The organism is Micromonospora sp. NBRC 110009, from assembly GCF_030518795.1.
Taxonomy (GTDB): domain Bacteria; phylum Actinomycetota; class Actinomycetes; order Mycobacteriales; family Micromonosporaceae; genus Micromonospora.
Genome location: NZ_CP130427.1, coordinates 3997903 through 4223447 on the forward strand (window position 1 = coordinate 3997903; position 225545 = coordinate 4223447).

The 225545-nt window shown below is 74.0% G+C and carries 210 protein-coding genes (2 of these 210 only partly in view); 117 read left to right on the forward strand and 93 right to left on the reverse strand.

Going from position 1 to position 225545, the window contains the following annotated elements; translation table 11 throughout:
- On the reverse strand, nucleotides 1-488 hold the 5' portion of the coding sequence (locus Q2K19_RS19215; protein ID WP_302762681.1) for a hypothetical protein. It extends 148 nt beyond the left edge of the window; the window shows 488 of its 636 coding nt (coding positions 1-488); it begins with the start codon at nucleotides 486-488; its stop codon lies off the left edge, out of view.
- 142 nt (nucleotides 489-630) lie between these two features.
- Here Q2K19_RS19215 and Q2K19_RS19220 point away from each other — a divergent pair, with 142 nt between their 5' ends.
- Nucleotides 631-1155, forward strand: a complete 525-nt coding sequence (locus tag Q2K19_RS19220) for an HAD domain-containing protein (RefSeq protein ID WP_302772630.1) — start codon at nucleotides 631-633, stop codon at nucleotides 1153-1155.
- 266 nt (nucleotides 1156-1421) lie between these two features.
- Here the strand turns inward: Q2K19_RS19220 and Q2K19_RS19225 are convergent, their stop codons facing one another.
- The 4 genes from Q2K19_RS19225 to Q2K19_RS19240 form a co-directional block, all read right to left on the reverse strand.
- Nucleotides 1422-2240 (reverse strand): hypothetical protein, encoded by an 819-nt coding sequence (locus tag Q2K19_RS19225; RefSeq protein WP_302762683.1) that lies wholly within the window; start codon nucleotides 2238-2240, stop codon nucleotides 1422-1424.
- Complete coding sequence (locus tag Q2K19_RS19230) at nucleotides 2237-2743, reverse strand: SigE family RNA polymerase sigma factor (protein WP_368046151.1); 507 nt, start codon at nucleotides 2741-2743, stop codon at nucleotides 2237-2239. The genes Q2K19_RS19225 and Q2K19_RS19230 overlap by 4 nt, the downstream gene beginning before the upstream one ends.
- Nucleotides 2744-3190: 447 nt before the next feature.
- Nucleotides 3191-3874, reverse strand: coding sequence for an SAM-dependent methyltransferase (locus tag Q2K19_RS19235; RefSeq protein ID WP_302762684.1), 684 nt, complete (start codon nucleotides 3872-3874; stop codon nucleotides 3191-3193).
- Between the two features lie 236 nt (nucleotides 3875-4110).
- Nucleotides 4111-4641 carry a GNAT family N-acetyltransferase gene (locus Q2K19_RS19240; protein WP_302762685.1) on the reverse strand — a complete coding sequence of 177 codons (531 nt, stop codon included), beginning with the start codon at nucleotides 4639-4641 and terminating at the stop codon, nucleotides 4111-4113.
- A 129-nt stretch (nucleotides 4642-4770) separates the two neighbouring features.
- On the opposite strand from Q2K19_RS19240, the gene Q2K19_RS19245 reads away from it, so the two are divergent.
- From Q2K19_RS19245 to Q2K19_RS19270, 6 genes are all read left to right on the forward strand, one after another.
- Complete coding sequence (locus Q2K19_RS19245) at nucleotides 4771-5109, forward strand: hypothetical protein (protein ID WP_302762686.1); 339 nt, start codon at nucleotides 4771-4773, stop codon at nucleotides 5107-5109.
- A gap of 292 nt (nucleotides 5110-5401) precedes the next feature.
- Complete coding sequence (locus Q2K19_RS19250; RefSeq protein WP_302762687.1) at nucleotides 5402-5989, forward strand: GrpB family protein; 588 nt, start codon at nucleotides 5402-5404, stop codon at nucleotides 5987-5989.
- Between the two features lie 334 nt (nucleotides 5990-6323).
- A complete protein-coding gene (locus tag Q2K19_RS19255) occupies nucleotides 6324-6803 on the forward strand; it encodes an NUDIX domain-containing protein (RefSeq protein ID WP_302762688.1) in 480 nt (159 codons plus the stop codon).
- A gap of 14 nt (nucleotides 6804-6817) precedes the next feature.
- Nucleotides 6818-7105: a hypothetical protein gene (locus Q2K19_RS19260; RefSeq protein WP_302762690.1), complete on the forward strand. Its 288-nt coding sequence runs from the start codon at nucleotides 6818-6820 to the stop codon at nucleotides 7103-7105.
- Nucleotides 7106-7295: 190 nt separating this feature from the next.
- Nucleotides 7296-7790, forward strand: coding sequence for a GNAT family N-acetyltransferase (locus Q2K19_RS19265; protein WP_302762692.1), 495 nt, complete (start codon nucleotides 7296-7298; stop codon nucleotides 7788-7790).
- Nucleotides 7791-7980: 190 nt separating this feature from the next.
- Nucleotides 7981-8640 (forward strand): DNA alkylation repair protein, encoded by a 660-nt coding sequence (locus Q2K19_RS19270; protein ID WP_446839800.1) that lies wholly within the window; start codon nucleotides 7981-7983, stop codon nucleotides 8638-8640.
- Between the two features lie 13 nt (nucleotides 8641-8653).
- On the opposite strand, the gene Q2K19_RS19275 is transcribed toward Q2K19_RS19270, so the two are convergent.
- Nucleotides 8654-9223, reverse strand: coding sequence for a GNAT family N-acetyltransferase (locus tag Q2K19_RS19275; protein ID WP_302762694.1), 570 nt, complete (start codon nucleotides 9221-9223; stop codon nucleotides 8654-8656).
- Nucleotides 9224-9297: 74 nt separating this feature from the next.
- Here Q2K19_RS19275 and Q2K19_RS19280 point away from each other — a divergent pair, with 74 nt between their 5' ends.
- A complete protein-coding gene (locus Q2K19_RS19280) occupies nucleotides 9298-9930 on the forward strand; it encodes a TetR/AcrR family transcriptional regulator (protein ID WP_302762696.1) in 633 nt (210 codons plus the stop codon).
- Here the strand turns inward: Q2K19_RS19280 and Q2K19_RS19285 are convergent.
- The 3 genes from Q2K19_RS19285 to Q2K19_RS19295 all read right to left on the reverse strand — a co-directional run bounded on the left by Q2K19_RS19285 (nucleotide 9869) and on the right by Q2K19_RS19295 (nucleotide 11748).
- Complete coding sequence (locus Q2K19_RS19285) at nucleotides 9869-10228, reverse strand: YybH family protein (RefSeq protein WP_302762698.1); 360 nt, start codon at nucleotides 10226-10228, stop codon at nucleotides 9869-9871. The two genes, Q2K19_RS19280 and Q2K19_RS19285, sit on opposite strands and share 62 nt — an antisense overlap.
- 67 nt (nucleotides 10229-10295) lie before the next feature.
- Nucleotides 10296-10631 carry a glyoxalase superfamily protein gene (locus Q2K19_RS19290; protein ID WP_302762699.1) on the reverse strand — a complete coding sequence of 112 codons (336 nt, stop codon included), beginning with the start codon at nucleotides 10629-10631 and terminating at the stop codon, nucleotides 10296-10298.
- 46 nt (nucleotides 10632-10677) lie between these two features.
- A complete protein-coding gene (locus tag Q2K19_RS19295; RefSeq protein ID WP_302762700.1) occupies nucleotides 10678-11748 on the reverse strand; it encodes a DNA glycosylase AlkZ-like family protein in 1071 nt (356 codons plus the stop codon).
- Nucleotides 11749-11816: 68 nt separating this feature from the next.
- On the opposite strand from Q2K19_RS19295, the gene Q2K19_RS19300 reads away from it, so the two are divergent.
- Both Q2K19_RS19300 and Q2K19_RS19305 read left to right on the forward strand, forming a co-directional pair.
- Complete coding sequence (locus Q2K19_RS19300) at nucleotides 11817-12149, forward strand: PadR family transcriptional regulator (RefSeq protein WP_302762701.1); 333 nt, start codon at nucleotides 11817-11819, stop codon at nucleotides 12147-12149.
- Nucleotides 12143-13114, forward strand: coding sequence for a hypothetical protein (locus Q2K19_RS19305; RefSeq protein ID WP_302762702.1), 972 nt, complete (start codon nucleotides 12143-12145; stop codon nucleotides 13112-13114). The genes Q2K19_RS19300 and Q2K19_RS19305 overlap by 7 nt, the downstream gene beginning before the upstream one ends.
- Here the strand turns inward: Q2K19_RS19305 and Q2K19_RS19310 are convergent.
- From Q2K19_RS19310 to Q2K19_RS19320, 3 genes are all read right to left on the reverse strand, one after another.
- A complete protein-coding gene (locus tag Q2K19_RS19310; protein WP_302762704.1) occupies nucleotides 13075-14349 on the reverse strand; it encodes a M48 family metallopeptidase in 1275 nt (424 codons plus the stop codon). The genes Q2K19_RS19305 and Q2K19_RS19310 overlap by 40 nt on opposite strands.
- Nucleotides 14350-14407: 58 nt before the next feature.
- Entirely contained in the window at nucleotides 14408-14839 is a 432-nt protein-coding gene (locus tag Q2K19_RS19315) for a hypothetical protein (RefSeq protein WP_302762706.1), read from the reverse strand.
- 262 nt (nucleotides 14840-15101) lie between these two features.
- Complete coding sequence (locus tag Q2K19_RS19320) at nucleotides 15102-16235, reverse strand: hypothetical protein (protein WP_302762707.1); 1134 nt, start codon at nucleotides 16233-16235, stop codon at nucleotides 15102-15104.
- Between the two features lie 57 nt (nucleotides 16236-16292).
- Between Q2K19_RS19320 and Q2K19_RS19325 the strand changes: the two genes are divergently transcribed.
- The 3 genes from Q2K19_RS19325 to Q2K19_RS19335 all read left to right on the forward strand — a co-directional run bounded on the left by Q2K19_RS19325 (nucleotide 16293) and on the right by Q2K19_RS19335 (nucleotide 19053).
- The gene (locus Q2K19_RS19325) at nucleotides 16293-17813 is read left to right on the forward strand and encodes an RNB domain-containing ribonuclease (RefSeq protein WP_302762709.1); all 1521 of its coding nucleotides are present in this window, start codon (nucleotides 16293-16295) and stop codon (nucleotides 17811-17813) included.
- A gap of 69 nt (nucleotides 17814-17882) precedes the next feature.
- Nucleotides 17883-18581 (forward strand): NADPH-dependent F420 reductase, encoded by a 699-nt coding sequence (npdG, locus tag Q2K19_RS19330; protein ID WP_302762710.1) that lies wholly within the window; start codon nucleotides 17883-17885, stop codon nucleotides 18579-18581.
- Nucleotides 18582-18609: 28 nt separating this feature from the next.
- Nucleotides 18610-19053, forward strand: a complete 444-nt coding sequence (locus Q2K19_RS19335; protein ID WP_302762712.1) for a VOC family protein — start codon at nucleotides 18610-18612, stop codon at nucleotides 19051-19053.
- A gap of 45 nt (nucleotides 19054-19098) precedes the next feature.
- Here the strand turns inward: Q2K19_RS19335 and panB are convergent, their stop codons facing one another.
- Together panB and Q2K19_RS19345 are read right to left on the reverse strand one after the other, a co-directional pair.
- On the reverse strand, nucleotides 19099-19944 hold the full coding sequence (panB, locus tag Q2K19_RS19340; protein ID WP_302762714.1) for a 3-methyl-2-oxobutanoate hydroxymethyltransferase: 846 nt from the start codon (nucleotides 19942-19944) through the stop codon (nucleotides 19099-19101).
- A gap of 139 nt (nucleotides 19945-20083) precedes the next feature.
- Nucleotides 20084-21847 carry an NAD+ synthase gene (locus Q2K19_RS19345; RefSeq protein WP_302762716.1) on the reverse strand — a complete coding sequence of 588 codons (1764 nt, stop codon included), beginning with the start codon at nucleotides 21845-21847 and terminating at the stop codon, nucleotides 20084-20086.
- A 231-nt stretch (nucleotides 21848-22078) separates the two neighbouring features.
- Here Q2K19_RS19345 and glnA (Q2K19_RS19350) point away from each other — a divergent pair, with 231 nt between their 5' ends.
- The 3 genes from glnA (Q2K19_RS19350) (at nucleotide 22079) to Q2K19_RS19360 (ending at nucleotide 24654) form a co-directional block, all read left to right on the forward strand.
- Complete coding sequence (gene glnA, locus Q2K19_RS19350; RefSeq protein WP_302762717.1) at nucleotides 22079-23428, forward strand: type I glutamate--ammonia ligase; 1350 nt, start codon at nucleotides 22079-22081, stop codon at nucleotides 23426-23428.
- A 35-nt stretch (nucleotides 23429-23463) separates the two neighbouring features.
- Nucleotides 23464-24156, forward strand: coding sequence for a helix-turn-helix transcriptional regulator (locus Q2K19_RS19355; protein WP_302762718.1), 693 nt, complete (start codon nucleotides 23464-23466; stop codon nucleotides 24154-24156).
- Nucleotides 24157-24282: 126 nt separating this feature from the next.
- Nucleotides 24283-24654, forward strand: coding sequence for a VOC family protein (locus tag Q2K19_RS19360; protein WP_302762719.1), 372 nt, complete (start codon nucleotides 24283-24285; stop codon nucleotides 24652-24654).
- A 225-nt stretch (nucleotides 24655-24879) separates the two neighbouring features.
- On the opposite strand, the gene Q2K19_RS19365 is transcribed toward Q2K19_RS19360, so the two are convergent.
- Together Q2K19_RS19365 and Q2K19_RS19370 are read right to left on the reverse strand one after the other, a co-directional pair.
- Nucleotides 24880-25353 carry a hypothetical protein gene (locus Q2K19_RS19365; RefSeq protein ID WP_302762720.1) on the reverse strand — a complete coding sequence of 158 codons (474 nt, stop codon included), beginning with the start codon at nucleotides 25351-25353 and terminating at the stop codon, nucleotides 24880-24882.
- A 171-nt stretch (nucleotides 25354-25524) separates the two neighbouring features.
- Complete coding sequence (locus Q2K19_RS19370; RefSeq protein ID WP_302762721.1) at nucleotides 25525-26454, reverse strand: S66 peptidase family protein; 930 nt, start codon at nucleotides 26452-26454, stop codon at nucleotides 25525-25527.
- Nucleotides 26455-26526: 72 nt separating this feature from the next.
- On the opposite strand from Q2K19_RS19370, the gene Q2K19_RS19375 reads away from it, so the two are divergent.
- From Q2K19_RS19375 to Q2K19_RS19405, 7 genes are all read left to right on the forward strand, one after another.
- Nucleotides 26527-27294 carry a type 1 glutamine amidotransferase gene (locus Q2K19_RS19375; protein WP_302762722.1) on the forward strand — a complete coding sequence of 256 codons (768 nt, stop codon included), beginning with the start codon at nucleotides 26527-26529 and terminating at the stop codon, nucleotides 27292-27294.
- A gap of 1 nt (nucleotide 27295) precedes the next feature.
- Nucleotides 27296-30310 (forward strand): bifunctional [glutamine synthetase] adenylyltransferase/[glutamine synthetase]-adenylyl-L-tyrosine phosphorylase, encoded by a 3015-nt coding sequence (locus tag Q2K19_RS19380; protein ID WP_302762723.1) that lies wholly within the window; start codon nucleotides 27296-27298, stop codon nucleotides 30308-30310.
- Between the two features lie 127 nt (nucleotides 30311-30437).
- A complete protein-coding gene (locus Q2K19_RS19385; RefSeq protein WP_446839799.1) occupies nucleotides 30438-31955 on the forward strand; it encodes a hypothetical protein in 1518 nt (505 codons plus the stop codon).
- 62 nt (nucleotides 31956-32017) lie between these two features.
- Complete coding sequence (mptB, locus tag Q2K19_RS19390; RefSeq protein WP_302762725.1) at nucleotides 32018-33433, forward strand: polyprenol phosphomannose-dependent alpha 1,6 mannosyltransferase MptB; 1416 nt, start codon at nucleotides 32018-32020, stop codon at nucleotides 33431-33433.
- Nucleotides 33434-33444: 11 nt separating this feature from the next.
- On the forward strand, nucleotides 33445-34944 hold the full coding sequence (gene mptB, locus Q2K19_RS19395; RefSeq protein ID WP_302762726.1) for a polyprenol phosphomannose-dependent alpha 1,6 mannosyltransferase MptB: 1500 nt from the start codon (nucleotides 33445-33447) through the stop codon (nucleotides 34942-34944).
- A 77-nt stretch (nucleotides 34945-35021) separates the two neighbouring features.
- Nucleotides 35022-35375 carry an ArsR/SmtB family transcription factor gene (locus Q2K19_RS19400; protein ID WP_302762727.1) on the forward strand — a complete coding sequence of 118 codons (354 nt, stop codon included), beginning with the start codon at nucleotides 35022-35024 and terminating at the stop codon, nucleotides 35373-35375.
- Nucleotides 35372-35833, forward strand: coding sequence for an SRPBCC family protein (locus Q2K19_RS19405; protein WP_302762728.1), 462 nt, complete (start codon nucleotides 35372-35374; stop codon nucleotides 35831-35833). Before Q2K19_RS19400 ends, Q2K19_RS19405 begins: the two co-directional genes overlap by 4 nt.
- Before the next feature lie 84 nt (nucleotides 35834-35917).
- Here Q2K19_RS19405 and glnA (Q2K19_RS19410) read toward each other — a convergent pair whose 3' ends face one another.
- Nucleotides 35918-37342 carry a type I glutamate--ammonia ligase gene (gene glnA / locus Q2K19_RS19410; RefSeq protein WP_302762729.1) on the reverse strand — a complete coding sequence of 475 codons (1425 nt, stop codon included), beginning with the start codon at nucleotides 37340-37342 and terminating at the stop codon, nucleotides 35918-35920.
- A gap of 351 nt (nucleotides 37343-37693) precedes the next feature.
- Here glnA (Q2K19_RS19410) and Q2K19_RS19415 point away from each other — a divergent pair, with 351 nt between their 5' ends.
- Nucleotides 37694-38044: an RDD family protein gene (locus Q2K19_RS19415; protein WP_302772633.1), complete on the forward strand. Its 351-nt coding sequence runs from the start codon at nucleotides 37694-37696 to the stop codon at nucleotides 38042-38044.
- Between the two features lie 162 nt (nucleotides 38045-38206).
- Here Q2K19_RS19415 and Q2K19_RS19420 read toward each other — a convergent pair whose 3' ends face one another.
- Nucleotides 38207-38896: a DUF4191 domain-containing protein gene (locus tag Q2K19_RS19420; RefSeq protein WP_302762731.1), complete on the reverse strand. Its 690-nt coding sequence runs from the start codon at nucleotides 38894-38896 to the stop codon at nucleotides 38207-38209.
- A gap of 211 nt (nucleotides 38897-39107) precedes the next feature.
- Here Q2K19_RS19420 and Q2K19_RS19425 point away from each other — a divergent pair, with 211 nt between their 5' ends.
- The 3 genes from Q2K19_RS19425 to Q2K19_RS19435 all read left to right on the forward strand — a co-directional run bounded on the left by Q2K19_RS19425 (nucleotide 39108) and on the right by Q2K19_RS19435 (nucleotide 43327).
- Entirely contained in the window at nucleotides 39108-39278 is a 171-nt protein-coding gene (locus tag Q2K19_RS19425; protein ID WP_302762732.1) for a hypothetical protein, read from the forward strand.
- Complete coding sequence (locus Q2K19_RS19430) at nucleotides 39275-42412, forward strand: helix-turn-helix transcriptional regulator (RefSeq protein ID WP_302762733.1); 3138 nt, start codon at nucleotides 39275-39277, stop codon at nucleotides 42410-42412. The genes Q2K19_RS19425 and Q2K19_RS19430 overlap by 4 nt, the downstream gene beginning before the upstream one ends.
- 147 nt (nucleotides 42413-42559) lie before the next feature.
- Entirely contained in the window at nucleotides 42560-43327 is a 768-nt protein-coding gene (locus tag Q2K19_RS19435; protein WP_302762734.1) for a hypothetical protein, read from the forward strand.
- A 54-nt stretch (nucleotides 43328-43381) separates the two neighbouring features.
- Here the strand turns inward: Q2K19_RS19435 and Q2K19_RS19440 are convergent, their stop codons facing one another.
- Entirely contained in the window at nucleotides 43382-45010 is a 1629-nt protein-coding gene (locus tag Q2K19_RS19440) for a DUF423 domain-containing protein (RefSeq protein WP_302762736.1), read from the reverse strand.
- Between the two features lie 61 nt (nucleotides 45011-45071).
- Entirely contained in the window at nucleotides 45072-46118 is a 1047-nt protein-coding gene (gene lipA, locus Q2K19_RS19445) for a lipoyl synthase (RefSeq protein ID WP_302762737.1), read from the reverse strand.
- A gap of 354 nt (nucleotides 46119-46472) precedes the next feature.
- Here lipA and aspS point away from each other — a divergent pair, with 354 nt between their 5' ends.
- On the forward strand, nucleotides 46473-47759 hold the full coding sequence (aspS, locus tag Q2K19_RS19450; protein WP_302762739.1) for an aspartate--tRNA(Asn) ligase: 1287 nt from the start codon (nucleotides 46473-46475) through the stop codon (nucleotides 47757-47759).
- A 74-nt stretch (nucleotides 47760-47833) separates the two neighbouring features.
- On the forward strand, nucleotides 47834-48841 hold the full coding sequence (locus Q2K19_RS19455; protein ID WP_302762740.1) for an FUSC family protein: 1008 nt from the start codon (nucleotides 47834-47836) through the stop codon (nucleotides 48839-48841).
- Here Q2K19_RS19455 and nadE read toward each other — a convergent pair.
- The 4 genes from nadE to Q2K19_RS19475 are packed head-to-tail and all read right to left on the reverse strand — an operon-like array spanning nucleotide 48838 to nucleotide 52602.
- Nucleotides 48838-49662 (reverse strand): ammonia-dependent NAD(+) synthetase, encoded by an 825-nt coding sequence (nadE, locus tag Q2K19_RS19460; RefSeq protein ID WP_302762742.1) that lies wholly within the window; start codon nucleotides 49660-49662, stop codon nucleotides 48838-48840. The two genes, Q2K19_RS19455 and nadE, sit on opposite strands and share 4 nt — an antisense overlap.
- A gap of 19 nt (nucleotides 49663-49681) precedes the next feature.
- A complete protein-coding gene (locus tag Q2K19_RS19465; RefSeq protein ID WP_302762743.1) occupies nucleotides 49682-50074 on the reverse strand; it encodes a VOC family protein in 393 nt (130 codons plus the stop codon).
- A 4-nt stretch (nucleotides 50075-50078) separates the two neighbouring features.
- Nucleotides 50079-50726 (reverse strand): lipoyl(octanoyl) transferase LipB, encoded by a 648-nt coding sequence (lipB, locus tag Q2K19_RS19470; protein WP_302762744.1) that lies wholly within the window; start codon nucleotides 50724-50726, stop codon nucleotides 50079-50081.
- Between the two features lie 58 nt (nucleotides 50727-50784).
- Nucleotides 50785-52602 carry a DUF2079 domain-containing protein gene (locus tag Q2K19_RS19475; RefSeq protein ID WP_302762746.1) on the reverse strand — a complete coding sequence of 606 codons (1818 nt, stop codon included), beginning with the start codon at nucleotides 52600-52602 and terminating at the stop codon, nucleotides 50785-50787.
- A gap of 181 nt (nucleotides 52603-52783) precedes the next feature.
- Here Q2K19_RS19475 and Q2K19_RS19480 point away from each other — a divergent pair, with 181 nt between their 5' ends.
- Entirely contained in the window at nucleotides 52784-53998 is a 1215-nt protein-coding gene (locus Q2K19_RS19480; RefSeq protein ID WP_302762747.1) for an extracellular catalytic domain type 1 short-chain-length polyhydroxyalkanoate depolymerase, read from the forward strand.
- Nucleotides 53999-54022: 24 nt separating this feature from the next.
- On the opposite strand, the gene Q2K19_RS19485 is transcribed toward Q2K19_RS19480, so the two are convergent.
- The 4 genes from Q2K19_RS19485 to Q2K19_RS19500 form a co-directional block, all read right to left on the reverse strand.
- Nucleotides 54023-54922: a TIGR01777 family oxidoreductase gene (locus tag Q2K19_RS19485; RefSeq protein WP_302762748.1), complete on the reverse strand. Its 900-nt coding sequence runs from the start codon at nucleotides 54920-54922 to the stop codon at nucleotides 54023-54025.
- A 130-nt stretch (nucleotides 54923-55052) separates the two neighbouring features.
- Nucleotides 55053-55559 (reverse strand): DinB family protein, encoded by a 507-nt coding sequence (locus tag Q2K19_RS19490; RefSeq protein WP_302762749.1) that lies wholly within the window; start codon nucleotides 55557-55559, stop codon nucleotides 55053-55055.
- Nucleotides 55549-55851, reverse strand: coding sequence for a hypothetical protein (locus Q2K19_RS19495; RefSeq protein WP_368046108.1), 303 nt, complete (start codon nucleotides 55849-55851; stop codon nucleotides 55549-55551). Before Q2K19_RS19495 ends, Q2K19_RS19490 begins: the two co-directional genes overlap by 11 nt.
- Nucleotides 55848-56081 carry a hypothetical protein gene (locus tag Q2K19_RS19500; RefSeq protein ID WP_302772637.1) on the reverse strand — a complete coding sequence of 78 codons (234 nt, stop codon included), beginning with the start codon at nucleotides 56079-56081 and terminating at the stop codon, nucleotides 55848-55850. The genes Q2K19_RS19495 and Q2K19_RS19500 overlap by 4 nt, the downstream gene beginning before the upstream one ends.
- A 417-nt stretch (nucleotides 56082-56498) precedes the next feature.
- Here Q2K19_RS19500 and Q2K19_RS19505 point away from each other — a divergent pair, with 417 nt between their 5' ends.
- From Q2K19_RS19505 to Q2K19_RS19515, 3 genes are all read left to right on the forward strand, one after another.
- Entirely contained in the window at nucleotides 56499-56741 is a 243-nt protein-coding gene (locus Q2K19_RS19505; RefSeq protein WP_302762751.1) for a winged helix-turn-helix domain-containing protein, read from the forward strand.
- A gap of 220 nt (nucleotides 56742-56961) precedes the next feature.
- Nucleotides 56962-57798: an IS5 family transposase gene (locus Q2K19_RS19510; protein ID WP_302762752.1), complete on the forward strand. Its 837-nt coding sequence runs from the start codon at nucleotides 56962-56964 to the stop codon at nucleotides 57796-57798.
- Between the two features lie 183 nt (nucleotides 57799-57981).
- Entirely contained in the window at nucleotides 57982-59244 is a 1263-nt protein-coding gene (locus tag Q2K19_RS19515) for an ISL3 family transposase (RefSeq protein WP_302762472.1), read from the forward strand.
- Between the two features lie 138 nt (nucleotides 59245-59382).
- Here Q2K19_RS19515 and Q2K19_RS19520 read toward each other — a convergent pair whose 3' ends face one another.
- The 4 genes from Q2K19_RS19520 to Q2K19_RS19535 form a co-directional block, all read right to left on the reverse strand.
- Nucleotides 59383-60306: an LLM class flavin-dependent oxidoreductase gene (locus tag Q2K19_RS19520; RefSeq protein ID WP_302762753.1), complete on the reverse strand. Its 924-nt coding sequence runs from the start codon at nucleotides 60304-60306 to the stop codon at nucleotides 59383-59385.
- A 109-nt stretch (nucleotides 60307-60415) separates the two neighbouring features.
- Complete coding sequence (locus Q2K19_RS19525) at nucleotides 60416-60913, reverse strand: hemerythrin domain-containing protein (RefSeq protein ID WP_302762755.1); 498 nt, start codon at nucleotides 60911-60913, stop codon at nucleotides 60416-60418.
- 107 nt (nucleotides 60914-61020) lie between these two features.
- Nucleotides 61021-62352, reverse strand: a complete 1332-nt coding sequence (locus Q2K19_RS19530) for a low temperature requirement protein A (RefSeq protein ID WP_302762756.1) — start codon at nucleotides 62350-62352, stop codon at nucleotides 61021-61023.
- Nucleotides 62353-62397: 45 nt separating this feature from the next.
- Nucleotides 62398-62964: a TetR/AcrR family transcriptional regulator gene (locus tag Q2K19_RS19535; RefSeq protein WP_302762758.1), complete on the reverse strand. Its 567-nt coding sequence runs from the start codon at nucleotides 62962-62964 to the stop codon at nucleotides 62398-62400.
- 150 nt (nucleotides 62965-63114) lie between these two features.
- Between Q2K19_RS19535 and Q2K19_RS19540 the strand changes: the two genes are divergently transcribed.
- Nucleotides 63115-64059 (forward strand): SDR family NAD(P)-dependent oxidoreductase, encoded by a 945-nt coding sequence (locus Q2K19_RS19540; RefSeq protein WP_302762759.1) that lies wholly within the window; start codon nucleotides 63115-63117, stop codon nucleotides 64057-64059.
- 61 nt (nucleotides 64060-64120) lie between these two features.
- Here Q2K19_RS19540 and sucB read toward each other — a convergent pair whose 3' ends face one another.
- Both sucB and lpdA read right to left on the reverse strand, forming a co-directional pair.
- Nucleotides 64121-65923 (reverse strand): 2-oxoglutarate dehydrogenase, E2 component, dihydrolipoamide succinyltransferase, encoded by a 1803-nt coding sequence (gene sucB / locus Q2K19_RS19545; RefSeq protein ID WP_302762760.1) that lies wholly within the window; start codon nucleotides 65921-65923, stop codon nucleotides 64121-64123.
- A 66-nt stretch (nucleotides 65924-65989) separates the two neighbouring features.
- A complete protein-coding gene (gene lpdA, locus Q2K19_RS19550) occupies nucleotides 65990-67381 on the reverse strand; it encodes a dihydrolipoyl dehydrogenase (RefSeq protein WP_302762761.1) in 1392 nt (463 codons plus the stop codon).
- Between the two features lie 177 nt (nucleotides 67382-67558).
- On the opposite strand from lpdA, the gene Q2K19_RS19555 reads away from it, so the two are divergent.
- Nucleotides 67559-67888 carry a hypothetical protein gene (locus tag Q2K19_RS19555; protein WP_302762762.1) on the forward strand — a complete coding sequence of 110 codons (330 nt, stop codon included), beginning with the start codon at nucleotides 67559-67561 and terminating at the stop codon, nucleotides 67886-67888.
- Between the two features lie 59 nt (nucleotides 67889-67947).
- Here the strand turns inward: Q2K19_RS19555 and Q2K19_RS19560 are convergent, their stop codons facing one another.
- The gene (locus tag Q2K19_RS19560; RefSeq protein WP_302762763.1) at nucleotides 67948-69516 is read right to left on the reverse strand and encodes a leucyl aminopeptidase; all 1569 of its coding nucleotides are present in this window, start codon (nucleotides 69514-69516) and stop codon (nucleotides 67948-67950) included.
- 163 nt (nucleotides 69517-69679) lie between these two features.
- Here Q2K19_RS19560 and gcvT point away from each other — a divergent pair, with 163 nt between their 5' ends.
- Nucleotides 69680-70810 (forward strand): glycine cleavage system aminomethyltransferase GcvT, encoded by a 1131-nt coding sequence (gene gcvT / locus Q2K19_RS19565; RefSeq protein WP_302762764.1) that lies wholly within the window; start codon nucleotides 69680-69682, stop codon nucleotides 70808-70810.
- A gap of 22 nt (nucleotides 70811-70832) precedes the next feature.
- Here the strand turns inward: gcvT and Q2K19_RS19570 are convergent, their stop codons facing one another.
- From Q2K19_RS19570 to Q2K19_RS33535, 4 genes are all read right to left on the reverse strand, one after another.
- The gene (locus Q2K19_RS19570) at nucleotides 70833-72125 is read right to left on the reverse strand and encodes a DUF2314 domain-containing protein (RefSeq protein WP_302772639.1); all 1293 of its coding nucleotides are present in this window, start codon (nucleotides 72123-72125) and stop codon (nucleotides 70833-70835) included.
- A gap of 64 nt (nucleotides 72126-72189) precedes the next feature.
- Nucleotides 72190-72963, reverse strand: a complete 774-nt coding sequence (cobS, locus tag Q2K19_RS19575) for an adenosylcobinamide-GDP ribazoletransferase (protein ID WP_302762765.1) — start codon at nucleotides 72961-72963, stop codon at nucleotides 72190-72192.
- On the reverse strand, nucleotides 72953-74917 hold the full coding sequence (locus Q2K19_RS19580) for a bifunctional adenosylcobinamide kinase/adenosylcobinamide-phosphate guanylyltransferase (RefSeq protein WP_302762766.1): 1965 nt from the start codon (nucleotides 74915-74917) through the stop codon (nucleotides 72953-72955). The genes cobS and Q2K19_RS19580 overlap by 11 nt, the downstream gene beginning before the upstream one ends.
- A gap of 51 nt (nucleotides 74918-74968) precedes the next feature.
- Nucleotides 74969-77125, reverse strand: coding sequence for a protein kinase domain-containing protein (locus Q2K19_RS33535; RefSeq protein WP_446839634.1), 2157 nt, complete (start codon nucleotides 77123-77125; stop codon nucleotides 74969-74971).
- 127 nt (nucleotides 77126-77252) lie between these two features.
- Here Q2K19_RS33535 and Q2K19_RS19590 point away from each other — a divergent pair, with 127 nt between their 5' ends.
- Together Q2K19_RS19590 and Q2K19_RS19595 are read left to right on the forward strand one after the other, a co-directional pair.
- A complete protein-coding gene (locus tag Q2K19_RS19590) occupies nucleotides 77253-77453 on the forward strand; it encodes a hypothetical protein (RefSeq protein ID WP_302762767.1) in 201 nt (66 codons plus the stop codon).
- On the forward strand, nucleotides 77450-78247 hold the full coding sequence (locus Q2K19_RS19595; RefSeq protein ID WP_302762768.1) for a site-2 protease family protein: 798 nt from the start codon (nucleotides 77450-77452) through the stop codon (nucleotides 78245-78247). The genes Q2K19_RS19590 and Q2K19_RS19595 overlap by 4 nt, the downstream gene beginning before the upstream one ends.
- Before the next feature lie 48 nt (nucleotides 78248-78295).
- On the opposite strand, the gene Q2K19_RS19600 is transcribed toward Q2K19_RS19595, so the two are convergent.
- Nucleotides 78296-79294 (reverse strand): aldo/keto reductase family protein, encoded by a 999-nt coding sequence (locus Q2K19_RS19600; protein WP_302762769.1) that lies wholly within the window; start codon nucleotides 79292-79294, stop codon nucleotides 78296-78298.
- Between the two features lie 64 nt (nucleotides 79295-79358).
- Nucleotides 79359-84368 (reverse strand): WG repeat-containing protein, encoded by a 5010-nt coding sequence (locus Q2K19_RS19605; protein WP_302762770.1) that lies wholly within the window; start codon nucleotides 84366-84368, stop codon nucleotides 79359-79361.
- Between the two features lie 161 nt (nucleotides 84369-84529).
- On the opposite strand from Q2K19_RS19605, the gene Q2K19_RS19610 reads away from it, so the two are divergent.
- The 3 genes from Q2K19_RS19610 to Q2K19_RS19620 all read left to right on the forward strand — a co-directional run bounded on the left by Q2K19_RS19610 (nucleotide 84530) and on the right by Q2K19_RS19620 (nucleotide 87232).
- Nucleotides 84530-85381, forward strand: a complete 852-nt coding sequence (locus Q2K19_RS19610; protein WP_446839633.1) for an ABC transporter permease — start codon at nucleotides 84530-84532, stop codon at nucleotides 85379-85381.
- Between the two features lie 70 nt (nucleotides 85382-85451).
- On the forward strand, nucleotides 85452-86243 hold the full coding sequence (locus tag Q2K19_RS19615; RefSeq protein WP_302772641.1) for an ABC transporter permease: 792 nt from the start codon (nucleotides 85452-85454) through the stop codon (nucleotides 86241-86243).
- Nucleotides 86240-87232: an ABC transporter ATP-binding protein gene (locus Q2K19_RS19620; RefSeq protein ID WP_302762772.1), complete on the forward strand. Its 993-nt coding sequence runs from the start codon at nucleotides 86240-86242 to the stop codon at nucleotides 87230-87232. The genes Q2K19_RS19615 and Q2K19_RS19620 overlap by 4 nt, the downstream gene beginning before the upstream one ends.
- Here Q2K19_RS19620 and Q2K19_RS19625 read toward each other — a convergent pair.
- On the reverse strand, nucleotides 87216-87776 hold the full coding sequence (locus Q2K19_RS19625) for a helix-turn-helix domain-containing protein (protein ID WP_302762773.1): 561 nt from the start codon (nucleotides 87774-87776) through the stop codon (nucleotides 87216-87218). The genes Q2K19_RS19620 and Q2K19_RS19625 overlap by 17 nt on opposite strands.
- A gap of 67 nt (nucleotides 87777-87843) precedes the next feature.
- Between Q2K19_RS19625 and Q2K19_RS19630 the strand changes: the two genes are divergently transcribed.
- Together Q2K19_RS19630 and Q2K19_RS19635 are read left to right on the forward strand one after the other, a co-directional pair.
- On the forward strand, nucleotides 87844-88611 hold the full coding sequence (locus Q2K19_RS19630) for an AzlC family ABC transporter permease (protein ID WP_302762775.1): 768 nt from the start codon (nucleotides 87844-87846) through the stop codon (nucleotides 88609-88611).
- A complete protein-coding gene (locus Q2K19_RS19635; protein WP_302762776.1) occupies nucleotides 88605-88913 on the forward strand; it encodes an AzlD domain-containing protein in 309 nt (102 codons plus the stop codon). Before Q2K19_RS19630 ends, Q2K19_RS19635 begins: the two co-directional genes overlap by 7 nt.
- Before the next feature lie 94 nt (nucleotides 88914-89007).
- On the opposite strand, the gene Q2K19_RS19640 is transcribed toward Q2K19_RS19635, so the two are convergent.
- The 3 genes from Q2K19_RS19640 to nadA all read right to left on the reverse strand — a co-directional run bounded on the left by Q2K19_RS19640 (nucleotide 89008) and on the right by nadA (nucleotide 92436).
- On the reverse strand, nucleotides 89008-89616 hold the full coding sequence (locus tag Q2K19_RS19640) for a DUF3043 domain-containing protein (RefSeq protein ID WP_302762777.1): 609 nt from the start codon (nucleotides 89614-89616) through the stop codon (nucleotides 89008-89010).
- Nucleotides 89617-89690: 74 nt separating this feature from the next.
- Nucleotides 89691-91103 (reverse strand): UDP-N-acetylglucosamine 1-carboxyvinyltransferase, encoded by a 1413-nt coding sequence (murA, locus tag Q2K19_RS19645; protein WP_302762778.1) that lies wholly within the window; start codon nucleotides 91101-91103, stop codon nucleotides 89691-89693.
- Between the two features lie 157 nt (nucleotides 91104-91260).
- Nucleotides 91261-92436, reverse strand: coding sequence for a quinolinate synthase NadA (gene nadA / locus Q2K19_RS19650; RefSeq protein WP_302762779.1), 1176 nt, complete (start codon nucleotides 92434-92436; stop codon nucleotides 91261-91263).
- A gap of 68 nt (nucleotides 92437-92504) precedes the next feature.
- On the opposite strand from nadA, the gene Q2K19_RS19655 reads away from it, so the two are divergent.
- From Q2K19_RS19655 to Q2K19_RS19675, 5 genes are all read left to right on the forward strand, one after another.
- Nucleotides 92505-93650 (forward strand): glycerate kinase family protein, encoded by a 1146-nt coding sequence (locus Q2K19_RS19655; protein WP_302762780.1) that lies wholly within the window; start codon nucleotides 92505-92507, stop codon nucleotides 93648-93650.
- An 82-nt stretch (nucleotides 93651-93732) separates the two neighbouring features.
- Nucleotides 93733-94404, forward strand: a complete 672-nt coding sequence (locus Q2K19_RS19660) for a DUF4232 domain-containing protein (RefSeq protein ID WP_302762781.1) — start codon at nucleotides 93733-93735, stop codon at nucleotides 94402-94404.
- Nucleotides 94405-94575: 171 nt separating this feature from the next.
- Nucleotides 94576-94944, forward strand: coding sequence for an iron-sulfur cluster insertion protein ErpA (gene erpA / locus Q2K19_RS19665; RefSeq protein ID WP_302762782.1), 369 nt, complete (start codon nucleotides 94576-94578; stop codon nucleotides 94942-94944).
- A gap of 218 nt (nucleotides 94945-95162) precedes the next feature.
- Nucleotides 95163-96140, forward strand: a complete 978-nt coding sequence (locus Q2K19_RS19670; RefSeq protein ID WP_302762784.1) for a carbohydrate kinase family protein — start codon at nucleotides 95163-95165, stop codon at nucleotides 96138-96140.
- Nucleotides 96137-96706, forward strand: coding sequence for an AAA family ATPase (locus Q2K19_RS19675; RefSeq protein ID WP_302762785.1), 570 nt, complete (start codon nucleotides 96137-96139; stop codon nucleotides 96704-96706). Before Q2K19_RS19670 ends, Q2K19_RS19675 begins: the two co-directional genes overlap by 4 nt.
- Before the next feature lie 17 nt (nucleotides 96707-96723).
- Here Q2K19_RS19675 and Q2K19_RS19680 read toward each other — a convergent pair whose 3' ends face one another.
- Complete coding sequence (locus tag Q2K19_RS19680; protein WP_302762787.1) at nucleotides 96724-96951, reverse strand: sulfurtransferase TusA family protein; 228 nt, start codon at nucleotides 96949-96951, stop codon at nucleotides 96724-96726.
- A complete protein-coding gene (locus Q2K19_RS19685; protein WP_302772643.1) occupies nucleotides 96948-98099 on the reverse strand; it encodes a cysteine desulfurase family protein in 1152 nt (383 codons plus the stop codon). Before Q2K19_RS19685 ends, Q2K19_RS19680 begins: the two co-directional genes overlap by 4 nt.
- 204 nt (nucleotides 98100-98303) lie before the next feature.
- Here Q2K19_RS19685 and ctaC point away from each other — a divergent pair, with 204 nt between their 5' ends.
- Together ctaC and Q2K19_RS19695 are read left to right on the forward strand one after the other, a co-directional pair.
- Nucleotides 98304-99275 (forward strand): aa3-type cytochrome oxidase subunit II, encoded by a 972-nt coding sequence (ctaC, locus tag Q2K19_RS19690; protein WP_302762788.1) that lies wholly within the window; start codon nucleotides 98304-98306, stop codon nucleotides 99273-99275.
- Between the two features lie 10 nt (nucleotides 99276-99285).
- A complete protein-coding gene (locus Q2K19_RS19695) occupies nucleotides 99286-99711 on the forward strand; it encodes a cytochrome c oxidase subunit 4 (protein ID WP_302762790.1) in 426 nt (141 codons plus the stop codon).
- A 143-nt stretch (nucleotides 99712-99854) separates the two neighbouring features.
- On the opposite strand, the gene Q2K19_RS19700 is transcribed toward Q2K19_RS19695, so the two are convergent.
- From Q2K19_RS19700 to Q2K19_RS19715, 4 genes are all read right to left on the reverse strand, one after another.
- Nucleotides 99855-100061, reverse strand: a complete 207-nt coding sequence (locus tag Q2K19_RS19700) for a hypothetical protein (protein ID WP_302762792.1) — start codon at nucleotides 100059-100061, stop codon at nucleotides 99855-99857.
- A gap of 153 nt (nucleotides 100062-100214) precedes the next feature.
- A complete protein-coding gene (gene trpD, locus Q2K19_RS19705; RefSeq protein WP_302762793.1) occupies nucleotides 100215-101261 on the reverse strand; it encodes an anthranilate phosphoribosyltransferase in 1047 nt (348 codons plus the stop codon).
- Nucleotides 101262-101398: 137 nt separating this feature from the next.
- Entirely contained in the window at nucleotides 101399-101797 is a 399-nt protein-coding gene (locus Q2K19_RS19710) for a helix-turn-helix domain-containing protein (RefSeq protein ID WP_302762795.1), read from the reverse strand.
- A 104-nt stretch (nucleotides 101798-101901) separates the two neighbouring features.
- Complete coding sequence (locus Q2K19_RS19715; protein ID WP_302762796.1) at nucleotides 101902-102855, reverse strand: cytochrome c oxidase assembly protein; 954 nt, start codon at nucleotides 102853-102855, stop codon at nucleotides 101902-101904.
- Between the two features lie 108 nt (nucleotides 102856-102963).
- Between Q2K19_RS19715 and ctaE the strand changes: the two genes are divergently transcribed.
- The 5 genes from ctaE (at nucleotide 102964) to Q2K19_RS19740 (ending at nucleotide 108128) form a co-directional block, all read left to right on the forward strand.
- Nucleotides 102964-103563 (forward strand): aa3-type cytochrome oxidase subunit III, encoded by a 600-nt coding sequence (ctaE, locus tag Q2K19_RS19720; protein WP_302762797.1) that lies wholly within the window; start codon nucleotides 102964-102966, stop codon nucleotides 103561-103563.
- 72 nt (nucleotides 103564-103635) lie between these two features.
- The gene (gene qcrC, locus Q2K19_RS19725) at nucleotides 103636-104469 is read left to right on the forward strand and encodes a cytochrome bc1 complex diheme cytochrome c subunit (protein WP_302762798.1); all 834 of its coding nucleotides are present in this window, start codon (nucleotides 103636-103638) and stop codon (nucleotides 104467-104469) included.
- A 67-nt stretch (nucleotides 104470-104536) separates the two neighbouring features.
- Nucleotides 104537-105625, forward strand: a complete 1089-nt coding sequence (gene qcrA, locus Q2K19_RS19730) for a cytochrome bc1 complex Rieske iron-sulfur subunit (RefSeq protein WP_302762800.1) — start codon at nucleotides 104537-104539, stop codon at nucleotides 105623-105625.
- Nucleotides 105622-107244 carry a cytochrome bc1 complex cytochrome b subunit gene (gene qcrB, locus Q2K19_RS19735; protein ID WP_302762802.1) on the forward strand — a complete coding sequence of 541 codons (1623 nt, stop codon included), beginning with the start codon at nucleotides 105622-105624 and terminating at the stop codon, nucleotides 107242-107244. The genes qcrA and qcrB overlap by 4 nt, the downstream gene beginning before the upstream one ends.
- Before the next feature lie 209 nt (nucleotides 107245-107453).
- On the forward strand, nucleotides 107454-108128 hold the full coding sequence (locus Q2K19_RS19740; RefSeq protein WP_302762804.1) for a DUF4142 domain-containing protein: 675 nt from the start codon (nucleotides 107454-107456) through the stop codon (nucleotides 108126-108128).
- Between the two features lie 61 nt (nucleotides 108129-108189).
- Here the strand turns inward: Q2K19_RS19740 and Q2K19_RS19745 are convergent, their stop codons facing one another.
- The 5 genes from Q2K19_RS19745 to Q2K19_RS19765 all read right to left on the reverse strand — a co-directional run bounded on the left by Q2K19_RS19745 (nucleotide 108190) and on the right by Q2K19_RS19765 (nucleotide 113996).
- On the reverse strand, nucleotides 108190-108477 hold the full coding sequence (locus tag Q2K19_RS19745; RefSeq protein ID WP_302762806.1) for an Lrp/AsnC family transcriptional regulator: 288 nt from the start codon (nucleotides 108475-108477) through the stop codon (nucleotides 108190-108192).
- A 52-nt stretch (nucleotides 108478-108529) separates the two neighbouring features.
- Complete coding sequence (locus Q2K19_RS19750) at nucleotides 108530-109390, reverse strand: nucleotidyltransferase family protein (protein WP_302772645.1); 861 nt, start codon at nucleotides 109388-109390, stop codon at nucleotides 108530-108532.
- 341 nt (nucleotides 109391-109731) lie between these two features.
- Nucleotides 109732-110271 carry an NUDIX hydrolase gene (locus tag Q2K19_RS19755; RefSeq protein ID WP_302762808.1) on the reverse strand — a complete coding sequence of 180 codons (540 nt, stop codon included), beginning with the start codon at nucleotides 110269-110271 and terminating at the stop codon, nucleotides 109732-109734.
- Nucleotides 110272-110320: 49 nt separating this feature from the next.
- The gene (locus Q2K19_RS19760) at nucleotides 110321-112111 is read right to left on the reverse strand and encodes a RelA/SpoT family protein (RefSeq protein ID WP_302772647.1); all 1791 of its coding nucleotides are present in this window, start codon (nucleotides 112109-112111) and stop codon (nucleotides 110321-110323) included.
- Between the two features lie 127 nt (nucleotides 112112-112238).
- Complete coding sequence (locus Q2K19_RS19765; protein WP_302762810.1) at nucleotides 112239-113996, reverse strand: DEDD exonuclease domain-containing protein; 1758 nt, start codon at nucleotides 113994-113996, stop codon at nucleotides 112239-112241.
- Nucleotides 113997-114123: 127 nt separating this feature from the next.
- Here Q2K19_RS19765 and Q2K19_RS19770 point away from each other — a divergent pair, with 127 nt between their 5' ends.
- The 4 genes from Q2K19_RS19770 (at nucleotide 114124) to Q2K19_RS19785 (ending at nucleotide 118514) form a co-directional block, all read left to right on the forward strand.
- Nucleotides 114124-115581 (forward strand): NYN domain-containing protein, encoded by a 1458-nt coding sequence (locus Q2K19_RS19770; RefSeq protein WP_302762812.1) that lies wholly within the window; start codon nucleotides 114124-114126, stop codon nucleotides 115579-115581.
- Between the two features lie 125 nt (nucleotides 115582-115706).
- The gene (locus tag Q2K19_RS19775) at nucleotides 115707-115925 is read left to right on the forward strand and encodes a hypothetical protein (protein ID WP_302762814.1); all 219 of its coding nucleotides are present in this window, start codon (nucleotides 115707-115709) and stop codon (nucleotides 115923-115925) included.
- Between the two features lie 208 nt (nucleotides 115926-116133).
- Nucleotides 116134-117393, forward strand: coding sequence for a M48 family metallopeptidase (locus tag Q2K19_RS19780; RefSeq protein ID WP_302762816.1), 1260 nt, complete (start codon nucleotides 116134-116136; stop codon nucleotides 117391-117393).
- Nucleotides 117390-118514, forward strand: a complete 1125-nt coding sequence (locus tag Q2K19_RS19785; RefSeq protein WP_302762817.1) for a glycosyltransferase family 4 protein — start codon at nucleotides 117390-117392, stop codon at nucleotides 118512-118514. The genes Q2K19_RS19780 and Q2K19_RS19785 overlap by 4 nt, the downstream gene beginning before the upstream one ends.
- A gap of 19 nt (nucleotides 118515-118533) precedes the next feature.
- Here Q2K19_RS19785 and Q2K19_RS19790 read toward each other — a convergent pair whose 3' ends face one another.
- From Q2K19_RS19790 to Q2K19_RS19810, 5 genes are all read right to left on the reverse strand, one after another.
- Nucleotides 118534-120225: a putative bifunctional diguanylate cyclase/phosphodiesterase gene (locus Q2K19_RS19790; protein ID WP_302772648.1), complete on the reverse strand. Its 1692-nt coding sequence runs from the start codon at nucleotides 120223-120225 to the stop codon at nucleotides 118534-118536.
- 82 nt (nucleotides 120226-120307) lie between these two features.
- Nucleotides 120308-121120: an SAM-dependent methyltransferase gene (locus Q2K19_RS19795; protein ID WP_302762819.1), complete on the reverse strand. Its 813-nt coding sequence runs from the start codon at nucleotides 121118-121120 to the stop codon at nucleotides 120308-120310.
- A 207-nt stretch (nucleotides 121121-121327) separates the two neighbouring features.
- The gene (locus Q2K19_RS19800) at nucleotides 121328-121996 is read right to left on the reverse strand and encodes a response regulator transcription factor (protein ID WP_007072219.1); all 669 of its coding nucleotides are present in this window, start codon (nucleotides 121994-121996) and stop codon (nucleotides 121328-121330) included.
- 7 nt (nucleotides 121997-122003) lie between these two features.
- Nucleotides 122004-123695, reverse strand: coding sequence for a GAF domain-containing sensor histidine kinase (locus tag Q2K19_RS19805; protein ID WP_302762820.1), 1692 nt, complete (start codon nucleotides 123693-123695; stop codon nucleotides 122004-122006).
- Between the two features lie 14 nt (nucleotides 123696-123709).
- Nucleotides 123710-125515: an AMP-dependent synthetase/ligase gene (locus Q2K19_RS19810; protein WP_302762821.1), complete on the reverse strand. Its 1806-nt coding sequence runs from the start codon at nucleotides 125513-125515 to the stop codon at nucleotides 123710-123712.
- 191 nt (nucleotides 125516-125706) lie between these two features.
- Between Q2K19_RS19810 and Q2K19_RS19815 the strand changes: the two genes are divergently transcribed.
- From Q2K19_RS19815 to Q2K19_RS19840, 6 genes are all read left to right on the forward strand, one after another.
- On the forward strand, nucleotides 125707-126162 hold the full coding sequence (locus tag Q2K19_RS19815) for an SRPBCC family protein (protein WP_302762822.1): 456 nt from the start codon (nucleotides 125707-125709) through the stop codon (nucleotides 126160-126162).
- 36 nt (nucleotides 126163-126198) lie between these two features.
- Nucleotides 126199-126924, forward strand: a complete 726-nt coding sequence (locus Q2K19_RS19820) for a hypothetical protein (RefSeq protein ID WP_302762823.1) — start codon at nucleotides 126199-126201, stop codon at nucleotides 126922-126924.
- A 63-nt stretch (nucleotides 126925-126987) separates the two neighbouring features.
- Nucleotides 126988-127944 carry an ROK family glucokinase gene (locus tag Q2K19_RS19825; protein ID WP_302762825.1) on the forward strand — a complete coding sequence of 319 codons (957 nt, stop codon included), beginning with the start codon at nucleotides 126988-126990 and terminating at the stop codon, nucleotides 127942-127944.
- Between the two features lies 1 nt (nucleotide 127945).
- Nucleotides 127946-128647 carry an endonuclease/exonuclease/phosphatase family protein gene (locus Q2K19_RS19830; RefSeq protein WP_302762826.1) on the forward strand — a complete coding sequence of 234 codons (702 nt, stop codon included), beginning with the start codon at nucleotides 127946-127948 and terminating at the stop codon, nucleotides 128645-128647.
- Between the two features lie 103 nt (nucleotides 128648-128750).
- Nucleotides 128751-130154 carry a flavin-containing monooxygenase gene (locus Q2K19_RS19835; RefSeq protein ID WP_302762827.1) on the forward strand — a complete coding sequence of 468 codons (1404 nt, stop codon included), beginning with the start codon at nucleotides 128751-128753 and terminating at the stop codon, nucleotides 130152-130154.
- Nucleotides 130151-130975 (forward strand): alpha/beta hydrolase, encoded by an 825-nt coding sequence (locus Q2K19_RS19840; RefSeq protein ID WP_302762828.1) that lies wholly within the window; start codon nucleotides 130151-130153, stop codon nucleotides 130973-130975. The genes Q2K19_RS19835 and Q2K19_RS19840 overlap by 4 nt, the downstream gene beginning before the upstream one ends.
- 9 nt (nucleotides 130976-130984) lie before the next feature.
- On the opposite strand, the gene Q2K19_RS19845 is transcribed toward Q2K19_RS19840, so the two are convergent.
- Together Q2K19_RS19845 and Q2K19_RS19850 are read right to left on the reverse strand one after the other, a co-directional pair.
- A complete protein-coding gene (locus tag Q2K19_RS19845) occupies nucleotides 130985-132403 on the reverse strand; it encodes an alpha,alpha-trehalose-phosphate synthase (UDP-forming) (protein WP_302762829.1) in 1419 nt (472 codons plus the stop codon).
- A 171-nt stretch (nucleotides 132404-132574) separates the two neighbouring features.
- Nucleotides 132575-133414: a DUF308 domain-containing protein gene (locus Q2K19_RS19850; protein WP_302762830.1), complete on the reverse strand. Its 840-nt coding sequence runs from the start codon at nucleotides 133412-133414 to the stop codon at nucleotides 132575-132577.
- A gap of 249 nt (nucleotides 133415-133663) precedes the next feature.
- On the opposite strand from Q2K19_RS19850, the gene Q2K19_RS19855 reads away from it, so the two are divergent.
- Nucleotides 133664-134356, forward strand: coding sequence for a lysophospholipid acyltransferase family protein (locus Q2K19_RS19855; RefSeq protein WP_302762831.1), 693 nt, complete (start codon nucleotides 133664-133666; stop codon nucleotides 134354-134356).
- A 22-nt stretch (nucleotides 134357-134378) separates the two neighbouring features.
- On the opposite strand, the gene Q2K19_RS19860 is transcribed toward Q2K19_RS19855, so the two are convergent.
- On the reverse strand, nucleotides 134379-137945 hold the full coding sequence (locus Q2K19_RS19860) for an ATP-binding protein (protein ID WP_302772651.1): 3567 nt from the start codon (nucleotides 137943-137945) through the stop codon (nucleotides 134379-134381).
- Nucleotides 137946-138148: 203 nt separating this feature from the next.
- On the opposite strand from Q2K19_RS19860, the gene Q2K19_RS19865 reads away from it, so the two are divergent.
- Nucleotides 138149-138364, forward strand: a complete 216-nt coding sequence (locus tag Q2K19_RS19865) for a hypothetical protein (RefSeq protein WP_302762832.1) — start codon at nucleotides 138149-138151, stop codon at nucleotides 138362-138364.
- A gap of 61 nt (nucleotides 138365-138425) precedes the next feature.
- On the opposite strand, the gene Q2K19_RS19870 is transcribed toward Q2K19_RS19865, so the two are convergent.
- A complete protein-coding gene (locus Q2K19_RS19870) occupies nucleotides 138426-139118 on the reverse strand; it encodes a Crp/Fnr family transcriptional regulator (RefSeq protein WP_302762834.1) in 693 nt (230 codons plus the stop codon).
- Between the two features lie 247 nt (nucleotides 139119-139365).
- Here Q2K19_RS19870 and Q2K19_RS19875 point away from each other — a divergent pair, with 247 nt between their 5' ends.
- The 5 genes from Q2K19_RS19875 (at nucleotide 139366) to Q2K19_RS19895 (ending at nucleotide 142876) form a co-directional block, all read left to right on the forward strand.
- Entirely contained in the window at nucleotides 139366-139863 is a 498-nt protein-coding gene (locus Q2K19_RS19875) for a polyadenylate-specific 3'-exoribonuclease AS (protein ID WP_302762835.1), read from the forward strand.
- Nucleotides 139864-139935: 72 nt separating this feature from the next.
- A complete protein-coding gene (locus Q2K19_RS19880) occupies nucleotides 139936-140370 on the forward strand; it encodes a pyridoxamine 5'-phosphate oxidase family protein (protein ID WP_302762836.1) in 435 nt (144 codons plus the stop codon).
- A 180-nt stretch (nucleotides 140371-140550) separates the two neighbouring features.
- Nucleotides 140551-141579 (forward strand): 6-phosphofructokinase, encoded by a 1029-nt coding sequence (locus tag Q2K19_RS19885; RefSeq protein ID WP_302772653.1) that lies wholly within the window; start codon nucleotides 140551-140553, stop codon nucleotides 141577-141579.
- Nucleotides 141580-141651: 72 nt separating this feature from the next.
- A complete protein-coding gene (proC, locus tag Q2K19_RS19890) occupies nucleotides 141652-142470 on the forward strand; it encodes a pyrroline-5-carboxylate reductase (RefSeq protein ID WP_302762837.1) in 819 nt (272 codons plus the stop codon).
- 55 nt (nucleotides 142471-142525) lie between these two features.
- A complete protein-coding gene (locus Q2K19_RS19895) occupies nucleotides 142526-142876 on the forward strand; it encodes a DUF2203 domain-containing protein (protein WP_302762842.1) in 351 nt (116 codons plus the stop codon).
- Nucleotides 142877-142914: 38 nt separating this feature from the next.
- Here the strand turns inward: Q2K19_RS19895 and Q2K19_RS19900 are convergent, their stop codons facing one another.
- Complete coding sequence (locus Q2K19_RS19900; RefSeq protein WP_302762843.1) at nucleotides 142915-143952, reverse strand: hypothetical protein; 1038 nt, start codon at nucleotides 143950-143952, stop codon at nucleotides 142915-142917.
- A gap of 270 nt (nucleotides 143953-144222) precedes the next feature.
- Nucleotides 144223-144921 carry a DUF1775 domain-containing protein gene (locus Q2K19_RS19905; RefSeq protein ID WP_302762844.1) on the reverse strand — a complete coding sequence of 233 codons (699 nt, stop codon included), beginning with the start codon at nucleotides 144919-144921 and terminating at the stop codon, nucleotides 144223-144225.
- 245 nt (nucleotides 144922-145166) lie between these two features.
- Between Q2K19_RS19905 and Q2K19_RS19910 the strand changes: the two genes are divergently transcribed.
- Nucleotides 145167-145871, forward strand: a complete 705-nt coding sequence (locus tag Q2K19_RS19910; RefSeq protein ID WP_302762846.1) for a YcnI family copper-binding membrane protein — start codon at nucleotides 145167-145169, stop codon at nucleotides 145869-145871.
- Between the two features lie 322 nt (nucleotides 145872-146193).
- Here Q2K19_RS19910 and Q2K19_RS19915 read toward each other — a convergent pair whose 3' ends face one another.
- Nucleotides 146194-146883: an NADPH-dependent F420 reductase gene (locus tag Q2K19_RS19915; RefSeq protein ID WP_302762847.1), complete on the reverse strand. Its 690-nt coding sequence runs from the start codon at nucleotides 146881-146883 to the stop codon at nucleotides 146194-146196.
- A gap of 247 nt (nucleotides 146884-147130) precedes the next feature.
- Here Q2K19_RS19915 and Q2K19_RS19920 point away from each other — a divergent pair, with 247 nt between their 5' ends.
- Nucleotides 147131-147934 carry an SGNH/GDSL hydrolase family protein gene (locus Q2K19_RS19920; RefSeq protein ID WP_302762848.1) on the forward strand — a complete coding sequence of 268 codons (804 nt, stop codon included), beginning with the start codon at nucleotides 147131-147133 and terminating at the stop codon, nucleotides 147932-147934.
- Nucleotides 147935-147990: 56 nt separating this feature from the next.
- Here Q2K19_RS19920 and Q2K19_RS19925 read toward each other — a convergent pair whose 3' ends face one another.
- Nucleotides 147991-149280, reverse strand: coding sequence for an exo-beta-N-acetylmuramidase NamZ family protein (locus tag Q2K19_RS19925; RefSeq protein ID WP_302762849.1), 1290 nt, complete (start codon nucleotides 149278-149280; stop codon nucleotides 147991-147993).
- An 88-nt stretch (nucleotides 149281-149368) separates the two neighbouring features.
- Entirely contained in the window at nucleotides 149369-149860 is a 492-nt protein-coding gene (locus tag Q2K19_RS19930) for a glutathione peroxidase (RefSeq protein ID WP_302762850.1), read from the reverse strand.
- A 143-nt stretch (nucleotides 149861-150003) separates the two neighbouring features.
- Between Q2K19_RS19930 and Q2K19_RS19935 the strand changes: the two genes are divergently transcribed.
- The 4 genes from Q2K19_RS19935 (at nucleotide 150004) to Q2K19_RS19950 (ending at nucleotide 154845) form a co-directional block, all read left to right on the forward strand.
- Nucleotides 150004-151623, forward strand: coding sequence for a glycosyl hydrolase family 18 protein (locus Q2K19_RS19935; RefSeq protein WP_302762851.1), 1620 nt, complete (start codon nucleotides 150004-150006; stop codon nucleotides 151621-151623).
- 186 nt (nucleotides 151624-151809) lie between these two features.
- Nucleotides 151810-152304, forward strand: a complete 495-nt coding sequence (locus Q2K19_RS19940; protein ID WP_302762852.1) for a hypothetical protein — start codon at nucleotides 151810-151812, stop codon at nucleotides 152302-152304.
- A 113-nt stretch (nucleotides 152305-152417) separates the two neighbouring features.
- Nucleotides 152418-153824 (forward strand): class II 3-deoxy-7-phosphoheptulonate synthase, encoded by a 1407-nt coding sequence (locus Q2K19_RS19945; protein ID WP_302762853.1) that lies wholly within the window; start codon nucleotides 152418-152420, stop codon nucleotides 153822-153824.
- A gap of 46 nt (nucleotides 153825-153870) precedes the next feature.
- Nucleotides 153871-154845, forward strand: coding sequence for a threonine aldolase family protein (locus tag Q2K19_RS19950; RefSeq protein WP_302772654.1), 975 nt, complete (start codon nucleotides 153871-153873; stop codon nucleotides 154843-154845).
- 45 nt (nucleotides 154846-154890) lie between these two features.
- On the opposite strand, the gene Q2K19_RS19955 is transcribed toward Q2K19_RS19950, so the two are convergent.
- Both Q2K19_RS19955 and pknB read right to left on the reverse strand, forming a co-directional pair.
- Nucleotides 154891-155751, reverse strand: a complete 861-nt coding sequence (locus tag Q2K19_RS19955) for a deoxyribonuclease IV (protein WP_302762854.1) — start codon at nucleotides 155749-155751, stop codon at nucleotides 154891-154893.
- Entirely contained in the window at nucleotides 155748-157733 is a 1986-nt protein-coding gene (pknB, locus tag Q2K19_RS19960; protein ID WP_302762856.1) for a Stk1 family PASTA domain-containing Ser/Thr kinase, read from the reverse strand. Before pknB ends, Q2K19_RS19955 begins: the two co-directional genes overlap by 4 nt.
- A 156-nt stretch (nucleotides 157734-157889) precedes the next feature.
- Here pknB and Q2K19_RS19965 point away from each other — a divergent pair, with 156 nt between their 5' ends.
- Nucleotides 157890-158279 (forward strand): Rv2175c family DNA-binding protein, encoded by a 390-nt coding sequence (locus tag Q2K19_RS19965; protein WP_446839631.1) that lies wholly within the window; start codon nucleotides 157890-157892, stop codon nucleotides 158277-158279.
- A gap of 78 nt (nucleotides 158280-158357) precedes the next feature.
- Here the strand turns inward: Q2K19_RS19965 and Q2K19_RS19970 are convergent, their stop codons facing one another.
- Entirely contained in the window at nucleotides 158358-159440 is a 1083-nt protein-coding gene (locus Q2K19_RS19970; RefSeq protein WP_302762857.1) for a polyprenyl synthetase family protein, read from the reverse strand.
- A 27-nt stretch (nucleotides 159441-159467) separates the two neighbouring features.
- Nucleotides 159468-160895, reverse strand: coding sequence for a helix-turn-helix domain-containing protein (locus Q2K19_RS19975; RefSeq protein ID WP_302762858.1), 1428 nt, complete (start codon nucleotides 160893-160895; stop codon nucleotides 159468-159470).
- 231 nt (nucleotides 160896-161126) lie between these two features.
- Between Q2K19_RS19975 and metF the strand changes: the two genes are divergently transcribed.
- Entirely contained in the window at nucleotides 161127-162044 is a 918-nt protein-coding gene (gene metF, locus Q2K19_RS19980) for a methylenetetrahydrofolate reductase [NAD(P)H] (RefSeq protein ID WP_302762859.1), read from the forward strand.
- 45 nt (nucleotides 162045-162089) lie between these two features.
- Nucleotides 162090-162779, forward strand: coding sequence for a CDP-alcohol phosphatidyltransferase family protein (locus Q2K19_RS19985; protein ID WP_302762860.1), 690 nt, complete (start codon nucleotides 162090-162092; stop codon nucleotides 162777-162779).
- 81 nt (nucleotides 162780-162860) lie between these two features.
- Here the strand turns inward: Q2K19_RS19985 and Q2K19_RS19990 are convergent, their stop codons facing one another.
- The 7 genes from Q2K19_RS19990 to Q2K19_RS20020 all read right to left on the reverse strand — a co-directional run bounded on the left by Q2K19_RS19990 (nucleotide 162861) and on the right by Q2K19_RS20020 (nucleotide 169407).
- Nucleotides 162861-163955, reverse strand: coding sequence for an IS30 family transposase (locus Q2K19_RS19990; RefSeq protein ID WP_302772454.1), 1095 nt, complete (start codon nucleotides 163953-163955; stop codon nucleotides 162861-162863).
- A gap of 189 nt (nucleotides 163956-164144) precedes the next feature.
- Nucleotides 164145-165629 carry a phytoene desaturase family protein gene (locus Q2K19_RS19995; RefSeq protein WP_302762861.1) on the reverse strand — a complete coding sequence of 495 codons (1485 nt, stop codon included), beginning with the start codon at nucleotides 165627-165629 and terminating at the stop codon, nucleotides 164145-164147.
- Nucleotides 165630-165640: 11 nt separating this feature from the next.
- Nucleotides 165641-166768, reverse strand: coding sequence for a glycosyltransferase family 2 protein (locus Q2K19_RS20000; protein WP_302762862.1), 1128 nt, complete (start codon nucleotides 166766-166768; stop codon nucleotides 165641-165643).
- Complete coding sequence (locus tag Q2K19_RS20005) at nucleotides 166765-167616, reverse strand: carotenoid biosynthesis protein (RefSeq protein WP_446839798.1); 852 nt, start codon at nucleotides 167614-167616, stop codon at nucleotides 166765-166767. The genes Q2K19_RS20000 and Q2K19_RS20005 overlap by 4 nt, the downstream gene beginning before the upstream one ends.
- Nucleotides 167616-168194 (reverse strand): GNAT family N-acetyltransferase, encoded by a 579-nt coding sequence (locus Q2K19_RS20010; RefSeq protein ID WP_302762864.1) that lies wholly within the window; start codon nucleotides 168192-168194, stop codon nucleotides 167616-167618. Before Q2K19_RS20010 ends, Q2K19_RS20005 begins: the two co-directional genes overlap by 1 nt.
- On the reverse strand, nucleotides 168191-168922 hold the full coding sequence (locus Q2K19_RS20015; protein WP_302762865.1) for a monooxygenase: 732 nt from the start codon (nucleotides 168920-168922) through the stop codon (nucleotides 168191-168193). The genes Q2K19_RS20010 and Q2K19_RS20015 overlap by 4 nt, the downstream gene beginning before the upstream one ends.
- Nucleotides 168919-169407 carry a YbaK/EbsC family protein gene (locus tag Q2K19_RS20020; RefSeq protein ID WP_302762867.1) on the reverse strand — a complete coding sequence of 163 codons (489 nt, stop codon included), beginning with the start codon at nucleotides 169405-169407 and terminating at the stop codon, nucleotides 168919-168921. Before Q2K19_RS20020 ends, Q2K19_RS20015 begins: the two co-directional genes overlap by 4 nt.
- A 124-nt stretch (nucleotides 169408-169531) precedes the next feature.
- Here Q2K19_RS20020 and Q2K19_RS20025 point away from each other — a divergent pair, with 124 nt between their 5' ends.
- The gene (locus Q2K19_RS20025; protein WP_302762868.1) at nucleotides 169532-173032 is read left to right on the forward strand and encodes a PA14 domain-containing protein; all 3501 of its coding nucleotides are present in this window, start codon (nucleotides 169532-169534) and stop codon (nucleotides 173030-173032) included.
- 75 nt (nucleotides 173033-173107) lie between these two features.
- Here Q2K19_RS20025 and Q2K19_RS20030 read toward each other — a convergent pair whose 3' ends face one another.
- A complete protein-coding gene (locus Q2K19_RS20030; RefSeq protein WP_302762870.1) occupies nucleotides 173108-173848 on the reverse strand; it encodes a TetR/AcrR family transcriptional regulator C-terminal domain-containing protein in 741 nt (246 codons plus the stop codon).
- A gap of 78 nt (nucleotides 173849-173926) precedes the next feature.
- Here Q2K19_RS20030 and Q2K19_RS20035 point away from each other — a divergent pair, with 78 nt between their 5' ends.
- Nucleotides 173927-175117 (forward strand): FAD-dependent monooxygenase, encoded by a 1191-nt coding sequence (locus Q2K19_RS20035; protein ID WP_302762872.1) that lies wholly within the window; start codon nucleotides 173927-173929, stop codon nucleotides 175115-175117.
- Here Q2K19_RS20035 and Q2K19_RS20040 read toward each other — a convergent pair.
- Genes Q2K19_RS20040 through Q2K19_RS20050 form a run of 3 tightly spaced genes read right to left on the reverse strand, consistent with a single transcriptional unit; the run spans nucleotide 175099 to nucleotide 177847 of the window.
- Nucleotides 175099-175908, reverse strand: coding sequence for an FAD:protein FMN transferase (locus Q2K19_RS20040; RefSeq protein WP_302762873.1), 810 nt, complete (start codon nucleotides 175906-175908; stop codon nucleotides 175099-175101). The genes Q2K19_RS20035 and Q2K19_RS20040 overlap by 19 nt on opposite strands.
- Nucleotides 175909-175922: 14 nt before the next feature.
- Nucleotides 175923-176429 carry an FMN-binding protein gene (locus Q2K19_RS20045; protein ID WP_302762874.1) on the reverse strand — a complete coding sequence of 169 codons (507 nt, stop codon included), beginning with the start codon at nucleotides 176427-176429 and terminating at the stop codon, nucleotides 175923-175925.
- 20 nt (nucleotides 176430-176449) lie between these two features.
- Complete coding sequence (locus tag Q2K19_RS20050) at nucleotides 176450-177847, reverse strand: ferredoxin reductase family protein (protein WP_302762875.1); 1398 nt, start codon at nucleotides 177845-177847, stop codon at nucleotides 176450-176452.
- Nucleotides 177848-178390: 543 nt separating this feature from the next.
- Here Q2K19_RS20050 and Q2K19_RS20055 point away from each other — a divergent pair.
- The 4 genes from Q2K19_RS20055 (at nucleotide 178391) to Q2K19_RS20070 (ending at nucleotide 185135) form a co-directional block, all read left to right on the forward strand.
- Nucleotides 178391-178894: an SAV_6107 family HEPN domain-containing protein gene (locus Q2K19_RS20055; RefSeq protein ID WP_302762876.1), complete on the forward strand. Its 504-nt coding sequence runs from the start codon at nucleotides 178391-178393 to the stop codon at nucleotides 178892-178894.
- A gap of 137 nt (nucleotides 178895-179031) precedes the next feature.
- On the forward strand, nucleotides 179032-179808 hold the full coding sequence (locus Q2K19_RS20060; protein WP_302762878.1) for a hypothetical protein: 777 nt from the start codon (nucleotides 179032-179034) through the stop codon (nucleotides 179806-179808).
- On the forward strand, nucleotides 179805-181559 hold the full coding sequence (locus tag Q2K19_RS20065) for a DNA polymerase Y family protein (RefSeq protein ID WP_302762880.1): 1755 nt from the start codon (nucleotides 179805-179807) through the stop codon (nucleotides 181557-181559). The genes Q2K19_RS20060 and Q2K19_RS20065 overlap by 4 nt, the downstream gene beginning before the upstream one ends.
- Before the next feature lie 162 nt (nucleotides 181560-181721).
- On the forward strand, nucleotides 181722-185135 hold the full coding sequence (locus tag Q2K19_RS20070) for an error-prone DNA polymerase (RefSeq protein ID WP_302762881.1): 3414 nt from the start codon (nucleotides 181722-181724) through the stop codon (nucleotides 185133-185135).
- A 4-nt stretch (nucleotides 185136-185139) separates the two neighbouring features.
- Here the strand turns inward: Q2K19_RS20070 and Q2K19_RS20075 are convergent, their stop codons facing one another.
- Nucleotides 185140-185868: a sulfite exporter TauE/SafE family protein gene (locus Q2K19_RS20075; RefSeq protein WP_302762882.1), complete on the reverse strand. Its 729-nt coding sequence runs from the start codon at nucleotides 185866-185868 to the stop codon at nucleotides 185140-185142.
- 176 nt (nucleotides 185869-186044) lie between these two features.
- Between Q2K19_RS20075 and Q2K19_RS20080 the strand changes: the two genes are divergently transcribed.
- The 5 genes from Q2K19_RS20080 to Q2K19_RS20100 all read left to right on the forward strand — a co-directional run bounded on the left by Q2K19_RS20080 (nucleotide 186045) and on the right by Q2K19_RS20100 (nucleotide 189954).
- Nucleotides 186045-186221, forward strand: coding sequence for a hypothetical protein (locus tag Q2K19_RS20080; protein WP_302762883.1), 177 nt, complete (start codon nucleotides 186045-186047; stop codon nucleotides 186219-186221).
- 14 nt (nucleotides 186222-186235) lie between these two features.
- Complete coding sequence (locus Q2K19_RS20085) at nucleotides 186236-186985, forward strand: methyltransferase domain-containing protein (RefSeq protein ID WP_302762884.1); 750 nt, start codon at nucleotides 186236-186238, stop codon at nucleotides 186983-186985.
- Nucleotides 186982-188145 carry an alkaline phosphatase family protein gene (locus Q2K19_RS20090; protein WP_302762885.1) on the forward strand — a complete coding sequence of 388 codons (1164 nt, stop codon included), beginning with the start codon at nucleotides 186982-186984 and terminating at the stop codon, nucleotides 188143-188145. The genes Q2K19_RS20085 and Q2K19_RS20090 overlap by 4 nt, the downstream gene beginning before the upstream one ends.
- Nucleotides 188146-188183: 38 nt before the next feature.
- A complete protein-coding gene (locus Q2K19_RS20095) occupies nucleotides 188184-189443 on the forward strand; it encodes a DNA polymerase IV (RefSeq protein WP_302762886.1) in 1260 nt (419 codons plus the stop codon).
- Nucleotides 189444-189558: 115 nt separating this feature from the next.
- A complete protein-coding gene (locus Q2K19_RS20100) occupies nucleotides 189559-189954 on the forward strand; it encodes a DUF3040 domain-containing protein (RefSeq protein WP_302762887.1) in 396 nt (131 codons plus the stop codon).
- Nucleotides 189955-190195: 241 nt separating this feature from the next.
- Here the strand turns inward: Q2K19_RS20100 and Q2K19_RS20105 are convergent, their stop codons facing one another.
- The 3 genes from Q2K19_RS20105 to Q2K19_RS20115 are packed head-to-tail and all read right to left on the reverse strand — an operon-like array spanning nucleotide 190196 to nucleotide 195033.
- Complete coding sequence (locus Q2K19_RS20105; RefSeq protein WP_302762888.1) at nucleotides 190196-192664, reverse strand: transglutaminase TgpA family protein; 2469 nt, start codon at nucleotides 192662-192664, stop codon at nucleotides 190196-190198.
- 16 nt (nucleotides 192665-192680) lie between these two features.
- Entirely contained in the window at nucleotides 192681-193979 is a 1299-nt protein-coding gene (locus tag Q2K19_RS20110) for a DUF58 domain-containing protein (protein ID WP_302762889.1), read from the reverse strand.
- A 1-nt stretch (nucleotide 193980) separates the two neighbouring features.
- Entirely contained in the window at nucleotides 193981-195033 is a 1053-nt protein-coding gene (locus Q2K19_RS20115; protein ID WP_302762890.1) for an AAA family ATPase, read from the reverse strand.
- 394 nt (nucleotides 195034-195427) lie between these two features.
- Here Q2K19_RS20115 and leuS point away from each other — a divergent pair, with 394 nt between their 5' ends.
- Nucleotides 195428-198268: a leucine--tRNA ligase gene (leuS, locus tag Q2K19_RS20120; protein ID WP_302762891.1), complete on the forward strand. Its 2841-nt coding sequence runs from the start codon at nucleotides 195428-195430 to the stop codon at nucleotides 198266-198268.
- A 503-nt stretch (nucleotides 198269-198771) separates the two neighbouring features.
- On the opposite strand, the gene Q2K19_RS20125 is transcribed toward leuS, so the two are convergent.
- The 4 genes from Q2K19_RS20125 to Q2K19_RS20140 are packed head-to-tail and all read right to left on the reverse strand — an operon-like array spanning nucleotide 198772 to nucleotide 202172.
- Nucleotides 198772-199530, reverse strand: coding sequence for a phosphotransferase (locus Q2K19_RS20125; protein ID WP_302762892.1), 759 nt, complete (start codon nucleotides 199528-199530; stop codon nucleotides 198772-198774).
- On the reverse strand, nucleotides 199527-200216 hold the full coding sequence (locus Q2K19_RS20130) for a TVP38/TMEM64 family protein (RefSeq protein WP_302762894.1): 690 nt from the start codon (nucleotides 200214-200216) through the stop codon (nucleotides 199527-199529). Before Q2K19_RS20130 ends, Q2K19_RS20125 begins: the two co-directional genes overlap by 4 nt.
- On the reverse strand, nucleotides 200213-200935 hold the full coding sequence (locus Q2K19_RS20135) for a type 1 glutamine amidotransferase (protein WP_302762895.1): 723 nt from the start codon (nucleotides 200933-200935) through the stop codon (nucleotides 200213-200215). The genes Q2K19_RS20130 and Q2K19_RS20135 overlap by 4 nt, the downstream gene beginning before the upstream one ends.
- Nucleotides 200925-202172, reverse strand: a complete 1248-nt coding sequence (locus Q2K19_RS20140; RefSeq protein ID WP_302772658.1) for a MurT ligase domain-containing protein — start codon at nucleotides 202170-202172, stop codon at nucleotides 200925-200927. Before Q2K19_RS20140 ends, Q2K19_RS20135 begins: the two co-directional genes overlap by 11 nt.
- Here Q2K19_RS20140 and Q2K19_RS20145 point away from each other — a divergent pair.
- The 24 genes from Q2K19_RS20145 to Q2K19_RS20260 all read left to right on the forward strand — a co-directional run.
- Entirely contained in the window at nucleotides 202132-202311 is a 180-nt protein-coding gene (locus tag Q2K19_RS20145) for a hypothetical protein (protein WP_302772911.1), read from the forward strand. The two genes, Q2K19_RS20140 and Q2K19_RS20145, sit on opposite strands and share 41 nt — an antisense overlap.
- 215 nt (nucleotides 202312-202526) lie before the next feature.
- Complete coding sequence (mraZ, locus tag Q2K19_RS20150; protein ID WP_302762896.1) at nucleotides 202527-202958, forward strand: division/cell wall cluster transcriptional repressor MraZ; 432 nt, start codon at nucleotides 202527-202529, stop codon at nucleotides 202956-202958.
- A 203-nt stretch (nucleotides 202959-203161) separates the two neighbouring features.
- Entirely contained in the window at nucleotides 203162-204268 is a 1107-nt protein-coding gene (gene rsmH, locus Q2K19_RS20155; RefSeq protein ID WP_302772661.1) for a 16S rRNA (cytosine(1402)-N(4))-methyltransferase RsmH, read from the forward strand.
- Nucleotides 204265-204858, forward strand: a complete 594-nt coding sequence (locus Q2K19_RS20160; protein ID WP_302762897.1) for a hypothetical protein — start codon at nucleotides 204265-204267, stop codon at nucleotides 204856-204858. The genes rsmH and Q2K19_RS20160 overlap by 4 nt, the downstream gene beginning before the upstream one ends.
- A gap of 3 nt (nucleotides 204859-204861) precedes the next feature.
- A complete protein-coding gene (locus tag Q2K19_RS20165) occupies nucleotides 204862-207063 on the forward strand; it encodes a peptidoglycan D,D-transpeptidase FtsI family protein (protein WP_302762898.1) in 2202 nt (733 codons plus the stop codon).
- Between the two features lie 91 nt (nucleotides 207064-207154).
- On the forward strand, nucleotides 207155-208678 hold the full coding sequence (locus tag Q2K19_RS20170) for a UDP-N-acetylmuramoyl-L-alanyl-D-glutamate--2,6-diaminopimelate ligase (protein ID WP_446839628.1): 1524 nt from the start codon (nucleotides 207155-207157) through the stop codon (nucleotides 208676-208678).
- Nucleotides 208675-210072, forward strand: a complete 1398-nt coding sequence (locus Q2K19_RS20175) for a UDP-N-acetylmuramoyl-tripeptide--D-alanyl-D-alanine ligase (protein ID WP_302762902.1) — start codon at nucleotides 208675-208677, stop codon at nucleotides 210070-210072. The genes Q2K19_RS20170 and Q2K19_RS20175 overlap by 4 nt, the downstream gene beginning before the upstream one ends.
- A complete protein-coding gene (gene mraY, locus Q2K19_RS20180; RefSeq protein WP_302762904.1) occupies nucleotides 210069-211193 on the forward strand; it encodes a phospho-N-acetylmuramoyl-pentapeptide-transferase in 1125 nt (374 codons plus the stop codon). The genes Q2K19_RS20175 and mraY overlap by 4 nt, the downstream gene beginning before the upstream one ends.
- A gap of 198 nt (nucleotides 211194-211391) precedes the next feature.
- Nucleotides 211392-212852, forward strand: a complete 1461-nt coding sequence (locus Q2K19_RS20185) for an FtsW/RodA/SpoVE family cell cycle protein (protein WP_302772662.1) — start codon at nucleotides 211392-211394, stop codon at nucleotides 212850-212852.
- Nucleotides 212852-213958 (forward strand): undecaprenyldiphospho-muramoylpentapeptide beta-N-acetylglucosaminyltransferase, encoded by a 1107-nt coding sequence (gene murG / locus Q2K19_RS20190; protein WP_302762906.1) that lies wholly within the window; start codon nucleotides 212852-212854, stop codon nucleotides 213956-213958. The genes Q2K19_RS20185 and murG overlap by 1 nt, the downstream gene beginning before the upstream one ends.
- A 31-nt stretch (nucleotides 213959-213989) precedes the next feature.
- Nucleotides 213990-215468 (forward strand): UDP-N-acetylmuramate--L-alanine ligase, encoded by a 1479-nt coding sequence (gene murC, locus Q2K19_RS20195; RefSeq protein ID WP_302762908.1) that lies wholly within the window; start codon nucleotides 213990-213992, stop codon nucleotides 215466-215468.
- Nucleotides 215465-216283: a cell division protein FtsQ/DivIB gene (locus tag Q2K19_RS20200; RefSeq protein ID WP_302762909.1), complete on the forward strand. Its 819-nt coding sequence runs from the start codon at nucleotides 215465-215467 to the stop codon at nucleotides 216281-216283. The genes murC and Q2K19_RS20200 overlap by 4 nt, the downstream gene beginning before the upstream one ends.
- A 239-nt stretch (nucleotides 216284-216522) precedes the next feature.
- Complete coding sequence (gene ftsZ / locus Q2K19_RS20205) at nucleotides 216523-217638, forward strand: cell division protein FtsZ (RefSeq protein ID WP_302762911.1); 1116 nt, start codon at nucleotides 216523-216525, stop codon at nucleotides 217636-217638.
- 9 nt (nucleotides 217639-217647) lie between these two features.
- A complete protein-coding gene (locus Q2K19_RS20210) occupies nucleotides 217648-218394 on the forward strand; it encodes a YggS family pyridoxal phosphate-dependent enzyme (protein ID WP_302762912.1) in 747 nt (248 codons plus the stop codon).
- Nucleotides 218395-218590: 196 nt separating this feature from the next.
- Nucleotides 218591-219286: a cell division protein SepF gene (locus tag Q2K19_RS20215; protein WP_302762914.1), complete on the forward strand. Its 696-nt coding sequence runs from the start codon at nucleotides 218591-218593 to the stop codon at nucleotides 219284-219286.
- Nucleotides 219287-219314: 28 nt separating this feature from the next.
- Nucleotides 219315-219620 (forward strand): YggT family protein, encoded by a 306-nt coding sequence (locus Q2K19_RS20220; protein WP_302762916.1) that lies wholly within the window; start codon nucleotides 219315-219317, stop codon nucleotides 219618-219620.
- Between the two features lie 41 nt (nucleotides 219621-219661).
- The gene (locus Q2K19_RS20225; protein ID WP_302762917.1) at nucleotides 219662-220462 is read left to right on the forward strand and encodes a DivIVA domain-containing protein; all 801 of its coding nucleotides are present in this window, start codon (nucleotides 219662-219664) and stop codon (nucleotides 220460-220462) included.
- A 71-nt stretch (nucleotides 220463-220533) separates the two neighbouring features.
- A complete protein-coding gene (locus Q2K19_RS20230) occupies nucleotides 220534-221232 on the forward strand; it encodes a hypothetical protein (protein ID WP_302762920.1) in 699 nt (232 codons plus the stop codon).
- Nucleotides 221233-221234: 2 nt separating this feature from the next.
- Nucleotides 221235-221534, forward strand: a complete 300-nt coding sequence (locus tag Q2K19_RS20235) for a DUF167 domain-containing protein (protein WP_302762922.1) — start codon at nucleotides 221235-221237, stop codon at nucleotides 221532-221534.
- Nucleotides 221535-221556: 22 nt separating this feature from the next.
- Nucleotides 221557-223059, forward strand: coding sequence for a potassium/proton antiporter (locus Q2K19_RS20240; RefSeq protein ID WP_302762923.1), 1503 nt, complete (start codon nucleotides 221557-221559; stop codon nucleotides 223057-223059).
- A gap of 223 nt (nucleotides 223060-223282) precedes the next feature.
- Nucleotides 223283-223702, forward strand: coding sequence for a TraR/DksA family transcriptional regulator (locus Q2K19_RS20245; protein WP_046569752.1), 420 nt, complete (start codon nucleotides 223283-223285; stop codon nucleotides 223700-223702).
- A gap of 68 nt (nucleotides 223703-223770) precedes the next feature.
- Nucleotides 223771-224391 (forward strand): signal peptidase II, encoded by a 621-nt coding sequence (lspA, locus tag Q2K19_RS20250; RefSeq protein ID WP_302762925.1) that lies wholly within the window; start codon nucleotides 223771-223773, stop codon nucleotides 224389-224391.
- Entirely contained in the window at nucleotides 224388-225332 is a 945-nt protein-coding gene (locus Q2K19_RS20255) for an RluA family pseudouridine synthase (protein WP_302762926.1), read from the forward strand. Before lspA ends, Q2K19_RS20255 begins: the two co-directional genes overlap by 4 nt.
- A 35-nt stretch (nucleotides 225333-225367) precedes the next feature.
- Nucleotides 225368-225545 carry the start of a hypothetical protein gene (locus Q2K19_RS20260; RefSeq protein WP_302762927.1) on the forward strand. Its footprint extends 698 nt past the window's final position, so the window shows 178 of its 876 coding nt (coding positions 1-178); its start codon is at nucleotides 225368-225370; the stop codon falls past the right edge of the window.

Below are 225545 nucleotides of genomic sequence, written 5' to 3' on the forward strand. Positions count from 1 at the left end.
AAGTCGATACGGAGTGCCGTCGGCAGGTCCACAGCGTGCGCAGGCCCGACGATGCTGCCATCGGCCCGCCGGCTCGGCCCCAGTTCCAGCCGCTCCCAATGGAAGGCGGTACCGCAGATCAGCGACCCGAGGTGTTGAGCCCAGGGACTCGCGGGATCGGGGTCCGGGCCGACCCGCTTCGGGCCGCCTTCACCCAGGACAAGGTGGTCCTCGATAGGGTCGTGGAAGACCTCGACGCCGTAGGGGTCGAAGGTAGCGGTCCAGGTCACCGTCACGGGTCCCAGGTCGGTGGTGAGCTGAACGCCCATGACAGCGTGATGCCAGTCGCCGTAGTCCCATCGCGTCGGTTCAGGGCCGAAGTTATGGACATCCCAGTAGTCGACTGCCGTAAGCCGCCGGCCTCGAAGGTCGCTCAGCTTCGCCTCGAACCGTGTTCGCGGACCATCGACCCCGTACGCCAATTCCACGTCATCATGCTCCCCGGTCATGCACCCAGGCGTACGCTGTTTGCCGCCGATCGGACGCCACGCTCCGTGATGAGGTGCGCCGGGGTCGGACGCTCGGTCGTAGTCGAAAGAGCGCGCGTGCCTGGCCCAGCCCGGATCGGCCCCGCGATACGGTTCGCGCGTGATGCCCGGCTTTGCCAACCGCCCCTTGGTCTTCCTCGATGTAGACGGACCGCTGATCCCGTTCAAAGCCCGGCCCGTTGGCCGCATGCGTTCCTTAGGCGGTGCCGTCACGCAGCCGCTGGACGGCACTGGCAACCCTCTACTCGATCGGCTCGACCCAGATGACGGGCGCAGACTGTTGGCCCTGGGATGCCAGCTGGTCTGGGCAACGACGTGGATGGCGGAGGCGAACGAGGTCGTCTCACCACGGCTCGGGCTTCCGGACCTGCCCGTCGTCGAATGGCCGGACGGCGACGAAAATCCGGAGCACGGTCTGCACTGGAAGACCGCGTTCCTGACCCAGTGGGCAGCCGGACGCCCGTTCGTCTGGCTTGACGACGAGACAACTGATGCTGACCCGCGATGGGTCGCGGCTCATCACCCGGCGCGGGCGTTGCTGCACCGTGTCGACCCATACGCGGGCCTGACCGAAGCGGATTTCGAAGCGATCCGTCAATGGCTCCCGCAGGGTGAGGGCGCCGCTTGATCGCCTGCACGCTCATGCCGCTGAGTGTGCGCGGATCTGCCGAGATGAGCGCGCCTGGTCTTGGAGGCCAAAGGGCAGGTCCCGTCGGCATGACGACGGCAATTCCGCGCGCATACTCGATGCGGCCATACGTGGATCGGATGCTCGTTGCCCGCGTCTCGGCGCGCGGTCGGCGGCTAGGGCGAGGGCGTGGGCGTGGCGAGTGCGGCAACCGGGTGCGGATGGCCGGAACACAGGCGACCGGTGGCGAGTGCAAGCATTCCGGGCTATGGGAAGAGAACGAACGCGGGGTCGCAGGCCAGGGCAATGAGCTGCTCCACGGTCAGCGGTGGTTCCGTCATCGTGGGCCGGCTGTTGTCGGACTCGGGTGCGTTGTGCGCCCCGGCCAGGATCGTGGTGTGTCCACTGTAGACCATAACGGTGCGGCCCCAGACCCCGGCGGAGTCGGGACCGAAGTCCATGATCTGGATGCGTTCGCCGTGCGGGCCGGTGCGGCACTCGCCCTTGGCGTCAGGCCCGTTGCACCGGCTGGTCCAGGTATCGGTGCTGATGGTCTCGTGGGTGGCCTGGAACAGCAGCAGTCCGGTGCCGGCGGCCGTGGTCACCAGCGCGGTGGCCGCAAACCCCTCGCCCTCGAACATGCCCGGCCCGGCTACCAGGTAGGGCGTGCCGCGGGCGGGATTGTCGGCGAAGGTGGCGCCGGGCATAGCCGCCGGCACCGCGGTGCGCAGGTAGCACGACATCCGGTTGGCGAGTTGATTCGACCCATTCACTTGGGCCGGCGCGGGCGCGTTCTCGGTCGGGACGATCGCCGCCGCCGATGGGATGCTCGCGCAGACCGTCGGATCGTAGGTCCACGTGGGCGAACCGGGCTGGCTCGCGGTGCTGCCAAAGAGGCCTCCCGCCACATGCCCCCCGACCGCCACCACGCCGGCCAGGGCTACGACTCCGCCGGCATAGGCCAACCGGTGCATGGCCCGCGACCGCCGGCCGGCTCGCACTACTTGGTCCGACCGCAGCCGCACAGGTGGTTCGTCGATGGTCACGTGCACCCGCAGCGCGTCCTGGATCGCCTGCTCGTTCATGCTCTCGTCCTTCCATTCATCTCGATGTCCGACTCCAGGTACTTCTTCAGCGTCTCCAAACCCCGGGCGGTCTGGCTCTTGACCGTGCCCTCCGCCATGCCGAGCAGGTCAGCCACCTCCACCACCGACAAGTCGGCCAGATGCCGCAGCACCACAGCTGCCCGTTGTCGCGGCGGAAGCTGGGCCAACACGTGGCTCAGGTCCAGCCGCAGCGCAGGATCGCCAGGCCCAGGCGCGGGCTCGTCCCGAACCTGGGGCACCACCGACTCGCGTCGATGCCGGCGTCGGTGCGACAGGAACGTGTTGACCAGCACCCGCCGGGCATACGCGTCGGCCGTCTCCAGCCGGACATGCCCCCACCGTCGATAGACAGCAACGAACGCGCTCTGGGTCAGGTCCTCCGCTGTGTGCCCAGTCGCCGCACAGCGCGTAGGCCAGGCGACGCAGGGCGACCACCCGACTGCCGAAGAACCCGACGAAATCCGCTTCTCGTTGTTCGCGATTCACATCGCCTCCCTCGTGGCTACCCCATCTACCGCTAGACCCAATGCCGGGTTCAGCCGACTCCAGACGTTTCTTGCGCCCACTGATAGGCCTCGCCGCGCACCTGTGCCATACACGCCGACGATGGCCCGCGGGACATTGGGCGAACGGGACACCACCGACCGTACGGGCGCGTCGCCAGCGCACCCGGCCGGACGGCGGCACCGGCAATCGTCAGTGACGATATGAGGGGCGCCCGGCGGCCAGCATCGAGGTTGATGGCCTGATGATGTCGGTAGCCGGCGCCCCCGACGAGAGATCTTGCCACCCAAGATCGAGCTACCGGATCTGCCGCAGACCGCGCGCCCGGTCAGCGTCCGCTCGTAGCCGATGTGAGGGCGTTGCCAGACTGCGGGCTCGAACGTCGTCCTGTAAGCCGCTGAAGCCGAGGAACGGCTGTAAGCACGTCAGCGACCGAGTACGAGATACGCAAGACCGAGAACGCCGCGGTAGACGTCGACGTACTGGCTCAGCTGGGCATCGAGTTCGTCACGGACCTCGGTCGCCCGGGGGTCATCGGCATGCTCCAGCAACCACTCCTGCCGGCCCGCACGCCACGTGGCCTCAAAGTCGTCCCATTCCCTTTGGTCGGCGGTGCTGAAGTGCAAGACTCGCCAGCCCAGCGCTCGTGCCTGCTCGATGAGGTCTGCCAGAGGCATGGTCTCGTCGCCGAAGATCTCCGTGGCCTCGATGGTGGGCGGACGCTCCCAGTACCCATCACCGAACAAGAGGCGCCCGCCTGGAGGTACCAGTTCGGCGAGTGCCTTGAGGGCCGCTGCCGTCCCGCCGAAGGCGTGCGAGGCGCCGATGCACAGGACCCGCTCGGCTGGCTCGCGCCAGGCCGCCGCATCGTGTTTCACGAAGGTCACCTGCGTGTCCAGTGACCGGTCAGCGGCAAGCACGCGGCCGCGTGCCAGTGCTGCGTCGTCGGTGTCGACACCGATGCCTGTCGTCGAGAGTGCGCCGGATGTGCCGTTGGTGGCAACCGCTCGTAGGAGTAGCTCGCCCCACCCGCATCCGAGGTCCAGTACGCGAGCACCAGCGGGGATGTCGAGCCGGTGGAGGAGTAGGGCGGCGTGGTCCTCCGACAATGGTGTATTCCAGCGCATACGTATGTGACGTAGGGCGCTGAGTTCATCGGTTGGCGCCATCGACCGAGAGTGCCAAGTCTTGACCCACCGCGCATCGGGTTTTCGTTGGTATGGCGGTCCCGGCACACTCAACTGCCGCTGATCGGGCGTTCGTCCGCCAGGCGACGACGTCCGGCTCTGCCGATTGTGCCGGAGTGGTGGAGAAGGGAGGGAAGCGACCGTGGCGGTCTCGCCGGTCAGCTGGCCAGCTTCTCAAAGAGTTCGTTCGGCGTGTCGTAGTACCTCGTCGTCCGGCCGGAATGCGTCATGCCGAGCCGCCGGCAGACGGCCTGGGAGGCATGGTTGTCGGGATCCGTGACGGCGAGGACCTTCGTCAGACCCCGGCTGAATGCATCGGCGAGGACGGCGTCTGCGGCTTCGGTGGCGTAGCCGCGTCCCCAGGCGTCCGGATGCAGGTGCCAGCCGATCTCGACGTCGTTCGGCCCGCCGGAGGGCTCGCCGGCCGACAGGGGAAGCGGTTTGAGCAGAAGGTTTCCCACCAGGCGGCCATCCGTGGCGGTGCTGATGGCCCAGATTCCGTGGATCGGGTCGTCGATGGCGCGCCGGCGTGCGATCGAGGCGAGTGCGTCCTCGCGGGTGCTCATGGTCGTGGGATGCGCGCCCAAGAAGCGTACGACCTCCCAGCGCGACTCGAGATCCAGGAGAAACTCGGCGTCGTCATCGCGCCAAGGGCGCAGCAGGAGGCGGTTGCTCGTGATGGTGCGCATGCCACCGAATCTAGCCAGTGCCGAGCAATGCGCCTCAACACGATTTTCCTCGCACGCATCTGCCGCCGACCGGCGTCGCGGCGGCACGACTTTGCCGAGAAGAGTACGTCTACAGTCGGTACCCGGTCGATGATCGGAGCGCTCGTTCGCATGACAGACCGACTTGCGGCAGTCGCCGAACTCTGGGAGGCGCACACGCAGGCCCCGTTTCCTGGCCAGCTGAGAAGCGCTGATGTGGCCGGCGTCAGCATGGTGCTGCTCGATTCCAATGTGGCCGGCTGCGTCAGTACCTGGCTGCATCGAGGCGGAAACATCGATGACGGGCGGGGGGACATCCTTGCGGCATGCGAACAGGAACTCCTCCGTGTCATCCCCGAACTGGACGACGATGAGGCCCTGTACTACCAGCGACTGTTGGACATGACGGGATTGGTCCTCGAAGCGCCGGACGACTCATCGCCCAGCTGAGCGGCGTTCACTCATTTGCCGCTGACCGGGCGTCCTAAGCGGCATCAGGGATCGCTACCCTCGGCGATATGCCGGTTACGAAATGTGACAGCAGAACAGAAGGGGTCCGCTGACTGTCGCCCTTCAAGTGAAGCTGATCTGTAACGGATCAAGTGGAGCCCGACACCGCCGGCAGCCGGCCTGTCCCGTCACGGGACATGCTTGACGGTCGCGTCCCGCCAGATGCTCGACATGATCGCCGGCTCACTGCGGGGGACTGCGACGGAATCGCTCTCCTGGCAGAGTGGCTGCTATGCCGGACAGCCATAGCAGCGATTCGCACGAGGTCAACGCCCCTGTCCACATCGAGCCGCACGACGCCGATTGGGCTGAGCGGTTCGCCGAAGAGGCCAGCGTGATCAATGAAACCATCGGTGCCTGGATCACTGGCGGTGTCCACCACGTCGGCAGCACAGCAGTGCCTGGGCTCGCCGCCAAGCCGGTCATCGACATCATGGTTGGCGTCGCGGACCTGGAGTCGTCACGCCCCTGCATCGAGCTGCTAAAGCCCCTGAGCTACTGCTACTGGCCCTACCGCGCTGAGGTCATGCACTGGTTCTGCAAGCCACGCCCCAGCCACCGGACCCACCACCTGCACCTGGTGCCGACCGGCTCGCCGCGTTACCTCAATGTCCTGGCGTTTCGGGACTACCTACGAACCCATCCCGACGCCCGTGCCGACTACGAAGCACTCAAGCGAGACTTGGCAGGCCGCTACCCGAACGACCGTGAGGCGTACACCGAGGGTAAGACTGACCTGATCGGGAAGCTGACTGAAGAGGCTCGGGCGTGGGCCAGAACCAGAGACATGAAGATCAGCAAACCCGGTAGCACAACGTAGCCGCTGGCCCGGTCCACCTCGTCAATCGCTGCGTCGTCTAGACCGAGGGCAAAGATGTGGTGGGACGGATCCGTCAAGGATGTGGTGGGACTAGGCACGTGTCCTGTCACGGGACATGCTTGACGCTCACGTCCCACCTGATGCCCGACATGATCCTCAAACGGCGCCGCGGAAGCCTTCACGGTCCGCGACACTGGCGCGCATCGCGGCAGGGCCGAACCGCCGGCGACGGTCTGCCACGCCCCGTAGCGATCGGATCGCGGCTAGATCCGGACGTCTGGTCGCGCCCTTTGGCTGGAGCGAGCTTGTCCTATCCCTGTGCTCTACTCCCGTCATGCATGTCGTCGTCACAGGCGCACTCGTCGAAAACGGCGCGGTCCTGCTAGTACACCGCAGGCCGACCAAACGGGCATACCCAGATGTCTGGGACCTGCCCGGGGGGCAGGTCGAAGCGGGTGAGTCGGAACTACAAGCCCTCGCGCGTGAGATGCACGAGGAGCTCGGTGTTCACATTGTGGCGGAGTCCGCTTCACGGTTGGGCGTCTTGCATGCCGGCAGTGGTGAGGACGCCGTTCACGTGGGCGTCTGGCAAATCGGAGACTGGGTTGGCTCTCCGACCAACCGTGCACCTGACGAGCATGACGACATCGCATGGGTCGGGATCAGCGAGCTGGGCGGCCTTCCCCTCGTGCATGGTGTCTTGGCGGCAATGGTTCGTTCTCTGCCTGAGTTTGAGTGCGCCCGCAGGCACTCAGATGTCACCGACTGTAACCAGGACGACCGAGGAACCAAGGCCGACTGTCGTGCATGTTAGCCGCAATAGCGGCTATGGCCTCGGTTTTCCTCCTGCTGTCGCTGGTCGAGGGTGTCGGCAACCAAGCCGAGGAGGCTCGGCTGCAGATAGAAGCCATCAAGACCGGTCTCACGGTAGGTGCTGGAACGGGCGGCGCGTTGGCACTTCTCTTGACCGCACGAAAGCGGTGGCTGAACGAGCGCGAACGCTTGTTGCAGATACGAACGTCTCAGGTCGGGACCTGTACCCACCTGATGCCGTCGAGCGAGGAGCGGACCCGGCGGGCGATCGACGAGCTGTTCGGCGGCGAGGAGGAGGCGTGACGCCCTACAGACGCCCTGACGGGTGGTTGCGGTGCTGTTTCCGCAGTTCAGCGCCGGTGCTGCATCCAGAATCCGGCGTACGGGTCGACTCGTCCGTCGCCCCACCGGGTCGCAGCCTCGATCAGGGCTGCGACCTCGTTGTATGCAGCCCTGGAGCACCCCGCGCCGGTCGGTTGTAGTCTCGGCCCCGATGAGTTGGCTGCCTGAGGACTTCGTCCACCCCGTCTACGTGCCCGTGCCCAACACCGCGCTTCATGTGCGGCCGATCCGGGAGGCGGACGCCGCGCGCGACTACCCCGCCGTGATGGGCTCCCGAGAGCGCTTGTGGGAAATCTTCGGTCCGGCCTGGGCTTGGCCCCAGGAGACGATGACGTATGAAGCGAACCGCATCGACCTGCGGCGGCACGAGAAGGAGATTGCCGCGCACCAGTCGTTCAACTACGCGCTGCTGGACGCGGAGGAGACGGCGATCTTCGGCTGCGTCTACATCGACCCGCCGGAGCGCACCGGCTCCGACGGAGAGGTCTCCTGGTGGGTGGTGGACGACCTCGTAGGCGGCGAGGTGGAGCGCGCGCTCGACGCGCTGGTGCCGCACTGGATCGCCGCCGACTGGCCCTTCCAGCAGCCTCGCTATCTGGGCCGCGACATCACCTGGCAGGACTGGCTCGCGCTGCCGCGCGTCTAGCGAGGCTCCTTCGCTCGGGCTCCTTCGCTCGCCAGCGTCCTCGGCGCGAGGCTTGGGTGTCGTCGCCTGACTGCGGTGGGTGGCTGCCGCCGAACCGGCGGGTACGACAGCAGGCCAACCCCCTCGTAGGCTGCATCTCGCCCGTGATGGACAGGAGGCTGAGGTGGCCGAGACGACGCTGACGGAGACGATGGTGGCCGAGGTGATGGCCGAGCTGGCCGAACTGGAGGATCCGAAGACCCGCGAGGTGAACGAGAAACACGGCGACGATCACGGGGTGAACCTCGGCAAGCTGCGCGCGCTCGCGAAGCGGCTGAGGACGCAGCAGGAACTCGCGTGCCAGCTCTGGGAGACGGATGACACCGCGGCGAGACTGCTGGCGATCCTGATCTGCCGTCCGAAGGCGTTCGAGCGTGACGAGTTGGACGTCATGTTGCGCGAGGCGCGCACACCCAAGGTGCACGACTGGCTCGTGACCTACGTGGTGAAGAAGAACCCGCACTCCGAAGAGCTGCGTCTGGCCTGGTCCGCCGATCCGGATCCGGTGGTCGCGAGTGCCGGCTGGGCGCTGACCACCGAACGCGTGACGAAGGAGCCCGAGGGCCTCGACCTCGCAGGGCTGCTCGACGTCATCGAGGCGGAGATGAAAGACGCCCCGGATCGCCTGCAGTGGGCGATGAACCACTGCCTGGCTCAGATCGGGATCGAGCATGCCGAGCACCGCGCCCGTGCCATCGACATCGGTGAGCGCTTGAAGGTGCTCGAGGACTACCCGACTTCCCCGGGCTGCACGTCTCCGTTCGCGCCCATCTGGATCACCGAGATGGTGCGCCGACAGCACGACAAGTAGGAAAGCTTCGCGCTCACGCTCGTGCCGGAGGCGATGACCCGTCAGCTGCGCGTCCCGCACCGACCGCCGGTCCCGGGCCCAGGTCGAGGGTCCAGTTCTGGCCGACGAGGTCGTGGCCGAAGCTGCGATGCGGCTCCTCATCGGTCAGGGTGAACCCGAACGCCTCGTAGATCCGGCGCGCCGACACCAGTACATCGTTGGTCCACAACGTGATCCGCCGGTAGCCGGCCTCGCGAGCGAAGGTCAGGCACCTCTCGACCAGGAGGGTGCCGACGCCGAGGCCGCGGGCGGCCGGGGTGACGAGCAGGATCCGCAGCTTGGCCACCCCGGGTTGGTCGCCCGCGACACAGAAGACGCATCCCGCCCGTTCGCCCTCGACCTCGGCGATCCAGGCCGCTTCCCGGGCCGGGTCGTGGTCGACGGCGTAGTCGGCCACGATCCTGGCGACCAGCGCCTCGAAGTCGGTGTCCCAGCCGAACTGCTGGTCGTAGACCTCGCCGTGGGCCATCACCACCCAGCCCAGATCGCCGGGGCGCTCCGCCCGGCGTACGACGACTCGCGGCTGCTGCTCCTGCTGTGACATGGGTTGCCCCTTCCGGCTCCCTGCCGACGGGTGCCTACTGACACGACTGTTTCAGTGGCGGGTAGGCTACCCCCATGTCCCAGGACACGACAACGCCGTCCGCCCGGAAGACGGAGCTGTTGGAAGCCGCCTACCGGTACGTGCTCGAGCACGGCCTGGCCGACCTGTCCCTTCGGCCGCTGGCCGCGGCCATCGGCTCCAGCCCACGGGTGCTGATGTTCCTGTTCGGCAACAAGGACGGCCTGGTACGGGCGCTGCTGGCGCGGGCCCGCGCCGACGAGCTGGCGATCCTGGACCGTCTCGGACAGACCAGCCACGGAGCACCCGTCGGCCTGGTCCCGGCGGTCGAGCAGGTCTGGGCGTGGCTCGCTGCCGAGGAGCATCGGCGCCTGCTGCGGCTGTGGGCCGAGGCGTACGCCCGCTCCCTCGTCGAGCCCGACGGCGCGTGGGGCGGATTCGCCCGGGCGACCGTGGACGACTGGCTCGCCGTCCTGGCCGCGTGTCAACCACAGCCCGAGCGGGACAGCGAGGAGGGTGCCGCTCGCCGCACCCTGGCGCTCGCGGTGCTCCGGGGCGCGCTGCTCGACCTCCTCGCCACCGGGGACCAGCACCGGGTCACTGCCGCGGTCCGGCACCACCTCACCGTCACCGCTGGAACGGCCACTCCTCGAACGATTGGCAGCGCCCGTCCTCGGCGAAGCGCATGATCCAGAGGTCGCGGTACTCCTGGTCGACCGGGTCGCCGTACCTGACCTCCACGCGCGCCACTGCGGTGTCGCCCTCGACCGCGACGATCTCCCTGGTCATCTCGAACACCTCGTCGGGGCCGTCGCGCTCGCTCTCCCACATCCGAGCGATGGCCGGCAGGCCGATGAGCGGTGCCCGGTAGGGCCCCTGCAGATAGCGCGCGTCCGCGGTGAAGATGCGGGCGAGCGCGGCCGTGCCCGGCGTCCGCCACGCCTCGTCGTAGGCCGCGAGCCAACCGGTCACCTGCTTCCTGTCCACGGCTCCACCCTGCCATTCCAGAGACCGGGTTGCGGCGGAGTCGGCCAGCCGCGAGGGGACTCCCGCCTCAGCGCTGCACCGCGCCGATCCGCAGGCGGTTGCCATCCGGGTCCGTCACCTCGAACTCACGTCCCCAGTCCTGCTGCTCGACCCGGTCCACCCCGCAGGCCGCCGCCGCGGCGTCGAGGTCGTCGACGTAGAGGTACAACAACGTCCCCGGCCGGGCGTCCCCGGTGTGCTCCGAGAGGTGGATCTCCAGGGCGCCCCGGGCGATGCTCACGTACAGCGGCAGCTCCGGGGCGAACCGGTGCTCCCACTGCTTCCGGAAACCGAGCCGGGCGTACCAGGCCGCGGCGGCGTTCGCGTCCGCGGTGCGCAGGACAGGCGCGAGGCGTTCGTTCATCCGGCCAGTGTGGACCGACGAGGACGGGGCCGGCAATGCCGGCCGGTCAGGCCGACGGGAGGCGGACCTCCGGTAGGCCCAGCCAGGACGCCAGCGCCGTCAGTTCCTCGCGTAGCGCCGCCGTCAGCTCCGGCGGGAACGGGACGTCCTCGTGGATCGCGTGGACCCGCAGCACTTTGGCCTTCCGGTCGGCCGTGGCGTCCACCTTGCCGACCAGCCGCTCGTGGTGCAGCACCGGCAGCGCGAAGTAGCCCCAGCGCCGCTGCGCCTTCGGCACGTACATCTCCAGGCGGTACTCGAAGTCGAAGAGTTCGAGGGCCCGTTGGCGGTCGTGCACCAGCCGGTCGAACGGGGACAGCAGGGCGGTGCGCCCGGTGAACGGCGCGCCGTCGAGCGCCGCCGGGTCGACCCGCCACACGCCGGACGTACCCTCGATCTCGGCCGGCTCGCCGGCCGCGCCGACCACCACGGGGCGGGCGACGCCGAGCGAGCGGAGCAGTCGCTCGTCGCGCCTCCGGCGGGCCTCCTCGGCGGGGACGATCGGCGTGCCGGGCGGGTAGACCCGCTCGGCCAGGTCCCACGTCCGCTGCCGTCCGACCCGGCCGGATATGGCCACCTCGCCGCGCGCGTTGAGGAACTCCAGCAGCTGGGTGACGTTGCGGTTGTTGGTCCAGCCGGTCGACGGCCACGGCACGACACTGCGGTCCGGCACGTCCCGGCTCAGCAGCGGGCCGGAGTCGCGCAGCAGGTCGAGCACGTACCGCCGGAACGCGTCGTTGGCCGCCAGCCAGTCGCGCCGGCGGGCGTCCTCCGGCCAGGCGGCCGTCTCGGCGAGGTGCAGCCCCAGGTCGGCCATCGGCCGCACCATCGCTCGTTGCTCGAAGAGGGCGCGCTCCTCCTCGAGGGCCCGGGTCAGGTGACTCGGCTGGTACGCGGCGCCGAGTCGGGTCCAGGCGACCAGGTCGGCGTTGGGCGCGACGGCGGCGGTCGGGTCCAACTGGAGGAACGTCAACCGGTCCACCACCGCGCGCAGGTCGGTGGGGCGGTGCGCGTCGAGCAGTTGGGCCCGGACGGCGACGCGGCGGGCGGTGGCGCGGTCGAGCCGGTGCGTGGTCACGGGGCGAGGTTAGTACCGGGTGCCGACATCCTCGACACCCTATGTAGAGTTCCGATAGAGTTCGACCCATGCGGATGACCATCCCGGTGGCGAAGGTGCTCTCCGCGCTCGTCGCCGATCCCGAGGCCCCGCGCTACGGACTCGACCTGATGAAGCTCACCGGCCTGCCCAGCGGCACCCTCTACCCCGTCCTGCACCGGCTGCAGGCCGCCGGCTGGCTCAGCGCCAACTGGGAGGACGTCGACCCGGTCGCCGCCGCCCGGCCTGCCCGTCGCTACTACCGGCTCACCGCCGAGGGCGTCCGGGCCGCCCGGCAGGCGCTGGCCGAGTTGCGCGCGCTCGCCCCGGACCGTCACGGGTTCCAGGGCGGTGCCGAGCCGACGGGTGCCCCGGCGTGGTGACCCGGCGGCTGGCCGCGTACCTGCTGCGCGCGGCGGTGCGGCGCTGGCCGGCGGAGCTGCGCAGCGAGCTGTCCCGGGAGTGGGACGCCGAGCTGCACGTGCTGGCGGAGCGGGGGGAGCGGTGGCGGATGCTGCGCTTCGCCGGCAGCCTGGCCGTCAGCCGCGCCAGCGAGCCGGTCGCCGACCGGCCCCGGTTCGACGCCCGGGCCTGCCGGACGGCGGCGACCCTGCTGCTGGCCCCGCCGGCCTGCCTGATCATCATTCTGGCCTCGGGCCTGCTGATGAACATCGCGGTCAACCAGGCCTTTGCCCCGGCGCAGTGGCTGACCGACGCCCAGCCGTCGATGCTGACCGTCCTCACGGCCGGCCTCGCGATGCTGCTGGCCTGGCTCGCCTACGCCAGCGCCGTCCGCGGCGCCCGCACCGGCCCGGTCCGTACCGCGCTCGGCATCGTGCTGCCCATCGGCCTGACCGCCGTCGGTGCGGAGTACGCCTTGAACACGACCACCGACGACCTGGTCCGCGTCGCGCCGGCCCTGCTGGTGTGGCTCCCCGGACTCACCCTGGTGCTCCACCTCGTGGGGGCGCTCGCCGTCCGAGGCCGCACCCGGGCCGCCTGGTGGGTCGGCGTGCTGTGCGCGCTCGCCCTCGCCGACCTCGCCGTGGCGCTCATGGTGATCAACCACATCCCCGGCGGTCCGGAGACCGTCATCGACGGGGTGGCGCAGGCCGACACCATCGACCGGATCTCCGCGCCACTGTGGCTCGTCACCAGCTTGACCGACTCGTCCCTCGGACTACCCCGACCGACACCGTCGGAGATCTTCCTGATCAGCGACCTGGTGGAGCTGCAGCCCTTCCTCTACCTGGCCTGCACCCCGTACGCGCTGGCGTACGCCGTCGGCGCGGCGCGGGCGGACCGGTCTCAGGCGGACCAGCTGGCGATTCGGCCCGTCCGCTCGTAGTGCCGGGCCAGCTCCGCGTCGATCCGCCCGGCGCGGTCCTCGGTGAGCACCACCCTGGGGTCCTGCCACTGGCGCGCGGTGAGCATCCGGTGGCGCAGGCCCGCCGGGGGATGGGTGGTGAACAGCGAGGTGTCCTCCCGGATGGAGAGCTGGCGCACCAGCGGCAGCCGTTCGGCCGCCCCGTCCAGCGAGCGGGCCAGCCCCGCCCGCCAGGTGGCCGCTCCGTGCCCGCCCCGGGCTCCCTGGCGGACCACCAGCGCCACCGACTCCTCGCTCAGCAGCACGTCGAGCAGGCGGGTGGCCCCCGCCGTGCCGGCCACCCGGGCGGACATCTCGTCGGCCAGGTACTCGGCCCGCTGGCTGTCCCGCAGCGCGGTGGCGACCAGCACCAGGTGACCGACGAAGAGCAGCTTGGACAGCGTCCAGGACACCATCCGGCCCAGCCACTCGCCGATCAGCTCCAGGATCCCGCCGCCCTGGACGCCGCCCGCCGGACGGAACAGGTCAGCGGCGGTGCCGAGCATGGTCAACGCCGGCTGGGTCACCGGCCCGCGCCGGACGTCGCCGTTGACGAAGTGGCCGAGCTCGTGGCCGAGCAGCGCCACCCGCGTCTGCCCGTCGAGCGCGCCCCACAGCGGCAGCCCCAGGGCGAGCACCCGCCGCCGGCGCAGCCCCACCGAGGTCGCGTACGCGTTGATGTCGCTGTCGACGCCGATGACGTGCGGCACCGGCGCGCCGAGCGCGCCCGCCACCTCCTCGACCAGGGCGTGCAGCTCGGGCGCCTCGTCGCGGGTGAGCACCTCCAGGTCCGGGTCGATCCGGCCGAACCGGGGCCGCAGCGCCACCGCCAGCGCGATCAGCGCCACCCCGAAGACGACCGCGAAATTCGGGAACGGGTACGCGAAGAGCAGCCAGACCCCGGCCGCCGCCAACGCCAGCACCCCCGCCAGGAGCAGCAGCGAGACGCCGACCGTCAGCACACCGGCCAGGCCCGGCCCGGACGACTCCAGCGGGCGGGCGACGAGCGCGGCGTACTGGTGTCGGGTGAGCCGGGCCGCGAGCCGGTGGGTCCGCCGGTCGATCCAGGACCAGCCGAACTCGCGCGCCTGGCGGGCCCGGTCGTAGCCGTCGAGATTCCATTCGCAACCGGCGCACCAGGGCATCGCCTCGTGGATCGACACCGTCGCCGCGCCGCACTCCGGACAGGCCCCCGTACCGGCCATCGTGGTGATCATGACCGCCGATCCTCGCCGGGATCGCCCGCCGGGGATACCGGCCGTTCGGCGGACCCGGTCAGCTCGGACAGGGCAGCCGCTCCAGCGCGGCCGGGGCGCCGGCCCGGCGTACCACCTGGGCGAAGCACCCCTCGGCGGTGGCCCGCTGCCAGCCGAACACCGACGCGGCGGTCTTCGCCACGCGTACCCGGAAGACCAGTCGGACCCCGGCGGGGTCGGCCGCCACGGTCAGCACCTCGACCCCCGCCACGGCGCCCGCGGCGTCCCGCAGGGCGGTCTCCCGCGCGGCCGGCTCGGCCAGCAGGGCAGCCCTGGTGCGCTGGGCGGTGGCCGTCACCTCGCGCTCGGCGCGGCGCTCCAGCCGCTGCTGGGACCGGTCCCGCAGGAGGGGCGGGGCCACCGCGGCACCCACCGCGGCGAGCACCACGAGCACCGTGCCGGCGACCAGCCAGCGTCGCCGGTGTGCCGAGCGTCCTCCCCCGTACCGCACCCGGGGATTGTCCGACACCGACCGGCCACCCGGCTGCCCCGTCTTTCGCCGTTTCGCCTCCGCACCCGATCGGGCACGTCTACTGTGGAGGACATAGACGACTATTTCGGGCGTTCCGGTGGCGGCCGGGCGGAACCCGGTGCACAGTGATCGAATGAGCGACAACGGAAGTGGTGGGCACTACTACTGGTGCACGCGACACCACCGGGTCGAGACCGATGCCGACGTGTGTCCCGCGAAGCACGTTCTCGGACCGTACGCCTCAGCCGCCGACGCGGAGAACGCCCTGCAGCAGGTGCGGGAGCGCAACGAAGCGTGGGACGCGGAGGACGCCCGTTGGGCCGGGGAGGAGAGGTAGACGGCGCGGGACGGCCCGCGTCGAGGTGATCCGTGCTCCGCGAGGGCGAGAGCACGTCCCCAAGGAGGGAACCGAGATGGCCGTAGCACAGCAGGCCACCACCCGCCCAGCGGCGAAAGGTACCACCCCGAAGAAGACCACCGCGGCGAAGCGCACCGTCGGTGGAGCCACCGCCCGGACGGCGACGGTCACCAAGGCCTCCCCGAACGCCTCCGGCGCCGGCGCCGGTCGGGTGCCCGCGAAGAAGGCGGTCGGCCGGAAGGCCGCCGCGAAGAAGGTCGTGTCGGCGGCGCGGACGGCCCCCGCGAAGAAGGCTCCGGCCACGAAGACCACCGCGAAGAAGGCGCCCGCCAAGAAGGCCACCGCGCGGAAGACCACCGCGGCGGCGAGGAAGGCCCCGGCGAAGAAGACCACGGCGGCCGCGAAGAAGGCGCCCGCGAAGAAGACCACGGCGGTGGCGAAGAAGGCCCCGGCGAAGAAGACCACGGCGGCCGCGAAGAAGGCGCCCGCGAAGAAGACCACGGCGGTGGCGAAGAAGGCCCCGGCGAAGAAGACCACCGCGGCCGCGAAGAAGGCCCCGGCGAAGAAGACCACCGCGGCGGCGAAGAAGACCACGGCCGCGAAGAAGGCGCCCGCCAAGAAGACCACGGCGGCGGCGAAGAAGGCACCCGCGGCCAAGAAGGCGCCGGCGAAGAAGACGACCGCCGCGAAGAAGACCACGGCGGCGAAGAAGACCACGGTGAGGAAGACGACCGCGGCGACCCGCCCGAGCGGGGGCGCCCGCACCGCGGCGGCGAAGAAGGCGCCGGCGCGGAAGGCCACCGGCACCTCCGCCACCACCGCGCGCAAGGCGGCGGGAAGGAGGGCCGCCGGGGCCGTGGGCCCGGTCGAGGCCAGGACGAGCACCTCGACCGGCACCCACAAGCGGGTCACCGCCGCCCGCAAGCCGGCCGGCACCCGGGTGGTCGCGGGCCGGTCGACGGCCAAGCCGGCGAGCACCCGGCGGACCACCGCCTGACCACCCGGCTCGCCGCCCACCGTCGCGCCGCCGCGTCGGGGGAGCGGATCACGCGCCGCGCTGTCAGGATTGACCCCGTGGTGATCCGACGTGTACTGGCGCCCCGCATCGACTTCGGCGCGCTGCGCCGCGAGCTGGGACTGCCCGAGCGATTCCCGGCCGCGGCGCAGCGCGAGGCCGACGAGGCGGCGGCCGCGCCGCTGCCCGCGGCCGCCGATCGCACCGACGTCCCGTTCGTCACGGTCGACCCGGCGGCGTCCCGCGACCTCGACCAGGCGATGCACCTCGGCCGCCGCCCCGGTGGCGGTTTCCGGGTCCGGTACGCCATCGCCGACGTCGCCACCCACGTCCGCCCCGGTGGCGCGCTGGAGGAGGAGACCTGGCGCCGGGGGCAGACCGTCTACCTGCCCGACGGCAACGTGCCGCTGCACCCGCACACGCTCAGCGAGGGCGCCGCCAGCCTGCTGCCCGACGCCGACCGGGCAGCGGTGCTCTGGACCATCGACCTCGACGCCGACGGCGGCACGGTCGGCGTCGCGCTGGAACGTGCCCGGGTACGCAGCCGGGCCAAGCTCGACTACGTCGGCGTCCAGGCCGCCGCCGACGCCGGCCGGCTGCCCGAGCCGATCGCCCTGCTGCCCGAGATCGGCGCCCTGCTCACCGCCCGCGGGCTGCGCCGGGGCGCGGTCAACCTGCCGCTGCCCGAACAGGACGTCGAGCCCGACGGCGACGGCTGGCGGCTGGTGCTGCGCGGGCCCGGCCCGATGGAGGACCACAACGCCCAGATCTCCCTGCTGACCGGGATGGCCGCCGCCGAGATCATGCTCGCCGGCCGGATCGGGCTGCTGCGGACCATGCCGCCACCCCGCCCCGAGGCGGTGGAGCGGCTGCGGCTGGCCGCCGGCCCGCTGGGCGTGCACTGGCCGGCGGGGACGTCCGTCGGTGAGGTGCTCGCCGGGCTGGACGCCTCCCAGCCCCGGGCGGCGGCCTTCATCGACCAGGCGGCCGAGCTGATGCGCGGGGCCGCGTACACCGCCTTCGACGGCGAGCTGCCGGAGCAGCCGGAGCACGGCGGGGTGGCGGCCGCGTACGCCCACGTGACGGCCCCGCTGCGCCGGCTCGCCGACCGGTACGCGACCGAGGTCTGTCTCGCCCTGCACGAGGGCCGGGAGGTGCCGGACTGGGTACGCGCCGCGCTGCCGAAGCTGCCGGAGGTGATGGCGAGCACCGACCGGACCGCGTCGGCGGCCACCCGGGGCGCGGTCGAGCTGGCCGAGGCGGTGCTGCTGGCCCACCGGGTGGGGGAGACGTTCGAGGCGGCGGTGCTCGACGTGGACGCGCCCCGGCCGGCCGCCGAGGTGCCCCGCCAGCCGGGGCAGGCGCAACCCGGGCGGCCGGGCACGGACGGCGGGGACAGACCCGCCCGCCCGTCCGGGAACGGCGGCCGGCCGGGCCGGCCGCCGGGCGGAACGGTCGCGCTGGACGAGCCGCCGGTCCGCGCCCGCTGCCTCGGCGAGCTGCCGCTCGGCGACCGGGTCCCGGTCCGCCTGGTCACCGCCGACCCGGTCGAGCGGAAGGTCCTCTTCGAACGCGCCTGACCCCCGCAGCGGGGATTGTCACAGGGCCTGGCCGCCCGGCCGCCCGATGACTTTTGCGAGGATGGCCGCATGGCTTACGACGCGACCACGCTGCCCGACGTCTCCGGGCTGACCGTCGGCATCATCGGGGGCACCGGGGATCAGGGGCGCGGGCTCGCCTACCGGTTCGCCCGGGCCGGGCAGACCGTGCTGATCGGCTCCCGCTCCGCCGAGCGGGCGGCGGCGGCCGCCGCCGAGATCGCCGCGCTGCCCGGCGTGCCGGCCGGCGCCGCGGTGGCGGGTGCGGACAACGACGAGGTCGCCCGCCGCAGCGACGTGGTGGTCATCGCGGTCCCGTGGGACGGGCACGCCGCCATCGTCGCTGCCCTGGCCGGTCCGCTGGTCGGCAAGATCGTGGTCGACTGCGTCAACCCGCTCGGCTTCGACAAGCAGGGTCCGTACGCGCTCGCGGTCCCCGAGGGCAGCGCCGTCCAGCAGGCCGCCGCGCTGCTGCCCGAGTCCCGGGTCTGCGCCGCGTTCAATCACGTCTCCGCGCCGCTGCTGGCCGACCCGGAGATCGACCGGATCGACCTGGACGTGCTGATCTGCACCGAGGACCGGGAGCTGGTCGGGGTGGTCGCCGCGCTCGCCGCCCGGATCCCCGGCATGCGGGGCATCTACGCCGGCCGGCTGCGCAACGCCCACCAGATCGAGGCGTTCACCGCCAACCTCATCGCGATCAACAAGCGGTACAAGGCGCACGCCGGGATCCGGGTCACCGACCTGTGACGTCGCACCCGTGCGGCACCATCGCCGCATGGAGTGGCAACTGGTGATCGACTGTAGGGAGCCGTCGCGGCTCGCCGCGTTCTGGGCGGAGGCCCTGCGCTACCGTCCACAGCCGCCGCCGGCCGGGCACACCACCTGGCGGGAGTGGTATCTCTCGGTCGGCATCCCGGCCGAGGAGCTCGGCGAGGGCGACTGCCTGGACCGCCTGGAGGACCCGACCGGTGCCGGGCCGCGGATCTGGTTCCAGCCGGTCCCCGAGCCGAAGTCCGTCAAGAACCGGCTGCACATCGACCTGAAGGTCGGTGGCGGACGGGCGGTGCCGCTGCCCCGGCGACGGGCGAGCGTCGACGCGGAGGTGGCGCGGCTGACGGGGCTGGGGGCCACGGTGCTCGGCCGGATGGACGATCCGGGGAACGACCACTACGCGGTGCAGCTCGCCGACCCGGAGGGCAACGAGTTCTGTGTGGTCTGACCGGTTCGGGCGGTGCGGCCCGGAAGCCGCACCGCCCGGCGGTCCTCAGAAGGTGTGCTCGGCGGCCGGGAACTGCCCGCCCCGGACCTCCTCGGCGTAGCGGCGGGTGGCGTCGGTCAGCACGCCGGCCAGGTCGGCGTAGCGCTTGACGAAGCGCGGCGCCTTGCCGGTGCGCAGCCCGGCCATGTCCTGCCAGACCAGCACCTGGGCGTCGGTGTCCGCGCCGGCTCCGATGCCGACGGTGGGGATCCGCAGCTCGGCGGTGATCCGCTTGGCGACCTCACCGGGCACCATCTCCAGCACCACCGCGAAGGCGCCCGCCTCGGCGACCGCCCGGGCGTCGGCGATCACCTCCTCGGCGGTGTCGCCGCGGCCCTGGACCCGGTAGCCGCCCAGGGTGTGCTCGCTCTGCGGGGTGAAGCCGATGTGCGCCATCACCGGGATGCCGGCCCCGACGATGGCCTCGATCTGGGCCGCGCAGCGCCGGCCGCCCTCCAGCTTCACCGCGTGGCAGCCGCCCTCCTTCATGAACCGCACCGCGGTGCGCAGCGCCTGTGTCGGCCCCTCCTCGTACGAGCCGAACGGCAGGTCGCCGACGATGAGCGCGTGCCGGGTCGCCCGGACCACCGCCCGTACCAGGGGCAGCAGCTCCTCGGCGGTCACCGGCAGGGTGGTCTCGTAGCCGAAGACGTTGTTGGCCGCCGAGTCGCCGACCAGCAGCACCGGAATCCCCGCCTGGTCGAAGATCGAGGCGGTGTACTGGTCGTACGAGGTGAGCATCGCCCAGCGCTCGCCGCGCTCCTTGGCGGCGATCAGGTCGCGGGTGCGGACCCGCCGGGTGGCCGGCCCGCCGTACAGGGCGGTCACCTCGGTCGGGGTGGACTCCACCATGACTCTCTCCTTCCTCGAGGCCGCGTTCGCGGTCCCCGGGTTCCGCCGCGATCGTCGCATCGCGCGACCGGGCTGCGGCAGGGCGGAGTGGAGGATGTCACTCCCCGGCCGGCGGTGGCGGGCCGGGGACGAGGTCCGCTCAGCCGTGCTCGCGCCAGCGGTTGGTGATCGGTAGCCGGCGGTCCCGTCCGAACGCCTTCATGGAGATCTTGGTGCCGGGGGCGGACTGCCGCCGCTTGTACTCGGCGGTATCCACCATCCGCAGCACCTTGTCCACGACGGCCGGGTCGTGGCCGGACTCGATCAGGCCGTCCCGACCCAGGTCGCCGTCGACGTAGCCGATGAGGATCGGGTCGAGGACGTCGTAATCGGGCAGGGTGTCGCTGTCGAGCTGGCCGGGGCTCAGCTCGGCCGACGGCGGCTTGCCGATCGAGCTCTCCGGGATCGGCGGGGTCTCGCCGCGCCGCTCGGCGTCCGCGTTCCGCCACCGGGCCAGCCGCCAGATCAGCGTCTTCCACACGTCCTTGACCGGGTTGTAGCCGCCGACCGAGTCGCCGTACAGGGTGGAGTAGCCGACGGCCAGCTCGCTCTTGTTGCCGGTGGTGAGGACCAGGTGGCCCTCCTGGTTCGACAGCGCCATGAGGACCACGCCGCGGACCCGGGCCTGGAGGTTCTCCACCGCCACTCCGGACAGCGACATGTTGGCCAGGAAGGCGTCGACCATCGGCTGGATCGGCTGGATCCGGTAGTCCAGGCCGGTCCGCTTGGCCAGCTCCTCGGCGTCGGCTCGGGAGTGTTCCGACGAGTGCTGGCTGGGCAGCGAGACACCGGCCACCCGCTCCGGACCGAGCGCGTCGACCGCGATGGCTGCGGACACCGCGGAGTCGATGCCGCCGGAGAGGCCGAGCACCACGGACGGGAAGCGGTTCTTGTTGACGTAGTCGCGCAGGCCCAGCACCAACGCCTGCCACACCTCGGCCTCGTCGGCGACCGGCTCGATGATCCCGCCGATCGCCGGCTCGTCGGTGCGGGCCGGCGGGAGGATGTCGCCGAGGTTGGCCCGCACCACCCGCATCCCGTCGGCCAGCTCCTCGCCGTGGTCCACCGGTTCCTTCGCCGGGGGCAGGTCCACGTCCTGCACCAGCAGGTGCTCGACGAACTGCGGCGCGCGGGCGAGCAGCCTGCCGTCCGCGCTGACGATCATCGAGTCGCCGTCGTAGACCAGCTCGTCCTGGCCGCCGACCATGTTCACGTACGCGATGGCGGCCCCCGCCTCGGCGGCCCGGCGGCGGACCAGCGGCAGCCGGACGTCGTCCTTGTTCAACTCGTACGGCGAGCCGTTGATGTTGAGCACCAGCCCCACGCCGGCCTGCCGGGCCACCGCGAACGGGCCGCCGGCCTGCCAGAGGTCCTCGCAGATGGTCAGCGCGACGTCCACCCCGCCGATCCGGGCCACGGTGAGCGTGTCGCCGGGCACGAAGTAGCGGTCCTCGTCGAAGACGCCGTAGTTGGGCAGGTGGTGCTTGAAGTAGGTGGCCGCGACCGCGCCGCGGTGCAGCAGCGCGGCGGCGTTGCGGGCCCCCTTGCCCGGCACGGCGTCGGAGCTGACCTGCGGCGGGCCGTCCGCGTCCAGGTAGCCCACCAGCACCGGCAGGTCGCCGAGCCCGTCGGCGGCCAGGTCGGCGGCGAGCCCGGCCAGCGCGGCCCGGGACGCGGCGACGAACGACCGGCGGAAGACCAGGTCCTCGACCGGGTACCCGGTCAGCATCAGCTCGGGGAAGAGGGCGAGCTGGGCACCGGCGTCGGCCGCCTTCCGGGTCCAGGCGCGGACCAGGTCTGCGTTGCCGGCGATGTCGCCGACGGTCGGATTCACCTGGCACAGGGCGAGACGCAGGGTGGGCATGTCCTCATCTTCCCTCAGCCGGACCGGCCGAATCCGGTCGGACGCGGGAGACGGCGGACACCCCGTCCGGGCCCCGGCCGACGGGTCCGGGCGGCGTCCCCGCGGGCGGGACACGGCGGGACGTCGCGCGGGGTGTTCGCGTAACGTCGGCGTAACCAGGCCGGTGGAGACTGGGCGGTCAGGCCGGTGCCGCCGGCCCGGTGCCGGACGTACGTGTCACGAGGGGTGGAAGTGGACCGTCAGCAGGAGTTCGTCCTCCGTACGCTGGAAGAGCGGGACATCCGCTTCGTCCGGCTGTGGTTCACCGACGTGCTCGGCACGCTCAAGAGCGTGTCGGTGGCCCCCGCGGAGCTGGAGGCGGCCTTCGAGGAGGGCATCGGCTTCGACGGCTCGGCCATCGAGGGCTTCGCCCGGGTCTTCGAGTCGGACATGGTGGCCATGCCCGACCCGACCACCTTCCAGGTCTTCCCCTTCGAGGGCGGGGTCAGCGGCGAGAGCGCCCGGATGTTCTGCGACATCCTGCTCCCCGACGGCAGCCCGTCCTGGGCCGACCCGCGGCACGTGCTGCGCCGGGCACTCTCCAAGGCGGCCGAGAAGGGCTTCACCTTCTACACCCACCCGGAGATCGAGTTCTTCCTGCTGGAGGACGGCGCCAACGACGGCTCCGTGCCGATGCCGGTGGACACCGGCGGCTACTTCGAGCACACCACCCACGCGGTGGCCCGGGACTTCCGCCGGCAGGCGGTGCTGGCGCTGGAGCGGATCGGCATCTCGGTGGAGTTCAGCCACCACGAGGTGGCCCCCGGCCAGCAGGAGATCGACCTGCGCTACGCCGACGCGCTGACCACCGCCGACAACATCATGACCTTCCGGCACGTGGTGAAGGAGGTGGCGCTCTCCACCGGCGTGCAGGCCAGCTTCATGCCCAAGCCCTTCACCGACCAGCCGGGCAGCGGGATGCACACCCACCTGTCGCTGTTCGAGGGGGAGCGCAACGCGTTCCACGACGCGGGCGACCCGATGAAGCTCTCCAAGGTGGCCAAGTCGTTCATCGCCGGGCTGCTCACCCACGCCCGCGAGTACACCGCGGTCACCAACCAGTGGGTGAACTCCTACAAGCGGCTCTTTCCGCTGGCGCTACCGGACCGGATCACCGAGAGCCCCGCGTACGTGTGCTGGGGTCACCTGAACCGGTCCGCGCTGGTCCGGGTGCCGGCCTACGGCAAGCCGAACTCGGCCCGGGTGGAGGTCCGGTCGCTGGACTCGGCGACCAACCCCTACCTGGCCTTCGCGGTGATGCTCGGCGCCGGCCTCAAGGGCATCGAGGAGGGGTACGAGCTGCCCCCGGGCGCCGAGGACGACGTCTGGTCGCTGAGCAGCGCCGAGCGCCGCGCGATGGGCTACGAGGCGCTGCCGGAGAACCTGGCCGAGGCGATCGACGTGATGGCCGGCTCGGAGCTGGTCGCCGAGATCCTCGGCGAGCACGTCTTCGACTTCTTCCTGCGCAACAAGCGCGCCGAGTGGGAGCAGTACCGCCGCGAGGTCACCCCGTACGAGCGGCAGCGCTACCTGTCGCTCTGAGCCGTCCTGTCGTACGCCGGGCATAGCGTGCGGGAGTGAATCGGACCGACCGTCTCTACGCCCTGGTGGAGGAGCTGCGGGCGGTGTCGCCCCGCCCGCGCAGCGCGCGCTGGCTGGCCCAGCGCTTCGAGGTCAGCGCCCGCACCATCGAGCGGGACATCTCCGCGCTCCAGGCCGCCGGGGTGCCGATCTGGGCCGAGCCGGGCCGCACCGGCGGCTACGTGGTCGACCGGGCGCGCACCCTGCCGCCGGTCAACCTGAGCCCGGTCGAGGCGGTGGCGATGGCCGTCGCGCTGCACCGCCTCGGCGGCACGCCGTTCGCCCCGGCCGCCGGCGCCGCGCTGCGCAAGCTGGTCGCGGTGATGCCCGTCGCCGACGTGGCCGAGGCGCACCGCCTCGCCGGCCGGGTGCACCTGATCGGCGGCGGGCCGGCCACGCCCGTCCCGGCGGCCGTCGCCGACGCGGTCGCCGCGCGGCGGGTGCTCCGCCTGACGTACGCGGACCGCGCCGGCGCGGACTCGGTGCGCGACGTGGAGCCGCTGGCCTACCTGGGCAACCCGACGCACTGGTATCTGATCGCCTGGTGCCGGCTGCGCGACGGGCTGCGCTGCTTCCGCACCGACCGGATCGTCGCCGTGCGGCCGCTGGCCGAGACGGTGACCCGGGAGCTGGACCCGGGCGACCTCGACATCCCCCAGGAGCGGGTGCGCCGCCTCAGCCTGGTCTGAGCTCAACGTGGCCGAGGCCAGCCGGGATGGAAGAGCGCCGGAAACACCGACAGGACGGTGTCGCGAAGGAGGGTGAGGCTGCTTCCCGACGCCGGCCGACCGGGCCGGCGCGGAGAAGGAGGCAGCATGTCCAGCACGCCCGTGACCTGGTTCGAGATCGGCTCCGACCGCCCGGACGAGGTCGAGCGCTTCTACGCCGACCTGTTCGGCTGGACGTTCGAGGAGCAGGGTGCGCCGGGGGCGTCGTACCGGCAGACGGCGGCCGGCGGGGAGCAGGGGATCGGCGGCGCGATCCGGGCCACGAACGGGACCTCGTCGAACTACGCCATCTTCTATGCCGAGGTGGCGGACGTGGCGGAGACCTGCCGGCGGGCCGAGGCGGCCGGCGGCAAGGTGCTGGTCCCGCTGCGTACCGCGCCGAGCGGGCTCACCTTCGCGCACCTGCTCGACCCGTCGGGCAACCACCTCGGCGTCTTCACCCCACCCGCCGTGGGGTGAGCGGTCGGCCGCCTTCGGGTGCGTTTGTGGTCACCCCGGCGACGACAAACGCCCCCGAACCGCCGGCTCTGACGGACCGTACCTGCGCGGAACGGACCCGCGTCCGCCCCGGCAGCGCCGCCGGGGCGGACGCGCGTCCCGGGAGGGGGGTGGTGGCCCCGCCGGGGAGCGGGTGCCGGCCGGGAGGGAATGTCGGCCGGTGCGGAGACGGCGGGGCCACCTCGGTCACTTGTCGCCGGTGCCGGACCAGCCGCGGTGGCCGTGACCACCCCACGGGCCCGGGAAGACGCCGCTCTCGACGGCCTTCAGCACCGCGTCGGCCTGCTCCTGGGTGAGCTTGCCGTCCTTGACGGCCTGGTCCAGCCGCTCCTTCAGCGCGGCCTGCCGGTCCTCGGTCGACGGCCGCTCCGGCCGGTCGCCCTGGTGCTGCTCGCGGAGCTTCTCCAGCGCCGCGGTGACCTTGTCGGTCGAGACGCCCAGCTCCTTGGCGAGCGCCTCGGCGAACTCCTGCTGCCGGTCGGCGCGCCGCTGCTGCTGGTCGCTGCCCTGGTCGGTGCTCGTGCTCGTGCTGGCGCTCGGGGCCGGGCTCGGGCTCTTGTTGTCGGCGAGCGCCACCGTCGGGGCGGCGATCCCGACGCCGAGCACCCCGGCGGCGGCCAGGCCGACCAGCACGTGCTTCCTCGACATCCTGCGGATCATGCGGTTCTCCAATTCGGTGGTGGTGCGATGACCTCACCGAGAGTGACGGCTGAACCTGGGGAGATCCCGTCGGGACCCTATGAACCACCTGGAAATCGGGCGGCCAACCCCGGTGATCATGAAGTTGGGGATCTTCACAGCGCCGCTAACCGCATGATCAACTTTGTCGGGTCAGTGGACGGCGGGGGAGACCGTGAGGGTGCCGGTGTCGGCGTCGAGGATGGCGTCGGTGCCGACGGGGACCGTCAGCTGGCCGACGCCGTGACCGATGGGGAGGCCGCCGAGGACCGGCACGCCGAGGTCGGCCAGGCGCTCGGTGAGCACGTCGGTCACCGTGGTGTCCCAGCCGTCGGCGCACTCGGTGAACTGGCCCACCGCCACCCCGGCAATGCCGTCCAGCGCGCCGCAGCGGCGCAGGTGGGTGAGCATCCGGTCGACCTTGTACGGCGGCTCCTGCACCTCCTCGATCAGCAGCACCGCCCCGGTCAGGTCCGGCATGTCCGGGGTGCCGATCGAGGCCGTGATCAGGCAGAGGTTGCCGCCCAGCAGCCGGCCCTGCGCCCGGCCGGGCACCCGGACCGGGTACGTCTCCTCCTCCTTCACCGCCTCGACGGTGACCGGCTCGGTGGTCATCAGCGCGGCGTGCAGCGACTCCGCCGAGCGGAGCGGGGTGCGGTCGTCCAGCCAGGCCGCCCCCGGGCCGTGCACGCTGGCCAGCCGGGCGCCCCGCCAGAGCGCGAACTGCAGCGCGGTGATGTCGGAGAAGCCGGCCACCACCTTCGGGTCCCGGCGGACCGCGGCCATGTCCGCCAGGTCCACCACCCGCTGCGCGCCGTAGCCGCCCCGGGTGCAGATCACCCCGCGCACGTCGGGGTCGGCGAAGGCGGTGTTCAGGTCCGCGGCCCGCAGCTCGTCCCCGCCTGCCAGGTAGCCCTGGCGGGCGTACGCGTTCGGCGCCAGCACCGGGCGCAGCCCCCAGCCGGTCAGCAGCTCGATGCCCCGGGCCACCCGTTCCGGCCGGGTCGGGCCGGACGGTGACACCAGCATCACCCGGTCGCCGGGACGCAGGACGGGGGCGCGCAGGCAGTCGTCGGTGGGCACGTGCGGAGCCTAGTGGGCGTCCGGGCCGAGCCGGACCGGGCGTCGTCGGGCGTACCGGATAGCCTCGGTGTCGTGGCGACCGCGCTGGTGATCGAGAACGACCCGACCGACGACCTCCGCCGACTGGGGGAGTGGCTCACCGAGGGAGGGATCGAGCTGCGGGTGCTGCGCCCGCACGCCGGCGACGACCTCCCCGCCGACCTCGACGGGTACGCCGCGCTGGTGGTGCTCGGCGGCGAGCAGCAGGCCTACCCGCTGCCCGACGGCCGCCCCGGCGCGCCCTGGTTCCCCGCCCTGGAGGGGCTGCTGCGCAAGGCGGTCCGGCAGCGCATCCCCACCCTCGCGGTCTGCCTGGGCGCGCAGCTGCTGGCCAGCGCGCACGCCGGCCAGGTGGAACGCAGCCCGTCCGGGCCGGAGATCGGCCCCTCGGTGGTCGGCAAGCGCGACGCCGCCGACACCGACCCGCTCTTCCGGTACGTGCCGCTGATGCCGGACGTGTTCCAGTGGCACTCCGACGAGATCACCGAGCTGCCGCACGGGGCCACCCTGCTGGCCGCCTCCACCCGCTACCCGCACCAGGCGTTCCGCCTCGGCGACCGGGCCTGGGGGGTGCAGTTCCACATCGAGTGCGACACCGCCATGATCGCCGACTGGGCCCGCGACTCGACCCTCCTCGCCGAGCTGGGCTACGACCCGGAGCTGGTGGTGGCCGCCTGCGACCGGGTGATGGCCGACGTCGAGGAGGTCTGGCAGCCGTTCGCGATCCGGTTCGCCGCCCTCGCCCTCGGCGAGCTGGACGACGCCGCCACCCGCCGCAGCCTGCCGCTGCTCGGGCAGTGACATGACCCGGCCGACTAGGGGACGGCTGGCCCGGTACGGCTTCGCCGAGGGCGACGGCGGGCGGGCCGCCGACCTGCTCGGCCCGGCCGGGCTCGGGCTGTGGCGGACCGAGGAGCAGGAACCGGTCGACGAGGGGGCCGCCGAGCTGCTGGCCGCGCTGTCCCGGGCCGCCGACCCGGATCTGGCGCTGCGCCAGCTGCACCGGCTCGTCGAGGCGGAACGGCGCTCCGGCGAGAAGCCGGAGGTGCTGGATGCCCTGGCCGCCGACCCGGGGCTGCGCCGCCGCCTGGTCGCGGTGCTCGGCGCCTCCTCGGCGCTCGGCGACCACCTGGTGGCCAACCCGCATCAGTGGACCGTGCTGGCCACCGCGCCGGACGGGCTCGCGCCCGCCGCCGACGGCCGGCTCGACCTGGGCACCGCCGCCCGGATGACCGCCGCCACCGGCCCGGTCCCGGTGCTGCGGCAGGCGTACCGGTTGGCGTTGCTGCGGATCGCGGCGGCCGACCTGACCGGCGGGCGCGGCCTGGAGCAGACCATGGCGGCGCTCTCCGGGCTCGCCGACGCCACCCTGGCGGCCGCGTTCGACATCGCCGTGGACGAGCTGCCGGAGGGGACCCGCCGGCCGCGGCTGGCCGTGGTGGCGATGGGCAAGTGCGGCGGGGACGAGCTCAACTACGTCTCCGACGTGGACGTCATCTTCGTCGCCGCCGAGGACGACGACCTGGGTGCCGCGACCCTGGTCGCCACCCGGCTGATCCACATCTGCGGGCTGGTCGCCTGGCCGGTCGACGCGGCGCTGCGACCGGAGGGCAGCCGGGGGCCGCTGGTGCGTACCCTCGCCAGCCACCTGGCCTACTACCGGCGCTGGGCCCGGACCTGGGAGTTCCAGGCCCTGCTCAAGGCCCGTCCGGCGGCCGGCGACCTGGACCTGGCCCGGGAGTGGATCGCCGAGCTCGCCCCGCTGGTGTGGACCGCCGCCGAGCGGCCGGAGGCGGTCGAGGACGTCCGCGCCATGCGCCGGAAGATCATCGACAACGTCCCGCCGAGGGAGCTGGAACGCGAGATCAAGCGCGGTCCCGGCGGGCTGCGCGACATCGAGTTCGCAGTCCAGCTGCTCCAGCTCGTGCACGGCCGGGGCGACGAGTCGCTGCGGGTGCCCGGGACCATCCCGGCGCTGCGCGCCCTGGTCGCCGGCGGCTACGTCGGCCGCGCCGACGGCGAGGCGCTGCTGCGCGGCTACCGCTTCCTGCGCGGCGTCGAGCACCGGCTCCAGCTCCAGGGGCTGCGCCGCACCCACACCGTGCCGACCGACCCGGCCGCGCTGCGCTGGCTGGCCGCCGCGCTCGGCTACCTGGCCACCCCGGGCCGCAGCGCCGTCGAGGAGTTCCGCGCCGAGTGGGTCACCCACGCCACCGAGGTACGCCGGCTGCACGCGAAGCTGCTCTACCGGCCGCTGCTGGAGTCGGTGGCCCGGGTCCCCGCGGAGGGGCTGCGGCTCACCCCGGAGGCGGCCCGGCACCGGCTGGAGATCCTCGGCTTCGCGGACCCGGCCGGGGCGCTGCGCCACCTCCAGGCCCTCACCGGCGGGGTGAGCCGGACCGCGGCGATCCAGCGCACCCTGCTTCCGGTGCTGCTCAGCGAGTTCGCCGACGCGCCGGAGCCGGACCGGGGGTTGCTCAACTACCGGCAGGTCTCCGACAAGCTCGGCAGCACCCCCTGGTACCTGCGGCTGCTCCGGGATTCCGGGCCGGTGGCCCGGCGGCTGGCCCGGGTGCTCTCCTCCTCCCGGTACGCGGCCGACCTGCTGGCCCGCGAGCCGGAGGCGTTGCGGCTGCTCGCCGAGGACACCGAGCTGACCCCGCGGCCGCGCGAGGTGCTCTGCGAGGGCTTCGCCGCGGCGGCGGCCCGGCACGGCGACCCGGTCGAGGCCACTCGGGCGGTGCGCGCCCTGCGCCGCCGGGAGCTGGTCCGGCTGGCCTGCGCCGACGTGCTCAGCCGGGCCGGCACGCTCGCCCCGCTCACCCCGCGCCCGGCCGACGGCGGCGAACGGACGCCGACCCTCGGCGACGTCGGCGCGGTCGGCACCGCCCTCTCCGACGTCGCCGACGCCACCCTGGCCGCCGCGCTGCGTACCGCGCGGGCCGCCCAGCCGGGCCCGCCCGGCCTCCGCTTCGCCGTGATCGGCATGGGCCGGCTCGGCGGGTACGAGTCGAACTACCTCTCCGACGCCGACGTGCTCTTCGTCTACGCCCCGCCGCCCGGCGTCGACGAGGCCGCGGCCAGCGCCGCGGCGCACGCGATCGCCGAGGAGTTGCGCCGGCTGCTCTCCGCGCCGGCCCCCGACCCGCCGCTCGGCGTCGACGCCGACCTGCGTCCGGAGGGCCGGCAGGGCCCGTTGGTGCGCAGCCTCGCCGCGTACGCCCAGTACTACGCCCGCTGGTCGAAGGTGTGGGAGGCGCAGGCGCTGCTGCGCGCCCGGTTCGTCTGCGGCGACGCCGACCTGGGCGCGGAGTTCGAGGCGATGGCCGACCCGGTGCGCTACCCGGCCGCCGGGCTGACCCGGGAGCAGGTGGTGGAGATCCGCCGGATCAAGGCCCGGGTGGAGACCGAGCGGCTGCCCCGGGGCGCCGACCCGGCCACCCACACCAAGCTGGGCCGGGGCGGGCTCGCCGACGTCGAGTGGGCGGTGCAGCTGCTCCAGCTCCGGCACGCCGGCCGGCGGCCCGAGCTGCGCGGCACGCGTACCCTCGACGCCCTCGCCGCCGCCCGGGACGCCGGCCTGGTGGATCCGGAGGACGCGGCCGAGATGGCCGCCGGCTGGACTCTCGCGGCGCAGGTCCGCAACGCGCTGATGCTGGTCCGCGGCCGGGCGGGGGACCAGCTGCCCGGGCACGGGGTGGAGCTGGCCGGGGTGGTCCGCCTGCTCGGCCGGGACGACCCCGGTGAGTTCCTGGATGAATACCTGCGCACCGGCCGCCGCTCCCGGGCCGCGATGGAGCGGGTCTTCGGTGCCTGAGGCGCAAGGAAGGGCCCCTTCTTATCGCCTCCTGCATAGCAGGGGCCCCCTGCTGACCCGCCCGGCGAGCGTGGTGGCGGCCGGCGTCGCGCTGCTGCTCGGCGTGGCCTTCCTGCTCGCCCCGCCGATGGGCACCGACCTGGCCGCGCAGGTCGCCCGGGCCGGGTTCGTCGCCCGCCACGACGGAACGCCGATCGACCTCGGCTGGTACGGCGGGGTGAACCAGTACGGCTACAGCCTGTTCACCGCCCGGCTGGGCGCGTGGCTCGGCGTGCGGCCCCTGGGCGTGCTCGCCGCCGTGCTCGGCGCCGCCGCCCTGGGCTGGCTCTTCGCCCGGCACCGCGCCCGCCGGCCGGTGCTGGCCGGGTTGCTCGGCGCGGTGGTGCTGGTCGGCAACCTGGCCAGTGGCCGGATCACCTTCGCCGTCGGCCTCGCATTCGGGCTGCTCGCGCTCTGCGCGGTCGGCGCTCGGTCGCCGGCTCGGCTGGTGCGGCTGGCCCTGGCCGCCGTGCTCGCCGGGGCCGCCACCTGGGCCAGCCCGGTCGCCGGGCTCTTCACCGGCCTGGCCGGGGCGGCGCTGCTGCTGGCCGGGCTGCGCCGGGGCGACGGACCGGGCCGGCCCCTGCCGGGTGGCTGGCGGGTGGACCGCCCGCTCGCCGAGAGCCTGGTCCTCTGTCTCGCGCCGGTGCTCGCGCTCGCCCCGATGGCCGTGCTGTTCGGTAACGGCGGCGCCCAGCCGTACTCGGCCGAGTCGATGCGGATCAACGTGGCGCTGGCCGTGCTGGTCCTGGTGGTCGTGCCCCGGCGCCGCCGGGTGCTGCGGATCGGCGCGGTGCTCACCGTGCTGCTGCTGGTCGCCGCCTTCTACCTGCCCAGCCCGGTCGGCTCCAACGCGCTGCGCCTGCCGATGCTCTTCGCGCTGCCGGTCCTCGCCGGGTACGCGCCGCTGCCCGGCCCGTGGCTGGCCGGCCTGCTCGCCGCCACCGTCTGGTGGCAGAACCCGGTGATGGTCAGCGACGTGACCCGGGCCGGCTCGGCGGAGAGCGACCCGGCGTTCCACCGTCCGCTCGCCGACGAACTGGCCCGGCGGCAGCCCGTCGGCCGGGTCGAGGTGGTGCCGCTGCGCGACCACTGGGAGTCGGCGTACCTGCCGCCGGTGGTGCCGCTGGCGCGGGGATGGGAACGGCAGGTGGACACCGAGCGCAACGCCCTCTTCTACGGCGACGACCTGACCGCCGACTCCTACGCGGACTGGCTGCGCCGGGAGGCGGTCCAGTACGTCGCGGTCGCGCCCGAGGCCCCGCCGGACCGGTGGGGACGCGCCGAGGCCGACCTGATCGAGGCCGGCCAGCCGTACCTGCGTGAGGTGTGGCGCAACCCGGACTGGCGGCTGTACGCCGTGGTCGACCCGACGCCGCTGGTCGGCGCGCCGGGCCGGCTGCTCTTCGCCGACCAGGCCCGGGTGCGGTTCACTGCGGAGCGGGCCGGCGACGTGCCGGTCCGCGTCCGGTGGTCGCGTTGGCTCTCCCTCGCCGGACCGGACGGGTGCGTGCGGCCCGGGCCGGACGGCTGGACCGAAGTGCGGGTCCGCACCCCGGGTGAATTCTCGGTCTCCAGCAGCCTCACCCCGGGGAACCACTGCTGAACACCCGCCCCGGTCCGGTGCCCACCGTCGGTGCCGGCCGACGGGGCTGGCAGCATGACGGGGTGTCTCACCACCTCTCGCGCTGGACCGGCCTGGCGGGCTCGGTGCTCCTCGCCGCGGCCGCCTTCCTCGGCGGCGCGTTCCCGCACGGCAACCTGCGCCCCACCCCGGTCGGCATCTGGCAGGGCCCGCACGGGCCGGTGATCCTCGGTAGCTGGCTGGTCGGCACCGCGCTGCTGGTGTGGGCCTGGTGGTCGCTGCGCGACCGGGTGCCGTCGGTTCGCTGGGCGCTGGTCACCGCCGGGCTCTGGCTGCTGCCGATGCTCGTCGCGCCGCCGTTCGGCAGCCGGGACGTGTACGCGTACGCGTGCCAGGGCGCCAGCTACGCCGCCGGGATCAGCCCGTACGAGCAGGGGGTGTCGGCGCTGCCCTGTCCGTGGCTGGACACCGTCTCGTACATCTGGCGGGACAGCCCGGCCCCGTACGGCCCACTCTTCGTGGTGATCGCCGGCGCGGTGGTCAAGGCGACCGGCTCGCTGACCGCCAGCATCGTGCTGTTCCGCCTGCTCAGCCTGGCCGGCGTGGGGCTCACCGCGTACGCCGTGCCGGTGCTCGCCCGGCGCTGCGGCGTGCCGGCCGAGCGGGCGGTGTGGCTGGCGCTGGCCTGCCCGCTGGTGGCCATGCACCTCATCGGCGGCCCGCACAACGACGCCCTGATGGTCGGGACGCTGGTCGCGGGGCTGGCCGTGGTGGCGTCCCACCCGGGTCGGCCCGGTCCGCTGCTGGCCGGCGGAGTCCTGCTCGGTCTCGCGGTGGCGATCAAGCCGACCGCCCTGGTCGTGGTGCCGTTCGCCGCGCTGGCGGCGATGGTCGGGCCGTACTCGATCCGGACGCTGGTGCGCGACGGCGGGTGGGTGGTCGGCGCGGCCGCCGCCACCGTCGTCGGGGTGACCTTCGGCGGTGGCCTGGACTTCGGCTGGGTCGGCGGGTTGTCGCAGGGCGGCGTGGCCGTCGCGTGGACCTCCCCGCCGACCGCGGTCGGGCAGACCATCGGTCAGGTCGCCGCGTTGTTCGGGGCGCACGTCGACGCGCTCCCGGTGACCCGGGGGGTCGCCGTGGTGCTGCTGGCCGTGCTGCTGGTGTGGCTGTGGTGGCGGGCCCGGGACCGGGATCCGTTGTACCACGCGGGGCTGGCGCTGGCCCTGACCGTGGCACTGTCCCCGGTGGTGCACCCCTGGTACTGGATCTGGCCGCTGACCGTCCTCGCCGCGACCGCCGCCCTGCGGGAGAAGTGGTACCTGGTGGTCGCCGTCGTCGGGTCGTTCCTGATCCTGCCGGACGGCACCGGCCTGCCCCGGTGGACCAAGATGCCCGGTGCGCCGCTGATGACGCTGTTGGTGATCGTGGTGGTGGTCCGGTTGGTACGGTCGGCTCGGGCGGTCCCCCGGCCGGCCACCGCCGAGCGAGGAGCCGACTGAGGAGAGGTCCGGTGAGCGAATCCGGCGCGGTGCCCGACGGTCCGGTCCGGCCCGTCGCCGCCGACCTCGCCCGGTACGCGGGACTCGCCGGCGCGACGCTGCTGACCGTCGCCGGCTGGCTGGGCGGCGCGCTGCCCGACGCCCCGCTCACCACCAGCCTCGCCGACCTCTGGCACGCCCCGCACGGGCCGTGGGCGCTCGGCTGCTGGCTGGCCGGCACGCTGCTGCTGGTGGGCGCCTGGTGGTCGCTGCGCTGGGGCGCGCCGTCGACCCGGTGGGCCTACCTGACCGCCGGGCTGTGGCTGTTGCCGCTGCTGGTCGCGCCGCCGCTGGGCAGCCGGGACGGCTACTCGTACGTCTGCCAGGGCTGGTCGTGGGCGCACGGCGCGGATCCCTACCGGGTGGGGGTGGCGGCGGCCGGCTGCCCCTGGACGGACGCGGTGTCGCCGATCTGGCGGGACACCCCGGCGCCGTACGGTCCGTTCTTCGTCCTGCTGGCCGGCCTGGCGGTGCTGGCCGGGGGCGGCCTGGTCGGGGCGCTCGTGCTGCTGCGGGTGGTCGCGGTGGCCGGGGTGCTGCTGGCCGCGCTCTGCGTGCCCGGCCTGGCCCGGGCCTGCGGGGTGCCGTCCCGGCGGGCGGCCTGGCTGGTGCTGGCCTGCCCGCTGGTCGGGGTGCATCTGGTGGCCGGCGCGCACAACGACGCGGTGGGGCTCGGGCTGGTCCTGTTCGGCCTGCTGGTGCTGGTCCGGCGGCCCGGCAAGCCGCGCGCGCTGGTGGTGGCCGGGGTGCTGCTGGGCCTGGCGGTGGCGGTGAAGGCGGTCGCCGTGGTGGTGCTCCCGTTCGCCGCGCTCGCCGCGGTGCTGGGCCGGTACACGCCGCGTGCGCTGCTGCGCGACGCCGGCTGGCTGGCCGGGGGAGCGCTGGCCGCGCTGCTGGTCACCTCGCTCGGCACCGGGCTGGGGCCGGGCTGGGTGGGCGGCCTGGAGCGCAGCGGCGACTCGCAGCAGTGGACCTCGCCGCCGACCGCGGTGGGTTTCGTGGTCGACTACGCGGGCGCCCTGTTCGGCCGGGAGCCGCACGCGGTGCCGGTCGCCCGGGCGGTCGCGTTGGTGCTGCTCGCGGCGTTGCTGGTGGCGCTCTGGTGCTGGGCCTGGGCGGCGTTGCGCCGGCTCAACGACGTCCGGCAGCGGGTGGTCCGGCTGGCCGCCGCCCGGTCCCGGATCGCGCTGACCGGGGCGGGATTGGCGCTGGCCGCCACCGTGCTGCTGGCTCCGGTCTTCCACCCCTGGTACGCGATCTGGCCGCTGGCCCTGCTGGCGGTGGCGACGCGGTCGCCGGCCCGGACGGTCTGGTTCGTGGCGCCCTGCGCGGTGGCCTCGGTGCTGGTGCTGCCCGATGGCACGAACCTGGCCCGGTTCACCAAGGCCCCGGGGGCGATCCTGATGACCGTGCTGGTGGTGGCGGTCGTGGTGGCGGCGGTCCGGGCCGGCCTGGCCCGGCGCGTCCGCTGAATTTCCCGATGTGGTTGACGTGGTTCGCTCTGACCTCTATGTTTAACGCATCCGTTAATTAACGAGGTGGTTAAGCAGTGGCAGACGATCGACTCAGCGTCATCTTCGCGGCGCTGGCCGACCCGACCCGCCGGGCGATCCTCGCCCGGCTGGCCGAGGGGGACGCCACCGTCTCGGAGCTCGCCGAGCCGTTCGCGATCAGCCTCCCGGCGATCTCCCGGCACCTGAAGGTGCTCGAGCAGGCCGGCCTGATCACCCGGAGCCGGAGCGCGCAGTGGCGCTCCAGCAGCCTCAACCCGGAGCCGTTGCGCGAGGCGACGGCCTGGATGGAGCGCTACCGGCAGTTCTGGGACGCCAACTTCGACCGGCTCGACGCCCACCTCAAGCGGATGCGGGCCGAACAGGGGACACGAGAGAGGGAAACACCATGACCGAGGCCACGATGCAGGAGCTCGTCATCACCCGCGTCTTCGACGCGCCGCGCGAGCTGGTCTGGCGCGCGTTCACCGACCCGGACCAGTTCGCCCAGTGGTTCGCCCCGGTCGGCTGGTCGGTGCCGCGGGACACCGTCGACATGGACGTCCGGGTCGGCGGTCACCAGCGCTTCGTCATGGTCAACGACGAGGACCCGGCCATGACCTCGCCGGCCGACGGCACCTTCAGTGAGGTGGTCGAGCACGAGCTGCTGGTCGGCTACGAGGAGGCGCGGGGCGTGCCGGGGGTGCCCGACGGCACCCGGTTCACCCTCCGGCTGGAGTTCCACGCCGAGCCCGGCGACCGGACCCGGCTGGTGCTGCGCCAAGGCCCGTTCGCGCCGGAGATGCGGTCCGGCGCCGAGCAGGGCTGGGGCAGCTCCTTCACCAAGCTGGACGCGCTGCTCGCCCGCTGAGGGCGGCGCGCGAACCGGCCGGGCCGGCCCCGCTGTCGCGGAGCCGGCCCGGCCGGTGCTGTGGAGTGTGTCGCGTCGAGGAGCTCAGCAGTCGAAGTACATGGCGAACTCGTGCGGGGTCGGGCGCAGGCGCACCGGGTCGACCTCGTTGGCCCGCTTCCAGGACACCCACGTGGAGATCAGGTCCGGCGTGAAGACGCCGCCGTCGAGCAGGTAGTCGTGGTCGGCCTCGAGCGCGTCGAGCACCTCCGGCAGCGAGCCCGGCACCTGCTTGACGTCGCCCCACTCCTCCGGCGGCAGGTCGTACAGGTCCTTGTCGATCGGCGCCGGCGGCTCGATCTTGTTCTTGATGCCGTCCAGGCCGGCCATCATCATCGCCGAGAAGGCGAGGTACGGGTTGCTGGACGGGTCCGGCACCCGGAACTCGACCCGCTTGGCCTTCGGGTTGCTGCCGGTGACCGGGATCCGGGTGCAGGCGGAGCGGTTGCGCTGCGAGTAGACCAGGTTGACCGGCGCCTCGAAGCCCGGCACCAGGCGGCGGTAGGAGTTCACCGTCGGGTTGGTGAAGGCCAGCAGCGACGGGGTGTGGTGCAGCAGGCCGCCGATGTACCAGCGGGCGTTGTCGGACAGGCCGGCGTAGCCGGTCTCGTCGTAGAACAGCGGCTCGCCGTTGAGCCAGAGGCTCTGGTGGGTGTGCATGCCGGAGCCGTTGTCGCCGAAGAGCGGCTTCGGCATGAAGGTGGCGGTCTTGCCGTTCGCCCAGGCCTCGTTCTTCACGATGTACTTGAAGAGCTGGAGCTGGTCACCGGCGTGCAGCAGGGTGGAGAACTTGTAGTTGATCTCCGACTGGCCGGCGGTGCCGACCTCGTGGTGCGAACGCTCCACCGTGAAGCCGGTGTCGACCAGGCGGCGGACGATGCTGTCGCGCAGGTCGGCGTAGTGGTCGACCGGCGGGACTGGGAAGTAGCCGCCCTTGTACGCGGTCTTGTAGCCGCGGTTGCCGCCCTCCTCCTCGCGGCCGGAGTTCCAGGCGCCCTCGATCGAGTCGATGTAGTAGAACGACTGGTGGGCGGAGGTCTCGTGGCGGATCGAGTCGAAGATGTAGAACTCCGCCTCGGCGCCGAAGTAGGCGGTGTCGGCGATGCCGCTCGCCGCGAGGAACGCCTCGGCCTTCTTCGCCACGTTCCGCGGGTCCCGGGAGTAGGCCTCGCGGGTGAACGGGTCGTGGATGAAGAAGTTCAGCGCGAGGGTCTTCTGCGCGCGGAACGGGTCGATGAAGGCGGTCGCGACGTCCGGCAGCAGGAGCATGTCCGACTCGTGGATCGCCTGGAAGCCGCGGATCGACGAACCGTCGAACGCGAGGCCGTCGGTGAAGAGGCTGTCGTCGACGGACTCGACCGGCAGGTTGAAGTGCTGCATCACGCCGGGCAGGTCACAGAAACGTACGTCGACGAACTTCACGTCCTCGTTCTTGAGGTATCGCAGGAGTTCCTCGGGATTGGCGAACACACGTCCTCCTGGCAGGTCCACTCCGGTAGCTGGCTCCTGGCGACGCTATGACCGTGGGGTTGCCCGGCCGTGTCTCCTCTGTTTCCGCCGTGTTACGTCCCTCGCGGAGCGTCATCCGGGCCGCTCAGCCGCCTTCGGCTCTCCGTTGGGACGATACCCGCTGACCTGGTGTGCCGCTGATTGATGGCTTTGGTCCGATTTCCCGGTCCGCGCCCAACCGGCTTACCCGGTCGGTGACCGACACCCCTGGTTCCGGCCGTGCGTCGAGGTGGCGGGGGTGGCTGACTACCCTTGACCGCTGTGACCGATACCGCCGCCGTGCCGGTGCCGCCCGCCGCGGACCCCGCCTTCATGCCCCCGAGCCTCGGCCGCCGCTTCGGCGCGCTCATCATCGACTGGGTGCTCTGCCTGCTCGTCGCCAACATCTTCGCCGACCCGGTCCGGGACGGCTGGGCCCCGGTGCTGGTGCTGATCCTGGAGTACGGCTTCTTCCTCGGCCTGTTCGGCCAGACCCCCGGCATGTACCTCACGAAGATCCGCTGCGTGGCCTGGGCCGACGGCGGCCGGATCGGGCTGGTCCGGGCGCTGCTGCGCGGCGTACTGCTCGCCCTGGTCGTCCCCGCCCTGATCATGGACGAGCACCGCCGCGGCCTTCACGACCGCCTCACCGCCTCCGTCATCACCGACGCCCCCCGCCCCTGACCCGCCCCTTGCCCCCGCGATCTTGCACTTTCGGCCCCGGCGAAAGGGACGAAAGCTGCCAAGGCGGGGGCTGAAACTGCAAGATCGCGGGGGCCGGAAGAGGGCGCAGGAACGAGAGAGCCGGGCCCGTGGGTACGGGTCCGGCTCTTCGCGTACGTCGGGTCAGCGGCCCCGGGTCTGGCGGAACGCGCCGCGCGGGGGGCGCATGTTCTTGGGGATCGCGCCCTTGGGCATCTGCGGGCGGGCGGTGAGCGCCTTGAGCCGCTTGTCCAGGGAGTTGACGTCCTTGGGGGCGAGGGTGCGGGGCAGCCGCATCAGGGTCATCCGCAGCTTGCGGATCGGCAGCTCACCCTCGCCCTGCCCGATCACGAAGTCGTGCAGCGGGGCCGTGCCGATCACCTTGGCCAGCCGGCGCTTCTCCTGCCCGAGCAGGCCGCGGACGCGCTGCGGGTTCCCCTCGGCCAGCAGGATCACGCCGGGGCGGCCGATCACCAGGTGCACCATGTCCATCTGGGTGGTGGAGCTGACGGCCGGGGTGACCCGCCAGTCGCCGCGCATGCTCTCCATGATCTGCGCCGCCGCGCCGGGTTGCCCCTCGGCGGCGTTCATCATCGCCTTGTTGGACCGCAGATTGAGCACGATCAGCACCGCGAGCAGGGCGAGCAGGATGCCGATCGGCAGCCAGATCCAGCCCCAGAGGAGCACCGCGACCACGGTGAGCGCGAGCGGGATCAGCACCGCGGCCGCGGTCAGCGGCGCGAACCACCGGTCCTGCTTGGCGGTGAACTGGAACACCATCCCGATCTGCTTCAGCCGCTGGCCGAACGAGACCTTCTCCTGGGGCTTTGCCATGCCGCAGAGTCTAGTGGTCGCCCCGCGCCCGGTTGATCCGTGGCCGCCTCTCCGCCGCGCGGCTGAGTACCTTACGCCGCCACCGGCCCGCTGAGGCCCCGGAGTAAGGAGGGGGAGAGGGCGAAGATCAGGCGACGGACCCATGCTCCGGGGCCACCTTCGCGCGGAAAGTCAGTGTCGACAGCGAGACGACACGACAGGAGAAACCGAGATGTTCGGCAACGACGCAGAGCTGTTGCTCTCCCTCCACCGCAGCCACGCCTCCGAGCTCCAGGCCGACGCGGCCCGCGACCGGCTCGCCCGGTCGCTGCCCCGCCGCCACCCGCGGAGCTGGCTGAGCCGGCGGCACGACACCGCCCGTACCGTCGGGGGCCGTCGGTGACCACGCTCGCCGCGCCGCCCACCGGCGGCCGGGAGCGCACCGCATCCTCGACCCGTCCGGCCGGTCCGGTGCCGCCGCCCGGCGGCGCGCCCGGACCGGCCGGGCAGCAGCCGGCCGGCGCCGGCCCGGCCGCCACGGGGGCGGCCGGACCGGCGGGCGGCACCGGGGACCGGCCGGTCGGCCGGGACGGTACGGCCGGCCGCCATGGCATGCTCGACGGCGTGACCGTACGCGCCGCCAGCACCGTCCTCGTGGGCCGCCAGGAGGAGCTGACCAGCCTGCGCGGCGCGCTCGGCCGGGCCCGCGCCGGAGAGCCCGCGACCGTGCTGGTCGGCGGGGAGGCCGGCGTCGGCAAGACCCGGCTGATCGAGGAGTTCGGCGTGCGGGCCGGCGGTGCCGGGGCGCGGGTGCTGGTCGGCCAGTGCCTGGAGCTCGGCGAGGCCGGCCTGCCCTTCGCCCCGTTCGCCGCCGCGCTGCGCGAGGTGCTGCGCCGCGACGGGCCGGCCGCCTTCGCCGGGTACGAGGCGGAGTTCGCCCGGCTGCTGCCGGAGCTGGCCCGGGTGCCGGCCGGGGTGGCCGCGCCGACCGGCCTGCCCGTCTCGGACACCCCGCGCGGCTACCTGTTCGACCTGGTCGCCGACCTGTTCGGACGGATCGCCGAGGAGCGGACGCTGGTGCTGGTGATCGAGGACCTGCACTGGGCCGACCGGTCGACCCGGGACCTGATCGGCTTCCTGGTCCGGGCCGCCCGCGCCGCCCGCCTGCTGCTGGTCTGCACGTACCGCACCGACGAGCTGCACCGCGGCCACCCGCTGCGTCCCTTCCTCGCCGAGTTGGACCGGGCCCGCGGCGTCGACCGGGTCGAGCTGGCCCGGCTGGACCGGGACGGCACTGCCGCCATCCTCGCCGACCTGCTGGGCGCCGACCCGGCCGCCCGCGCCGTCGACGACGTGCACGGGCGGACCCAGGGAAACCCGTTCTTCATCGAGCAGCTGGCCGCCGCCGGCGACCCGGTGGGCTGCGCCGCGCTGCCGGAGACCCTGCGCGACCTGCTGCTGGCCCGGGTGGACCGGCTGCCCGAGCCGGCCCAGCGGGTGCTACGGATCGCCGCCGCCGGCGGCACCCGCTTCGCCCACCAGCTCCTCGCCGAGGTCGCCGGCCTGCCCGAGCCCGAGCTGGAGGACGCGCTGCGGTCCGCCGTGGCCGCCCAGCTCGTGGTGGCCGACCCCGACGGCGACTACGAGTTCCGGCACGCCCTGGTCCGCGAGGCCGTCCACGACGAGCTGCTCCCCGGCGAGCACGCCCGGTTGCACGCCCGGTACGCCGCCGCGATCGAGGTGCAGCCGCACCTGGTGGCCGCCGGTCGCGCCCCGGCCGAGATCGCCCACCATTGGTACGCCGCCCACGACCACCCGCGCGCCCTGGTCGCCGCCCGGCTCGCCGCCTGCGCCGCGGCCGACCGGTACGCGTACGCCGAGCAGAGCCGGCTGCTGGAGCGGGTCCTCGAACTGTGGGAGCTGGTGCCCGACGCCGCCGACCGGCTCGGCATGGACCACCTGCGGGTGCTGGAGGAGACCCTGGCCGCGGCGAACACCGCCGGCGACCTCAGCCGGGCGCTCACCCTCACCCGGGCCGCGCTGGCCGAGGTCGACACCGATACCGAGCCGCTGCGCGCCGCCCGCCTGTTGGACCAGCGAGGCCGGCTGCTGGCCCTGCTCGGCAAGAGCGACGGTGCGGCCGAGCTGGGTGAGGCGTACCGGCTGGCGGCCGGGGTGCCGGATGGGGCGGAGCGTGTGGGCCTGCTCGCCGACATCGCGGCACACCTGATGAAGGTCGATCCGAAACAGGCCGCCTCGGTGGCGGGCGAGGCGATGGCCGGCGCCGAGGCGCTCGGCGCAGACCTGGCTCTGCTGCCCACCCGGATCGCCATGCTCCGCCGCACCGACCAGACGCCCGACCTCGGGCTGGCCGAGCTGCGCCGGGTGGAGGCCCGGGCTCGGGCCACCGACAACGCGCCGGCGCTGGTCAGCGCCCTGGTCTACCTCTCCGACGTGCTGTACGAGCTGGGCAGCTACCAGGAGTCGGCCGAGGCGGCCGCTGCCGGGGTGGCCGAGGCGCGCCGGGTCGGGATCAGCCGCTCGATCGGGGCGTACCTGCTGTCCAACCGGGCCGAGGCGCTGATCGCGCTGGGCCGCTGGGACGAGGCCGACGCGGCCTGCGCCGAGGCGGCCCGGATCGACCCGCCCGGCGTCTCCGGGCTGCACTGGCTCCAGCTCCGGGCCGGGCTGCGGCTGGCCCGCGCGCACCCCGCCGCCGACGAGCTGGTCGGTCGGGCGCTGGCCTTCCTGGCCCGGCCGTACCTCTGGCCGAACCACCGGCTGCCCCTGCACGAGCTGCGCATCGAGGCCGCCCTCGCGGCCGACGACAAGGTGGAGGCGGTACGCGCGGCCCGCGCCGCCCTGGCCGACGAGCGCCTGGTCGACCTGCCCCGCGAAGGGTGGCCGGTGCTCAGCGCCGCCGCGCGGACCGCCGCGCTGGTCGGCGACGCCGACCTGGCCGGCGAGGTGTCCACGGTGGCCGCCGCCCTGCCCGCCCGCTACCCGGCCGAAGAGGCGCACGCCGCCCAGGTCACCGCGATCCTCGCCCGCGCCGACGCGGCCCTGCCGGGCTGGCGGGCGGCGGTCGCGGCGTGGCGGGCGACCGGGCAGTCGTTCCCGCTGGGCCGGGCGCTGCTCGGGCTGGCCGAGGCGGCCGCCGCGGCCGGCTCGCGGGACGACGTGGCCGCCGCGGTACGGGAGGCCGGCGACATCGCCGCCCGCCTCGGCGCCACGCCCCTCGGTGAGCAGGCCGCCGTGCTGGCCCGCCGGGTCGGGCTGCGCGGTGGTGGGCGTCCCGGGCCGGACCTGCTGACCAGCCGGGAGCAGGAGGTGCTGCGGCTGGTCGCCGAGGGGCACAGCAACAGCCGGATCGCCGAGCAGCTCTTCATCTCGCCGAAGACGGCCAGCGTGCACGTGTCCCGGATCATCGCGAAGCTGGACGTCAGCAACCGGGTGGAGGCGGCGGCGCTCGCGCATCGCCTCGGCCTGCTCGGCGCGACCGCGCCCGACCCGCGCCGGCCCAGCGCCGCCTCCTGACCGTCGCCGCGTCCGGTCCGGGCGGTGATCTCAGGACGCGCGCCCGCTGCCTCCTACGGTCCACAGGGGAGGGGCGTCCGACGGCGGCCGAGTTCGCTATCGTGCCTTCGTCCCGGCCTCCGGCCGGCCAGCACGGGGGAACGCATCATGAAGCACCGCACCACTCTGCTCATGTCGGGTCTGGCGGGCATCCTGCTCCTCACGGTCGGCTGCACCACGCCCGCGGAGCCCACCCGGGCCGAGACGGTTCAGGCCAGCACCGCCGCGCCGTCCCCGACGCCCGACACCCGTGCCGAGTTGGTGGCGGCGTTGCAGCGGTCACAGGGCGTCGCCCACCGGTACGCGGTGCGCGGTGACCTGCCGGAGGGGGAGAACGTCAACGGCTCCGGCTCCTTCGACCCGAAGGCGCGGCGGTTCCGGGCGACGATCGCGGTGAGCGGCGGGAAGTACCCGTCGGCGGGGAGCCGGATCGTGATCGGCAGCGACAGCTATGTGCGGCCGTCCGACGACAAGGACTGGGTGCACGTCGACCTGAAGCGGGTGAGGCGGGACGATCCGTTCCTGCGGTTCGACTGGGTCGACCCGACAGGCCTGAAGGCGTTCACCGCGTCGATCACCTCGGCGTACCGCTCCGGCCCGCACGCGTACACCGGCCGCTTCGATCCGGCCGGCAAAGACGTCACGTCGTTCCTGCCGGTCGGCGCACCGAGCATCGTCTCGCCCGGCATGCCCCTGTCGCCCTTCACGATCACGACCGACGAACAGGGCTGGGTCACCTCGATCAAGGTGGAGCTGACGCCCAGCAAGGGCCCGAAGCTGACGATGACCACCACGATGAGTGGTCATGGGAAACCGCTGAAGATCAAGGCCCCGGTGAGCGCCGGGGAAGCGGCCGACTTCTACTACGCCAAGTGACGCCCCCGGCCGGGTCGCTTGCCGGGCAGGGTCACGGAGGTGCTGAAGTGCCCGTCACGGGCGGGGGAGGTAGACCCGCCAGCCCGCGACGGTGACCACGTCGAGCGCGCCCGGGGCGGGGCCGACCCGCTGGTCCAGCCGGGCGGCCAGCGGCGAGCCGACCGGCGCGACCCAGGCCGCACCGGGATCGGCCGCCGCCGCGCGCCGGTACGCGGGCCAGCGGTCGAAGCCGGGGCGCAGCTCGTCGTCGACCACCGCGCAGACCACGTCCTCGTCTGTGGCGAAGGTGAGCCGGTTGCAGGTCCAGTAGCCGCCGCGCACGTGCCGTACGCCCAGCGCGCCGAGGGTGTCGACGAGCGCGCGGTGCCGGTCGGCCTCGGCATGGCTGGCCGGCGCCGTGGCGACCGCCCGGGCGGTGGCGACCCCCGCCGTGGCGAGGATCGCGGTCAGCACGGCGACCGCCGCCAGACCGACTTTCGGGCTCCGATCGACGCGCCGCGCGGCCTGCCACAGTGGCCAGAGCAGGGCGGGGGTGGCGACCGCCAGGCAGGACAGGTAGCGGGCGCTCTCCACCGGGGTCCGCCCGGCCGCGCTGCTCACCGTGTACGCGGCCAGCACCGCCGCCGCCCCGCCCAGCAGCGCCAGCCGCACCGCCGCCGACACCCGCCGCCCCTCCTTGCCGCCGAGATCGTCGCCGGAAACTGGACGGCTCCCCGCGAACGACGACGGTCGGAGAGCGCGCCCGGCGGTGACCACCGCGAGCAGCAGCGCGAGAGGGAACGCCACCGCCCACCAGAGCTGCCCGCCGGCGCAGTGGCTCGGCGAACAGAAACCCATGCCCAGCGGCGGTCCGAGCACCAGGCCCCCGTACAGCCGCTCACCCCAGCTCGCCGCCCCGTCGGCGCCGCCGGCGGCCAGGACCGCGGTGAGCGGGTTGCGCCCGTGCCGGAGGCTGTCCAGCAGCATCGGCGCCGCCCCCAGCAGCAGCGCGCCCGCCGCCACCAGGCCGGAACGGCCGGCCAGCTCCCGCCGCCGCCAGGCCACCAGCACCGCGCCGGTCCCGAGGACGTACGGCAGCACCAGCGGGTCGACCCAGAGCATCAGCCCGGAGATCAGCCCCCAGGCCGCCCAGCGGGGCAGCCGCGCCCCCGACCCGCCGGCGCACAGCCCGACGGTGAGCAGGGCGAGCGCCACCCCGGCCGGGTTCAGCTCGGGGTAGCCGCCTCCGGCGATGAGCTGGTTCTTGACCACCCGGTCCGAGCCGAGCGCCAGGAAGCCGACGACCAGCAGGGCGTACCAGGGATCTCCGCCGAGCCGGCGGGTGAGCCGCCAGGACAGGGCGAGGAAGGCCGCGTAGAGCGCGAGGGTGGGCAGCCGTAGCGCCAGCACCGACGGGCCGGTGAGCGCGACCAGCGGCGCGGCCAGGTACGCCTCCAGTGTCCCCATGTACGCCTGGCCGTAGAACCAGACCGGGAAGTCCTCGCCGCGGGCGATGTGCAGGGCGGCCAGCCCCATGGTCGCCTCGTCGCTGTTGGTCGGCGGGGCGTCGGCGAGCAGCAGCGCCAGCCGGTACCCGACCCCGGCCACCCCGACCAGCAGGGCGAGCAGCGTGGGCAGCCGGGTACGCCAGGGCGTACGCGGGCGGCGAACCTCGCGTGGCTCGTGGCGTACCCCGGCGGTCATCCCTGCGATCATGGCATCCGGGCGGTGGCCGGCGACGGGTGACGCGGCAGATGGCCCGGCCTCAGCCGGCGGCGGTGACCTCTTCGCGGGCGGCGAGGGCCTGCTGGTAGAGCCGGCCGGCCCGGTAGGACGAGCGGACCAGTGGGCCGCTCATCACGCCGGCGAAGCCGATCTCCTCGGCCTCCTCGCGCAGCTCGACGAACTCCTCCGGCTTGACCCAGCGGGTGACCGGGTGGTGCCGGGGGGAGGGGCGCAGGTACTGCGTGATGGTGATCAGCTCGCAGCCGGCCTCGTGCAGGTCGCGCAGCGCCTGGGAGACCTCGGCCCGCTCCTCGCCCATGCCGAGGATCAGGTTGCTCTTGGTGACCAGGCCGGCGGCGCGGGCCTGGCGGATCACGTCGAGGGAGCGCTCGTAGCGGAACGCCGGGCGGATCCGCTTGAAGATCCGCGGCACGGTCTCCACGTTGTGCGCCAGCACCTCGGGGCGGGCGCCGAAGACCTCGGCGAGCTGCTCCGGGACGGCGTTGAAGTCGGGGATCAGCAGCTCGACGCCGCAGCCGGACTGCAGGGCGTGGATCTGCCGGACCGTCTCGGCGTAGAGCCAGGCGCCGCCGTCGGGCAGGTCGTCGCGGGCGACGCCGGTGATGGTGGCGTAGCGCAGGCCCATCGCGGCGACGGACTCGGCGACCCGGCGGGGCTCGTCGGCGTCGAACTCGGCCGGCTTGCCGGTGTCGATCTGGCAGAAGTCGCAGCGCCGGGTGCACTGGTCGCCACCGATGAGGAAGGTGGCCTCCCGGTCCTCCCAGCACTCGTAGATGTTGGGACAGCCGGCCTCCTGGCAGACCGTGTGCAGCCCTTCGCGCGAGACCAGCCCGCGCAGTTGGGTGTACTCCGGCCCCATCTTGGCCTTGACCTTGATCCACGGCGGCTTGCGCTCGATCGGCGTCTCGGCGTTGCGCGCCTCGATCCGCAGCATCCGTCGCCCCTCGGGGGCGACGGTTGCGGTGCGCGCGGCCGGCTCGGTCCTCGGCGCGGAGTGCTCGATCGTCACAAGGCCGAGCGTACGCCGGTCGGTGGCCGTCGATGGACCTCGGGCGACCGCCGTCACGCCGCAGACGTTGTGACACCGGACACCAGAGCCGAAAAATGGGCGTCACACGGGCCGGGGTGGGGTGCTAGCGTGCCGGGCAGAGCTGCGACGGAGCCGAGTAGCGCGCCGACCCGCCAGCGCAGAGAGCCGCCGGTTGCTGGAAGGCGGTCTGGCGCCGGCGCGCGAAGACCCTCCTGAGCTGCGGGAAGAACAGCGTTTCGGCGCCCAGTAGACCCCGCCGGCTGGCCCCCGTCACGGGCGACGAACGAGGCTCCCGCTCCGGCGGGAGCGAAGGTGTGGTGGCACCGCGAGGATCCCGCTCGCCCACACCTCCCGGGGATCGCGTTGCGATTGATCGAGGAGGTAACCGCCGTGCAACGCATCCTTTCCACCCAGCTCCGTTCCCATGTCGGCGCGTCCGTCCGGATCGCCGGCTGGGTGCACCGCCGCCGGCTGCTCAAGTCGGTGGCCTTCCTGATCGTCCGGGACGCCGCCGGCCTGGCCCAGGTGGTGGTCACCGACCCCGCCACGCGCGCGGCCGTGGAGTCGCTGCCGGAGGAGACCGTGGTCGAGGTCGTCGGCACGGTGGTGGCGAACGCCACCGCGCCCGCCGGGGTCGAGCTGACCGGCCCGACGGTACGTCCGCTCGGCCCGCCCGCCGTCCCGCCGCCGTTCGACCTGTACCGGCCGGCGCTCACCGCCAGCCTGCCCACCCAGCTCGACCACGCCCCGACGGCGCTGCGCCATCCGACCCGCTCGGCGGCGCTGCGGATCTCGGCGGCGGCGGTGGCGGGCTTCCGGGCCGCCCTGGACGCCGGCGGGTTCGTGGAGATCCACACCCCGAAGGTGGTCGCCTCGTCGACCGAGAGCGGGGCGAACGTCTTCGCGCTCGACTGGTTCGGCCGGCCCGCCTACCTGGCCCAGTCGCCGCAGTTCTACAAGCAGCTCATGGTCGGTGTCTTCGAGCGGGTGTACGAGGTCGGGCCGGTGTTCCGGGCCGAGCCGCACGACACGGTCCGGCACCTGGCCCAGTACACCTCGCTCGACGCCGAGCTGGGCTTCGTCGCCGACCACCGGGACGTGATGGCCGTGCTGCGGGAGACCCTGGCCGGGATGCTGGGGCAGGTGGCCGACCGGGCGGCCGGTGCCGTGGCCACCCTGGGACTGGAGCTGCCGGAGGTGCCGGCCGAGATCCCGGCGGTGCACTTCACCGAGGCGCTGAAGATCGCCGGGGCGCCGGCCGACGAGCCGGACCTTGCCCCCGCGCACGAGCGGGCGCTGGGTGAGTGGGCCCGCCGCGAGCACGGCAGCGACTTCCTCTTCGTCACCGGGTACCCGATGGCGAAGCGGCCCTTCTACACCCACCCGGACCCGGCCCGGCCGGCCTACTCCAACGGCTTCGACCTGCTGTTCCGGGGCCTGGAACTGGTCACCGGCGGGCAGCGGCTGCACCGGTACGAGGACTACCTGGCCGCCCTCGCCGCGCGCGGCGAGCCGGTCGAGCCGTACGCCGGCTACGTGGACGCGTTCCGGCACGGGATGCCGCCGCACGGCGGCTTCGCGATCGGGCTGGAGCGTTTCGTCGCCCGGCTCACCGGCGCGGCCAACGTCCGGGAGGTGACCGCCTTCCCGCGCGACCTGCACCGCCTCACGCCGTGAGGAAAGGAGGGGCCCTTGTTAACAGACGGGCGTTAACCGGGGGCCCCTCCTTCCAAGCCGGTATAAGGAGGGGCATGGCCGAGCAGTTCCGGGCGGCGCTGAAGGGCCTGCTGCACGTCCGCCCGGTCCGGGGGGCCCACCGGGTCGCGCTGCGGGCCGGGATCAGCGTCCTCGTCCCGCTGCTCGCGGTGCTCGCCGTCGGCCACCCGGGCTGGTCCGTGTACGCCGTCTTCGGGGCGTTCACCTCGCTCTACGGCCGCAACCACGTGCACCTGTCCCGGGCGGCCATGCAGGCCAGCGCCGGGGCGGCGCTCACCGTGTCCACCGTCCTCGGCGTGCTCGTCGGCTCGCTGGCGTACCGGGCGTGGGTGGCGGTGGCGGTCACCGCGGCCGTCGCGGCGCTGGGTGCGGTGCTCGCCGCCGCGCAGGACTGGCATCCGCCGGGGCCGCTGTTCCTGGTGTTCGCGTTCGGCGCGGTCGCCTCGGCCCCCCGGGCGCTGTCGGAGGTGCCGGTCGCCGCCGTCGTGGCCGGGCTCAGCAGCCTGTTCGCGTTGCTGGTCGGCAACCTGGGCAGCGTCCTGCGGCGGCAGCGGAGCCGGCCGGCCCGGCTGGCGCATGTGTGGACCTGGGAGCCGGCCCGGTACGCCCTCGCCGTGCTGCTGTCCGGCGGCGCGGTGACCGCCGTCGGGATCGGCCACCCGTACTGGGCGATGGTGGCGGCGGTCGCCCCGCTGAGCGCCGAGGGCGTCACCGCCCAGCTGGTCCGCGCCGCGCACCGGATCCTCGGCACCCTGTTCGGGCTGCTGACCAGCGCGGCGCTGCTCGCGCCGCACCTGTCGCCGTACGCCACGGTGCTCGTCGTGGCGGTGCTGCAGATCGTCACCGAGCTGCTGGTCGGGCGCAACTACGGCCTCGCGCTGCTGTTCATCACCCCGATGGCCCTGCTCATGGGGCAGCTCGCGGTGACCCGGCCGGCCGGGCAGCTGCTCTTCGACCGGGGCGTGGAGACGGTGATCGGGGCCGGCATCGGCGGCGCGATCGTGCTCTGCGAACCGTGGCTGCGGGCGAGGATCCGCGGCTAGGGCGCGACCGGCAGGCAGCGCTTGTGGTCCGTGGCCCGGTAGCGGGCGACCAGCGCCGCCTCCACCTCCGCCGGGACCGGCCGGCCCTCCAGGTAGTCGTCGATGTGCTCGTACGCCAGGCCGAGCGCGTCCTCGTCCAGCTTGCCGGGGGCCAGGCTCTCCAGGTCGGCGGTGGGCGCCTTGCCCACCAGCTCGACGGGGGCGCCGAGCGCCGCGGCGAGCGCCCGCACCCGGCGCTTGGTCAGCCCGGTCAGCGGTACGAGGTCCGCCGCCCCGTCGCCGTGCTTGGTGAAGAAGCCGGTGACCGCCTCGGCGGCGTGGTCGGTGCCGACCACCAGCCCGTCCGTCGCCCCGGCCACCGCGTACTGGGCGATCATGCGCTGCCGGGCCTTGATGTTGCCGTGCACGAAGTCCTGCTGGGCGGCATCCCGGAAGGTGAGCCCGCCCGCCACCGCCGCCGCCAGGGCGGCGTCGCTGGCCGGCTTGACGTCGACCGTGAGGACCCGGTCGGGGCGGATGAATTCCAGCGCCGCCTGGGCGTGGTGCTCGTCGGCCTGCACCCCGTAGGGCAGCCGCATGGCGACGAAGGTCGCCGGGTGGCCGGCCTGGCGGGCCCGTTCCACGGCGAGCTGGCAGAGCCGCCCCGCAGTGGTGGAGTCGACGCCGCCGCTGATGCCGAGGACCAGCGTCGTCAGCCCCGTGTCGACCAGGCGGTCGGCGAGGAAGACGACCCGGCGCTCGATCTCCTCGGCGGCGTCGAAGCTGGCCGTGACCTGGAGGTCCTCGGCGATCTGCCGCTGGGTCGACAGCACGTCGGTCATCGGGGGGTCCCTTCGGGGGTCAGGCGGGGCCGAGCAGGTCCCAGGGGTTGCCTTCCAGGTCGCGGAAGACGGCGACGCGGCCGTACGCCTCGGTGCGCGGGGGCTTGACGAACTCCACCTTCGCCTCGACCATCCGGCGGTAGGTGGCGTCGAAGTCGTCGACCTGGAGGAAGAAGCCCACCCGGCCGTGGGTCTGGTCGCCGACCGCCGCCTGCTGCCGCTCCCCGTCGGCGCGGGCCAGCAGCAGCCCGGTCCCGCCGCCCGGCGGGCGGACCACCACCCAGCGCTTCGGCCGGCCGTCGTTGGTCAGGGACGGCTTGTCCTCCACCAGCTCGAAGCCGAGCACCTCGGTGAAGAAGTCGATCGCGGGGTCGTACTCGGCGACGACGAGGGTGACGAGATCGATTCGCACCCGGTCAGCCCTGGACCGTGACCAGGGTCGGCAGGTGCCGCTCGACCACCGGGAGCACGTCGGCGACGGTGACCGGGCGGCCCAGCTCGGCGGTGAGCGAGGTGGTGCCCGCGTCCCGGATGCCGCACGGCACGATCCGGTCGTAGTACGTCAGGTCGCAGTCGCAGTTGATCGAGAAGCCGTGCAGGGTGACACCCCGGGCCACCCGGATGCCGATCGCGGCCACCTTGCGGGCCGGACCCCGATCGTCCTCCGGCACCCACACGCCGCTGCGCCCCTCGACCCGGCCGGCGGTCAGCCCGAACTCGGCGCAGACGTCGATCAGCATCTGCTCCACCCGCCGCACGTAGGCGACCACGTCGACCGGGTCGGGCAGGCGAACGATGGGGTAGCCGACGAGCTGCCCCGGCCCGTGCCAGGTGATCTTGCCGCCGCGGTCCACGTCGATCACCGGGGTGCCGTCCATCGGGCGGTCCCACGGCTCGGTCCGCTTGCCGGCGGTGTAGACGCTGGGGTGCTCCAGCAGCAGCACGGTGTCGCCGCGCTCGCCGGCCACCACGGCCTCGTGCAGCCGGCGCTGCTCGTCCCAGGCGGCCTGGTAGTCGAGCACACCGGCACGGACGGCGGTCAGCCCGGAAGTCGTCACGCTCACCAGCCCAGCCTAGTCCCGTCGCCCCCGGATGAGCCCCGTGAGCCTCGTCGCTCCCGGGTCAGGCCGGCGGGACCCGCCAGACCCAGACGTCGTCCACCCGCTCGGGCGGCCCGAGGAGGGCGGTGGCGGTGCGGCGCAGCGCCTCCTCGTCGACGTCGAACTTGGCGCCGTGCACCCGGTCGGCCAGCACCACCGTCTCGACGCCCCAGTAGCGCAGGTCGGCCCGGGACTGGGCGATGCTCCCCTCGGTGACGATCGGCACCAGCCCGGTCCGTCCCGCCTGGTCCATCAGCGAGTCGAAGGTCCGCGGCACCGGCCCGATCCGCCCCCGCCCCTCCGGCCCGCCGGGGCCGAGGAAGAACCCGGACGGGATGCGGAACTCGCCCTGCCGGTGCGCGAGGGCGTACGCCTGCCAGCGCTGGCCGTCCGGGTAGACGTCGATGGTCAGCGGCAGCGGGGTGAGCACCCCGCCGGGGGAGACGTACCGCTGCCAGGTGCCGCTGGTGATGAACGCCGGGACCGGCTCCCGCACGCTGGTCAGCAGCGGAGTGGGCAGCAGCGGCAGCAGGGCGACGGCGAAGCCGGCCGCCCAGGCCAGCTCGATGGCGCGGCGCCGGGGCGGCCGGGCGCGCAGCTCGTCGATCGTGTACGCCAGCAGCAGGCCGATCACCGGCGCGACGACCAGGGCCAGCCGGGAGGGCAGGGCCGCGTTGATCACGGGCAGGTTGTCCAGCACGCCGAACGGCAGGAGCTGGTCGGTGCGCCGGCCGTTCCACCTGGCCTTCGGCCCCCAGGAGAGCACCGCGAAGACCACGGCGGTGACGCCGAGCGCGGTCAGGGTGGCCCGGAACGCCCGGTCGGCCCGCGACCGGAGGAAGGCGAAGCAGCCGACCGCGAGCAGCAGCAGCGGGATGCCGAAGAACGAGTTCTCCTCGGTGGGGTTGGGCGCCAGCGAGGTGCCCAGCCCGGCCCAGCCGGCCAGGGAGCGGCGCGGGAACGACCCGTACGCGGCGATGTCCTCGGAGTGGATGAGCGGGTCGAAGCCGGTGCCGTGGAACCGCTGCGGCCCGGCGAAGTGCAGCCACAGCGGGTACGCCAGCAGCACCCCGGCCACCAGCGCGGTCACCCCCAACCCGCGCAGGAAGCTCGGCAGCGCCGCGCGCGCCTCGGCCCGGCGGGCCGGGTGCACCGCCCAGAGCAGCAGGAAGAAGGCGACGGCCAGGGCGGTGAAGAAGAGCCCCTCGGCGGCGATCGAGAAGGCCACCGCGACGAGCACGCCGAGCACGATCCCGCCCCGCACCGCGGTGCCCGGGCGGCGCAGCCGGAAGACGCCCCAGATCAGCAGCGGCACCAGCCAGCCGGCGGTCCAGTTCAGGTGGGCGTTGGCGTGCGACACCATCGCGGGGCAGTAGGCGATGAAGAGCCCGCCCACCCCGGCGGCCAGCCGGCTGCCCACCAGGTAGCGGCTGAGCAGCCAGTACCAGGCCACCGCGGTGGCGGCGAGGTTGAGGGTGAGGATCACCAGGAAGGTCGCCGGCGGCCCGATCAGGTACGTCAGCGGGGCGAAGACCACCGCGTACACGGTGATCGAGGTGTTGACCGCGAGGTTCACCCCGTGCGGGACGTTGATCAGGTGGGTGAAGAACGGGTTCTCCCCGTGGGTGACCGCGTGGCCGCCGAAGGCCAGCAGCCACTCGAAGAGCGCCTGGTCGCTCGAATTGACGGTGATCGTCCGGGTGTTCGGGTCCCACCACATCCCGCTGGTCACCCAGATGGCCAGGGCCACCGCGGCGAGCACCACGACCAGGTCGGCCCAGCGGTCCCGGGTGGCGGGCGCGCGCGACGGGCCGGGGGTCAGGAACGGGGAGGACGGCACGGAGCGGACGTTACCAACCGGACCTGGACACGCCGGTCAGACACGTAACCTTTCGCCGCTCGGCAACACTTCGGTGTTCGTGAATGTGTGACCGGCGGCCATTCCGGGCCGTGGCACACGGACGTAACGTCTCGGCAACTCATGGGTGACCCAGTTCACATTCCGCCCCAGGGAGGTCGCCGTGCGCCGCTCCTCATCCCTTCTCACCCGGCTCGCCGGGGCGGCGGCCGGCGTCGTGCTGGCCGCGGCCGCGGCGCTCACCGTCGCCCTGCCCGCGCAGGCCGCCACGCTCACCCAGGTCACCGGCTTCGGCTCCAACCCCGGCAACCTCGCCATGTACGCGTACCGGCCGGACGGGCTGCCGGCCAACGCGCCCGCCGTGGTGCTGCTGCACGGCTGCACCCAGAACGCCTCCGGCTACTTCGCCAACTCCGGCTGGCAGAAGTACGCCGACCTGTGGAAGTTCGCGCTGATCGTGCCCCAGCAGTCGTCGGCCAACAACTCCTCCTCCTGCTTCAACTGGTTCCAGAGCGGGGACACCGCCCGAGGCCAGGGCGAGGCCCTGTCGATCAAGCAGATGGTCGACTACGCGAAGTCCAACTACTCGATCAACGCCGGCCGGGTCTACGTCAGCGGCCTCTCGGCGGGCGCGGCGATGACCGCGGTCATGCTCGCCACCTACCCGGACGTCTTCGCCGCCGGCTCGGTCATCGCCGGCCTGCCCTACCGCTGCGCGACCGACACCACCAGCGCGTACAGCTGCATGAACCCCGGCGTGGACAAGACCCCCGCGCAGTGGGGCGACCTGGTCCGCAACGCCTACTCCGGCTACGCCGGCCTGCGGCCCCGGGTGGTCATCTGGCACGGCACCTCGGACACCACCGTCGCGCCGATGAACGCGGTCGAGTCCCGCGACCAGTGGACGAACGTGCTGGGCGTCTCCCAGACCCCGACCAGCACCGCGTCGCTGCCCGCCGGCACCAGCCTGGAGGTGTACGGCAACGACCAGGTCCGGCTCTACCGGGTCTCCGGCATGGGCCACGGCACGCCGGTCGACCCCGGCTCGGCCACCGACCAGTGCGGCGCCACGGCGGCGTACTTCCTGGACACCATCTGCTCGACGTACCGGGACGCGCTCTTCTTCGGCCTCGACGGCGGGGCGACGCCCAGCCCGAGCCCGACGGCCACCGCGTCCCCCTCGCCGTCACCGTCCCCGACCGCCTCGCCGGTCTGCGTCACCGCCAGCAACTACGCGCACGTGAGCGCCGGCCGGGCCTACCAGTCCGGCGGCTACGCCTACGCGCTGGGCAGCAACCAGAAGATGGGCCTCTACAACACCTTCTACACGACCACCCTCAAGCAGACCGGCCCCAGCTACTGGGTCATCGGCTGCTGACCGCCCGCCGGCGCCCTCGCCGGGTCACTCGGTGAGGGCGGCGTGCAGCGCGCTCGGCAGGTCGCGGTGGGTCCAGTCGAAGCCGGCCTTGGTCAACGCGCCGGGCAGGACCCGCGCGCTGGTCAGGGCCTCGTGGGCGAAGCCGCCGAGGGCGATCTTCAGGGCCAGCGCGGGCACCGGCATGATCGCCGGCCGGTGCAGCTGGCGGCCCAGCTCCCGGGTGAACTCGGCGTTGGTGACCGGGTTCGGGCCGACCACGTTGACCGGGCCGGCCACGTCCTCGCGGGCCAGCAGGAACGCCACCGCGTCCAGCCAGTCGCGCATCGAGATCCAGGGCAGCCACTGCCGACCGCTGCCCAGCTTCCCGCCGACGCCGAGCCGGAACGGGAGCAGTTGCGGCTTGAGCATCCCGCCGTCGCGGTGCAGCGGCAGGCCGGTGCGCAGCCGCACCACGCGTACGTCGGCGTCCTCGGCCGGGCGGGTCGCGGCCTCCCAGACCCGGCAGACGTCGGCCAGGAACCCGTCGCCGGCTGGCGAGTCCTCCTCGACCACCCGGTCACCGGTGTTGCCGTACCAGCCGACCGCGGAGGCGTTGAGCAGCACTGCGGGCCGGTCGGCGGCGGCCAGGCCGGCGATGGTGATGGCCAGCGTGGTGGTGCTGTCCACCCGGCTGGACCGGATCACCTTCTTGTACTCGTCGTTCCAGCGCTTGTCGCCCACCCCGGCGCCGGCCAGGTTGACCACTGCGTCGGCGTCGGCGACCACCGCCGGGTCGAGTTGCGCGGCGGAGGGGAGCCACTGCCGCTCGTCCTCGCTCCGCGGTGTTCGGCGGACCAGGCGGGTGAGCTGGTGTCCGTCCGCGGTGAGCCGGGCGACCAGTCGGGTGCCGAGGAAGCCGGAGACGCCGGCCATGAGGATCCGCATGCTCATATCTTCGTTTACGGACCCGGGCTCCGATGCGTTGAGCGAAATCACTCACTCGTCGTCCGCGATGCTCGCTCGCCGCGGCGTCGGTGACCTTCTCGGGCCCGACATGCGGTCCGCCCGGCCTCCGTCACTCGCCGGTCTCGCCGTCGATCGCCTCGCGGATGAGGTCGGCGTGGCCGAGGTGGCGCGCGTACTCGTCGATCATGTGGGTGAGCACCCAGCGCAGCGAGTGCTCGCGGCCGGCGTCGGGGGAGCGGCCGATCGCGTCGAGCGGACGTGCGGCGGCGATCCGTCGGGACACCGCCACCTCCGCCCGCCAGATCGCGAAGGTCTCCGGCCCGGTGGCGTCGGCGACGTCGGTGAACGGGGCGTCCGGGCCGGCGCTGAGGTCGAACAGGTCGCCCGGGAAGGAGTCCGCGATCACCGCCTGGAAGTACCAGCGCTCGACCGTGGCCAGATGCCGGACCAGGCCGATCAGCGACAGGCCGGACGACGGCACCGGCCGCAGCCGCAGCTGCGCGTCGGTGAGCCCGGCGCACTTGCGGACCAGTGCGTCCCGCTGGTGGTCGAGGAAGGTGTCGAGCAGGATCCGTTCGTCCACCGTGGGCGGCAACGCGAACCGTTCATCGATCATCACCCGGATCGTAGGGGACCCCGGGCTCGCGGGCCGTCCCGTGCGGGCGGCGGGGGATGGCCCAGCCGAGGAAGCGGGCGAAGAGCTGTCCCGGCTCCGGCCCGTCGTCGGGGTGCAGCGTGTGCAGTTGCCCGGCCGCGTCGTGCAGCAGCCCGCCCAGGTAGACGAGCAGCGCCACCCGGTCGTCGGCGTACTCCCGGGTCAGCGCGAGCCGGGCCGGCGCGCACGGCCAGGGTGCGGCGCAGGCCCGGCAGAGCCAGAGTGGCCGCAACGGCAGGTGCGCTGCGCTCACCACCGGCCGCCGTTGGCCCGCCAGGTCTGCGCCGGGGTGAGCCGGCCGACCCGCCCGACCTGCGGGTTCGCCCGGGTCGCCGCGTCCCACCAGGGGCTGTTCGGCGGCGGTGCCGGCGGCTCGGTGGGGATCGGAGCGTGCCGGTCCGGGCAGGTGGCCCAGCGCAGGCCGCAGGAGCACCAGCGCCGCCCGCGCCGCCAGGTCCGCCGGTGCCTGGGTCCGAGCGGCACCGGCCTCGCGTTCCGGTGCGGCCACACCGTCAGCACCCCCGACCGGGTACGCGGACCAACAGCTCGCCGAGCACCTTCTCCATCGCGTCCACCGGTTCCGCCTCTCTCCTCTGCGCGGCACCGAGACGGGCGGGGACGGCCGTGCGCGCCTGGCCGGCCAGTGCCCGGCACCCGCCCCGGGCCTGCTCACGGGCCCGCCGACAACAGGTCGCGGGCAGGGGGTGGCACCCGGCCGACTACCGGGGGAGTGGCCGGCCGGGTGTTCCTATGGGACGACCAGCTCGCGGTTTGCAGACCAGGGAGCCGGTCAGGAGGAACTTTGTCAGACAAGACTAGTAAAGTCAACGCCGATCTAGTCCTTGCTTGTCATGTAAAGCTCAGGCGTGATCAAATGGCGGTGCAGACCAGGGAGTCAACATGCCCGCCAAAGCCAAGTGGGCGCAGATCGCGGATCAGATCCGCGATCAGATCGCGTCCGGAAAACTCGCGTCCGGTGAGAAGTTGCCGTCGACGGCTCAGCTGAAGGAGGAGCACGGCGTCTCCGCTGGCGTCGTGCGTCAGGCGATTCTGGTCCTGCAGATGCAGGGCTGGGTGGAGGGCGTCCACGGGGTGGGCGTGTTCGTCGTCGATCAGCTGCCGAACGGACCAGACAAGTCCTGACTGGGCGTTTTGATCACACTCGCTGCATATTGCTGCTTTCGTGGGCCGGGTCGGTGAGGCGTCGGCAGGGTCGAATGATCACCACTGGGGCCAGGTTCGCCTGATTGATGTCGATGCGAGATGCCCTGCTTTGATCCGCAGATCGTGTCTGGTTCACAAAGTTCGGGAATCTACGGACCCCGAGCGCGATCCACCTGGCGATCCGCAGTAGACATCTCGTATGGCCGAACGACCTGCCTACCCCTCCGACCTGTCCGACGCCCGTTGGGCGCTGATCGCACCACGACTGGACGCCTGGCGCCAGACGCGCACCGATGCTGGCGTCGGGGGACGCAAACCCACCTACGACCTGCGGGAGATCTTCAACGCGATCCTCTACGTCAACCGCACCGGCATCGCGTGGCGCTATCTGCCGCACGACTTCCCGCCCTGGCAGACCGTCTACGGCTACTTCACCGCCTGGACAGGCGATGGCATCTTCACCCAGCTCAACTACGAGCTCACCGGACTGGCCCGCGCCAAGGCCGGACGCGCCGCTCAGCCGTCGGCCGGTGTGATCGACACCCAGAGCGTGAAGACCTCCACCAACGCGCCGCTGGCCAGCCAGGGCATCGACGCCGGCAAGAAGATCGTCGGACGCAAACGCGGCATCGTCACCGACACCCTCGGTCTGCTCCTCGCCGTCATCGTCACCGCGGCCAGCGTCACCGACAACACCATCGGCGTCGACCTCCTCGATCAGGCCAAAGCCGCGCATCCCGCCCTGGCCAAGACCTGGGTCGACGCCGGCTTCAAGAACAAGGTCATCGAACACGGCGCCACCCTCGGCATCGACGTCGAGGTCGTCGCCAAAGACCCGCACATCAAAGGATTCTCGGTGGTCAAACGCCGATGGGTCGTCGAACGCACCCTGGGCTGGATCATGCTGCACCGGCGCCTGGCCCGTGACTACGAAGCCCTACCCGACCACTCCGCCAGCATGATCCGCATCGCGATGATCGACAACCTCACCAAACGGGTCACCGACGAAACCACCCCAACCTGGCGAGACATCTGAAGATCACATCACTCACAAAATACGTGAATCAGACGCCCTCTGAGAGCGATATGCCTCTGCGGCATATTTATGGGTCTTGTGGCGCATCTGTGGGTGGTGCGGTGCGTCGTTGATGGCGCACGCCGTTGTCCTGCCTAGGTTCTGGCTTGTCGAAGGTCAGAACTGGATGGGTGGGAGAACGGCGTGCGTTCTGCCAGGGTATGGGCTGGGCTGCTTGGGGTCGAGCAGGCGGTGGTGGAGGACGTCGAGTTCGACCCGGCCGAGTCGGTGTTGGTGGCTCGGGTGCGGGTGCGTAAGGCTGCTCGGCAGCGGTGTCCGCATTGCGGGCGGCGGTGTGCGCGGTATGACGCTGGTGTTCGTCGTCGGTGGCGGGCGTTGGATCTGGGCGTGGTGCGGGCGGTGATCGAGGCGGACGCGCCTCGGGTGTCGTGTCCGGTGCATGGGGTGGTGGTCGCGGCGGTCCCGTGGGCTCGTCATGGGGCGGGGCATACTCGGGCGTTCGACGCGACGGTGGCGTGGTTGGCGGTGCACACCACGAAGTCGGCGGTGTCGCGGTTGATGCGGATCAGTTGGCGCACCGTGGGGTCGATCGTGGCGCGGGTGTGGGCAGACACCGGTGGTCTGCAGGACCGGTATGACGGGTTGCGTCGTATCGGTATTGACGAGGTCAGCTACAAGAAGGGCCACCGGTATCTGAGCGTCGTGGTGGATCACGACACCGGTCGGCTGGTGTGGGCTGCGCCGGGCAAGAGCGCGGCGACGCTGAACGCGTTCTTCGACCTGCTCGGCCCGCAGCGCACGGCCGCGATCACCCACGTGTCCGCCGACGGCGCCGATTGGATCACCACGGTCATCCGTCGTCGCTGCCCGAACGCCGTCCGCTGCGCCGACCCGTTCCACGTCGTCGCTTGGGCCACCGACGCCGTCGACCGAGTTCGCCGGCAGGTGTGGAACGAGGCCACCGGCCGTGGGGCCGGCCGTCGTGGCGTCGCTATCGGTGAGGCCCGGATGTTGAAGAACACCCGCTGGGCGTTGTGGAAGAACCCGGAGAACCTGACCGAGGGTCAACGGGCCAAGCTCGACTGGATCGCCAAGACCCACCCCCGCCTGCACCGGGCATGGGCGCTCAAGGAAGGCCTGCGCTGCATTTTCAGCCTGGCCAAGACCAGCCCGACCGCCGCGGTCGAAGCCCTCGACAGGTGGATCGGCTGGGCCCGCCGCAGCCGCATCGACATCTTCATCGACCTGCAACGACGCGTCACCCGCCACCGCGACGCGATCATCGCCGCCATCGAACACGGCATGTCCAACGGCCGGATCGAGTCCGTCAACGCCAAGATCCGCCTACTCACCCGCATGGCCTTCGGCTTCCACTCCCCCGACGCCCTCATCGCCCTGGCCATGCTCAGCCTCGGCGGCCACCGGCCCCAACTCCCCGGCCGCTGACCCACACATCCGACACAAGACCCATATTTATGACTCAGAGGCATATCGCTCTCAAGAGCAGGCGACTCCCCACGCGACACGCCGGCACGCCGGCGCCTCGACACGCCGGCACGCCGGCGTCCCATGCGGACAGCCGGGTCACTCCGCGATCGTCAGCCGGGACAGCACCGGCGTCAACGGCGCGACGGCGTCCTCGCGTACCACGAAGCGGGTGATCCCCCAGCGGCGCTGGTGGTGCGCGACCGCGGTGACGATCTCGTCGGCCGTGCCGATCAGCACGAACGGCGTGGCGAGCAGTTCGGCGACGGTGAGGCCGAGGCGTTCGGCGGTCGGCGCCGCGGCGGCCTCGGCGTCGTCGGTGACGGTGACCTGCTGGACCAGGGCCTCCAGCGCGGGCGGCGCGTCCCGGCCGGCCGCGCCGGCCGTCACGTGGGCGAGCTGCGCCTCGATCTGGTCGGCCCGCCACCGGGCCTCGTGCATGTGCCCGTCGGGGAGGGTGCGCCCGAAGCCGGTCAGGCCGACCACGTCGGCGTGCGCGCCGGCCCAGCGCAGCAGCGTGGAGTTGGCCGTACCCATGGTGAGCGGGACCCGGGCCTGGACCGGCCGCAGCTCGGTGAGCCGGGCGGCGTACGCGGCCAGCTCCGGGATGTCCACGGTGACCTCCTCGCCGGCGAGGAGGGCCTGCACGGCCTCGGCGACGGCGACGCAGCGGCGTACCCGGCCGGCGACGTCGGGGCGTTCGCGGCCGACGGCCCGCCACTCGGCCGGGGTGTGGCCGGCACCGAGGCCGAGCCGGGCCCGCCCGCCGGAGACCACGTCGAGGGTCGCCACGTCGGTGGCGAGCAGGATCGGCTCCCGGACCCCGGCGTTGGAGACGTACGAGCCGAGGCCGAGCGTCGAGGTCACCGCCGCCGCGGCCGCGAGGGACACGAACGGCGACGCGCCGTGACCGGGGTGGTCGGCGGCGAGCAGCGCGTCGAAGCCGGCCGCCTCGACCCGCCGGGCCAGGTCGGTCCAGCTCGCCGCGTCAGTGGGCCGGGCCTGCACGGAGAAGATCACCATCGGCCCAGCATTGCGGTAGCGACCCTGGTCCGGCCACCTCCCGCCGCCCGATTCTGCCGACGGCCGAACCCTCGGCCGTTAGCAGGGGCCCCCTCTACAACGCCAGGCGTTAGGAAGGGGACCCTCCTTTGGGTGGTGTGACGCCGAGCAGTTCCACGGGGTCGCCGGCCAGTCGGTTCAGCGCGGCGACCAGTTTCCGCTCCTCGTAGGTGAAGTGCGACTCCAGCAGCGCCGCCAGGCCGTCCAGCTCGGCCCGGACCGACCGGCCGTCGGTGGCGTCGGCGAGCAGCTTGTCGACCCGGGTCAGGATCGACGCCACCACCGTGTGGTCGGCGCTCAGCTCGGCGAGGACGGGCCGTAGCTCCGGCACCTGCTCGGCCAGCACCCGGAACGCGCCGCCGTCCTCCCCGGTGTGGTGCCGGTCCAGCGCCGCGCAGAAGCCCGCGCAGTGCGCCCGCAGTTCCCGGGTCAGGCCGACGCCGGGGTCGCCGGGGGAGTCGAGGCTCGCGCGGAGCCGGGCCAGCTCCTCGCGGAGCCAGTGGTGGATCTCGATCAACTGGATGCCGAGGGCGGTCAGCCGGCCGTTCGGCGGGTGGGATGGGTGCACATGGTCCCCTGCTGTCCCGCGCCTCCATGCCCACGACGGCCTGCGTGCCGGGTGCACCGCGACGCTTCGACGCAGGGTACGGCATCGGACCCGTCGTCGGGGCCCGCTCAGGTCGACGGCTCCCCGGGCTCCGGCTCGTGCCAGCGGGCCCGCACGGCCGCCTCGTGTGCCTCGTAAACGGTCCGCTCCTGGTAGACGAATCCGCGCAGGGCCCGCCGGGCATTGGCGAAGACGATCACCTCGGTGGTCACCAGGGCCACGCAGATCACGGCCACCAGCGCGAGGGCGCCCAGCGCCGGCAGCCGGTTGGCCAGCGGGACGCTCGCCCCGAGCAGCAGCACCGTGCCGACCCGGGTCCAGGAGACGGTGCGCAGCATCCGGAACTGGAACAGCATGTTGCCGAAGAGATAGCAGATCACCCCACCGATGAGCAGCGGCTCGCCGGGGCCTTGGGCCGGCAGCGAGTTGGGGACGTTCGGGTTGGTGATCTGGTGCACGATCTGCTCGGCACCCAGCGCGAAGAGGATGATCCCGGCGATCATCGGCAGGAAGCAGTAACCGTAGCCGTCCCGGGCCATGGCCACGCGGGGCCCGTCCTCGGCCGCGTGCAGGGCGATCCGGGCGGCCGGTCCGATCATGTCGTAGTGCGCCCACCACAGGGCCGCGGTGAAGAAGATGCCGAGCACCGCCGCCGCCACCGCCGCCAACGTCGGTGCCTGGCCGAGCAGGTTGCTGCCGACGCCGACGGAGATCACCGACTCGCCGAGCGCGATGATCAGGATGAGTTCGTACCGCTCGGTCCAGTGCTCGGCGGAGGTGACCGCCCACCCCCAGGTGCCCGCGAGGATTCCGGTCCCGTACTGGAGGAGCACCACCGTGGCCCACAGCGAGTCGCGGACCAGCGCCGCGTTGCCGTCGTGGTCGAGGACGTGCGGGATCAGCGCGGCGCCGAGCAGCAGGAGGGTGCTGAGCACCAGTTCCGGTAGGAACCGCATCAGCTGCCGCCGCTCGTTCGGGCTGTCCCGCACGGCGTGCGAGTACAGCCCCACGTGCACCGCCCGGATGACCACGTAACTGATCGCCGCCACCACCGGACCGGAGGCGGCTTTCTCCGGTGCCTTGAACGCCTGCGGCAACGACAGGGAGAAGGTGAACAGCGCCGCCATGCCGACGGTCATCAGCACCGGCACGAAGCCCTCGCCGAGCCGGATCTTGGCGGCGACGATGCTGTGCACCACCCAGCACCACCAGAGCACGGCGAGCACCAGCAGGGCGTGCAGCAGGGCTCCGGGCGTGATGGCCAGCGCGGTGGCCCGGGTGATGATGAAGAACGAGAAGACGAAGACCAGGTCGAAGAAGATCTCGAACCGGTCGACCCGGGCTGCCGGGGCCACCGGTACGGCCGGCCCGAGACGCCCTCGCCTCCCGACGCCGCTCACCGGAGAAGTCTTTCAGCGGCCGGTTGCCGCCGGGCCGGATTCGGCTCAGCCGTGGCGTTGGCGCAGGCCGTCCATCAGCAGGTCCAGCAGGCGGCCGGCCTGGGCGCGCTGGTCCGGTTCGCCGGCCACCAGGCTGACCCCGCTGAGCCCGGCCAGCACGTCGGCGGGGGCCACGTCGGCGCGGACCCTGCCGGCGGTGGCGCCGGCCGCCAGCAGCCGGCCGAGCGCGTCGAGCAGCCGGTCCCGGCTGTGGGCGTACGGGTTGGCGCCGGAGGCGATGGCCAGCCGCAGCGCGTCGGCCATGCCCCGCTTGGTGGAGAGGTAGTCGACGAAGCGGTCCATCCAGGCGCGGACCGCCTCGTCGGGTGGGAGGGCGGCAAGCAGCCCCGGCACCGCGTCGCAGAGCTTCGCCAGCTCGTTGCGGTACGCGGCCTCGATCAGCGCCTCCCGGTTGGGGAAGTGGCGGTAGAGGGTGCCGATGCCCACCCCGGCCTCCTTGGCGATGCGTTCCAGCGTTACCTCGGCCCCCGCCTGGGAAAACGCGCTCACTGCGGCGTCCAGTAGCCGCTGCCGGTTGCGCAGTGCGTCGGCGCGCAGTGGTCGGTCGGGCACGTCTCCTCCTCGGGGCGTCCGTCGTCCGGCGCGGTCGACCGGTTGGCAACCGGAGGATCCTCCGGTTAGGCTCGGCACGTAACGGAGGATCCTCCGCTTCTCATCGTACGGCGGGACGACCGTCCGCGCCGACGCCGACAAGGATGGATCATGACCACCAGCACCGTCAGCACCCCGTTCTCGGCCCAGACCACCGCAATGGAGGTGGTCCGCGACATCGACCTGACCGGCCGGCGGGCCGTCGTCACCGGCGGCGCCTCCGGCATCGGCGTGGAAACCGCGCGGGCCCTCGCCGCCGCCGGCGCCGACGTGACCCTCGCCGTCCGCAACATGGAGGCCGGCCAGCGGGCCGCCACCGACATCACCGGCACGACCGGCAACGAGCATGTCCTCGTCGCCCCGCTCGACCTCGCCGACCTGGAGTCGGTGGCCGCGTTCCTACGGACCTGGGACGGGCCGCTGCACATCCTGATCAACAACGCCGGCATCATGGCCTCGCCCGAGATGCGCACCGAGCAGGGCTGGGAGATGCAGTTCGCCACCAACCACCTCGGGCACTTCGCCCTGGCCACCGGGCTGTACCGGTCCCTCGCGGCCGCCGAGGGCGCCCGGATCGTCTCGGTCAGCTCCTCGGCGCACCTGCGCTCGCCGGTGGTGTTCGAGGACATCCACTTCCAGCAGCGCCCGTACGACCCGTGGGCGGCGTACGGGCAGTCCAAGACGGCGAACGTGCTCTTCGCCGTCGATGCCACCCGGCGCTGGGCGAACGACGGCATCCTCACCAACGCCCTCATGCCGGGCGCGATCCGGACGAACCTGCAGCGCTACGTCAGCGACGAAGACCTGGCCCGCCTGCGTGCCGAGAGCGGCGGGGGAGCCTCGCCGAGCTGGAAGAACACCGAGCAGGGGGCGGCCACGTCCGTGCTGGTCGCCACCTCGCCACTGCTCAACGGCGTCGGCGGCCGGTACTTCGAGGACTGCCAGGAGGCCGGACCGAACCAGCCCGGCACCCGCACCGGCTACGCCCCGTACGCCCGCGACCCGCAGGCGGCCGAGCGGCTCTGGGAGGTCTCCGAGGCGCACCTGCGCGGCTGAGCCCGGGAACGACGAAGGGGGCGCGCGGCGGATGCCGCGCGCCCCCTGCCTCGTCAGGCCGTCAGAGCCCCAGCTCGGCCTCGAAGTTGCCGGCCTCCAGCCGCTCCTTCACCGCGACCAGGAAGCGGGCCGCGTCCGCGCCGTCGATCAGCCGGTGGTCGTAGGACAGGGCCAGGTAGACCATCGAGCGGACCGCGACGACCTCGCCCAGCTCCGGGTCGTTGACCACGACCGGGCGCTTCACCACGGCACCCGTGCCGAGCATCGCCGACTGCGGCGACGGCACGATCGGGGTGTCGAACAGCGCGCCCCGGCTGCCGGTGTTGGTCAGCGTGAAGGTCGCCCCGGCGATCTCGTCCGGGCTGATCTTGTTGGTCCGGGTGCGCTCGGCCAGGTCGGCGACCCGCTTGGCGATGCCGCCCAGGTTGAGGTCGCCGGCGTTGTGGATGACCGGCACCAGCAGCCCGCGCTCGGTGTCCACGGCGATGCCGAGGTGCTCCGCGTCCGGGTAGGTGATCGTCCCGGCCGCCAGGTCCATCCGCGCGTTGACGATCGGGTGGGTCTGGAGCGCCTCGACGGCGGCCAGGGCGAAGAACGGCAGGAAGGACAGCTTCACGCCGTGCCGCTGCTGGAAGGAGTCCTTCGCCTGCGCCCGCAGCTTGGCGATCCGGGTGACGTCCACCTCGATCACCGTGGTGAGCTGCGCCATCTCGTGCAGCGACTCCTGCATCCGCTTGGCGATGGCCGCGCGGATCCGGGGCAGCTTCTCGGTGGTGCCCCGCTTGGTGCTCGGCTGCGGCTTCGCGGCCGGCTTGGCCGGGGCCGGCGCCGCGGCGGCGGGGGCCGGCTGCGCGGCCGGCGCGGCCTTGGCGGCCTTCGCCTGCTCCGCCGCCTCCAGCACGTCCTGCTTGCGGATCCGCCCGCCGACGCCGGTGCCGTTGACGGAGGAGAGGCTGACCCCGTGCTCGGCGGCCAGCTTGCGCACCAGCGGGGTGACGTAGCCGGCGGCCTCCTCGCCGCCGGCCTGGGCCGGGACGGTCGGACGCGGCGGCGTGGGGGTCGGCGCGGCCGGCTGGGCGGCCTGCTCCGCCTGGACCGGCTGAGCGGCCTGCTCGGTCTCCGGCGCCGGCTCGTTGTAGGACACGCCCGGGGTCGGCTCCTCGACCTTGGGCTCGGGCTTCGGCTCCGGCTTCGCCTCGGCCTTGGGCTCCGGCTTCGGCTGCGCCGGCGGCTGGGCCGGCGCGGCGCCGGCCGCCCCGACGATCGCCAGGACGCCGCCGACCTCGGCGGTCTCGTCCTCGGGGACCTTGATCTCCAGCAGCGTGCCGGCGACCGGCGACGGGATCTCGGTGTCGACCTTGTCGGTCGAGACCTCGAGCAGGGGCTCGTCCACCTCGACGGTCTCGCCGACCTGCTTGAGCCAGCGGGTGACCGTACCCTCGGTCACGCTCTCGCCCAGGGCCGGCATCTTGACCTCGGTGCCCTCGCCCGCCGGCGCGGCGGCCGGGGCCGGGGCCGGCTGCTCGACGGCGGGCTGCTCCGCCTCGGCCTGGGGCTCGGCGGCGGCCTCCGCGGCCTGCTGCGCCGGGGCCTCCTGCTGCGGCGCGGCCGGCGCGGCCGCCTCGCCCTCACCGGCGATGATCGCCAGCTCGCTGCCGACCTCGGCGGTCTCGTCCTCGCCGACCACGATCCGGCTCAGCACGCCCGCCGCGGGCGACGGGATCTCCGTGTCCACCTTGTCGGTGGACACCTCGAGCAGCGGCTCGTCGACCTCGACGGTGTCGCCCTCCTGCTTGAGCCAGCGCGTGACGGTGCCCTCGGTGACGCTCTCGCCGAGCCGGGGCATGGTGACCGATACCGGCATGTTCTCCAGACTCCTTCATTCCCCTGGTGGGATCATCGCCCGTCGCCGGACGCCGCGGTTGTCGTGTCAGGCGTGCGAGTGCAGCGGCTTGCCGGCGAGGGCCAGGTGCGCCTCGCCCAGGGCCTCGGTCTGCGTCGGGTGGGCGTGCACGAGCTGGGCCACCTCGGCCGGGTAGGCCTCCCAGTTGTAGATGAGCTGCGCCTCGCCGATCAGCTCGCCGACCCGGGCGCCGACCATGTGCACGCCGACCACCGGACCGTCCTCGACCCGGACCAGCTTCACGTGGCCGGCGGTCTTGAGGATCTGGCTCTTGCCGTTGCCGCCCAGGTTGTAGTTGTAGGTCTTGATCTTGTCGGCGCCGTACTGCTCCTTGGCCTTCGCCTCGGTCAGGCCGACCGACGCCAGCTCCGGGTCGCAGTAGGTGACCCGCGGGATGCCGGCCTCGTCGATCACGGCCGGGTTCTGGCCGGCGATCGACTCGGCGACGAAGATGCCCTGCTGGAAGCCGCGGTGCGCGAGCTGCAGGCCGGGCACGATGTCGCCGACCGCGTAGACGTTCGGCACGCTGGTGCGCAGCCGCTCGTCGGTCAGCACGTAGCCGCGGTCCATCTTGACGCCCTGCTCCTCGTAGCCGAGGTTGGCGGTGTTCGGGCCCCGGCCGACGGCGACCAGCAGCAGCTCGGCCTCGACGGTCTCGCCGCCCTGGATGGTCAGCTTGACGCCGTTGTCGGTCTTCTCGACCTTCTCGAACGGCTTGCCGACCTTGAAGTTGATCTTCCGCTTACGGAAGGCCCGCTCCAGCGCCTTCGAGGACTCCTCGTCCTCGGCGGCGACCAGGCGGGGCAGCGCCTCGACGATGGTCACGTCCACGCCGAAGGACTTCCACACGCTGGCGAACTCGACGCCGATCACACCGCCGCCGAGCACGATCGCCGACGACGGCACCCGGTCCATGACCAGGGCGTGGTCGCTGGTGATGATCCGCTCGCCGTCGATGTCCAGGCCGGGCAGGCTCTTCGCGTACGAGCCGGAGGCCAGGATGATGTTGCGGCCGGTGTAGCGCTTGCCGTCCACCTCGACGGTGTTCGGCGCGACCAGCTTGCCGGCGCCGGCCACGAAGGTGATGTTCTTGGCGCTGCCGACCAGGCCCTGGAGGCCCTTGTAGAGCCGGGAGATCACGCCGTCCTTGTACGAGTTGACGGCGGCCATGTCGATGCCGACCAGCTCGGCCTTGACGCCGAACTGCTCCGACTCGCGGGTCTGGTCGGCGATCTCGGCGGCGTGCAGCAGGGCCTTGGTCGGGATGCAGCCGTTGTGCAGGCAGGTGCCCCCGAGCTTGCCCTTTTCGATCAGCGCGACGGAGAGGTTCAGCTGGGCGGCACGCAGCGCCGCCGCGTAGCCGCCGCTACCACCTCCGAGGATGACGATGTCGAAGGTCGAATCGTTCGGCTCGCTCACATCCAACTCCCAGGTCGCGTCACTGCATCGGGGGTTACGGCGGAGTAACAGACACACCCCACCTCGGTCATCTTGTCACCACCACGGACCGGGCGCGTAGTGAGGTGCCCAACGACACGTCGCCGGCACGTACCCTTGGCATCGTCTTCGATGACGTACGGGGGAGGAGTGGGTTCGGTGGGGCTGTTCCGACGACGCAAGCGGGCCGGCGTGGTGAGCCGCGACCGCGCGGCCGACCGCGCCGATCTGGACCACCTTGAGAACTTCGTCCGGACCCGACGCGGGGTCGAGGCGTACCTGGAACCCCGGACCACCGTCACCGAGACCACGGTCATGTTGATCGCCGACGACGGCGAGTGGACCCGGCGCCGGGTCGGCGGCCCCGAGGAGGCCCGCCGCTTCGCCCACCGCCTCGCCATCCCCGTCTACGACGTCCGCCTGATGGGCTACCCCCAGCGCATGCGCGACTACAACGAACGCCGCAAGCGCCGCCCCGAACTCTTCTGACCCGGGTACGCCGACGGGGCGCCCCCAGGCAGGGAGCGCCCCGTCGACAGGATCGAGGGTCAGCCGTTGGCGGCGACGTCGTCGATCAGGTGGAGCAGGGTGCGGACCGGGACCCCGGTGCCGCCCTTGGTCCAGTAGCCGGTCGGCTCGCCCGAGTGGTAGCCGGGGCCGGCGATGTCGATGTGCGCCCAGGCCACGTCCTCGGTGACGAACTCGCGCAGGAACACCCCGCCCTGCAGCATGTGACCGGCCCGGTCCATCACCGCGTTGACCTGCGAGATGTCCGCGACCTCCGAGTCCATGCCCTTGCGGACGTCGTCCGGCAGCGGCATCGGCCAGGCCGGCTCGCCGGTCGCCTCACCGGCGGCCTTCACCCGCTCGCACAGCTCCGGGGTGCCCATCACGCCGGCGATCCGCTTGCCCAGCGCGATCACCTGCCCGCCGGTCAGCGTGGAGGTCTCGAACAGGTAGTCCGTGCCGTCCTCGCAGGCCCGGGCGATGCCGTCGGCGAGGATCATCCGGCCCTCGGCGTCGGTGTTGAGCACCTCCACCTTCTTGCCGCTGTACATGCTGATCACGTCGCCGGGCCGGTAGCTGGTGCCCGACGGCATGTTCTCCGCCATCGGCAGGTAGCCGGTCACCGCCACGGACGGCTTCAGCGCCGCGACCGCCAGCATGGCCGCGCCGACCGCCGCCGCCCCGGCCATGTCGGACTTCATCTCCCACATGCCCTGGGCCGGCTTGATCGAGATGCCGCCGGTGTCGAAGGTGATGCCCTTGCCGACCAGCGCGACCCGCTTGCCGCTGCCGCCGCCCGCCGGCGTGTAGGTGAGCTTGACCAGGCGCGGCGGGGCCTCGGAGCCCTGCCCGACGGCGAGGATGCCGCCGTACCCGCCCGCCTTCAGCGCCGCCTCGTCCAGCACCTCGACGCCGAGCCCGGCCTCCCGGGCGGCGGCGGCCACGGCCTCGGCGAACGCCGGCGGGCGCAGCTCGTTCGGGGCGGTGTTGACCCAGTCCCGGCTGGTCAGCACCGCGCCGGCCACCGCCTGAGCCCGGGTGACCTCGGTCCGGGCGGCCGCGTCCGCGGCGTCCGGGACCGCGACCAGGACCTCGGCCACCGGCTCCCGCCGGGTCGGCTGCGGCTTGGTCTTGTAGCCGGCGAACCGGTAGCCGCCGAGCAGCGCGCCCTCGGCGACCGCGCGCAGCGCGGCCGGGGCGTCGGCGTCGTCGGGCAGCGGCAGTGCGAGCGCGACGCGCGGCGCGCCGGCCAGGGCGCGGACCACCGCGCCGGCGGCCCGGCGCAGGGTCTCCGGGGCGGGGGCGGCGCCGGTCGGCTCCGGGCCGAGACCGACGGCGGCGACCACCGGCGCGCTGACCGTGCCCAGCGTGGCCAGCTTGATCACCTCGCCGGGGCTGCCGGTGGCGCCGAGCAGGGCCAGCGTCTCGGTCAGCTTGCCGTCGAACGCCGCGGCGATGCTCTCGGCGCCGCTGGCCAGCAGCAGGTTGCCGGCCGGTGAGCCGGACTCCTGCTCGGCATTCTGGCTGTGCACGCCGATCACGATCGCGTCGACGGCGAGTTCGGCGGGGTCGGTGTCGACCAGGCTGAGGGTGGTGCGGGGCGATGTCACTGAAGCTACTCCGGGCGGGCCGGGCCGGCCGCGTGGTCGCGTGCCGGCGATGAAGGTCTCCGGCGGCAACCTACCCGCCGGACGCGTGGCTGTCCCGCCGATGCGCGCAGGCGGGGTCCCGCCGATGCTAACCAGCGGGTCACGGGCCGGTAAGTTGCCACCCATGACCGAGGTGACCTCCGACGCCGCCGCGACCCGGCTGCGCCGTTCCCCGTTGCACGAGCGGCACGCCGCGCTCGGCGCCAAGTTCGCCCCGTTCGGGGGTTGGGAGATGCCGCTGGAGTACGCCGGTGGCGGCGTGCTCAAGGAGCACACGGCGGTCCGCACCGGGGTGGGCGTCTTCGACGTCTCGCACCTGGGCAAGGCCCGGATCACCGGGCCGGGCGCCGCGGACTTCGTCAACGCCTGCCTCACCAACGACCTCGGCCGGATCGCCCCCGGCAAGGCGCAGTACACGCTCTGCTGCGACGACGCCACCGGCGGTGTGGTGGACGACATCATCGCCTACCTGCACGCCGACGACCACGTCTTCCTCATCCCCAACGCAGCCAACACGGCCGAGGTGGTCCGCCGGTTGCGCGCCGCCGCGCCGGCCGGGGTGGTGATCACCGACGAGCACGAGGCGTACGCGGTCCTCGCGGTGCAGGGGCCGCGCTCGGCGGAGCTGCTCGGCGCGCTGGGCCTGCCCACCGCACACGACTACATGAGCTTCTCGGCCGCCGCCCTGGACGGGGTGGAGCTGACCGTCTGCCGCACCGGCTACACCGGCGAACTGGGCTACGAGCTGGTGGTGCCGGCCGAGCACGCGCCGGCCGTCTGGGACGCGCTCTTCGCCGCCGGCGCGGCGTACGAGCTGCGGGCCTGCGGGCTGGCCGCCCGGGACACCCTGCGCACCGAGATGGGGTACCCGCTGCACGGGCAGGACCTCTCCCTGGAGATCACCCCGGTGCAGGCCCGCTCCGGCTGGGCGGTCGGTTGGGACAAGCCGGCCTTCTGGGGGCGGGACGTGCTGCTCGCCGAGAAGGCCGCCGGTCCCCGCCGTACGCTGCGCGGGCTGGAGGCGGTCGACCGGGCCATCCCGCGCCCCGGCATGGCCGTGTACGCCGGCGACAAGCAGGTCGGCGTCGTCACCAGCGGCACGTTCAGCCCGACCAGGAAGCAGGGCATCGCCCTCGCCCTGATCGACACCGACCCCAAGTTCCCCGACGGCGAGACCCTGGAGGTCGACATCCGCGGCCGCCGCGCCCAGATGCGCCTGCAGCGCCCTCCCTTCGTCCAGCCCTCCGTCCGCTAGCCGCTGCCCGGGGCGGGGTGGGTCAGTCGGCGGTGGGCGGTTCGCCGGCGTCGAGGACGGCCTGGGTCCAGCCGCCCTCGATCACGCCGGTGGCGTCGAGCAGGGCCCAGTCGACGACGTCGGACGCCTCCACCACCACGGGCGCCCCGATCCGCACCGTCGGGTCGGCGGCGGCGTCGCTGGCGCTGGCGCCGACGATCCGCTCCGGGTCGTCCCACGAGGTCACCCCGGCCCAGACGAACTCGGGACCGTCGTCCCCGGGCAGCCCGTACTTGATCACGAGCTGGGTCTCGGCGGGGAGCTGGCCGGCGAGGAAACGGGCCCGGATGTCGCCCAGCCCCTCGCGGGCCGTGGCGATCGCCCGGCTCATCGCGTCGCCCGGACGGGCGTACCGGACGTCCGGCTGGATGCCCGCGAACAGGGTGGCGCAGGCGGCGGCGAAGTAGCGGCCGGGCGGCCCCGGGTGGCCCGGCGGCGGGCGCAGGGTGAGGAACGAGTCGGCGTCCGGGTCGGTCGCCGGGTCCAGCTCCAGCGCCAGCAGCACCGGCGCCGTCGCGCCGTGCTGCTCCGGATTGCCGTATGCCACGGCGATGTCGTGCCCGGTCACCGTGGCCAGCACCGGGAGCTGCACGAACGCCGGCACCTCCTCGCCGGCCAGCCCCTCGGTCCACTCCCGCAGCAGCCGCCGCGCCGCGCCGGTCATCACCGCGCCCCAGGCCCGGGTCAGATGGTCCGGCACCCCCTGGGCCTGCAACTCCAGCAGGCCGAACCGGCGCAGCCCCTTGGTGGTGAACCAGAGCCCGTCGGCGTCCGACGAGTACGGCACCAGCACCCAGTCGACCAGCCGGATCCGGCCCTGCTCGTCGGGGAGCGAGCGCAGCGCGGCCGCCGGGTCGAGGAACTGCAGGCCGAAGACGTCCACCACGTCCCCGTCGACCGTTTCCGCGACCGCCGCGGCCACCGCCCGAGCCGCCCACTCGTGCGCCGGCGGCCAGCCCGGCCGGTACTCGGCCTGGATCACCACCAGGTGCGTGGCGGCGGCCAACCGGGCCAGCTGGTCCTCGGTGGCGCCGAACGCGGTCAGCAGGTCCGGCGGCAGCTCGGGGAACTCGGTGATGGGCCGGGTGTCGACGCTCATCAGCGGGCTGTCCAGCATCTGCTTCGCCAGCCCGTGCACCGGCTCGGCCAGCCGCCCGGCGAGCCCCGCGACGGCCGTCTTGGGGCTGACCTTCGGCAACCCGGTGATCGGCACGAGGTAGGTCGCGTCCAGTGACTCCGGGACCGGTACGGGCAGGAAGTCGTCCGTGATGAGCATGCCGTCCCCCTCGACACCGCCGGTGCTGTCGTCCACGAACGCTACCCGCCCGGACGGGTGACGCTCAGGCGGACAGCACCAGTCCCAGGTAGGACAGCGTGGTGACGATCTCCACGGTGGCCCCGAGCACGTCCCCGGTGATGCCGCCGAGCCGGCGTACCACGTGCCGCAGGAGGCCCGCCGCGACGGCGAGCGCGGCGAGGACGGCGACCGGACCCTGCCACGGGCGGTCCGGCACCGCCGGCACGGCCAGCAGCGCGACGCCGGCCGCGCCGATCACCAGCGCGACCGGGCCCACCGTGCCGGCCACCAGCGCGCCCAGCCCCTCCGGCCGGGCGGCCGGCACGCCGCGGCGGCAGGCCAGCCCCACGCCGAGCCGGCCGGCCGCCGTCGCGGCGACCACCGCGGCCAGCGCCGCCGGCCGGGACCGTCCGGCCAGCTCCGCGAGCACCGCCGCCTGGAGCAGGAGTACGACCACCAGCGCGACCACGCCGAAGGGGCCGACGTCCGGCATCTTCATGATCTCCAGCGCCGCCGCCCCGCGCCGGTAGGACCCCAGCGCGTCCACCGTGTCGGCCAGCCCGTCCAGGTGCAGGCCCCGGGTGAGCAGCGCGCCCACCCCGACGGTGACCCCGGCCGCGACCAGCGGGGGCGTGAGCGCCGCGGTCAGCAGCAGCACCCCGGCGAGCAGCGCGCCGAGCAGCGCCCCGACCGCCGGGGCGAGGGCCATCGCGGCGCCCGCCGCGTCCCGGTCGACCCGGCCGGCGCGGACCGGCAGCGTGGTGAAGGTGGTGACGGCCAGCCGGAGCCCGGCGGCGAGGCGCGACTCAGTCGCCACGCCGGCCGGGGGAGACCGGCTCGTCCGGTCCGGCCCCCGGGCCCGCCGGCTCCGGCTCGCCGAACTCCGGTGCCGCGGTGGCCGGCCCCGGTCCGGCCGGCTCCGGCTCGGCGAACTCCGGCTCGGTGGTGGCCGGCCCCGGGCCCGCCGGCTCCGGCTCGGCGAACTCCTCGTCGTCCTCGCCGCCACCGAGCGACGGGTGCACCGGCAGCGTGGCGGCGAGCGAGAGCACCGAGCGCAGCAGCGGCAGGGTGGCCAGCGCGGTGGCGCCCTCGCCCAGGTCGAGCCGCAGGTCCACCAGCGGGGTCAGGCCGAGCACGTCGGCGGCGAGCCGCACTGCGGGCTGCCCCCCGTGATCGGGCAGCAGGCACCAGTGCCGGGCCTGGCCGGCCAGGTCCCGGCTGACCATGCCGGCGGCGACCCCCACCGGCCCGTCCAGCAGCACCGGGATCCGCCGGGCGGTCGCGCCGAGCAGCACGCCCGTGGCCACCGCCACGTCGCCGCCGCCCAGCTCGGCCAGCACGTCCTTGGCCTCCCGCGCGGACCGCCGGGTGCGGTGCAGTGCGTCCCGGACCGCCGCGCAGCGGACCATCCAGGCCGCGTCGTCGATCTCGCCGTGCGCGGTCACCACCCGACCCAGCACCGCCGGCGGTTCCGCGCCGGCCGTGGCCGCCAGCACCGCCGCGGCGGCCGCCTCGGTGCCGGCGCCGCACGCCGCCAGCACCAGCAGCTGTACGCCCGCGTCGGCGGCCTGCTCGGCCAGCCGCCAGCCGTACCGCAGGGCCGACTCGACCTGGTCGGCGGTGAGCGCCGGCCCGTCCTCCATGGCCGCGGAGGTGGGCGCCTCGAGCACCTGGAGGCTGGCCCCGCTCTCCGCCGCCAGCCGGGCCAGCGCCCCCCGGCCGGCGCGCGCCTGCCGGGCGCGGCGGGCCGACTCGCCGGGCTCCGCGCCGGCCGACGCGCCGCCGGCGTGGTCGCCGTGCAGCAGCAGCACCCGGACCGACGCCCACGGCGCGGGGGTGGGGGTGCCCTGGGTGGCGGCGGCGAAGCCGACCACCCGCTCCAGCACGCCGAGGCCGGCGCCGGCGATGTCCAGGGTGGTGAGCCGGTCGACGGCCTGCGGGCCCGCGTAGTCGTCGGGCATCGGCAGTTCCATGCCGGGCTGGATGACCAGGCCGGTGGCGACCATCGGCAGGGCCATGGTCGGGGCGGCCCAGGCCGTGCCCTCCGCCGGCGCGGCGGGGGCCGGGGCGGGCGACACGGCCGGGGTCAGCACCTCGGGCAGGGGCTCCGGGGTCACCAGCGTCTCGTCGGCCGGCTCCCGGGCGCCGCCGTCGAGCGCGGGGGAGGCCGCCGCGAGCGCGCTGGACGGCGGCCGGCCGGCCCGGCTCGGGACCGGCGGTGCGCCGGCCGGCTTGAGCCAGGTGGGCTGGCCGGCCACGACCAGCACGACCGCGTCGCAGGCGTCGGCGACCGCGCGGTTGGTCGCGCCGAGCGCGTCGGTGAACGCCCGCCCCAGCGGGGTGGTCGGCACCAGGGAGAGCCCCACCTCGGGGCTGACCAGCACCAGGCGTGCGGCGCTGGCCCGCACCGCCGCCGCCAGCTCGGCGATGGTGGCGGTGTCGTCGGCGGGCTGGTGCGCCGGATCGAGCAGCACGGTCACCCAGCCGCCCAGGTCGTCGACGAGCACCGTCTCGTGCGGCTCCGCCCCGGCGATCACGTCGGCCAGCCGGCGCGGGTCCGCCGCGGTCTCCTCGCTGGTCCAGCTTCCCGGCCGGCGGGCGCGGTGCGCCGCCAGGCGGGTCGCCCACTCGGTGTCCTCCGGATCCCCCTCGGGGGCGGTGGCCACGTACCGGACCGTGGGTGCGTCGGCGACCAGCGATTCCGCGAACTCGGACTTGCCCGATCGGATACCGCCGAGCACCAGGAGCGTGTTCCACCCGTCAACGGACATGCCCGTACCTTAAAGCCGTCCGGCCGGTCGCCGCCCGCCGGCCCGGCCGGCTCAGCCGCAGTGCTCGAACGGGCTGGCGTAGCTGGCCCCGCCGGTCGAGCCGCCCCACTTCACGCACACGCCGGCGGCGCTGGCCCGCACCGGTCCGGCGTAGTACTTGTACGACCCGGTCTGGGTCTGCCGCGCCTTCCCCTGGACCTCCAGGTAGGTGGAGACCGTGGTGGCCCGGCCGACCTCGGTGTCCTTCATCGTGACCACGCAGTTGGCCCCGGTGGAGGTGTTGTAGAGCAGGTAGACCCGGCCCTTGCGGACCCCGTTCGCGGTCAACGTCGCCGAGTCGACCACCTCGAACCCGCTGCCGCACACCTGCTTGGCGGTGTACGGGTTGGGCTGCTGGGGCGCGGCCGAGCTGGTGGTCGGCGCCGGTCCCGGCGCCCCGGTGCCGCCGCCGGTCGGCGCCGGCGCGCCGGTCGACGGGGCGGTGCCCTCCGCCGCCGGCCGGCTCGGCGTGGCCGACGGCGAGCGGCCGCCCCGCCCGATACGGCTGGGCGTGGCGCTCGCTGCCTCCCCGGTGGCCTGCGGCTCCCCGCCGGGCGGTTCGGCCAGCGCGGACTCCCCGGTCAGCGCGGCGGTGCGCTGCTCCGGGCCCGGGTCGTCGCCGAAGCGCAGCGCGGCCACGGTCACCGCGGTCAGCACCGCCACCAGGACGACCGCCGCCGCGCCGGCCAGGGCGATGACCCGGCCGCGTCCCGAACGGCCGCCCGTCGACTCCTCCAGCGTCGGCGGCACCCCGGAACCGGCGTGCCGCTCCTGCTCCGGCCCGTACCCGCCGGGGCGCGGGCCGGCCGCGTCGGCCGGCCAGGCCGGCCCGGGGGCTGGCTGGGGGTACGGCCTCGCCGCCGGTCCGGCGAACCCGGACGGACCGGCGAAGCCGGCCCCCGGGCCCGGGGCGGCCCGGCCGGGCGCGAAGCCTTGCGGGGCAGGCCCGCCGACCACCGGGCCGGCTCCGGGGGCGAATCCGGGTGTCGGGTTGCCGCCGGTCGCGCCGACGCCAGGCGGGAAGCCCGGTGCCGGGTTGCCGCCGGGCGTGGGGTTGTCGCCGGTCGTCGGGCCGGGGGCGGGGGTGCCGGTGCCGGCCGGGCTCGCGGCGGCGGGGGCGTAACCGGGCGCGGCAGCCGAGCCGGTCGGGGCGCCGGGCGCCGGGTTGGCGGGCGGGACGGCGAGCGGGTGGCCGCCGGATGGCGTACCCCCGGCCTGGCCCGGGGCGGCCGGGCCGGCGGCGGCCGACGTTCCGGGCGTGGGCAGCGCGGCGGGTCCGGGGACGGCCGGGCCGGCCACCGCCCAGGGCGGCCGGGGCGGGGCCGGCAGCCGGGCCAGGGTGGCGTCCCGGGCGTCCTGGGCCGCCTCGGCCATGGCGAGCCCGCTCGGATAGCGGTCGCCGGCGCTCTTCGCCAGCGCCCGGCGGACGACCTCCGCCACCGCCGGGGGCGTGCCCTGCGGGAGCGGCGGCGGCTCGTCCTGGACGTGCCGCATGGCCACCTGGAGCGGGTTGTCGCCCTCGAACGGCGGCCGGCCGGCGAGGCAGAAGTACGCGACCACGCCGAGCGCGTACACGTCGGTGGCGGCCGAGACGGGCTGGCCGGCGGCCTGCTCGGGCGACATGTACGAGGCGGTGCCGAGCACCATGTGCGCCGCGGTGATCCCCGCCATGGTGCTGGCCCGGGCGATGCCGAAGTCGACCAGCACCACCGTGCCGTCCCGCTTGACCAGCAGGTTCCCCGGCTTGACGTCGCGGTGCACGATCCCGGCGAGGTGGGCGGTGTGCAGCGCGTGGGCGGCCTGCGCCACCACGGACATGGTCGACGCCGGGTCGAGCCGGCCGGCCCGTCGGATCCAGGTCACCAGCGGCTCGCCGTCGACGTACTCCATCACCAGGTAGCTGACCTGGCTGCCGTCGGCGAGCGTGGCGGAGCCGAAGTCGTGCACCTGCACGATGCCGGGGTGGCGCAGCGCGGCCAGCATCCGGGCCTCGGCGTGGAATCGGGTGGTGAACTCCGGATCGGCGACCAGTGACGGCAGCAGCACCTTCACCGCGACCTCGCGGTCCAGCAGGGTGTCGGTGCACTTCCAGACGGCGCCCATGCCGCCCGTCGCGATGCGTTCGCTCAGCCGGTACCGATCGCTGAGCACCACTCCTTGAGTCAGCACCGGGCCACCGTACCGGCCGGCCCGCACGCCCCATGATCCAGCGTGGTCCCGCCCGGCCCGTTCCCCCGTGCGGCCGACTACGCTTGCGGAGGTTTCCGGGGACGACGGCGGCGAGGGGAGACGCGGCATGGCGTGGAGCTGGCGGTACGAGGGCGGGAACGGCGAGTCGGCCGAGGGGCCGGGCGAGTCGTTCGGCAACCAGGCGGACGCCGAGTCGTGGATCGGCCAGACCTGGCGGGAGCTCGCGGCGTCCGGCGTCACCTCCGTCGCGCTCGTCGAGGACGACCGGGTGGAATACCGGATGAGCCTGCTTCCCCCGGCCGAATGATGGGCTACGACCGGCCGGGCGACCCGCTGGTGCTCGGCGTGCCCCGGGCGGCGTTCCGGCCCAGCCCGGTCTTCCTCGCCCTGGCCGCGCTCTTCGTGACCAGCGGGGTGATGACCTGGCAGCGGTTCGGCAACGTCCGCCTCGACGTCTTCCTCTTCGTGGTCACCGGCTGGCTGGTCTCGCTCTGCCTGCACGAGTACGCGCACGCGGTGGTGGCGTACCGGGCCGGGGACCGGGACATCGCCCACCGGGGCTACCTGACGCTCAACCCGTTGAAGTACACGAACCCGCTGCTGTCGATCGTGCTGCCGGTGGTCGTGGTGCTGCTCGGCGGCATCGGCCTGCCCGGTGGGGCGGTCTGGGTGGACCGGCACGCCATTCCCGGCCGGTTGCGGCACACCCTGGTCAGCCTGGCCGGCCCGGCGACCAACGTGCTGTTCACCCTGCTGCTGGTGGCGGGGCTGCGGATCGGGCTCGGCGTCAATGGGCCGATCGAGTTCTGGGCCGGCGTGGGCCTGCTGGCGTTCCTCCAGCTCACCGCCAGCGTGCTCAACCTGCTGCCGGTGCCCGGCCTGGACGGCGGCAACATGATCCAGCCGTGGCTGAACCCGCAGTGGCGCCGGATGTACGACCTGTTCGCCCCGTACGGCTTCATCGCGCTCTTCGCGCTGCTGTGGAACCCGCGGATCGGCGGCTGGTTCTTCGGCGCGATCTTCGGCCTCGCGGACCTGCTGGGCCTGCCCCGGGAGCTGTACGTGGCCGGGCTGCAGCTGATCCGCTTCTGGCAGGGCTGAGCGGGCCCGGTCCGGCCGACGCGGTGCGCCGGCCGGACCGGGGAGCGCTCACGGGCGCTGGGCGGGGGACTCGGTCTTCGCCGGGTCCCGCTCGGTGATCGGCTCGACGATCTCGTCGATCGCCTTGAGCAGGTCGGCGTCGAGCTTCACGCCCGCCGCCTTCACGTTGTCGTACACCTGCTCGGGGCGGGACGCGCCGACGATCGCCGAGGAGACGTTCGGGTTCTGCAGCACCCAGGCGATGGCGAGCTGCGGCATGGTCAGCCCGGCCTGCTCCGCGAGGGGCTTGAGCCGCTGCACCCGGGTCAGCACCTCGTCGGTCAGGAACCGGGCGATGAACCCGGCACCCGACTTCTCGTCGGTGGCCCGGGACCCGGCCGGCGCCGGCTGGCCCGGCAGGTACTTGCCGGAGAGCACGCCCTGGGCCATCGGCGACCAGACGATCTGGCCGACGCCCAGCTCCTCGCTGGTCGGGATCACCTCGGCCTCGATGACCCGCCACAGCATCGAGTACTGCGGCTGGCTGGAGACCAGCGGGATGCGCAGCTCGCGGGCGAGCTGGTGGGCCTCCCGGAGCTGCGACGCCGTCCACTCGGAGACCCCGATGTAGTGCGCCTTGCCGGAGTGCACGACGTCGGCGAACGCCTCCATCGTCTCCTCCAGCGGGGTGCTGTGGTCGTACCGATGGGCCTGGTAGAGGTCCACGTAGTCGGTCTGCAGCCGGCGCAGCGAGCCGTTGATCGACTCCATGATGTGCTTGCGGGACAGGCCCCGGTCGTTCCGGCCCGGGCCGGTCGGCCAGTAGACCTTGGTGAAGATCTCCAGCCCTTCCCGCCGCTCGCCCTTCAGCGCGCGGCCGAGCACCTCCTCGGCCTTCGTGCCGGCGTACACGTCGGCGGTGTCGAAGGTGGTGATGCCGGTCTCCAGGGCGGCCCGCACGCACGCGGTCGCCGCCTCCTCCTCGACCTGCGAACCGTGAGTGATCCAGTTGCCGTACGAGATCTCACTGACCATCAGGCCCGAGCGGCCTAGGTGTCGGAATTCCATGCCTCGACCCTAGACCCGCCCGATCATGGTCACGCCGAGGCGCCTCGCGGATGTGACCCCGGGGTCAGAGCACCGGGCTGGTGTCGGTGAGCAGTTGCTCGATCTCGGCGACCACCGCGGCGCGGCTCGGGTGCACCGGGTCGATCAGCGGCTGGCCCCGCCGGTCCCGCGCGCCCCAGCGGCCCGTCTCATCGCCGACCAGGAAGGCGACCGGGTGCACGATCAGGACCGGGTACACCGGCGCGACCAGCACCCGGCCGGTCCGGTCCACCACGCCCCGGCGGCCGGCCAGCTCCACCCCGGCCAGGCCCTCCTCCGTGAAGCCGTCCACCTGCCGGCCGTCGGCCAGGGCGGTGGTGAGGCCGTGGTACCGGGTCGGCACGACGACCTGGCCGGTGCGGTCGACCGCGCCCCAGCCGCCGTTCTGGCGCACCGCCGCCAAGCCGGCCCGGAACGGCCGTACGTCCTCGAAGCCCGGTGGGATCTTCACGATGTTGGTCGGGTCGACCGCCATCCACCGGCCCTTGCCGTCCATCGACACCCAGGCCAGCCCCTCGGAGAACGAGCCCACCGCCCGGTAGCCGTTGTTCGGCTCGATCAGCGCCACCCCGGCGGTGTCGATCAGTGCCCAGCGGGACGCCTCCGGCAGGCGTACCCAGGCCATCCCCTCCCGGAACGGCTGCACCTCGGCGTACCGGTGGTCGACCACCAGGTTGCCCTCGGCGTCCGCGTACCCCCAGAGCTCGCGCTCCTCGTCGAGGGTGGGCACCGGATGCCGCTCGCCGCCCAGGAGCGTCTCCCGGCTCCGCGGATTCGGGCCGAAGCCGGTGGTCGCGGCCCGCTCGGCGACCGCGTCCAGCGCCAGCGCGGTACGCGCGTTCAGCTCCGCGTCGTCACCGTGGCGCAGGTCCAGCGCCCGCTCGAAGTGCAGGCACGCCTCGGTCATCCGGCCCTGGTCGTAGCAACACCGGCCGGCGTGCTCGTGCAGCGCCGCGCGCAACCGGTCGGGCAGCTCCGGCGAGCTCGCCTCGGCGAAGAGCCGGTCGGCCTCCGCGTACTCGCCCCGCCAGCGCAGCACCTCGGCGAGCCGCGCGCGGGCCAGGGCGGTGCGCCGCAACTCCCCGGTGGCCTCCGCGTAGGTGAGGGCGAGCCGGGCGTCGGCGAGGGCGTCGTCCAGGTCCCCGAGGATCCGCGACGCGACCGAGCGCAGGCTCAGCAACCGGGCCCGGCTCCGGTTGTCCAGCGCGGCGCCCAGCTTGGTGGTGAGCCCGTCCCGGATCTCGCGCAGCGCCTCGGGGTCCGGGGCCTCCTCGCGCAGCGTCTCCGGGTGCAGCCGCCACCGGACCGCGGCGAGCGCCTGCTCCGGGTCCACGGGGCGTACCTCGGGTCGCTCCTCCGCGGCCTCGGGTGCCGGCGGCGCGGCGCGCTCCGCCGCGGGTTCGGCGGCCGGTGCCGGTCGCTCGCCCGGGTCGGCTTCGGGCGCGGACGGCGCGGCGGCCGGTGGCGCGGAGACCGGTGACGGCGCGCTCTTTGCCGCCAGCGCGGCGGCCTCTCCCGGTACGGACACCGGCGGTGCCGGCGGCCCGGAGACCGGAGCTGGCGGTGCCGACACGGGGCGCGGGGAGGGCGCGGTGGCTCCGGCCGGCGGGGTCGACCCGGCCTCGGCGGGTGGCGCCGCCTCGGGTGCCGCCGACGGCGCACCGGCGGGTGCGGAGGCGGGCTGGTCGGCGGCGGTGGCCGGCGCCGGCTGGGACCCGGGCGGGGCGGGTGGCGCGGCCTGGTCGGCGGCGGTGGCCGGTGCCGGGACGGGCCGTGGAACGGGACCGACCGGCGACGGGGTGGCCGAGGCGGGCGGTCCGGACCCGGGCCGCTCGGGTGCCGGGACGGGCGCCGGGGGCGCGTACGCGGGAGGCGGGGCCAGCCGGTCGGCCGCGGCGGGTGTGGGACTTTCGGGGGCGGGCGGCCCGGAGGCCGGCCGGGTGGCGGGCGCAGGACCGCCCGACCCGGGCGGCGCGGCTGGGCCGGGGGCCCACGCCGGTGGGGCCGACAGCGGTCGTGCGGCCGGCACCGGACCGGCGCCGGCGCGCTCGCTGGCGGCGTCCGCAGCCGGGACGGGCGGCGCGGACTGCGGCCGGGCGGTCACCGGACGGTCCGGGTCGGGGCGCGAGCGAGCGCCGGCGACCGGCGCGGGCGGCGCGGACACCGGCGTCCCGGAGGTGGCGGCCGGTGCCTGATCCGGCTCGGCGGACGGCGTCGCCGCCCGGGCCGGGTCGACCACGGCCGCGCCGCCCCGGTCCGCGGTGGCCCGTCCGGGCGACGTGGCGACGGCGGGTGCGGGTGGGGCCGAGGCCGCCGCGGCGAGCGGCGGTACCGCCGCTGGTTCGGCCGGCGCCCGGCGCACCGCCTCGTCGCCGCCGCCCGGTGCGGCCTGGGCGGCGTCCGCCGGCGTCGGGATCGCCCGGAACCAGGCGGCCGCGTCCTCGACGGATCGGCCGGCCGGGGCCGGCGGTTCGCGATCGGACGGGCCGACGCCGGGGGCGACGTCCGCCTCGCCGGGCGGCGTCGACACCGGTGCGGCCGGCGGTACGGAGACCGGCCGGGCGTCGGCCGTCCGGATCTCCTCCGGGCGCGCTGCCGGCTCGTTCCGGTCGACGGAGGTCGGACCGGCGGCGGACACCGCCGGCCGACTCGGCGGACCGGCGACCGGGGCTTCGACGGGACGGGCGTCCGCCGGGCCGTCGCCGGGACCGGGTAGGAACTCCATCCGCAGGCCGGCCGCCGGCGGCGCGGAGATCGGCGCCTCCGGCCTGGTCGGCCGTCCGGCCGTGTCGCCCGAGGCGGGTCGCGGCTGTGCCGGCACCCCGGAGACGGGCGCCCCGGAGACGGGCGAGGCCGAGGCGGGTGGCGCCGTGACGGGTGGCGCCGTGACGGGTGGAGGCGGAACAGGGGGCCGCGGAGCGGGTGGTGCCGGGACCGGCGGCCCGGAGACCGGCCCGCCCGAAACCGGCACGCTGGAGACCGGCGCTCCCGAGACCGGTGCACCGGAGACCGCCGTGCCCGGGGTCGGCGCCGCCGGGCGAGCGTCCGGCCGGTCCACCGGTGGGCGCCGCAGCTCGTCGGGGCGCGTCGGGGCGGGCGGCATCGGTCGCTGCCGCGGCTCGTCGGGGCGTACCGGCGTGGACGGCCGTTCGCGCAGGTCGTCGGGGTGGGCGGGGCTGGTCGGCCGGTCCCGTACGTCGTCGGGACGGGTGCGGGCGGCGGGCTCGACCGGTGGCCGCCAACCGTCGCCGGGGCGGGCCGGGCCGGGCTCGGCCGGGCGAGCGGGCCGCTCCTCCGGGCGCGGGCGGTAGCGGTCCTCCGGGCGGGGACCGACGACCTCGGGGCGGGGAGCCTCGAAGCGCGGGCCGCCGGTCTCGGGGCGGGGACCGTCGTAGCGGGGCGCCGCCTCGTCGGCGGTGCGCGGCGGCCGCCCGTCGGGGCCGGGCCGGCCGGGGGCGACCGGCGGGCGCTGCCGCTCCTCCGGCCGGTATGCGGCCGGCTCGGTCCGGGGTCGCCGCTCGACTACGGGCCACTCCTCGGGACGTGGGCGGGTCGGGTCGCCCGCCGGGCGGCGGGGGTCCCAACGCTCGTCCGGACCGTGGGCGGCGGGACGCGGGTCGGCGTACCGGCCGGGCTCGGGGCGGTGCGGGTCCCCGGGGCGGCGCGGGCCGTCCGGCGCCTCCCGGTACACCTCGGCCCGCGCGGCAGCCTCCCGGCGCGGGTCGCGCTCGCGCGGGGCACCGTCGAAGCCCGGGTCGCGCCGGTCCGCCCGGCGGTCGAGGCCGGGTTCGCGCCGGTCGCCGCGACCGTCGTAGGCCGGTTCGCGTCGCTCGGGTGGTCCGTCGAAGTCGTGGTCGCGCCGGTCCATCGGGCGGTCGAAGCCCGGTTCGCGCCGGTCGCCCCGTGCGCCGAAGGCCGGTTCGCGCCGGTCACCACGGCCGTCGTACGCCGGTTCGCGTCGCTCGGCCGGCCGGTCGAGGCCGGGGTCGCGCCGGTCCACCGGGCGGTCGCGACCGGGCTCGCGCCCGTCGAACGCCGGCCCGCGCCGGTGCTCCCACCCGTCCGGTGCGGGTTCCCGTCGGTGGCTCCACCCGTCGGGCGCGGCTTCGCGTCGATCGACCGGGCCGTCGAAGCCCGCGTCACGCCGGTCCAGCGGGCCGCGCGGCGCGCCGGCGGGCCGCCCGTCGGCCGTGCCCCGGCGCTGCTCGGGACGGGGCTGCGGGCGGTGCGGGAACTCGTCGGGCTCCGGAAGCCAGCCGGGCTCGGGCGCGGGGGAGACCGGCCGGCCCGGGCCGGCGTCCGGCATCCGCCGGGCCGGCTCGGGGCGTACCCAGCGCTGGTCGTGCCGGTCGTCCCGCCAGGCCGCGGGCTGGTCGCGCTGGTCGTCGTACCGGTCGCCGGGCTGCGGCCCCGGGCCGCGGTCGCCGCGCCGGTCCGCCCAGGCCCGCCGCCCGTCGGGGCGGGGCTCGTCGGGGCCGTGCCGATCGCCCGGATACGCGCCGCGCCGGCCCCCCGGGGCCGGGCTCACCGGGTACGCGCCGCGCCGGTCGTCGGGCCCGGCCGGGCTCACCGGGTACGCGCCGCGCCGGTCGTCGGGCCCGGCCGGGCTCACCGGGTACGCGCCGCGCCGGTCGTCGGGCCCGGCCGGGCTCACCGGGTACGCGCCGCGCCGGTCGTCGGGCCCGGCCGGGCTCACCGGGTACGCGCCGCGCCGGTCGTCGGGCCCGGCCGGGCTCACCGGGTACGCGCCGCGCCGGTCGTCGGGCCCGGCCGGGCTCACCGGGTACGCGCCGCGCCGGTCGTCGGGCCCGGCCGGGCTCACCGGGTATGCGTCCTCCCCGGGCTCGGCGCCGGCCGGGTGCACCTCGGCCCGGCCGACCACGGCGGAGCGGCCGCGCGGGGCGGGTGGGGGCAGGTGTTCCACGCCGATGTCGCCCGGGTAGCGCTGCCCCGGGAACTGCGGGCGCCACTCGTGGGTGGGTTCGGCGGCCCAGGACGGTTCGGCCGGCTCGCGCCAGCGGTCCCAACCACTCATCGGGGCACCCGGTCGCCGCCCGCGCGGCGCGGCCCCGGGGCCGGCTCGCGTCGCTCGCTCACGGCGATGTCACCTCGTTGGAAATTGTCGCGCTGGGCGCCGGACGTGCCGGTAGAGTCGCCCGGTCCGGCACGTCGTGGCTGCGGAAGGAGGGTAGCGGCGTGGGCTCTGTCACCGCCACTGTGGCACCGCCCACGGACTCAAACGTTACCCGATGGTTTCGGACATTCAGCGCCATAGTGGGATCCGGCTTCCGGCGCTACGCCACCTACCGGCAGGCGGCCGTGGCGGGCGTGGTCACCAACACCGTCTTCGGCTTCCTCCGCTACTACGTCTTCCTCGCGGCGGCCGGCACGGCGGGCCGGGTCGCCGGCTACGACCGGGCGCAGCTCGCCACCTTCGTCTGGGTCGGGCAGGGGCTGCTCGCGGTCATCGCGATCTGGGGCTGGACCGAGCTGGCCGACCGGATCCGCACCGGCGAGATCGCCGCCGACCTGCTCCGTCCGGTGCACCCGGTGACCAGCTACCTCGCCACCGACCTGGGCCGGGCCGGGTTCGCCTCGCTGTCCCGGCTGGTGCCACCGGTGCTGATCGGCCTGCTCTGCTTCGACGTGTACCTGCCCCGCCGCCCGGCCACCCTGCCGCTGTTCGCGCTCTCCGTGCTGCTCGCCGTGGTGGTCTGCTTCGGCTGCCGCTACCTGGTCAACGCCACCGCGTACTGGCTGCAGGACATCCGGGGCCCGCTGATCCTCTGGACGCTGGGCTCCGGCGTGCTCGCCGGGCTCTACTTCCCGCTGGGCTTCCTGCCCGGCTGGCTGGAGGGCACGCTGCGCTACGGCACCCCGTTCCCGAGCCTGCTCCAGATCCCGCTCGACGTGCTGGTCGAGCGGGATCCGGCGCCGATGCAGTTCGGCCTGGTCGGGGTGCAGATCGGCTGGGCCGTCGCGCTGCTCGCCCTCTGCCGGCTGGTGCAGCGCCGCGCCGAGCGCCGGCTGGTGGTGCAGGGTGGCTGACACCGGGACCCTGACCGCCCCGGCCGGCGCCCCGCGCGGCACCGAGGCGGCGGGCCGGCGGCCGGGCGCGCTGGCCGCGTACCGGGCCCTGCTCGGCGCGCAGGCCCGCGCGCAGGCCGCCTACCGCACCTCGTTCGTGGTGGACCTGGTCGGCAACGTCGGGGCGACCGTGTTCGATGTGGTCACCGTCCTGGTGCTCTTCGGGGTCACCCGGGAGCTGGGCGGCTTCACGCTCCGCGAGACGCTGGTCATCGTCGGCCTGTCGTCGTTCGCGTTCGCCACCGCGGACCTGCTGGTCGGCAACATCGAGCGGCTGCCCCGGTACGTGCGCACCGGCCTGTTCGACGCGGTGCTGGTCCGCCCGCTGGCCGCGCTGCCCCAGCTGCTGCTGATGGACCTGCCGCTGCGCAAGGTGTCCCGGGCGGTCTTCGGGCTGGCGGTGCTGGTGGTGGCACTCGCCTCGGCCGGCATCGACTGGACGCCGGGGCGGGTGGCGCTGGCGCTGGTCACCCCGCCCGCCGCGGCGGTGTTCTTCGGGGCGATCTTCGTCACCACCGCCACCGTCTCGTTCTACTGGATCGACTCGGGAGAGCTGGCCAACTCGGTCACCTACGGCGGGCGCGACTTCACGTCGTACCCGGTCACCGTCTACGGCGGCTGGTTCCGGGCGCTCTTCGCGTACGGGATGGGTTTCGCCTTCGTCAGCTACCACCCGGCGCTGGCGCTGCTCGGCCGGGCCGACCCGCTCGGCCTGCCGGCCTGGGTCGGCTGGGCCGCGCCGGGGGTCGCGGTCGTCGCGGCGGCGATCGCCGCCCTGGCCTGGCGGGTCGGGATCCGCCACTACCGGAGCACAGGATCATGAGCGTCATCGAGATGCGCGGGTTGCGCAAGGAGTTCACCGTCCGGGTGAAGGCCGGGCGGCTGCGCCGCGAGAAGCGGACGGTCACCGCGGTCGACGGGATCGACCTGCGGGTGGAGCGGGGCGAGATGCTCGGCTACATCGGCCCGAACGGCGCGGGCAAGTCGACCACGCTGAAGATGCTCACCGGCGTGCTCATGCCGTCGGCGGGGGAGGCCCTGGTCTGCGGGCTGCGCCCGGTGGCGGAACGGACCCGGCTGGCGATGCGGATCGGCGTGGTGTTCGGGCAGCGCTCGCAGCTCTGGTGGGACCTGCCGCTGCGCGACTCGTTCCAGCTGCTCCGGCACGTCTACCGGGTGCCGGCGGGGGAGCACGCCGCCCGGCTGGACCGCTGTCGCGGCCTGCTCGACCTCGACGAGTTCCTGGACACCCCGGTCCGGCAGCTCTCCCTGGGCCAGCGGATGCGCGGCGAGCTGACCGCCGCCCTGCTGCACGGCCCGGAGGTGCTCTTCCTGGACGAGCCGACCATCGGGCTGGACGTGGTGAGCAAGCAGGCCGTCCGGGGCTTCCTGGCCGAGCTGGGCCGGGCCGGTGACACCACCCTGGTGCTCACCACCCACGACCTGGCCGACATCGAGCGGCTCTGCCGGCGGCTGGTGGTGATCGACCACGGCCGGGTGGTGCACGACGGCTCCATCGCCGCCCTGCACAGCCGCTACGGGTCCCGCCGGATGGTGGTCGCCGAGCTGGACGCCGCCCTGCCCGAGCCGCCGGTGCTGCCGGGCGCCCCGCTGGCCCGGGTGGAGGCCGACGGGCACCGGCTGGTCTTCGCGCTGGAGTCGGCGAGCGTCGCCGAGGTGGTCGCCGGGCTGGCCGGGCTGGCCACCCTGCGGGACATCTCGATCGTGGAGCCGGACATCGAGGAGGTGGTGGCCCGGCTCTACCGCGCGCCGGCCGAGGTCGGCCCGGCCGTGGTCACGGGTGCTCCATGACGAGCACCGCGAAGGTGCCGGGGGCCAGCGCCTCGTAGCGGTGCGGCGTGTCGCCGGGGAAGGTCGCGTAGTCGCCGGGACCCAGCTCGACCAGGTCGGACTCCGGCCCGACGCGCATCCGCCCGGCGGCGACCACCAGGTGTTCGACGCTGCGCGGGGTGTGCGCCTCGGCCACCCGGACGGCTCCGGGCTCCAGCTCCATCAGGTAGACGTCCCGGCGGGTGTGCGGCGAGCCGGCCGCGAGCAGGGTGGCGCTGAAGTCGGCGTGCTCGGAGCGGATCCGGGGGCCCTCGCCCGCGCGGACGACCCGGACGGCGGCCGTGGGCGGCTCGACGAGGCGGCTGAACGGCACACCCAGCGCCACCCCCAACGCCCACAGCGTTTCCACGCTCGGGTTGCCGACCCCGGACTCCAGCTGGGACAGGGTCGACTTGGCGATGCCGGCGCGGCGGGCCAGCTCGGTCAGCGAGATGCCGGCCCGGTCACGCTCACGACGCAGGGCGGCCGCGATGGTGGCCAGCGGGGGAGCGGGTTCAACCGCCATTGTTCGCTCCATCGTTCTCTTTGTTCGGTTTGACGAACACGCCTCGTCCTGTTCAGGATAATGGACCATGCGTACGGCATATCGAACGGGCGACGCGACCGTGCTCCGCGACGTCGCCGCCATCGGGGCGGCGATGATCGCCGTGGGTGCCTCCTTCGGCGCCATGGCGGTGGCCGCCGGGCTGCCGGTCTGGGCGACCCTCGCCATGTCGGTGCTCGTCTACGCCGGGGGCGCGCAGTTCATGGCGGTCGGCCTGGTCGCCGCCGGCAGCCCGCTCGCGGCCGTCCTCGCCGGCCTGCTGCTCAACGCCCGGCACCTGCCGTTCGGCCTGGCCCTCGGCGCGACCCTCGGGCCCCGGCGCTGGCAGCGGCTGCTCGGCAGCCACCTGATGACCGACGAGGCGACCGCCTTCGCCCTGGCCCGACCGGCCGGGCCGGGGCGGCGCCGGGCGTTCTGGTTCGCCGGCACGCTGCTCTTCCTGGCCTGGAACGCCGGCACCGGGCTCGGCGTGCTGGCCGGCGGCGCGGCGGGCGACCCGGCCGCGCTCGGGCTCGACGCCGCGTTCCCCGCGGGGCTCGCCGCCCTGTTGCTGCCCAGCCTGCGCGACCGGGACACCCGTCGGGTGGCGCTGACCGGTGCCGGCCTGGCCGTGCTGGCCACCCCGCTGCTGCCGGCCGGGCTGCCGGTGCTGCTGGCGCTCGCCGGCCTGGTCGTGCCGGCGGTACGCGGCCGGCGCCGGTCCGGGCCGGACGGGAAACCCGATGACGCCGGCCCGAGCGCGCCGGACGGCGACGGGGCGGGGGACATGGTGCGTACCGGGGAGGCGTCGTGCTGATCGCCGTGATCCTCGCCCTGGCCGTCGGCACGTACGGCTTCCGGGTCGCCGGGGTGCTGCTGCGCGACCGGCTGGAACTGCCCGAGTGGGCTCGCCAGCTGCTGCCGGTGGCCGCCGCCGCCCTGCTGGCCGCCCTGGTGGCGACCGCCGCGCTCACCGAGGCCGGCGGCTTCGCCGGCTACGCCCGGCCGGCCGGGGTGCTGGTCGGGGTGGCGCTCGCCTGGCGGCGGGCGCCCTTCGTCCTGGTCGTGGTCGCGGCGGCCGGCACCACCGCGCTGCTGCGCCTGCTCGGGGTGGCCTGACCCGGCCCCTCCCCGCGAGGGCGGGAAGGCGCCGGCGACGGCTCCAGGTCGGGGCGCGGCGAGCTGGAGTTGTCGGAGTTCGGGCGCGGCCCGGTCAGATCTTGTCGCCGATGTCGACCCGCGGTGCCGGGGCGCGCATCTTGCGGAAGGTGATCGAGCGCATGATCGCGTAGAAGTAGAGCGAGCCGAGCTTCTCGGTGCTCTTCGGGAAGCGCTCGCGCACCAGCTTCTTGATCTTCCGCGAGATCAGGAACGAGTCGATCACCACACCCAGCGCCAGCAGGCCCCACAGCACGTTGGAGAGCAGCCGGACGAGCGGCGGCATGGCCTGGTTGGAGCCGACCAGCACGATCAGCGCGCCGCCGAAGAACCAGGTGCCGACCGTACGCCGGGAGTCGACCACGTCGCGGGCGAGCTGCCGCTCCGGGCCGCGGTCGCGGGGACCGCCCTCGCGCCGGAACTCGGCCGCCGCCTCGGCGCGGGCCGTGCGGCGCTGCTCGCGGGCCTCCTCCTTGGTCAGCGGCCGGCTCGGCGCACCGGGGCGCCGGCCGGCGGAGGGCCGCTTCGGGGTGGTCTGCCCCAGCTCCTTCTTGCTCGGGGTGTAGCCCCGGGAGCGGGCAGCGGTGGACTCCTCGTCGGTCGTCACCGAGGTGACGGACTCATCGACCAGGTCGGCGGGCTTACGGCGAAACAGCGACGGCACCCGTGAAGGGTAGCCAAACGGCCGCGCCCGGTGCACATCGCGGGTGCACCGGGCGCGGACGAAGCGGTGTGACGTTACGGACGCTCGACGTGCGCGCCCAGGTCGGCCAGCTTGGCCTCGAAGTCCTCGTAGCCGCGGTTGATCAGGTCGACGCCGTAGACCCGGGAGGTGCCCTCGGCGGCGAGCGCCGCGATCAGGTGGCTGAACCCGGCCCGCAGGTCGGGGATGACCAGGTCGGCCGCGTGCAGCTTGCTCGGGCCGGCGATCACCGCCGAGTGCTTGAAGTTGCGCCGGCCGAAGCGGCACGGGGTGCCGCCCAGGCAGTCCCGGTAGACCTGGATGTTGGCGCCCATCGAGTTCAGCGCCTCGGTGTAGCCGAGCCGCTGCTCGTAGACCGTCTCGTGGACGATCGACAGGCCCCGGGCCTGGGTCAGCGCCACCACCAGCGGCTGCTGCCAGTCGGTCATGAAGCCGGGGTGGACGTCGGTCTCCAGCGCCACCGCGTTCAGCTCGCCGCCCGGGTGCCAGAAGCGGATGCCGCCCTCCTGGCCCGGCTTGCCGGCCCGCGGCGGGCGGAGGTCGGTCACCTCGTACTCGCCGCCGACCGAGCGGAAGATGTTGAGGAAGGTCATCATGTCGGCCTGCTGGGCGCCGAGCACCTCGACGTGGCCGCGGGTGGCCAGCGCGGCCGCCGCCCAGCTCGCCGCCTCGATCCGGTCCGGGATCGGCCGGTGGGTGTAGCCGCTGAGCCGCTTCACGCCCTGGATCTCGATCACCCGGTCGGTGTGCACCTTGATGATCGCGCCCATCTTCTGCAGCACGCAGATCAGGTCGATGATCTCGGGCTCGACCGCCGCGTTGCGCAGCTCCGTCACGCCCTCGGCCATCACCGCGGTCAGCAGCACCTGCTCGGTGGCGCCCACGCTCGGGTACGGCAGGGCGAACTTGGTGCCGTGCAGCCCGTTCGGCGCCGACAGGTGCAGCCCCTCCGGGGTCTTGTCGACGGTCGCGCCGAACTCGCGCAGCGCCTGGAGGTGGAAGTCGATCGGGCGCGGCCCGATGTGGCAGCCGCCCAGATCAGGGATGAAGGCGTGGCCGAGCCGGTGCAGCAGCGGGCCGCAGAACAGGATCGGGATGCGGCTGGAGCCGGCGTGCACGTTGATCTGGTCGGTGCTGGCGCTCTCGACGTTGGACGGGTCGAAGACCAGCTCACCGTCCTCCTCGCCGTCGCTGACCTTGACGCCGTGCAGGCCGAGCAGCCCGCGGACGACCTCCACGTCCCGGATCCGGGGCACGTCGAACAGCCGGCTGGGGGTGTCGCCCAGCAGGGCGGCGACCATCGCCTTGGACACGAGGTTCTTCGCGCCGCGCACGCGGATCCGCCCTTCGAGCGGCGTGCCTCCGTGTACGACCAGGACGTCGTCGGTCAACGCAACCTCCAGCGCGTTGGTGCTGCCGTGTAGATGAGTGGGGTCCACGATCTGCATCGCTACCCGAATGGCGGCCCGGTGAAAACGGTCCGCGTGCATCGTCGCCCCGGCAGCATAGCCCTCCGTGACGAAAATGGAATCGGTCACATCACCAGCGAGGGCACGAACCGGGGATTCCGGTGCGTTTACGTACCAGTGACGTGACCGAGGGTGATCAGGCGCCCGGAAGGGCGAGCATCTGGTCCAGCGCGACCCGGGCGTGGTGCGCCGTGTCCGGGTCGACGGTGATCTGGTTGACCACCCGACCGGCGGCCAGCTCCTCCAGGGCCCACACCAGGTGCGGCAGGTCGATCCGGTTCATCGTCGAGCAGTAGCAGACCGCCCGGTCGAGGAACATGATCTGCTTGTCCGGGTGGGCCAGCGCCAGCCGGCGGACCAGGTTCAGCTCGGTGCCGACCGCCCACGCCGAGCCGGCCGGGGCCGCCTCGATGGTCTTGATGATGTATTCGGTCGACCCGACGAAGTCGGCGGCGGTGACCACCTCGTGCCGGCACTCCGGGTGGACCAGCACGTTGACCCCCGGCACCCGCTCCCGGACGTCGTTGACGCTGTCCAGCGTGAAGCGGCCGTGCACCGAGCAGTGCCCGCGCCAGAGGATCATCTTCGCGTCGCGGAGCTGCTCCGGGGTGAGCCCGCCGTTGGGCTTGTGCGGGTCGTAGAGGACGCAGTCGTCCAGCGAGTAGCCCATCTCCAGCACGGCGGTGTTGCGGCCCAGGTGCTGGTCGGGCAGGAAGAGCACCTTCTGCCCCTGCTCGAACGCCCAGTCCAGGGCCCGCTTGGCGTTGGACGAGGTGCAGACCACGCCGCCGTGCCGGCCGACGAAGCCCTTGATGTCCGCCGAGGAGTTCATGTAGGTCACCGGGACGGTGTCCGCGGCGATGCCCAGCTCGGTCAGCACGTCCCAGGCGGTCTCGACCTGCGACAGCACCGCCATGTCGGCCATCGAGCAGCCGGCGGCGAGGTCGGGCAGGATCACCTTCTGGTTGTCCGAGGTGAGGATGTCCGCGCTCTCGGCCATGAAGTGCACGCCGCAGAAGACGATGTACTCCGCGTCGGGGCGGGCCGCCGCCTCCCGGGCCAGCTTGAACGAGTCGCCGGTCACGTCGGCGAACTGGATCACCTCGTCGCGCTGGTAGTGGTGACCGAGCACGAAGACCTTCGTGCCGAGGGCGGCCTTGGCCGCCGCCGCCCGGGCCACCAGGTCCGGGTCGCTCGGCGCGGGGAGGTCACCCGGACACTCCACGCCACGCTCGGTGGCGGGGTCGCTGCCGCGGCCGAGGAGCAGCAGCGCAGTGGCGGTGTTGGAGGGCTCAACCCAGGTCGAAGTCACGCCTCCCATGGTCCCACAGCGCGGCCGCTGTACCGCCGCCGCCGGTGTGGCCTGCCACACTGCTCGGCATGCGCGTGCTGCTCTGCCCCGACAAGTTCGCCGGCACGCTGCCGGCTCAGGAGGTGGCCACCGCGGTGGCCGAGGGCTGGCGGGCGGTGGCCCCCGGCGACGAACTGCTGATCCGGCCGCTGGCCGACGGCGGGCCGGGGTTCGTCGCCGTGCTCGCCGAGGCGCTCGGCGGGCGGCGGCTCGCCGTGCCGACCGTCGACCCGCTGGGCCGCCCGGCCGCCGGTGAGATCCTGCTCACCGACGACGGCACCGCCTACCTGGAGAGCGCGCAGGCCTGCGGGCTGGACCTGCTCTCGGCCGCCGAGCGCGACCCGAAGGCGACCACCTCGTACGGGCTGGGGCTGCTGGTGGCCGCCGCGGTCGAGGCGGGCGCCCGGACCGTGGTGATCGGGCTGGGTGGCTCCGCCACCAACGACGGGGGCGCCGGCATGCTCACCCCGCTCGGACTCACCCCGCTGGACGAGGCCGGCCGGGCCCTGCCGTACGGCGGGGCGGCCCTCGCGGCGGTGGCCGCGCTCGACGGCGCGCCCCGGGTCCGCGGCGCCGTCCTGGTCGCCGCCACCGACGTGGACAACCCGCTGCTCGGGCTGCACGGGGCCAGCAACGTGTACGGCCCGCAGAAGGGGGCCGGCCGGGAGGACGTGCTGCTGCTCGACGCCGCCCTGGAGCGCTGGGCCGGGGTGCTGGAACGCGACCTGCCCGGCTGCCCGCCGGGGTTCGCCGCGCTGCCCGGCGCCGGCGCGGCCGGCGGGCTCGGCGCGGCCGTCCTCGCCCTGGGTGGCCGCTGCGAGTCCGGCATCGGGCTGGTCACCCGGGCCATCGGGCTGGACGCCGCGCTGGCCGCGGCCGACCTGGTGATCACCGGGGAGGGCTCCTTCGACCACCAGTCGCTGCGCGGCAAGGTGGTCGCCGGGGTGGCCGGCGCGGCCCGGGACCGGGGCGTCCCCTGCGTGGTGCTGGCCGGCCGGGTGAGCACCGGGCGGCGGGAGGCCGCGGCGGCCGGGGTGACCGACGCGTACAGCCTGGTGGAGCACTTCGGCGGCGAGGAGCGCGGCGGGGTGGAGGCCGCGATGGGCCGGCCCGCGGAGGGGCTGCGGGCGCTCGGCGCCCGGCTGGCCCGGCAGTGGAGCCGCCCCTCGCGCTGAGTCGCGCACCCGACCGTCCGGTCCCGCAACGCCGCCCGGCGGCGGCGCGTGTGCCGTGGAGAACCGGACAGGGAGGCGCATCATGACGGGTAACGACACCGGACGCCGGGCGGCGCGGCGCGCACACCGGACCGTCCGGCTGGCCACGCTGCTGGCGGCCGGCGCGGCGGTCGTCGCGTTCGGCGGCTGCACCACCACGGACCCGGGGCCGGCCGGGGCCGGGCCGGCGGGATCGCCCACCGGGTCGGTCCCGGCCGGCCCGACGAGCCTCCCGGCAACCCCGGCGGCGAGCCCGACGAGCGCCCCGGCGACGGCCCCGCCGACGCCGGCCGCGATCACCGGTTGCCGGACCGCCGACCTGTCGGCGGCGTCCGCCGGGTCGTCCGGGCACATGGGCAGCGAGACCGCCTACCTCGCCCTCACCAACCGCACCGGGCGGCGCTGCGCCCTCTCCGGCTTCCCGCAGGTCCGGCTGGCCGACGCCGGCGGCCGGGTCCTCCGGGTCGAGGTGCGCCACCACCTCGGCGCCCACCGGGTGGTGCTGGCCCCGGGCGGGACGGCCTGGACCGCGGTGACCTTCAGCCACGTCCCGCGCTCCGACGACGAGCCGACGCCGTGCGACCCGCCGGCCGACGCGCTCTGGCTCACCCCGCCGGGCGGCACCGGGCACCTGGTCCTCCGGGGTGCCTGGTCGGCCTGCGGCGGGGCGGTGGAGGTCGACTCGTTCACCGCCGGGCGCCCGCCGGCCGCCTGACCCGGCGCGCTCCCGCCGCCGTCCCCGGATCGGGACGAGTCCGTGGTCACGCCGATGGGTGACCTGGCGGTGAGCGGCGTACGATCGGATCTGGACCACACCGGGAATCACTGGCGGGCGCGCGACGTTGGCCAGGGTGTCCGGACCCTTACCGCGCAGGGAGACTTCCACGTGACCACGCCAGCGCAGACCGAGTCGACCGAGGCCAAGGCCCCGAGCACCGTCGTCCTCACCGACGTCGCGGCGCAGAAGGTCAAGGCCCTGATCGAGCAGGAGGGCCGCGACGACCTGCGGCTCCGGGTCGCCGTGCAGCCGGGCGGCTGCTCCGGCCTGCGGTACCAGCTCTTCTTCGACGAGCGGTCGCTCGACGGTGACATCGTCACCGACTTCGACGGGGTCGAGGTCGTCGTCGACCGGATGAGCGCCCCCTACCTGGCCGGCGCGACGATCGACTTCGCCGACCGGATCGACGCCCAGGGCTTCACCATCGACAACCCGAACGCCGGCAGCTCCTGCGCCTGCGGCGACTCCTTCAGCTGAGTCGACGCGGCCCCGCACGGGCCGACGGATGACTGACGGAAACGGCGGGACCGTCCCCTTGACCGGGGATGGTCCCGCCGTTCTGTCTTCTCCGGCGGGTGTCCGTCCGGTGACGTCCGGACGTGCGCGGGACGACCGGTTGTCGACCGACCGTCGACCGGCCGGCCGGACCGACCGGTAGGCTGACCCGCGCCGTGCTCCCGACCACGAGGGTTGACATGAAGATCGCCGTGACCGGCTCGATCGCGACCGACCACCTGATGAGCTTTCCCGGCCGCTTCGCCGAGCAGCTCATCGCCGACCAACTGGACAAGGTCTCCCTGTCCTTCCTCGTCGACGAGCTCGTGCTCCGGCGCGGCGGCACCGCCGCCAACATCGCCTTCGGGATGGCCCAGCTGGGCCTGCGCCCGGTGCTGCTCGGCGCGGTCGGCGCCGACTTCGCCGACTACCGGTCCTGGCTGGAGCGGCACGGCGTGGACTGCGACTCGGTGCACGTCAGCGAGGTGGCGCACACCGCCCGCTTCGTCTGCACCACCGACACCGACATGTGCCAGATCGCCTCGTTCTACGCCGGCGCGATGAGCGAGGCGCGCAACATCGAGCTGGCCCCGGTGGCCCAGCGGCTCGGCGGCCTCGACCTGGTGCTGGTCAGCGCCAACGACCCGGCCGCGATGATCCGCCACTCCGCGGAGTGCCGGGAGCGCGGCTACGCGTTCGTGGCCGACCCGTCGCAGCAGCTCGCCCGGATGGACGGCGCCGACGTGCTCAGCCTGGTCGACGGCGCCGACTACCTGATGACCAACGAGTACGAGAAGTCACTGCTGCAGACCAAGGCCGGGCTCAGCGACGCGCAGCTGCTGGACCGGGTGAAGGTCCGGGTCACCACGCTGGGCAAGCAGGGCGTGGAGATCGCTGGCCGGGACTTCGACCCGATCCGCGTGCCGATCGCCCGGGAGATCCAGGCGATCGACCCGACCGGGGTCGGCGACGGCTTCCGGGCCGGCTTCTTCGCCGCCCTGAACTGGGGCGTCAGCCTCGAGCGGGCCGCGCAGGTGGGCTGCCTGCTCGCCACCCTGGTGCTGGAGAACTTCGGCGGCCAGGAGTACGAGGTCCGCCGGGACCTGTTCGTCAAGCGGCTCGCCGAGTCGTACGGCGACCAGGCCGCCGACGACGTCCGGCCGCACCTGCTGCCGTGAGTTCCGCCGCACCCGTCCCGGACGGGGCGGTGGACCCCGGCGCGGTGCCCCCGGGCGGGGGCGGCCCGATCCTGGTCGCCTTCGCCGGGCTGCCCGGGGTGGGCAAGAGCACCCTCGCCGACCGGGTCGGCGTCGCGCTGCGGGCACCCGTGCTGCCGGTCGACCCGGTGGAGCGGGCCCTGGGCCGGTACGGCCTGGTCGGCGACGTGCCCGGGATGGCCGCGTACGACGCGGTGGCGGGGCTCGCCGAGGTGCAGCTCGGGCTCGGGCTGAGCGTGGTGGTGGACGCGGTCAACCCGGTGGCCGGCGCCCGCGGCCTCTGGCACGACCTGGCCGAGCGGGCCGGTGTGCCGCTGCGGGTGATCGAGGTGCACTGCGGCGACGAGGCGGAGCACCGCCGCCGGGTCGAGGCCCGGCTCCCCGACGAGCCGGACCCGCTGCTGCCCACCTGGGAGCAGACCCTGGTGCGCCGCGCCGAGTACGAGCCGATCATCGGCCCGCGCCTGGTGGTGGACACCGCCGTCGACACCGACCCGCTCCCCGGCATCCTCGCCTACCTCCGCTGACCCGCACGGCGCGCGGGTCAGCGGGCGCGGCGGACGTCGTAGGCGGGGGTTTCCGGGTGGGCGGCGAGGAACTCCTGGCCGCGCATCCGGCACCAGGCCGGGATGTCCACCGCGGCGGCGGGGTCGTCGGCGAGCACCCGGACGACCGCCCCGACCGGCAGCTCGGGCAGGCGGCGAGCCAGGTTGATCACCGGCAGCGGGCAGCGCTGCCCCCGGCAGTCGAGCACCTCGTCCGGCTGGCTCACAGCCCGGTCACCCCCGCCTCGGCCCGCAGCTCCGCGACGATCCCGGGCAGTTCGGCGAGGAAGCGCTCCACGTCCGCCCCGGTCGTCTCCCGGTGCAGCGACACCCGGACGTTGCCGTGCGACAGCACCCCCATCGCCTCCAGCACGTGCGACGGTCGCAGCGTCGAGGAGGTGCAGGAGGAACCGGAGGAGACCGCGAAGCCCCGCCGGTCCAGCGCGTGCAGCAGCGCCTCGCCGTCCACGTAGAGGCAGGAGAAGGTGACCAGGTGGGGGAGGCGGTCCACCGGGTCGCCGACCACCTCCACGTCCGGCACCTCGGCCGCCACCCGGTCCCGGATCCGGTCCACCAGGGGGGCCAGCCGGGTGGCCTCGGCCGCCGCGTCGGCCGCCGCCGCGCGCAGGCTCGCCGCCGCCGCCACCACCGCCGGCAGGTTCAGCACCCCGGGGGTACGCCCCGACTCCCGCTCGTCGGCCGGGAACGGCGACTCCCAGCGGGTGCCCTTGCGGACCACCAGCAGCCCGACGCCGGGCGGCCCGCCCCACTTGTGCGCGCTGGCGGTGAGCACCGACCAGCCCGCCGGCAGCGGCGCCCGGCCGACCAGTTGGGCCGCGTCGACGTAGAGCGGCACGCCCGCCTCGGCGCAGAGTTCGGCCGCCGCCGGCACCGGTTGCACGGTGCCCACCTCGTGGCTGGCCGCGATCAGGGCCGCGAGCGCCACCCCCGGGGCGGCCACCGCCGCCGCCCAGGCGTCCAGGTCCAGCCGGCCGAGCCGGTCCACCGGTACGGAGACCGCCACCCCGCCACCGGCCACGTGCCGCTCGGCGGCGTGCAGCACGGCGGAGTGCTCGATCGCGGAGTGCGCCAGGGTCGCCCCGACCCGGCGCCGGCCGGCCAGGCCGCCCAGCACGGCGGCGTGCGCCGCGGTCGTACCGCTGGGGGTGAAGGTGAGCTCGTCGGCGCGGACGCCGAGCGTCTGCGCGGTGGCCTCGCGGGCGGCGTCGAGCAGCTGGCGGGCGCGCCGGGCCTGCGTGTAGAGCTTGCCGGGGTCGGCCCAGCCGTCGTCGAGCGCGGCCAGCAACGCCTGCCGCGCGACCGGGTGCAGCGGGGCGGCGGTGGCCGCGTCCAGGTAGACCGGGGCCGCGCCGATGGGTCTGCTGATTCCGTCGCTGCGCTCGCTCACGAATGCCCACGCTATCCCGGCGGTACGGCCACGATCCCCCCGATGGGGGCGGACAGTGACCCCAAGACGGTCAGGCCCGTCATGGTCGAGTAATCTGCGACCGTCGGTGACGCCTTTGCCGTCGGTGCTGAGGGAAACAACCGCCGCGGCGCGCTAGGGAGGCAGGACCAGGTGGTCGCAAGGAGTTCGGAGGTACGGTCGTCGGCCGTACGGCACAGCGCTTCCCCAGGGGCCGGCGGGCGCCGGCGGCGTGGTGCTGGTCGGCTCGCCGGGCTCGGTCTCGGTGGAGCCGCGCTGCTGGTTCTGCTCACCGGCTGTGATGTCGGCAAGGCGGTCGACGGCTTCGGGTGGCCGCAGGGCGGCATCACGCCGGAGTCGCACCGGATGTACGACCTGTGGATCGCGTCCTGCATCGCGGCGCTCGCGGTCGGCGTGTTCGTCTGGGGCCTCATCTTCTGGTGCGTGATCCGCTACCGGAAGCGGGGCAACACGCTGCCGGTGCAGACCCGCTACAACCTGCCGATGGAGTTCCTCTACACCATCGCGCCGATCCTCGTGGTCTCCGTGCTCTTCTACTACACGGCGGTCGTGCAGACGAACGTGATCAAGGAGTCGAAGAACCCCGACGTCACCGTCGAGGTCGTCGCCTTCAAGTGGAACTGGCAGTTCAACTACCGCGACGGCCAGGGCCGCGACGCCAACACGGTCGCCTCGGTGCTCGGCACCAGCGAGGTCATCCCGGTGCTGGTGCTGCCGACCGGCAAGTCGATCCGGTTCGAGGAGCAGAGCCGCGACGTCATCCACTCCTTCTGGGTGCCGGAGCTGCTGTTCAAGCGCGACGTCATGCCGGGCAACATCCGCAACACCTTCGAGGTCTCCAGCATCGACCAGGAGGGCGCGTACGTCGGCCGCTGCGCCGAGCTGTGCGGCAGCTACCACGCCTTCATGAACTTCGAGCTGCGGGTCGTCTCGCCGGACAAGTACGAGCAGTTCCTGGCGGCCAAGAAGGCCGGCAAGTCGACCCAGGAGGCGCTCACGGCGATCGGCCAGAAGCCGTACGCCGAGAAGACCGAGCCGTTCGACACGCGGCGCGGCAAGAACAACTTCAACCCGACCAACGCGTCGGCCGGTACGGGCAGCTGAGGGGGCCGGCATGAAGACCGAGTGGAAGATCTTCCTCATCGTCTCGACGTTCCTCTACGGCGTCACGATCCTCTACGCCGCATGGACGTTCGGCGAAAGCGGCCGGGTCGAGTGGGTCGGCGCGGTGGCGCTGCTGCTCTCCGCCCTGCTGACCTCGATGTGCGGCGGCTTCTTCTGGTTCGTCTCCCGCCGGATCGACCTGCGCCCGGAGGACCGGCCGGACGGTGAGATCGCCGACGGCGCGGGCGAGATCGGCTTCTTCAGCCCGGGCAGCTACTGGCCGTTCGGCCTGGCGCTGGCCGCGTCGATCGCCGGCCTCGGCCTGGTGTACTGGCAGATGTGGCTGCTGGGCCTGGGCCTGGTGGCCGTGATCTTCGCCGCCTGCGGCCTGCTCTTCGAGTACTACAGCGGCACCCGCCGCACCGCCGAGCACTGACCTGACGGCAACCGGAAGGCCCGCGTCCAGCCGGACGCGGGCCTTTTCGTATCCCCGTCCCGGCGCCCGCCCGGCACGCCGTCGATCAGGGCGGGGCGGCGCGGAGGCCGGGCGGGTGCGGTGAGCGTGTCGGGCCTGGGCGGTCAGGCGGCGCGGCGGTGGACCCGGCGGGAGCTGCGGCGGTGGTCCAGGCGCGGGGCGGGGAAGCTGACGGTGGCGACGAGCAGGGCCGCGCCGCAGCCGGTGCAGATCAGCTCGGGGCAGTCGGCGCCGTGGCCGTCGACACAGGGCGGCGCCTCGAACAGCGCAACGCCCTCGCAGGTGTCGCAGTAGAGGTCGCGGTCCGACACGGGCGTCTCCTCTCGTCCCGGTGCCCGCCGCGGGGCGGTGTGCCCATCGGCGGAAAACGGAAAATTACTCCCGTGTAGTTTGCCACGCCGGTCCGACACTCTCGGGCATGGACCCCGTGCCGGCGCCCGAGGGACGGTGGCCGGAACCGGGCGTCAGAGCGAGCGGGCAACCTCGAGCCAGCGCTCCAGGGCGGCCGCGGCGGCGCCCGAGTCGATCGACTCGGCCGCCCGGGCCATGCCGGCGCGGACCGCCTCGTGCAGGTCGCCGTCGAGCGGGCCCTGGGTGGCCAGCGCGGCCCCGGCGTTCACCAGCACCGCGTCCCGGACCGGTCCGGTCTCCCCGGCCAGCAGCCGCCGGGCCACGCCGGCGTTGTACGTCGCGTCACCGCCCCGCAGGTCGGCCAGGGTGGCCCGGGGTACCCCGAGGTCCACCGCGTCCAGCACGGCCTCCCTGACGGTGCCCTGCTGGGCCACCCAGACGCGGGTCGGGGCGGCGGTGGTGAACTCGTCCAGCCCGTCCTCGCCGCGCATCACCACCGCGGAGTCACCCCGCGCCGCGAAGACCTCCGCCATGACCGGCGCCATCCGGAGGTCGAAGCAGCCGACCGCGCCGGCCCGGGGGCGGGCCGGGTTGGTCAGCGGACCGAGGAAGTTGAACGCGGTGGGCACGCCGATCTCCCGGCGCACCGGGCCGGCGTGCCGCATCCCGGGGTGGAAGCGGGCCGCGAAACAGAAACCGATGCCCGCCTCGGTCACGCACCGGGCCACCTGCTCGGGGCCCAGATCCAGCGGTACGCCCAGATGTTCCAGCAGGTCGGCGGTGCCGCAGAGGGAGGAGGCGGCGCGGTTGCCGTGCTTGACCACGCGGACGCCGGCCCCGGCCACCACCAGCGCGGTCATCGTGGAGATGTTCACCGTGTTGGCGAGGTCGCCGCCGGTGCCGACCACGTCCAGGGCGGTGGCGCGTACCGCCTCGGGGAGCGGGACCTCGACCGACCGGCCGAGCATCGCCTGCACCAGGCCGGCCAGCTCGGTCGGCGTCTCACCCTTGGCCCGCAGCGCCACCGCGAAGCCCGCCACCTGCGCCGGGCTGGCCGAGCCGGTCATGATCTCGTCCATCGCCCACGCCGTGTCGGCGGCGGAGAGCTCCTCGCCGCGCAGCAGCGCGTTGAGCAGGTGCGGCCAGGTCCGTTCGCCCATGGTGGGCCTCCCGAGCGCGTGGAGAGCGGGTGTGGTGGCCGTCATTCGGTCCGGAGCGCCGCCGGGCGGCGCGGCGGCCGAATCACGGCCTGAGCGTCGGCGCCACGGCCGCGTCGCCGTGGCGCCGAGGGGGTGACTCAGGCCGCGGCGTGCGTGCACCGCAGCAGCTCGGCGACGGTGGTGCCGGCGGTCACCGGGTCGAGCGGGTAGGTGAGCGTGGCGTCGACCTCGGCGTACGCGGCCAGCCAGCGGTCGGCGGCCCGGGCGATCACCACGCAGGTCGGCGGGGCGTCGTCCCGGTCGTCCTTGATCTGGCGGGCGATGCCGAGGCCGCCGCCCGGGCTCGCCTCGCCGTCGAGCAGGAGCAGGTCGATCTCGTAGTCGTCGACCAGCCGGATGCACTCGGCGTAGTCGGCGGCCTCGGCGAACTCGATCTGAAGCCCGGGCGCGGGCCGGGTGCCGACGGCGAGTCGCATCCGGTCACGGACCTTCGGGTCGTCGCTGTAGAGCAGGACGGTGCACTGACGATCGCTCATCGTTCGCTTGGCTCCCACCTCGTAGCTGCCCGCTGATCGTAGCGGGCATCACATCCGGCCGTTCGGGCCGCCCTGGCCCGCCGCCGGCGTACCGGGGAGGGAGCTCAGGCGGTGCTCTCCGCGGCGCGCTCGCGGGCCTCCTGGCGGTCCAGCTCGCGGTCCACCCGGCGGGCCTCCCGCTCGGACTGCTTGATCCACTGAACGACCAGCACGGCCAGCATGGTGACGCTGACGAACTCGCCGCCGGCCCACAGGATGCCGCCGGACACCACCTGGTCGTTCTGCGGATCCGACCAGCTCAGGTGGAGCGACGGGTACCAGTCCCCGCCGAGCAGGGTGGTGCTCTGCATGATCGTGAGCCCGAGCACGGTGTGGAACGGCACGGAGAGCACCATCAGCAGCGCCCGGGCCGGGTACGGCCAGCGCCCGGGCAGCGGGTCCAGGCCGAGCAGCGGCCAGAAGAACACGCAGCCGGTCAGGATGAAGTGCGCGTGGACCAGCTCGTGTGCCCACTCGTGCTGCAGGGTGAAGCGGTAGAGGTCGGTGAAGTAGAGCGCGAACGGGTTCACCACGAAGATGGCGAACGCCACCAAGGGGAAGCTGTAGACCCGCGCGATCCGGCTGTGCACGATCGCCAGCAGCCGCTTGCGGGGCCGCACCGGCAGGGTCCGCAGCGCCAGCGTCATCGGGGCGCCGAGCGCCAGGAAGATCGGCGCGATCATGGACAGCACCATGTGCTGCACCATGTGCACGGAGAGCAGCGTGGTGTCGTACGCGCCCAGCCCGGAGACCGTGACGGCGGCGATCCCGCCCAGGCCCGGGACGAGGAAGCAGACCGTCCGGAGCAGCGGCCAGCGGTCGCCGCGCAGCCGGAGCCGGTGGACGCCGTAGAGGTAGAGGGCGGCGGCGATGACCAGCCCGACGGCGAGCCAGCTGTTCAGCTGGGTCTCGGTGAAGACCCGCGCGATGGTGAACGGTGGCGGGACGGCCTCGCCCCCCGCCGCGAGGGTCGACGGAGCGACCGAGGTGGCGGCGAAGATCGGATCGACGTGCTGCACGCTTTTCAGGGTAGGTCAGGCGAAGCGGACGACCCCGATCGGGCCACTGTCGGCGCAGGTTTGCCACCCCGCTGATCGTCGGTCCCGGTCAAGGGCAATAATGACCGCGTGACTGCGGCCCCAGCCATTGACAAGAGCCGGATCCACTCCCTGACCCGACCCAACATGGTCAGCGTCGGGACGATCGTGTGGCTCTCCAGCGAACTCATGTTCTTCGCGGCGCTGTTCGCGATGTACTTCTCGATCCGCGCGGCGGCGCCGGAGCAGTGGGAGAAGCACACCGAGATCCTGAAGATCCCCTACGCGACCACCTTCACGGTGATCCTGGTGCTCTCCTCGGTGACCTGCCAGCTCGGTGTCTTCGCGGCCGAGAAGGGTGACGTCCACGCCCTCCGCCGGTGGTTCACGATCACCTTCGTGATGGGTCTGATCTTCGTGCTCGGCCAGGCGAACGAGTACCGCAACCTGGTGCACGAGGGCGTGAAGATCAACGCCGACGGGTACGGGTCGATGTTCTACCTGACCACCGGTTTCCACGGCCTGCACGTGACCGGCGGTCTGATCGCGTTCATCATCTTCATGATCCGCACCACCATGGGCCGGTTCACCCCGGCGCAGGCGACGTCGGCCATCGTCGTGTCCTACTACTGGCACTTCGTCGACGTCGTGTGGATCGGGCTCTACGCCATGATCTACTGGCTCCAGTGATCTTGGCGCGTCACGTACCGCGCCGCTGCTCCGTCCCCTGAGACAAGGTCCAACCGGTTAAGGACACAGGTCATGACTTCTGACAACGACCGCCGACGCGGTCTGCTCGCGCGGCTGCGCGGGCGGCCCGTAGCGCGCAGCAGGGGCCGCCGCCGGCTGGGTGCCGCGGTCCGGCTGGCCGCCGCGCTGATGCTGGCCGGCGGCGCCTACACCGTCTTCGCCCCCGGCGTGCAGGCGCAGGACAACCCGCCCCTGAGCGCCGCCGCCAACGAGGGCAAGGCGCTGTTCGACGTGAGCTGTGTGACCTGCCACGGTCGCAACGCCCAGGGTGTCGAGGGACGCGGTCCGAGCCTGATCGGCGTCGGGTCGGCCGCGGTCGAGTTCCAGGTCAGCAGCGGCCGCATGCCGATGGCCCGGCAGGAGGCGCAGGCCCAGCGCAAGCCGCCGCAGTTCACCGACGAGCAGGCGCGCCAGCTCGGCCAGTACATCCAGGAGCTCGGCGGCGGCCCGCAGCTGCCCGAGGGCAACCTGCGCGAGGGCGCCAACCTGGCCACCGGTGGCGAGCTGTTCCGGATCAACTGCTCGCAGTGCCACGCCTTCGGCGCCGGCGGCGGTGCGCTCTCCTCGGGCAAGTTCGCCCCGAGCCTCAAGCCGGCCAGCGACCGGCAGATCTACGCCGCGATGCTGAGCGGCCCGCAGAACATGCCGGTGTTCGGCGACAACCAGATCACTCCGGAGCAGAAGGCGGACATCATCGCCTACATCCAGGAGACCCTGAAGCACGACCAGGACCAGGGCGGTTTCAACCTGGGCCGGTACGGCCCGTCGACCGAGGGCCTGGCGGCCTTCCTGGTCGGCATCGTCGCGCTGGTCTTCACGAGCCTGTGGATTGCGGGCAAGTCGTGACCGAGCGGATCATTCGTTTCAGTGCTGTGGCGCCGACCCCCGACGCCACCCGTAGCGAGGTGACGGCATGAGCACCCACACCGAGCACCAGGCCCCGCAGGGCCGGGAGCCGCTCGACGTGAACGACCCCCGACTCTCCCGGTTCGACATCGTCGAGGAGGGTGCGCGGCGGGACGACATCGAGATCGTCCACTACGAGGAGCAGGTCGTCCCGGGCAGCAAGGCGGAGCGTCGGCTGACCCGCACGGTCGCCGCGATGTTCCTGCTGACCGGCCTGGCCGCGACCGCCTTCCTGATCATCTACATCTGGTGGCCCTGGCGGTACGAGGCCGGCCGCGGCGGCGACAAGTTCTACACCCCGCTGCTCGGCCTGACCCTCGGGCTCGCGCTCCTGGGCATCGGCTTCGGCATCCTCACCTGGGGCAAGAAGCTGCTGCCCAAGGAGGTCTCGATCCAGGACCGGCACGACCAGCCGGGCTCCCCGGAGGAGCGCCGGATCACCGGCGAGACCATGCTCTACCTGGCCGACGAGATGGGCGTCCGACGCCGGCCGCTGCTCGGCCTCTCGCTGCTCGCCGGCCTGGTGCCGGTCGGTGCGGTCGCCGCGGCGCCGCTGGTCGGTGGCCTGATCTCCGACCCGCACAAGAACAACCAGATGTTCACGACCGGGTTCAAGCCGGCCGCGGACGGCAAGAAGATCCGGCTGGTCCGCGAGGACGGCCGGCCGATCCGCCCGGCGGACGTCAGCGTCGGTGGCCAGCTCACCGTCTTCCCGGGCATCGACGGCGGGGTGAGCAACAAGCACGCCGACTCGCCGACCCTGCTGATCCACCTGCGGGAGGACGACGCGCAGAAGTCCCGCGCGGCCAACTCCCGGATCGGCCACGGCGACTACATGTGGGGCAACTTCGCGGCGTTCTCCAAGATCTGCACGCACGCCGGCTGCCCGGCCAGCCTGTACGAGCAGCAGACCAACCGCCTGCTCTGCCCCTGCCACCAGTCGCAGTTCCACATCACCGACAACGCCAAGCCGATCTTCGGCCCGGCCAACCGGCCGCTCCCGCAGCTGCCGATCGAGGTGGACGAAGAGGGCTTCTTCGTGGCGAAGTCCGACTACACCGAGACCATCGGTCCCGACTTCTGGGAGCGGCCATGAAGCGCCGAAAGTTTGACGTAGCAGCGCTGCCGGCCAAGACCGCCGGAGCGCTGGACGACCGGTTCCAGGCGGCCACCCCGCTGCGGAAGCTGCTGAACAAGGTCTTCCCGGACCACTGGTCCTTCCTGCTGGGCGAGATCGCGCTCTTCTCGTTCATCGTCCTGCTGCTGACGGGGACGTTCCTGACGTTCTTCTTCGAGCCGGCGATGACCGAGGTGGTCTACGACGGCAGCTACGCCCCGCTGCGGGGCACGCCGATGTCCGCCGCGTACGCCTCCAGCCTGGACCTGTCGTTCGACGTCCGGGGTGGCCTGATCATGCGGCAGATGCACCACTGGGCCGCGCTGCTGTTCATGGCCTCGATCGTGGTGCACATGCTGCGCGTCTTCTTCACCGGCGCGTTCCGCAAGCCGCGGGAGACCAACTGGATCATCGGCTCGCTGCTGTTCTGGGTCGGCTTCCTCGCCGGTTTCAGCGGCTACTCGCTGCCGGACGACGCGCTCTCCGGCACCGGTCTGCGGATCGCCTCCGGCATCATGCTGTCGATCCCGGTGATCGGCTCCTGGGTCACCTCGTCGATCTTCGGCGGGGAGTTCCCCGGCACGGTCATCATCAGCCGGTTCTTCATCGCCCACGTGCTGCTCATCCCGGCGGCGCTGGTGGCGCTGATCAGCGTCCACCTGGGCCTGGTCTTCAAGCAGAAGCACACCCAGTGGCCCGGCCCCGGCCGGACCAACGAGAACGTGGTCGGCGAGCGGATGTTCCCGCGCTACGCGCTCAAGCAGGGCGGCTTCTTCATGGTCGTCTTCGGCGTGATCGCGCTGATGGGTGGCCTCTTCCAGATCAACCCGATCTGGTACTTCGGCCCGTACGAGGCGTGGACCGTGTCGGCCGCCAGCCAGCCCGACTGGTACGTCATGTTCCTGGACGGCTCGACCCGACTCATGCCGGCCTGGGAGATCAGCATCCCGATCGGCGACGGGTACGTCATCCCGCCGCTGTTCTGGCCGACGGTCGTGCTCCCGGGCATCCTCGTCGGGATCTCCCTGCTCTACCCGTTCGTGGAGGCCCGCCGCCTGAAGGACTACCGCCATCACAACCTGCTCCAGCGGCCCCGGGACGTTCCGGCCCGGACCGCGGCGGGCGCGATGGCCGTGGCCTTCTTCATCGTGCTGACCCTGTCGGGTGGCAACGACGTCATCGCCGACAAGTTCCACATCAGCTTGAACGCGATGACCTGGGCCGGCCGCGTCGGCCTGCTGGTGCTCCCGCCGCTGGCCTACTACGTCGTCTACCGGGTCTGCCTGGGTCTCCAGCAGCACGACCGGGAGGTGCTGGCCCACGGCGTGGAGACCGGCATCATCAAGCGGCTGCCGGACGGCCGGTTCGTCGAGGTTCACCAGCCGCTCACCGCGGCCCACGACGGGCACGGCGAGCTGGACTACGTCGGCTGGGTCGTGCCCAAGAAGATGAACCGGCTCGGTGCCCTCGGCCCGGCGATCCGGGGCTTCTTCTACCCGATCGAGAAGCCGGCCGAGGCGCCGGTCTCGCCGGGGCACCCGCCGGTCGAGCCCCGGCCGGAGCGGGAGGAGATCGGCAGCGGCGAGAGCCGTCGCTGACCCGCCCTGCACTGCTGACCGTGGCGCCCGCCGGATCCTCCGGCGGGCGCCACGGCCGTTTCCGGCTCCTTCGTCCCGTCCGCCCCGTGACGGGACCGGCGGTCCCGCTCCGCCACGTCGCCGCCCCCCGGCACGGACGGGTGGAATCGCAGGAATAACCCCGGTCAGCCGGGTATCCGTGCGGTCCAACGTCTCAAGGGGGGGAAAGCATGTTGGGAATCAAACGCCTGGGCCTGCTGGCCGCGCTGGTGCTGGTCGGGCTGGCGCCCGCCACCGCGGCGCAGGCGGCGGCCCAGCCGTCGACGCAGGACACCCAGTACCTGCAGGCGTTGCACCAGGTCAACCTGTTCGAGATCACCACCGGTAACCTGGCGCAGCAGAAGGGCCGGAACCAGCAGGTCAAGGACCTGGGCAAGATGTTCGTGACGGACCACACCCAGCTGGACCAGACGGTCAAGAGCACCGCGCAGCAGCTGACCGTGCAGTTGCCGTCCGAACCGACCAGCGACCAGCAGAAGGTCATCAACAAGCTGAACAACCTCAGCGGCGCCGAGTTCGACAAGGCGTGGGTGACCGCCCAGCTGGCCGGCCACGTCCAGGCCATCCAGGCCACGCAGACCGAGATCTCGCAGGGTTCGGAGCAGTCGGTGGTCCAGTTGGCCCAGGACGCCCTGCCGGTGCTCCAGGCGCACCTCGACGCGTTGACGGCCCTGGCCCAGACCCTGGGCGTTCCCGTCCCGCAGACCAGCGCCAGCGGCACGGCCAGCCCGGGCGGCACCACGTCGCCGGGTCCGGGCGGCACCGAGTCCCCGGCTCCGGGCGGCACCACCACCGAGTCGCCGGCCCCGAGCACCACCGAGGCTCCGGCGCCGAGCCAGAGCTGACGCGCACGGTCGACAGTGGCCGGTCCGTCCCTCCCGGGGCGGGCCGGCCGCCGCGTACCGGTCAGTCGGCGTTGGCCAGCCCGATCGCGAACGCCTCCTCCAGGTCGTGCTGGGAGTACGCCCGGAACGCGATGTGCGACTCGGTGTTGAGCACCCCCGGCACCTTCGAGATGCTCCCGGCGATGACCTGGGCGATCTGCTCGAACTCCCGGACCCGCACGATGGCGATCAGGTCGACGTGCCCGGCGACCGAGTAGACCTCGCTGACGCCGGGCAGGTTGGCCAGGGTCTCGGCCACCTCGGGGATGGAGTCGGTGGCGCAGTCGATCAGCACGATCGCGGTGATCACGGGACATTTCTCCGTTCGTCGGCGTCGTGGCCCATGCTAGAGGCTTCCGCGGTCACGCCGTCCCCGGCCGGGCGATCCGGCCCGCCGGGACCGTCAGGTCGTCACCGGCGCGGATCGCGTCGGTGAGCCGCTCGCCCTCGCGAACCGTCGCGCCCGGCCAGACCACCGCCCGGGTGACCGCGCCGCGGACCGTCGCCCCCGCGCCGACCACCGCCCGGTGCACCCGGCCGGTCACCGTGGCGGCCGGGTGCACCAGGCTGCCGTCGCCGGCCGCGTGCAGGTTGGCGGCCAGATAGTCGGCCGGGGTGCCGGTGTCGTAGAAGACGCCCCGGTAGGGCACCACCGTCAGCGCGCCGGCCGCCTCCGCCGGCCGCCACACCGCCCGGACCAGGTCCCCGACGGTCGCCGGCAGGTCCCGGACCAGCCGCCAGGGCAGCAGCGAGAACCCGACGAACCGGTGGCCGCTGAAGGTGCCGGGGGCCGCCGGGTCGTCGGCCGGCTGGCCGAGCAGGCGTACGCTCCGCCCGTCCCAGCCGTCCAGCAGCGCGGCCACGTCCGGTCCCGGCGGGGTGTCGGGATCGGCCAGGTACGCGTCGGCGTTGCCGACCAGCACGCCCCGGCCGGCGATCCAGTCCCGGAGGTTGCCCAGCCCGCCGGCGGTGCCGAGCGGGTCACCCGGCTCGACCGACAGGTGGGCCCGGGACCCGACCCGGGCCACCACCTGGTCGCCCAGGTAGCAGGCGTTGACCGCGACCCGCTCGGGGCCGACCAGGCCGAGCCCGGCGAGGCGGTCCAGGGCCCGGTCCAGCAGCGGCACGTTGCCGACCGGGCAGAGCGCCTTGGGCACCCGCTCGGTCAGGGGTCGCAGCCGGGTGCCCTCGCCGGCGGCGAGCACCACCGCGCAGACGTCCACCTCCGCCCGCCAGCCGGGCCCGGCCCCGCCGGCGCCGCGCGCCGCCGTCGCGCCACCCACGGCGCCCGGACGGTCAGGGTGGTTCGGGCCCCCGGGTCGGCCCGGGCCGGCCGGGGCGTCGGGGCCGTCAGGGCTGCGCCGGCCCTCGGGAGCAGCCGGGCCGCCGTGGCTCGCCGGGTTGGCGGTGCCGGACGGGCCGGGCAGGCCGTCCGGCCCGTCCGGGGCGGTGGGCCGCTCCCCGGCGGCCGGGCCCGTGCCGGCGCGACCGGCCGGGCCGGCGGGGCGACTCGGGCCGGCGGGGCCGGTGGAGCCTCGCGCGCCGCCGGGGCGGCCGCGGCCGGTCACGCCGCCGGCGGCGTCGCCGGCGGCACCTCGCCGGCGCGCGGGCCGATGCCGTAGTAGGCGAGCAGGTTGGCGGTGGCCCGGCTCAGCCGGGGCAGCTCGTCGAGCGGGTGCCAGGCCGCCTCGAAGACCTCCGCGCCGTCCACCGTCAGTTCGGTCGTCGAGGCCGGCACCTCGGTCTCGAAGACCACGTCCACCCAGCCCTTGGCGTGCACCACCGCGTTCGGCACGGCCGGCCGGAGCCGGTCGGGGGAGAGCCGGATGCCGGACTCCTCGTACAGCTCGCGGGCCGCGCCGACCACCGGCGCCTCACCGCGTTGCAGCAGCCCGGCCGGGAGGGTCCAGCTGTAGCCGGGCGGCTGGCGCAGCAGCAGGATGCGCCCCGCGCCCTCGGCTTCGGTGTCCCGGACCAGCGCCACCGCGCCGACGATGTACTTCGGCACGGCCAGCCGGACCAGCCGGCGCCGCAGCGGGACGGGCAGCCGGTAGAAGAGCTGGTAGCCGAGGGCCCGTCCGGTGGCACGCGCGCGGGGGATCATGCCTGTAAGGCTAGTGGCCGGGCGGCCGGCCCGTACCAGCGGCGGTGGCCTACTGGCGGTGGTCGACGAGATCGATCAGCTGCTCGACCACGGCGTCCGGCTCGACCGCCCGGTCGAAGACCGCCACCAGCAGCGTTTCCAGGTCGGGATAGCCCAGCTCCTCGGAGAGGCGCAGCAGCGGCAGGTCGCTGGCCAGCCCCCGGTTGTGCTTGCGCAGCGTCAGGCCGATGGTCGCCCGGCCGAGGCGTACCTTGTCGGCGATCGAGATGCCCGGCTCGGTGTGCTCGGCGAACCATCGGTTGATCTGCATCTGGGCGTGTGGCGACTTGACGAAGCCGAGCCATTCCCGGCGGGGCCCGCGCGGGGCCACGTCGGCCTCGAAGCCGCTCTCCGCGTCGCTCTCGGTGAAGATCTCCACCACGTCGCCCTCGTCCAGTTCGGAGGAGAGCGGGGCCAGCCGGCCGTTGATCCGCGCGGCGAGGCAGTGGTCGCCCCGCTCGCGGCCCAGCTCGTAGGCGAGGTCGACCGGGGTCGCGCCGGCCGGCAGGACGATCTGCCGCCCGTCGGCGACCACCTGGATCTGCGCCTCCGCCAGGTCGCAGCGCAGCGACTCCATGAACTGGGTCGGGTCGACGGCCTCGTGTTCCCAGTCGAGCACCCGGCGCAGCCAGGCCAGCTCGTCCGCCCGGTCGGCGGCGCGCCCGGCGGCCCGGGGGAAGCGGTAGTGGGCGGCGACGCCGTACTCGGCGGAGCTGTGCATCTCCGCGGTGCGGATCAGCACCTCCACCGTGCGGTCCTGGGGGCCGCAGACGCTGGTGTGCAGGGAGCGGTAGAGGTTGTTCTTCGGGGAGGCGATGAAGTCCTTGAACCGGCCCGGCACCGGCCGCCAGAGCCCGTGCACCGCGCCGAGCGCCGCGTAGCAGTCGGTGGGCGGCCCGTCCACCACGATCGCGATGCGGGGCAGGTCGAACGGCGCGGTGTGCCCGCCCGCCACGGTGTCCTTCCAGATCGAGTAGAGGTGCCGGGGGCGGGGGGAGACCTCCGCGTCGACCCGGTTGCGGCGGAGCGCCACCCTGGTCTTCGCCACCACCGCGTCGAGGTACGCGTCCCAGCCCGGCCGGTCGTGCACGTGCCGGGCGATCCGGGCGTGCTCCTCGGGCTGCAGGTGCAGCAGCACCACGTCGTCCAGTTCGCGTTTGAGCGTCTGGATGCCCAGCCGGTCGCAGAGCGGGACGAGCACCTCCTGGGTCTTGCGGGCGATGCGTTCCCGGGAGGCCGCGGAGCGTACGCCGAGGGTGCGCATGTTGTGCAGCCGGTCGGCCAGCTTGATGATGAGCACCCGGACGTCCTTGCCGGCCGCGACGATCATCTTGCGGATCGTCTCCGCCTCGGCGGCCTTGCCGTAGAACGCCTTGTCGAACTTGGTCACCCCGTCGACCAGGTGGGCCACCTCGCGGCCGAAGTCCTCCTGGAGCGCCTGGAGGGTGTAGCGGGTGTCCTCCACGGTGTCGTGCAGCAGCGCGGCGACCAGGGTCATGGTGTCCATGCCGAGGTTCGCGCAGATCTGGGCGACGGCCAGCGGGTGGGTGATGTAGGGCTCGCCGCTCTTGCGGAACTGCCCGCGGTGCATGTTCTCGGCGATGGTGTAGGCCCGCCGGAGCACCGAGGCGTCGGCGTTGGTGTGGATGCCCCGGTGGGCGCGGACCAGCGCGGTCACCGGGTCGTTGTCGGTGGTGGGCCAGGTGAGCAGGGAGCGCAGCCGGCGGGTCAGCGGCAGGTCGCCGGGCTGGGTCGGAAGGGCGCCGCCCAGGGCGGCGCCGTGTCCGGCGTCGACGTCCACCTGGGACACCTCCTCACCCCGGCCCCGGGTCGCCGTGACCGGCGACCGGGAGCAGGCCCGCGAAACGGGCAGGACTGCACTTCTCTAACAGCCTAAGCGAGTTGACGTCGTCCGATCGGACACTTGGTCATGGGCGTTCGGTCGAGAGTTGGTGGGATCCCCCATTTTCCGCCTTGGTCAGTAGGGCACGGAACCGCGCCGCGCCGGTGATCGGGGAGGCCCAGCCGGAGGAGATCTCCACCAGCCGGGTCTCCGGTCGCTCCAACCAGGACAGGATGCGCTCGGTCTCCTCGGCCGAGGCGGCCGGCACCGGGCCGGGCCCGGACAGCACCGTCTCGGCGGTGGCCCGGATCACGTCGATGGTCGGTCGCGGGTGGACCCCCGGCGGCGAGACCCCGGCGCCGGCCAGCCGGCCGTACCGGACCAGGGCCAGCTCCCAGCCGCCCCGGGCGGCCGGGCGGGCGGCGGCCAGCTCGGCGATCCCGGTCAGCGCGGCCAGCCGCTGCATCCGCACCGCCGCGCGCAGCACCGCGGCCAGCCGGGTACGGACCACCGCGGCCTCCTCGTAGCGCTGGGCGTGGGAGAGCACCTCGATCCGGGCGAGCAGGGCGTCCACCACCACCTGCGGGTCACTGGTGGTGGCGGTGCGGAACGGGGTGGCGGCGCGGTGGTCGTACTCCTCCGGGGTGATCCGGTGCTCGCAGGGCGCCGGGCAGCGGCCCAGCTCGGCCAGCGCGCAGGCCGGCATGGTGGTGCGCCGGGAGAGCCGGTGCGTGCACTGGCGCAGCGGCACCGCGTCGTGGAAGCCGGCGGCGGCCAGCTCGGCGGCCTGTTTGGAGCGGAACGGGCCGAGGTAGGCGGTGTCGGCGGCGCCGAGGTCGCGCACGATCGACAGCCGGGGGTACGCCTCGTCGGTCAGCTTCAGCCAGACCTGCCGTTCCGGATATTTCGAGCGCCGGTTGTACGGCGGCGCGTGCGCGGCGATCAGCCGCAGCTCCCGGACCTCCGCCTCCAGCGAGTGGGCGCACTCCACCGCCTGGACCCGCTCGGCGGCGGCCAGCATCTCCGAGATCCGGGCCCGCTTCTCGCCGGCGGTGAAGTAGCTGCGCACCCGGGTGGCGATGTCGCCGGAGGTGCCGATGTAGAGCGGCCGGTCGTCGGCGGCCCGGAAGATGTAGACCCCGGGCACCTTCGGCAGCCCCTCGGCGAGGTGGCGCTTGCGGCGCTGGGTGGGGGTGACCGCCTTGGCGAACTCGATCGCCTCGCCGACGGTGTCCACCCGGTGCCCGCCGAGCCGCCCGATCAGCCCGTGCAGCACGTCGACGGTGGCCTTCGCGTCGTCCAGCGCCCGGTGCGTCGGCTGGGTGGCGGTGCGGAAGTAGGCGGCCAGGGTGCCCAGCTTGCGGTTGGGCACCTCGTCGCGGGTGAGCACCCGGCGGGCCAGCGCCGCGGTGTCCAGCACCCGCGGGTTGGGCCAGCGGTAGCCGTGCTTCGCGCAGGCGGCCTTGAGGAAACCCACGTCGTAGGGGGCGTTGTGGGCGACCAGCACGGCGTCGGTGAGGAACTCCAGGAAGCTCGGCAGCACCTGCTCGATCGGCGGGGCGGGGAGCAGCATGGCCTGGGTGATGCCGGTCAGCACGGTGATGAACGGCGGGATCGGCACCCCCGGGTTGACCAGGGTGGCGAGCACGCCCAGCTCCTCGCCGCCGCGCACCTTCACCGCGCCGATCTCGGTGATGCCGCCGCCGTCCGGCGCGCCGCCGGTGGTCTCCAGGTCGACCACCACGAAGGTGGTCGCGTAGAGCGGCAGCGCGGGGTCGACCCCGCTGCCCGCCGCCCGGTCCAGGCCGGCCAGCGACTCCTGGACGTACTCCGCTCGGGTCACCCGCGGCACGCTAGCGGCCGGGTCCGACACTCCCGTCCCACCGGCCCCATCCGTCACCACCCGGGTAGGATGAGAGATCGGCTCACTCACCGGGCGGTGGGCCCGTTCGGGGTGGGAGACTTGCCACATGCCCCTCACCGAGCCGCACGACGACCGCTTCTCCGCGGAGGAGCCGGTGCTCGGTGCGCACGACGCCGGTGAGGCCCCGCAGGCCCGGGAGCCGGACATCGCCCCCGACGCCGGCGCGGACGCCGAGGCCGCCGGTTCGGCCGCGCCCGAGCCGGAGCCCACCCTGCCCGAGCCGGTCCGGCAGCGGATCGTGGCGCTGACCGCCGCCGTGCTGCCCGGCCTGCCCGCCGACGAGGTGCCCGTCCCGCTGCGCCGGGTGGCCAAGTTCGCCCCCAACCGCCGCGCCCGGCTCGGCGCGCCGGCCATCGCCGCCCAGCTCACCGCCGACCCGCTGTTCCGGCAGCGGGTCACCGCCCGGGTGCTCGCCGACGCCGGTGACCTGGGTGCGGCCGTCGTCGAGGGGACCGCCCCGGCCGCCGCCGACCCGGTCGAGGTGGCCGCCCTGGCCTACCTGGCCCGGCCGCGCGGCTGGCGGGAGCTGATCGAGGCCAGCGGCGCGGCGGTGCGCGCCGAGGCGGACAGCGCCGTGGTGGCCGAGCTGGTCCGGGAGGCCGAGCAGCGGGCCACCCGCGCCGAACACGACCGCGCGGTGGCCCGGGTCGAGGCGGAGAAGCTCCGCGATGAGCTGGCCCGGGTCCGGGAGGAGCTGGGGCAGCTGCGCGAGGAGGCCCGGCAGCTCACCCGTACCTTCCGGGAGACCCAGGCCCGGGAGCGCAAGGCCACCGAGCTGCTCGCCACCGAGCGGGGCCGGGCCGCCCGGGCGGCGGCCGACGCGGACGCCGAGCTGCGCCGGGCGCGGGCCCGGCTGGCCGAGGCGGAGGCCGCGGCCGGGGTGGCCCGGGCCAGCGCCAAGGAGGCCCGGTCGGTCGACGACGCCCGGCTGTGGCTGCTGCTGGAGACCATCGGGCAGGCCGCCGTCGGGCTGCGCCGCGAACTGGCCCTCGACCCGGTCGACCGGCTGCCGGCCGACTTCGTCGCCGACGCGTTCGCCGACCAGTCGACCACCACCCGGGCCGGCGCGGCCGCCCGCGCCCGGGACACCGACGATCCGGCCCGGCTGGACCAGCTCCTCGCGTTGCCGAAGGCCCACCTCGTGGTCGACGGCTACAACGTCACCAAGCGGGGCTTCGGCGAGATGTCCCTGGAGCAGCAGCGCAAGCGGCTGATCAGCGGGCTGGGCGGGATCGCCGCGCAGACCGGGGACGAGGTCACCGTGGTCTTCGACGGCGCCGAGCGGATCCACGGGCTGCCGCCCGCGCCGCGCGGCGTACGGGTGCTCTTCTCCCGCAAGGGGGAGACCGCCGACGAGCTGATCCGCCGGCTGGTCCGGGCCGAGCCGGCGGGCCGCCCGGTCGTCGTGGTCTCCTCCGACCGCGAGGTCGCCGACGGGGTACGCCGGCACGGTGCGTACCCGCTGGGCGCGGACTCACTGCTGCGCCGGCTCGCCCGCTCCTGATGATCGGATTCGGGGTGCCTGCTGCCCCGTTGTCCGGTTCTGTCGTAGGCACCGCTTAGCGTCCTGGTGACCGACGGTGGCCGGATGTCTCCCTTCCGCCACCGGCGACGCGTCAGGAGGCGTTGATGCTCATCGACTGCGACACCTGCGGGATCCGCGGCGCCGGCTGCTCCGGCTGCCTGGTGACCGCGCTGCTCGACCCCGGGGCCCCGGCGGCCGACCTCGGCCCCGCCGAGCACCGGGCGATCGAGGTGTTCGCCCGCGCCGGCTTCGAGGTGGCGGTGCTGCCCGCCCCGCCCGGCCGCCACGCCCGCCGGCCGGGCCGCCGCCGGCACGTCGCCTGACCGCCCGCCCGGGCCGACCGGCCGCCGCGGGCGCGCCCCGTCGCGCCGAGGTCGCGGCCTCCCGCGCAGCTGGCGTCACCGGGTCGGCGGTCCGGACCGGATCCGGGGCGCCGGGCCCGCGCCGCGCGGCCACGCCGGGCCTTAGGATGGGCGCTCACGGCGGGAGGAGCGGCATGAAACGGGCACGACGCGACGGCGGGGTGGGGCGGTGAGCCCGCGTGGCTGGGCCGTGCTGGCCCTGGCCGGGCTGGTCGTCGCGCTGGCCGTCGCCGGCGCGCTGCTGATCCCATGGCACCGGCCACCGGCACCCCGCGCCGACCAGGTGGCCGCGCTGCGCTCCCTCCCGGTCGAGCAGGTGGCCCGGGGTCGCGCCTTCCACGGGGCGCTGCGCCCGGCCGCGTGGTCCGCCCTCGCCGTCGGCCTGGTGGTGGCGCTCCTGCTCGGGCTCACCCCGCTCGGCGGCCGCCTGGTGGCGGCGGCCGGCCGCCCCTTCGGCGACCACTGGATCGCCCAGGCGGTGCTCGGCGGGCTGGCCGTGATGCTCCTCGCCGACCTGCTCACCCTGCCCTTCGCCGCCTGGCGGCAGACCGTGCTCACCCGCTACGGGCTGAGCACCCAGGGCTGGGGCGGCTGGGCGGTGGACCTGCTCAAGTCGTACGCGGTCAGCGCCGTCATCGGCGCGCTCGTGCTGCTCGGCTTCTACTCGGTGGTCCGGCTCGCCCCGCGCTGGTGGTGGGCGTTCGGCGCGGCCGGGGCCGCCGCGCTGGTGGTGCTGCTGTCGTTCGTGCTGCCGGTGCTGGTGGAGCCGGTGTTCAACCGGTTCACCCCGATGGAGCCCGGCCCGCTGCGGACCGAGCTGATGAGCCTGGCCGCCCGGGACGGGGTGCCGGTCCGCGACGTGCTGGTCGCCGACGCCTCCCGGCGCACCCGGGCGGTCAACGCCTACGTCTCCGGGCTCGGGCCGACCCGGCGGGTGGTCGTCTACGACACCCTGCTGCGCGAGGCGACCCCGGCGGAGGTGACCAGCGTCGTCGCGCACGAGCTGGGGCACGCCCGGGACCGGGACGTGTGGACCGGCACCCTCGTCGGGGCGCTCGGTGCCGCCGCCGCCGTGGTGGCGCTCTACCTGATCGGCTCCTGGGCCCCGCTGCTGCGGCTGGCCGGGGTCGACACGATCGCCCAACCACGGGCGTTCCCGCTGCTCATCGCGCTGGTCACCGTCGCCGGCCTGGTGGCCACCCCGATGCAGGCCCTGGTCTCGCGCCGGGTGGAGGCCCGGGCCGACGCGCACGCCCTCGCGCTGACCGGCGACCCGGCCACCTTCGAGGCGATGCAGCGCCGCCTGGCCGGGGTGAACCTGGCCGACCCCGACCCGCCCCGCTGGGAATACCTCTGGTCGGCGTCCCACCCGTCCACCGTGGAACGGATGGCCGCCGCCCGCGCCTACGCCAGGGAGATCGGCAGATGAGCCGCACCTTGCTGATCACCAACGACTTCCCGCCCCGCCCCGGCGGCATCCAGTCCTTCGTGCACCACCTCGCCGTCCGTCAGCCCGCCGGCTCCGTGGTGGTATACGCGTCGAGCTGGCGGGGCGCCGCGAAGTTCGACGCGGACCAGCCGTTCGAGGTGATCCGGGAACGCACCAAGGTGCTGCTGCCCACCCCGCTGGTCGCCCGGCGGGCGGCGAAGCTGGCCCGGGCGTACGACTGCGACACGGTGTGGTTCGGCGCGGCGGCCCCGCTGGGGCTGCTCGCGGCCGGGCTGCGCCGGCGGGCGGGCATCCGGCGGGCGGTGGCCCTCACCCACGGGCACGAGGTCGGCTGGGCGGCGCTGCCCGGCGCCCGGTCGCTGCTGCGCCGGATCGGCCGGGGCGTGGACGTCACCACCTACCTGGGCGAGTACACCCGGGTCCGGCTGGCCCGGGTGCTCGACGGGGCGACCGAGTTGCGCCGGCTCGCCCCCGGCGTGGACGTGGACACCTACCACCCGTCGGTGGACGGCGAGGAGGTCCGGAAGCAGCTGGGGCTGACCGGCCGGCCGGTGGTGGTCTGCGTCTCCCGGCTCGTCCCGCGCAAGGGGCAGGACATGCTGATCCGCGCGATGCCCGAGATCCGTCGCCGGGTGCCCGACGCCGCGTTGCTGGTGGTGGGCGGCGGGCCCTACCGGGCCACGCTGGAGAAGCTGGCCTGGCAGACCGGTGTGGAAAGCGACGTGGTCTTCACCGGCTCGGTGCCGTCGGCCGAGCTGCCCGCCCACTACGCGGCCGGCGACGTCTACGCCATGCCGTGCCGGACCCGCAACCGCGGGCTGGACGTGGAGGGGCTGGGCATCGTCTACCTGGAGGCCAGCGCGACCGGCCTGCCGGTGGTGGCCGGCGACTCCGGCGGCGCGCCGGACGCCGTCCGGGAGGGGGAGACGGGCTACGTGGTGCGCGGCCGGGACTTGTCCCAGCTCGCCGACCGGGTGGCCACCCTGCTCGCCGACCGGGACCTGGCCCGCCAGCTCGGTGCGGCCGGCCGCGCCTGGGTGGAGCGGGAGTGGCGCTGGGAGACCCAGGCCGAGCGGATGGGCGCCCTCCTCGCCGGCTGACCCGGTCCGCGGGTGCGGGTCAGACGGTGCTGCCGGAGAGGGCGGGGGAGCCGCCCAGGTGCTGCGCCGCCGGCCCGGGCCGGCCGAAGTGCCAGCCCTGCGCCGCGTCGCAGCCGATCGCCCGCAGCCGCTCGGCCTGCTCGCCGGTCTCCACGCCCTCGGCGGTCACGGTCACGTCCAGCGCGTGGGCCAGCGACACCAACGAGGCGAGGATCCGCTCGTCGGTGCGGCTGGCCGGGTCGTCGGCCGGGGCGCGCAGCCCGGCCACGAACTCGCCGGCCACCTTCAGCTCGGTCACCGGCAGCCCGCGCAGGTACGCCAGGTTGCAGTAGCCGGTGCCGAAGTCGTCGATGGCGATCCGGACGCCCAGGTCGGCCAGGACCCGCAGGGCGCGTACCGGCTCCTCGGCGGTGCTCATCATGGTGCTCTCGGTGATCTCCAGCTGGAGCCGCCCGGGCGGGAGCCCGGTACGCCGGAGCAGCTCGCGCACCTCGTCCACCAGTTCCGGCCGGCGTACCTGCTGCACGGCCAGGTTCACGCTGACGAACGGTGCGGCGGCCCCAGCGGTGCCGGCCCAGCCCCGCGCCTCCCGGCATGCCTCGGCCAGCACCCAGCCGCCGAGCGGGACGATCAGCCCGGTCTCCTCGGCCAGCCCGATGAAGCTGTCCGGCCGGAGCACGCCCAGCTCCGGGTGACGCCAGCGGACCAGCGCCTCCATGCCGAGCACCCGGCCGTCGCGCAGCGACGTGAGCGGCTGGTAGTCGAGGTGGAACTCGCCCCGGTCGAGGGCCGCGGGGATCGCCGCGGAGAGGGCGTAGCGGGCCAGCTCCCGGCGGTTGCGGTCGGCGTCGAAGATCGACCAGCGGGCCCCGCCGGCCGCCTTCGCCCAGTGCAGGGTGCTGTCGGCGGCCCGCATCAGCTCCATCGGCGAGGTGCCGGCCACCGGCCGTTCCACGATGCCGACGCTCGCCGAGACGGTCAGCTCGTGCCCCGCCACCAGCGCCGGCTCGCGCACCACGGCGAGCGCCGTCTCGGCCACCTTGACCACGTCCTCGGTGCAGGCGGCGCGCTCGACCAGGATGACGAACTCGTCGCCGCCGAGCCGGGCCACCAGGTGCTCGCCGAGGGCCCGGCGCAGCCGGTGCGCCACGGCGACCAGCAGCAGGTCGCCCACCTGGTGACCGAGGGAGTCGTTGACCACCTTGAACCGGTCCAGGTCGAGGAAGCAGACCCCGACCCGGTCGGCGCCCCGGCCCGGCTCGGTGATCGCGGCGCTGAGCCGCTCGGTGAACAGGGTGCGGTTGGGCAGGTCGGTGAGCGGGTCGTGGGTGGCCTGGTGGCGGAAGCGGGCCTCGCTGTCCCGCAGCGCCCGCTCGGCCCGCGCTCGCGCGATCATCGCCGCCCGCCGGATGGACTCCTGCTCGTCCAGGGTGCGGTCGCGCAGCGCCCGCGCGTACCCAGTGGCCACGGTCGCCAGTAGCCGGGCCATCCGGTCCTCGACGTCCTCGGCGACCAGGCCGAGGTCCCGGACCAGGCGGAGCTGGATCACCTCGATGGTGCGGCCCAACCCCTCGGCGGAGGCGATGTGCGCCGCCACCAGCTCCGCGCCGACCTGCTGGCCGACGCGCAGGTCGAACGGCTCGGACCGGATCGCCACGGCCAGCCGCTCGGTGAGCCGCTGGAGCAGCGCCTCCAGTTGCGCCTGCGTCATCGGCAGGTAGCTGGTCCCGGAGACCGCCTTGGCCCAGGCCCGGGCGAAGGTGCCCGGGCACGAGCGGGCCGTGCCGGCCTGGTCACCCACCGAACCGCCCGACGCCGCCCATGAAGACCGACTGGGCGGCGTTCTCCGCCTGCTCCGGGGACTCCGGCCGCCACTGCGGCACCCACACCACGCCCGGGTCCACCAGCTCGAAGCCGTCGAAGAGCGCGGTCAGCTCGGCCCGGCTGCGGATCCACAGTTCGCTGTCGGTGCGGCGGTAGACCCGCTCGGCCTCCGCCCGCTCGCCGGTCTCGCTCCGGCCGTCGTCGCTGGCCTGGGACATCACCAGGTAGCTGCCGGGCGCCAGCGCCGCGCGCAGCGTCCGCAGGATCTCCTGCGGCTGGTCCGCGTCCGGGATGAAGTGCAGCACCGCGACGATCATGACGGCGACCGGCTGGGAGAAGTCCAGCAGCTTCGTCACCTCGGGGTGGTTGAGGATCGCCGTGGGCCGGCGCAGGTCCTCCTGGAGCACCGCGGCCCGGTCGTTGCCGGCCAGGATCTCCTGGCTGTGCGCCACCGCGACCGGGTCGACGTCGACGTAGACCACCCGGCTCTCCGGGGCGACCCGCTGGGCGATCTCGTGCACGTTGCCCACGGTGGGGATGCCGGAGCCGATGTCGAGGAACTGGCGTACCCCCGACTCGGCCAGGAACTGCACCGCCCGGCGCAGGAACGCCCGGTTGGCCTGGGCCATCAGCGGGGCCTCCGGCACGGCGTCCACCATGGCCCGGGCGGCGGCCCGGTCGGCCGCGAAGTTGTGTGAGCCGCCGAGATAGTAGTCGTACATGCGGGCGACGCTGGGGCGCTCGATGTCGATCGTGTCGGGTGCCCAGTCCGGCCGCTGCATGTCTCCGCCCCTTTGTCTCGACAGCGCGCGGTCCTCGCCCGCGCGGGCCATCCGGGTATTCTGCCCGTCCGCTGACGCGGCGCAAAGACCACCGTCGTTACGCTACCGACCCCTCACCGTGTGGAGTGGGGGGCCGCCCGGAATGCCGGAGAGGCCCGGATCCGGCATGCGGACCCGGGCCTCTCCCGACGAGCTGGGCGAACGCCGTCAGAACTTCGGCGCGTCCGGGGCCTCCAGCAGGCCGAGCCGCAGCGCCGTCATCAGCGCCTGCGCCCGGTTGGCGGCGCCGAGCTTCTCGTAGAGCTTCGAGATGTGCGTCTTGGCCGTCGACTCGCTGACGAAGAGCTGCTTGGCGATGCCGGCGACGCTCATGCCGTCGGCGAGCAGCCGCAGCACCTGGCCCTCGCGGGGGGAGAGCTGCGGGCCGGACGGGGCCAGCCGGCGCTTCATCGCCTCGGCCAGGTCGGCGGCGGTGAACGCGCTGGGGGAGGAGGCGGCGTGCCGGGCGGCGGCCACCACCTCGTCGGCCGGGGCGGTCTTCGGCACGAACGCGCTCGCGCCCGCCTCCAGGGCGCCGAAGAGCTGGTCGTCGCCGGCGTACATGGTGAGCACGACGATGCCCATCGAGGCGCTGGACTTGCGCAGCGCCCGGGTGGCCTCCAGACCGCTGCCGTCGGGCAGCCGAAGGTCCATGATCACCACGTCCGGCTGGAGGGCACCGGCCTGGCGTACGCCCTCGGCGGCCGTGGCGGCCTCGCCCACGACCTCGAACTGCCGATCCCGCTCGAAGGCGTGCCGCAGTCCCTTCCGGATCAGGTCATGATCGTCGACAAGGAGAACCTTGGTACGGGTGGCCGGTGTCGGGCTAGTGGTCATCCTCGGGTTACTCCCCTTCTGCTGCTGCGCTGCCGCGCACCTTATCGCGCCGGGGCGAGGAGCCGAGTACCACCGCCACCGTCGTGCCGCTGGGTTGCCGCGGCCTGATCTCCAACCGGCCCCGGATACGTTCCGCCCTCTCCGCCATGATCGCAAGACCATAGTGCCCGTCCGGGCGCTGGTCACCGATGCCGTGACCGTCATCCGACACTTCGATCTGGGCGTACGGGGGGTCCACCGCACAGGTGACCCACAGATTGGCCGCCCCGGCGTGCTTGCGCGCGTTGGTCACCGCCTCCTGCGCGATGCGCAGCAACTCGGCCTCGGTGGCGGCGGGCAGCCGGGCGGTGGACTCGTCCAGCGACAGGTGCACCCGCAGCCCGCCGGACGCGCCGACGGTGCGGGCGTACTCGGCGATCGCGGCGGCCAGGCCGCCGTGCCGGTCCACCTCGCTGCGCAGCTCGAACAGGCTCAGCCGCAGCTCGGTGATCACCCGGGTGACCTCCTGCCGCAGCGTGCGCAGCGAGTCGGCGGTCTCCTCGGCGTCGTCGTGCACGGTGGCCAGGGCGTTGTCGATGCCGTAGCCGACCATCACCAGCTCCTGGGCGACCCCGTCGTGGATCTCCCGGGCCAGCCGCTGCCGCTCCTCGTTCGTGGCCAGCGAGCGCACCTCGTCGAAGAGCAGGGCGGCCTCCAGCCGCAGCGCCGCCGGGCCGGTCAGCGCGGTCACCCGGGACATCACCGCCGGCGGGTACGCGTGCGCGGTGTCCGCCTCGATGACCACCAGGCCGACCGTGCGGACCCCGGCGACCAGCGGCACGATCAGCGCCGAGACCTCGCCGGAGTGGCCGGACCGGGCCTGCGAGCGGGACGCGGTCTGCGGCTGCTGGCTGGCCCAGGCGTCGGCGATGGCCGAATCGGCGTCGAGCGTCGTCTCCCAGTCCACCCGGTCCACGCCGACCTGGGCGAGCACCACCAGCCGGCCGCCGCCGGAGGCGGAGAGCACCGCCCCCCGGTCGGTCTTCGCCACCACCCGCAGCTCCTCCAGCAGGTGCTCGGAGATGCCGCCGGGGTCCAGGGTCGCGCCGGGCAGCTGGCGGGCCACCGTGCGGAGCTGGGTCAGCAGCCGGGTGGCCTCGGCGTACGGCTGTGGCTTGCCCTCGCCGCGGACCCGCACCACGCGCTGGAACATGCCGGCGGTGTAGAGGCCGAGACCGGCCAGGATCAGCCACTGCGCGCAGACCGCGAGGTAGCCGAGCTGGCCGAGCTGCCGCCCGCCGCCGACCTCGGTGAACGCCGCGCTGACCAGCAGGGTGGCCGCCGTGACGGCGAGCAGCGCCGCCCCCTCGCGGAACCGGCGGCGCAACGCCGTCACGGTCACCGGCACCGCCAGGTACGGCAGCACCGCCGAGGCGCCCAGCCCGCCGGTCACCCCGGTCAGCCGGGTGTCGGCGGCCACCTGGCTGGCGGCCAGCCCGAGGATCACCACCTCGGCGAAGCGGCTGAGCAGCCCGAGCAGGCGATGCTGCGGGGCCAGCACGGCGGGCAGCCCGGCGGCGCCCAGCAGGGCGATCCACCAGAGCGCGGCGACGTCGCGGGTGGCGAACAGGGTCAGGGCGGCGACCAGCGCGAGGAGGACCAGGCGGGCCGCCGCCGCGAGCGGCTGGGTCTGCGGCTGGGTGGGTGTCGAGGCGGGCACGTGACGGATGGTAGTCAGCCTTGGTAGATATCGGCGATCTCCGCCGCGTACGTCTTGTGCACGACCTGCCGCTTGACCTTCAGCGACGGGGTCAGCTCGCCGGTGGCCTCGGTGAAGTCCTGCGGCAGGATCCGGAACACCTTGATCGCCTCGGCCTTGGAGACCGCCTGGTTGGCCTGGTCGATGGCGCCCTGGATCTCGCCGCGCAGCTCGCCGTCGTCGCGCAGGTCGGCCACGCTGGTCTGCTCCGGCCGGCCGTGCGCGGCCAGCCACTTCGGCAGCGCCTCCTCGTCGAGGGTGACCAGCGCCGCGATGAACGGCTGCCGGTCGCCGACCACCATGCACTGGCTGACCAGCGGGTGGGCCCGGACCTGGTCCTCCAGGACCGCCGGGGCGACGTTCTTGCCGCCCGCGGTCACGATGATCTCTTTCTTCCGGCCGGTGATGCTGAGGTAGCCGTCCTCGTCGAGCCGGCCCAGGTCGCCGGTGCGGAACCAGCCGTCCGGGGTGAGCGCTTCGGCGGTGGCCGCCTCGTTGTGCCAGTAGCCCCGGAAGACGATCTCGCCGGAGATCAGGATCTCGCCGTCGTCGGCGATCCGGACGGTCACGCCGGGCAGCGGTCGGCCGACGGTGCCGATCTTCGTGCCGGTGGGCAGGTTCGCGGCGGCGGCCGGGGCGGTCTCGGTGAGGCCGTAGCCCTCGCAGATGGTCACCCCGACGCCGCGGAAGAAGTGGCCGAGCCGGGCGCCGAGCGGGGCGCCGCCGGAGATGGCGTCCCGGCACCGGCCGCCCATGGCCGCCCGCAGCTTGCGGTAGACCAGCTTGTCGAAGACCGCGTGCTGGGCGCGCAGCGCCAGGCCCGGCCCGTCGGCGGTCTCCAGCGCCTCGCTGTACGCGATCGCGACCTTCTCCGCCCGGTCGAAGATCTTGCCCTTCCCCTCGGCCTCGGCCTTCTGCCGCGCGCCGTTGTAGACCTTCTCGAAGACCCGGGGCACGGAGAGCACGAAGGTGGGCTTGAACTCCTGGAGCTCGCCGACCAGGTTCTTGGTGTCCGAGCAGTGCGCCATGGTGGCCCGGGCCTGCACCACGCCGATCTGGATGAGCCGGGCGAAGGCGTGCGCGAGCGGCAGGAACAGCAGGGTCGAGGCGCCCTGGCGGAACAGGTTCGGCAGCACCGGCACGGCGTTGGCGATGTCGGCGTACATGTTGCGGTGGGTCACCACGCAGCCCTTGGGGCGGCCGGTGGTGCCGCTGGTGTAGATGATGGTGGCGATGTCGTCGGCCTTGACGGCGCTGCGGCGTACCTCGATCTCGGCCGGGTCGACCGACTCGCCGGCGGCCGCCAACTCGTCCACCGCGCCCAGCTCGATCTGCCACACCTCGCGCAGCTCGGGCAGCCGGTCGCGGACCCCGGCGACCAGGGTGGCGTGCTGGGTGCTCTCCACCACGGCGGCGACCGCCCCGGAGTCGCCGAGGATCCATGCCGCCTGCTCCGCGCTGGACGTCTCGTAGATCGGCACGGTGATCGCGCCGGCGGCCCAGATGGCGTAGTCGAACAGGGTCCACTCGTAGCGGGTGCGGCTCATCAGCGCGACCCGGTCGCCGGGGGAGACGCCGGCGGCGACCAGACCGCGCGCCACCGCCACCACCTCGTCGCGGAACTGCCGGCAGGTGACGTCCGTCCAGGCGCGGCCGTCGCCGCCGGTACGCCGGACGAACTGCACGGCGTCGGGGGCCACCTCGGCGTTGTCCCAGACCGGGTCGGTCAGGTTGGCCGCGTCCCCGACGGTGACGATCGGCGGAACGGAGAACTCGCGCACCTGCACTCCCTCGTGCTCGCACTGGCCGGGCCGGCCGTGGTCGGCTCTGTCGAAACCTACCCGCCCGCCGGGCGAGGTGAGGTGGGGAGGTTGCCCGCCCGGCTGATGGGACAGCCCCGCTCCGGGAGGCGCGCCGCGACGGGCGGGGGTGGAGCGCCGCGCGGCGGGCCGCTGCCGGGTAGCCTCCCCCCATGGCGGACTCCTCCACCCAGTCGATCATCGTCGGCGCGTCACCGGACCGGGTGGCGGCGGTCATCTGCGACTTCCCCCGCTACCCGGAGTGGGCCGACGCGGTGCGGCAGGCGGAGGTGATCGAGGAGTACGAGGACGGCTACGCCAGCCAGGTCCGGTTCACCATCGACGCCGGTGTGATGGCCGACGAGTACGTGCTGGCCTACGAGTACGCCGAGGACATCTCCCGGGTCGAGTGGCAGCTGGTGGCGCCCTCGAAGATGCAGAAGTCGCAGCGCGGCTCGTACGACCTGACCGGCAACCCGGACGGGACCACCACGGTGACCTACACCCTGGAGGTGGAGCTCTCCGTGGCCATGCTCGGGATGTTTCGCCGCAAGGCCGAGAAAATGATCATGGATGCGGCGTTGAAGCAGCTCAAGCGCCGGGTAGAAGCACCCGGTGCGGCCCACTGACCCGACCCGCGGTCGTCACGGTAGAGGAGCCGACCCATGGGCACCACTGATCCGGGTTCGGCCCGGGAAGAAGCCGAACGCCTCGTCGCCATGCTGCTGGCCGGCGCCCGGCTGGCCGCCGACGCGCCCGGGTCGGGCCCGTGGGGCCCGCTCGGTGGGATCCTGTCGGGTGTCCTCGGTCACACCCGGGACGGCGCCGGCTCCGACGACCGGGGCGCGGCGTCGGCCGAGCCGGCGGGCGGGGGCGCCGGTTTCGCCACCGGATCGCCCGAATGCTGCGTCTGCCCGGTCTGTCGCGGTATCGCGGCGTTGCGCGACCCGAATCCGGAATTCGCCGAGCGGCTCGCCACCGGGGCCGGCGATCTGGCCGCCGGGGTGGCCAGCCTGCTGCGCGCGTTCGCCCCGGCCGAGCCCGCCGCGCCGGCCGGCCCGGGAAGCGCCGGGCCGACCGCCGGAACCCCGACGGGGGACCACGTGTGGCGCGAGGCGACCCGTACCGGGCATGATTCTCAGCCGGCACCCGAGCAGGACGTGTGGTCCGCCGCGACCCGGGGGGAGGGCGCGGCCGACCCGGGTGCCGTCGACGGCTCCAGGTCATGGCGTGGCGTCAGCCGCGCCGAGCAGGAGTTGTCGGAGCCGTCCGCCGATGCCGCCGGGCCGGACGCGCCGGTGACGAGCCGGCCGCCCGCCGGCCGACCCGTGGTGCCCGCCTCGCGGGCGTCCGGCGAGGTGGCCGAGGACGCACCAGGCGACGGGGCCTGACCACCGGACATCCCGACGTCACACGGCCGGTTCGGCCGACGTCGGGCAGCACAGCAGAGGGGAGTGGCAGCGGTGACGCTGACCATCGGAGTCGACGTCGGTGGCACGAAGGTGGCCGGCGGTGTCGTGGACGACACCGGGACCGTTCTCGTGCAGACCCGACGGGACACCCCCGCCGATGACGTGGCCAAGACCCGCGACGTCATCATCGAGGTGGTCACCGAACTGGCCACCGGGCGGACCGTCGAGGGGGTCGGCATCGGCGCGGCCGGCTGGATCGACGCCACCCGCTCCACCGTCCTCTTCGCCCCCAACCTGGCCTGGCGGGACGAGCCGCTGCGCGAGTACGTCGGCAACGCCACCGGCCTGCCGGTGATCGTGGAGAACGACGCGAACGTGGCCGCCTGGGCGGAGTTCCGCCACGGCGCGGCCCGCAACGCCGACGACTCGATGGTCATGTTCACCATCGGCACCGGCGTCGGCGGCGGCATCGTGCTCGGCGGCCAGCTGGTCCGCGGCGCCAACGGCATCGCGGCCGAGCTGGGCCACATGCTCACCGTGCCGGACGGCCACCAGTGCGGCTGCGGCCGGCTGGGCTGCATCGAGCAGTACGCCAGCGGCAGCGCCCTGGTCCGGTTCGCCCGCGCCGCCGCGCGGCAGAGCCCGCAGCGGGCGACCGCGCTGCTGGACCTGGCCGGCGGGGAGGCCGAGGCGATCACCGGCCCGATGGTGACCGCGGCGGCCAAGGGTGGCGACCCGGTCTCCGCCGAGGCGTTCGCCCAGGTCGGCCGCTGGCTCGGCACCAGCCTGGCGGACATGGCCCAGATCCTCGACCCGCAGGTGCTGGTGGTCGGCGGCGGCGTGATTGACGCCGGCGACCTGCTGATGGGCCCGACCCGCCGGTCGTACACCCAGGCGCTCGCCCAGCGCAGCCGGCTGCCCGTGGCCGAGATCCTCCCGGCCGAGCTGGGCAACAGCGCCGGCGTGATCGGCGCCGCCGACCTCGCCCGGCGGATCTGAGGTGCCCGGGGAGGGCATACCGCTGCGGGTGGTGTCGTACAACATCCACAGCCAGCGGGACGACACGGCCGCGCTGGCCGAGGTGGTCCGGGAGGCCGCGCCGGACGTGGTGATCGTCCAGGAGGGGCCGCGCCGGTTCCGGTGGCGGCAGAAGACCGCCTCGCTGGCCGACTCGTTCGGTCTGGTGGTGGGCGCCGGCGGCCTGCCGTCCCTGGGCAACCTGCTGCTGACCAGCCTCCGGGTGCGGGTGCTCGCCACCCGCTGCCAGCGCTACCCGCTGACCCCCGGCCGGCACCTGCGCGGCGCCGCGTACGCCGAGTGCCTGGTGGGCGGCAGCCGGTTCCTGCTGGCCGGCTCCCACCTGTCCACCGACCCGGCGGAGCGGCCGGCGCAGGCCGCGGCGTTCAAGCGGGAGCTGGCCGCCGCGACGCTGCCGGTGGTCGCCGGGGCCGACCTCAACGAAGGGCCGGACGGGCCGGCCTGGCGGACCGTCGCGGAGGGACTCACCGACGCCGCGGTCGCCGCGGACCGGGCGGACCGCTGCACCTACTCCTGCGCCGACCCGCGCCGCCGGATCGACGCCCTGTTCGTGGACCCCCGGATCACCGTCGTCGACTACGACGTGGTGGACACCCCGCGGACCCGCCGGGCCAGCGACCACTTCCCGGTCCTGGTCGACCTGCGGCTACCCGCCGCCGGCTGAACCACCGGCCCGTCGGGCCCCGGCCGGGGCTGGACAACGGCGGGCATTCTCGGCAGGATTTCGCACCGACCCGGCACGCGTGCCGCACAAAGGAGATTTCGCGGTGTCCTCCTCCACCGACCTCGGCCGCCCCGAGCCGGATTCGACGGTCGCCCTGACCCGGGACGGCCGCCCGGTCTCCGACCGGGGCGACACCGTCTGCGTCATCGGCGCCGGGGCCAGCGGCCTCACCGCCGTGAAGAACCTCCGCGAGCACGGCTTCGGCGTCGACTGCTACGAGCGGGAGACCGGCGTCGGCGGGGCCTGGAACTGGCGGCACGACCGCAGCCCGGTGTACGCCAGCACCCACCTCATCTCGTCCCGCCCGTTCACCCAGTTCCCCGACTTCCCGATGCCGGACGACTGGCCGGACTACCCGCACCACGCCCAGCTGCTGTCCTACTTCGAGCGCTACGCCGACCACTTCGACCTGCGCCAGCACGTCTGGTTCGGCACCGAGGTGGTCCGGATCGAGCCGGTCGAGGGGGACCGCTGGGACGTCACCACCCGCAGCACCGGCGGGTACGGCGCGGAGCGCACCTCCCGGTACGCGGCCGTGGTGCTGGCCAACGGGCACAACTGGTCGCCGAAGCTGCCCCGGTACGAGGGGCTGGAGCAGTTCCGGGGCGAGGTCATGCACGCCTCGTCCTACAAGGACCCGGCCCAGCTGCGCGGCAAGCGGGTGCTGGTGGTCGGCGCGGGCAACACCGGCTGCGACATCGCGGTCGAGGCGGCGCAGCAGTCGTCCCGCTGCTGGCACTCCACCCGCCGGGGCTACTGGTACGCCCCGAAGTACGTCTTCGGCCGCCCCGCGGACCAGGTCAACGACACCCTGCTCGCGCTGCGGGTGCCGCTGCGGGTGCGGCAGTGGCTCTACCACTGGACGCTGCGGCTGACCGTCGGCGACCTGACCCGGTTCGGCCTGCCCAGCCCGGACCACCGGGTCTACGAGACCCACCCGATCGCCAACAGCCAGCTCGTCTACTACGTCGGCCACGGCGAGATCACCCCGGTGCCGGACATCGCCCGGTTCCACGACCGGACGGTGGAGCTGACCGACGGCCGGGAGATCGACCCCGAGCTGGTCGTCTTCGCCACCGGCTACCTGCCCCGCTTCGAGTTCCTCGAGGGGCGGGTGCTCGGTGACGACGAGGGCACCGGGCGACCCCGGCTGTGGCTGAACGCCTTCGCCGCCGGCCACCCCACCCTGGCCGTGGTCGGCCTGGTGCAGCCCGACTCGGGCATCTTCGCCATCTCGCACTGGCAGAGCGTGCTCTTCGCCCGGCTGCTCGCCCTGCGGACCACCCGGCCGGAGCGGGCCGCCGAGTTCGGCCGCAAGGTCACCGCCGGCCTCGGCGAGCGGTACTCGGGGAAGGTCAAGGAGAGCACCCGGCACTGGTTCGAGGTCGGGCACGCCGACTACCTGCGCGCGCTCCAGCGCGCCCTGTACGAGCTGGAGGGCAAGTGAGCGCCGATCGGGTCCGGGTCGTCCGGGCGTGGGAGTGGGCGCGGCCGGAGCGGCCGGCCCGCCGTGAGGTGCTGTCCGTGGTGCCCGAGCTGGACCAGGCGAAGCCGCCGCTGCTCTTCGTGCCCGGCTTCGGGCACGGGGCGTGGGCGTTCGCCGAGCACTGGCTCGCGCACGCCGCCGCCCGCGGCTTCCCCGCGTACGCGCTGAGCCTGCGCGGGCACGGCGGCAGCGAGCCGGCTCCGGACGCGACGCTGCCGGCGTACACCCATGACGTGGTCCAGGTGGCGGCGGGCCTGCCGCGGCGGGCGGTGCTGGTGGGACACGGTGCCGGCGCCCGGGTGGTCACGCACGCGCTGGCCCGCTACCCGGCCCGGGCGGCGGTGCTGGTGGCGCCGGTGCTCGGCGGCTGGGGGACGTTCGGCACGGCGCTGCGGCGCAACCCCGTCGGCACCCTGCCGGCGGTCTTCGGCGCCGGCCTGCGGCTGAACCGCCGGCAGCTGTTCAGCCGGGAGCTGCCCGACGGCGAGGCGCGCCGGCACGTCTCCCGGCTGGGCCGGGCCAGCCGGCGGGCGCAGTGGCAGCTGCTCACCGGTCGGCAGCCGGAGCCGGCGGTGGGCCGCCCGCCGGTGCTGGTGCTGGGCAGCCCGGACGACCGGGTGGTGCCGCCGGCGGCGCTGTCCCGCGCCGCCCGCCGCTACGCCTCGGCGCCGCTGCTCTTCCCCGGGATGGGCCACGACCTGATGCTCGACGCCCGCTGGCGGGAGCCGATCGACGCGATCCTCGACTGGCTGGACAAGGAGCCGGTGCCGGCGGGCGGGTGAGCGCCGACGTCAGTCGGCGCCGGGGTGCCGGCTGAGCAGGGACCGGCTCTCGTCCAGGGCGCTCAGGTAGGAGCGCGCCCAGGCGTGGATGTCGTTGCGGTGCAGCTGCTGGCGCATCGCCCGCATCCGGGCGGAGACGTCCTCGGGCCGGGCCCGCAGCGCCGCGAGCAGCGCCTGCTTGAGCCCCTCCAGGTCGTGGGGGTTGACCAGGTACGCCTGTTCCAGCTCGGCGGCGGCCCCGGCGAACTCGCTGAGCAGCAGCGCCCCGGTGTCGTCCACCCGGGCGGCCACGTACTCCTTGGCGACCAGGTTCATCCCGTCGCGCAGCGGGGTCACCGCCATCACGTCGGCGATCCGGTAGAGGGCGACCAGCTCGGCCCGGTCGAAGGGCTGGCTGAGGTAGTGGATCGCCGGCTCGCCGACCCGGCCGAACTCGCCGTTGATCCGGCCGACCTGGTGCTCCACCCGCTCCCTGAGGACCTGGTACTGGCCGACGCGGTCCCGGCTCGGCACCGCCACCTGGATCAGCACCGTGTCCCGGACCTTGACGTCCCCGCTGGCCAGCAGCTCCCGGTACGCCTTCAGCCGCTGCTCGATGCCCTTGGTGTAGTCCATCCGGTCGACGCTGAGCACGACCCGCTCCGGTTGGCCGAGGTCCTGGCGCAGCCGGCGGGCCCGTTCCGCCACCTCGGGCCGGGCGGCCAGCGCGGCCATCTCGGCGGTGTCGATGGAGACCGGGAAGGCGCCGATCCGGACCACCCGCTCGCCGACGCCGATCCGCCGGTCGGTGGCCGGCAGCCCGAGCACCTTCGTCACGAGCTGGGCGAAGTTGTGCGCGGCCTGGGCCCGCTGGAAGCCGATCAGGTCGGCGCCGAGCATCCCCCGCAGCAGCTCCGCCCGGCGGGGGAGCTGCATGAACAGCTCCGGCGGCGGGAACGGCACGTGCAGGAAGAAGCCGATCCGCAGGTCGGGGCGGAGCTGGCGGAGCAGCCCCGGCACCAGCTGGAGGTGGTAGTCCTGCACCCAGACCAGGGCGCCCGGCTCGGCCACCTCGGCGGCCGCCTCGGCGAACCGCTGGTTGACCCGCTGGTACGCCTCCCACCAGCGGCGGTGGTACTCGGGCTGCTCGACGGAGTCGTGGTAGAGCGGCCAGAGGGTGGAGTTGGCGAACCCCTCGTAGTGGTCGCGGAAGTCGTCGCCGCTCAGCGGCACGGTGTGCATCCGTACGCCGTCCACGGCGGGCAGGTGGGGTGCGGGACCGGTGCCGCCGGCCCAGCCGACCCAGGTGGCCGGGGTGTGCCGGAGCAGGGGGTGCAGGGCGCTCACCAGGCCGCCGGGCGTGCGGCGCCACTCGCAGGCGCCGTCCGGGGCCACACTGTCGTCGATGGGGAGCCGGTTGGCCACCACCACGAGGGGACTCTGTCGCATCTCGGGCGTTCCGATCAGCAGGGGGCCGACCACCGGAGCGTGGTACAACCCGGACAGTCGGCGCGGGACGTGACGGACAGCGGTATTCCTACTGACAGTAAGTTACACCTCTGTTACGCCACTGCGCCCGGCCCGCGGCCGTCCCGCGATCCGGGCGGCCGGGACGGCGCTTCAGACGACCGCGCCGTCGTCCGGGTCGTGCTCGTCGGAGTCGCCGGGGCGCAGCCGCCAGATCAGCATCACGAACCCGGCCAGGATGCCGGTGAAGCCGAGCAGCGTCACCACCGACGGGTCGATCTCCGGCATCATCGTGGGGGAGAGGAAGAGCACGAACCCGACCACGATGCAGAGCACGCCGATCACCGCGTACTTCGAGAAGCGCGGCAGCGGCGGCGGGGGCGGGGGCGTGTAGTGGTCCTCGTCGTCCGGCAGGTCGGCCCCGAAGGTGTCCAGCCCGTCCAGCAGCGACGGCTCGTCGGGCCGGCCGCGGCTCACCGAGACGCCGGAGACGTCCGCCGCATAGGGCAGGCGCCGCACGTCGGTGGCGGTCGGGCCGGTGGTCTCCTCCGCGCGGCTCCCGCTGCCCCCGGTCGGGCCGGCGGGGTCGACCGGGTCGTCGACGTCCTCCGCGGCGGGCCACGGGTGGCTCCCGGCGGACGGGGTGGTGTGGAAGCCGGCCACGATCTTGGCCCATTCGGCCTCGATGTCCGGCTCGTCGTCCCGGGCCGGCTCGCGGCCGCCCTCGTCGGCGAGCTGGGTGAGGTAGTCGCGGGCGGTGGTCAGGTGCGAGCGGTCGACGTAGAGCCGGTCGACCGGGCGGGACGGGACGGTGGTGGTGCGGGTCACCGGGTTCAGGTCGGCGGAGGGCTGGAGGTAGGCGGCGATCCCGCCGGCGGCCAGCACGTCGAGCAGGTGTTCGCCCACCCGCGGATCGACGTCACCCGCGACCGCGTACTCGGCCGCGTCGAGCCCGTTGTCCCGCCGTCCTCGGCGAGGCCCACCCGCTGACACCGGCACCCCCTTCGCCGCACCCGTCGGTGCGCCCCGACCCGGCGCCCCTTACGCCGTGCCCTGAATCGTGACACGTCGGGACCCGGTTCCGGGAGTGCGTTGTGGCGTGCCGCTCCCGGTTCGTAGGCTTCTCCCCGACAGTCCCGCTCGCCGATGGCGCCTCGGGCGCGGTCCGGGCGCGTCCCGGCGGCCCGATCCGGGCTCCCCGGCGGCCGTGGCGGTCACCGACCCCGCCCTGGAAGGACCCCGGTGCTGTACTGGCTGCTGAAGTACATCATCCTCGGCCCGGTGCTGAGGCTGATCTTCCGCCCGCAGGTCGAGGGGCTGGAGAACGTCCCGGAGACCGGCCCGGTCATCCTGGCCAGCAACCACCTCTCCTTCTCGGACTCGATCTTCACGCCGCTCATCGTCAAGCGAAAAGTCACATTCATCGCAAAGGCGGAGTACTTCAGCGGTAAGGGAATCAAGGGCTGGCTGACCAAGATGTTCTTCGTCGGCTCCGGCACCATCCCGGTCGACCGCTCCGGCGGCCGGGCCGCCCGGGCCGCCCTGGACACCCAGCTCAGGGTGCTGCGGGCCGGCGGGGTCGCCGGCATCTACCCGGAGGGCACCCGCTCGCCGGACGGCCGGCTCTACCGGGGCAAGACCGGCGTGGCCCGGCTCGCGCTGGAGAGCGGCGCCCTGGTCGTGCCGATGGCGATGCTCAACTCCGACGCCATCCAGCCGACCGGCCAGATCGTCCCGAACCTCGGCCGGGTGCGGATCCGCTTCGGCGCCCCGCTCGACTTCTCCCGCTACGCGGGCATGGCCGGCGACCGGTTCGTCGAGCGGGCCGTCACCGACGAGATCATGTACGAGCTGATGGAGCTCTCCGGCCGCGAGTACGTCGACATGTACGCGCAGAAGGCGAAGACCGCACCGAAGCAGCCCGTCCCGGCCTGACCCCCGGCGCGGGGTCGGCGGGTCAGCAGGCGACGGCGGGGCCGGTGTCGGGCACAGGGTGCCCGGCCAGCGCCAGCAGGCCCGGGGCGTCGTTGCGCTCGGCGAACGCGCGCACCTCGGCCAGCGGCCCGGCCGATGGTTCCCCGGCCAGGTCCAGCTCGGCCGCCGCCAGGGCGAGGGCCAGCATCCGGTCGGTCACGTCCGGGATCCGGCCGTAGATCTCCGCGCCGGCCAGGTGCAGCTCACCCGCGCGCCGGTGGTCGCCGTCCGCCGCCGCGAGGGCCCCGGTCACGGTCCGCAACGCCGCCTCCGACCAGGGCGTCCGGTGGGGGAGCCGATCCAGCATGGCGCGGACCCGCACCGCGGCGTCCCGGCCGGACAGCGCGGCGGCGTACGCCGCGGCGGCGATCCACTCGCCGCTGGCCAGCGCCGGCACCGCCGACCACGAGTCCGCCAGCTCGTCGACCAGTTCCCCGGCCTCCGCCGCCCGGCCCTGCAGCGCCCGGCAGAGCGCGGCCATGCCGAGCATGGTCCAGTGCGGCCGGTGGAACCCGCTGCGCCGGGCGCTGTCCAGCGCGGCGGCCACGTCGTCCCGGTGCCGGGGCGTCCCCAGGGTGGCGTCGTCGCGCTGGTGGGGGGCCGGCCGGGGTGCCGGCGGCACCGGGTGCCCGCGCAGCACCAGCAGGCACGAGCGCAGGCCGCGGACCTGCATGTCCCAGCCACCGGTCGGGGTGTCCACGAACGCGTCGGCGGCGGTGATCAACCGGGCGAACTCCCCGTCGAAGTACGCCCGCATCGCCTCCCCGGAGTAGCTGGTGGCCAGGGTCTGGCCGCTGCCCTTGGCCGCGGGCGCGGTGGACAGCAGCGCGTCCGAGCGCAGCCAGTCGCCCTCCTCGCGGACCGCGAACGCCAGGTTCTGCAGCGCCCGGGGCAGCGCGAGCAGCTGCAGGGACCGGCTCGACTCGACCAGCGCGTGCAGCTCGTCCAGGCCGGACCGGTCGCCCGCCTGGTAGCGCGCGGTGGCCGCGGTGATCCGGGCGTTGACGTTCACCTCGGCCAGGCCCAGCCGGGCGCCGATCCCGGCCGCCGTCTCCGCCGCGACCACCGCCGCGTCCCGCTCGTAGTTGAGCATGTGCAGCCGGCCCAGCTCGGCGTGCGCGTCCGCCTTCTGCGCGCTGTCCGGCAGCGGCTCGAAGAGCGCCACCGCCCGGTCCAGGCAGGCCACCGCCGCGCCGCGGTCGGCGCGCAGCCAGGCCGCCTGGCCGAGCAGGGTCCAGGCCCGGGCGGCGCAGGCGTCGTCGCCGTGCGCGAGCAGCCGGTCGGCGATCGCGTGCAGCTGCTCCGGCCCGCCGCCGGAGAGGAACCCGTTGCCGTCCCGGTAGAACGAGATCTCCGTGCTCAGCAGCTCCAGTTGCAGCCGGCCGACCGGGTCGCTGTCGTCGGCCAGGCCCAGCGCCCGGCCGGCGTGCGCGGCCGCCGCGTCCAGCCCGTGCAGGGCGTACGCCCGGCGGGCCGCCCGGTGCAGCGCGGCCCGCGCCGGAGCGGCGTACCGCTGGGTGTCCATGCCCAGCGTCCGGGCGATCTCGTGGGCCGCCCACCGGTGGTGCGCCAGCACCTCGGCCAGGTCGGTGTCCCGGCTCTGCGACAGCGTGTCCAGCCAGTCCGCCGTCCGCTCGTGCCGGGCCACCCGCTCGGTACGCGGCAGCCGCTGGTAGCAGACGTCCCGGACCAGCACGTGCCGGAACCGGTACTCCGGCTGCCCGGCCATCGTGGAGGCCGCCTGCTCGTGCACGAAGTCGCGCTGCTCCAGCCGGCGCAGGGCCCGCTCCACCGACTCGACCGGCTGGCCCAGCGCGGCGGCCACCGCGCCCGGCCAGAACTGCACGCCCACCACCGACGCGGCCAGCAGCACGCTCCGGTCCTTGGCGTCGAGCAGGTCGACCCGGTTGGCGATCACCGCGTGCACGCTCTCCGGCATCGGCAGGTCGAGGTGCTTCTCCAGCGACCAGCCGCGCCCCGACTGGCGCAGCGCGCCCTGCTCGATGAGCATCCGGACGTACTCGTGGGCGTAGAGCGGGTTGCCGCCGGCCACCTCCACCAGCGGGGTGAGCATCTCGGCGGGGAACGCGGCCTGGCCGAACATGTGCGCGTAGAGCGAGGCGATGCCGGTGTCCCGCAGCGGGGGCAGCGTGATCGTCACCGAGCCGGTGATCGTCCCCGCCCAGGTCGGGTCGCGGTCGACCAGTTCCGGCCGGGCGGTGCAGAGCAGCAGCAGCGGCACGTCGCGGGCGGCGGCGCCGAGCAGCTCGACGAAGCGCAGCATGGCGTCGTCGGCCCAGTGCAGGTCCTCGAAGACCAGCACGGTGGGGCGCCGGGCGGCGACCGCGAGCAGGAACCGCCGCCACGCCGACTCGGCCTCCTCGGCGGGCAGCGCGGCGCCGGTCAGCCCGACCAGCGGGCGCAGCGCGTCGACGATCCGGTCCCGCTCGGCCGGGCCGACCAGTTCGGTGACCGCGGAGGTGAGCCGCTGCGCCGCGGTGGACGCCGGGTCGGTGTCGAGGATGCCGGCCTCGGTCTTCACGATGTCGGCCAGCGCGGCGAAGGTGACGTTCTCCCCGAACGGCGGGCACCGCCCGGTACGCCAGGTCAGCGGCTCGTCGACCAGCCGCTCGGCGTGCCGGTGCAGCTCCCGGACCAGCCGGCTCTTGCCCAGGCCGGCCCGGCCGAACACGGTCACCACCTGCGGCAGCCGGTCCCGCAGCGACCGGTGCAGGGCGTTGACCAGCAGGCCCAGCTCGTGCTCCCGGTCGATCAGCGGGGTGGTGTCCGGCTCCCGGTCGGTGGGCTGCCGGCGTACCGGGGCCAGGGCGAGCCAGACCTCGGTGGGGGTGGAGCGCCCGCGCAGGGTGACCGGCGGCTGCTCCTCGTAGCGGATGGCGTCCTTGGTCAGCGCGTGGGTGGCGCCGCAGACCAGCACCCCGCCGGGCGGGGACACCGACTGCATCCGGGACGCGGTGTTGACCACGTCGCCGGCCACGATCGCCTGCCCCCCGTCCCGGGCGGCGGCCACGTCGACCAGCGCCTCGCCGGTCGCCACGCCCACCCGGAAGCGCAGCTCGTCGTGGCCGCTCGGGGCGAACCGGGTGAGCACCCGTTGCAGCTCCAGGCCGGCCCGTACGCAGCGCAGCGCGTCGGTCTCGGTGGCCACCGGGGCGCCGAAGAGCGCCATCACCGCGTCGCCGATGTACTTCTCGACCACCCCGCCGTACTGCCCGACCACCCGCCTGGCGGCGGAGAAGAAGCCGGTCTGCATGCCCCGGACCTGCTCCGGGTCGGCCCGCTCCACGTACGGGGTGAAGTCGATGAGGTCGACGAAGAGCACGCTGACCCGGCGGCGGTCCTCCTGCGGCGCCGCCACCGGCTGCCTGGCCCCGGAGCGGGGCGACCCGCACGAGGTGCAGAAGGCCACGTCGGCGGCGAGCGGGCGCAGGCAGTGCGGGCAGACCGCGCCCAGCTCCGCCCCGCAGCCACCGCAGAAGCGGTCGCCGTCGGCGGCGGTACGTCCACAACGGTCACACTGCGCGGAGATGACGCCCCTCCACTGGTGGGTCTTCCGGCCGGTCCCGGCCGGGCGCCGCCCCCCGCGGCGTCCAGGGTGAGTATCGCGGCTGCCGGGAGTGTCAGGTACCGGGCTGTTGGCTTGTGGACACTCGTCCGGGCAGTCAGCGGGTGGGTCCGCGGACTACATTCATGCCGCCGGACGACGACGACCGCGATCAAGGGGGACACATCATGGTGTACGTGAAGCTGGACAGCGACTGGACCGACGCCGACGGGATCGGGCACGTGGCGGGCGAGTCCGTCGACGTGGACGCGGCGACGCTGGCCGTGCTCCAGGCCGAGGGCATCGTCAGCGAGGGGTCCGGTGGGAGCAAGGACGGCACCGACTGGGCCGGCCCGACCGGCACCACCACCAACTGGGCGGGGCCGACCAGCACCACCCCGTGACCCCACGCGGCGGAGACCGACGACGCGGCCGTGGCGGAGGCGCCACGGCCGCGTCGCGCGTTCAGCGGTCGTTCATCCCGGCGCGGCGGCGCAGCGCCGCGACGTCGGTGACCACGATCCGGCGGCCCTCGGTCCGCAGCCAGCCCCGGCTGGCGAAGGAGCCGATCGCCTGGTTGACGCTCTGCCGGGAGCCGCCGGCCATCTCGGCGAGCTGGCTCTGGTTGAGCTCGATCGTGATCATCGGGGCCTGGCTCTCGCCGGCCAGCCGGACCAGCGTCTTGGCCACCCGGCCGGGCAGGTCGAGGAAGACGTGGTCGGCGTTCTGCTCGGTCAGCCGCCGGATCAGCCCGCCGAGCGAGCGCATCACCGCGTCGAGGATGCGCGGGTTGGAGTGCACCAGCTCCATGAAGGCCGGGCGGGACAGCGCCAGTGCGGTGCAGTCCTCGATCGCCTCGGCGGACGCCGACCGGGTCGAGGCGTCCAGCAGGGAGACCTCGCCCAGCACGTCCGGCGGCCGGATCACCGACAGCACGGCCCGCTCGCCGGTCGGCGCGGTGCGGAACACGGCCACCGCGCCGCGACGCAGCACGATCAGCGACTCGCCGGGGTCGTTCTCCACAAAGAGCAGCTGACCCTTGCGGTACGTACGCGGCACGGCCGCGGCGATGACCCGCTGCCGCACCTCCGGCTCCAGCCCGGCGAACATGTCCACGCCCGTGAGCGCGTCACCCGGCTCCGGCAGGCGAACCTCCACGGCCCAACCCCTCCCCGGTCAAGGACCACAACTCGCACCCCGGGTGAACCTGTCATCCCCGGTACGAGGCATCAGAACCGGTTCGGCGTCCGGTAGCGGTACACATCAGATCATGACGCTCCGGTCGCTTGCTGTACACCCCTGGAGCTACTCAAGTGACCGGCCTGAGCAGTGCTGCGCGCGGCGGTGACCTCGACGGACGCCCCCCCCCGGCGGCGGCCGGCGGCCGTGGGCGAGGATGGCGGGGATGGTCTACCGCTATTTCTACGACTGCGAGTTCATCGAGGACGGCCGGATCGTCGACCTCGTGTCGATCGGCGTCGTCGACGAGTACGGCCGCGAGTTCTACGCGGTCTCCACCGAGTTCGACGACTCCCGGGCCGTGCCCTGGGTGCGCCGCAACGTGCTGGACAAGCTCCCCTCGCCGGCCGATCGGGCCTGGCGGTCCCGGGAGCGGATCCGGGACGACCTCTACGAGTTCCTGATGGAGCCGGTGCGGGACCGGCCGGGCGAGCAGTTGGAGCTCTGGGCCTGGTACGCGGCGTACGACCACGTGGTGCTGGCCCAGCTGTGGGGGGCGATGCCGGCCCTGCCCCGGGAGATCCCCCGGTTCACCAAGGAGCTGCGCCAGCTCTGGGACGACCGGGGCCGACCGCGGCTGCCGGACGCCGAGGCGGACCGGCATGACGCCCTGGTCGACGCCCGGCACAACCTGGCCCGTTGGCGGGCAATGACCGGTCGATGACCCCCCGGTAGGTTTTGCCGGTTCTGTCCCGGGCATCGGTCTGGCATCGGAGCCGAGCCGAGGAGTGCCCTCATGAGCCACGAGCCCATCCCCACCGCGGACGGCCGCCGCCGGGTCACCGAGCTGATCCGGGACGCCCGCGCCTGCCTGCTGACCACCACCGCCGTGGACGGGCGGCTGGTCAGCCGGCCGATGGTGCTGCCGGCGGCGGAGTTCGACGGCGACCTCTGGTTCTTCGCCTACGCGGACTCCGCGAAGATCCGGCAGATCCGGGTGAACCCGCAGGTCAACGTGGGCCTCTTCGACCAGCGCCAACACGCCTGGGTGTCGATGGCCGGGACCGCGCAGGAGGGCTGGGAACGGGGGCGCGCCGAGCGGCTGTGGCACCCGCAGCTCGAGACCTGGTTCCCGGACGGGCCGGACACCCCAGGGCTCACCCTGCTCAAGGTCCACGCCGGCCCGGCCGAGTACTGGGCGGCCGGGGAGAACCACCAGGTCAGCTACTGACCGGTAGCCCCGTCCGCCCGGCGGGGAGCGGCCGGGTCGCGGTGTCGGCGCACAGCTCCGCCGACTACAGTGCGCACTGACGGCCCGCCCCGGGCCGGCAACGGCGCCGATGGTCTGATCTGACACATATCCTGGGGCTTATCCGGGCTTCACCTGATGCTCCAGGAGGATGAGCAGATCATGCGTATCGGCGTGCTCACCGGCGGCGGCGACTGCCCTGGTCTCAATGCGGTGATTCGGGCGGTGGTCCGCAAGGGCGTCGCCACCTACGGTCACGAGTTCGTGGGCTTCCGGGACGGCTGGAAGGGCCCGCTGGAGGGCCTGTCCAAGCCGCTGGGCATCGCGGAGGTCCGCGGCATCCTGCCGCGCGGCGGCACCATCCTCGGCTCGTCCCGGACCAACCCGTTCAAGATCGAGAACGGCGTCGAGCGGATCAAGGACAACCTGGCCGCGCAGGGCGTGGACGCGCTGATCGCGATCGGCGGCGAGGACACCCTCGGCGTCGCCACCAAGCTGCACGAGCTGGGCGTCCACGTGATCGGCGTGCCGAAGACCATCGACAACGACCTCGGCGCCACCGACTACACCTTCGGCTTCGACACCGCGGTCAACATCGCCATGGAGGCGATCGACCGGCTGCACACCACCGCGGAGAGCCACCACCGCACCCTGGTCGTCGAGGTGATGGGCCGGCACGCCGGCTGGATCGCCCTGCACGCCGGCCTCGCCGGCGGCGCCAATGTGATCCTGCTGCCCGAGCGGCAGTTCGACGTCGAGCAGGTGGCCGGCTACGTCGAGAAGCGCTTCCAGCACCAGTACGCCCCGATCGTCGTGGTCGCCGAGGGCGCCACCCCGCTCGAGGGCCAGATGGTCCTGCACAACCAGGAGCTCGACGCGTTCGGCCACGTCCGCCTCGGCGGCATCGGCCAGTGGCTCGCCGAGCAGCTGGAGGCGAAGACCGGCAAGGAGGCCCGCACCGTGGTGCTCGGCCACATCCAGCGCGGCGGCACCCCGACCGCCTTCGACCGGGTGCTCGCCACCCGGCTCGGCCTGCACGCGATCGACGCGGCCAATGAGGGCGACTGGGGCAAGATGGTCGCGATGCAGAGCACGGACATCGTCCGCGTTCCGCTCGCCGAGGCCACCCGGGAGCTGAAGACCGTGCCGCTGGAGCGGTACGCCGAGGCCGAGGTCTTCTTCGGCAGCTGATCGACGGCCGGTGGCGCGGCGGACCCGGACGGTCCGCCGCGCCCCGCCGCGAGGCGAGAGGGGTACGGCGTCATGGCACCCGAGGTGCACACGGTCGCGGTGATCGGCGCGGGCAAGATCGGCGAGCTGATGCTCTCCGGGCTGCTCCGCAGCGGCTGGCCGGTGGAGCGGCTGATCGCCACCGCCCGGCGACCCGCCCGCGCCCAGGAGCTGACCGCCCGGTACGGCGTACGGGTGGTGGACAACCTGGTCGCGGTGGACGAGGCGGAGGTGCTCGCCATCTCGGTCAAGCCGCAGGACGCGGCGGCGCTGCTGGACGAGATCGGCCCCAAGGTGCCGGCCGACAAGCTGGTCATCTCCCTCTGCGCCGGCCTGCCCACCAGCTTCTTCAACCGGCGGCTGCCCGACGGCACCCCGGTGGTCCGGGTGATGACCAACACCCCGGCGCTGGTCGACGAGGCGATGAGCGCCATCTCGGCCGGTGCCCACGCCACCGGCGCGCACCTGGCCCTGGCCGAGGAGATGTTCAAGCCGCTCGGCGCCACCCTCCGGGTGCCCGAGTCCCAGCAGGACGCGGTGACCGCCCTCTCCGGCTCCGGCCCCGCCTACTTCTACCTGCTGGTCGAGGCCATGATCGACGCCGGCATCCTGCTCGGCCTGCCCCGGCAGGTGGCGCACGACCTGATCGTGCAGACCGCGATCGGTTCCGCGGTGATGCTGCGCGACTCCGGCGAGCACCCGGTCAAGCTCCGCGAGGCGGTCACCTCGCCGGCCGGCACCACCATCAACGCCATCCGCGAGCTGGAGAACCACGGCGTACGCGCGGCCATGCTGGCGGCGCTGGAGGCCGCCCGGGACCGGGCCCGCGAGCTGGCCGCCCAGGCCGACTGAGGCGCTCGGTCGGCGGGGCGGCGCGGCGTCCACCGCCGTGCCCCATACTGGCGCGGTGTTCACTCTCGCCCAGGCGCGACACCTGGTGGCCACCCTGCGCCCGCGCGTCGACGAGCTGATCCGGCTCCGCGCCGACCTGGCCGAGCTCCGGGCCGACCTGGCCGACCACGGGGTCAGCGCGCTCGGCGGCCGGGCCGAGGTGAAGGCGCTCGAGGCGCGGCTGCACGCGGTGCTGGAGGATCTGTACCAGCACGACATCCAGGTCAAGGGCATCGCCCCGGTGCTGCTGGACTTCCCCGGCGAGCGGGACGGGCGCGCGGTGCTCTGGTGCTGGCTGGAGGGGGACGACGACGTGCGCTGGTACCACCGCGCGGAGTGTGGGTTCGCCGGCCGTCGCCCGGTCTGACCGCCGTCGGTCGGCGGGTGGCGGCAGGCGGTGTCGCTTCAAGCATGGTTCACCACGGGGCCGGAGTCGCTGCTCAGGCTGCCCGGCTTGCCTGCGGGTAGGGTCAGCACGTGGCTGATCCAGGCCAGTAGCAGCCCGAGGACCAGGCCGGTGAAGGCTATCGAGAGATCGGTGTCGGCGGCGTTGATCGGTGGATTGTCGGCCAGGGAGGTCATCGCCCGGCCCACCGCCGATCCTGCGATGTAGAGAATGATCATTGCCGGAAGCAGCACCACGCCGCAGGCGATCCCGACGGGGAGCAGCCGGATCAGGGGGACGTCCCGGGCTGCGGCCACGGCGAGCGTTGCGGCGACCGGCATGCCGATCAGGCCGACCGCCAGAAGCGGCCCGTTGCCGGCGGCAAGCCAGGCGGCCAGCGCGGCCACCATGACGAAGGCGCCCACCCGGCGGATGCGGACAGCGGTGAGCTGAACCGCGATGAGCCCGATCGCGGTAGCGACGAACATCGCTACCAATCCTGCTTTGAGCATCGAGAGCGCGTTTTCGACCTGGACCTGGGCCGGGTTCGTGACCGGCTCGTCCCAGGGGGTCGTGACCACCATCGTGGCGGCCGCGAGTACCACGGCGACGGCAGCGGACAGATGCCGGGCGAGCGGAGGTCCGCCTTGACCCGCCGAAACCCGGGCAGCGACGACGGCGGTTGTCGAGAACATGGCGATACCACCGACTGCGAGCCAGGTTGCGGTAGCGCCGCCGGCCACGTCGATCCGGTCCAGCCAGATGTCCGCGCCGAGCCAGCCGATCATCGCCATCGCGCCTGCGACGACGCCGCGAACGTTGGCTCGGCAGATCAGGATCAGTCCGCCCAGGGCCAGCAAGAGCGCCAACTGGCGGATGTCCCGAGGCCAGTAGGTGTTGTTGCTGCCTACCTCCGGAAACGTCTGCCCGGTGCTGCTGTCGGTCCAGAAGCCATCGGGCTGCATGCGCGGCTGATAGATCGCCGTGGCCAGCGCCCAGATCACCACCCCGGTGGCACCCGACAGCGCACCCACGATGGTCGGCCAGCTTTTCTGCATGTCGCATCTTCTCGCTCGCTCGCCCGCCGCGCTAGGGAAGTATCAGCCGCAGGGCGTGGCCTATCGAGAGGCTTGTCGCAGATCAGGCTGGGGCCGCAGGCGGTGGAGAGGGACGACGAGCCGTCCCGGCAGTCCGACCCGGTTGCGGTCGGCGGGGTACAGCTCGCGGGAGCGGTCGGCGCGGAAGGTCGCCAGGGTCGGGACGGAGAAGCGAGCTCACCACCAGGGCTAGCAGGGCGGCCGGGATGACCGCACTTCGTCGCACCGCTGCTACCTCCTTGACCGGCGTCGCCAGCGGAGGGAGGCGAGGATCGCGGCCACCAGGACGGCGACCGCGATTAGCGCAATCCACAACCCCTTGCTGACCGTCGTATTGGCGCTTGCGGCTGGGCCGTGGGTGAGTGTCGGTGCGGCCGAGCTGGGGGCGGGAGCTGCGCTGCTCGGGGTCGGTGAAGCGCCGGTCGGTACGGCGGCGGCTGGTTGGAGTTTCAGGACCGGGGCGGGATTGGCGGGCTCAGGCTGACCGGCCTGGGGGATCTCAATCCACCGGACCACGTTGCCGTCGCTGTAGGTTTCCAGGGTCTTGAACGGCAGTTCGGTCGCGTTCGACGGCAACTGCGCGACCGTGATGGCCCACACGGCGTCCTGCCCGACCTTCAGCGCCGGCCCGGCCACGGTGAACCCGTCCGGGTTGGCGGACAGCTTCCACCCATTGGGTGCCTTCGCCAGTCGCACGTCCTGCGGGCTGATCCCGGACGGGAGGACGACCCGCTCGGACCTGATGCCGGCGCGGGGGGACTCCGCCTCGCCATTGAATGTGACCGTCACGTCACGCGCCCCGGCCTGGGGGTGGTCGGCCTCGACCTCGACATGGGCCATGGCGGGTGCGCCGAGCAAGACAGCGGCGGCGACACCAGCCACCGCGGCCAACGAGACACGAAGCAGACGAGATCGCCCAGCGATATCCACACCGACTCCTCACGGGACATAAGGCGACCTGGGGGCCGCAGCGGTGAGAGCAACAGCAGCTATCGGTGAGTCGCTCCCGGCGGGCAACTAGTTCCAGCCTCCCGCTTCCCGATTTCCCCAGTCTGCCCGGTGTTGCCCGTAATCACCCCTTCGAGGAGCCCGGGAACCATGCGCGCCCGGCGGACGACTAGCAGAAGGTGCCGGATGCGCCGGCCCCTGGATCGAGAAGATGAGGACGCCCTGAGATGAACCGGTCCCTGCTCGCGCGAGCGGCCACCATCGCCGCTGCTGTCGCCGCCATCACCGTCGGGGTTGCTGGCCCGGCGTCAGCACACGTCACGGTCAATCCGAAGGAGGCGACGCAGGGCGGCTACACCAAGGTCACCTTCCGGGTGCCGAACGAGAAGGACGACGCCAGCACCACCAAGATCGAGGTGAACCTTCCCGTCAGCTCGCCCATCGGGTCGGTGTCGCTCAAGCCGATGACCGGGTGGACCGCGAAGACCGAGACGTCGAAGCTCGCCACGCCGATCAAGGTCCACGACTCGGAGCTGACCGAGGCGGTCACGAAGATCACCTGGACCGCTGACGCCAACTCCGCGATCAAGCCGGGCCAGTTCCAGGAGTTCGACGTCTCCCTCGGCCCGCTGCCGGAAACCGACCGGCTCGTGTTCAAGGCCCTGCAGACCTACTCCGACGGTGACGTGGTGCGGTGGATCGAGGAGCCGAGCGGCGGCGCTGAGCCTGAACACCCGGCCCCCGTGCTGAAGCTGACGAAGAAGGGCGAGGCCACGGCCGCCGCCGCCCCGGTCGCCGTCACCAACACCAGCAACGACAGCGACCAGGACAGCAACAACGGCACCGCCTACGGCATCGTCGGCATCCTGCTCGGCCTCGCTGGCCTCGTCGCCGGCCTGCTGGCCTACCGCCGCGCCGCACAGGCTCGCTGACGAGCAGGGAGCCCGGCCGTCGCCAGGCTGTCAGAGGGCGAACAATGCCCACCAACGACGGCTACTGGCGGCGGCCTTTGCCTAGGCGCTGTGCAGTGACCACCCACGGCCCGGTCATGCCAATCTGGACCTGCGGAGGCTGCGACCTGCCCTGGCCCTGCCCACCCGGAAGCGCGAGCTGCGGGCGGAGTACGCGGACACGCCAGCAGGCCGGTTGACCTCGTATCAAGCCAGATCCGACCCGCTCGCCGAGAAGTGACACCGAAGGGTTTGACCGCCGGGGAGGCGGCCGGTGGGCCACCTCCCCGGCGTGCGGGAATCGTCAGCTGTCGGCGTAGCGACGGGCGGCGGCCAGGGCGGCGCGCAGCTTCGCCGCGTCGACCGGGGCCGGCCGCTCCCAGTCGTTCGCGGGGTCGGCCGAGTAGAGCGCGGCGTACGCGGCGGTGTCGCGCTGGAACCGCCACCCCTCGGCCAGCGGGCCGACGTCGACCGCGTCGTAGCCGACCGAGTCGAGGAACGCGGTGACGGTGAGCTTGGCGTCCGCGTCGTCGCCGGCGATCGGCAGGGCGGAGCGGTCCGCCGCGCCGGCCGGTCGGGCCAGGGCGAGCAGGTGCTTGAAGTAGATGTTGTTGAAGCCCTTGACCACCCGCGACTGCGACAGGTGCCGCTGGAGCAGCTCGCTGGTGGTGGTCGATTCGTCGTCCAGCTCCGGGAAGCGGCCGTCCCGCTCCGGGTAGTAGTTGCCGGTGTCGATGACCACCTTGCCGGCGAGGGCGCCGGACGGCACGTCCCGGTAGGCGCGCAGCGGAATGGTCACCACGACCAGGCCACCCGCCGCTGCCGCGTCCGCCGCGGTGCCGGCGCGGGCCTGCGGGCCGAGCTCGTCGACCAGTTCCTTGAGGGTTTCCGGACCGCGCGAGTTGCTGAGTACCACGTCGTGGCCGGCGGCCACCGCCAGCCGGGCCAGGGTGCCGCCGATGTTGCCACTGCCGATCAGTCCCACAGTCGTCATGTCCGTTGCCAACCGGCCGGCGGCCAGCGGCATTCCCGACCATGTCGGTCGGTTATTCGAACGGCCGTCGCCGATCCGCCACGGCGCCCGGGTTGCGGCGGAAACCTTCACGGCGGCGTCATCGCCTGGCAATGATTTGTATGTATAAGGGTCTATCGGCACGGGCTGCGAATAAGTGATCTTCCGTGGCCGTCCGATCTATTGATATCTATCTCCCACCACCACTTCCCACCCCCAGGAGTGCGACGTGCGGAGATCCCGTCTTGCCACCCTCGTCCTGATGCTGGCCTCGTCCCTCGGCGTCACGTTGACGCTGGCCGCCCCCGCCCAGGCCGCCGCCACCGACCGGTACGTCGCACTCGGCGACTCGTACGCCTCGGGCGTCGGCGCCGACAGCTACACCTCGGAGAGCGGGTCCTGCATGCGCAGCACCAACGCGTACCCCGCCCTCTACAACGCCAACATCCAGCCGGCCTCGTACCGCTCGGTGGCCTGCTCCGGCGCGACGACGGCCAGCGTCATCGACAGCCAGCTCGCCGCGCTGTCGTCGACCACCACCCTGGTCAGCGTCACCGTCGGCGGCAACGACGTCGGCTTCGCCAACATCATGACCACCTGCGTGCTCCAGAGTGAGAGCCAGTGCGTGGCCGCCGTGCAGGCCGCCGAGGACAAGGCCCGCACCGAGCTGCCCGCCAAGCTCGCCAACGTCTACAACGGCATCAGGAGCCGCGCCCCGTCGGCGCGGGTGGTGGTCGTCGGCTACCCGGTCTTCTACCAGCTCGGCACCATCTGCGTCGGGCTCAGCGCGACCTCCCGGGCGAAGATCAACGAGGGCATCAACCTGGTCGACGACATCACCCGCACGGCGGCCACCTCGGCCGGCTTCACGTTCGCCGACGTCCGGTCGATCTTCGTCGGCCACCAGCTCTGCAGCTACGGGGAGAAGTGGCTGCACGCGTTGAACTACCTGAACCTCACCATCTCGTACCACCCGACCGCGGCCGGGCAGTCCGGCGGCTACTACCCGGTCTTCCGGTCCGCCGCGGGCTGACCCGGGCGCGTCCCTCCGCTCCACCCCGCCAGCCGGGGCGGAGCGGAGGGATCCGGTCAGTAGAGCAGGTAGGGGCGCCGCCGCTGCTCAAAGGCCGCCAGCTCGTCGGCCCAGCTGCCGACCACCTCGTCCACGTCGGCTCCCGCGTCGATCATCGTGCGCAGCCGGGGCGAGCCGGTCAGCTTGTCCACCCAGTACGGCCGGGCGGTGTCCCACGAGTCCGCCCGCCACGCGAACGCCGGGTACCGGCGTGCCTCCACCAGCATCGCCACCGCGGTGCGGATGGGGTCGTAGGCGGCCCGGTTGACGACCTTCACCTCGACGCCGGCGCAGAGCTTGTTCAGCAGCGCCGGCTTCTGCCCCGCCGAGGTCGGGGTGAAGTACGCCTCGCGGAACTCGACGCCCGGCAGGTTCCGCGCGTTGAGTCGGTCTCCCCAGTGGTGGTCGAAGTCGCCGGCGAGGCCGCCGATCAGCTCGAACGGCCGGCAGGTGCCCCGCCCTTCGGTGATCGAGGCGACTCCCTCGAAGAGGCAGGTGCCGGGGTAGACCAGCGCGGTGTCGGTGGTGGGCATGTTGGGGCTGGGCATCACCCAGGGCAGGTCGGTGTCGGCGGCGAGCAGCCCACGCTTCCAGTTCCGGCACCGCACCACGTCCAGCTCGACCGGCCGTCCGGCGTCCGCGGGCAGGAACTCCGCGTTGAAGAGCCGGGCCAGTTCGCCGACGGTCATGCCGTGCTGCTGGACGATCTCCTTCAGCCCCACCCCCGACGTGTAGGCCGGCGTCATCATCGGCCCGTACGCCCGTCCGCCCACCGGGTTGGGCCGGTCGAGGACGACGTACCGCTTGCCGACCCGGGCCGCCGCGACCATCGAGGTGTACATCGTCCAGATGTAGGTGTAGAAGCGGGCGCCGACGTCCTGGATGTCGAAGACGACCGTGTCCACGTCGGCCTCCGTGAACAGGCTTTCCCACCGGGCCTGGCTGGCGCCGTACGCGTCGTAGACGGTGATGCCGGTCCGGGCGTCCGTCCCGGTGCCCTCGCTGCCGCCGGCCTGGGCGGACCCGCGGAATCCGTGCTCGGGGCCGAACGCCGCGACGACCTGCACGCTGCCGGTGCCGTGCATCAGGTCGACCAGGTGGCGGTAGGCCGAATCGACGCCGGTGGGGTTGGACACCACCCCCACCCGCTGGCCGGCGAGTGCGGTGAACCCGGAATCGACCAGCACGTCCAAGCCGGTCGCCACGCGCCGGATGCCGGGCACGGCGTGCCCCGTGCCCGGGGCCGCCGCGGCGACCGCGCCCGCCGCGACCGCGCCGGAGCTGGTCAGGAACCTTCTGCGCTGCATGGAGACCTCCCCTGTCCGAGCCATTGAAACTTAGCTACAGCTCGATGCGCGGTCAAGGAAGGTTCCCTACATCTCCCGCCGGTCGGGGTCAGCCGAGCGGCAGCACCTCCTCGATCGCGGCGCGCAGCTCGGGGGAGTCCGGGGTCACCTGCGGGGCGAACCGGGCCGCCACCGTGCCGTCCGGCGCGACCAGGAACTTCTCGAAGTTCCACCGGATGTCCCCGGTGTGGCCCTCGGCGTCCGGGGTGGACACCAGCGCGGCGTAGAGCGGGTGCCGGTCGGGGCCGTTGACGTCGACCTTCTCGGTCAGGGGAAAGGTCAGGCCGTAGTTGACCTGGCAGAACTCCTCGATCTCGGCGGCCGTGCCCGGCTCCTGGCCGGCGAACTGGTTGCACGGCACGCCGAGCACGGTCAGGCCCCGGTCGGCGTACTGGTCGGCGAGGGCTTGGAGGCCGGCGTACTGCGGGGTGAGCCCGCACTTCGAGGCCACGTTGACCACCAGCAGGGCGCGGCCCCGGTACCGCGCGAGATCCGCCGGGCCGCCGCCGAGGGCGTCGATCGATACGTCGAAAACGGTCATGTGCCGAGGCTACGCGCCCGCCGGGACGCGCCGGCAGGCGCTCAACAGATCGATGCATCTACATCTTGACGAAGTGATGAAGGGGTGAGTACGGTCTCGGAAATCAATAAGGAAAGTTTCCTAACTGTTTGGGGAGACGCCGTATGAAGAGATCGCTCCGCCGGGCCCTCTGGGCCACCGGCGCCGTGGTCGCGCTGGTGGCCGCGGCGATGCCTCTGGCGACCGCCTCCGCGGCCGGCAGCGTGACCGCCACCTTCACGAAGGTGCAGGACTGGGGGACCGGCCACGAGGGCAAGGTCACCGTCACCAACGGCACCAGCGCCAGTGTGGACACCTGGCGCATCGAGTTCGACCTGCCCGCCGGCACCACCATCAGCAGCTTCTGGGACGCGGACGTCACCAGCAGTGGCAACCACTACGTCGCGGTCAAGAAGAGCTGGGCCGGTCCGCTCGCCCCCGGCGCCAGCTTCAGCTGGGGCTACAACGGCACCGGGGCGTACCAGGCGCCGCTGACCTGCACCGTCAACGGTGCGTCCTGCTCCGGCGGTGGCACCCCGCCGCCCACGACCACGACCACGCCGCCGACCACGACCCCGCCCACCACCACGCCGCCGACGACCACCCCGCCCACCACGACCCCGCCCACCGGCGGCAAGAAGGTCGTCGGCTACTTCGCCGAGTGGGGCGTCTACGCCCGCAACTACCACGTCAAGAACATCCACACCAGCGGGTCCGCGGCCAAGCTCACCCACATCCTGTACGCGTTCGGCAACACCAGCGGCGGCCGGTGCAGCATCGGCGACAGCTACGCCGACTACGACAAGGCGTACACCGCGGCGGACAGCGTGGACGGCGTCGCCGACACCTGGGACCAGCCGCTGCGCGGCAGCTTCAACCAGCTCCGCAAGCTGAAGAAGATGTACCCGAACCTGAAGGTGCTCTGGTCCTTCGGCGGCTGGACCTGGTCGGCCGGCTTCACCCAGGCTGCGCAGAACCCGGCCGCGTTCGCCGACTCCTGCTACGCCCTGGTCAAGGACCCGCGCTGGGCGGACGTCTTCGACGGCATCGACATCGACTGGGAATACCCGAACGCCTGCGGTCTCCAGTGCGACAGCAGCGGCCCGAACGCCTTCAAGAACGTGATCAGCGCGCTGCGGAGCAGGTTCGGCTCCAGCTTCCTGGTCACCGCGGCGATCACCGCCGACGGCAGCAACGGCGGCAAGATCGATGCGACCGACTACGCCGGCGCGGCGTCGAACCTCAACTGGCTGATGCCGATGACGTACGACTACTTCGGCGCCTTCAACGCCCAGGGGCCGACCGCCCCGCACTCGCCGCTCTACTCGTACACCGGCATCCCGCAGCAGGGCTTCTGGTCCGACGCGGCGATCCAGAAGCTCAAGTCCAAGGGCATCCCCGCCGACAAGCTGCTGCTCGGCATCGGCTTCTACGGCCGGGGCTGGACCGGGGTCACCCAGACGGCGCCCGGCGGCACCGCCACCGGCCCGGCGCCGGGCACCTACGAGCAGGGCATCGAGGACTACAAGGTGCTCAAGAACAGCTGCCCGGCCACCGGCACCGTGGGCGGCACGGCGTACGCGAAGTGCGGCTCGAACTGGTGGGGCTACGACACCCCGGCCACCATCGGCGGCAAGATGACCTACGCGAAGAACCAGGGCCTCGGTGGCGCGTTCTTCTGGGAGCTCTCCGGTGACACCAGCAACGGCGAGCTGATCGGCGCCATCAAGGGCGGACTCGGCTGAGCCGAGCGCCGACGCACCACCCACCCGGCGGGGAGGGGCCGCACCGGCCCCTCCCCGCCCGCGTGACCGCGTGCCGCCTGGCCGGGTGGGGCGGTCGGGGTGAGGATGGGTGGGCGCGTGACCGGGTCGATGTGACAGACTCGCCGTCCGGCACGTCTCGATGCCGGACGCCGATGGGAGGGATCGATGGGCCAGCAGCACCGGGGAGCGGTGACCGGTTTCGCCCTGCTCGCCCTCCTGCCGATCGCGCTGACCGGCTGCGGCTTCGGCGCCAAGGACGACGCCGGCGGCGCCCCCGCCACCGAGGCGCAGCGGGCCCCGGCGGAGGAGGCGGCCGCCAAGAGCCGGGAGCGGGTGCAGGCCTACCTCGACGCGATGGCCGGCAAGGACGTCGACGCGGGGCGCAGCCAGCTCTGCGCGACCCTGCAGGCCGCCTTCGACGACGCCGCCACCGGCCCGAACGGCGACTTCGCCGACCACTTCACCGTCCCGCAGGCCACCATCACCGACGTCCGGTCCGGCCCGCACGGCGAGGAGGTCAGCACCTCGATCACCGTGGCCGTCGGCTCCCGCAAGGCCACCCGGCCGCTGCTGTTCACCGTCACCCGCAGTGGCGCCGACTGGTGCATCTCCGGCGAGGCGCGGGGCGGCAACACCCCGGAGCCGGCCACCACCCCGTGACCCGGCACCCGGGCTGACCTGCGCTCCACCGGTGGTGTGGCGATTGTCTCCCAGTAGCCGGAACCGTCCCCCTCGGCGGCCGGACGCCCCGGTGGTCGCCGTAGGCTTCTGTCATGCGCCATGAGTGGCATCAGTTGAGTCACCCCGCGGTGGGCAGCCCGGGCCTGCAGACCAGCCGTCCGACCGTCGACTCGGCCGAGGACGCGGCCCTCGGTCTGGACCGCTGGCGGGACCTTCCCCGTGCGCAGACCCCGCCCTGGCCGGACCCGGTCCAGGTCGCCGAGGTCGGCAGGGTGCTCGACACGGTGCCCTCGGTGGTCGCGCCGTACGAGGTCGACCAGCTCCGGCAGCGGCTCGCGCTGGTCTGCGAGGGCAAGGCGTTCCTGCTCCAGGGCGGCGACTGCGCGGAGACCTTCGCCGACAACACCGAGAGCCACCTGCTGGCCAACGCCCGCACCCTGCTCCAGATGGCGATCGTGCTGACCTACGGCGCGTCCCTGCCGGTGGTGAAGGTGGCCCGGGTCGCCGGCCAGTACACCAAGCCGCGCTCGCTGCCGACCGACGCCCGGGGCCTGCCGGCCTACCGGGGCGACATGATCAACTCGCTGGAGGCCACGCCCGAGGCGCGGGTCGCCGACCCGCAGCGCATGATCCGGGCGTACGCCAACTCGGCCGCCGCGATGAACATGCTCCGGGCGTACCTGGCCGGCGGGCTGGCCGACCTGCACGCGGTGCACGACTGGAACAAGGACTTCGTCAAGCAGTCGCCGGCCGGCGAGCGCTACGAGGCGATCGCCCGGGAGATCGACCGGGCCATCGCCTTCATCCGGGCCTGCGGGATGACCGACGACGAGGCGCTGCGCACGGTCACCCTCTACTGCTCCCACGAGGCCCTCGCCCTGGAGTACGACCGGGCGCTCACCCGGATCTCCGGCAACAAGGCCTACGGCCTCTCCGGGCACTTCCTGTGGATCGGCGAGCGGACCCGGCAGATCGACGGGGCGCACATCGACTTCATCTCCCGGATCGCCAACCCGATCGGCGTGAAGCTCGGCCCGACCACCACCCCGGACGAGGCCATCGAGCTGTGCGAGAAGCTCAACCCGGACAACGTCCCCGGCCGGCTCACCCTGATCAGCCGGATGGGCAACCACCGGGTCCGCGACGCCCTGCCGCCGATCGTCGCCAAGGTCACCGCGGCCGGCGCCAAGGTGGTCTGGCAGTGCGACCCGATGCACGGCAACACCCACGAGTCCTCCAACGGCTACAAGACCCGGCACTTCGACCGGATCGTCGACGAGGTGCTCGGCTACTTCGAGGTGCACCGCGGCCTGGAGACCCACCCGGGCGGCCTGCACGTCGAGCTGACCGGCGAGGACGTCACCGAGTGCCTGGGCGGCGCCCAGGGCATCGAGGACCTCGACCTGCCCGATCGTTACGAAACCGCCTGCGACCCGCGACTGAACACCCAGCAGTCGCTGGAGCTGGCCTTCCTGGTGGCGGAGATGCTGCGTGGCTGAATTCATTGATCTTCGTTCGGACACCGTGACCCGGCCCACCGCCGGGATGCGGGCGGCCATGGCCGACGCCGAGGTCGGCGACGACGTGTACGGCGAGGACCCCACCGTCGCCGCGCTGGAGGCGGAGGTCGCCGCGCTCTTCGGGCACGAGGCGGCGCTGTTCGCCCCGACCGGCTCGATGGCCAACCAGATCGCCCTCCAACTGCTCGTGCCGCCGGGGGACGAGCTGCTCTGCGACGCCGACGCGCACGTCGTCACGTACGAGATCGGCGCGGCGGCCGCGTACGGCGGAATCTCGTCGCGGACCTGGCCGGCGGTCGGCGCGGAGCTGGACCCGGACGTGGTGGCCGGGATGATCCGGCCCGACGGCTACTTCGCGGTGCCCACCCGGGCGATCGCCGTCGAGCAGACCCACAACCGGGGCGGCGGCGGGGTGATCCCCCTCGCCGCCCTGCGCGAGCTGCGGCGCGTCGCCGACGACCACGACCTGGCGCTGCACTGCGACGGCGCCCGGATCTGGCACGCGCACGTCGCCGACGGCGTGCCGCTGGCCGAGTACGGCGCGCTCTTCGACACCCTGTCCGTCTGCCTCTCCAAGGGCCTCGGCGCGCCGGTCGGCTCCCTCGTCGTCGGCAGCGCGGAGAAGATCGCCCGGGCCCGCTTCGTCCGCAAGCGGATGGGCGGCGGCATGCGGCAGGTCGGCATCCTCGCCGCCGCCGGCCGGTACGCCCTCGCCCACCACATCGAGCGGCTCGCCGAGGACCACGCCAAGGCGGCCCGGCTGGCCGAGGCGGTGGCCCCGTTCGGGGTGCTCGCCACGCCGGTGCGGACCAACATCGTCCCGCTGGACCTGACCAAGCACCCGCTCGACGCGAAGGCCCTCGCGGCCGCCGCCCGGGCGGAGGGCGTGCTGATCTCCGTGCTCGGCCCGCGCACCGTCCGCCTGGTCACCCACCTGGACGTCACCGACGACGCTGTCGACCGCGCCGCGGAGATCCTCACCCGCGTCCTCCGCGCCTGACCCGCCCGCCCGCCGGGCCTGGATGATCCCGGGCCCGGGGGTGGGTCAGGGGTGGAGGCGTTTGAGGGTGGCGATGTCGGCGGCGTGGCCGACGTGCTTCTCCGTGGGGGTCTCCACCAGGACCGGGACGCCTGCCGTGGCGGGGTGGCACATCAGCTCGGCGAACGCGGGCTCGCCGATGGTGCCCTTGCCGATGTTCTCGTGCCGGTCCCGGGTCGAGCCGCACAGGTCCTTCGAGTCGTTCGCGTGCACCAGCTTCAACCGGTCGGCCCCGACGGAGGCGACCAGCGTGTCCAGCGTCGCGGTCATCCCGCCCTCGGCGGCCAGGTCGTGCCCGGCGGCCCAGGCGTGGCAGGTGTCGAAGCAGACGCCCATCATCGGGTGCCGCTCGACCGCGTCCAGGTAGGGGCCCAGGTGCTCCACCCGGGAGGCCAGCGAGCGGCCGCCCCCGGCGCTCGGCTCGACCAGCAGCATCGGCCCGCCGACCGCCGCCGTCTCGTCCAGCAGCGGCAGCAGGGCCTCGCGTACCTGCCGCATCGCCGCCTCGGCGTGCCCCGCGTCCACCGCGCTGCCGGCGTGGAAGACCACCCCCTCGGCGCCGATCGCCCGGCCCCGGCGCAGCGCGTGGGCCAGGGTCTGCGCCGACCGCTCGACCGTGGCCGCGGTGGGGGAGCCGAGGTTGACCAGCAGCGAGGCGTGGATGAAGACCGGCACCCCCCGCTCGCCGCAGCCGTCCCGGAACAGGACGTCCTGCGCCGCGTCGCCCGCCGGTAGCGCCCAGCCCCGCGAGTTGGAGACGTAGACCTGCACCACCTCGGAGCCGGCCGCGTCGGCGTACGGCAGCGCCGCCTTCGCCAGGCCGCCCGAGGTGGGGGTGTGCGAGCCGACCCGCCGCCGCGCGCTCACAGGCACGTCACCGTGACCGGGGTGCCCGGCGGGACCGGCGTGTTCTCGCCCGGGTTCTGGAAGCGGGCGATCCCGTTGGGGTTGAGCTGGATGTTGACCGGGAAGCCCTGGCTCTCCAGCACCTGCTTGGCCTGCTGGCACGGCATGTCGACCACCCGGGGGACGGGCACCTGCGCCGGCCCCTTGCTGATGTCGAGCTTGACCTCGGCACCCTTCTCCACGCCGGCGCCGTCGGCCGGGCTCTGGCCGAGGACCTCGTCCCTCGGCTTGTCCGAGTCCTTGTACGTCTCCACCGGCTTCAGCCCGAGCTGGGCGAGGATGGTCCGGGCCTCGTTGATGTTCTTGCCCACCAGGTTCGGCACGGTCACCGGGGCGCGACCCTTGCTCAGGATCACCGTCACCTTCGTCCCCGGCTTGACCACCGTGCCCACCTTCGGGTCGGTGGCCAGCACGACCCCGGCCGGCAACTCGTCGTCGTACCGGGCGGAGCCCTTGGCCACCACCAGCTTGGCGTTGGCCAGCTCGGCCTGGGCCAGCTCGTAGTCCTTGCCCACCACGTCCGGCACGGGCAGCTTTTCCGGACCGAGCGACAGGGTCAGGGTGATCGTGCCGCCCTTGAGGATCCGGGCCGCGGAGGCCGGGTCCTGGCCCAGCACGCTGTCCTTCGGCGTCTTCTCGTCGTAGCGGGGCTCGGCGTAGCGCAGGGTGAACCCACCCCGGGCGGCCTGCCCCTCCGCCTCGGCCTTGCTCAGGCTGACCAGCTGCGGGGCGACCGTGTAGCGCCCCACGCCGAACCACCAGCCGCCGAGCGCGGCCACCAGGCCGAGCACCACGGCCGCCGCGGCGACCGCCAGCCGGCCGCGCGGGGAGCCCATCACCCGGGTACGCAGCCCGGCCAGCCGGGCGCCGAGGCTCTCGTCCTGCTCGGCCCGGCGCCGGTGCGGGCGCTGTCCGGCACCGCCCTCGGGCAGCCGGGCCCAGGCGGGGCGCTGGGCCGGCTGGACCGCCGCGACCACCATGGTCGGCTGGGCCGTCGGCGCGGTCTCGTCGTCCAGCCGGCGCAGCACCGCGGTGTGCGAGTTGGTGTTGCCCAGGTCGTCCCGGGCCACCTGCACCTCGGCCAGCAGCGCGCCGGCGTCGGTGGGGCGGCCGCCGGGGTCCCGGCGGGTGGCCCGGCCGACCAGGTCGTCGAGGACCTTGGGCAGGCCCGGGACCAGGGTCGACGGGGCGGGCACGTCGCGGTCGACGTGCTGCCAGGCGATGTCCACCGGGCGGTCGCCGTCGTAGGGCACCCGGCCGGTGAGCATCTCGAACAGCACGATGCCGGCCGAGTAGACGTCGGTGCGCGGGTCCGCGCGGCCCTCGGTGACCAGCTCCGGGGCCACGTACGCCACGGTGGCCATCAGCTGGTTGCCGTTCTCCTCCTCGGCGCTCGCCTCCACCGCGCGGGCCAGCCCGAAGTCGGCCACCTTGACCACGCTGTCCACCAGGTTGGCGGGGCCGCTGCCGGGCGCCTCGGCGACCAGCACGTTCTCCGGCTTGACGTCACGGTGCACCAGGCCGGCCCGGTGGGCGGCCGCGATCGCGGCGAGCATCTGCTCGGCGATGGCGAGCGCCTCGTCCGGGTTGAGCCGGCGCCGCTCGGTCAGCACGTCGCGCAGGGTCCGGCCGCGGACGTACTCCATGACCAGGTAGGGGAGGCCGGCGTGGGTGCCCTGGTCGTAGACCGCCACCACGTTGGGGTGGGTCAGCCGGGCGATGGTCTTCGCCTCGTCGGTGAACCGCGCCACGAAGCCGGCCATCCGGGCCCGGGCCTCCGGCGCCTGGGTGGGATGAATGATCTTGACCGCCACGGTGCGCTCCAGGCGCTCGTCGGTGGCGGTGTACACGGTCGCCATGCCGCCACGGGCCACGCGACCGCGAATGCGGTAGCGCCCGTCGATCAGCGAGCCCAGCAACGTGTCGGCGACCTGTGTGTCCATCGGCAGGCAGTCTATGTGTCCGTCGGGTGAAGGTTGAACAGGATGCTACAGCCGGGGTCCGACCAGGCGGGGTCGCCGCGCACGTCGGACCCCCGGTGGCACGCCGGACGGGGGTGCCGCTGCCGGGGCGTACCGGGCACGTGGCAGGGTGGTCGGGTGACCGATTCCGTACCCGCCGACGCGGCCGCCACCGGCGCCGACCTGCCCGGACCCACCGACCCGGCCGGCTGGCTGCCGCTGCCGGACGTGGCCGAGCGCCTCGACGTGTCGATCAGCAAGGTGCACCAGATGATCCGGGACCGGGAGTTGATCGCGGTCCGCCGCGACGGCGTGCGCCGGGTGCCCGCCGACCTGGTGGCCAACCGCACCGTGCTCAAGCACCTGCCCGGCGTGCTCAACCTGCTCGCCGACGCCGGGTACGACGACGAGGCGGCGCTGCGCTGGCTCTACGAGGAGGACCCCAGCCTCCCCGGCACCCCGGCCGCCGCCCTCGCCGGCGACCAGGCCCGCGAGATCAAGCGCCGCGCCCAGGCCCTCGGCTTCTGACCCGCCCCCGTCGTCTCCGGTCGATCGTGAGGTTGGCGGCGAAGTCGTCAACCTCATGATCGACTCAGCGGGGCGGGGTCAGTCGGTGCGGCGGGTGGCGGCGATGGCCAGGTCGACCAGGGCCTGGCGGGCCTCGGTGTCCAGGTCTACGGTGGCCAGCGCGGCCAGCGCGCTCTCGGTCAGCGCGGCGATCCGCCGCTCGGTGAGCTCCAGCGCCCCGCTCGCCGTGATCAGCTCGCGCAGCCGGGCCACCCCCTCGGCGTCCAGCCCGGGGTCGCCGAGCCCGCCGAGCAGCACCTCCCGCCCGGCGTCGTCGACCGCCTCCACGGCCGCCGCCACCAGATACGTCCGCTTGCCCTCGCGCAGGTCGTCGCCGGCCGGCTTGCCGGTGCGCTCCGGGTCGCCGAAGACGCCCAGCACGTCGTCGCGGAGCTGGAACGCCTCGCCCAGTGGCAGCCCGTACGCCGAGTACGCGGCGTGCACCTCGGCCGGGGCGTCGGCCAGCGCCGCGCCCAGCAGCAGCGGTCGCTCGACGGTGTACTTCGCCGACTTGTAGCGGGCCACCTTGCCGGCCCGCTCCCGCGAGGTGTCCCCGGTGACCTGGGTCAGCACGTCCAGGTACTGCCCGACGGTCACCTCGGTGCGCATCTCGTCGAAGACCGGCCGGGCCCGGGCCACCGTACGCGGGTCGAGGCCGGCCGAGTGCAGCAGCTCGTCCGACCAGACCAGGCAGAGGTCGCCGAGGAGGATCGCCGCAGCGTCGCCGAACCCGTCCGGGTCGCCGCCCCAGCCGGCCGCCCGGTGCCGGGCCGCGAACCGCCGGTGCACCGCCGGCTCCCCCCGCCGGGTGTCCGAGCGGTCCATCAGGTCGTCGTGGATCAAGGCGCTGGCCTGCACGAACTCCAGCGCGGCGAGGGCGCTCACCACCTGGTCGGAGTCCACCCCACCGGCGCCCCGGTAGCCCCAGTAGGCGAAGGCCGGGCGCAACCGCTTCCCGCCCCCGAGCACGAACGCCTCGATCGCCTCGGCGACCGGCACCAGGCCGTCGTCCACGGCCGTCAGCCAGCCGCGCTGGCCGGCGAGGAACTCGGTGAGCGCCTTGTCGATCCGCTGACGCAGGCCGGCGCGGTCGACGGGGGATACGGGAGCAGCGTGGGTCACGCCACGACGCTAGCCGGTCCCCACCGGTCAGGTCGTGCCGCCCGGTCGGCGTGGCGTGCGGGGCGTGGCCCGGGGCGGCCTCGCCCCGGCCGTCCCGGGCCCGCTCCCCGCCCGCCGCGGCAGGTACGGGCGGGCCGCGGCGAGCAGGTCGGCGTACCGCCGGGCGGCCGGCTCGTCGGGGTGCCAGGCCAGCCGCCGGCGGACCTCGGTGAGCTGGCCGACCGCCCGGGGCGAGCCCGACCGGACGGCGTCCAGCAGCGCCGCCCCGGCGACCGCGCAGGCCGCCTCGACCTCGCCGAGCTGGAGCTGGCCCCGGGCCAGCCAGCCGCCGTAGACCGCCGCGCGCCGGGGGCGACCCCGCCCGCGCGCGACCGGCCCGAGCAGGGGCCCGGCGGGCCCGGGCCGGCCCAGCGCGACCAGGGTGCGACCGGTCATCGCGGCCAGCTCGGTCCGGTCGAGCCAGTAGAGCCAGGGCGGCTCCCGGCCCGGCTCCGGCCCGCCGGTGTCGGCCGCGGCGGCCAGCGCCTGGCTGGCGGCGCGGGACCGGCCGGCGAGCGCGGCGGCGAACGCCACCCGGTGCAGCAGCAGGGCCCGCAGTCCGGGCGACGCCGCACGGCGGCTGCCCGCGTAGCCGGACCGGGCCAGCGCCAGCGCCCCCAGCGGGTCCCCGACGCCGGCCAGCAGGTGGCTGGCCGACCCGAGCACGTGCCCGGCGAGCGCCGGGTCGCCGGCGGCCACCGCCGCGCGCAGCGCCAGCCGGTAGGCGTCCAGGCCGCCGGTCACCTCCCCGGCGTCGGCGGCGAGCCACCCGGCGAGCTGAGCCGACTCGGCCAGCCCGGGCAGCAGCCGGCGGCGGGCGGCCGGACCGGCGGCCCGGTAACTCCGGGCCGCGCGGCGCAGCCGGCGGGCGCCGTGCCCGGCCAGGTCGCCGCCGCCCAGCAGGTCGTCCCAGCGGCGCAGCTCGGCCAGGTCCTCGGTCGCCGGCCCGTCGCCTCCCGGCCCGTCGCCTCCCGGCCCGTCGCCTCCCGGCCCGTCGCCTCCCGGCCCGTCGGCTGCGGGACCGGCCAGGGCGCGGCCGGTCAGCGGGCCGCCCAGCGCCGCGCCGGACGGGTCGGCCGACCAGCGGTGGGCCAGGGTGAGCAGGGCCACCCGCGCGCGGGAGCCGACCCGGTCGATCGCCGCCGGCACGGCCCCCAGCCGGCGGCTGTGCGCGGCGGCCTCGGTCAGCAGTTCGCCCGGCGCCCCGAGCACCACCGCGAGCCAGCCCAGCCAGAAGTCGCCGGGGAGCCGGCGCTGCCGCTCCCACCGCGAGACCTCGTGCCGGGTCAGGGTGGGCACGCCGGAGGCGGCGCAGAGCGCCGCCGCGACCCGCTGCTGGCTCCAGCCGCGCGCGGACCGCAGCTCGGCCAGGAGCGGCCCGAGCGGGCGCGGGTCGGGTGGTGGGAACGGGATCATCGGGCCTCCGGAGGGCGTCGGCGCTGGTGGCGACGCGGACGCCCGGCTGCCCCGCCGGACCGGCGCGCCGCCGATCGTGCTGACCCCCGCGCGGCCCCCCGGAGCGCCGGCCACCGGCCGGCCCCACCGCGCTGCCCCCTTCCTACCCCCGGGGTACGACGCTCCGCCGTTCCGTGCTCGCGGGCTGGGAAGATCCTGGGTGCGGCGGGACGTCGCGGTTAGAGTCGGGACGTGGCGCTCGGTCTTCCCTCGGGCCTCCCCAATCCCCAGCCGGCGATCGGGGAGCTGATCCGTGCCGGGCAGCCCACCTTCTCCTTCGAGTTCTTCCCGCCCAAGACGGCGCAGGGGGAGCGCCTGCTCTGGCAGGCCATCCGCGAGCTGGAGTCGCTGCGCCCCTCGTTCGTCTCGATCACCTACGGCGCCGGCGGCTCGACCCGGGACACGACGGTCTCGGTGACCGAGCGGATCGCCACCGAGACCACCCTGCTGCCGATGGCCCACCTGACCGCGGTCAACCACTCGGTCGCCGAGCTGCGGCACGTCATCGGCCGGCTGGCCTCGGTCGGCGTCCGCAACGTGCTGGCCGTGCGGGGCGACCCGCCGGGCAACCCGGGCGGCGAGTGGGTCCGGCATCCGGAGGGCGTGCTCTACGCCGAGGAACTGGTCCGGCTCATCCGCGACGCCGGCGACTTCAGCGTCGGGGTGGCGGCGTTCCCCTACAAGCACCCGCGCTCGCCCGACGTGGCCAGCGACACGGCGCACTTCGTCCGCAAGTGCCGGGCGGGGGCCGAGTTCGCCATCACCCAGATGTTCTTCGACGCCGACGACTACCTGCGGCTGCGTGACCGGGTGGTGGCGGCCGGCTGCGACACCCCGATCCTGGCCGGGGTGATGCCGGTGACCCAGCTGGGCACCATCGAGCGGTCCGTGCAGCTCTCCGGCGCGCCGTTCCCGCCCGCGCTGGCCGAGCGGTTCGCCCGGGTCGCCGACGATCCGGAGGCGGTCCGCCGCCTCGGCATCGAGCAGGCCAGCGAGATGTGCGCGAAGCTGCTGGACGAGGGGGTGCCGGGCATCCACTTCATCACCCTCAACCGGTCCACCGCCACCCGCGAGGTGTGGCAGCATCTCCGGGCCGACGCCCGGGTGTGACCGGCCGGGCCACGACACCGGCCCCGCCCTTCTACGGTTGATCCCGTGGTGGGCACACAGCTGAACTGGGACCAGTACGCGACCGCGTGGGCGCGGCTGCACGGCGGCTTCGATCCCCGGGTGGCCGCCCCGGTGGTCCGCGCCTGGCTGCGCTTCGCCTACCACGTGGGCTACGTCCTGGGCCGGCTGCGGGTCGGCCCGACCCCGGTGACCGTGGTGGGGGTGCTGTTCTGCCTGGGCGTACCGCTGCTGGTCGGGCGGCCGACCGACGGGCCGTTCCTCGGCGCGCTGTTCGTGCTGCTCGCCGCGGTGGCGGACAGCGTGGACGGCGCGGTGGCGGTGGCCACCAACCGCACCACCCGGCTCGGCTACGTCTACGACTCGGTCGCCGACCGGCTCGGCGAGGCCGCCTGGCTGACCGCGTTCTGGCTGATCGGCGCGCCGGGCGCGCTGGTCGCGGCGGCCGGCGGCCTGTCCTGGCTGCACGAGTACGTCCGGGCCCGGGCGGTCTCGGCCGGGATGCGGGAGATCGGCGCGGTGACCGTGGGGGAGCGGCCCACCCGGGTCTGCGTGGCCCTGGGCGGGCTGGTGGTGGCTGGGCTCGCCGGGCTGCTCGACGCCGACCTGATCGCCGGCACCATCACCATGGCCACCACGGTCTGGTTGCTGCTGGCCGGCTTCGGCCTCGGCCAGCTCCTCTCCGCCGTCCGCCGCGCCCTGATCGACGCCGGCTGACCCGCCCGGGCCCTCGAGGCCCGGTGTTAAGAAGGGGCCCCTGCTCTACCGGGTGGATTCCAGGGGTCGTTGCAACACGGCTTAGTCGGTGACGGCTAGGAGCTTAGCGAGACGCTCGGCTGGGGTGTCCCAGCCGAGCGTTTTGCGTGGCCGGCCGTTGAGTTCGGCGGCTACTGCGGCGAGGTGCTCGGGGTGGTGGGCGGCCAGGTCGGTGCCCTTGGGGAAGTACTGGCGCAGGAGGCCGTTGGTGTTTTCGTTCGATCCGCGTTGCCAGGGTGAGTGCGGGTCGCAGAAGTAGACGGGCATGTCAGCGGCGGTGCTGAACTGGTGGTGCAGGGCCATCTCGGCGCCTTGGTCCCAAGTCAGGGATCGTTTGAGGTGGGCGGGCAGGGTGGCGATGGTGGTCAGCAGCGCGTCGCGGACGTGCTCGGCGGTGCGTCCGCGGCCCAGATGTACCAGCAGGACGTATCGGGTGGCGCGTTCGACGAGGGTGCCGATGGCGGAGGTGTTGTCCTTGCCGATGATGAGGTCGCCTTCCCAGTGGCCGGGCACGGCCCGGTCGGCCACGTCGGCGGGCCGTTCGCTGATCATCACCATGGGGGTGGTGAAGCGGGGCTGGCGTTGTCCGGGCTGGCGGTGCGGGCGGCGCACCGCCCGGCCGGTGCGCAACGCCCGGGTCAGCTCGCGGCGTAGCTCACCGCGTCCTTGGACGTAGAGCGCCTGGTAGATCGTCTCGTGGGTCACGTGCATCCCTGGCCGGTCGGGGAAGTCTCGCCGTAACCGTCGCACGATTTGTTCCGGGCTCCACCTGCGGTCCAGGCCGTCCTGGACGGCGTGGCGCAGCTGCGGGTTCGCGGCGAGCTTGCCGGTCTTCGGCCGCGGGCGCCGCGCCTCGGCCCGCGCCTGCGCCGCATGGGGACGGTAGTCACCGGTCTCCGGGTGGGCGTTGCGGCGCAGTTCCCGGCTGATCGTGGAGGGATCCCGTCCCAACTCGGCGGCGATCGACCGCAGTGACCTGCCCTCACGCCGCAGGTCGGCAATCAGAATCCGGTCATCCACCGATAGGAACCGACCAGAGGAAGGCCCGGGCCGGGCAGGAGGCTGCGCCTCCCGCCCGGCCCGGCTTGCTCGTCCATACCGCCAGCGGTGGCCAGTACGCCGGTTAACCCCGACCATCCGGCACGCTTGTGCGATACCCACACCGTGCGCCACAAGATCAAGATAAGCCTGGCGCTCAGCATGCAACTTCTTCCGGCCCTGAGGCGACCGGTCCTTGCGGATCTCGAACACTGCAACCCCTGAACAAGTCAGGCGTTGCAACCACCACTAGAACCCAAGCCGCAGGCGTTAAGAAGGGGCCCTTCCTTACCAGGCGGGGCCGATGGCGTCGGCGACGATCTGGGCGGAGAGGGTGACCATGGGGAGGCCGCCGCCCGGGTGGGTGGAGCCGCCGACCAGCCAGAGGCCGGCCGCCGGGCCGCGGTTGGCCGGGCGGAGCAGGCCGCCCGCGGTGCCGTAGATGGCGCCGCCGGGGGCGCCGGCGGCCACGTCCAGGTCGGCCGGGGTGCGGATCTCCCGGAACACCAACCGGTCCCGGACGTCCACGCCCCGCTCGGCGAGCACGTCGAGGATCCGGTCGGCGTACGCCTCGGCCAGGCCGGGTCGCCGCCAGTCGACCGCGCCCGCCGCGGTGCCGTGGCGGGCGGCGTTGACCAGCACGAACCATGCCTCGTGCCCGTCCGGGCGGACGGCCGGGTCGTCGGCCACGGTGACGAAGACCGCCGGGTCGAGGGCCGGCCGGGCCCGGACCCCCCGCCCCGGGTCGCCGAAGACCGCGTCGAACTCGGCGTCGTAGTCGCGGGGGAAGAAGACGGTGTGGTGCGCCAGCCCGGAGTCCCCGCGCACGCCGAGCAGCAGCACGAAGCCGGCCAGGCTGCGGTCGGTGAGCCCGGCCAACCGGCGCGGGGTGGGCAGCAGGTCCCGGTAGACGGTGAGCGCGTCCACGTTGGCCACCACCACGTCGGCGGGGATCGGGGCGGCCACCCCGGCGAGGCGTACCCCGTGCACCCGGCCGCCGGCGGCGTCGATCCGGGTGACCGTGGTGCCGGTCCGCACCACCACGCCCAGGTCCAGGCAGCGGGAGAGCAGCGCGTCGGCGAGGCTGCCCAGCCCGCCGCGCAGGTACCAGCCGCCGAAGGCCAGCTCCGCGTAGGGGACGGCGACCAGCGCGGCCGGGGCGCGGCGCGGGTCGGCGCCGGTGTAGGTGGCGTACCGGTCGAGCAGCATCCGCAGCCGCGGGTCGGACAGCTGGCCGCGGCCGAGGCCGCGCAGGGTGCGGCCGGGGGCGATGGCGGCGAGGTCACCGAGCCGCCAGGCCAGCGCGGCCAGGTCCCGCGGGGAGTCGACGGCCCGGCCCAGGATGTCCCGGTGGGACGCCGTCCACACCCGGGTGGCCCGGTGCCAGAGCCGCTGCCAGTCGGCCGCCGCCCGGTCCCCGAGGGCCGTGCCGATCCGGGCGGTGAACTCGGCCGGATCGGCGCAGGAGTCCAGGGTGGGGCCGTCGGGGAAGACGTGCCGGACGATCGGGTCCAGCGGCACCAGGTCGAGGTATTCGTCGAGCTTCGCCCCGGTCGCCTCGAACAGGTCGTGGAAGACCTGCGGCAGGGTGACCAGGCTCGGCCCGGTGTCGAAGCGCCACGTCCCCTCGGCGGTGTCGTGGGTGTGCCGGCCCAGCTTGCCGCCGACCACGTCGGCGCGCTCGAAGACGGTCACCTCGTGCCCGGTGACGGCCAGCCGGGCCGCGGTGGCCAGCCCACCCACGCCGGCGCCGATGACCACGATCCGCGCCATGCCGTGCCCCCCTAGCTGACCGGGCGACCCCGCCAGGTGAGCCGGTGCCGCTTCCGCAGATGGTACGACCGCAGGGTCAGCCAACCGAGGACCACGACCGACACGGAGTGTGCGAACGCGTCCGGCCAGGCCCGCCCGCCGGTGGCCCGCGCGGTGACCACCCGCCCGGCGACCCCGAGCAGCCAGGCCAGCGCCGCCAGGCCGGCCACGGCCGGCGCGCCGGCCACCAGCGCCGCTACGGCGACCAGCGGGGGAGCGGTGTAGAGCAGGAGCAGCAGGGTGACCACCACGGCCGCCGCGACCGGGTGCCCGAAGGAGGCCCAGAGCGACTTGGTGTAGCCGTCGCGCAGCTGCGGCCAGGTCTCGTACATCCGGCAGGCGGCCAGCCGGGAGCCGTCGGCCAGGGCGATCCGGCCGCCGGCCCGCTTGACCGCCCGGGCCAGCCCGATGTCCTCCAGGACCCGGTCGGCCACCGCCGCGTGCCCGCCGGCCCGCAGGTAGCCGGCCCGGTCCACCACCAGGAACTGCCCGCCGGCCGCGGCCAGCGACGGCCGCCGCGAACGCTCCATGGCGCGCAGCGGCAGGAAGGTCAGCCAGAGCCACTGCAACAGCGGCTGCACCAGCCGGTCGGCCGCCGTCCGCACCACGATCCGGGGGTACGGCGACAGCAGCGCCGCCCCCGCAGCGCGCAGCTCGGTCACCGCCGCCGCGACGGCGTACGGGGTGAGCACCACGTCGGCGTCGACGAAGGCGAGCACGGTCGGGGCCGAGTCGGCGCGGGTGGCGAGCTGCCAGCAGGCGTGCGGCTTGCCCAGCCAGCCGGGCGGCGGGGCGACCCCGGTGAGCAGGGTGAGCCGCGGGTCGCCGCCGGCCACCGCGCGGACCACGTCGGCGGTGCCGTCGGTCGAGCCGTCGTCGAGCGCCACGATCCGCAGGTCGGGCACGCCCCGCTGGGCGAGCAGCGCGCGCAGGCACGGGGTGACCCGGGCGGCCTCGTCGCGCAGCGGCAGCAGCACCGCCACCGCCTCGGTCACCTCGACCGGGCCGGCGGCGGGGCGGCGCAGCCAGCAGGTGGCGTTCACAAGCGTGTGCGCGGTGAGTGCGGCGACCCCGACGAGCAGGACCAGGACGGCGGTCATGCCGGCGCGTCGACGCCCGGGCGGGCGGCGGGCTCCGGCGCCGGGCTGCCGGCGCGGCGGGCGCGCAGCAGCGCCGCGGCCAGCGGCACGGCGGCCACCGCCATCCCGGCCGCGCCCCAGAGCGCGGAGGCGGGCAGCCGGAGGAAGACCGCGTGCGCCAGCACGCTCGAGGCGTACGTCCACAGGTAGAGCGCGAACATCGGGGCGTCCCGCCGGTCGGCGCGGTCGGCGGCCGGCCCGGCGAGCGGGCGCAGCGCGCTCATCAGCAGCACCGCGAAGAGCAGCCAGCCGAGGTAGTTGCTGGCCGGGACGCCGGGCAGCCCGGGCAGGGCGGGGGTGCCGTCCCGCCAGACCCAGTAGCCCTCGGCCACCATCTGCGGGTCGAGGAAGAGGTCCCAGGCGGCCAGCCCGACCGCGGCGAGGGTGACCCGGCCGAGGCGGTCCACCCAACCGGGCGCCGGCCGGTCGCCGCCCGGCCCGGCACGCCCGGTGAGCCGGACCGCGGTGAGCCACGCCGGCCACGCCATCCAGGTCCAGGCGAGGGGGATGATCAGCGGCACCCCGGCCAGCTTCGGGCCCAGCTCGCCGGAGTAGTCGTAGCCGCCGAACGGGAAGCCGGTGGCCACCCCGAGCGCCTCGATCGCGAAGCCGCCGCCGGTGGCCACCGCGACCAGCGCGAACGCCGCCCGGGTGCCCCGGGTGAGCAGCGCGTGGCCGACGGAGAGCAGCCAGCCGAGCAGGACCGTGGCCACGGTCAGGCCGGCCCGGGTGGCGCCGGCGGTGAGCGGGTAGCAGATCTGGGCGAGGACCAGACCGGCCAGCACCGCCCAGGGCAGCCGGCGTCGGATCACGACGGGGCCGGACCGGGCCCGGCGCCGGGGGCGGGCGGGGGCAGCGGCAGGTCCCGGCCGAGCACGCCGAACGGCCGTTCGTCGCCGGGGAAGTGGAAGCGGCGGAGCACGTCGACGAAGCCGAAGCGGCGGTAGAGCCGCCAGGCGCGGGACTTCTGCTCGTCGGCCTCGGGGGTGGAGAGCAGGGTGGTCGTGCCCTCCGCCATGGTGAGCAGGGCGCGCAGCTGGCCGGCGCCGAGGCCGTGCCCCTGCGCGGGCGGGCGCACGTGCAGCTCCACCACCTCGAAGCAGTGGGTCAGCCAGCGCTGCCGGGCCTCGGCGTCCAGCGCCCGGTGCACCTGGTCGTGCCACCACTGGCCGGACGCGCCGAGGTAGCCGTACCCGAAGCCGGCCAGGTGCCCCTCGGTGGTGAGGCTGGCGACGGCGCGGAAGCCGGGGCGGCGGACGTGGGTGGCGATGTAGCCGCGCCGGGCCTCCAGCAGGTCGGGGCGGTAGCCCATCGCCTCGCCGTAGACGGCCACCACGTCGTCCAGCCGCCGGACCAGATCGTCCGGCGTCCACCGCACCAACCTCATGCGTGTCCTTTCGCCGTTTCCGGGTCGCCCTCGACGACCCATCCCAGCACCGTCCGATCGCCGACCACGTCGCCCACCGCGAACCGCGCGAACAGTTCCTCGGCGTACCACCCCTCAATGGGGGTACGGGTGATCGCGGCGCGGTGCTCCGGGTGACGGTACGCGAACGCGACCAGGTCCGCCGGATCCCGCCACAGACTCACCGTGCCCTGCCAGCCGAGCGGCGCCTCGCCGACGCCGAACCGGGCGAGCAGCCCGGGCGCGGCGTGCAGGGCGGCGGCGACGGGGGGAATGGCCCGCCAGAAGGTGACCGCCCGGCGGGCCCGCAGCCGGGCCCGGGTCAGCGCCAGCACCGGCCCGGTGACCGGGCCGCCGGCCGGCTCGCCGAACGGCCGCCGGCCGGACCACTCGCCCCGGCTGGTCAGCGGGCGCAGCTCCATCCGGACCGCGGCGTGGGCGAGCCGGGCCCAGGACCGGCCGACCGGCGAGGCGTCGAAGCCGGCCGCCGCGGCGGGGGAGTCCCAGACCACCAGGGCGGCCCAGCGGGTCAGGTCGGCGTCGCCGGGACCGAAGCCGGTGCCGGTCCCGGTGCCGAGCAGCTTGGCGAACCGGACGCCGGGGAGGCGGCGCAGCCGCGCCGGGTGGGTGGCCATCCGGGCCAGCGCCCGGGGCACCGCCGCCCGGGGGATCCGCCACACGTGCAGCGTGACCAGCTCGGGAACGCTCACGCCACCTCGGCCGCCGTGCCGCCGGTGATCCGCAGCAGCTCCGCGTACGTGGTGGGGAAGACCGCCTGCGGCACGCCGCCGGCCGCCCACACCTCGCCGTACGCCTCAAGGGCCGTGTCCACCAGGGTGCGCAGCGGCCGGGGGTGGCCGACCGGGGCGACGCCGCCGATCACCTGCCCGGTGTGCTGCCGGACGAACTCCGGGGTGGCCCGGCGCAACCGGGTGACCCCGATGGACGCGGCGAGCCCGGCGGTGTCCACCCGGTGCGCGCCGGAGGTGAGGACCAGCAGCGGGGTGGCGTCGGCGTCGAAGACGAGCGAGTTGGCGATGGCGCCGACGCCGACGCCGAGCGCCTCGGCCGCCGCCGCGGCGGTGTGCACCGCCTCGGGCAGCAGGCGGACCTGGCTCGGGTCGCCGGAGCCGTTCCGCGCGCCCGCGTCGTCGAGCGCCCGTTGCACCGCCTGCACGTTCTGATGTGGCTGCATGTGGGCCATTCTTCCCGGTACGCCTCGACCCCCTTCACCCGCCCGCTCGGCCTGTCGCCGCCCGTTCCGCGCGTCCGCTGCGATGATGAGCGGGCTTCACATGCCCTGACGGGAGTCGATCCACATGCGCAGCGCCGAGTCGAAGTACCTGAATGCCGGCATTCTGGTCGTGGTGTGCGCCCTGGTGGCCGCCATGCTCCCGGCCCGCCCGGGGGCGGCCGCACCTCCGACGGACTTCCAGAGCTCGCTGGTCGTGGGATCGGGCCTGGACGGGCCGTCCGGCTTCGAGATCGCCCCCGACGGCCGGATCTTCATCCTTGAGCGTGCCGGCAAGGTGAAGGTGGTCAAGGACGGCCAGCTCCTCGCCCAACCCTTCGCGGACCTGCCCTCCGAGCCCACCGGCGACCGGGGCCTCATCGGCATCGCCTTCGATCCCGAGTTCGGGGTGTCGAACCACTATGTGTACTTCTATTACACCGGCCTCGACCTGCTCAACCACCTGGTCCGCTTCGACGCCTCCGGCGACGTCGGCACCAACGGGCCCTACCAGATCTTCAGCACCCGGTCGCCGTCCCAGCAGCTGCACGTCGGGGGAAGCATCGGGTTCGGGCGGGACGGCAAGCTCTACCTCGCGGTGGGGGACAACGGTTATCCGGCGAACGCGCAGAACCTGAGCAATCCGCACGGGAAGGTGCTGCGCATCGACAAGGACGGCTCCATCCCCACCGACAACCCCTTCTACGGTCAGGCCGGCAAGGACCCGGCCATCTGGGCGTACGGCTTCCGCAACCCCTGGCGCTTCCAATTCGACAGCGCGACCGGGGAGCTGTACGGGGCGGACGTGGGCGACTACACGTGGGAGGAGCTCAACCACATCGTCAAGGGCGGCAACTACGGCTGGCCGCTCAAGGAGGGGGTCTGCACCGCGGACTGTGCGGGATTCACCGACCCGATCCACGCCTACCCCCACAACGGGCGCAGCGCGGCCGTCACCGGTGGCCCGGTCTACCGCGGCGCCATGTTCCCCCCGCAGTACCAGGGCCGGCTCTTCTTCGGCGACTACGCGCAGGGTTTCATCAGGATGGCCCAGCTCGACGCGAGCGGCGCCGTCACGGCGGTGGACGACTTCGACACCTCCGCGGGCAGCGTCGTGGACCTGAAGGTGGCCGCCGACGGCTCGCTGTACTACCTCACCTACTACCCGGGTGAGCTGTACCGGGTCACCTACAACACCACGTCCCATGTCCCCGTCGCGCAGGCCGCGGCGGACGTCACGAAGGGCGTCGGCCCACTCCAGGTGCAGTTCTCCAGCGCCGGGAGCAGCGACCCGGACGGTGATCCGCTCACCTACCGGTGGGACTTCGGCGACGGGACGACGAGCACGGCGGCGAACCCCAGCAGGACCTACTCGGACGTCGGCGTGTTCACCGTGCGCCTGACGGTGTCCGACGGGCAGCACCAGACCTCGGCGAAGCCGATCGTGATCCAGGTGGGTATCCCGCCGACGCTGACCGTGGGAGCGCCCACGGAGGGTGCGACGTACCGGGCCGGTGACACCATCACGTACACCGCCTCGGCCGTCGACGCCGCGGGGTTCGACCTCAACGACGCGGCGCTCAAGACCGAGGTCCGGCTGCACCACGGCACCCACGTCCACCCCTTCGTCGGGCCGCTGACCGGCCGGGTCGGGTCGTTCACCATCCCGACGACCGGCGAGGCCTCGGCGGACACCTGGTACGAGATCATCGTGACCGCCACCGACACCAACGGTCTCGCCACCACCAGGTCGGTCAACATCTATCCGCGCAAGTCGACGTTCACCCTGGCCACCCAACCGGCCAACCTCGGGCTGACCCTCGACGGCGTCCCGGTGACCACGCCGAGGACCGTCGAGGGCGTGGTCGGCTTCCAACGGGAACTGGCCGCACCGGCCACCGCGGTGACCGCCGACGGGACCGTCCACCACTTCACCGGCTGGTCGGACAACAGGCAGATCCGGCACGTCATCGCCACGCCCGCGACCGCCACCACCTACACCGCCACCTACGCCCCGTCGACCCCGTTCACCGGCACGTACTTCGCCAACAAGGACCTGTCCGGGACGCCGGTGCTGACCCGGCCGGACCGGCAGATCGACTTCGTCTGGCAGAACGATTCACCGGCGCCCGGGGTCCCGTCGGACAACTTCTCCGTCCGGTGGGTCAAGAGTCAGTACTTCGCCGCCGGGCGCTACCGCTTCACCACGGCGACCGATGACGGGGTCCGGCTCTACATCGACAACCGGCTGGTGATCGACCGCTGGCAGACCCAGTCGAACACCGCCTACGACCACGTCATCGACCTCGGTGCCGGCAACCACACGCTGAAGATGGAGTACTTCGACAGCGGCCTCAACGCCCTGGCGAAGTTGACCTGGGACGCGACGCCCGATCAACCGGACGAGTCGTTCCTCGCGCAGTACTGGAACACGCCGGACGCCGGCCGGGTGCCGGCGATCCCCACCACGCCGCCGACCCTCTCCCGCAACGAGGCCACGATCAACTACCGCTGGTGGGGTGGCTCGCCGGCGCCGCAGATCGCCACGGATCACTTCGTCGCCCGCTGGAGCCGGACGATGAACCTGGCGCCCGGGATCTACGAGTTCGCCGCGACCGCCGACGACGGCGTGCGGCTCAGCGTCGACGGGGTGCGGGTGATCGACAAGTGGATCGACCAGAGCGCCACCACGCACACCGCGCGGGTCGTCATCGACGGGGGCCCGCACAACGTCGTCATGGAGTACTACGAGAACACGTACGACGCGACCGCCCAGCTGACCTATCGGCAGGTGGAGGAGCTACCCCAGCCCACGGACTACACGGCCGAGTTCTGGAACACCGCCGCCGGGTCGCCCCCCTCGATCCCCACCGGCCCGCCCGTGGTGAGCCGCAGCGACGCGCGGATCAACTTCGCCTGGGGCGCCGGCGCGCCGGCCGCCGGCGTCAACGCCGACCAGTTCGTCGCGCGCTGGACCCGCACCGACACCCTGTCCGCCGGGGTGTACCGGTTCAGCGGCGTCAGCGACGACGGGATCCGGGTGTTCGTCGACAACGTGCCGATCGTCAACCAGTGGCGAGACCAGAACGCCGCCTACAGCGTCGACGCGGTCGTCCTCGGTGGGACGCACACCATCCGGGTGGAGTACTACGAGAACGCCCGGGACGCGCGGGTGACGTTCGACTACGCCCGCGTCGCGGACGTCACGCCGTCCACCGGGTACGCGGCCGAGTACTTCGCCAACCGGGACCTGTCCGGGCAACCGGCGGTGACCCGTCAGGAGGTCGCGGTCGACTTCGACTGGCGGTCCGGCTCGCCCGACCCCACGATTCCCGCCGACAACTTCTCCGCGCGCTGGACCCGGACCATGCAGCTGGCCGGTGGGACGTACCGGTTCGAGGCGACCGGGGACGACGGGATCCGGGTCCTGGTGGACGGCGTCGTGGTGCTGAACGGCTGGTCGGATCATTCGCCGACGACGTTCACCGCGGACGTGCCGCTCACCGCCGGCTCCCACAAGATCACCATCGAGTACTACGAGAAGGGCGGAAGCGCGCTGGCCCGGTTCAGCGAACCCACCCTGCGCTGAGCGGGAGGGCGGCGCGGACGCGCGGGCTCACCGCGACCGTGCCGCGCCCGACCCACCGGAGCCGTGGCGGCCGGGTCATGGCCGACGCGGGGCGGGTCCGGCGGCCCGGGCGGCGATCAGGGCCTCGATGCCGTCGAGGATGCGGGCCAGGCCGAAGTCGAGGGCCTGGTCGCCGGGGGCGTGGGGCGGGATCGCGCGCAGCGCGGCGGCCAGCGCCGGGAACCGGTCCTCCCGGCCGCGCACCAGCACGGTGAACGCGGCCTCCCGGCCGTGCTCCGGGGCGGTGCCGGCGGCCGCGTGCTGGGCCAGGTTGCGGGCGTGCCCGATCAGCAGCACCGCCACGTCGAGCTGCTCGTCGCCGGTCAGCCCGGTGCCGGTGAGGGCGGCGACCACGCGTTCCAGCCAGGCCAGCTCGTTCGGCCCGGGCACCCGCGGGATGATGGTCGCGGCGTGCGCCCACGGGTGGCGGCGGAACCGGTCGAAGATCTCCCGGGTCCAGTCGTCGAGCTGGGTACGCCAGTCGGCGCCCGCCGGGGGCGGGGGCGGCTCGCCGATCGCCGTCTCCAGCATCAGGGCGACCAGCTCGATCTTGCCGGGCACGTAGCGGTAGAGCGCCATCTTGGTGACGCCGAGCGACTCGGCGACCCGCTGCATGATCAGCCCGTCGAGCCCGTCGGCGTCGGCGATCGCGATGCCGGCCCGGGCGATGGCCTCGATGGTGAGGGTGGGGCGGGGGCCGCGCCGGGGCCCGCTGGGGGTGCTCCACAGCAGCTCGTACAACCGCCGCTTGTCGACGCCACCGGTCTCCACGCTCACCCCTCTTGTCCGTGGGCCATCACCGTGTCTACAGTAATCTGTATCCGACAGACACAGTTTATTTCCGGGGGGAAAGAGATGCGCGTTTCGCTGCGCGGATTCCGCGTACTCGTCTCCGGGGCCGGCGTGGCCGGCCCTGCAGTGGCCTGGTGGCTGGCCCGCTACGGGGCCGAGGTCACCGTCGTCGAGGCCGCCCCGGCGCTGCGGACCAGCGGCTTCGCGGTCGACTTCCGCGGGCCGACCCACCTCGGCGTGCTGGCCGCCATGGGCGTGCTCGACGAGCTGCGCGCGGTGCAGACCCACGCCGGCGCGATGAGCCGGGTGGACGAGCACGACCGGGAGATCTTCCGGCTGCCGGCCGAGTTCGCCGGCGGCGAACTGGAGGTCCGCCGCCGGGACCTGTCCCGGATCCTGTACGAGCGCGGCGCCGACCGGGTCGGGTACCGGTTCGGGGACCGGATCACCGCGCTCACCGAGACCGCCGACGGGGTGCGGGTCGACCTGGCCCGAGGTGACTCCCGCACCGTCGACCTGGTGGTCGGCGCGGACGGGATGCACTCCGGCGTACGGCGGCTGGCCCTCGGCCCCGAGTCGGCGTACGTCACCCACCTCGGCTACCACCTGGCCGGCTGGGACCTGCCCAACGACCTGGCGGCGGGACCGGTCCCCCGGCAGTACAACGTCCCCGGCCGGATGGCCAGCGTGACCGCCGACCCGCGCGAGCCCGACCGGGCCACCGCCCTGGTCGTCTTCGCCGGGCCCCGGCAGGAGCACGACCGGCTCGACCTGGACCGGCAGAAGGCGCTGATCGGCGACGCCTTCGCCGGGCTGGGCTGGCACGTGCCCCGGCTGCTGGCCGGCCTGCGGGACGCGCCGGAGGTCTACTTCGACGCGATCGCCCGGGTGCGCGTGCCCCGCTGGCACAGCGGCCGGGCCGTGCTGCTCGGCGACGCGGCCTGGGGGGTCACCCTCGGCGGGATGGGGGTCGGCACCGGCCTCGTCGGGGCGTACGTGCTCGCCGGCGAGCTGGCCCTGGCCGGCGGCGACCACCGGGTCGCGCTGCCCGCGTACGAGCGGCGGATGCGAACGTACGCCTCCCGCTGGCAGCGCGGCGCCAGCCCCGGCCACTTCCTCGCCCCGGCCAGCGGGTGGGGCCTGTGGCTGCGGGACCGGCTGCTGGCCGCCCGCCCGGTCCAGTCGATGCTGGTGCGCAGCACCGGGTCGCTGGCCACCGAGGCGGACCTGCCCGACTACGCGGCCCGGGTCTGAGCCGCTCGGGGTCCGGGCCAGTTCGGGGTGGCCCGGACCCGGCCGGCGGCGTCCACCAGCAGCGCCGCGTACCCGTCCAGGGTGGCCAGCCAGTCCAGCGCGTCCGCGCCGCGGGCGACGGCCGCGGTCGCGTACACGTCGGCCCAGAGCAGCTCGGGGCCGACCACGGTGACCGACCGGACGGCCTCGGCCGGCCGCCCGGCGCGCGGGTCCACGATGTGCGTGCCGCGCCGCGCGGTGCCCGAGGTGGCGACCGCGCCGTGCGCCCGTTCGACGACGTCGAGCATCCGCTCCGGACGGTCGGGGTCCTCGATCCCGACCCGCCAGGCCGGCCGGCCCGGCGCGGTGCGCAGCAGCACGTCCCCACCCGCGTTGAGGCAGAGGTCGTGCCCGGGCAGGTCGGCGAGGTGCCGTGCGGCCCGCTCCACCGCCCACCCCTTGACCAGGCCGGACGGGTCGAAGCCGGGGCCGCCGCCGGGCAGCGGCAGGCGCCGGGCGTCGAACCATCCGCCGGTACGGACGCGGGCCGCCTCGCACAGCTCCACCACCTCGCGCACGTCGGGCGACGCGGCGGCCGGGTCGGGCGCGGCCCCGCCGAGCCGGCCCAGCACGCTGTCCGGCCGGTACGTGCTGAACGTCGCGTCCACCTCGCGCAGCTCGGCGAAGACCCGCTCCACCCGCTGCGCCACCGCGTCGGTGCGCACCTCGGGACCGCGCAGGTGCACGCTGACCGGCAGCCCCATCACCTGCACCACCCAGGCGCGCCGGTCGGGTTCGATCCTCAGGTCCATCCTCGCCACCCCGCTCACTTGAGGTGCGCCGCGTCGATCGCGGACTGCAGGGACTCCCGGTAGCCGTCGCTGGTCACGGTGGCCCCGGAGACGGTGTCGATCCGCGCGCTCTGCGCCGCGAGGGCCTGCTGCCGCAGGATCGGCACCGCGTAGTCGTTGATCTCCTGGTCCCGGCGGTTGCCGTCCGGCACCCGTAGGGCGGTGACGTCGGTGATCTTCCCGGCGGAGACGGTGATCTTCACCTGCACCGGTCCCCACCGGGTCTGCGCCACCGACCCGGTGGCCGTGCCGTTGCCGCTCGACGTGCCGCCGTTGCCGCTCGACGTGCCGCCGCTCGACGAGCCCGCGGAGTCGGCGGTGGAGTCGTCGTCCGTGCTGCTCCAGGAGCTGCCGGCCGGGCCGCCGGCGCCCGAGGCGATCGCGCTGCTCTCCCCGCCCGTGCCCATGGTGCTGGTCTTGTAGCTGAACAGCAGCACCAGCGCGGCCACCGTCGAGAGGAGCCAGATGGTGATCCGTCGCACGGATCCTCCTTTCCTGCCTGTCACCAGGCGAAGCGTTCGTGGTGGGTGTGCGCGTCGGGCACCCCGGCCGCGCGGGTGGCGGCGCGGGCGGCGTCGACCCAGCCGTCCGGTCCGCAGAGGAAGACGTCGTGGGTGGTGATGCCGGGGGAGAGCCGGCGCAGCGCCTCCGCGTCGGACATCCCCTCGGCGTACGCCGGCAGCCAGGACGGGCGCCCGGCCCGGGGGCCGACCAGGTAGTGCACGACCAGCCCGCGCTCCGCGGCGAGCCGGTCCAGCTCCGCCCGGAAGGCCAGGTCCGCAGGTGTTCGCGCGCGGTAGAGCAGCACCGCCTGACCCGGGGCGTACGGCAGCTCCCAGAGCAGCGCCAGCAGCGGGGTGATGCCGACCCCACAGGCCAGCAGGGTGATCCCACCGCCCCGCCAGTGCTCGCCGGTCAGCCGCCCGTACGGCCCCTCGACCAGCACCTTCGTGCCGGGGCGCAGGGTGGCCACCCGGGCGCTGTCGTCGCCGAGGTCCTTGACCGTGATCCGCATCAGGTCCCCGTTCGGCGGGGCGGACAGCGAGTACGGATGCGCCCGGGACCAGCCGGGGCCGTCCAGGAACCGCCAGAGCAGGAACTGTCCGGCCCGGGCGGGCAGCCGGTGCAGGTCGCGTCCGCGCAGCCAGACCGAGGTGATTCCGGGGCCCTCGGGGACCACCGCGGCCACCTCGATCCGGTGCCGCAGCGACCGCCAGGCGGGCAGCCCGAGCCGGTAGACCAGCACGCTGGCCAGCGCCAGCAGGTAGACGGTCCACCAGTAGGCGCGGGCGGCCGGCGAGGCGAGGAAGTCGGCGCCGGTCCAGAGCTGGTGCGGCAGCGCCAGCGCGATGCCGAGGTACGCGTACAGGTGCAGCAGGTGCCAGGACTCGTAGCGCAGCCGGCGGCGGGCCGCGCGGATCGAGGTCACCACCACCAGCACCAGCAGGCCGAACGCCGCGGTGGCCAGCAGCATCCCCGGGTAGGTGACGACCAGGTCCCAGGTCTCGGCCAGCACGCCGCGCCGGGCGGTGCCGGCGTACCCGAGGACGGTCAGCAGCACGTGGGCGAGGAGCAGGTGGAAGGAGGTGAAGCCGGCGAGCCGGTGCCAGCGGGCGATCCGGTCCTGACCGAAGCGCCGCTCGATCAGCGGCACCCGAGCCATCAGCACCACCTGGATGAGCATCAGGTCGGCGCTGACCAGGCCGGCGAGCCGGCCGAGCGAGGTGAGCCCGGTGGGCCCCCCGCCCAGCAGTTCCTGCACCCCGCGGTCGGCGGTCCAGAGGGCGATGACGACCAGCAGGCTGAGCACCGCCGCGCTGCCGGCGACATCGGCCCACCAGGCGGGGACCGTCGGCAGGGCGCGGCGCACCGCGCGCCGGTCGGCGACGGCGGCGGTCACCGGAGGGTGTCTTCGGTACGGCTGATGTTCATGACGTCCACCTTGGGGCAGGGAAATCTGTGCCCCCTTTGCCGATGCTGTGCCCCGGCTGAGAATCCGGTCGGCCCGCCGGCGTGTCCCGACGACGCGTCCGGCCATCGGCGCCTCCGGCGCGTCACACGTTGCATTTTCGTCGGAGGGGGGGTGTACTGTCAGAGCAGTTAGAACGAGTGTTCGATTCGGTCGTACGCTCGTTCCAACGATCCGGGAGAGGTGTTTCGCGGCGCCGGCTCCCGGGAGGTGCGGTTCCGCGGACCGCACCGGGCACCGGACAGTCGCGAGTCCGGTCCCGTCAAGGCAGGATCGTCGCCCGCCGCCCACGACCCCCGGGCGGCGGGCGACGGACCCGCCGGTACGCCGGCCGGGTGTGGTGTGGGGAAGCTCCACACCCGGCCGGCCCCCACACGGTGCGTCTTCCTCCGCACCACCGCTCCGGGCGGTCCCGCCGGCGGATCCGATCCGTCGCGCGTCCCGCCCGCCCCGGCTCGAAGCGGAGGAGAGACCATGCCGACCAGTCCGGCCCAGGCCCCGACGGTGCCCGCGCACGTGCTGCCGCACCGCACCCCCGCCCAGTTGCTCGTGGTGGCCCGCGAGGGGCTGACCGAGGCCGCCCGCACCCGCCCCGACGGCCTCCGGTACGCCGCCGCCCACCTCGCCGCGCTGCGTGCCGCCGCCGCCCTGCTCGCCGCCCGCGCCCGCCCGGCACCCGCCCGGCGCAACCGGATCACCAGCGTCTGGGTGCTGCTCTCCACCGTCGCTCCCGAGCTCGACGAGTGGGCCGGCTACTTCGCCGCCGGGGCGAGCAAGCGGGCCGCCGCCGAGGCCGGCATCCCCCGGGTGGTCACCGCCCGGGAGGCCGACGACCTGCTCCGCGCCGCCGAACAGTTCGTGACCGTGGTGGAGACCGCGCTCGGGCTGGCGCACCAGCCGGCGCTCGACGGTCTGCACCGGCCACTCCGGCTCGGCGTGTCTGACGCCATGTCGAGACCCGGAGCAGCCGCCGCCTGAGTCGTGGCGTCCGGCCACCATGGCGGGACCCAGGGTGGCCGGACGCCGCCCGGACGCGCGTCGCGGCGGACGTCGACGATCTAGCACGTAGCACCAGGCGGGAACGATCCCGCGCGACACGACAGGGGGTTGGTCCGATGGCGGGCCGCATGGTGGTCGGTTCCGCCGCACTGGCCGAGCTGGTACGCCCGGCGAGCGCGCCCGACCCGGCGGGCGGTCACCGGGTGCTGCCCGTCCGGCCCGAGCTGACCGGGCTGCTGCCCCACCGCGGGCTGCGGCGCGGTAGCACCATCGCGGTCGGCGTCGGGCAGCCCCGGCGCAGCGGCGGCACGTCGCTGATCCTCGCCCTGCTCGCCGAGGCGTCCCGGGCCGGCTCCTGGTGCGCCGTGGTCGGGGTGCCGACCTTCGGGGCCGGCGCGGCGGCCGAGGCCGGGATCGCCCTGGACCGGCTCGCCCTGGTGCCGCATCCCGGGCCCGAGTGGCCCACCGTCGTCGCCGCGCTCATCGACGGGGTCGACGTGGTGGTCACCGCCGTGCCGACCACCGTCTCCGCCTCCGTCGCCGACCGGCTGGCCGCCCGGGCCCGGCAGCGCGGCAGCGTGCTCGTCCCGTACGGCCGGTGGGACGGCGCGGACGTCACGCTCCAGGTGGTCCGCGGGGTCTGGGAGGGGCTCGGGCCGGGCCGGGGCAGGCTACGCCGCCGCGAGGTCACCGTCTCGGCGCGCGGTCGGGGCGCCGCCGCCCGCCCCAAGGAGATCAAGGTCTGGCTGCCCGGCGACGAGCTGACCCGGGTCATCCCCCGGGCGGCCGGGGTGGGCGGCGCCGCGCGCGTCACCGCGCCCCGGCGGCTCCGGGTGGTGGCGGCCGCCGCCGACCCGGCTGCCCGGCCCCTCACCCTGGCCGGGCCGGCATGACCGTTGCGCCGGTGCGGACCCTGCTGCTCTGGTGCCCCGACTGGCCGGTCCTCGCCGCCGAGATCGTCGACGGGGTGCCCGCCACCGACCCGGTCGCGGTGCTGCACGCCAACCGGGTGGTCGCCTGCTCCGAGCGGGCCCGCGCCGAGGGCGTACGCCGGGGGCTGCGCCGGCGGGAGGCGCAGGGGCGCTGCCCGCAGCTCATCGTCGTCGACCACGACCCCGGCCGGGACGCCCGGGCGTTCGAGCCGGTGGTGGCCGCCGTCGAGGAGGTGGCCGCCGGGGTGGAGGTGATCCGCCCCGGGGCCTGCGCGCTGGCCGCCCGGGGGCCGAGCCGCTACCTCGGTGGGGAGGAGGCGGCGGCCGAGCGGATCGTCGAGCACGTCGCCCAGACCTGCGTGGTGGAGAGCCAGGTCGGCATCGCCGACGGGGTCTTCGCCGCCGGCCTGGCCGCCCGGGACGGGCGGATCGTGCCGCCCGGCGGGACTACGGAGTTCCTGGCCGGCCTGCCGGTGGAGGCGCTCGGCCGGCCGGCCCTGACCGACCTGCTGCGCCGGTTGGGGGTGCGTACCCTCGGCGACTTCGCCGCGCTGCCCGCCGGGGACGTGCTGGCCCGGTTCGGGTTCGACGGGGCGCTGGCCCACCGGCTCGCCGCGGGCCGGGACCACCGGCCGCTCGCGGTCCGGCAGCCGCCGGCCGACCTGACCGTCACCGCCGACTACGACGAGCCGCTCGACCGGGTCGACGCCGCGGCGTTCGCCGCCCGCATGCTGGCCGAACAACTGCACGAGCGGCTCGCCGGGTACGGGTTGGCCTGCACCCGGCTCGGCATCGAGGCGGTCACCGCGCACGGTCAGGAGCTGCACCGGGTCTGGCGGCACGACGGCCTGCTCACCGCCGCGGCCATCGCCGACCGGGTCCGCTGGCAGTTGGACGGCTGGCTCTCCGGCAGCAACGGCCGGGGCGGCGCCCGCCCGGCCCGCCCCACCGCCGGGATCATCCGGCTGCGGCTGGTGCCGGACGGGGTGCTCGCCCAGGCCGGCCTGCAACCCGGGCTCTGGGGGGAGACCGGCGAGGAGCGGGAGCGGGCGCACCGCGCGCTGAGCCGGGTGCAGGGCATCCTCGGCCCCGAAGCGGTGGTCACCGCCGTGCTCGGCGGTGGGCGCTCCCCGGCCGACCAGGTGCGCCTGGTCCCGTGGGGCGACGAACGCCTGCCCGCCCGCCCGGGGCCACCGTCCCTGCCGGCCGAGCCGGGCCCGCCGGCCGGTGCGGCGTCTTCGGTTGAGTCGGCACGGCCGGTTGAGTCGGCGCGGCCGGTTGAGTCGGCGCGGCCGGTTGAGTCGGCGCGGTCGGGCGGGGCGGCCTCTTCGGTCGAGTCGGCGCGGTCGGGCCGGGTGGGGCGGTCGGGTGGCGCGGCGCCGGTCCCGCCGTGGCCGGGACGGCTGCCGCCGCCCGCGCCGGCCGTGGTGCTGCCGACCCCGCTCCTCGCCACCGTGCACGACGCCGCCGGCGAGCCGGTCGTGGTCAACGCCCGGCTGGCGGTGAGCGCCGCGCCCGCCCGCCTGGTCGTCGGCACCGGCCGGCCGGCCGAGATCGTCGGCTGGGCCGGCCCCTGGCCGGTGGACGAGCGCTGGTGGGCGCCGGCCGAGGCCCGGCGGCGGGCCCGGTTCCAGGTCGGCCTGGCCGACGGCGCCGCCCTGCTGCTCGCGGTCGAGGGCGGCCAGTGGCTGGTGGAGGCGATCTATGACTGAGCGGAAAGCGTCGCGCCCCCGACCCGTCGGACGCTACGAACTTGATGACCTGAACGGATCGCCGTTCGTCTCCGGCCCGCTGACTCGTCCGCGCCATCAAGCTGGTAGGCGACCACCGGTCATCCGCCACCCGGCGCCGGCTCGCCGCCGAGGGGTGCGGCGATGAGCTTCCACAACCCGAATCTGCCCTGGTCGGAGCTGGAACGGGTGCTCTCCGGGCGACCCGGCGGCGGACCGGGCGGTGGCGGGCGGGGCGGCAAGGGGCGGCCCCGGGACGGGCACGGGCACCGGGGCGAGCGACACCTGCACGTGGTGGACCCGCTGGCGGTCGACGCCGACGGCGGCGACTCCCCGGCGTGGAGCCGCAAGCGGCAGCAGTACACGCCGCCCGAGCTGCCCCGCCCGGACGGCGCGGTGCCCTACGCGGAGCTGCACGCGCACTCCAACTTCAGCTTCCTCGACGGCGCCAGCCACCCCCAGGAGCTGGCCGAGGAGGCGGCCCGGCTGGGGCTCACCGCGCTCGCCGTCACCGACCACGACGGCTTCTACGGCGTGGTGCGCTTCGCCGAGGCGGCCCGCGCGTTGCACCTGCCGACCGTCTTCGGCGCGGAGCTCTCCCTCGGGCTGCCCGGCCCGCAGAACGGCGAGCCCGACCCGCTCGGCCGGCACCTGCTGGTGCTCGCCCACGGCCACGAGGGGTACGCCCGACTCGCCGCCACCATCTCCCGGGCCCAGCTGCGCGGCGGCGAGAAGGGCCGCCCGGTCTACGGCGAGCTGGCGGAGGTCGCGGCGGAGCTGCGCGACCACGTGCTGGTGCTCACCGGCTGCCGCAAGGGGCACGTGCCCGCCGCGCTGCTCACCGAGGGCGTCGACGCCGCCGCCCGGGAGCTGGACCGGCTCACCGCCCTCTTCGGCGCCGAGACGGTGGCGGTGGAGCTGACCGATCACGGCCACCCGGTCGACGCCGACCGCAACGACGCGCTGGCCGAGCTGGCCGCCGCGGCGGGGCTGCCCACCGTGGCCACGAACAACGTGCACTACGCCACCCCGGGCCGCCGTCGGCTGGCCACCACCCTGGCCGCGGTCCGGGCCCGGCGCAGCCTGGACGAGATCGACGGTTGGCTGCCCGCCGCCGCCACCGCCCACCTGCGCAGCGGCGCGGAGATGGCGGCGCGGTTCGCCGCGTACCCGGGTGCGGTGGCCCGGGCCGCCGAGTTCGGCGCGGAACTCGCCTTCGACCTGCAACTGGTCGCGCCGAAGCTGCCGGCGTATCCGGTGCCGACGGGGCACACCGAGATGAGCTGGCTGCGCCGGCTGACCATGGACGGCGCCCGGGAGCGCTACGGCCCGCCCGAGGCGCACCCGGAGGCGTACGCGCAGCTGGAGCACGAGCTGCGGATGATCGACGACCTCGGCTTCCCCGGCTACTTCCTGGTGGTCTACGACATCGTCGCCTTCTGCCGCGAGCAGGACATCTACTGCCAGGGCCGGGGCTCGGCGGCCAACTCGGCGGTCTGCTACGCGCTGCGGATCACCAACGTGGACGCGGTCCGGCACCGGCTGCTCTTCGAGCGTTTCCTCGCCCCGGAACGGGACGGGCCGCCCGACATCGACGTGGACATCGAGTCCGACCGCCGGGAAGAGGTGATCCAGCACGTCTACGCCCGGTACGGCCGGGAGCACACCGCCCAGGTCGCCAACGTCATCTCGTACCGGCCCCGGTCGGCGGTGCGGGACGTGGCCAAGGCGTTCGGCTTCTCGCCGGGGCAGCAGGACGCCTGGAGCAAGCAGATCGACCGCTGGGGCTCGGTCGCCGCGGTCGACGTGGAGGACATCCCCGAGCAGGTGGTGGCGTACGCCAACGAGCTGCAGACGTTCCCCCGGCACCTGGGCATCCACTCCGGCGGCATGGTGATCTGCGACCGGCCGGTGATCGAGGTCTGCCCGGTGGAGTGGGGGCGGATGCCCGGCCGCAGCGTGCTCCAGTGGGACAAGGACGACTGCGCCGCCGTCGGGCTGGTCAAGTTCGACCTGCTCGGCCTCGGCATGCTCTCCGCCCTGCACTACGGCTACGACCTGATCGGGTCCCGGCTCGACCTGGGCGACATGACCCTGGACGACCCCGAGGTCTACGACATGCTCTGCCGGGCCGACTCGGTCGGGGTGTTCCAGGTGGAGAGCCGCGCGCAGATGGCCACCCTGCCCCGGCTCAAGCCCCGGCAGTTCTACGACCTGGTGGTGGAGGTGGCGCTGATCCGGCCCGGCCCGATCCAGGGCGGCTCGGTGCACCCGTACATCCGGCGCAAGAACGGCCAGGAGCCGGTGACGTTCCCGCACCCGCTGATGCGCAACGCGCTGGAGAAGACCCTCGGCGTGCCGCTGTTCCAGGAGCAGCTCATGCAGCTCGCCATCGACCTGGCCGGCTTCGACGCGGCGGAGGCCGACCAGCTGCGCCGGGCGATGGGGGCGAAGCGCTCGGTGGAGCGGATGGCGCAGATCGCCGACCGGCTGTACGCGGGGATGGCCGAGCGGGGCATCACGGGGGAGCTGGCCGACGACGTCTACCGCAAGCTCACCGCCTTCGCCAGCTACGGCTTCCCGGAGAGCCACGCGATGAGCTTCGCCTACCTGGTGTACGCCAGCTCCTGGCTCAAGCGCTACCACCCGGGCCCGTTCCTGGCCGCCCTGCTCAACGCCCAGCCGATGGGTTTCTACTCGCCGCAGACCCTGGTCGACGACGCCCGCCGGCACGGCGTGGAGGTACGCCGGCCGGACATCAACGCCAGCGGCGCCAAGGCGGTGCTGGAGTCCACACCGGAGACCCGGTGGGGGAGCCAGCCGGGCGAGCCGCCGCACGCCTGGGGGTTGGGCGGCCCGGCGGTCCGGCTCGGGCTGGGCAGCGTACGCACTCTCGGCGACGACGTGGCCGAGCGGATCGAGGCGGAGCGGACGGCCCACGGGCCGTACCGCGACATGCCGGACCTGGCCCGCCGGGTCGGCCTGACCGCCGCGCAGCTGGAGGCGCTGGCCACCGCGGACGCCTTCGCCTGTTTCGGGCTGACCCGGCGGCAGGCACTCTGGGCCGCCGGCGCGGCGGCCCAGGACCGGCCGGGCCGGCTGCCCGGCACGGTGACCGGCGCGGCCCCGCCCACCCTGCCCGGGATGGAGGCGGTGGACCGCCTCGTCGCCGACGTCTGGGCCACCGGCCTGTCCCCGGAGAGCCACCCGGCCCGGTTCATCCGGGACCGGCTGGACGCCCTGGGCGCGGTGCCGATCGCCCGGCTCGGCCGGGTGGATCCCGGGCAGCGGGTCCGGGTCGGCGGGATCGTCACCCACCGGCAGCGGCCGGCGACCGCGGGCGGCGTCACCTTCCTCAACCTCGAGGACGAGACCGGGATGCTCAACGTCACCTGCTCACCGGGACTCTGGCAGCACTACCGGCGGGTGGCCCGGACCAGCGCCGCCCTGGTGGTGCGGGGGCGGTTGCAGCGGCACGAGGGGGTCACCAGCCTCACCGCCGACCGGCTCGATGCGATCGACCCGCCGGTCACCCCGGCCTCCCGCGACTTCCGCTGACCTGCTATCCGGCCAGGCCGGCCAGGCCGGCCAGGGCCGCGCCGGCGCTGCCGAGCAGCCCGAACAGCACGATCCGCCGGAACACCACCGGGGCGATCCGGTGGAACAGGCGGTTGCCCAGCCACCAGCCCAGCGGTACGGCGGGCAGTGCCACCAGGGCCGTCCGCACCACGTCGGCGTGCACCTGGCCGGTCGCGGCGAACCCGGCCAGTCCCATCAGGCCGGTGCCGGCGAAGGTCGCGGCGATGGTGGCCCGGAAGGTGCGCGGGTCGTAGCCGAGCGAGTGGAAGGCGGCCACCAGCGGCGGCCCGTTGGTGCCGGTGGCGGCGGTGAGCACGCCCACGAGCACGCCGACGGACCCCAGCCCGACCCGGCCGGTCCGGAACCGGGCGCCGGACCAGACCAGCGCTACGCAGCCGAGCACCACCACCGCGATCAGCGCCCGGAGCACCCGTTCCGGCGCGTACGCGAGCACCAGCAGGCCGACCGGCAGCCCGAGCACGGCGCTTCCGGTGAGGGCCAGCGCCACCCGCCAGCGGGCGTACGCGCGCTCCCGCACGGCCGCGATCAGGGTCACCCCGATGCCGGTCAGCGCGGAGACCACGACGGCGCCGCGCGGGTCCAGCGCGGCGGCGAGCAGCGGGACGGTCACCAGTGCGTAGCCGAAGCCGCTGACCGCCTGCGCGACGGCGCCGAGCAGCACGATGCCGAACGCGACGAGCAGCACGACCATCAGGTCAGCCTGATCCGGACGGCACCGGGCCGGCAACCGGACCGCCCCCCGGAGATCTTCGCCACATCCGTTCCGAACGGGCATGACATCAGCCACAGCGACGTTTTCACCATCGGCGGGCCAGAGATACGGTCCGCCGCGTGGGCAGAGCGGCCCACGCAGGAAAGGTGGACACGATGACGGGGAGCAACACCTACCGCGGCGTCGCCAACGCACGCCGGACCCGACTCGGTGCGGACTGGGTCCCGGCGCACGACACCGAGGTGCACGAATACCCGGTGACCGACGGGCCGGTGGCCAACACCCACCGCTCGCGGGCCGAGGAGGACCCGGCCGGGGGCGGCGAGTCCTGACCCTGCCGGCGCGGATGACTAGGCTCGGCGGGGTGGAGCAGACCCGAACCCTCACCCCCCGCACCGCTGTCATCTGGGCGGTGCTCGGGGCCGAGCTGGACCGGCGGGCCGGCGAGCAGCTCACCGTGCTCGACGTCGGCGGCGGGACCGGCGGCTTCGCCGTCCCGCTCGCCGAGGCCGGCCACCGGGTCACCGTGGTCGACGCCAGCCCCGACGCGCTCGCCGCGCTGACCCGCCGGGCCGCCGAGGCCGGGGTCGCCGATCGGGTACGTGCGGTGCAGGGCGACGCCGACGCGCTCACCGGGCTGGTCGAGCCGGCCAGCGTCGACCTGGTGATCTGCCACTCCGTCCTCGAGGTCGTCGACGAACCGGCGTCGGTGGTGTCCGCGCTCGTCGGCGCGCTGCGCCGCGGTGGCGCGGCCAGCGTCCTGGTCGCCGGCCGGGCCGCCGCCGTGCTCAGCCGGGCGATGAACGGCCACCTCGACGTGGCCGCGGCGCTCGCCGCCAACCCGCACGGCGTCGCCGGCCCGCGGGACACCCTGCGCCGACGGTACGACGCCGACGGGGCCGAAGCGCTGCTCGCCGACGGCGGGCTCACCGTCGAGGAGATCCACGGGGTACGCGTCCTGGCCGACCTGCTCCCCGCCGCCGTGGCGGACGGTCAGCCGGCCGCCCTGGTCGAGCTGGAACGGGCCCTGGCCGCCCGGCCGCCGTACCGGGACCTCGCCGCCCAGCTGCACCTGTTCGCCCGCCGCCCGGCATGACCGACCCGGCGGTGGATCCGCTCGACCCGGTTCCGCCCCGCTACGGCGGCGGCAGCCTCGTCGACGTCCTGCCCAGCGCGTGCGCGCTGCTCGGCGTGCCCGGCGCGGCCGACCTGCTCGGCCTGCACCCCCGGCTGGCCGGGGTACGCCGGATCGCCGTGCTGCTGGTCGACGGGCTCGGCTGGTACCAGATCCCCACCGCCGCCCCGTACGCCCCGACGCTGGCCGGTCTGGTCGCCACCGTCGGCGCCCCGCTCACCTCCGGCTTCCCGTCGACCACCCCGACCAGCCTGGTCAGCCTCGGCACCGGTCGCCCGTCCGGGGCGCACGGGGTGCTCGGTTTCAAGGTGCGGGTCCCCGACACCGACCGGGTGCTCAGCCACATCGAGTGGGCCGGCGACCCGGAGCCGCTGCGCTGGCAGCCCGTCGCGACCTGGTACGAGCGGGCCAGCGCCGCCGGGGTCGCGGTGACCGTGGTCAGCCGCCCCGAGTACGCCGGCAGCGGCCTCACCCTCGCCGCCAACCGGGGCGGCGACTACCGGGGCGCGTCGGACGCCGACGCGCTCGCCACCCGGATGCTGGCCGCCCTCGCCGCCGGCGCCGGGCCGACCCTGGTCTCCGGCTACCACCCCGACCTGGACCGGCACGGTCACCTCAGCGGCGTCGACTCGGTCCCGTGGCGGCTCGCCGCCGCCGAGGTCGACCGGCTGCTGGCCCGGCTGGTCGACGGGCTGCCGCCGGACGCCGCGCTCCTGGTCACCGCCGACCACGGCCAGCTCAACGTGCCCGACGCGCACCGGATCGACCTGGACACCGATCCCCGGCTGCGGGCCGGCGTCCGGGTGGTCGCCGGCGAGCCCCGGATTCGCTACCTGCACGTCGAGCCCGGCGCCGCCGCCGACGTGGTGGCGGCCTGGTCGGCGGTGCTGGGCGACGCGGCCTGGGTGACCACCCGGGACGAGGCGGTGGCCACCGGCTGGTTCGGGCCGGTGCCCGAGGAGCACCTGGTCCGGATCGGCGACGTGGTGGTGGTCTGCCGGGGCACGTACGCCGTGGTCGCCACCCGGTCGGAGAAGCCGATGGAGTCCCGGCTGGTGGCGTACCACGGGTCGGACACCGCGGCCGAGATGACCATCCCACTGCTGGTGGTGCGGGGCTGACCGGTCGGGTTGTCGGACCGGGCGGCTAGCCTGCGGGGATGGGCCGCAGCCAGTCGTTGCCCCGGGGTGGCGATCCGCGCTTCGGGCCGGACGCCGACGACACCGGCTGTCCGATCCTGCACGTCGACATGGACGCCTTCTTCGCCTCGGTCGAGGTGCGCCGCCGCCCGGAGCTGCGTGGCCGGCCGGTGGTGGTGGGCGGTGTCGGTCCGCGCGGGGTGGTCAGCTCGGCCAGCTACGAGGCCCGCCGGTACGGCGTGCGCAGCGCCATGCCCACCGCCCGGGCCCGGGCGCTCTGCCCGGACGCGGTCTATCTCCCACCGGACTTCACGCAATACTCGGCGGCCTCCCGCGCGGTGATGCGGATCTTCCGGGACGTCACCCCGCTGGTCGAGCCGCTCTCCCTGGACGAGGCGTTCCTCGACGTCGCCGGCGCCCGCCGGCTCTTCGGGCCGCCCGTCCGGATCGCCCGGCTGATCCGCCGCCGGGTCGCCGAGGAGCAGGGGCTGACCTGCTCGGTCGGGGTGGCCCCGAGCAAGTTCGTGGCCAAGCTGGGCTCCACCCGGGCCAAGCCGGACGGCCTGCTCGTGGTGCCCGCCGCCCGGGTGCTCGACTTCCTGCACCCGCTGCCGGTGGCGGCGCTCTGGGGCGTGGGGGAGCGCTCCGCCGAGGCGCTGCACCGCCTCGGCCTCAACACCGTCAACGACCTGGCCGAGGCGCCGCTCGGCCTGCTGCGCCGAGCGGTCGGCGAGGCGTCCGCCACCCACCTGCACGAGCTGGCCTGGGGGCGGGACTCGCGCCGGGTCTCCCCGGAGCACGTGGAGAAGTCGATCGGCGCGGAGGTCACCTTCGACGTCGACGTGACCGACCCGGGGGAGATCCGCCGCGCCCTGCTGGCCCTCGCCGAGAAGGTCGGCGCCCGGCTGCGCGCGGCCGGGCAGGTCGGGCGGACCGTGTCGCTCAAGGTCCGGCTGGCCGACTTCCGCACCGTCAACCGCTCCCGCACCCTCACCGTGCCCACCGACACCGCCCGGGAGATGTTCGACACGGCCTGGGCCCTCTGGACCGCCCTGGCCCCCGGTGAGCCGGTCCGCCTGGTCGGCGTCCGGATGGAGGGGCTGGCCGCGGCGGAGGAGACGCCGCGGCAGCTCACCCTCGGCGCGCCCGAGCGCGGCTGGCGGGAGGCGGAGGCGGCAGCGGACGCGGCGGCCGCCCGATTCGGGCGGTCCGTCATAGGTCCGGCCAGTCTTCTCAGCAGGCGTGATCCACGACGAGTCGAAAAACCGGCCCGGCCGTAGGTCGTCCCGCTTTCCGACGCGCGAGCCCCCTCGTAGACTTGCGGGTAAGCAGCCGGTTGGCTGCCACGGTCTGTCGGCCCGTGCGGGCCGACCAACGTGACCGGGGAGGAGTGCCGTGCCGCTCTCGGAGCACGAGCAGCGGCTGTTCGAGCAGATCGAGCGGTCGCTTGCCGAGGACCCCAAGTTCGCCTCGGCCGTGCGCGCCAGCGACCCGCGTTTCCACGCGCGGCGTCGCGTGCTCGTCGCTGCCGGCGTGGTCATCGCTGGTCTGGCCCTGCTGATCTACGGGGCCGTGATCAAGACGCCTCCGCTGGCCGTGGCGGGCTTCGTCGTCATGCTGGCCTCACTGATCTACGCGGTGCAGTCGCAGCGGCGGTCCCAGTCGCCCGACCTGCACGTGGTCGGCGGCACGACGAGCCGCCGGGCCCGCGGTGGCCGGGCCGGCCGGCGGGGTTCGTTCCTCGACCGGATGGAGGACCGCTGGCGGCAGCGCCCGGAGGGGCACCGCTGACCACGGGGCCCTGACTGAGGGCCGCACCGCGACGGGACGCCGGCGACCGTGGCCGCTCCTTCGCGCCCCGGAACTCCTTCGAAGATCCGCCCGGAACCCCCTCGGAAGATCATCGTGCCGCCCGGCCGTGGTGGCATCCCCGTGCCCCGGACACCCCGCTGCCGCGCGACGGCGTCACCCTGGCAACCGCCCGGTCGGTCCGTCCCGCCGGCGGGGGAGCGCCGGCGGGACGGACCGACCGTCAGCGAGCCGGACGGCCCGCTAGGAGGCGACGCGGATTCCAGCGCACCAGCCGGTCCCGCACCTGGCCGGTGGTGGTCACCAGCCGGGCCGAGCGGTCCGACACCGCGGTACGCCAGCGCAGCAGCACCGACGGCGGCAGCAGCGCCGCCCTGATCCGGGCACCCCGGCCGGCCCGGCCGGCGAGCGCGCCACGCACCGACCGCAGGGCCGGGTGCAGCGCCTCCCCGGTGAGCGGGTCGCGGGCGTAGCGGGCCCGCTCCTCGGCCCGCCCGAGCAGCCGGACCCCGGTCACCGCCCCGGCATCCTCGGTGAGGGTCTCCCGGACCAGCCGCTCGGCGGTGGCCCGGGGCGTCTCCGTCCGGTCCACGCGCACCTGGTAGTCGACCAGCGTGTCGAGCAGCTCGTCCCAGGCGGCGTGGGCGTCCGCCCGGGCCCGCTCGGTGTCCACCCCGACGGTGAGGTCGCGGACCGCCCCCCGGGGACCGGGCACGGCGGCCAGCGCGGTGGCCGCCGGCGCGACGGCCCGGACCCGCCGGCGGCGGCGCAGCGTCGAGCGGCGCAGCGCCGGCAGGGCCAGCAGCACCAGCAGGGCCAGCACCCCGGCCGCCCACCACGGCCAGACCGGGCTCTGCCGGGCGGCGCCGCCGTCGCCGACGTTGAGGCCCTGGTCGGCGTCCTTGTCCAGCCGGTCCGGGTCGTTCGGGCCGGCGGACGGGTCCACCCCGCCCGGCGCGGCGGTGCTCCCCGGCAACGGGGCGACGTCCTCGGGGGCGTCGGTGTCCGGGGCCCAGGCCGACCGGACCGAACCCTGGATGCTCGCCGCCGGGGTGGGGTCGAACGGCACCCAGCCGAACCCGTCGAAGTAGACCTCCGTCCAGGCGTGCAGGTTCCGGTTGGTCAGCACGTAGCTGCCGCCCTCGGAGTTGCTGCCGTTGGTGAAGCCGACCGCCACCCGGGCCGGGATGCCGGCCGCCCGGACCAGCCAGGCCATCGCGGCGGCGTACTGCTGGCAGTAGCCGACCTTGGTGGCGAGGAAGTCCGTGATGTCGTCCCCGCTGGTGCCACCCCTGGTGGAGAGGGAGTAGGTGAAGCCGTTCTCCACCGAGAAGTAGCCGTAGATCGCGCGGACCTTGTCGTAGTCGTTCTGCTTGCCCTTGATGAGCTGGTCGACCAGCCGGTCCACCGCCCGGACCGACGGCGTGACGGTCTGCTGGCGCCGCACCGGGTGGTCGGCCGGCAGCGCCGGCGCCCCGCGCAGCGCCGTCGGGCTGTACGTCGAACGGACGTAGTCGAACGAGTACCGCTTGCCCCGGGCGTTCTCCCGGTTGGAGAAGACGATCTGCTGGTTCGGGTCGTAGAGCCAGCTGCGACTCAGGTCCTCGGTCTTCACCGGCTCGGCGTAGATCGGCAGCAGCGGCATGTTGAGGTTCTTCGTCACCTCGACGGTGGCCCGGTAGCGCCGCTGGTCGATGCCCTCCCCGCCGCGCCGGGTCGGGTCGGGCAGGCTCCGGGTCACCGGCTGCCCGGAGGGGACGCGCGCCTGGAAGCCGTCCGGGCGCAGCTCGTCGACCACCCCCAGGCGCAGGTAGAACGGGGCCGGCTCGTTGGTGGTGACCTTGACCAGATCGAACACCTGGGACTGGTTGAGCTGGCCGCTGAGCGCGGCGAACAGATCGATCCGGCCCGGCTTGCCGCCCTGCCCGGGCCGGCCGGTGCCGTCGCCGGCGCCGTTGGTGACGGTGTTCATCAGCCCGCCGGTCATCCCGGGCACCACCAGCGGCAGGGCGACCGCCAGGGCCACCCCGACCACGGCCAGCCGGCGGCCGGCCGCGGCCAGCGGCGACGCCTCCCAGACGTCGACGTCGCGGCCCTCGCCGGTGAACCGGCGGCCGAACCGGCGTACCCGGTCGACGTTGTCGGTGACCAGCAGCCAGAGGTAGCCGCAGGCGCCGACCACGAACGGGGTGGCCGGGACGCTGTCCACATAGACCGCCACCGGCACCGAGTAGATCGCCAGCATCGGCAGCCCGGCCAGCGCCGGCCGGCGCAGCCCGACGGCCAGCACGTCCACCACCACGGCGACGCCGCCGACGCCCAGCACGGTGAGGAAGAGCAGCGAGTCGACGTCCGGGACCTCCACCCCGTACGTCCGCATGTCCTGCAGCGACGCGCCGATCAGCTCGCCGAAGTGGGCGAAGGTGCCGGGGGTGGGCACGAACGCGAGCACCTCGGTGCCGCCCGGGAAGATCCAGGTCAGCCCGAGCATGAGGCCGGCGAGCATGGCCACGATCTGCCCCCACAGCGGGAAGCGGGCCAGCCGGCTCAGCGCGGCGGCGCCGGCCACCACGGCGACCACGATGGCCGCCTGGATCAGCCACGTCCAGCGCTCGAAGATCGCCGACAGCGGCGCCGCGGCCAGCAGGGTCGCCGCCGCCGCGACGAAGCCGAGGTTGCGGGTCGCGGTCACGGGTCCACCCTTCCGGTCATCGCACGCCTCCGGCCACCGTCTCGGCGAGGGCCGCCCGCAGCGCGAAGCCCTGCGAACCGCGGGCCGCCTGTGGCCAGAGCACCGGCAGCCGGCCGCCGTGCTCCACGCCGATCACCCGCCACCCGCTCTGCAGCAGGGTGAGCGCGGCGGTGCCGTGCGCGTGCGCCGCCTCCGCCCGGGCCTTGTCCGGCAGGTTGAGCCAGGTGGTGCTGTCCAGCACGAAGCCGACGCAGGTGGCGCCGTTGCCGCGCAGGCCGGCCAGCAGCTCCGCCTCGGCCGTGCTCAGGGTGCCGAACAGCGCGATGATCAGGCCGCCGTCGGCCCGTTGCCGGACCTGCTGCACCAGCGTGATGATCTCGCCGCGCTTGTCCAGCCGCACCTCGGCGAGGTGGTCGAGGAGCAGGCCCTCGCCGCCCGCCTCGGAGGCGTCCACGTCCGCGCCGTTTCCGGTGACCAGGCGCAGCTTGTACCCGGCCTGGCGCAGGTGCACGGCGATGCTGGCGGCGGCGGAGACCGCCCACTCGAAGCTCGCCGTCGGGCCGTCCCCCCGGTGGCCGAAGGCGCGGGTGTCCAGCACCACCGTGGCCCGGCTCTCCCAGGGCTGCTCCTCCCGGCGCACCATCAGCTCCCCGGTGCGCGCGGTCGACTTCCAGTGCACCCGGCGCAGGTCGTCGCCCATCCGGTACTCCCGGGTGGCGGCGTCGTCCTCGCCGTGCACCGCGACCGAGCGGGCCCGGCTGTCGCCGCTGCCGGCGTACTCGCCGGGGAGGCGGACCGGGGGCAGCGGCGTGACCTGCGGGATCACGGTGAGGTGGTCGGTGGTGGGGAAGGCCCGGCTGAGCTCGCAGAGCCCGAACGGGTCGGTCAGCCGGATCACCAGGGGCCCCACCTCGTACCGGCCGCGCACGTCGGCCCGGACCGTGTACGCCACCGAGCTGGCCTGGTGCGCGCCGAGGCGCTCCAGCACCACCCGGGGCCGGCTGCCCAGCGCGTACGGCAGCCGGTCCTCGAGCAGCAGCGTGCCGGTGGGCAGGCGGGACAGGTTCTGCAGCCGCAGCACCACCCGGGAACTGGCCCCGACCGGCACCCGGTGCGGTTCCAGGGACCGGTTGCAGGCCAGCTTGTAGCGGCTGCGCCCGACGTAGGCCGCCGCGAGCAGCGGCAGGATGGCGAGCAGGACGGCCACCCGGAGCAGGTCCTTCTCGCCGAGGACGCCGGCGGAGATCGCGGCGGCGGCCGCGGCCGCCAGGAAGGAGCGGCCGCGGGTGGTCAGCCCGCGCAGCCCGTCGCGCACCTCACGGCCTCCGCGGTTCGTACGGCCCACGTCCCTTGCCCGGGGCGGGCCGGGTGTCGTACGGCGAGCGCTTGCGGTCGTGCGGCAGCGGCAGCCGGTGCACCAGCTCGGCGACGATCGCGTCGGTGGTGCGGCGGGCGAGCTGGGCGTCGGCGGTCGGGATGATCCGGTGCGCCAGCACCGGCACCGCGAGGGCCTGCAGGTCGTCCGGGAGGACGTAGTCCCGGCCCTCAAGGGCGGCCACCGCGCGGGCGGTGCGCAGCAGCTGGAGGGTGGCCCGCGGGGACGCGCCGAGCCGCAGGTCGGGCGCCTCGCGGGTGGCGGTGACCAGGTCGATCGCGTACTGCTTGACCGCCTCGGCGACGTGCACCTGCCGGACGTGGCCGATCAGCCGGCGCACGGTGGCCGCGTCGGAGACCGGGCGCAGCTCGGTCAGCGGGTCGGTGGCCCCGTGGCCGTCCAACATGGCCAGCTCGGCGCCCGGGTCCGGGTAGCCCATCGCGATCCGGGCGGTGAACCGGTCGCGCTGCGCCTCCGGCAGCGGGTACGTCCCCTCCATCTCGATCGGGTTCTGCGTCGCGATCACCATGAACGGCGTCTGCAGCTGGTAGGTCACCCCGTCGACGGTGACCTGCCGCTCCTCCATGCACTCCAGCAGGGCGGACTGGGTCTTCGGCGAGGCCCGGTTGATCTCGTCGCCGACCACCAGGTTGGCGAAGACCGCGCCCGGCCGGAACTCGAAGTCGTGCGTCTCCTGGTTGTAGACGCTGACCCCGGTGACGTCGCTGGGGAGCAGGTCGGGGGTGAACTGGATCCGCCGGACGGAACAGTCGATGGACCGGGCCATCGCCTTGGCGAGTTTCGTCTTGCCGACGCCGGGTACGTCCTCGATGAGCAGGTGGCCCTCCGCGAGCAGGACGGCCAGGGCGAGCCGGACGGTGGCCGTCTTGCCCTCGATCACCTGCTCGATGTTGGCCACGATGGCCTCGCTCGCGGCGCGGAACTCGTCGTGCGGCAGCAGACCGCCCACCTCGTCCCAGGTCTGTTGTGTCACGGGCCTCCTCCTCGTCGCCTGGACGGCAGCGCTGAATAGAGCACCTGGACCCGCCGTTTGGTTCGCGACGTCGAGCCTCGTCTGCCGCAGAAATCTCACTGGTCTCTCAGGCTAACCATGTTTCTCGTTGTCGCCGACCCCCGCAGGCCGTCGGTCGGTTACGCCCGGAATATTCGCCGGACCGGGGGATCAGTACCGACCAGTGGTCCGGGCGAGATGCGCACCGGGACGGCGGGGTACACTGCCGGTCATGGCCGGAGCCTTCCTGCTTCTTACCGAGCCGTGCTGATGCGCTGAACGCGCGACAGCACGGCCGCCCCTCCTGCGCGAGGGGCTTTTTTGTGCCCGCAGCAGACCTCCCCATATCCGACATGACCCGCGCCGAGGAGACGCCATGAGTGAGGCAGCCGCACCGGCGACCGACATCCCCCCGTTCCGGTACACCGCGGCCCTGGCCGAGGAGATCGAGCACCGCTGGCAGGACACCTGGGAGCGGGAGGGCACCTTCCACGCGCCGAACCCGACCGGCCCGCTGGCCGACCCGGACCACCCGCGGGCCGGCGCGGAGAAGCTGTACGTGCTGGACATGTTTCCCTACCCGTCCGGTGCCGGCCTGCACGTCGGGCACCCGCTGGGCTACATCGGCACCGACTGCTTCGCCCGCTACCAGCGGATGGCCGGGCGCAACGTGCTGCACGCGATGGGCTTCGACGCGTTCGGCCTGCCGGCCGAGCAGTACGCGGTGCAGACCGGCACCCACCCCCGGACCACCACCGAGGCGAACATCGAGCGCTACAAGGTGCAGCTGCGCCGGCTGGGGCTGGCCCACGACGAGCGGCGCTCGGTGGCGACCATCGACACCGACTTCTACCGCTGGACCCAGTGGATCTTCCTGCAGATCTTCAACTCCTGGTATGACCCGCAGGCGGGCAAGGCCCGTCCGGTCGCCGAGCTGATCGCCGAGTTCGAGGGGGGCACCCGGCCCACCCCGGACGGCCGCCCGTGGGCCGAGCTGACCGTGGCCGAGCGGCGGAAGATCGTCGACGACCACCGGCTGGCGTACGTCTCGCAGGCGCCGGTGAACTGGTGCCCGGGGCTGGGCACGGTGCTGGCCAACGAGGAGGTCACCGCCGACGGCCGCTCCGAGCGGGGCAACTTCCCGGTCTTCAAGCGCAACCTGAAGCAGTGGATGATGCGGATCACCGCGTACGGTGACCGGCTGCTGGCGGATCTGGACACCCTGGACTGGCCGGAGCCGATCAAGCTGCAGCAGCGCAACTGGATCGGCCGGTCCCAGGGCGCGCACATCGACTTCCCGACGAGCGTCGAGCCGATCCGGGTGTTCACGACCCGGCCGGACACCGTCTTCGGGGCCACCTACATGGTGCTGGCCCCCGAGCACGAGACGGTCGACGTGCTGGTGCCGGCCGGCTGGCCGGCGGGGACGAAGGACGCCTGGACCGGCGGGCACGCCAACCCGCGGGCCGCCGTCGAGGCGTACCGGAAGGCCGCCGCGGCCAAGACGGACGTGGAGCGGCAGGCGGAGACCCGGGAGAAGACCGGCGTCTTCGTCGGCGCGTACGCCACCAACCCGGTCACCGGCGGGCAGATCCCGATCTTCATCGCCGACTACGTGCTGGCCGGCTACGGCACCGGCGCGATCATGGCGGTGCCCGCCCAGGACGAGCGGGACTGGGACTTCGCCGAGGTCTTCGACCTGCCGATCGTCCGGACCGTGCAGCCGGCGGAGGGCTTCACCGGCAAGGCGTACACCGGCGAGGGCCCGGCGATCAACAGCGCCGCGCCCGACCGCGGCCTGGACCTGAACGGCCTGGGGGTGGCCGACGCCAAGGCGCGGATCATCGAGTGGCTGGAGGCGAACGGGCACGGCGCCGGGGCGGTCACCTGGCGGCTGCGGGACTGGCTGTTCTCCCGACAGCGCTACTGGGGCGAGCCGTTCCCGATCGTCTACGACGAGACGGGCGCGCCGATCGCGCTGCCCGAGTCGATGCTGCCGGTCGAGCTGCCGGAGGTGGCCGACTTCTCGCCGAAGACGTTCGACCCGGAGGACGCGGACAGCAACCCGGAGACCCCGCTGTCCCGGCGGCGCGACTGGGTGGAGGTGGAGCTGGACCTGGGTGACGGGCCGAAGCGCTACACCCGGGAGACCAACGTGATGCCGCAGTGGGCCGGTTCCTGCTGGTACGAGCTGCGCTACCTGGACCCGACCAACGACGAGCGGTTCGTCGACGCGGAGAACGAGCGGTACTGGATGGGGCCGCGCGGGGCGGCCGACTGCGGCGGCACCGACCTGTACGTCGGCGGCGCCGAGCACGCCGTGCTGCACCTGCTGTACGCCCGCTTCTGGCACAAGGTGCTGTACGACCTGGGCCACGTCTCGTCGTTTGAGCCGTTCCGCCGGCTGTTCAACCAGGGCTACATCCAGGCGTACGCCTACACCGACGCCCGGGGCGCCTACGTGCCGGCCGAGGAGGTCGTCGAGGTCGACGGCCGGTTCTTCCACGGCGAGACCGAGGTGCGGCGCGAGTACGGCAAGATGGGCAAGTCCCTGAGGAACGTCGTCACCCCGGACGAGATGTGCGCGGCGTACGGCGCGGACACCTTCCGGGTGTACGAGATGTCGATGGGTCCGCTGGAGGTGTCCCGCCCGTGGGAGACCCGGGCGGTCGTCGGCTCGTACCGGTTCCTGCAGCGGGTGTGGCGCGCGGTCGTCGACGAGCAGACCGGTGACTCCCGGGTCACCGACGTGCCGGCCGACGAGGAGACCCGACGGCTGCTGCACAAGGTGATCGACGGGGTCCGCGCCGACATGGACGCGATCCGGTTCAACACCGCCATCGCCAAGCTGATCGAGCTGACCAACGCGCTGACCCGGCTGTCGGCCACCCCGCGAGAGGTGGCCGAGCCGCTGGTGCTGATGCTGGCGCCGTTCGCCCCGCACGTCGCCGAGGAGCTGTGGCGCCGACTGGGCCACGACACCTCGCTGGCGTACGCGGACTTCCCGACCGCCGACCCGGCGCTGCTGGTCGCCGAGACGGTGACCTACCCGGTGCAGGTCAACGGCAAGGTCCGCGGCCGGATCGAGGTGGCCGCCGACGCCTCCGAGGACGAGGTCCGGGCCGCCGCGCTGGACGCGGTGGCCGGCTCGCTGGCCGGCAGGGAGCCGCGCAAGGTGATCGTGGTGAAGGGCCGGATGGTCTCGATCGTCGCCTGATCCGTCCCGTACCGCCGGAGGCGCGTCCCGTGCCCGGGGCGCGCCTCCGCCGTGTCTCGGCCGACGGCTCGCCGGCTGCTCCGTCCTGCCTGCTGCTCCGTCCCGCCTTTTGCTCCCTCCTGCCTGCGGCTCCGTCCTGCCTGCGACGGAACGGCCGGGTTGGCTCGCCCCGGGCAGATGGCCCTCGCCGCACTGTCGAGCTGATGTCGCACCCGACTCACGCGTGCGGTGGCCGGCAGGTTGCTGTCCCAATCTGGCTGCCTCTGTCCGTGTTGCGTCGGCGCTCGTCGCCGCGGTTGAGTCGTTCGCGACGTCAGCTCGACAGGGTCCGGCACCCCTGTTGCGGGTCCGCCACGGACGCCCCCGTCGGTGGCCCCGGCCCAGCCCCCGCCCCGGCTCCGGCCCGGCCCCAGCCCCGGCCCGGCCCCAGCCCCGGCCCGGCCCGGCCCCAGCCTCGGCCCCGGCCCCGGCTCGGGACCGGAGACGCGCGGTCGACGCCGGTGTCAGCGGCTGCCGAGCGCCGCCTCGACCGCCGGGCGGTGGCGGAGCAGCCACTCGTGCCAGCCACGTACCGCGTCCACGGCGCCGGCCGCCCGTAGCCGGCGCATGCCGGGCTCGTCCCGGTCGGCGCCGGCATCGATGCCCCGCCAGGTCCCGGCGAGCTGGTCGACCATGACGTCCACCAGCTCAACCCGGGGCAGCGGGGTGCCGGGACCGGCCCCGTCGTAGGCGTCGCAGAGCAACCGGCAGCGCCGGCCCAGCTCCGCTGGGTCGGTGTCCCCGCCCGGTTCGGTCCAGTGCCAGCCGGCGAAGGCCACGTCCTCGATCCGGCGGCCCGGCCCGGCCAGGTCCCAGTCGAGGAAGGCCACCGGCAGCGGGGGGAAGCCCCGGTACACCGTGTTCTTCGGCGACAGGTCCCGGTGGCAGACGGTCTCCGCCCCGCCGGCGAGGTCGGTTCCGGCGCAGGCGTCGTGCAGGACGCGGATCAGGCGGGCCAGCCGGGTCAGCGCGGCGTCGGAGAAGAAGGACGGATCCTCCCGTTCCCGCCAGGGCACCTGCCCGTCCAGGTGGCTCAGCACCTGCCGCCCCCGGTCGTCCACGCCGAGATACCGGGGTGCCAGCCCCGGAGCGGCCGCGGCCAGGTGGCGCAGCAGCGCGGCGACGCTGTCGGCGGCGGCCGGGGGAGTGCGGCGTACGGTGTCGCCGACCCGGACCACCTCGGCGATGAAGCCGCCGGGCAGTGGGTCCTCGGAGACGGTCACCGCCGGCTCGGGCCCAGCCGGCGCTGGCGCTCCGCCCGCCAGGCGCGGCGGATGATCACCACGCTGGCGATCAGACCCAGGCTGGCCGGGGCGGCGGCGTACCAGTTGATCCCGCCGGGGGAGGTGACGGCCGCGCCGATCGCCGCGTAGCCGATGGCGGTGGGGGCGGCGGCGATCACGCTGCCGGTCAGGAACGGCAGCACCCGGGCCCCGGTGGTGCCGTAGCCGTAGCTGACCAGCCCGAAGCCGGCGATCGGCAGCAGCCGTACCATGATCACCCCGAGCACGCTCTGCCGGGCGAACCAGCCGTCCAGCCGGGCCAGCCGGCCGCGCACCCGCTCGGCCACGAACTCCCGCCCGAGCAGCCGGCCGACCGCGAAGCCGATCGCCGCCGCGAGCAGCGCCGCGCCGAGGGCGTACGCGGCGCCCTGGAGGGGGCCGAAGATCGCCCCCGCGGCGAGCGTGACGAAGGTACGCGGCACCAGCGCGACCAGCAGCAACGCGCCGCCGACGATCGCCGCGACCGGGGCGAACCCGCCGAGGGACCGGGCGAGCGCGGGGATCTGCTCCGGGTCGGGCCGGGGCACCAGCAGCAGCGCCACGCCGAACGCGGCGATCAGCAGGAGTAGCAGGGCGAACCGGCGCGCCGACGGCTGCCGGAGCAGCCGCCGGGCGGCGGAGGTCACGGCCGGGCGGCGGCGGCCACCGCGGTGCGGCGCTCGGACCGGAGCCGGTCGGCCCAGGTGTCGTCGAGCGCGGGAAGCTGGTGGATGCCGGTCGCCCAGCGCAGCAGCAGGTCGGCCAGGGCCGGGTTGCGGGCCAGCGCGGGCCCGTGCGAGTAGGTGCCGAGCAGCTTGCCCCGCCAGGCGCCCTCGGTCGCCCCGTCGTTGCCCACCCCGGCGGTCACCCGGGCCAGCGGGGACACGCCCGGGCCGAGGTGGGTCCGCCCGCCGTGGTTCTCGAACCCGGTCAGGTACGGGATGCCGAGGCGCGGGTCGACCTCGCCGGCCAGCTCGCCGACCGCCCGGGTCGGACCCCGGTCGGAGGAGAGGTCCAGCAGCTCCAGCCCGGCGTACCTGGTGCCCTTGGCGAAGAAGGAGGTGCCGAGGAGCTGGTAGCCGGCGCAGACGCCGAAGACCACCGAGCCCTGGGCCACCGCCCGGTGCAGGCCACCGTCGGCGATCAGCCGCTGGGCGCCCAGCGCCTGCGGGCCGTCCTCGCCGCCGCCGATCAGGTAGATGTCGGCGGTGGCGGGCAGCCGCTGGTCGGAGCGGACCTCCAGCACCTCGACCGGCATGCCGCGCAGCTGGGCCCGGCGGGCCAGGATCAGCGCATTGCCCCGGTCGCCGTAGGTGGAGAGCAGGTCGGGGTAGATCCAGACGATGCGCAGGCTCTCAGTTGACACGGTCCAGCTCCGCTCGGATGTCCTGGAATGCGGTGTAGTTGGCGATGACCTCCAGGCGGCCCGGAGGCACCGCCCGGACCGCCTCGTCGAAGCTCCGGACGTGCTGGAACGGCACGCCGTTGACGTCGAGCCGGACGGCCAGGTCGTACGCCCGGTCGCCGGTGATCAGCACCTGCCGGCCGCGCAGCGGGGCGAAGTCGACGTCGAAGAGCCAGGAGGTGTCCAGTCCGTCGGGGTCGCGCGCGTTGATGGAGAGCAGTGTCGGCGCCTCGTCGGCCATGTCGAACGCCTCCAGCCAGCTGGCCGGGTTCTTCGCCAGCAGCAGCCGGATGTTGCGCCCGTCCCGGTCGACCTGGGCGTAGCGCCCGGCGACCGAGGTGACCGTGCCGAGCCGGGAGACCGCGTCCACCGGGCGGACCCCGAACTCGGCGGCGACCGCGAGGGCGGTGGCCGCGTTGCCGAGGTTGACCTTGCCGGGGAGCTGGAGCTGCACCTTGTGCCAGGCGCCGGTGGGGTCGACCACGCCGTCGTCCTCGACGGTCCACTGCGGCTCGGGGCGGCGCAGCGGGCAGCCGGTGCACCACCACTGCTCGCCCGAGCGCTGGATGGTGGAGCCGCACTCCGGGCAGACCCATGAGTCGTCGTGCCAGCGCTGGCCGGCGCTGAACCAGGTGACGTGCGGCGGGACGTGGCCCTGGGCCGGGTCGGCCGGCGGGGTGGCGGCCCAGACCACCATCGGGTCGTCGGCGTTGGCGATCACCCGGAGGTCGGGGTGCCGGACCAGCGCGGCCCGCCAGAGCTGCGCCATCATGGCGACCTCCTTGGCCCGGTCGAGCTGGTCGCGGGAGAGGTTGAGCAGCGCCACCACGTGCGGGTCGGTGGAATCCAGCACCTGGGCGAGGTAGTGCTCGTCGACCTCCAGCACCGCGTACGGGGTGCTGCCGGCCTTGGCCAGGGCCGAGGTGTGGCCGGTGGGCATGTTGGCGCCGAAGGAGTTGGTGGCGACCCGGCCGAGCACGCCGACGGCGGCGGTGGTGAGCCGGGTGGTGGTGGTCTTGCCGTTGGTGCCGGACACCAGGGCGATGGCGCGCCCCGCCGAGAGGTGGGCCAACAGGTCCGGGTCGATCTTGAGGCCGATCCAGCCGCCGATCACCGAGCCGTCGCCTCGGCCCGCGGCCCGCGACAGCGCCGCGGCGGTGCGCGACACGGAGCTGGCCACCTTTGCCCGCATGGGCATCTTCGCGTCCGTCACCCGAGCGAGGTTACCGGACCCCGGGGCCCGCCAGATCGCCGCCGACGGCGATCCGTTCGGCCGGGGGCGACCGGCGGACGGCCATCCGGCGCTCGGCCGGATGGAGTCGATCAATGTCGGGTAGCGGACGGGCGCGCGGGCGCGCCACCCCCTCCACTCCGCCCCACCCCCTTTGACGTGCTCTTTTGCGCGCGAACACGCCGCGCCACGCGGGCGTTTGCGGTTGCAGGTGGAGGGAAGTGGAGTAGAGTGGGGCGCGATGGTGAGGCCGGGAGGGCCGCACCGGCCCGGGGGGTCAGCGGCGCCGCGAACGCCGCTCAGGGCAAGGGGGTTGGGCCGATGTTCCTCGGCACCCACACTCCGCGCCTGGACGACAAAGGCCGGTTGATCCTTCCGGCGAAGTTCCGGGATGAGCTGGCGGGGGGTGTCGTGATCACCAAAGGGCAGGAGCGCTGCCTCTACGTCTTCCCGATGCCCGAGTTCCAGCGGATCGCCGACCAGTTGCGTGCGCAGCCGATGACGAGCAAGACGGCCCGGGCCTACAGCCGGGTCTTCTTCGCCAGCGCGCACGACGAGGTGCCGGACAAGCAGGGACGGGTCACCATCCCCGGGCACTTGCGCTCGTACGCCGCGCTCGACCGGGATCTGGTCGTGATCGGCGCGAGCACCCGGGTGGAGATCTGGGACAGGGCGGCCTGGGAGGCCTACCTCGCGGAGAGCGAAGACGACTTCGCCGACATCGAGGAGGGGGTGCTGCCCGGCGGTCTGTAGGGCGTGACGGCGCCCGACGTACTGCGAGATCTCCAGCCGCTTTCGAGTTCCTGGCACCCCTTCCCCGGTGCCAGGCGCACGATCCGTACGGAGGGCCGCGGCCTCCGGCGGGCGGGAGCGGATGGGGATCTGGCGGTATGACGAGGCGTCGTGGCGACGACGGACGCGACAGGGACGGACGGTTTCAACCAGTGGGGGTCGAGATGGGGGAGCTACGCGGCACGCACGTGCCGGTGCTGCTCGAGCGGTGTCTCGAGTTGCTGGCCCCCGCGCTGGGTCGAAGCGGCCGCACCGTCCACGTCGACGCCACGCTCGGCCTGGCCGGGCACGCCGAGGCGGTGCTGGCGGCGCACCCGAACACGGTGCTGATCGGCCTGGACCGGGACACCGAGGCGCTCGCCCACGCGCGGGTCCGGCTGGCCCGGTTCGCCGACCGGATCCACCTCGAGCACGCCGTCTACGACGAGCTGCCCGAGGTCCTCGACCGGCTGGGCTACCCGGCCGTCGACGGGGTGCTCTTCGACCTCGGCGTCTCGTCCCTGCAACTGGACGCGCCCGACCGCGGGTTCGCCTACGCGCAGGACGCGCCGCTGGACATGCGCATGGACCAGACCCGGGGGGTGACCGCCGAGGAGGTGGTCAACACCTACTCCCACCCCGAGCTGGCCCGGGTGCTGCGGGTGTACGGCGAGGAGAAGTTCGCCGGGCGGATCGCCTCGGCGATCATCCGGGAGCGGGAGCGCGCCCGGATCACCTCGTCGGCGCGGCTGGCCGAACTGGTCCGGGAGAGCATTCCGGCACCAGCCCGGCGAACCGGTGGACACCCGGCAAAGAGAACGTTTCAGGCTTTACGGATCGAGGTAAACAGGGAACTGGTAGCGCTGGAGACGGCGCTGCCGGCCGCACTCGACAAGCTCACCGTGGGCGGTCGCATGGTGGTCCTGTCCTACCACTCGCTGGAGGACCGGCTCACCAAGCAGGCGCTCGCCGACCGGGTCCGCAGCAAGGGCCCGATCGACCTCCCGGTCGAACTGCCCGGGTCGGGCCCGACGTTCCGGCTGCTCAGCCGGGGCGCGGAGCTTCCCGGGGAGGCGGAGGTCGCCGCGAACCCGCGCGCCGCATCGGTGCGGCTGCGGGCCGCCGAACGGCTCGACCCGGAGGCCCGGCAGGGGCGTACCGACCGCGAACGGTACCGCCGCCGGGTGAAGGCGATGCACCAACCGGGGACGGGGTCGCCGGGGTTCGTACCGGACCCCGAGTCGGCCCCGGGGGACGGGAACGGGACGGACGAAGAGGGGGAGGGGACATGAACGTTGACAAGCGGGACGGCCGGGACGCCGTCGGGCAGCGCGCACCGCGGTCGGGGGGCCGGACCACGGCGCAGCGCACCACACGCACCACGACGGCGGGGGCCGACCAGCTCGACCGCCGGGGGGAGGCTCGCGCCCGGGGGGCGCGCGAGTTCCCCACCCAGGGCAGCGCCGCGCTGCGGCCGGCCGAGCGGCCCCGGACCACCGGCGCGCCGTCGCCGCGGCTGCGGGTCGCCCCGCCGCCGCCGGTCCGCGTGCCGCGGGCCCCGTTCGCCGGGCTGATCGTGGTGCTGGTGGTCGGCGGGGTGCTCGGCATCCTGGCGGTCAACACCAAGATCAACGAGAACGCGTTCAGGCTGGAGAAGCTCCAGCAGCAGCAGGCCAAGCTCGACGTGGACCAGCAGCAGCTGGAGAAGGAGATCGCCGAGCAGAAGGCCCCGGGCAACCTCACCGCCAACGCCCGCAAGCTGGGCCTGGTCGAGTCGGGGGAGCCGGCGTACATCCGGCTGCCGGACGGGAAGATGATCGGCGTTCCGCACCCGGCGGAGGGCGCGCCGGCCATCACCAGCCAGCAGGGCAACGGAGGCTGAGCGGTGCCGCCGAGATCGGATGAACCGCGCCGGGACGCCACAGGCTCCCGGCGCGGCTCGTCGCGGGGTGGTCGGGGCGCCGACCCCCGCTCCGAGGAGCCGGGCGTCGGCGGGATCTCCGACGCCCGGGCGTACACGCCGCGAGGGCGCACCATCCGGGAGGGCGGCGGGGGCACCGAGCAGCGGCGTAACCCACGCAGCAACCGCGCCGGCGACCCGTTCCGGCCGGCGCTGCAGGTGCTCGACGGCGGCCGGGCCGGGGCGACCCGCGCCGGCCGCCGGGAGAGCGCCGCGGGCGGCCGGACCGGCGTGGTGCGGACCGTCTCCGCCCGGCCGGTGCGGGAGCCCTTCGACGACGACGAGGCACCGCCGCCGCCCCGGCGGCGGCCCGGACCGCGCCGCCCGGAGCGCCCGGCCGCCCGGCGGCCGTCCCGCAAGCCGCCGCGCCCGCCGAAGCTCGGCGACCCGCGTCGCCGGCTGCGGCTCGGCACGCTGCTCGCCCTGGCGCTCTTCGCCACCATCGGCATCCGGCTGGTCTTCCTCCAGACCGTCAACACCCCGGCGTACGCCGACGGCGGGCTGGACAGCCGGCTGGCGGTGGTCGAGCTGCCGGCCCCGCGCGGCACGATCTACGACCGCACCGGCGCCCCGCTGGCGCGCAGCGTCGAGGCGCGGTACGTCTTCGCCGACCCGACCCGGGTCAAGGACCGGTTCGCCACCGCCAAGCTGCTCTCCCCGCTGCTCGGGGTGCCGGTCTCCGAGCTCGCCGACCGGATGCGGCCCCGCAAGCTGCCCACCGGCGTCCCGTCCCAGTTCGAGTACCTGGCCCGGGGCGTCGACATCGACAAGGCCAAGCAGATCGTGGCGCTGGACCTGGCCGGCATCGGGGTGCACCGGGACGAGAAGCGCGACGTGCCCGGCGGCGACCTGGCCGCCAACCTGATCGGCTTCGTCAGTCAGGACATGACCGGGCTGGAGGGCCTGGAGGCGAAGTACGACGACGTCCTGGAGGGCCGCGCCGGCAAGAAGACGTACGAGGTGGGGCAGGGCGACCTGGCCGCGCCGATCCCCGGCGGCTACAGCCTGACCACCCCGGCCCAGCCCGGTGGCTCGCTGGAGCTCACCACCGACCGGGACCTGCAGTTCATGACCCAGCGGATCCTGTCCAACCAGATGGTCCAGACGAAGGGCAGCGTCGGCGCCGCGGTGATCATGGACGTGCCGACCGGGGAGGTGCTGGCCCAGGCGAGCTACCCCGGCTACAACGCGGCCGACCCGGAGAAGGTCAACTCCCCGAGCGACCGGGAGGACGCCGCCACCAGCTTCATCGTCGACCCGGGCTCGATCCACAAGGCGATCACCTACGGCGCCGCCCTCCAGGAGGGCGTGATCACCCCGGAGACCGCGTTCCCGGTGGCCAACACGATCCGCGAGGGCGACACGACCTTCCAGGACACCCACCCGGCGAACGGCCGGAAGATGAGCATCCCCGGAATGCTCGCCTTCTCGTCGAACGTGGGGACCATCGAGATCGGCCACCGGCTGGGCCGGGACCGGCTGATCGACTACCAGAAGCGGTTCGGCCTCGGCCAGGCCACCGGCGAGGGGATGCCCGGCGAGGCCCCCGGGCGGCTGCTTCCCGCCGACCAGTGGAGCCGCTCGTCGTACGGGTCGGTGCCGATCGGGCACAGCGTGGACGCCACGCCGTTGCAGATGGCCGCCGCGTACAACGCGATCGCCAACAACGGCACCTACGTCCAGCCGCACCTGATCAAGAGCGTGATCGGCCCGGACGGGAAGAAGAAGCCGTCCGCGCCCCCGGTCACCCGGTCGGTGCTCAGCCCGCAGAATGCCGCCGCGCTCCGCACCATGCTGGAGGCAGTCACCACGGTCGACGGCCCGGACGGGCGGGCCACCGGCCTGGCCGCCGCGGTGCCCGGCTACCGGGTGGCCGGCAAGACCGGCACCGGCCTGCGGTACGACAACGGCGTGCAGCAGCCCGGCGAGGTCGGTTCCTTCATCGGGATGGCCCCGGCGGAGAAGCCCCGGTACGTGGTGGCCGTCTTCGTCTGGAGCCCCGGCGGGGAGGGCGGGGCGGTGGCCGCGCCGGCCTTCCGGGAAATGATGGGCTTCACCCTCCGGCACTACCGGGTGCCGCCGTCGGCGACCAACAAGTCCCCGAAGTTCGAGGTCTTTCCGCGCTGAGCAGGGAGGGCGGGACATCATCGGTGAGTGGGTGCGAACCACCGGGGCGGCTGTGGGGTCGGGACCGGACGACCGGGTAGGGTCTGACGCCGTGCCCGGCAATCCACGTCCCCATACCGTGAATCCCGTCCGGCTCGGCGACCTCGCCGCCCGGTTGGCGGTAGTGCCGCCGGAAGAGGCCGCCGAGGTGGCGGCCACCGGGGTGACCCACGCCAGCCAGGAGGTCCGCCCCGGCGACCTGTACGCGGCGCTGCCCGGCGCCCGCCGGCACGGCGCGGAGTTCGCCGCCGGCGCGGCCGAGGCCGGCGCGGTGGCCGTGCTGACCGACCCGGCCGGCGTCGAGCTGGCCGCCGCCGCGGGCCTGCCGACCCTGGTGGTGGACGACCCCCGGGCGGTGCTCGGCGACGTGGCCGCCACCGTCTACGGCGACCCGACCGCCCACCTGACCGTGATCGGGGTGACCGGCACCGCCGGCAAGACCTCCACCAGCTACCTGATCGAGTCCGGGCTGCGCGCCGCCGGGCGCACCACCGGCCTGATCGGCACGGTGGAGACCCGGCTGGGCGACCTGGTGATCGACAGCGTGCGGACCACCCCCGAGGCGACCGACCTGCACGCGATGCTGGCCGTGGCCCGCGAGCGCGGGGTCGACACGGTGGTCATGGAGGTGTCCAGCCACGCCCTGGCCATGGGCCGGGTCGGCGGCGTGCAGTTCACCGTGGGCGGCTACACCAACTTCGGCTCCGACCACCTGGACTTCCACGCGGACGAGGCGGACTACTTCGCGGCCAAGGCGAAGCTCTTCGACGGGCGCTGCCAGGTCGAGATCCTCAACCACGACGACCCCGCCCTGGAGCCGCTGCGGAAGCCGGCCACGGTGACCTACTCGGCGGCCGGCGACCCGGCCGCCACCTGGTGGGCCGACGGCATCGACGGCGAGGGGTACGCCCAGCGCTTCACCCTGCACGGCCCGGACGGGCTGACCGTGCCCACCGCCGTGGCGCTGCCCGGCCGGCACAACGTGGCCAACGCGCTGCTCGCCGTCGCCGCCCTGGTGGCCGCCGGGGTCGACCCGGCCACCGCGGTGGCCGGGGTGGCCGGCTGCGGCGGGGTGCCGGGGCGGCTGGAGCTGGTCAGCGGCGACGCGCCGGTCCGCGGCGTGGTCGACTACGCGCACAAGGCGAACGCCATCGAGGCGGTCCTGGCCGCCCTGCGGAACCTGACCACCGGCCGGCTGATCTGCGTCCTCGGCGCCGGCGGCGACCGGGACCGGGGCAAGCGCCCGGTGATGGGCGCCGCCGCGGCGGTGGGGGCCGACGTGGTGCTGGTGACCGACGACAACCCGCGCTCCGAGGACCCGACCGCGATCCGGGCCGAGGTGCTGGCCGGCGCGTACGCGGCGAACGCCGCCGCGCGGATCATCGAGGCGCCCGGCCGGCGGGCCGCGATCGAGGAGGCGGTCCGGTTGGCCGAACCGGGTGACGTGGTGGCGGTGCTGGGCAAGGGCCAGGAACGCGGCCAGGAGATCAACGGCGAGGTGCTGCCGTTCGACGACCGGGTGGAGCTGGCGGAGGCGCTGCGTGCCCGCTTCGGCGACCTGGTGGGGCGGCGATGATCCCGCTGAGCCTGGCCGAGGTGGCCGCGGCCGTCGACGGGCGGCTGGTCGCCGCCGATCCGGCCGCCCGGATCACCGGCACCGTCGAGTTCGACTCGCGCAAGGTCACCCCCGGCGGGCTCTTCGTCGCCTTCCCCGGCGAGAAGGTCGACGGGCACGACTACGCCGCCGGCGCTGTGGAGTCCGGGGCGGTGGCCGTGCTCGGCACCCGCGAGGTGCCCGGCGTGCCGATGGTGCTGGTCGCTGACGCGCTCGACGCGATGGGCCGGCTGGCCCGCACGGTGGTCGACCGGCTGCCCGGGCTGACCGTGATCGGGCTGACCGGCTCCTCCGGCAAGACCACGACCAAGGACCTGATCGCCCAGCTCGCCGTGCGGCTCGGCCCGACCGTGGCGCCGCCCGGCTCGTTCAACAACGAGCTGGGGCACCCGTACACCGCGCTGCAGGCCGGCCCGGAGACCCGCTACCTGGTGATGGAGAAGGGCGCCCGCGGGGTGGGGCACGTGCGCTACCTGTGCGACGTGGTGCCGCCGCGGGTCTCGGTGGTGCTCAACGTCGGCGTGGCGCACATCGGCGAGTTCGGCTCGGTGGAGACCATCGCGCTGGCCAAGGGGGAGCTGGTCGAGGCGCTGCCGGCCGACGGGCTGGCCGTGCTGAACGCCGACGACCCGCTGGTCGACGCGATGGCGTCCCGCACCGAGGCGCGGGTGATCCGGTACGGCGAGTCCGAGCGGGCCGACGTGCGCGCCGTGGACGTGACGGTGGACGAGCGGGGGCGGCCGTCGTACACCCTGGTCACCCCGGAGGGGAGCGCGCCGGTGCGGCTCGGGCTGACCGGGCGGCACCAGGTCTCCAACTCGCTGGCCGCCGCGGCGGTCGCCCGCGAGCTGGGGATGCCGCTGGCCGAGCTGGCGCCCGCGCTGGGCGAGCTGGGCCTGGTCTCCACCCGGCGGATGGACGTCTTCGAGCGCTCCGACGGGGTCACTGTGATCGACGACTCGTACAACGCCAACCCGGCCTCGACCGGCGTGGCGCTGCGGGCGCTTGCGAGCATGCGCGGTCGGGGGCGTACCGTCGCGGTGCTCGGCTACATGGCCGAGTTGGGCGACTTCGAACGGGAGGGGCACCAGCAGGTCGGCCGGCTCGCGGCCGAGCTGGGGATCGACCGGCTGCTCGTGGTGGGCGAGCCGGCGGCGCCGATCCACGAAGGCGCGACAGCGGTAGGCAACTGGGGAGGAGAGTCGGTGCTGGTCACCGATCAGGCGGCGGCCGTCGAGCTGCTGCGGAGTGAGCTACGTCCGGGTGACGTGGTGCTGGTGAAGGGCTCCCGGTACCGCACCTGGGAGGTGGCCGACGCGCTGCGCGAGGCCACCGGGGAGCAGGTCACCTCATGAGGGCGGTGATCGTCGCCATCGGGGTCGCCTTCCTCATCTCGCTGTTCTGCACCCCGATCGCGATCAAGGTGTTCACCCGGCTCAAGGCCGGGCAGCCGATCCGCGCCGAGGGCCCGGCCATGCACCAGGGCAAGAAGGGCACGCCGACGATGGGCGGCGTGGTCTTCATCCTGGCCACGGTGATCGCGTACGTCGCCGGCCACCTGGCCCTGACCACCCTGCCCGACGCGCAGATCGCCCAGGTCGAGCCGACCATCACCGCGCTGGTGCTGCTGGGGCTGATGGTGTTCTCCGGCGCGGTCGGCTTCATCGACGACTTCCTCAAGGTCCGCAAGCGGCACAGCGGCGGTCTGAACAAGCGGGGCAAGCTCGCCGGCCAGATCCTGGTCGGCGCGATCTTCGGCATCGTCGCGCTCTACTTCCCGAGCACCATGCGGGACGTCAGCGGCAACCGGACCAACGCCGAGACCGTCGGCAGCACCACATTGAGCTTCATCCGGGACATCCCGGCGCTGGAGATCGGCAAGGTCGGCGCGGTGATCGTCATCATCATGGTGGTGATGGCGGCGACCAACGGCGTCAACCTCACCGACGGCCTGGACGGCCTGGCCACCGGCGCCTCGGTGATGGTGCTCGCCGCCTACGGGCTGATCGCCTTCTGGCAGTACCGGCACTGGTGCGCCGACCCGAACTACACCGAGGCGTACTGCTACACCGTCCGGGACCCGTTGGAGATCGCGCTGATCGCCGGGGCGGCGGCCGGGGCCTGCGTCGGCTTCCTCTGGTGGAACACCTCACCGGCCCGGATCTTCATGGGCGACACCGGCGCGCTCGGCCTGGGCGGCCTGATCGCCGGCATGGCGATGTCCACCCGGACCATCCTGCTGCTGCCGATCCTCGGCGCGCTCTTCGTGATCATCACGATGTCCGTGGTGATCCAGATCATCTCGTTCCGGACCACCGGCAAACGGGTGTTCCGGATGTCGCCGCTGCAGCACCACTTCGAGCTGGCCGGCTGGAGCGAGGTCAACATCGTGGTCCGGTTCTGGATCATCGCCGGTATCGGCGTGGCCATCGCGCTCGGCCTGTTCTACAGCGAGTTCCTCGCCGCGGTCACCTGACCGACGGCGTCCGTTCCGTGACGGAGGGGCACCCGGGCGCCGGCCGGGGCCCCTCCGTTCGCGTTCCGACACGCCGACCGTCCGGTTGCGCCACGGGCGGGCGCGTCGAGCCACCATGATGGGCACGTGGGGGAGGGACGAGACACCGAGGTCATCACCGACACGCCGGCCGCCCGGGCGCCCGCCGCGACCCGGCCGGTGGACCCGCCGGCACCGCTGCTCGCGCTGGACGCGGCCGGCGGGCTGGCCGCGCTGCGCGGCCTGCTGGCGCGGCCGCTGGCCTCCTACTATCTGCTGCTCTCCAGCGCCGGCCTGCTGCTGTTGATCGGCCTGACCATGGTCTTCTCGGCGACCAGCGTGAAGGACTACGCCGACCAGGGCGACGCCTCCGCTTCGCTGGTCAAGCAGACGATCTTCGCGGTGATCGGCATCGTGGCGTTCTGGGCCTGCCAGCGGCTGCCCGCCCGCACGTTCCGGGCGGTGGCCCGGCCCTTCCTCGGCGTCGCCGTGGTGCTGCTCCTGGTCCTCAACCTGCTGGTCGCCCTGGAGGCGCTGTTGCGGGTCCCGGCGATCGGTCCGCTCAAGGCCGAGCTGCTCTGGCTCTACCTCGGCCCGATCTCGGTGCAGCCGGTCGAGGTGGCCAAGTTCGCGCTGGTGCTGTGGGGCGCCCACGTGCTGGCCCGCAAGGGGGCCGCGCTGGGCTGGTGGAAGGAGCTGGCCACCCCGCTCTTCCCGGTGGTCGGCCTGCTCTTCGTGCTGGTCGGCTACAACGACCTGGGCAGCATGCTCTGCCTGCTGGCGCTGGTGGTCGGCATGCTCTGGGCCGCCGGTGTGCGGCTGCGGGTGTTCGCCGCGCTCTCCGCGGTCGGCCTGGTCGGGGTCGGCCTGCTGGTCGCCGCCGCGTCGCTCGGCGCCGGTTCCGGCTCGCGCGACGCCGCCAACTACCGGCTGACCCGACTCACCTCGTTCCTCGACCCGCCCGATCCGAAGACCTGCTTCCAGGAGCAGTTGGAGGGCTGCTACCAGCTCGTCCAGGCCCGCTACGCGGTGGAGCACGGCGGCTGGTTCGGCGTGGGCCTGGGCAAGAGCAGCCTCAAGTTCGGCTGGCTGCCCGAGGCGCACAACGACTTCATCTTCGCGATCATCGCCGAGGAGTTGGGCGTGGTCGGCTGCACCGTGGTGCTGGTCCTCTTCGCCGTGCTGGCGTACACCGGGCTGCGGATCGCCCGCCGGGTGGAGGATCCGTTCCGGCGGCTCGCCGCCGCGGGCGTGACCGCCTGGCTGGTCGGTCAGGCCGTCATCAACATCGGTGGGGTCACCGGGCTGATGCCGCTCACCGGCGTGCCGCTGCCGTTCATCTCCGACGGCGGCAGCGCCCTGGTGGTGACCCTGGCCGCGGTCGGCATGCTCGCCTCCTTCGCCCGGGCCGAGCCGGACGCGGCCCGAGCCCTGCATGCCCGTCCGCCGGCCCAGTGGGTCCGACTACTCTGGGCCCCGTTGCCGCCGCTTCCCGGGCGGCGCCGCCGACCGGCGTCGCCACCGGAGGACCGTGGGTCCGTGCCCCGGTCCCGGACGCGGCGGGAGGACGACCAGGCCGCAGCGCGCGGCGCCCGGCCGGGCCGGACGCGCGCCGGCACGGCGAGCGAGAGGAGACGCTGATGGGTCCGCTGCGTTCGGTGGTGCTCTGCGGAGGGGGTACGGGTGGGCACATCTACCCGTTGCTCGCCTTCGCCGACTGCCTGCGCCGTCACGACCCCGGCGTCCGGATCACCTGCCTGGGCACACCGAAGGGGCTGGAGAACGAGCTGATCCCGCCGGCCGGCTACGACCTGCGCCAGATCCCGGCCTACCAGCTGCCCCGCTCGATCAACATGAGCCTGGTCCGCACCCCGGACCGGATGTGGAAGGCGGCCCGCGCGGCGGGCAAGGTGATCGACGAGGTGCAGGCCGACGTCGTGATCGGCTTCGGCGGGTACGTCTCGGTGCCCGGCTACCTCGCCGCGTGGCGGCGCGAGCTGCCGATCGTCATCCACGAGGTGAACGTGCCGCCGGGCGTGGCCAACCGGCTCGGGATGAAGTTCACCAAGAACATCGCGGTGGGCTTCCCGCACCAGCCGATGCAGGCCGAGTCGCTGCGCGACGCCCGGGTGGTCGGGGTGCCGCTGCGCCGCGGGATCGCCGGGCTCGACCGGGCGGCCATGCGCAACGCCGCCCGGGCCCACTTCGGGCTCCGCCCCGACCTGCCGGTGCTCTTCGTCGCCGGCGGCTCGCAGGGCGCCCGCTCGATCAACCTGGCGGTCGCCGGGGCGGCCAAGGAACTGGCCCGCAACGGCGTGCAGGTGCTGCACGTGATCGGCGCCCGCAACGAGGCGGTCTCCGTCCCCACCGACCTGCCGGTGCCGTACGTGACCCTGCCCTACCTGTCCGAGATGGAGCTGGGGTACGCCGCCGCCGACCTGATGCTGGGCCGGGGCGGGGCGATGACCTGCGCCGAGGTGGCCGCGATCGGCCTGCCCACCATCTACGTGCCGTACCCGCACAGCAACCAGGAGCAGAAGCGCAACGCCCTGCCCGTGGTGGAGGCCGGGGGTGGGCTGCTCGTCGACGACGCCGAGGTGACCCCGGACTGGCTGGAGCGGACCGTCATCCCGCTGATCCGGGACCCGCAGCGGCTCGCCGCGATGGGCGCCGCCGCGGCCGCGTACGGGCGGCGCGACGGCGACGTCGCCCTGCTGAACTTCGTCTACGAGGCGGTGAGCCGCTGATGCCGGCCGCCGCGACGGGAAGGTACCGCTCATGAACACCGCGCAGTTCACCCCCGCCGGCACGATGACCGCGGAGGACCTGGGCCGGATCCACCTGATCGGGGTGGGCGGCGTCGGCATGAGCGGCCTGGCCCGGCTCTTCCTCACCCGGGGCCTGCCGGTCTCCGGCAGCGAGCTGCGGGAGTGGCCGTCCCTGGCCGGCCTGCGGGCGCTCGGCGGCACCATCCACATGAGCCACGAGGCGGCCAACCTCGACGGGGTGGACACCGTGGTCTACTCCTCGGCCATCCCACAGGACCACCTGGAGATGGCCGAGGCGCGCCGGCGCGGCCTGCGCGTGCTGCACCGGTCCGAGGCCCTCGCCGCCGCGATGACCGGCCGGCGGACGGTGGCGGTCGCCGGCACCCACGGCAAGACCACCACCACCTCGATGGTCACCATGGTGCTCCAGCAGGCCGGCACCGACCCGTCCTTCGTGATCGGCGGGGAGATCTCCGAGGTCGGCTCCGGCGCGCATCACGGCACCGGCGAGCACTTCGTGGTCGAGGCGGACGAGAGCGACCGTTCCTTCCTCATCTACCGCCCGTACGTCTCGATCATCACCAACATCGAGGCGGACCACCTCAACACGTACGGCGACCTGGCGAACCTGGAGGCGACCTTCGCCGAGTTCGCCCGGCTCACCGACCCCGAGGGCTTCGTCATCACGTGCGCCGACGACGCCGGCGGGCGGCGGCTGGCCGAGGCGCTGCGCGCCGAGGGGCGCCGGGTCTGGACGTACGGCGAGTCGCCCGACGCCGACCTGCGGATGAGCGACGTGACCTCCTCCGCCCAGGGCGTGCGCTACCTCGCCGAGGTGGAGGGCCGGTCGCTGGGCGAGATCCGGCTGCCGGTGCCCGGGCGACACATGGCGCTCAACAGCGCGGCGGCGGTGCTCGCCGCGTACCTGCTGGGGCTGCCGGTCACGGCGGCCGAGGCGGCGCTCGGCGCGTTCCCCGGGGTGCGGCGGCGCTTCGAGCGCAAGGGGGTGGCGGACGGCGTGCTGGTCTACGACGAGTACGCGTACCACCCGACCTCGATGACGCTGGCCCTGCAGACGCTGCGCGAGGTGGCCGGCGAGGGCCGGCTGATCGTGGTGTTCCAGCCGTACCGGCTCTACCGCACCCGCGATCTCCAGGCGGAGATCGCCGCCGCCCTGGCCATTGCCGACGAGCTGGTGCTGCTGGAGGTCTTCGGCCCGGGCGAGCTGCGCCAGCCCGGCGAGGGCTCGGCCGCGCTGATCGAGGCGGTGGCGCTGCCGGCGGACCGGAAGGTCTTCGTCGAGGCGTGGGACGACGTGCCGGCCGAGGTGGCCCGCCGGGCCCGCCCGGGGGACGTGGTGGTGACCATGGGCGCCCCGCCCATCTCGCTGATGGGCGACCAGTTGATCGACGCCCTGCTGGCCCGGACCGGTGGCGCGGCGATCGGCACCGGCGTCGGCCCGGACGGCGCGGCGGCCACGGCCGGATGAGCCCCGGCCCGGCCCGTGGCCGGACCCCCGGTCAGGACGGCGGGGCCGGCCGGCGCAACCCGGTCCGGCAGTGGCAGCTGGTCCGGGCCGGCGCCGACGCCGTACCCCCCTCCACCCGGCGGTTCATGGCCCGGGCCCGGCAGCGCCGGATGCGCGCGGCGCTGCCCTGGGCGGTCGCCGCCGCCGTGCTCGCGGTCGCCGGGCTGGTCGCCTGGACGCTGCTCGGCACCGGCCTGTTCGGGGTCCGGGAGGTGCGGGTGGTCGGCGCCAGGCTGGTCACCCCGGTCGAGGTACGCGACGCCGCGGCCGTCCCGGACGACGCGCCGCTGGCCCGGGTCGACCTCGCGGCGACCGCCCGCCGGGTCGGCGCCCTCGCCCCGGTGCAACGGGCCACGGTGGAGCGGGACTGGCCGGGGACGCTGGTGATCCGGGTGGTGGAGCGGACCCCGGTGGCGGCGGTGCCGCAGGGGGACCGGTTCGCGGTCATCGACGGCACGGGTGTGGTCTTCCGGGACCTGCCCCGGGCCCCGGACGGGTTGCCGGTGATCCGGGTCGGCAAGCCGGCGCCGGACGACCCGGGCACCCGGGCGGGCCTGGACGTGCTCGCCGCCCTCAGCCCGCGGCTGCGCGCCGAGCTGGTCTCGGTGGACGTGGCCGGGTTGGCCCGGATCACCCTGCGCCTGCGGGAGGGCCGGACGGTGTTCTGGGGGGACGCGACCCGGGGGCCGGACAAGTCCAAGGTGGCCACCGCCCTGCTCGGTCGGAAGGCCGACACGATCGACGTCAGCGCCCCGGACGTGGTCACTTACCAGTGACCGGCCACTCAGCCGGCGTGAGCCGGCCCGCTCCGGACGGCGACACGCCGGAAAGGTCCTTGGCTCATCGCGCGGCGGCGCTTACGTTGCCCCGAAGAGATCAGTGGTTGACATAGCTCTAAGCCTCTAGTAGAGGGTGAGGGTTTCAATCGTCGTCCTCAGTGGGAAATGCTCCGCCGCTGGTCCGGCCAAGCCGTGTGGGGTCGGCCCATGCCAATCTCGAAGGGAAAGGACCGGAGATGACACCTCCGCACAACTACCTGGCGGTCATCAAGGTCGTCGGCATCGGTGGCGGCGGCGTCAACGCCGTCAACCGGATGATCGAGGTTGGGCTCAAGGGCGTCGAGTTCATCGCGATCAACACCGACGCCCAGGCGCTGCTGATGAGTGACGCCGACGTCAAGCTCGACGTCGGCCGGGAGCTGACCCGGGGGCTGGGCGCCGGTGCCAATCCGGACGTCGGGAAGAACGCCGCCGAGGACCATCGCGACGAGATCGAGGAGGTGCTCAAGGGCGCCGACATGGTCTTCGTGACCTGCGGCGAGGGCGGCGGCACCGGCACCGGCGGGGCGCCGGTGGTGGCGAACATCGCCCGCAAGCTTGGCGCCCTCACCATCGGCGTGGTCACCCGACCGTTCTCCTTCGAGGGCAAGCGCCGCCAGGTGCAGGCGGAGGCCGGCATCGAGGAGCTGCGCAACCAGTGCGACACGCTGATCGTGATCCCGAACGACCGGCTGCTCGCGCTCGGCGACCGCAACATCTCCATGATGGACGCGTTCCGCACCGCCGACCAGGTGCTCCTCTCCGGTGTCCAGGGCATCACCGACCTGATCACCACGCCGGGTCTGATCAACCTGGACTTCGCCGACGTCAAGAGCGTGATGAGCGGCGCGGGCAGCGCGCTGATGGGCATCGGCAGCGCCCGGGGCGAGAACCGCGCCGTGGAGGCGGCCGAGGCGGCCATCTCCAGCCCGCTGCTGGAGCAGAGCATGGACGGCGCGCGCGGCGTGCTGCTCTCCATCGCCGGCGGCTCCGACCTGGGCCTGTTCGAGATCAACGACGCCGCGCAGCTGGTCACCGACGCGGCTCACCCGGAGGCCAACATCATCTTCGGTGCGGTCATCGACGACGCGCTCGGCGACGAGGTCCGGGTGACCGTGATCGCGGCGGGCTTCGACGGGGGCATGCCGGCGTACAAGGCGGCCGATGCGCCCCGCAAGAGCAACCAGAACCAGCCGGCGCAGCCGAATCCGCCGGTCGCTCCGCCGACCACCATGCCGGCTCCGCAGCAGTCGCCGCGCCGGGTGCTCTTCGACGACGTCGACGTGCCCGACTTCCTCAAGAACGGGTCCTGAGCCGCGCCGATGACGGAGACACCAGCCACGGTGCGACCCGACCGTCGCGCCGAGCTCGCGGCCGGGCTGGCCCGGGTCCGCGCCCGGATCGCGGACGCCTGCGCGGCCGCCGGGCGGGACCGGGGCGAGGTCACCCTGGTCGCGGTGACCAAGACCTACCCGGCCGGCGACGTGGTGGCCCTCGCCGGGCTCGGCGTGACCGACGTCGGGGAGAACCGGGACCAGGAGGCGGCCCCTAAGGCCGCCGACGTGGCGGCCGCCGGGGTGACGCCGCGCTGGCACTTCATCGGCCAGCTGCAACGCAACAAGTGCCGTTCGGTGGTCCGGTACGCCGACGTGGTCCAGTCGGTCGACAGCGTCCGGCTGGCCGGCGCCCTCGACGCCGCCGCGGCGGCCGGCCGGGACCGGCCGCTGGACGTGCTGGTGCAGGTGAGCATCGACGGCGACCCGGCGCGGGGTGGGGCGCTGCCCGACTCGGCGGACCCGGAACGCGGCCTCGACCCGGTGGCCGAGGCGGTGGCCGGGGCCGGGGCGCTGCGGCTGGCCGGCCTGATGGCGGTGGCGCCGCTGGGCTGGGCGCCGGAGCGGGCCTTCGCTCGGCTGGCCGAGGTGGCGGAGCGATTCCGCGGCCGGCATCCGGAGGCGACGGTGTTGTCGGCCGGCATGAGTGGCGATCTGGAAATTGCGATCGGGTACGGCGCGACACATGTCCGCGTCGGCAGCGCGTTGCTCGGAATGCGTCCCACGCTGCGGTAGCCTGACTGCGAAAGAAGCAAATTACATCAGTGTTGTTCAGGAACGGCGTTCCCGTAGCCGGGGGCCGTGGCGGGCGGATCGCGAATCGCTCGCCAGGGGATTGCCGATCCGGTCCGGTGGGCACTTCATGGTCCACTCGTGATCAAGCGACACGGCACGGGGGCGCGTGCCGCACGGCGGACGGAAGGGCGCGGGGATGGGTGCACTGCGCAAGGCGGGGGTCTGGCTCGGACTCGTCGAGGAGGATGACGAGCGGGCCTACGACGACGGTGGCTACGACAAGGGTGGCTACCGGGACTCGCGTTACCGGTCGAGCCGGTACGCGGAGGAGTTCGCCGACGACGAGGACGAGGAGTCCGAGGAGCCGCCGGCGACCCGGGGCCGGGTCGGCGACCGGGGTCGGCTGAGCGAGCGCGGCGCGAGCCGCGCCGTCGACACCGAGCGGGCCGAGGTCGAGCGTCCGGAGCGGACGGAGCGGTCCAGCGTCCGGTCCATCACCCGGTCCGGAGCCGGGGAGACCTCCGGGGCGCTGACCTACCACACCCGGGACAACCTCGCCCTCGCGCCGCAGGTGCAGCCGCGGGAGCGGGCGGTGGCCGCCGAGGACGAGCAGCGCTACCAGATCACCACGCTGCACCCGACCACCTACCGCGAGGCGCGCACCATCGGTGAGCACTTCCGCGACGGGGTGCCGGTGATCATCAACCTCACCGAGATGGACGAGGCGGACGCCCGCCGGCTGGTGGACTTCGCCGCCGGGCTCGCGTTCGGGCTGCGCGGTACGATCGAGCGCGTGACCAACCGGGTGTTCCTGCTCTCACCGGCCAATGTCCAGGTCACCGCGGAGGACAAGGCCAAGATCGCTGAGGGCGGCTTTTTCAGCCTGAGCTAGCCCGCAAGACCGAGGGGCGTCGCCTGCCGTGTTGTCGATCCTGTTCCAGGTGCTGTACCTGCTGCTGTACCTGTTCCTGCTTGTGCTGTTGGCCCGATTTGTCCTCAGCGCCGTTCTGGCCTACGGTCGCCGCTGGCAACCGGGGCGCGGAGCGTCGGCCGGACTGGAATTGGTGTGGAGCGTCACTGATCCGCCCCTGCGCGCGTTGAGGCGTGTGATCCCACCACTGCGAATTGGTAGCGTGAGCGTCGACCTGGCCTCTCTTGTGCTCCTGGTTATCCTGTTCGTGCTGATGGAGTTCGTGTTAGGGCGCCTGATCTCGGCTTTCGCCTGACCAGAGTGCTTTCGCGGCCGCAACTGACCCGAGGAGTTTCGATGCCGCTGACCCCGGCCGACGTTCACAACGTCGCCTTCAAAAAGCCGCCGATCGGCAAGCGGGGGTATGACGAGGAGGAGGTCGACGCCTTCCTGGACGAGGTCGAGCGCGAGCTCGCCCGTCTGATCGAGGAGAACAACGAGCTGCGCGCCCAGGTGGAGCGCGGGGGTCGGGGCGGCGCTCCCGCCGGCCCGGGCGGCGACGCCCGCCTCGCGGCGGAGCTCAACGACGTCAAGGCCCAGCTCGACCGCGTGCAGCGCGACAAGGCGGCCGCCGACCAGGCGGCCCGCGCCATGCAGGCCGAGCTGGAGCAGGTCCGCGCCCAGGGCGGCCCGGCCGCCGGCGCGGACGGCGAGCAGCAGGCGCTGCGGGTGCTCATGATGGCCCAGCGCACCGCCGACGACCACGTGTCGGACGCCCGCCGCGAGGCCGACCAGCTGCTCTCCGAGGCCCGTTCCAAGGCCGAGGAGGTCACCCGCGAGGCCCGCGCCAAGGCCGACGCCCTGGAGCGGGACGCCCGCCAGCGGCACCAGGAGGCCATGGGCGGCCTGGACGCCAAGCGCACCGCGCTGCAGAAGCACATCGAGGAGCTCAAGCAGTTCGAGCGCGAGTACCGCACCCGCCTCAAGGCCTACCTGGAGAGCCAACTGCGCGACCTCGACGGTCGCGGCCAGGGCCTGGAGGCCGAGATGAACCGCGAGGGCACTCGGGCCGCCGGCGGCAGCAACGGCCTCGCCGCCGCCAGCCTCGCCGGCTCCTACGGCGGCGGCCGCGCGGGCTCGCTCGAGTCCGGCCGCTGAGCCCGCCGCCGGCGATCGTCCCCGGACGGCCGCCGGCAGCGCAGACCGACACGACGCGGCGGGGGTGAGCCGTGATAGCCGCGAGCATCGTGCTCATCCTCGTCGCGGTCGTGCTCCTCGTGGCCGGGCTGGCCGGTGGGTCCAGCCCGCTGCTGATCACCTCGATCGCGGCCAGCCTGCTGGCCGCCGTGGCCCTCGTCGCGGGCGCCCGCCAGGCGGCCGCCGCCCGGACCACGGCGGACCGGACCGACCGGTCGCGCACCCGCACCGAGCCCGGCGGCCCGGCGTACGGCCCGCCGCTCGCCGAGCCGGAGATCCCGGTCCAGCACGTTCCGTCGACGGTCGGCACCGGCGCACCCGGGTGGCGGCAACCACCCGAGCCGCCGGTGGCCGACCCGGCGTCCTCGCCGCGTGAGCCGGGCGTGGCGGACCCCTACCTGCCCCCGGGCCCGCGCGAGCCACTCCCCGAGGACGCCGTCCGGGACGCCCCGGCGCCCACCTCGCAGGCCGCCGAGGGGCCGTTCGACGGCGACCCGTCCGCGCAGTCCCTGTCCCCGGCGCAGGCCGCCCGGCTGTCCCGCCTCGACGACGAGGTCCGGGTCGTCGACGGGCAGCCCCGCTTCCACCTGGCCGACTGCCCCCACCTGGTGGGCCGGGACGACGAGCCGCTGCCCGTCGCCGAGGCGGTCGAACTCGGCTTCAGCCCGTGCGGCCGCTGCGCCCCGGCCACCGCCCTGCTCGCCGACCCGCCGCCCGGCCGAACGTGGTGACCATGGACGCTCCGCTCACCGTCGCCGTACGGGTCAAGCCCGGCGCGTCCCGGGCCCGGGTCGGCGGTCGCTTCGACGGCCCGCACGGGCCGGCCCTGGTGATCGCGGTGAACGCGCCCCCGGTGGACGGCCGGGCCACCGAGGCGGCCCGGCGGGCCCTGGCCGACGCCCTGGGCGTCCGGCCGGCGGCGGTCTCCCTGCGCGCCGGCGCGGCCAGCCGCGACAAGCTCTTCCTGGTCGAACGACCGGCCGCCGGGCTGCCCGACGTGGTGCGTCGGCTGCGCGACGGATCGGCCGAGTGAGGACCGCGCGGGCCGGTCGCGGATGACGCCCGGGCTGGATCTCGGGCTGCTGCTCGGCGCGGCCGTCCTGCTGGTGGCGGTGGGCGCGGTGCGCTTCTCCACCCGGCTCGGGGTGCCGAGCCTCCTGGTCTACCTCGCGCTCGGGGTGGCGATCGGCGAGGCGGGCCTGGGCATCCGCTTCGACGACGTCGAACTGACCCGGGTCCTGGGCTTCTGCGCGCTCATCGTGATCATCGCCGAGGGTGGGTTGACCGCCCGGTGGAGCACCCTGCGCCCGGTGCTCGGGATGGCCGCCGCGCTCTCCACGGTGGGCGTGGTGGTCAGCATCGCGGTGGTCGGGGTCGTGGTGCACCTGCTGCTCGGCCTCGACTGGCGGCTGGCGCTGCTCTACGGCGCGGTGCTCTCCTCCACCGACGCGGCGGCGGTCTTCGCCACCCTGCGCCGGCTGCGCCTGCCGCCGCGCCTGGTGGCGACCCTGGAGGCCGAGTCGGGCATGAACGACGCCCCCGCGGTGATCCTGGTGCTGCTGCTCTCCCGGGACGTCGCCGCCGCCCACCCGTGGTGGTACGAGGTCCTCCTGGTCGGCTACGAGCTGGGCGTCGGCGCGGCCGTCGGGGTGGCCGCCGGCATCACCGGCCGGTACGCCCTGCGCCGCGCCGCGCTGCCCTCGGCCGGCCTCTACCCGATCGCGGTGGTCGGCTTCACCGTGCTGGCGTACGCGGCCGGCTCGGTGCTGCACGCCTCCGGCTTCCTCGCCGTCTACGTCGCCGGGGTGCTGCTCGGCAACGCGCGGCTCCCGCACCGGCAGGCGATCCTCGGCTTCGCCGACGGGCTGGCCTGGCTGGCGCAGATCGGCCTCTTCGTCCTGCTGGGGCTGCTGGTGTCGCCGAGCCGGCTGGGCGACGCGGTGCTGCCGGCCGTGGTGACCGGGCTGGCCCTGCTGCTGCTGGCCCGGCCGCTGTCGGTCGCGGTCGCCGCGCTGCCGTTCCGGTTTCCCCCGCGCGAGCAGCTCTTCCTCTCCTGGGCGGGGCTGCGCGGCGCGGTGCCGATCGTGCTGGCCACCATCCCGCTCTCGCTCCGGGTGCCGGGCGCGGACCGGCTCTTCGACGCGGTCTTCGTGCTGGTGGTGATCTTCACTCTGCTCCAGGCCGGGACGCTCGCCCCGGCGGCCCGCCGGCTCGGGGTCACCGCGCCGGCCGAGGCGGCGGAGATCCGGGTGGAGACCGCCCCGCTGGAACGGATGCGGGCCGATCTCCTCCAGATCGAGGTGCCTCCGGGGTCCCGGCTGAGCGGGGTGCACGTGGACGAGCTGCGGCTGCCGGTGGGCGCCTCGGTGACCCTGGTGCTGCGCGACGGCGCGGGCTTCGTGCCGGGGCCGGACACCCGGCTCAAGGTGGGCGACAGTCTGCTCATCGTGGCCACCGCCGAGACGCGGGACGAGGCGGAGCGACGGCTGCGCGCGGTGAGCCGCCGGGGCCGGTTGGCCCGATGGTTTGGCGAGTACGGCGAGGACCGGGACGCTTGATCTGCTAGCGTTCCCTTTGCCCCAATTGGTGGCTGTTCGGGGCTGAAACACGGTGCTACGGTGCGGCACGTTGTCGGACGCCTGTACGTTCCGTATCCTTGCCACCCTCCGGAGTGCGCGGCCTTTCTGGCCCCGCGCCCGTTCTGTTCGTGGGGGACGCCGAGGCGGGTGCCCCTGCCCAGGCACCGCCGACCGCCGCGGTACGCGGCCGAGGGAGCTGACGATGGCGAAGCCAGCCGACACCAAGACCGCCGGCCGCAAGCCGGTGGCGAAGGCCACCCGCAGCGCGGCGGAGACCGAGAAGATCCGGGCCGCCCTGGCGGCCCGACGGGACGAGCTGAATGCCGAGTACGATCAGACGCTGAGCGAGATCACCGAGCTGCAGCGCGACCGGCTGACCGACTCGGCCGGGGACGACCAGGCCGACACCGGCACCAAGACGTTCGAGCGGGAGCAGGAGATCTCCCTCGCCAACAGCATCAAGGAGCGGATCACGCAGGTCGAGCGCGCGCTGGAGCGGCTCGACGAGGGCGGCTACGGCTGGTGCGAGCGGTGCGGCAACCCGATCCCGGTGGAGCGGCTCGCCGCGTTCCCGTCGGCCACCCTCTGCGTGACCTGCAAGCAGCTGGAGGAGCGGCGCTGAGGTCGGTTCCCCAGCGGCCGTAGGTCAGCCGGTGCGGAGCACCGGCTGAGAGCGTCGATGGGGAGCAGATGACCGCAGCACCGCCCGCCGGGTCCGACACCGTCGAGTCGGGTGGCCGGACGCCCCGCCGCAAGGCGGTCGGGGTCCTGCTCACCGTCGCCCTGGTCGCGCTCGCCGCCGACCTGGTGACCAAGCAGCTCGCCCTGTCGTCGCTCACCGGCCGGGGCCCGGTCTCGCTGCTCGGCGGCAGCGTCTACCTCACCCTGACCCGTAACAGCGGCGCGGCGTGGAGCATCGGCGCCGAGCACACCTGGGTCTTCCCGCTGATCACCATCGGCGTGATCACCTGGATCGGCTGGATGGCGCTGCGGCTGCGGTCGCTGCCCTGGGCCGTCTCGCTCGGACTGGTGCTGGGCGGCGCCCTGGGCAACCTGTCCGACCGGATCTTCCGGGCCCCCGGGCACTTCGTCGGCCACGTGGTCGACATGGTCAGCCTCTTCGACCCGTACGGGCAGGTCTGGCCGGTGTTCAACCTGGCCGACAGCTCCCTGGTCTGCGGGGTGCTCCTCGCGGTGCTGCTGGAGCTGACCGGCCGGCAGCGCGACGGCAGCCGGGCCGGCGCCGAGCGGGACCGGGCCGGGGAGCCCACCGGGGCGAGCCCCGACGGCGAGTCCCGGGGGCGGGCGTGACGTCCGCGTTCGCCGCCGGCGGCGACCACCGTTCCCTGCCCGTCCCGGACGGCCTCGACGGCATGCGCCTGGACCAGGCCGTCGCCCGGCTCTTCGGGCTCTCCCGCACCGCCTCGGCGGGGCTCGTCGACGCCGGGGACGCGCTCGTCGACGGGGTGGCCCGACCCAACTCGCACAAGGTCAAGGCGGGTTCCTGGCTGGAGGTCACGCTGCCCGCGCCGGCCGCCCCGCCGACCGTGGTGCCGCAGGCCGTGCCGGGCCTGACCGTGGTCTACGCCGACGACGACATCGTGGTGGTGGACAAGCCGGTCGGGGTGGCCGCCCACCCCAGCCCCGGCTGGACCGGCCCGACGGTGATCGGTGGGCTGGCCGGGATCGGCCACCGGATCTCCACCAGCGGCGCCGCCGAGCGGCAGGGCGTGGTGCACCGGCTGGACGTGGGCACCACCGGGGTCATGGTGGTGGCCAAGAGCGAGCAGGCGTACACGGCGTTGAAGCGCGCCTTCAAGTACCGCGAGGTGGAGAAGCGCTACCACGCCGTGGTGCAGGGCCACCCCGACCCGCTGCGCGGCACCATCGACGCGCCGATCGACCGGCACCCGCACCACGACTACCGCTGGGCGGTGGTCTCCGGCGGCAAGCCGAGTGTCACCCATTACGACACCCTTGAGGCGTTCCCGGCGGCCAGCCTGCTCGACGTGCGGCTGGAGACCGGGCGTACCCACCAGATCCGGGTGCACTTCTCCACGCTGCGGCACCCCTGCGTGGGCGACCTGACCTACGGCGCCGACCCGACCCTGTCGGCCCGGCTCGGGCTGGCCCGGCAGTGGCTGCACGCCCGCTCGCTGAGCTTCCTGCACCCGCGCACCGGCGACGAGGTCACCTTCGTCAGCGAGTACCCGGACGACCTGGCCCGGGCGCTGGAGATCCTGCGCGACTGACGCCGCCCGACCGACCGTCCGACGAGGGAAGCACCGTGCCCGCCGAGCTACCGCCGCGCCCGTCGCGGTCCGCCGCGCTCACCTGGATCGCCCTCGCGTGCGCGCTGGTGGTGCTGGTGGTCGTGGTCGTGCAGCGGCGCGACGAGCCGGCGGGCGACCGGACCGTGGGCGAGGTGACCCGGGTCGGCGTGGCCGACGGCGACCCCATCCCGG

Bases quoted from the DNA above. Each gene is read 5' to 3' on its own strand.
- Q2K19_RS19220 (WP_302772630.1), top strand. From the start codon at position 631: ATGCCCGGCTTTGCCAACCGCCCCTTGGTCTTCCTCGATGTAGACGGA.
- Q2K19_RS19225 (WP_302762683.1), bottom strand. From the start codon at position 2,240: ATGAACGAGCAGGCGATCCAGGACGCGCTGCGGGTGCACGTGACCATC.
- Q2K19_RS19240 (WP_302762685.1), bottom strand. From the start codon at position 4,641: ATGCGCACCATCACGAGCAACCGCCTCCTGCTGCGCCCTTGGCGCGAT.
- Q2K19_RS19245 (WP_302762686.1), top strand. From the start codon at position 4,771: ATGATCGGAGCGCTCGTTCGCATGACAGACCGACTTGCGGCAGTCGCC.
- Q2K19_RS19250 (WP_302762687.1), top strand. From the start codon at position 5,402: ATGCCGGACAGCCATAGCAGCGATTCGCACGAGGTCAACGCCCCTGTC.
- Q2K19_RS19255 (WP_302762688.1), top strand. From the start codon at position 6,324: ATGCATGTCGTCGTCACAGGCGCACTCGTCGAAAACGGCGCGGTCCTG.
- Q2K19_RS19260 (WP_302762690.1), top strand. From the start codon at position 6,818: ATGGCCTCGGTTTTCCTCCTGCTGTCGCTGGTCGAGGGTGTCGGCAAC.
- Q2K19_RS19265 (WP_302762692.1), top strand. From the start codon at position 7,296: ATGAGTTGGCTGCCTGAGGACTTCGTCCACCCCGTCTACGTGCCCGTG.
- Q2K19_RS19270 (WP_446839800.1), top strand. From the start codon at position 7,981: ATGGTGGCCGAGGTGATGGCCGAGCTGGCCGAACTGGAGGATCCGAAG.
- Q2K19_RS19275 (WP_302762694.1), bottom strand. From the start codon at position 9,223: ATGTCACAGCAGGAGCAGCAGCCGCGAGTCGTCGTACGCCGGGCGGAG.
- Q2K19_RS19280 (WP_302762696.1), top strand. From the start codon at position 9,298: ATGTCCCAGGACACGACAACGCCGTCCGCCCGGAAGACGGAGCTGTTG.
- Q2K19_RS19290 (WP_302762699.1), bottom strand. From the start codon at position 10,631: ATGAACGAACGCCTCGCGCCTGTCCTGCGCACCGCGGACGCGAACGCC.
- Q2K19_RS19300 (WP_302762701.1), top strand. From the start codon at position 11,817: ATGCGGATGACCATCCCGGTGGCGAAGGTGCTCTCCGCGCTCGTCGCC.
- Q2K19_RS19310 (WP_302762704.1), bottom strand. From the start codon at position 14,349: ATGATCACCACGATGGCCGGTACGGGGGCCTGTCCGGAGTGCGGCGCG.
- npdG (WP_302762710.1), top strand. From the start codon at position 17,883: ATGGCTTACGACGCGACCACGCTGCCCGACGTCTCCGGGCTGACCGTC.
- Q2K19_RS19335 (WP_302762712.1), top strand. From the start codon at position 18,610: ATGGAGTGGCAACTGGTGATCGACTGTAGGGAGCCGTCGCGGCTCGCC.
- panB (WP_302762714.1), bottom strand. From the start codon at position 19,944: ATGGTGGAGTCCACCCCGACCGAGGTGACCGCCCTGTACGGCGGGCCG.
- Q2K19_RS19345 (WP_302762716.1), bottom strand. From the start codon at position 21,847: ATGCCCACCCTGCGTCTCGCCCTGTGCCAGGTGAATCCGACCGTCGGC.
- Q2K19_RS19360 (WP_302762719.1), top strand. From the start codon at position 24,283: ATGTCCAGCACGCCCGTGACCTGGTTCGAGATCGGCTCCGACCGCCCG.
- Q2K19_RS19365 (WP_302762720.1), bottom strand. From the start codon at position 25,353: ATGATCCGCAGGATGTCGAGGAAGCACGTGCTGGTCGGCCTGGCCGCC.
- Q2K19_RS19380 (WP_302762723.1), top strand. From the start codon at position 27,296: ATGACCCGGCCGACTAGGGGACGGCTGGCCCGGTACGGCTTCGCCGAG.
- Q2K19_RS19385 (WP_446839799.1), top strand. From the start codon at position 30,438: ATGGGCACCGACCTGGCCGCGCAGGTCGCCCGGGCCGGGTTCGTCGCC.
- Q2K19_RS19405 (WP_302762728.1), top strand. From the start codon at position 35,372: ATGACCGAGGCCACGATGCAGGAGCTCGTCATCACCCGCGTCTTCGAC.
- Q2K19_RS19415 (WP_302772633.1), top strand. From the start codon at position 37,694: ATGCCCCCGAGCCTCGGCCGCCGCTTCGGCGCGCTCATCATCGACTGG.
- Q2K19_RS19420 (WP_302762731.1), bottom strand. From the start codon at position 38,896: ATGGCAAAGCCCCAGGAGAAGGTCTCGTTCGGCCAGCGGCTGAAGCAG.
- Q2K19_RS19425 (WP_302762732.1), top strand. From the start codon at position 39,108: ATGTTCGGCAACGACGCAGAGCTGTTGCTCTCCCTCCACCGCAGCCAC.
- Q2K19_RS19435 (WP_302762734.1), top strand. From the start codon at position 42,560: ATGAAGCACCGCACCACTCTGCTCATGTCGGGTCTGGCGGGCATCCTG.
- Q2K19_RS19440 (WP_302762736.1), bottom strand. From the start codon at position 45,010: ATGACCGCCGGGGTACGCCACGAGCCACGCGAGGTTCGCCGCCCGCGT.
- Q2K19_RS19455 (WP_302762740.1), top strand. From the start codon at position 47,834: ATGGCCGAGCAGTTCCGGGCGGCGCTGAAGGGCCTGCTGCACGTCCGC.
- nadE (WP_302762742.1), bottom strand. From the start codon at position 49,662: ATGACCGACGTGCTGTCGACCCAGCGGCAGATCGCCGAGGACCTCCAG.
- Q2K19_RS19485 (WP_302762748.1), bottom strand. From the start codon at position 54,922: ATGCGGATCCTCATGGCCGGCGTCTCCGGCTTCCTCGGCACCCGACTG.
- Q2K19_RS19490 (WP_302762749.1), bottom strand. From the start codon at position 55,559: ATGATCGATGAACGGTTCGCGTTGCCGCCCACGGTGGACGAACGGATC.
- Q2K19_RS19505 (WP_302762751.1), top strand. From the start codon at position 56,499: ATGCCCGCCAAAGCCAAGTGGGCGCAGATCGCGGATCAGATCCGCGAT.
- Q2K19_RS19510 (WP_302762752.1), top strand. From the start codon at position 56,962: ATGGCCGAACGACCTGCCTACCCCTCCGACCTGTCCGACGCCCGTTGG.
- Q2K19_RS19520 (WP_302762753.1), bottom strand. From the start codon at position 60,306: ATGGTGATCTTCTCCGTGCAGGCCCGGCCCACTGACGCGGCGAGCTGG.
- Q2K19_RS19540 (WP_302762759.1), top strand. From the start codon at position 63,115: ATGACCACCAGCACCGTCAGCACCCCGTTCTCGGCCCAGACCACCGCA.
- sucB (WP_302762760.1), bottom strand. From the start codon at position 65,923: ATGCCGGTATCGGTCACCATGCCCCGGCTCGGCGAGAGCGTCACCGAG.
- gcvT (WP_302762764.1), top strand. From the start codon at position 69,680: ATGACCGAGGTGACCTCCGACGCCGCCGCGACCCGGCTGCGCCGTTCC.
- Q2K19_RS19570 (WP_302772639.1), bottom strand. From the start codon at position 72,125: ATGCTCATCACGGACGACTTCCTGCCCGTACCGGTCCCGGAGTCACTG.
- Q2K19_RS19580 (WP_302762766.1), bottom strand. From the start codon at position 74,917: ATGTCCGTTGACGGGTGGAACACGCTCCTGGTGCTCGGCGGTATCCGA.
- Q2K19_RS19590 (WP_302762767.1), top strand. From the start codon at position 77,253: ATGGCGTGGAGCTGGCGGTACGAGGGCGGGAACGGCGAGTCGGCCGAG.
- Q2K19_RS19595 (WP_302762768.1), top strand. From the start codon at position 77,450: ATGATGGGCTACGACCGGCCGGGCGACCCGCTGGTGCTCGGCGTGCCC.
- Q2K19_RS19600 (WP_302762769.1), bottom strand. From the start codon at position 79,294: ATGGAATTCCGACACCTAGGCCGCTCGGGCCTGATGGTCAGTGAGATC.
- Q2K19_RS19605 (WP_302762770.1), bottom strand. From the start codon at position 84,368: ATGAGTGGTTGGGACCGCTGGCGCGAGCCGGCCGAACCGTCCTGGGCC.
- Q2K19_RS19620 (WP_302762772.1), top strand. From the start codon at position 86,240: ATGAGCGTCATCGAGATGCGCGGGTTGCGCAAGGAGTTCACCGTCCGG.
- Q2K19_RS19625 (WP_302762773.1), bottom strand. From the start codon at position 87,776: ATGGCGGTTGAACCCGCTCCCCCGCTGGCCACCATCGCGGCCGCCCTG.
- Q2K19_RS19630 (WP_302762775.1), top strand. From the start codon at position 87,844: ATGCGTACGGCATATCGAACGGGCGACGCGACCGTGCTCCGCGACGTC.
- murA (WP_302762778.1), bottom strand. From the start codon at position 91,103: ATGCAGATCGTGGACCCCACTCATCTACACGGCAGCACCAACGCGCTG.
- Q2K19_RS19655 (WP_302762780.1), top strand. From the start codon at position 92,505: ATGCGCGTGCTGCTCTGCCCCGACAAGTTCGCCGGCACGCTGCCGGCT.
- Q2K19_RS19660 (WP_302762781.1), top strand. From the start codon at position 93,733: ATGACGGGTAACGACACCGGACGCCGGGCGGCGCGGCGCGCACACCGG.
- Q2K19_RS19670 (WP_302762784.1), top strand. From the start codon at position 95,163: ATGAAGATCGCCGTGACCGGCTCGATCGCGACCGACCACCTGATGAGC.
- Q2K19_RS19695 (WP_302762790.1), top strand. From the start codon at position 99,286: ATGAAGACCGAGTGGAAGATCTTCCTCATCGTCTCGACGTTCCTCTAC.
- trpD (WP_302762793.1), bottom strand. From the start codon at position 101,261: ATGGGCGAACGGACCTGGCCGCACCTGCTCAACGCGCTGCTGCGCGGC.
- Q2K19_RS19710 (WP_302762795.1), bottom strand. From the start codon at position 101,797: ATGAGCGATCGTCAGTGCACCGTCCTGCTCTACAGCGACGACCCGAAG.
- qcrC (WP_302762798.1), top strand. From the start codon at position 103,636: ATGACTTCTGACAACGACCGCCGACGCGGTCTGCTCGCGCGGCTGCGC.
- qcrA (WP_302762800.1), top strand. From the start codon at position 104,537: ATGAGCACCCACACCGAGCACCAGGCCCCGCAGGGCCGGGAGCCGCTC.
- qcrB (WP_302762802.1), top strand. From the start codon at position 105,622: ATGAAGCGCCGAAAGTTTGACGTAGCAGCGCTGCCGGCCAAGACCGCC.
- Q2K19_RS19740 (WP_302762804.1), top strand. From the start codon at position 107,454: ATGTTGGGAATCAAACGCCTGGGCCTGCTGGCCGCGCTGGTGCTGGTC.
- Q2K19_RS19755 (WP_302762808.1), bottom strand. From the start codon at position 110,271: ATGATCCCCCGCGCGCGTGCCACCGGACGGGCCCTCGGCTACCAGCTC.
- Q2K19_RS19770 (WP_302762812.1), top strand. From the start codon at position 114,124: ATGCCCCTCACCGAGCCGCACGACGACCGCTTCTCCGCGGAGGAGCCG.
- Q2K19_RS19775 (WP_302762814.1), top strand. From the start codon at position 115,707: ATGCTCATCGACTGCGACACCTGCGGGATCCGCGGCGCCGGCTGCTCC.
- Q2K19_RS19785 (WP_302762817.1), top strand. From the start codon at position 117,390: ATGAGCCGCACCTTGCTGATCACCAACGACTTCCCGCCCCGCCCCGGC.
- Q2K19_RS19790 (WP_302772648.1), bottom strand. From the start codon at position 120,225: ATGACGCAGGCGCAACTGGAGGCGCTGCTCCAGCGGCTCACCGAGCGG.
- Q2K19_RS19795 (WP_302762819.1), bottom strand. From the start codon at position 121,120: ATGCAGCGGCCGGACTGGGCACCCGACACGATCGACATCGAGCGCCCC.
- Q2K19_RS19800 (WP_007072219.1), bottom strand. From the start codon at position 121,996: ATGACCACTAGCCCGACACCGGCCACCCGTACCAAGGTTCTCCTTGTC.
- Q2K19_RS19815 (WP_302762822.1), top strand. From the start codon at position 125,707: ATGGCGGACTCCTCCACCCAGTCGATCATCGTCGGCGCGTCACCGGAC.
- Q2K19_RS19820 (WP_302762823.1), top strand. From the start codon at position 126,199: ATGGGCACCACTGATCCGGGTTCGGCCCGGGAAGAAGCCGAACGCCTC.
- Q2K19_RS19845 (WP_302762829.1), bottom strand. From the start codon at position 132,403: ATGCGACAGAGTCCCCTCGTGGTGGTGGCCAACCGGCTCCCCATCGAC.
- Q2K19_RS19865 (WP_302762832.1), top strand. From the start codon at position 138,149: ATGGTGTACGTGAAGCTGGACAGCGACTGGACCGACGCCGACGGGATC.
- Q2K19_RS19875 (WP_302762835.1), top strand. From the start codon at position 139,366: ATGGTCTACCGCTATTTCTACGACTGCGAGTTCATCGAGGACGGCCGG.
- Q2K19_RS19880 (WP_302762836.1), top strand. From the start codon at position 139,936: ATGAGCCACGAGCCCATCCCCACCGCGGACGGCCGCCGCCGGGTCACC.
- Q2K19_RS19885 (WP_302772653.1), top strand. From the start codon at position 140,551: ATGCGTATCGGCGTGCTCACCGGCGGCGGCGACTGCCCTGGTCTCAAT.
- proC (WP_302762837.1), top strand. From the start codon at position 141,652: ATGGCACCCGAGGTGCACACGGTCGCGGTGATCGGCGCGGGCAAGATC.
- Q2K19_RS19900 (WP_302762843.1), bottom strand. From the start codon at position 143,952: ATGCAGAAAAGCTGGCCGACCATCGTGGGTGCGCTGTCGGGTGCCACC.
- Q2K19_RS19910 (WP_302762846.1), top strand. From the start codon at position 145,167: ATGAACCGGTCCCTGCTCGCGCGAGCGGCCACCATCGCCGCTGCTGTC.
- Q2K19_RS19915 (WP_302762847.1), bottom strand. From the start codon at position 146,883: ATGACGACTGTGGGACTGATCGGCAGTGGCAACATCGGCGGCACCCTG.
- Q2K19_RS19925 (WP_302762849.1), bottom strand. From the start codon at position 149,280: ATGCAGCGCAGAAGGTTCCTGACCAGCTCCGGCGCGGTCGCGGCGGGC.
- Q2K19_RS19930 (WP_302762850.1), bottom strand. From the start codon at position 149,860: ATGACCGTTTTCGACGTATCGATCGACGCCCTCGGCGGCGGCCCGGCG.
- Q2K19_RS19935 (WP_302762851.1), top strand. From the start codon at position 150,004: ATGAAGAGATCGCTCCGCCGGGCCCTCTGGGCCACCGGCGCCGTGGTC.
- Q2K19_RS19940 (WP_302762852.1), top strand. From the start codon at position 151,810: ATGGGCCAGCAGCACCGGGGAGCGGTGACCGGTTTCGCCCTGCTCGCC.
- Q2K19_RS19945 (WP_302762853.1), top strand. From the start codon at position 152,418: ATGCGCCATGAGTGGCATCAGTTGAGTCACCCCGCGGTGGGCAGCCCG.
- Q2K19_RS19950 (WP_302772654.1), top strand. From the start codon at position 153,871: ATGCGGGCGGCCATGGCCGACGCCGAGGTCGGCGACGACGTGTACGGC.
- pknB (WP_302762856.1), bottom strand. From the start codon at position 157,733: ATGGACACACAGGTCGCCGACACGTTGCTGGGCTCGCTGATCGACGGG.
- Q2K19_RS19975 (WP_302762858.1), bottom strand. From the start codon at position 160,895: ATGATCCCGTTCCCACCACCCGACCCGCGCCCGCTCGGGCCGCTCCTG.
- Q2K19_RS19990 (WP_302772454.1), bottom strand. From the start codon at position 163,955: ATGGTCGGGGTTAACCGGCGTACTGGCCACCGCTGGCGGTATGGACGA.
- Q2K19_RS19995 (WP_302762861.1), bottom strand. From the start codon at position 165,629: ATGGCGCGGATCGTGGTCATCGGCGCCGGCGTGGGTGGGCTGGCCACC.
- Q2K19_RS20000 (WP_302762862.1), bottom strand. From the start codon at position 166,768: ATGACCGCCGTCCTGGTCCTGCTCGTCGGGGTCGCCGCACTCACCGCG.
- Q2K19_RS20010 (WP_302762864.1), bottom strand. From the start codon at position 168,194: ATGAGGTTGGTGCGGTGGACGCCGGACGATCTGGTCCGGCGGCTGGAC.
- Q2K19_RS20020 (WP_302762867.1), bottom strand. From the start codon at position 169,407: ATGCAGCCACATCAGAACGTGCAGGCGGTGCAACGGGCGCTCGACGAC.
- Q2K19_RS20025 (WP_302762868.1), top strand. From the start codon at position 169,532: ATGCGCAGCGCCGAGTCGAAGTACCTGAATGCCGGCATTCTGGTCGTG.
- Q2K19_RS20035 (WP_302762872.1), top strand. From the start codon at position 173,927: ATGCGCGTTTCGCTGCGCGGATTCCGCGTACTCGTCTCCGGGGCCGGC.
- Q2K19_RS20040 (WP_302762873.1), bottom strand. From the start codon at position 175,908: ATGGACCTGAGGATCGAACCCGACCGGCGCGCCTGGGTGGTGCAGGTG.
- Q2K19_RS20055 (WP_302762876.1), top strand. From the start codon at position 178,391: ATGCCGACCAGTCCGGCCCAGGCCCCGACGGTGCCCGCGCACGTGCTG.
- Q2K19_RS20060 (WP_302762878.1), top strand. From the start codon at position 179,032: ATGGCGGGCCGCATGGTGGTCGGTTCCGCCGCACTGGCCGAGCTGGTA.
- Q2K19_RS20065 (WP_302762880.1), top strand. From the start codon at position 179,805: ATGACCGTTGCGCCGGTGCGGACCCTGCTGCTCTGGTGCCCCGACTGG.
- Q2K19_RS20070 (WP_302762881.1), top strand. From the start codon at position 181,722: ATGAGCTTCCACAACCCGAATCTGCCCTGGTCGGAGCTGGAACGGGTG.
- Q2K19_RS20075 (WP_302762882.1), bottom strand. From the start codon at position 185,868: ATGGTCGTGCTGCTCGTCGCGTTCGGCATCGTGCTGCTCGGCGCCGTC.
- Q2K19_RS20080 (WP_302762883.1), top strand. From the start codon at position 186,045: ATGACGGGGAGCAACACCTACCGCGGCGTCGCCAACGCACGCCGGACC.
- Q2K19_RS20085 (WP_302762884.1), top strand. From the start codon at position 186,236: ATGACTAGGCTCGGCGGGGTGGAGCAGACCCGAACCCTCACCCCCCGC.
- Q2K19_RS20090 (WP_302762885.1), top strand. From the start codon at position 186,982: ATGACCGACCCGGCGGTGGATCCGCTCGACCCGGTTCCGCCCCGCTAC.
- Q2K19_RS20095 (WP_302762886.1), top strand. From the start codon at position 188,184: ATGGGCCGCAGCCAGTCGTTGCCCCGGGGTGGCGATCCGCGCTTCGGG.
- leuS (WP_302762891.1), top strand. From the start codon at position 195,428: ATGAGTGAGGCAGCCGCACCGGCGACCGACATCCCCCCGTTCCGGTAC.
- Q2K19_RS20140 (WP_302772658.1), bottom strand. From the start codon at position 202,172: ATGCCCATGCGGGCAAAGGTGGCCAGCTCCGTGTCGCGCACCGCCGCG.
- mraZ (WP_302762896.1), top strand. From the start codon at position 202,527: ATGTTCCTCGGCACCCACACTCCGCGCCTGGACGACAAAGGCCGGTTG.
- rsmH (WP_302772661.1), top strand. From the start codon at position 203,162: ATGGGGGAGCTACGCGGCACGCACGTGCCGGTGCTGCTCGAGCGGTGT.
- Q2K19_RS20160 (WP_302762897.1), top strand. From the start codon at position 204,265: ATGAACGTTGACAAGCGGGACGGCCGGGACGCCGTCGGGCAGCGCGCA.
- Q2K19_RS20175 (WP_302762902.1), top strand. From the start codon at position 208,675: ATGATCCCGCTGAGCCTGGCCGAGGTGGCCGCGGCCGTCGACGGGCGG.
- mraY (WP_302762904.1), top strand. From the start codon at position 210,069: ATGAGGGCGGTGATCGTCGCCATCGGGGTCGCCTTCCTCATCTCGCTG.
- murG (WP_302762906.1), top strand. From the start codon at position 212,852: ATGGGTCCGCTGCGTTCGGTGGTGCTCTGCGGAGGGGGTACGGGTGGG.
- murC (WP_302762908.1), top strand. From the start codon at position 213,990: ATGAACACCGCGCAGTTCACCCCCGCCGGCACGATGACCGCGGAGGAC.
- Q2K19_RS20200 (WP_302762909.1), top strand. From the start codon at position 215,465: ATGAGCCCCGGCCCGGCCCGTGGCCGGACCCCCGGTCAGGACGGCGGG.
- ftsZ (WP_302762911.1), top strand. From the start codon at position 216,523: ATGACACCTCCGCACAACTACCTGGCGGTCATCAAGGTCGTCGGCATC.
- Q2K19_RS20210 (WP_302762912.1), top strand. From the start codon at position 217,648: ATGACGGAGACACCAGCCACGGTGCGACCCGACCGTCGCGCCGAGCTC.
- Q2K19_RS20215 (WP_302762914.1), top strand. From the start codon at position 218,591: ATGGGTGCACTGCGCAAGGCGGGGGTCTGGCTCGGACTCGTCGAGGAG.
- Q2K19_RS20225 (WP_302762917.1), top strand. From the start codon at position 219,662: ATGCCGCTGACCCCGGCCGACGTTCACAACGTCGCCTTCAAAAAGCCG.
- Q2K19_RS20235 (WP_302762922.1), top strand. From the start codon at position 221,235: ATGGACGCTCCGCTCACCGTCGCCGTACGGGTCAAGCCCGGCGCGTCC.
- Q2K19_RS20240 (WP_302762923.1), top strand. From the start codon at position 221,557: ATGACGCCCGGGCTGGATCTCGGGCTGCTGCTCGGCGCGGCCGTCCTG.
- Q2K19_RS20245 (WP_046569752.1), top strand. From the start codon at position 223,283: ATGGCGAAGCCAGCCGACACCAAGACCGCCGGCCGCAAGCCGGTGGCG.
- lspA (WP_302762925.1), top strand. From the start codon at position 223,771: ATGACCGCAGCACCGCCCGCCGGGTCCGACACCGTCGAGTCGGGTGGC.